Below are 230686 nucleotides of genomic sequence, written 5' to 3' on the forward strand. Positions count from 1 at the left end.
TACGGAAAAGAGAAGTGGATCCGCAAGTCGAATCCACTCTGAACTCCTTCCAAGCATCTTCGGAAGCCGTTCCGCATTAAGCGAAGAACACGCTACTTTACCGTCACCTTGGAAAGCACTTCCTCGTCGAACTTCTTCGCCGCGGCGTCAAGCAGCGCTTTGACATCCGCATTTTTGTTGGTCAGCACCTCTTGCAGAACGTTCGTCAATGCCGCATACGTATCCTGGCCGTTATACGAAGGCTCCGGAACGCCTTTCATCAGCTTGGCGACTTGCGGATCGAACCGGTAGACATTATCCGGATATTGATCGACGAGCGTCGCGATTTTCTTGCCGTGTTCGGAATCCGCTTTGTAATAAGCCGGAGCCCCGTACAGGTACACCTGGCCTTTGGTTTTCCGTTCGTCCAGAACCCGCTTCAGCTCTACAACCTCGCTGTCGTTAAACAAATCGAACGTCATGTAATCGAATGCCGCTTGCTGCACCTCCGGCGTTTCCTGCGGGTTGACGACGTCATAGTTGCCGCCCAGTACGCCCGTATGATCGCCGCCCTTCACCATCGACGGCACCGGGAGAATCATCAGATCTTCTTTTTTCATGCCGCCGTTGTTGACCGAGTCCTCGATCTTCTCGCCCATTACCATAGCGGCCCGGCCTTGCTTGAACAAATTGTATACATCGCCGTAGTTTAAAGCCCAGTTCTGAGGGAGCGCGTCGCCTTCCCATCTTAATTTCTTCACGAATTCCATCGCTTTGACGCCGGCATCGGAGTTGAAAGCGGACGTTACTTTGCCGCCGGCCACATTTTGCGCGGTTCCTCCAGCTGCATACAAGAAGTTCGTCCAGTTCCATCCTCCTTCATTGCCTTTGGCCATCATGGCGAACCCGGCTATTCCTTTGGCAGGATCGGCAGTCGCTTTAGCCGCCGCGTAGAAATCGTCCCAGGTCCAGTCCGGCGTCGGCAGCGGAACGCTTTTGGCTGCAAACAGCTTTTTGTTGATCATGACGGACATGATATAACCGTTAGCCGGTACCGCATACATTTTGCCGTCAATCTTGAACGGGCCTGTCAGCTTATCGTTAAAGTCGTTGGCATGCTCATACTTCGCCAGGAATGGCGTCAAATCCGTCAACCACTTGCGTTCCAGCAGCGTCTTTCCCTCGGTAGCCGGCGTACGGAACCAGGAAGGCGCTTGATGGGCGGCCATCTTGATGCCGATTTCATTCGGCGAATATTGCCAGTCGTTCTTTTTCAGGGTCACGTTCGGGTATTTCTCTCCAAAGCGTTTCATCTTGCTGTTCACCATATCGATTGCCGCGAGATTGTCGGACTTCGGAAACTGGACGGTCATCGTGATCTCCGGAGCTTTGGCCGCCGCGCTCGGGCTCGCCGAAGGCTGCTTCGTTGCCGCACCTCCGCCGCTTCCGTTATTTCCGCTATTGCCGCCGCTCCCGCAGGCGGTGGTCGCGATCATCGTCAAAGCGAGGAATGCCATCATGCCGACTTTGTTCTTTTTCAATGTTACTGCCCCTTCCTATTTATGAATAATGAAGACAAGTTCATCATACTTGGCCGGTATGACGGAATCGATGACGGATTCAAGGATTGTGATGATGGATTCACCTGGACTATCCTTTGATCCCCGAGAGGTTAAGACCGTACATAATGTTTCTCTGAAAGATCAGGAAGAAAACGAGCGGCGGAACCATGACGACGGTCAGCACGCTGAACTTGACGTTCCAAGACAGATTGAACGATTGAACGATGTTGCGGTACACGACGGATGCGACCGGATATTTCTCGGGTGTCGTCAGCACGAGAGACGGCCAGTACCAATCGTTCCAGGTCGATGTAAAGGAAAAGATGAGCAGCGTAGAAAATACGGGTACGGACATCGGCACCGCCAGCCGGTAAAAGCAGAGCAATTCCGACGCTCCATCGAGCCGCGCCGCTTCGAATAGTTCTTTGTTGATTCCATCGAAAAAGCCTTTGAGCAGCATGATATTGAAGGCATTGGCGCCGGCAGGCAGCCAGAACGCCCAGTAGGAATCGATTAACCCGAGGCTTTGCAGGTTTAAGAAGCTTGGAATCATATAGGTTGCGCTAGGGATCATGAGCGTGCTCATAAAAAAGAGCGTGATCCCCTTGCGGGCCGGCAGCTTCATTTGGGAAAGGCTGAAGGCAGCCAGCCCTACGACAAGCAAAGGAATGATCGCATTCCCCGCAAAAAGAACCAGCGTATTCCAGGAAGCCCTAATCAAATCCACATACTTGAATCCCTCCGAGTAGTTGCTCCACTCGAGCTGCTGCGGGAAAAAGCTTGGCGGAAACGTGAAAATTTCCTGTTTCGTTTTGAACGAAGAGAGAATCGTCGTTCCGAACGGGTACAGCATCGTCGCCGCTAGCGCGAGCAAGGCAAGCAGCATGAGCAAGTATCCGGCACGGACCGGTTTCTTTTTGAAATCATAAGCAGACATGATACTGCGTTCCCGGTTGCTCATGCTTCTTTGCTCCTTCCTTGGAAGTAATAGAGTACGATGGACAGCGAGGTGAGCACGAGAAACATGAGAACGCCCATGGCCGATGCTTTGCCGTAATTCAAGTTCGTAAAGGCTTCATTGATGATCTGGTACATATACGTAAGGGTCGCATGGTTCGGGCCGCCGCCTGTCAGCGCCATATGCGTCATAAAGCCTTGCGACGTGCTGATCAGCTGCAGAATGAACAGCAGCATATAGAGATGACGAATGCCGGGAATCGTAATATGGCGAATGCGCTGCAGAACGCCCGCACCGTCAATTTCGGCAGCCTCGTATAAATCTTTGGGGATGCCTACGATCCCGGCCAAATAGATGAGCGTCGCCCCGCCGAATCCTTGCCACGTTTCGGCGAGCACGATCGACAGCATGGCCATGCTTTTATCCGTCAGCCACATGAACGGTTGAGCGCCGAACCAGGAAACGATCTGATTCGCCGGCCCGAGCGGATCGTACAGCCATTGCCACATCCCGTATAGCACCACGGCCGGTACGATATGCGGCAGGTACACGATTAAACGCATCGCTCCTTGAAACCACCGCAGCTCGGATATCGCAATCGATACGATACTGGGGACCCAGAACCCGATCAATACGCATAGAAACATATAATAGATTGTGTTCCATACGGAAATACCCAGGATATCGTTCGTTAACACCTCACGGTAGTTGGTCAGCCCGATGAAGGTGCTGCCGCTTACGAAATCGACGTTCATAAAGCTGTACATGACCCCTTTGGCAATCGGCGTCCAAAGAAACAAACAAAATACGAGAATGGCCGGCAGCAGGAAGAGAATGCCCCATAAGTAATCCCTGCATTTCTTCACGAACGGGTTACTCGTCTGTTTGGCGCTAACCCTTAAAGCCTGTGTGGACACCTCCCCACATCCTTTCTGCGATTGGTATACGTCTTATTGTAAAGACTACCGCTCGGCGATCCCATGACGGCTTCTCCGCACTTGATGATCGATTCTCTTCAGATAGGAAAACCGTCCGGAAGATCACCGGACGGTCCTATGGAGTATGGCTGTACGATTGCGCATTGGGGAGGGAAGGGGTATGGGGGTTCAAACGCTCTTGAAATCGTGTTTCATTGAACTTGTTTAGCGGTAATAACACGATTTCAAAGGCGGCCCATAGCGAAGCTCCTTTGCAGCCCCCCCCATACCCCTTCCCTCCGTTATCCTTTGCAATAGGCAATTTGCCCGCGAGGGAAGAACGATCACTCGGTATACGCGGCGATTTCCTCTTCCGACCGGATGACGGGAAGCTCGATCAGCACTTTCGTTCCGCCTTCTTCCCGCGCGAAGTAAGTTAGTCCATACGCATCTCCGAATCGCAATCGGATGCGTTTATGCACATTCCGGATGCCAAAGCCCTTGTCAGGATCCGCCGCGCCCGACAGAAGCGCGTGAATCTTCTCCAAATCCAGCGGCCGGAAGCCGTTATCCTCAATCGAGATAAGGAGAGTGCCTTCCGACACCTGAATGCCGATCCACACTTCCCCTTCCCCGTCCATTTTTCCGATGCCGTGGAGAATGCTGTTTTCGACGAGGGGCTGCATGATGACTTTAGGCAGGAGGCAGCCCTCTATGCCTTCTTCCAGATGAATGTGAAAGCGAAACGAATGGCGATACCGCTTTTCCTGCAGATGCAGGTACGCTTCCACGTGATTAAGCTCTTCCCGTATCGTAATGATTTCTTTGCCCCGGCTTAAACCGATCCGCAGCATCGTCGACAAATCCCTGACCATATCGGCGACTTCCGGCACCCCTCCCCGTATCCCGTACCAATAAATGGAGTCCAGCGAATTATAGAGCAAGTGAGGCGTTATTTGAGAGTGCAACAAGATCAGCTCGGATTCCTTCTGCTTGATTTCCATTACATACTTCTCTTTGACCAATTGGTTCAACCGTTCCGTCATCATATAAAAATACCGGTACGAGATCCCGATTTCGTCTTTCCTTGCCTCTTCCGCGGCCCTTTCCAACTCCTTCCCCGGGACATAGGAACGGGTGAGGCTCGCCAGTCTCGCCATCGGTCGTAAGAAAGACTTGACCAAGAAGAAAAGAAAGAACAGGATCACGATAAAATAGCAGATGGCGGTAATCTGGATGATTTCCTGTACGTCATTATAGGAGCCTAACAATGAGCTCAATGGAATCTCGTAAACCAGTCGGTTGCCGTACGAAGCGCTGTCATGATAGACATACATATGACTATTCGTGACCCACACGTTCGGCAGCAGCTCTTTCCCGTTCTCCGGGACGGAGAAGGTTACGGCACCGGGCTCCGAACCCGCCAGTACCGCACCTCCGGCATCGGTCAGGAATACTCTCGAATGATCGGGGAGCTTGATGGCATTCATTTCCGCAGTCAGCATGCTCTCGATCTCCGTCGCCGCAAGTATGCCGATCGTGTCCCCGCCGCTGGTAAGATCCGTCACCGCTCTAAAATAAGCGACGGTTTGCTGCGCGTTCGGATTGAATCCGAACTTCTCGATCATTTCTACCAAGCCTCGCCCGTTCGCCTCGGCCGCTTTTTGGAGCCAAGCCCTTTCTTTCAGGTCTTGAACGAAAAAAACGCCCGCGCCCGATACATCGGTTGTAGGGGCAAAGTAATACTGTACCGGCCGTTTCGTCAGCACGAACAGCGAGTATTTCACACCCGAGGAGTAGTTGCCCAGCACCTTCTCCGTTGCAATATATTTTTGTACGCGCTGATCCGAAGGTAACGAGCCGTCATCCTTCCATTGCTGCATGAGGTCGGAGCTCATAATCGCCACCAGCTTCTGATCGACGGCATCCATGACCCTGTCCATCGTCGCATGATTTTGTTTATTCAATTCGGACAGGGCTTTTCCCACCTGCATTTTGATGGCAAGAGAAGCCCGGCCGGAAGCGAACCAGAAGACGAGCAGCATCGGAACAAGGATGAACACGATGACAAACAGCAAGGCCTTTTTCGTTAATCGTTGCGATTGCGTTCTTTTGAACAATGGCTTTCATCCCCGTTTCACGCAACCTTCTCGGCGCTGATAAATAGGCTTAAGGAAAATGCGCGGTATCCGGTACGTTACCCGCGGACGGTATTGGGGCTCTCCCCGTAATAGCGTTTAAACACGCGGCTAAAATGCTCCGGCGATTCGTAGCCGACCTCGTCCGCAATTTCGTAGCGTTTCTTGTGCGTGTTCAAGAGCAGTTGCCTGGACTCCTCCATCCGCAGCTTCGTGACGAATTCCCACACCGTTTCGCCTGCGATCTGCTTAAACAAATAACTCAAATAGTTCGGACTTAAATGCACATGGTCCGCGATATCTTGAATTTTCAGCCCTTTATTCCGGAAACTCCGGCGAATATAGGCAACGGATTGCTGGATGATCGCCTGGTCATGATCGGTCATGGACGTATGGATAAGCCCTGCCGCTTTTGACAAAAATTCGGTGAAACGCTCTTTGATTTCGATTCCCGTAAGCGGAAACTGAAAAAAGAGGATCGGGTCAAGCGCTTTATACCGGTCCCCCACCGTCTCTTTGATTTCGAGCAAGCTGGCGTACACCCGATACGCGATACTGAGCGGAATGCCCGCCGTGGAGTCATCGCTTTCGAAGACGGGAGAGATATCCTCGATAAATCGGCGGACCGCGTCCTCTACATCCCCGGGTTGTTTCCCGGTCTTGATCTTATCGACGAACCTTTCTGCTTGCTCTTGCCAGTTCACCTTCACCGACGCTTCCTTCAAGGAGAAATCCCCGGCATAAAAAACATGGTGATTTTCGTACAGCGCGTGCCATTTGGCTGCCTTAGCCGCATCGCGATAGCTCTCGGGAAGCGCTTGAAGCCCCGGACGCAAAGGACTGATTCCGACAACCGCCTCCATCTGCAAGTATCCGTGAATGTTGGCGGCAAGCGACTTCCCGATCAAATTCAGCTTCGATATATTTTCAGCCTTGTTCCGGGCATAATCGGTCTCCTGCACCTGAAGAATCGTTACAATCTGATTGCCTTGTCCATAAAAAGCTACCGCATTCCAGTCCGCCAAAGTCTCTTCTATGATATTGACGGTCGCGTACTTCAGCAAGTTTCGATCCCGCAGCGATTGGATCGCGCCTCCCCTAACCCCCGCGCGTTCCCAAAAGAGTTCCAGGGCAAGCACCGCATAATAAGGGCCTGCGAGCTTTAAACCGATCTGCTCGAAAATAAACATGTAATCGTCCGGCTCCAGCGTCCCGGCTATGATTTCATTCAAAATGTAGGATCGCATGGACGTCATGCCCGTCATGGAAAACTTAAGCTTTAACGACTCTTCCAAAAGCCGTTTGTATGTCTCGTGCCGTTCCGACAGTTCCCGGCCGACGACTTGAATCAGTTGAGGCAGCAGAACGGGCTTGATCAAGTAGTCCCTCGCCCCCAGCCGCATACACTTCTGGGCATACTCGAATTCATCGTGTGCGGAGATGACGACGACGGGAATATCCGGCTTTTCGGACAGAATCGACTCCATCAGTTCTATCCCGTTCATCCCGTCCATCTGGATGTCCGTCAGAACAAGATCGATGGACTCCATGCGCAAATAATCCAAGGCTTCATAGCCGTTCCATGCCGTCAGCACTTGCGAGATATTCAAATCGGCCGTCTCCAGAAACTCCTTGATGCCTTGGCACACAATCGCTTCATCGTCCACTACCAACACCGTGTACACATGTATGCACTCCCTTACTCCGATGAATACTGCTGCGGAGCGGCAATCAAGCCGCAAAAGATCGTTAATTTTCATTATGTAGCCGGTAAAAGGCATTTGTCGATGACCAATCCATCGAGAAGTGTGATGTTTTCAAGGAATAACGATAAACGGAAGCTATTCGAACGCAAAAACGCTCGCGCTTTTGGCGGCGATTATCGCCGCCGCAAAGCGCGAGCATCAAACTCAAGAGGATTCTACATTGATCCGGGCAACAGTTAAACGATACGGTAGCCGGCAAGCAAACAACCTGCATTGTATGCCCCATGCTCGAGCTGAGTATGATCATACCTTGCCGTACAGTGATAAAACTGCCTCTCGCCGATTTCGGGTAGCTGCATGTTTGAGTCCAGCTTGTCTAATTCCAGTATGCTTTCCTGATCTGGCATTCTAATCTTCACTGCTTTCCGTTATATAAAACTATCGAGCTTCTTCATCTCGCCTGCCAGCACTTCCACCGCAGCTCCATTCACGCTCAACCATACGGAAATGGCTGATGGATTATGCACGATATGGCCAGAAACGGAGCATCGAAGCTGGCGAATGGCATTCATATAGGACACAATCTCACTGTTTGTCGCATACCAAATATCCGCTTGGTTTCCAATCAGCTGGCTAAATTGCTCAAGCTGCTGCCAATTCTGATCATTTTCGAATTCGTAGCTATGTCCCCATACATAAAGAAGCGCCATTTTCGAATGCCTCGTCTGTAAATCGATAAATTTATGTGCATATTCAAGCATATCCCGATGATGGCAAGTTGGGGACCAGACTAGGAAATCAGAAGGCATATCGAAGCTACCGTGTGCGCTCGTTGCACGCGCATATTCCATTCCCATTGCACGCAGAACTGTTACGACATCATTATTCCAGGCACCATAAGGATAAGACATACCCTTTACCGGGTACCCAACGATTTCCTCCAAAGCAAGGCGATCGTTGAGAATTTCAGCAGCAATTGTTTCAGTCGGACTCAAATTCAGAAACGGGTGATTTACTGTATGGGCGGAAACTTCATGGCCTGCAAACAATGTGGATATCTCAGAAGGCTCCAAATGGCCAGGCTTTCCAAGCCGTACCGAATTCAGATGAAACGTACCTCGTATCCCATACCGATTCATGATTTCAATCATTCTTCGATCGTAGTCTCTGCCATCGTCATAGCTTAATGTTACCGCTTTGTATTTCCCCTGCGGAAAACGGTCAAATCTAATCAAGTTCAATCCCCCCCTTCAAACAAATCCATCATCATCCCTGCCAACTTGCAGCTCCTCGTCAATCGCGTGAAAACAAGTTCGCCAGGCATTCCCAGACCGGCCGAATGTAACGGGTGGAATCGAATTCAGCCCACCGCCTACTTTACATACTGCTTGTATATTTCTGCCGTTGTGTAAATTTTATCTTTATTCTTGGCGTACCAGTCTTTGTACCATGCCTCGATTTTGTCGCCGTTGCCTTTGCTCCAGGCTGTTTTAGCATCGTTTATCGCCTGATCCACGGAATAAGAAGCACCGCTTACAATTGCTTTGTTGAAAATATCAGTGATCGATTGCGTTAATGAAGCCGAAAAAGCCGATAAATCTTGTGGAAGGGCCGGATTATAACCCGAAGCCGTGAATCCGTTGAAAGGACGCTCTGGATTTAAATAAGCAGGCTTCGCTTGCTGCAGCAGTAGATCCATAAATTCCTTCTGCAGCGGAACTTTCGCATCGAATACTTTTTCCGGTTGCGCGCATTTGGCAAGCAAACCTATCCCTATGTTGGCCTGCATTCTTAAATCTCCGTTATAGTCCAACTCAGCTTTTGATTTGGCCGGATCAATCTGCTTCGGACAACCATCCTCTCCCATCTTCCAATGTTCATTTTCGATACCATATGTCAAAGACAATTGCGTCGAATCCTTGGTAAGAAAGTCCATATAGTCCATAACAGCCTGAGGATTCTTGGCTTTCGCATTCACCGCCGCTACCAACTGAATCGGTTCCCAGCCCCAGCTGTATGAACCGTATACTGTCGTTGGAAATGGAATAAATTTAATTTTGGCATTTGGATTATTTTTACGTAACGTTTCGAAATTTTTGTATCCCGCACCATTGACTCCGGCGATATTATTAATACCGTAAATACCAAGCTTGCCGTTGACAAAGTCCTGAAGCGCCTTTTCCCCTTTATCTGTCAAGAAGTCTTTATCTACCGTTCCTGCATCGAACAGCTGCTTCTTCAATTGCAGAGCAGCTTTGGAATTATCCCACTGCCGAACAAGCTCTCCATTATTTAGGAGCATGCCGTCTGGGATTTCACCACTATTGTACATACGATCGATTACTCCCCCGCCGATGAAGCTTAGATGGTAACCGAATGTATCCTTCTTCCCGTTGCCGTCCGGATCCCGTTCAGTAAACGCCTTGGCAACAGCCAATAGCTCTTCAGGGGTTGTCGGAGACTTCAAACCCAGATTTTCCAACCAATCCTCCCGAATCACCAGTCCCACATTCAGCGTAGGACCAACCACACGGCCAAAATAATGCATCTTGCCATCTTCATTCATAGCCAATTTCTTGACGCCTGGATTCTGCTCAAGAAATTTTTTGTATTCCACACTTTTGCTGACCAAATCATCTATTGGCATAAACTGCTTTTGCGCAAGAAACTGATTTCTAATTTTTGCATCAAATTCAAAGATTAAATCAGGAGCCGATCCCGAGGCAAACAAAGTATTCAGCTTCGGCAGCGACTCCCAGCGCGGAATCGGGACAAACTCTACATTGGCCGGTCCGTTGGCATTGATCCATTTGCTCCAGCGGTTGTCGTCTATGGTGCCTTCGGCAGCCGGTACATTCCCCCGGTCATAGACGGAAACCGATATTTTCGACTTCGGCTTCATTGTCGCCGGTTTAGTCGCGTCTGGAGAAGCTGTATCACTTACTGTGTTATCCTTACTATTGGAGCAACCGTTCATAATCAATATTACCAATGCCGATGCCAAAACGATCCTTATTTTTGTACGATATCCTGCTTTTATCTCATTCATATTTAACCCTCCTGATTATATTTCGTTCATTTCTCCGAGCATGGATACCCTTGCGCATTCATACTCCTACTTCTTTCCTTATACTCTAACCGATTGACATCACCTCCTTAGCAATCCATAACAGCCTCTATCCCTTAACTGCACCAACTAAGGCACCTTTTACAAAATATTTTTGCAAGAATGGATACACGATCATTAGGGGTAGCAGCAAAATCACAACTGCTCCTGCTTTGATCGCTTCTGGTGTCATAGAAACCGAGTCTTCCGCTTGAAATGTATTGATTTGCTGAAGCAGCTGCTGATTTGCCACCATATTCTGCACAAGTACAGTAAGGTTGTATTTCTTAGCATCATTGATGTACAGGAGCACTGTTAGAAACTGGTTCCAATACCCTACAGAATAGAACAAAGTCAACGTGGCAAGGACTGGTAAGGAGAGCGGGAGAAAAATTTGCAGCAGCATTCTGTATTCTCCGCATCCGTCCATTCGTGCGGCATCTTCTAGTTCAGAGGGAATATTGAGGAAGAATGTTCGCATAATCATCATATTGAATGCGCTAACCAAGGACGGCAGCCAGATCGCAGCGTAAGAGTTAATCAACCCCAATTCTTTGATGACCAGAAAGCTTGGGATCAATCCACCGCCGAACAACATCGTGAACACAATCGCCAATGTAAAGAAACGTCTGCCATAGAATGTATTTCTAGACAATGGATAGGCAGCCAAGATTGTGAATAACATACTCAGGGCAACACCAACCACTGTTATGATGATACTATTTTTCAAAGCGTGAATAATTCTTGTTCCTTCGATAAGCTGCCTATAGGCTTCGATGTTCCAACCGATCGGCCAAATCGACACCTTTCCCGAGATAATGGCAGAACTATCACTCAATGAGACTGCCAAAATATTGATTAAGGGCACCAATGCACTAATCCCGAATAAAGCCAAAAAAACGTAATTAACGGCGAAAAAAACGAGTTCTCCCTTGCTGGTTTTCATTCTGGAGTCCCTCCTACCACAAGCTCTGGTTATAACGTTTTGCGATTTGATTGGCAGTCAGCACCAGAATTAATCCGATACATGATTCAAATAAGCCCAGTGCAGTTGTCAGACTGAATTGTGAATTCTGTACACCAATCCGATATATGTAAGTGCTAATGACGTCCGATAGAGTCGCGACAGACGTTCGCAATACATACACTTGATCAAATCCAACCTCCATTACACGCCCCAAGGAAATAATCAGAATAAGAATCATGGTCGAAGCCAGTCCAGGAATCGTAATATGCCAAATTTGCTTCCATTTATTAGCACCGTCCAGGTTGGCCGCTTCATATAAGCTGGTATCGATGCTTGTTATTGCTGCCAGATAGATGATCGCTGAAAACCCGGTTTCTTTCCATAACGCCGATCCGATAAATATCGACCACCAGGAGAAATTGTGATAAAGAAACGCATAGGTCTCTCCGGTTATCCGTTCAATTACATGATTAACAATGCCTGTTTCCTGATTAAATATCGTGAAAACAAACCCGCTGATAATGACCCATGAAAAAAAATGAGGTAAATAAATCAACGTTTGGATCGAGCGTTTGAACCACATCCTGCGTACTTCGTTTAAGAGAATAGCCAATATTACTGGCAATGGAAAGCCAAATAAAATGCCCGTTAAACTTAACACAAAGGTGTTCTTCACAATTCGAACCGTTTCGGGATTCGAGAAAATATAATGAAAGTGCTTAAGTCCTACCCATGGGCTGTCGAGAAAACCTTGAAACAGATTGTAATCCTTGAAAGCAATAATCAGTCCCAGCATAGGTATATATTTGAAAATAACAAAAAACAATAACACAGGGGTAAACATGATAAACAGTGGAAAGTTTTCTTTCAATCGCTTTTTCTTGATGGTTACCATTTGATGCCTACCCTTCCTTTCTTAATCTCTTTTTATTGAAAGTTACCATTTGATGCTTACCCTCCATTCTTCTGTGCTGTCTGTCATAAACCTAATTGTAGGGATATTCATATTACGCCTGCAATAAACAAGAATCTGTTGTTAACAATTTTCGGTATAAGCTGGGATATGCGATTTGCCTTCACTATAATTGCCGCATGAGGATACTTGCTCAATAATAGACACGATTCAGTAACAGTCATAATTCCGGCCAGTTGTCGAAACAATTCCTTTATCCGCTTGGATATACAATTTTAACCACGAAAAAAAAGCCTCAAACATATGAAAGATTCATACGCGAAGGCTTTATGAACATAACAGCGAAAGAATCTCACTTTACTGATTCACTGCGGAATACAACTGGCGTTTTCCCGGTAAGTCTCTTGAATACCCTGTTAAAAGAGACACTATGCTGATAACCGACCTTTCCGGCAATATCCTGTACAGACATGGAAGTATCACTCAGCAGTTGTTTGGCATGCTCCATCCTCACGAAGGCCAAATAATCAACAAAGTTTTCCCCGAATTCTTCTTTAAATAGTTGACTTACATATTTCGAATTGATTTGGAATTTATCACTTAAGTGATTTAAGGAAAGATCCGGATCAAAGTAGTTGGCTTCAATATAGCTCCTTACCTCGGCAAGCAGGCTCCTATTGTTCCTGCCTTCACGTATACGCTCCAGATGTTCTGATGTTTCAGTCAGAATCAGACTCGCCTTACCACGGAATTCCTGTAAAGTATCAAACCGCTGCAATAATTCATTGATAGGCAGCAGCCCTTTATTTCGCCATATTTCGCCATAGTCCTCCGAAAGCTCCATGAGCTCCCGATTCATTTGATAAATCAGATAATTTAGTATACTCTCTACATCTTCTCTGGATAGCAGTGTTCTCTCCAATTCATCAAAGAATGCCTCAAGCTCCTCCCCCCACGATGGATTGCCCAAGCGGAATTGCTGTGACAGCGTCCGTACAGGCTGGAGATGGCGGAACATATCCCCTTTCGGAGACATTTCGATATCGTTGTAAGCAATGATTCGATTGCTGCCCAAACCAGATTTATAGCCAAGCGCTTGCTTTGCGTCATCGTATGAACGATAAATCAATGCGGCTTCCTTGATTAAACTGCCTACACCAATCGTAACGGTAAATGTCAGGTTGCTCTGCACCCATTCACGCACTTCCTCCAGCATACTTGCAAGCCGTTCGGAATTCTCCCCCTGCTCATCCTGATACTGATAAAGCACCCCTACGATATGATGATCCATCCATTCATGCCAAACGATCACACCGTTATTTTGTGCCACTTCCGCAATCACACTGCACAGAATAAATTTTAACAAGTATTGATCTTTCTGGTTGTAGCTCATCTTAAAATCAGTATATTTATCCATTTCATATAACACGACTTCAAAACCGCTATACTTCACAGGACGGTCAAACTTGATCATTTCGTCCGTCCATTGCTCAGGTGTGATCTCTCGCGAACCTTCCAAAGCCTCTTGAAAAAATACTTTCTTGCGGAATACGATATTCTCTTCATGCCTTTGTTGAAATTTATTCGATTCCTCTATTAAATTCTCTACCGCATTCTCAATAAAACTGAGCTGATTTCCTCCTGTATGCGTAGCCAATTTCTGGCTAATCTTGAAGGAGAGCGACTGAATTTGATTAAGCATAAGCTCGACCGGACGATAATTGCGACGGGTGATATAAACAATCCAGATGACTCCAAATGCAACTATACTCAGACCAATAGCAAGCCATATATAAGAAAAATTAGAAATAAAATAATACACCTTCCCCGCCTCGACACCGCTGCGGAGATGCCAATTGGTTATCGGCGAGTGAATATCGGATAAATACATTTCTGTTGGCTTCTGCTTGGCTCGCTCGGAACCATTTCTTGACAGAATTACATTGCCCTCACCATCCACAAGCTCCGCGTAGCTGATCCCCGAATCAAATAAATCCTGGAGTATCTTCTGTAAAGCCGTTATTTTGACATTGGTGACAATCTTGCCTTCTTCCCCGGAAAATAAAATCACGCTACGAACAAGTGTTATTACAGATATCGGCTCCGTCTGCGAGGAGAACTCCACATATTGTCTGCTTCCGCTCCATGATTGAAGCGACACATCTCCAGTCAGTTGGGCTTGCAGAAATTCCTTATCCCCAAATGCGCTGAGCGGAATAAAACGGTTCTTGCTTAAAATGGCTTGATCTGAGTACCGGTAAAGATAAATCGAATCTATAATGGCATGCTTTAAGACTAGTTTATTCAATCCAAGTGAAGCTTCATAGGTTTGGAACAAAGGGTTAATTTCTTGCTGTGGTGTAAAAAAATCACGAATACTGCTGTGGTCTGCTATAATTTCATTGATAATACTTTGATCAATAGCCGAAAGCGATTGATCAATAAGCTTCATTACTTGTGTGGAATAAATTCGATTAGCTTCCTCGGCTTCCTTCTTTAAAACCTCACTCACTCCCAGAAAAAGAAATAAAATGAGCAAAGTAACAACAATCAAAAAAACCGGTACATAAGAAATCAATATCCGTGAAAACCAATGATTCCTAATAGGTACACCTCATTTATTAAAACAACCTTATTATAGGTTGATTATAGCGACAGGATATTAGTTCAACAATAGACATGTTTCTGTGATAGACATAATTCCGTTCAGTTAGAAGCACGGTTATAAAGGTCGGTTATGCGGAACAGTTAAAAAAACTTCTCATGTCACTTGCGATTCTTTATAGATAATTTAAATCAAAAAATACCACGCCTGTTGATTAACCAGTTTGTAGGTTGTTTAGACGCCGTCCATATCGGTCGGGTGCATGCCATGAAAATGAATCGAATGCGGATGACTGGATTGATTCAAAAACTTCACCCGGAGGATATCCCCCTCCATTTCTTTCAATGCCTTATGAGCGTCATGATTATCCATCGCTTGAACCGGACGTTGAAACCACGATCCCGGATTTAACAAGGTACTCCCAACGAAGGCAGCAGCGCCCACCGCCCCCATTTTCAATAAATTTCTACGTGAAACTTTGTCTCCCATCGACAACCCGCCTCTCCATTTTTTTGTACAAGTGAAAATATATTTACCTAGGGAAAAATTAAAGTTAAAAAAACATCTTTTTTGCTATAGGTCAAAATGTTTCCCCCGAGCAACATAATCCACGCCTTAATAATTAGTACTGCTAGGCATTTTGTAAATCGTCTTTATTATTTTTCAGAGGGTTGTACACATTTGGGGGACACAAAGACCAAAACAAACAAAACCCTGCCTATACGCTCCGGTACAGGCAGGGCTTTGCGTTCGATATTCAAGCGAATGAAGATACAGCTGTTAACCAATGCCAAAGCCGCGGGTGCGCGACACGATAACAAGCAGAATGAACAAGACAAGGATGACGCCCGTCGTCGTATAGCCGCCGCACGATTTAGGCGGGCAATGATGATGATGATGGAACGGTTTGACGTAAACGGGAGCGGCAGCCACAGGTGCTTGGTAAGTCGGCATGGCCATCGGAGCTTGGTACGTCGGCATAGCGCCGGTAAAAGGTTTTGCCATTTCGTATACGTTCTTATGGTCGAACTCGTATACGTTCACTTGCTGCTGCGCCGGTCCTTGTACGTACTGCTGAGTAGAAATCTTCTGATATCCCTTTTCCAAGTGGTTCGCACCTCCTAGACATTTTGAATACATCAACAGTCTATGGGTTTCCATCAGGTGCAAACACGGTGTTTACCCAGATGCCGAAAAATGGATGTTTGCCCATCCTGACCGAGGCGGGACGCGGCTTTGACGCGCTTAGGCGCAGAGAGGGCCCATGAATAGGCAAATGCTCCGGGACAGCCGTCTCGTCCCGAAGCATCGGCATTTGTTCTATATGTGGGGATTATTGTCCCGTTCGTAGCCGATCGTCGTACGCGGCCCGTGTCCCGGATAGACGATAACCCCGTCATCCAGCGCAAACAGCTTCTCGGTAATGGAGTCATGCAGATCGTCGGCATTGCCGCCGGGAAGATCGGTGCGTCCGACCGACAGCCGGAACAGCACGTCTCCTCCGAACAAATGATTATCCATCAGGAAGCTGACGCTGCCCGGAGAATGGCCCGGCGTATGCATCACCTTGAACGTCGTCCCGATCAGGTTAAGCGTCATCCTGTCGTCAAGCGCGTATTCCGCCGGATCCGAGCTGATCTTCACGCCCAGCTCCGGCCACCGGAGAGAGCCGTTGCGCTTCGGGTCCGTCAGCCAATCGGCCTCCAGATCGTGCAAATAAACCGGACAGCCCTTCAGCTTGCGAATCTCGTCCACTCCGCCGATATGGTCGAAATGGGCGTGCGTGAGCAAAATCGCCTCGATCTCCAAACCGTCCAGCTTGCGGATCAGCGAGGCCGGATTCATGCCCGGGTCGATAATGATCGCCTTCCGCGTCTCTTCATTGGTCAGCAAGTATGCATTCGTCTGCACAGGACCGAGCGCAAACGATTGAATGGTAATCGCCATGTTGTCCCCTCTTTTCGCGGCAAACGCCCGCAGTATCGGCGAACCGATCGTAACGGGCGTTCTCCTGTATGGTTAGAATGAAGCGATCAAGTCGCGAAGCTCTTGAACGATAACCTTCTGGTAGCCGGTGCCTTCGCCGTATTGACGCATCATTTCGGCGCGCGTTACCTGAAGCTTGTCTTGATAGTCGGCCGCTTCGCGATCCGGATTCTCCTGCTTGAAGGCCGCCATGACCGCTTGCACATGCTTCGGACGCGGACCCCATTTGCCGAGCACGTAACCGCCCGTATCGGTAAAGATGACGACCGGAATCGAACGGCCGCCGAACGTCAGGAATTGATCCATCACGTCTAGATGCTGCTCCATGACCAGCACCTCCGTCGGAACGCCGCTGTTCTCCAGCGCGCGGAACACGACCGGAATGTTGCGCACGACGTCGCCGCACCAGTCGGCGGCAAGAATCAGGCAGCGAAGGTCGTCGCGGTTTTTGAGCGACTCGAAGTAATATTTGATGTCTTCGTTATCCCATTCGAACTGGTTGTACCAGTCCAGGAATTTGTCCTGGTTTTTCTCCATCGAATCGATAAATTGCTGCGGCTTGATGCCGGTGCCTAGCTTGGCGGACAAATCTTTGGCCATTGCGTATTACCTCCTGAGTAATGAAAAATCGTCGTTTATTATCGCTGCGGCAGCCCGATTAAGCCGACTGGCTTGGCGTGCTGTGATCCTGCAGAAGCTTCGCGATTGTGCGAACTTCATCCGGCGATAGCGGATGCTTCGGCTGATGCGATCGAATGCTCTGAACAAGCCCGTCGAGTTTGACGGCAACGAATGCCGGAGCGCTTCCGCTCAGCTCGCAATTCGGACTGGAGAAGCATAGAATGCCTACGATATCGGCGTTCAGCTTATTGCCGCGGAGCAGTTCCTTGAGAACGAACTCATGACGGTAAAGCAGAGCCGTCGGATCCTCGTGATGCCCTTCCTTGCCTCTCTCAACGCCTTTATCCGTGAAACGGACGGGGCCTTCCCAGTTTTTCGTCTCGATGTGGAAGATCCCGTTCGGACCGACGATCAGATGATCGATCTCCTGTGCGCCCGTTCTGGCTTTGACGTGTCTGCCGTTCAGCACTTTGTACTCGCTGCCGAGCTCTTCAAGCCGCTGCGCCGCATGCTTCTCGCCAACGTAGCCATGTCCCTGGGACCTCTTCTTATTGCGCTTTGCCATGAAAATTTTAATCGCGACATACAGAACGGTAAGACCGACGGACACCCAAATAAACGGCATCACATAAGGCGCGGCCTTCTCGTCGACATGCTCCCAGTTCTCGCCGACGCTTTTGCCGAGCCAGACGAACAAAATGGACCAAGGAATAACGGCCAGCGTCGTCAGCAGCGTAAACCGGCTTAGCGGCATCCGGGCCAAACCTGCAGGAACGGAAATCGCATGGCGAACGACCGGGATAAATCTAGCCGTAAAGATAACGCCCGTCCCGTAACGGTTAAACCAGCTTTCCGCAACGTCGATGTGATGCTTCCGGATCAGTATGTACTTGCCGTACCTCTCCAGCACAGGTCTTCCGCCGTAGCGGCCGACCCAATAAACGAAAATTTGCGCGATAACCCCGCCGACCGTACCGAACAGAACGGCCTCAAAAAAGTTCAAATCGCCGCGCTGCACAAGATAACCGGCGTACGCCAGCACAATTTCGCTCGGTATGACCTCGATCATCAGCCCGAGCATCACGCCCCACCCGCCAAGCTTGGTCAGGAACATGAGTATTTCATGAATCAGCTCGCCCATTTCCACCCAACTTTCCAACCGTTTTACTCGTCCTTCTCTACTTGTATTCTATCACATTTGTACCCATACCGGAAAACGGTAAGCTTGCGGTCCGTCCCTATCGGATTCGCCGGCTTCCGTTATTTCGCAAATCCAAGCGTTAACCCGGCAAACCGCTCCTTCCAGGGGGAGACCGCAGAAATGGCCCCGAGCAGCTGCTCCGCCTTGTCCGCATACAACGATTGAATGACCCTGGAATATTCGAGACATCCGGAGTCGCGGATGTAAGCAAGGCAATCCTGCTTGTGAAGGAGGAACTGCTCCTTCGTCATTTCGCCTGCATAGTAGCGGTGTATGAACGGAAACTCCTCTGCCGGCTCCTCCAGCAGAAAAAGCACCGGAAGGGTTCGTTTTCTTTGCAGCAAATCGTTTTTGAGATCATAGCGCTGCACGTCTTTGACGTCGTTCTCGATCTGGGCGACCATGCCGATGCAATCCGCCAAATCGTTCAACTGCGTTTCGGCCGATTCTTGTACGGGCAAACCGGCATATCCCAAATAGCAGGCTAACCGGACCAAGGAACCGGACTTCTCCCGAACGGCCGCTTCATAATCTTCCTCCGTCAAGACGGCACCGGATAAATCCTTGTACTGCCCATTGACCGCACGCATGACCATGCGGCTAACCTCCGATACGACGCGCCCCGCTTCCGTCCCGCTTGCCTGCAGCCGGCCAAGCTCGGCCGAAGCCATGGCATTAAAGGCGAGCAGCGCATTGAGCGCTAGCTCTCTGGGACACCTCATCCATGGCTTCGCCTCGTTATCCTCGTCCTGCAAATCGTCGGCGATATCCAGCGCCAGCACGATGATCTCGGTCAATGCCGACCTCCGGTCGATGTCTTGTCCGTCGCCGCCCAGCATATAATGCGCCAGCAGCGTAATGTCCGACCAGATCGACTGCTCCTCCGCCTTATCCGCGATAAACGACTTGAGCAGCTCCCGAAACGCCTCCGCCTGGACATAATCATCCACCAGTAAGTTCATAATCCCGACAACTTCCGGCTTCATCAAACCTTTCCCCCGTTTCTGCGTAAACCTGTCATGCTCCCGACTCGAAGGCTTTGCCAAAACTAGTTTCCGCAAGCGGAAGCTCAATGCGGATGCGCAGCCCGTTCCCGGGGCTCGTCGCCAGCTTCATGCGTCCGTTCAAATGAAAAATGCGGCTTCGGATTTGGTCCATTCCCATCCCGCCCGAGCCGATATCTTTCGCTTTCATCCGGGACTCGTCGAAGCCGACGCCGTCATCTTCGTAGGACAGCAGCAGCCCTTCCTCGCTTGCGGTCAGCAGAATACGAACGCTCGAGGCTTCGGCGTGCTTTTTGGCGTTCGTAATCAGCTCTTGAACAATACGAAACAAATGCTTTTTGGTTTCCATCGGCAGCGCTTCGATCCGTTTCTCCTGCCCGGTTTGCAGATGCAGCCCGGACGAACTGGAATACGACTCCCGTTCCACAAACTTTCGGACCGTCTGCACGAGGCCGATTTCCTTTAACAAATACGGATGCAGCTCGAAGCAGCTTTCCCGCAGCGTCATATTGATCGTTTCGATGTATTCGATAAAGCCGTTCATTTGCATAACCGCTTCGTCAGTCAGCCCATGCTTATCGACGAACGAACGCAGCCTTCTTTTGAGAAAAAACAAATCCTGCATGGTCGAATCGTGAAGGTCGGCCGCAATGCGCTGCCTCTCCTTCTCCTGCAGCTCGAACGACAGCTTGCGGAACCAGGCGAATTCCTTCGCCACCTTCTCGTCCTGCAGCTGAGAAGCCATCTGCTGAAGCTTCATCATCAGCTCGCGTATCAGGTAGATATTCTCCAAACTGACCGCCAAATACGAAATAATCATGTTCAGCCACTGCAGCTCCTCCGCCCCAAGCAGCGTATTCGTTCTTTTCATGGTCATGATCAAATAGCAAGTGTATTCGTCGTGGCGAATGATTTCGAAGCACGTAAAATCGGGATGATCCGGCGTTCCGGCCTTCACGAGCTCCTCCACTTTAGCCGTATCGATATCCCCTTCGCTGATGATCTCCATCATATCTTTGTATTTGAAAACGACAGCGCCGCCGAATACCTCCAGCGTTTGGACGATGTCGACCAGGACGATATCCTTGATTTCGCGGAAACTCGAGACAAACCCGAGCTTTTTGGCGATTTGTTTGATGGAAGTTTGCAGCATATGCTTTCGCGGAAAAAGAACCGGCATCAGCTTGGTCGTAAAATACTCGAAGGAATAAATGGAGAACGCCATGATGACCGTTGCGGCCACGAAAAAGAACAAAAATCGGTCCCAGGTGAGGTTCGGGTCATCGAGCGTCAACACTTTGACGATCCCGGTAATGACAAGGCTCGGAACGATGGCGATCGCGACGGAAAATACGATGCGGCGAACGACGATATCGATATCGTACAGCTGCTTGGTCATGATGAGGTAAGCGAAGGAAAGCGGGAAAAACAAGATGAACCATCCCATGTAGAAGGGGTCTACTATTTCTTTTCCAAATAAAAGCCTTGGAATAAAAGAAAAGCATACAATAGGAGAAAACGATATAAACAAAGAAACCCATACTGTTTTAATCATCGTAGATAAATAGCTTCTATTTTTTCGATATTTTAAAAACATTGTTGTTAACACAAGTAAATTTGTACAAATACCGACAATAAATATCAACATAGTTATTGTGGAATTATTGCGAACAATAGAATAGATTGAATTGATCGGAAACTGGCTGGATATACCAACTAGGAAACTAATAAAAATGCTGAATCTATATGCGTATTTCAAAGGTTTGATGGGAAGTTGAACGCCTCCCTTTTCTTTAAAAAATACAAATAAAAAATGTAAAAAAACAATTGGCAGCAACTGCATAAATAAACTCATTGCGATTTTCCCCAGCTCATCACCTCTAATTGAACCACATAAGGTAATGAATACAGCCCCGGTATTTAAAAAGACCATAGATAAAAGTCGAGCCGATTTAGAGTCAGGCAACTTTCTAAAGAGCAATATTGAAATAAACAATGTAAGAAATTCCCCTGATAAGGCAAAAACATCAAATGCCGATATACGCGGTATGTTTTTAGTTGAGATTTCGTACTCTTGACCGTTTCTTACATAGGTAATCGACTGCGCTTGATCAATCGTTCTAAACTTTTTGACAGAATAGTAGCCGCCAGCATCCACCCCATTTATTTTCTTTATAACGTCCCCAATCTCCAATCCCATGTAAAGCTGTGCCATATTTCTAATGTCGAAGCGACTTATAATCCAGTTGTTATTTGGGTACTCCCGTATGTTGACACCAAGAACAGGGAAGCTAAACATGAGGTACATAAACCAAATCTGCATGCCGATAAACGCCGTCAAAACAAATCTAGTAAAATATTTGCTTTTCACGCAAATTCCCCCTTACTTTCAAATCATTATTGGTATAAAATAGTTGGTAAATACTAAAGAAAGTGAAGTGATTTCATGCAGCTGGTCGTACATTCGCCCGGACTACGCAATGCCGTTAAGCTATTCAATAGGTCAGGTTCCGCCACTTTTGAAAACCCTGCTATTGATTGCGCTTTCGGTTCATTCAGCTTGTCTAATACGGAAGAGCGTGCAGTGACCAAAACATTCATGCAAAAAGAAAAAAGCAGAGTGGAAAATGAAGTAGTTACAAAAGCATATTGGATATAATACATATTCAATATTTTACCAAATGAAAAAGAGATTGTATATCGAGTTAATCATTAACTCCATGTACAATCTCTCTTTTTTACTTTGATCGATTCCCTTAAAGTCGGCGCTTTCCACGGGAACAACAGTCCAATCGTATTCGCGTTAACGGTCTCTGCCCCGACGATCAGAACGATCAGTCGGGAACAAAGCACAAGATCATCAGGAATAGGACCGAGAAAATGCCGATTTACTTCTCTGCCATAGAGACGGTAAGCTCGGGATGGCAAGGAAGAAGAAGACCGACTCCAATCGTAACCAAGAATTCTGACAGCATCAGAATGAACAGAACGGGGACAGCCGCCAAATATTTTCCGACTAAAAACCAATTTCTCGGATAACCGGAAGCAAACATTACATTCGCCGTATTTTCTTGAAAATTCTCCCGTCACCATAAATCTGACTTGCAGGGATACAAAAGCGGAGGATATACTTTGTGAGATTTCAAGCAAAAACGCCCTCCTCACGAATTCGTAAGGAGAGCGTTCTTCAATAAAACTTATTTCACAGCCGGCTCAACCGTCGTCAGCCTGTCGTAGAAATCCAGGTAGTTGTCTTTCTCATCGCTGTCGCGCAGCGCCATTGCCACGCGCGGGTGCTCGTTCAATACGCCTGCGACCATGTAAGGAATGATGTAGCCCCATTCGGTTTTCTCGCGGATCTTGATCATATGCTTCTCGATAACGCCGAGTACGGGACGAAGCTCGTAGCGGGAATTTTTCAGGTTGCCGACAAGCAGCTCCGTCGTGCAGTTTCCTGCAGCGCGGCCCATGCCGTAAACGGACGAATCAAGGAATACCGCGCCCTTCTCCACGCCCATCAGCGTATTCGCGAATGCCAGCTGCATGTTGTTGTGCATATGAACGCCGAGCATTTTGTTCGGAAGGTGGGTTTTGAATTTATCGACAAGGAAGCCGATGTCTTGGGAATGCATACTGCCGTAGGAGTCGACGATATATACGACGTCTACCGGGCTTGCCGCGATATCCACGAAAGCGGCCAGCAGCTCGTGCTCCATTACATGCGACAGCGCCATAATATTGAGCGACGTTTCGTAGCCCATGCTGTGGAATTTGTTGATCAGATCAAGCCCCTTGTCCAAATCTTTGATATAACAAGCGACACGGATCAGATCAAGCATGCTTTCGGAGCGCGGCAGGATGTCGTTCTCGTCGACGCGACCGATGTCTACAAGGGCGGACAGCTTCGTGTTCTTTTTGTTCGGAAGGACTTCGCGGAGAAATTTCTCGTCCAGAAAGCGCCAAGGGCCGGCATCGCTGCCTTTAAGCAGTTTAGGAGAGTTTTTGTAGCCGATTTCCATGTATTCGACGCCAGCGGCGTTCAGTCCCTCATAAAGATCGCGAACGAACTCCACGCTGAAATCCCAGTTGTTGCAAAGTCCTCCATCGCGAATCGTACAATCCAAAATTTTCACTTCGTGTTTCATCATTATCCTCCTAGATGTTTCGTATAAACGCAGCGTCGCAAGCGGTACAATCGAGCCCATACGATATATTTCGACATTTTCCAACCATTATACCACTTTTCCGCTGTGACGTAAAACAGATACTTCGGCTGCCCGCAGGTATCGCCGCATGCTGTCGCCCATTCCCCTAACGCTGCATACATATAGAGTAAGAAAGGTGGGTGGCGCTTGCGTGCACAATCAACGGAACGAAAAGCATACCCCGACGCTCCCTTCCGCCCGGGGCATCCGGCGGGCCTGCAATAAAGAGCTGTACCGCACGATCAAAAAGCTGAAAATCTGGATACCGCCGGACCAGCTTGAGAAAGCCGAACAGCTGTATGCGAAGAAAGTCATGCTGAATCTGCTGTGGATTCATGAAAACGGCAGCAATCGCAAAGCGCTCTCCGATTGGTGGGATGAGCACGTTTGTCCCGAGATCGCCGAGCTGTGGAACGTCGAGCGGGATACGCTGGGCAAGGCGTTCCGGGAATCGTTCGGAGGATGAAGTCATGCCGCTGTCCAAGGAGCGGGCCGGGAGCTGCCGCAAATCGACGCGCTTGCGCCTCTCGGCCCGTTTGATTCGTCCCGCATCGGTCTATGCTTGAATCGGCAGCACGATGTCTACGCAAGTGCCTCTTCCAAGCTCGCTGCGGATCAGCATATTGCCTTTATGATTGGCGACAATCTGCTGGGACACCATGATGCCGAGGCCGGTTCCGGTTTCCTTGCTCGTAAAGAAAGGCTCGCCCAGCCTCGCCAGATGCTCCTCCGGAATCCCGCAGCCATGATCGATAGTGCGTATCATAACGCGACTCGGGTCGATCTTCTTGACCTCGATCATAATATCTCCGCCGTCGTCCATCGATTCAATTCCGTTCTTCATCACGTTGACGAGCACTTGCTTCAACTGATTGTCCGCGCAATAAACCGGCGGCAAGTCTTGATCGATGGCCGTAACGAAGCGGATATTTCTTAAGCTGGCCTGCGAGTCAAGCAGCTGCAAGATGTCGCCCACGATCTGCTTCAGGTCGCGAAGCTGAAACCGGTTGAGCTGAGGCTTGGCCAAAATCAAAAACTCGCTGACAATGAAATTGATCCGGTCAAGCTCGGACAGCATGAGCTCGAGGTGCTGGGCGTTGCCTTCCTTCTTCGCCCTTTGCAGTTGAATGAAGCCGCTCAGCGTCGTAAGCGGATTGCGGATCTCATGTGCCACTCCGGCAGCAAGCTGGCCGACGACGGAAAGCTTCTCCGAGCGGCGCAGCAGTTCCTCCGTCCGCTTCCTTTCCGTGATGTTTCGGGACACAGCTGCAATCGAGACGATTTCGCCTTTCTCGTCGCGAATCGGCGACACGGTCACACTGACGTCGAGGAGCCGCCCGTTCTTCATCTGGCAAAGGGTATCGTATCCCGTAATGGCGCCTCCCTGCAGCAACTTCTGCTGCATGCGCGCGAATTCCTCTTCGCCGCCCAGGGGAACGATCGGAAGCGGCTTTCCTATCAATTCGCCGCTGCTCCATCCGTATAGCGTCTCGAAGGCGCTGTTCACCAGCTGAACATTGCCTTGCAGATCGGTAACGTAGATGGCATCCGACGTATGATTGAAGAACGATTCGAAATATTCCTTCGTGCTTCGCAGCTCTTCGAGCGCGTCCTGCATCCGTTTCGTATTGCTCTCCAGCTTCTCCGACATCCTGTGGATATGCGCCGCCAGCAGCGAGAGCTCGTCTCTGCCCTTAATCGGAACGCGGGTTTGGAAATCGCCTTCGGCTATTTTGCCGACCATCGTCACGATTCGCTGAAGAGGCTTAACGAACATGGCTGCGACGGATAAGCTGAGCAGAAATACGATAAGCAAGAGAAGAACGGATATGGCTGCCTGACGGTAAATAATCTGATTTAGAGAATTCGTTATGGAGTCATAATGGCATATCAGCACAACGACATAAGGGGTCTCGTTCAAAATTGCGATAAAGCTCTTGATAACGTTTTGGCCGTTCGCTTTCCCCTGTTCCGTTACCTGCTTTCCCGTCGACAAGGCTTCCCGGATATACGCGGCATCGGCTTTCTTGTCCAGCAGCTCGTCGCTGCCGAACAAAACGGGCTGATCCGCAGGAGTCGCGCCGCCGTTTTCCGCAAGTTTTTTCTCTTGTCCGATGTAGGCATCAGGTCTAATCGCAGCTATGCCTAATATGGAAGGGAAGTTTCCGATTACCCCGGATATTTTGCCCTGTATTTCGCTTTTGGAAACGCCCCCGTTTTCCGCTTGCTTCGCGAGATCCGCCGCCTGAAGCGATACGCGTTCCATTTTGCGGGAGAAATCCTGGAACAGCGTTTCTTTGGTGGCATGGTAGTAGATTGTATTGTTAACGGTCAAGATAGCCGCGACAATCAGGGCAATATAAAGCGATGTTTTCGTTTTGATCGACATTATATCCCTCCCAACGACTGATAGTTTACAATTCTACAGCCTCCCGCAAAATCCTCTAAAAACATACATATTTTGTAATTTAACTACATTTTTTTATAAATTCGACACAAATGTCCTTGCCTGAGGGATAAAAAAGTAACCCTTTGGCATCTAGCTACCTAAGGGTTACTTCCTGAATAGCGGCCCTATTCACGCCTTCGGTTGAAACAATTCAAGCCGCTCGCCGTCCGGCCCGAAGAAAAAAGCGATTTTGACGCCGTCCAGAATGACCCGAGGCGTTTCGTCAAGCATCCTGACGCCCAGCTGCTTCAAACGCTCCACTTCGGACTCGATCTCGGTGACGGTAAACGCGACGTGATGAACGATCCCGTTGTCGGGCTGTCCTTCGTAGCCACGGCTGATCAGCTCGAGCTGCACGTCCTCGGCGCCGGCAAAAGATAAAAATCCAAGCTCCAGCTCCGCATCGATTCGAACGCGGTCGATCAGGTTCATCCCCAGTACTTCCGTATAGAATCTTACGGACTCGTCCATATTTTTAACCCATACCCCAATGTGCTCCACTTTGCGAATCATCGTCAATCATCCTCCCGTTTCTATTTGGCGTTCAGCCTGCGTCTCTCATTGCGCCCGGCACCCGTTCCCCTCTGCGTAAGCGGCGCAGCGCTCTCCTGGAGCGGCGGACGCTTCTCGGCAACCCCGAAGCTATGCTTGTAAATCGTCCCGCGAACCTTGACGGAAAGCGGCGCCGCTGTAGGCGTAAACCTCGGCTGCGTCAGCAGCAGTCCCTCTCGGTTGAGCAAATACGTTTTGCCGGTTTGCTGAAATTCGATTTTGCCGAGCACCTGATTGAGCGTCGCCGCGTAAACGCTGCCAAAAATAACGCCGTTGAAGCTGCCGTTCGGGTTCGTAACCGGAGACGAAAACACGACGGCCGGACGTCCAAGCGATTTGCCGCTGATAACGTCGGTGATGAATGTTTTGTTGGAGCGGGCCATCAGATAGAACGTCTCATTGGTCACGTCAGCCCTAGGCAGACCGAGTCCCAAATCCTGTACGGCCGTATACCCGTCAGCATCCACTCGTTCTGCGATCGGATGAACCGCTGAAACTCCTCCTGCCATTCGTTCCGGCTTGATCGCCTTGCCCGAAAACGTCTCCGCAAGCCTCTGCACCTCAGAGCTCCGCTCTTCCGTCCAGGCCTCGATGAGCATTTGCTGAGTGAAATCGTTTGCAAAAGCTGACGGTTGATTTCTCCTTTTTTGTCGCGGGAAGCGACGAAGTAGAGGGTGACGACCGTAGCGATGCCGAAGCAAACAATCAACAAGCCGATCCATAAGCGAAGACGCTGCTTCAACGTATGCACCCGCAAAAAACGGTAAACGCCGGTAGACATCATCCATCACCTTGCTTTGAAGTCATTGGACGGCAGCCGAATAAATCGGAAGACGATTTGCGAAACCCGTCCGTTTATGGAAAAATGATGATAATTATGTCGGCAGGAATTGGCCGTAACTCATTATACAACCGTCATTGCCATTCGTTCAATCACGTTATCGGTATTTTAACGGAAAGCTGCGGAAATCCCCGGGGGAGCAAGGGGCTAACCGTGAAGGCTGATGGAACGATCGGGGACAAACCGGACGACGACGGACGAGAGCACGGCCGACTGGCCGTTCGAGAAAGAAGGAACAAAGATGGCGAGTAGACGGGTTGTCATTTTTTCGGGAGGACGCTTGGGGGAATGGGCGCTGCCGTACATCCGCGAAGACGACTTTCTGGTGGGGGCCGACAGCGGGGCCCGTTTTTTGGTCGAGAACGGTTATACGCCGCGGCTCGCCATAGGCGACTTCGATTCCGTCAGCGAAAACGAGGTAGCCCGGATCAGCGCGATCAGCGGCGAATTTATGAGCTGCGATCCGGTTTATAAGGATTTGACCGACACGGAGATGGCCGTCGAATGGGCGCTCAAGCAGCGTCCCGGCGAGCTCTTGCTGATCGGCGTGCTTGGGACCCGGCTGGACCATTCGCTGGCCAACATTCATTTGCTGCGCAAAGCGAGGGATAGCGGTGTCTCCGCAACGATCGTCGACGACCATAACCGGATTTCGCTGACGGGTGACAACGATACGCTGCGGATTGCCAAAAGCGATTTTACGCACGTTTCCCTCCTCCCGCTCAGCCTGGAGGTAACCGGCATCACACTCGAAGGGTTCCAGTACCCGTTGCATCAGGCGACGCTCCGGCTTGGCCAGACGCTCGGCATCAGCAATGTGCTGACCGATGACGCAGGGACCGTTAAGACGGAATCCGGCCTGCTGCTCGTCATTCAAAGCCGGGATTGATTCCCCGGGTTGCGGCCGGCAGGTTGACGGGCCGATCGGGCAGGGATTCCGGCCATAGGCCAGAGCGGGCTGGCGCGATAAGGAGACCGGTTAGGCTGGTACGATAGGAGACCGGTTAAATGCAACAGAGCGGACTGGTACGATAGGAGTAAACCAGCTGGCAACAGAGCGAACTGACGCAATAGCAGGCTACCGGCAGCAGGCAACAAGCGGGCTGGTACGATAGGAGCAAACCAGCTGGCAACAGAGCGGACTGACGCAATAGCAGGCTACCGGCAGCAGGCAACAAGCGGGCTGGTACAATAGGAGTAAACCAGCTGGTAACAAGCGGACTGACGCAATAGCAGGCTACCGGCAGCAGGCAACAAGCGGGCTTCGGCGATAGGAATGTCGGCTATATTAGCCGCACGACCTGGATCAGCTTGTCGCCGTCCGACACTCTGATCGTATGCGTGCTTTTATCGTAGGTGAACATCGTCCTGTCGAATTTCATTACAGGGTCGGAGCCGAGACCATAGAACACATCGTCCGCAAGCGTCTGCAAGCATTCACGCTGTTGGTCGCTTTCGAGTTCTCCCCAGTCTTCGTCCGACATTTCGAGCAGAACGTGGCATCCGTCTATATTCCCTATTGCCGAAGTCAAATCGTCAATGATATCAGAAAACTCCCGTGCATATTTAACACCCATACGGATCTTCCTTCCTGTTAGCCGCTTCCATGCGGCCGTACTGTCATTGTACACGAAAATTCCCGAAACACGAAGGGCGGACGCCCGGTACGACGGGCCATCATTTCAAAGTCTTCCCATTTACGACTAGGCGCAGACTCTGCGCCTTTCCGGCAGCTATCGTTTGCCTTTCCCGAAAGGAGAAACCCACATGTATATCGTCACGGCAGAAGAAATGCGCCGTTTGGATAACCACACCATAGAAACCATAGGCATCCCGTCGCTTGTCTTAATGGAGAACGCAGGGCGCGAAATCGCTCTGGAAGCGTTAGCCTGCATCTCGGATGCAGCGGGCCAAAAGGACAATGAACGCTGGCTCGTATTGGCTGGCAAAGGCAACAACGGCGGCGACGGCTTTGCAGCAGCCCGCCATCTGGCAGAAGCCGGAGTCGCCGTCGAGGTGGCGATAGCCGAGCCGCCCGAGCGGATGAGCGCGGAAGCGGTCCAGCAGCATGAGATCGCCGTTCGCTTCGGCCTGCCTTTGATCTGCTGCTGGGAGCAGCAGATTGCTTGGGGCCGCTACACCGGCGTCATCGACGCGCTTCTCGGCACAGGCTCGCGAGGCGCGCCCCGCGAGCCTTATGCCGCGCTAATCCGCCAGGCGAACGCAAGCGGCCTGCCGATCGTCGCAGCAGATATCCCGAGCGGTCTGGACGCCGATACGGGCGAGACGCAGGAGCCATGCATCCGCGCCGTACGCACGGTTGCCCTCGCGTTCCTGAAACGAGGGCATATGCAGTATCCTGGCGCGGAAGCGGCAGGGCGCGTTACCGTGCGGCCGATCGGCATCCCGGGCCGTTTGGCCGCTTCCTTGGGCGTAAGCACGCTGCTGCTCAGCGAAGCTTCGTTGACCGGCCCCCTCGGCATCGACATCGGCCGTGGGCGGAGCGCCGATACGCACAAGGGCAGCTACGGCCACGCCTTGATCGCTGCGGGTACGCAGCGGATGAGCGGAGCCGGGCTACTGTGCGTCAAAGCGGCTCTCCGCGCAGGCTGCGGCCTCGCTACATGGGCCGTGCCGGCCAGCCTGGTGACGCATCTGCTCGGGCGGGTGCCCGAGGCGATGCTGGCCGGCTTGGCTGACGCCGGCCACGGCGACTGGACGCATGTCAACGCCGAAGCGATCCTCGCGCTGGCCGATGAGCGCGACGCCCTAGCCCTCGGCCCCGGCATGGGGCGCTACGAAGGCGACAGCCAGTGGCTGCGCGCCCTCTGGGAAGGCGCCAAATGCCCGCTCGTGCTTGACGCCGACGCGCTCAACATGCTTGCGGATGCGGGCGACTTCGCCTCTTGGCAGCGCCGTCCGGCAGCCACGGTGCTCACGCCGCATCCGGGCGAAATGGCACGGCTCGCCGGCGTCTCGACGCGCGAAGTGCAGCGCGACCGCATCGGGCTCGCGCGCCGCTTCGCGGAGCAGCACGGCGTGACGCTCGTGCTGAAAGGCGCGCGCACCGTCATCGCCACCCCGGAAGGAGCCGTTTACGTCAACGTAAACGGCAACGCGGGGATGGCGACCGCCGGCGCGGGCGACGTGCTCGCAGGCGTCATTGCGAGCCTGCTCGCGCAAGGGTACGACGCCGGGCAAGCAGCCTGCCTCGGCGTCTACCTGCACGGCGCGGCCGGCGACCGCGCCGCGCTCAAGCGCCCTTCCCCGGCTTCGCTGCTCGCCGGGGATCTGCTCGAGGAGCTGTAGAAGTCAGCTCCTCGACGTGTCGTCCAGATTCGCCTAGTGCAGGTATGACATACAGTAGCTTCAATTTACTCTGTTCTTACGGCAGCACGTGGAGTAATTTTGCTTTTATATACTTGGGCACGTAGAGTACAATTTTAGCTTCTCAGTCTTGGGTTAGCACGTAGAGTAACTTTGCTTTTATATACTTGGGGCACGTAGAGTAACTTTAGCTTCTCAGTCTTGGGGCAGCACGTGGAGTAACTTTGCTTTTATATACTTGGGCACGTAGAGTACAACTTTAGCTTCTCAGTCTTGGGTTAGCACGTAGAGTAACTTTGCTTTTATATACTTGGGGCACGTAGAGTAACTTTAGCTTCTCAGTCTTGGGGCAGCACGTGGAGTAACTTTGCTTTTATATACTTGGGGTACATAGAGTAACTTTAGCTTCTCAGTCTTGGGTTAGCACGTAGAGTAACTTTGCTTTTATATACTTGGGGCACGTAGAGTAACTTTAGCTTCTCAGTCTTGGGGCAGCACGTGGAGTAACTTAATCCATACAAAGTAACTTCGACTCTTTTTGGCGATAGTGAATTTAGCTTCACTAATAGTGAAGCTAAGTTCACTATTCCCCTCCATTTCTCATCCATTTTGGCAAATAGTGAACCTCACGTCGCTATTTGCCGATATCATTCACTAATAGTGAACTTTTCTTCACTAACGACTGCCTGGACCAAAATTCGGAAGGTAATAGTGAACTTGGATTCACTATTACTGAACCTAGATTCACTATGTGCCCAAAGCTAAGATCCCAGCAGCAAATGATGATAAAACTCTTGATTCGTCATTTCCAATCGTTTACAATACAATCATATAAGCAACATATCGGAGTGAAGCACACCCCGTCTGCAGAGTCGTTCTGCGGCGGGGTTTCTTGCGTGTACACGTATATTGGAGGCTGAGCGGTATGCATCCCAATCTAGTCAGATTTATCGATCAATTTGAGCAAGAAGCTATACTAAAAGGGCATTATCGAGCGAAGTTAGGCAAAGCGGAGCTAATATTTTTAACGGAGGTGTGGGGACCCGCTTTTCAATACAACTACTCCGGCTTGAAAGCCGAGTACCCTTTCAAAGATTTGAAGGGCGGTCAACGATTTGCCGATTTCGTTTACGTCAAAAACGGCCTTCGTTTGCTGATCGAAATTGACGGTTTTACGACGCATGCACGCGATATTTCTCCGGGAGAATTCGACGATCATTTGCAGAGGCAGAACGATATCGTGCTTTCCGGATGGCTTGTCCTCCGCTTTTCCGCCCATCAAGTGGAGAAACGGACGCATATATGTCAGCGGCAGGTCAAACAAGCGATCGGTCACTGGTACTCCATCATGCAAAACGGATTTACATCGGAAGATACGCAGATTTGGAAGCATCGACAGCAGCTAGTCATCCGACTGGCAATGAAAAGAGACGGCAAAATCAAACCTAGCGAAGCCGCCGAAGCGTTCGGCATCAGTAACAAATCGGCTACCGTCTGGCTAAAAAAATTCACGGACGAAGGCGTACTAGATGTTTCTCCTAGTGACAAAAGGGTCAGGCAGTATTTTTTAGCAAACTACGTCAGCGACGTAACGTAAACTTTGCTTGCTCTGTGCTCTCTGCTTTCTGCTTTCTGCTTTCTGCTTTCTGCTCTCTGCTTTCTGCTTTCTGCTTTCCGCGTTCTGCGTTCCGCGTTCTGCGTTCTGCGTTCTGCGTTCTGCGTTCTGCGTTCTGCGTTCTGCGTTCTGCGTTCTGCGTTCTGCGTTCTGCGTTCTGCGTTCTGCGTTCTGCGTTCTGCGTTCTGCGTTCTGCGTTCTGCGTTCTGCGTTCTGCGTTCTGCGTTCTGCGTTCCGCGTTCCGCGTTCTGCGTTCTGCGTTCTGCTTCTTCTTTCTGCTTTCGACCTACAACTAAAAAGACGCTTGCACAAGCTCAAGAGCCTGACAAACGTCTTCAGATTAACGTAGTTTTTTGGTCAAATACAGGACCAGATCATCATCCACCCTTACCATACTTCCGGGTACGACCGGCTGATTGTTATAATAGATGCCGTTGCCGTCAGGAATATAGCCGAGCTTGCCGTACAAGCGTTGGGCATTGCCATAGTCTTTAAATAAGCCGAAGCCGATGCCGATTGTATCGTACTGCTCGGCAACAATCCGCTCCGATTCCTCGATCAGCCTGGTGGCGACACCCTGCTTGCGGTATTTCGGCAGGACGTTGAGATCGTTGATTTCGGGAATGCGCTGCTCGCTAAAAGGGGGATAGTGCGATTCGTAGCGAATGTGCAAAGCACCGGCAAACTGACCGTTCACATAACCAAGGAGCGTGTACCGTTTATGCTGTTCATTTTCGAACAGGCAGTTCTCAAAGTACCCCTCCGGCTTGCGGATGCCCGCCTCCGCCAAAAGGCTCTGCACTTCCGATATATGCCGCTGCTCCATCCGGCGCAATTCGATCGTAATGTTCATGTTCGCTCCTTCGATTTATCCGGTTTCGTTGTGATTTGGCAACCAGAAATAGCTTCATTTGCTACTATTATTCCAGTTTCTTCGCCACCGCACAAGGTGGAAAACCGCTCTAACGATTCCTTTTGCAAGGCCCCCCCCCTTGCATTACGAAGTAGTTCGCCTTCATGAACCCTACAACCACACTCGCAAAATTCCATCCAGCACCGCCAATACTTTCCGGAAAACCCGTTCTCCCGTGCCCCTACAACCACACTCGCAAATTCCCATCCAGCACCGCCAATGCTTTCAGGCAAATCTGTTCTCCCCGTGCCCTACTACAACAACTCTCCGAAATTTCCACCCAGCACCGCCAATGCTTTCCGGCAAATCTGTTCTCCCCGTGCCCGACTACAACCACTCTCCGAAACTTCCACCCAGCACCGCCAAGTCTTTCAGGCAAATCCGTTCTCCCCGTGCCCCTCTACTACCACACTTGCAAATTCGGCATTGCTAATGCTCTCAGGCAATCCATTCTCTCTGTGCCCCTCTACTACCACTCTCCGAAATTTCCATCCAGCACCGCCAATGCTTTCAGGCAAATCCGTTCTCTCCGTGTCCCTACAACCACCCTCCGAAATTCCCATCCGGCAACGCCAATGCTTTCCGGCAATTCCGGCATTCCGCCATGTGCCAGCCGGCACTTTGCTCGGCTTCCTTCCGGTGCGGCCAGCGCATATGGCAATTCCGGCAATCCGCCATGTGCCACCCGGCAGCTTCCCCGATTTCCTTCCGGCACCGCCAATGGTTACCGGCAAATCCGGCAATGCGCATGTACCAACCACCACTCTCCGGGGTTTTATCCAGTCGGCATATTCTCTTCAGGCCAGTGCATTACGCCAAAATGTTACAGCGCTGAAACGTCTCTAGCCCGCATTCGCCACGCCGTTCCAAGACCCGTCCGTCATTGCCTCTGTTCGACAATGCGCCGCAGCTCCTTGAGCAGCACGGCCATCTCGGCATCCGTGCCGATCGAGACGCGAAGCTTGTTGACGAGCCGCGGATGCTTCAGGTACCGGACGTAAATGTTCCTTTGCTGAAGCTCCTCATACACGAGACGCGCATTCACTTTCCCGCACCGTTCCGCCATCGGTCCGCACAGCACGAAGTTGGTTTGCGACGGAATATACTCGAAGCCGAGCTCCACCAGCTCCCGGCAAAACACTTTTCTCGTTCGCCGAATCGCCTCTACGGTGCGCTGCATGTAAGCTTCGTCCTCCAGGGCGGCAAGCGCGAGCTTCTGGCTGACCGCGTTTACGTTGAACACGTCTCTGCCTTTATCGAGCGCCGCGACGATCGCAGCGTCCGCGATGCAATAACCGACCCGAGCCCCGCAAAGCGCATACGACTTGGAGAACGTACGAACCACGATCAGATTCGGATATCGTCCGATGAGCGGCAGTACGGACGAGCCGGATTCGGCAAAATCGATATACGCTTCGTCTACGATGACTAGTCCGGAAAACCGCTGCAGCAGCAGCTCGATCCGTTTGAGCGGCAGCAGCAGGCCCGTCGGAGCATTCGGGTTGACCAGCACGATCGCGTTTGCCTTGCTCTCGGAGAGCCGGTCCGGGTCGATCGTGAAATCCTCGTTGACGGGAACCGGGACGGTTTCGATCTCATTCACCGCTGCCGCCGTATGGTAAAGCATGAAGGTCGGGTCGGGCATCGCAACCCGGCTATGCGGCGCGATCAGCAGCTTAAACAGAAGCGCGATAATTTCGCTCGAACCGTTCCCGCAAAAAAGCCGGTTTTCCTCCACGCCCAAACGGTGCGCCAACGCCGAGCGAAGCAGTCCGCTTCTGCCATCGGGATAACGCCGCAGCTCTTCCTCCGCGATGCTCCGCAGTGCGGCGACCACCTTCGGCGAAGCCGGGTATGGGCTCTCGTTCTGGTTCAGCTTTATCGCGTCTCCGCCCGCTTCCAAATAATCCCCCGCCTCATAGGCGGCCAAACGCTCGATGTGAGGCAAAATCAAGCTCATTCAAACTCCTCCTTCACGCCGGCTCCGTGTGCCGTTCTTCTTGTTTCGTCCCGCACTTCCGTTTGAGCGAACGGGATGATACGATTACAATAACCGACAATTGTCACTTTCCAAATGGACAGTTTACGTTATTTTCAAGTGACAGATAATCCACGGGTACGCACGCTTTAAAAGCAAAGGAGAAGCAAACCATGCACGATCTCACCTTCAAACTGGACGAATCGTCCGGGATTGCGCTTTACCTCCAGATTTATTCCTATATACGCAGCGAAATCGCCGAAGGCCGCATACGTCCGGAAACGAAGCTCCCTTCGGTCCGCATCTTGTCCTCCAGCCTTGGGGTAAGCCGAACCCCGGTAGCGTTAGCTTACGATCAGCTGCTCGCCGAAGGCTATGTTCGGAGCAAGCCGCGCAGCGGGCTTTATGCCGTGCGGGTCGATGCGCTGACACCCCCGCCCGCCGCAGATGGTCCGGCAGCAGGCGAAAAGTCTCCCCCCCGTGCCTATCATGCTTCTCCCGATGAGCCGGTCCGATACGATTTCGGCTACGGCGGCATCGATCTGGCCAGCTTTCCTTTTCAGAAATGGCGAAAGCTGATGAACCGCTGTTTTTGGCCGGAAAACAGAAGTCTGTTTCTTTACGGCGATCTGCAAGGGGAGCCGGAGCTGCGTGGCGAAATCGCCTCCTATCTCCGCCAGATTCGCGGCGTTCGCTGCACGCCCGAACAGATCGTCGTCGGAGCGGGCACCTATCATTCCCTCGATCTGCTTTTTCAACTGTTGAAAGAGGAGGTAACGGTCGTCGGCGCCGAACGGGCGGTTAACGTCGGCATCAAGGCGCTGTTCAGCCAATATGGCTTTCAATGCCGTCCCTTGCCTTTAGAACCGGACGGCATTCGCCTCGAGGACGTCTACGAAAGCGGAGCGCAAGCCGTGTACGTCACGCCTTCCCATCAGTTTCCGTTCGGTATGACGTTATCCGCAGGCAAACGGAGCAGGCTGCTCAACTGGGCCGAGGAGCGGCAAGCCTACATTATCGAAAACGACTATGACGGGGAATTCCGCTACGGCGGGCGGCCAATCCCTTCGCTGCAAGGACTCGACAACAGCGGACGGGTCATCTACGCCGGAACGTTCTCCAAGGCGCTTACGCCATCCTTTCGAATCAGCTACCTTGTGTTGCCGCCTGCGCTGCTTGCTCGATTCAGGCTCATGCGACACAGCTACGACCAGCTCGCTTCCCCGATTTTGCAAAAAACGCTGCAAATGTTCATGCAGACGGGTGATTTCGAGCGCCACATGCGCAAAATGAGAAGCTTGTACCAGCGTAAGCGCGACACGCTGCTGCAAGCGATCCGGCAGAAGCTGCCGGACGAAATCGAAATCATCGGCGCGGGCTCAGGGCTACATGTGCTGCTCCGTACGTACAACGGGCTTAACGAGGAGCAACTGATTGCCCGAGCCAAGCTGAACGGCGTTGCCGTCTACCCGACCTCTACTTACGCCCTTGAGCCTGACAGCGCACCGCCGGCGACGGTACTGCTCGGGTTTGGCGGCTTATCCGAAGAGCTCATAAGGGAGGGCATCGACAAGCTGGCTGAAGCCTGGCGTCTTTGACAAAAGAAAGCGCCGCTGCGAAATAAAACAACGCAAAAGATTTCATCCGCGCGTCATCCGCCTGTATACGGATCGTCCTGTTTGGGAAACGTGAGTAACGGACATGATTGGTACCGGCTCACGCGAGCCGGGAAGCGGAAGGAACGGATGCTGGCGATGAGCAGAGAAGCAAAGCTGGGGCTGCCGATATTAACGGCAATGGTCGTGGGAAATATGGTCGGTTCGGGTATTTTCATGCTGCCGAGGCTGATCGCGGAGGTGGCAAGCCCTGCCGGAGCGCTGCTGGCTTGGCTGTTTACGGGCGGGGGCGTGCTTGCGCTGGCATATATTTTCGGCAGCTTGGCCGTACGCAAGCCGGAACTTTCCGGCGGTCCGCAGCAATATGCGCGCGCATTATTCGGCCGGAAGGAAGCCGCCGCCAAAATGTCCGCCTATGCCGTCTCTTGGGGATACTGGGTGGCCAACTGGTCGGGCAATGTCGCCATTATCACAACGTTCGCGAGCTATTTGTCGACCTTCTTCCCGGTTATGACAAACCGGGCCGTATTGTTTCAGATCGGCTCCTTTCCCGTTCGCGCCGGCAATTTGCTTACGTTCGCCATATGCTCGGTGCTGCTGTGGGGCGTACATTCGCTGATTCTGCGCGGCATCGAAGAAGCCGGCCGCATCAACTTGCTTGCGACCGGCGCGAAGGTGCTCGGCTTCCTGCTCTTCATAACGGTCAGCTTATTCGCCTTCGACCGCAGCAACATCCTGCCGTTCGAGCAGCCCGTCACGCTGCCTAGCGGCGAGACCATCGGCCTGTGGGGACAGCTCAACGCGGGCGTATTCGCTACGCTCTGGGCATTCGTCGGCATGGAGTCGGCCGTCGTCTTTTCGTCCCGCGCGAGGCGCCCCGACGATATTCGCAAAGCGACTGTCATCGGCCTTTTTACCGCTTTGATCATCTACATCGGGATCACCATTCTGGTCATGGCCGCCATGCCGAGAAGCCTGCTCACAAATAGCGAGAAACCGCTCGTGGACACTCTCTCGTTCATCGTCGGTCCTTCCGGCAGCTACATGATGGCCGGTCTTGGACTTGTTTCTCTCTTCGGCTCGGCGATCGGTTGGGTGCTGCTGAGCGCCGAAATCGCCTTCCAGGCCGCCAAGCAGGGCTTGTTCCCGCGTCTTTTTTTACGCGAAAATAAGCGCGGCGCACCGGTCGCCGCGCTTATCGTAACCAACTCGCTGGCACAGGCGTTCCTGCTGTCTACGCTATCCCAGTCGCTGACTAAGGCTTTCTCGTTCATCACGTTCGTCGCTACGTTATCCAGTCTGCTGCCTTACGCGCTAGCGGCCGTATACCACTTGAAGCTGGTCCGTTCGGGCGAAACGTACTTGTCCGCTTCCGGCAAGCAGGAACGCATCCGAGACGGCACCGCCGCCGTTATCGCAACCGTATACGCCTTCTGGGTCATCCGGACCGGCACGGCCAACCTGCAGACGTTCCTGTTCGGGGCAGGACTCCTCGTCCTCGGCTTGCTGCTGTATCCGGTTATGACGCGCGGTACCGATAAGCGATGACCAGAACGAAGGCCTCACGCAACTCCCCTGGTAATTCTCCTTACGGTTTCAACGGAATTACCATATTCCATGTTTCCGCCGCATGGCTGAAGCCTCCGGGACCGTCGGCCGTCGCCGCGAACAGGTGGGTCGGCACGCCGTCCTGGAACAGAAGGAAAGGCCGTTCGAAGCTGCCCATCGTCCTTACGATCCCGTCGTCCCAAAGTACGTTTCGGGAGTAAGCTTTCTCTGCAACCATCTCCCAGTCCACGCCATTTCGCGAATACGCATGGATACCGGCATGCAGCTCTCCGCAAACTCGCCCGTCCATATCCTTTGCAATCAGCTCGTAGCCGTTCTCCGTTCGCCAAACGAAAGGATCCTCCAGATGGCACAGCTCCTCGGGCAGAATCGGCAAGTCGCTCGCACTGCGGTAAGTCCCGTCGTAGCGTTCGGCTCGTGCCGCCCCTATATTCATCCGGCCATGCTTGTGGCCGACGTGGCATCTTCCCTTGTAAATCAGCAGTACGGAACCGTCCGGGTGTATGCAGGGAGCCGGGTTGCTCGTCAAATAGCTGTCGAACTTGCCCGGGCGCGTCTGCAGCACCGGCTGCTCCAGCCGTTTCCAAGGACCGAGCACGCTGGCCGATGTCGCAATACCTATCCGCTTGTTCGAACGCGCGACGATTACCCGCGGATCCTCCATTTCGAGCGGAGCCTCCGGATCGGGGTCCGCGAATGGATGCGTGCTGCCCATATAGTAAAGCACGTATGTATCTCCGGCTCGGACGATATGCGGATTATGCGTGCTGCGGCCGTCCCAATATTCGGCGCCTCTGGCCGGAAGCACGACTTCCTGGAATACGTATGGCCCTTCCGCCGTATCCGAAACGGCCCGAACGACCTCGGATGCGACCAGCCAGCCGGGATGCATCGGAAGCGCTTTCGGCCACCTCGAGGCGAACATGTGATACCGCCCGTCTTCCCCGCGCACGACCGAGCCGCACCATACCCAGTACCCTTCCATCCGGAATCCGCCGTTTACCGGCGCGGGAAGCAGCTTATCGATAAAAGGCGATTGATTGTTCGTCGCTGACATCTGTCTTCGCTCCTCCTTGTTTTTTCTTTACGAACATCTTATCAGATAACCTGATAGGTTTATATGAGAAATAGAAGGACGATCGCAAGTTTGCCGACCAACCGCCGGCCGCTATTGCCGGAGGAAAGCCGGCCGACTTATGAACATAGAGGACCGGTTCCGGTACGGAATAACGATCCTCGATTCACCTATTTGTTCACTGAGACTCGCCGACAACCGTCCTTCAATGAAAGCCTGCCGCTATTCGTTAAAATATCCCCGCTTAAAAAGCGCATACCACTCGTTCAATTGCGCTTCGTCGAACACTTGCAATTTGGCAAGAATATGCTTGGAAAACTCGACGGCCCCACTTCCGTTCGCCGTAATAAGGAGTCCGTCGCTAACCGCTTGTGCGTCCACGTAATGAGCGTCTCCCTTATATTCGGGTGCCCCCTTTTTCAGATACCCTAACGTATTGCCCGTATGCTTGCCGCGGTCGAGAAAACCGTGCTTGCCGAGGAACGTAGTCGCGTCGCAAATCGCCGCCACGGGGATGCTACGCTCTAAGCAGTTCTGCACGATCGCTTTTGCTTGCCGGTTCGCTTCGTCTCTCCAGCCGGTTCCGCCCGGAATGATGAGCATGGCGACTTCCGTTTCGAATGCGAACGACTCCAGCTCGTAATCGGGCAGCACCCGAAGTCCGCCCATCGACGTCTTTGGCGATTTGTCTATGGCGATCGTCCTGACACGATATCCCGTAGACGGCTTATTCAGCTCCGCCGTGACATAGCTCGCCTCCCAATCCGCAAAACCGTCCGTAACCAGTACCAACACTTCTTTCATCTTGCTCACTCCTTGTCCTAATTGCCTCATAGTCTTGTAGCTTTCATTATAACCGGACATCACTGACAACGGCTGTCAGTAAAGATTGGCGCTCCCGCACCGTTTGTATGAAAGCAAGCATTCATGGCACAATGTATGGTGAAAAGACGGATTGCAAGGAGAGTGAGCCCGCTTATGAAAGCATTGGTGCCGCCTACGATTCCGTCGGATCTACGCTGCCGGACAGCATCGCGGCCGTTCGCATCAAAGGAACCGTCGTTTTCTACGGCATGGCCGGAGGAGATCCGCCTCTCGTCGACCCCCGCATGCTTATGGATACGTCCAAAACGTTAACCGGCGGCGATCTATGGAATCATCTGACTGCTCACGAAGACCGTATCGCCAGATCGGAAGAGCTGTTCGGCGCCGTACGGCAGGGTCATTTACGCATGGAGGAACCGAAGCGTTATGCGCTGCGGGACGGTGCGGACGCCCACCGGCTCCTGGAAAGCCGGACGAGTACGGGTAAAATCCTGCTAATCCCTTAAAAAGAAGCGTGAGCCGGACCCATCCAAGCGGATAGCCTCTTCGGCCTTCCAGCAAACCGACCGGTCGCGAAACAGAGATTCAACCGGACGACAACAGGCTGTCGTCACCCTTTTTTCGAAGGAAAACGGCAGCCTGTTTGCATCCGCTTTTTTGAAGGGATTATTTCGTAGCCTTGTAGCGGTCATACGCCTGCTGGTAAATTTTCATCATTTTGTCGAGGCCCATGTCGTTGAGCTTCTTCACGTAGTCGTCCCATTCCTTATCGATGCCGCCGGACATCATCCATTTGGCGTACATTTTGCTCACGTACGAATCGATATCGGTCAGATAGCGGGAAATTTGATCGCTTTCCTCGGCGGTAAAATACGTTTTCGGGAACGAGTTGTCGACCAGGTATTTGCCGTAAACGTTGTCGACGTCGATCTTGGAGCGAAGATTGCTCTTCGGCGCCACGACCATGTCGTTGACGGCTTTCGTCGTTGCCCATACGGTGTAAGCCGTTGGAGGCACCTGCTTGAATTCCTCGTCATTGCCGCCCTGCGGCAGCGCGATGGCGTCATATTTGCCGTCCGAGCGCGCCTTCAGGCTGTCGCCGCCGATTACGCCTTTGCTGAATTGCAGAGAGATCATCGGGTCGTACATGTAGTCGATCCAGCGGATCGTCGCTTCCGGATTTTTGTTCTTATTCGTAATGGCAAACGACGCTCTGAGCAAAATGCCGTTCGGATACTCGGCCCAAATGGCTTCCTTGCCGTTCGGTCCTTTGAGCGGCGGCAGCGAGACGTAGTCCTGATTCGCCGGATTCCAGTCGAACGTTACGCCTACGATGCCCTTGCTTTCCTTCGCGGTCAATACTTTGCTGTCCTGCGTAAAGCTTTCCTGATCCGCCAAGCCTTCGGCGAACAGCTTGTTGAAATATTGGATCGCTTCCTTGTATTCCGGTTGCACCGCCGTATACACGACCTTGTCTTTCTCCACGGACAAGTGGTTGTTGCCGACCTTGTGCACGTCCCGGTCTACACGGCCGAAGGCGCCGAAGAAGGAATTGACGTCGCTGTTCCAGTTCTGCAGGAAGGACAGCGGGATTTGGTCTTTCTTGTTGTTGCCGCCGAGGTCGTGCTCCTTAAACGCTTTCAACGTTTGGTACAGCTCGTCGGTCGTCGTCGGCATCGGCAGCTTCAGCTCGTCGAGCCATTTCTTGTTGATGAACATCGTCGACTTCGTCCGCGAATACCCCTCGTCGATCGTCGGCAGCGAATAGATGTGGCCGTCAGGCGCCGTCAGCTGCTTTTTGTACGTCGGGTTGTCCTGCAGCAGCTTCTTGACGTTCGGGGCGTATTTGTCGATCAGCCCTTCGAGCGGAATCAGTATGCCCTGCGAGCCGTATTTAACGATATCCGTATCCTCGCTCAAAATGCCATGGGCATAAAAAGCGTCAGGCAGCTCGCCGCCGGCGAACAGCAAGTTTTTCTTTTCGTTCCAGCTGCTGCCCGGCGTCAAATCCCAATTGACGTGAATATTCGTTTTGGCTTCGATGTCTTTGAAAATTTTGTAGTCGTTCAAATCCTTCCCTGACGGCGGCTTGAAGCCGGCGATGTTCAAGGTCAGCTTCTCCTTCACGATCGGAAAATCGGTCGCATTCAAATTCGCAGGCACCTCGGACGATTGCTTGCCCTCTTCCTTCGCTGCGTCTTTCCCTCCGCCGCAGCCTGCAAGTCCTGCAGTCATGACGGTAAGCGCCATTGCGGCGATCGGCCATTTTTTGTTCATCGCGATATCCCCTCTCTTGTACGTAAACATTTCGAGCAGCATGCGGCATTTATTGCGTCTATCTACCCTCTATGGCAAGCGGCCGGAGCCGCGGTTACCCTTTCAGCGAGCCTACCAGCGCACCTTTAACGAAAAACCTTTGTAGAAACGGGTACAAAATGAGCATCGGCAAGCTGGATACGATAATGATGCCGTACTTCATCAGCTCCATCTTCTTTTGCTGCTCCTGCGAGCCGTCTAGCATATCCTGCAAATCGGAGCCCTCGTTCATGATGAGAATGTTGCGCAAAATCGTCTGCAGCGGCTGCATGCTGTTGCTTTTCAAATAAATTAACGCCTGGAAGTACGAATTCCAATGCCCTACCGCATAGAACAGCACCATGACCGCCACAATCGGCAGCGCAAGCGGAATCGCGATTTTATAGAAGAACTTCAGGTTCGAGCAGCCGTCCATTTGCGCCGATTCCAGCAGCTCGCCGGGCACGTTGGACTGGAAGAACGTTCGTACGATAATGACATTGAACACGGAAACCGCATTCGGCAAAATCATCGCCCACGTCGTATTGAGCATACCCAAATCTTTGACAAGCAAGTAGGTCGGGATCAGTCCGCCCCCGAAGAACATCGTGAATACGAGCAGGAACATAAAGACGTTTCGGCCTACCAGATCCGTTCTCGACAGCGCGTAGCCGGCCGTAATCGTCAGCACGATATTGATTGCCGTTCCCGACACCGTATACCATAACGAATTTCGGAAGCCAAGCCAAATCGAAGGTTCGGCGAACAAGCGTTTATAACCGTCCCATGTCACCTTCTCGGGAAAAAACAGCAGTTTTCCGGAATAAATCAAGTTCGGATCCGTAATGGAAGCGGTCACGACAAAGTAAAGCGGATAGAGCACGAGTAACACCAAAATCGAGATGAGCGTATAGTTGCAAATGTCGAACAGGAGATCCGCCCTTGTTCTTACCAGTTTCATCGTCTCTCCCCCTTTACCACAAGCTGGTTTGCTTTAATGATTTGGCGATTTTGTTCACGCTGATCAGCAGAATGAAGTTGATGACCGTATTGAAAAGGCCGATCGCCGAAGCGTAGCTGTATTGCGCCTGCACGAGCCCCGCCTTGTACACGTAAGTTTGGATCGTTTCGGACGAGTCTACGTTGAGCTGGTTTTGCATCAGGTATACCTTCTCGAACCCGACGCTCATCATATGGCCCATATTCATGATCAGCATGATGATGACGGTCGGCAAAATCGAAGGGATATCGATGTGGATGACCCGTTGCAGCTTTGTCGCTCCGTCTACCGTCGCCGCTTCGTGCAAATCCGGATTGACCGCGGTCAGCGCCGCCAAATAAATGATCGTCCCCCAGCCTACGCTTTGCCAAACGCCGGAGAATACGAACACCGTTTTGAACCATTCGGCGCTCCCCATGAAGAAGATCGGCTCGATGCCGAACAGACCGAGAAAGCTGTTAACCGCGCCCGTTTTCGGCGACAGCAGCAGGTACACCATCCCGACGACGACAACGGTAGAAATGAAGTGCGGCGCGTAAGTAATCGTTTGCACGAATCGCTTGAAGCGTTCGCTCGTCAGTTGGTTGATCATGAGCGCTAGAATGATCGGCGCCGGAAACGATACAAGCAGCTCGTAGATGCTGATGCCGAGCGTATTCTTGATGATGGTGACGAGCTGGTACGATTCGAAAAAGCGTTCGAAGTTGTCGAAGCCCACCCACGGGCTGCCCGTTATGCCTTTGATCGGATTGAAGTTTTTGAAGGCAATTTGCAGTCCGTACATCGGGGCGTAATGAAAAATAATGAAGTAAGCGAGCGTCGGCAAAAACAGCAGATACAGATCGTAGTTGCGCACGATCCGTTTGATCTTCTTCGCGAATGCGCCCTTGGTCGCCCGGGTGCCTCCCTGTCCCGCCGTTATGCTCGCCCCTGTCATATCGATAGGTTGTGACATGTTTGTTCGTTCACCTCCGCTTGATGTCGGTTTCATGTTGATACTTCCCTGTTGAAATCGCATTCATAACTCTGTTTTAGCACCGCGCCGTCCGCTTCGTATATAAGCGAGATCGCTTATTCGACTATGCGAGAATTGATATGCCGGCCATAACGGGCGGAATGGGCCATAATTGACCCGCCAATATGCGAAATAAAGCCGGCCGATAGGGGCTCGGTAAGTAGCGGCGGAGCTGCCGGCGGTTCGGTGCGTCTCGCGGCTCGCGTGCCGGCGTTGTTGATGGCGCTCCCTTTGTGAGCGGGGCTCAGGGCTCGCGCGCCGTTGCCGTTGCCGGTGCCGGTGCTCGGTCGGCGGAGCTCTCGCAGCTCGCGTGCCGGCGCCACGTAAGAGCCTCAAAAGACTGCTATTTTCGCGGAAAACCGAAAAAAAACGAAAATAGAAGCCTCTAGAGGCTTCTATTTCAGCAAAATCGCCCGATCACAGCGGTTTTGGGCCGAATAAGAGTCTTTAGAGGCTTCTAAAATTAGGGCTAGTTGTATTTTGCCCGTTTTAAGAGCCTCTAAAGACTCCTATTTCCGACGCCAAACTGGTGGAGAGAAGGCTCCAGCTACCTTCAGCCCTTCTCGCCGCTCCCTTGCCAACAGCCGCATCCAGCTACTTACCCGCCGTCCAGCGAATGCTCCAGCTACCTTCAGCCCTTCTCGCCGCTCCCCAACCAACAGCCGCATCCAGCTACTTCCCCGCCGTCCAACGAATGCACCTAGCTACCTTCAGCCCTTCTCGCCGCTCCCCGGCCAACAGTCGCATCCAGCTACTTACCCGCCGTCCAGCGAATGCTTCAGTTACCTTCAACCCTTCTCGCCGCTCCCAGCCAAAAGTCGCATCCAGCATACTCTACCGTCCGTCCAACGAATGCTCCAGTTACCTTCAACCCTTCTCGCCGCTCCCCAGCCGACAGCCGCATCCAGCACACTCTACCTGCCGTCCAACGAATGCACCTAGCTACCTTCAACCCTTCTCCCCGATGCCCAGCCAACAGCCCCATCCAGCTACTTACCCGCCGTCCAACGAAAACTTCCGTTACCTACACCCCTTATCCGGTGGGCCGGACGCTGCGGAATAAACGTATGCTCTTCAGCTCTTCAGCTCTTCAACTCTTTAGCACTCCAGCTCTTCAGCACTTCGGAAGCTGTTGAGAACGCTGCGCTGCCGGAGGGATTTGAAGGGCGTCCGGCTGCCTCTGTCGGTCGGGTAGCGGCGATAAATTAGCGGCGAATATTTCTTTAAACCGAACATTCACCACTCCCCGCTCGATCCTGTATATATAAATACAGCTAAAACTTTATAGGAGGAAGAAGCATGGGAAACGACTGGTACTACAGCGTTAAAATCGTGATGGGTTCGGCTTATGACGGCGCTAATGATCCCGAGTTTGTCTTTAATAATGAAGAAAAAGAGAAAATGATCGGGTTCGTGGACACTTGCTTAGAGAATGGACATGAAATCAGTATTGTTATGGAAAAGCTTAAAGAAGAATAGGCCGTTGTCCGTCCAATGGAATGCGTAGCTAAAACCCCTCCGGCAGCAGACCGCGGCGGCTAGCGGTGCTGCTTGCGGTATTCGCCGGGCGTGACGCCGACGGATTGCTTGAACTTGCGGATGAAGCTCGACACGTCATAATAGCCGACCTGCTGAACGATTTCCTTCACCGATTCGTCGTTCGTACGCAGCAGCCGCTTGGCTTGATCGATGCGGAGCTCGTTCAAGTAATCCATGATCGTCCTGCCGGTCTGCTCCTTGAAATACCGGCTCAAATAAGACAAGGACAAGGAAAAGTGATCGGCGATCTTCTGCACGGAGAAATCGTACTCGCCGTAATGCTCGGCAATGTACGGCATGATTTGCTCGATCAGCGCCGACGAAGAGGCCGGCTTCCGCGCTTCCAGCGAATCGCACAAGGTTGCGCACGCAGTCAGGAGCAGATCGGCGATTTCGTCCAGCGTCGTGTAATCGGTCAGCGTCAGCACGTCGGGAAAGCTTCCGCTCGCGCTGCCGGGATTTCGCTTATCCGTAAAGGCGGCAAACTTGCGGATCATGTCATAGCACAGCTCGCGTGCAATAAACAGCGTCAGTCCGCTCTGCTTCATCCGCATGGCGATCTGCTGGACGGCTTCGGCGATTCGCCCGGCGCTGCCGTGCTGAAGCACGATGTCGAGGTCTTCCAGCACGCGGCGCGGATTCAGGACATTCGCATGATCGTGGGCCATCAGTTCGTCGAAAAAAATCGCACGCTGATTGCCCTTGATCAGCTTATAATCGATCGCCGTGGACGCCTCTAGGTAAGAACGCCCGACCTGCGCAAGCTCCGCATACCGATTGCCGACCCCCATTGCGAGCGGAGCCTGGAAAACGGCGGTCAAATGCTCATGTAAGCCGTCGAGCCAAGTCCTCCAAGCATCCGGCGAGAGGCCGGTCGATAGGATAAACATGATCCGCCTGTCCTCAAGGCTGTCCTTGCAGTAACCGGCGACGTTCTCCCCAAGCCGGCCTTCCGTTTCGGCAATCAGCTTATCCTTAAACGGCGCTAGAGAGCCGGGAAACTCCAGCATCATCACAGCCGTTTCGGGATGGGGCAGCGTAACGCAGATCTCCTCGCCCCGCTCGTTGAACGATTCGCGGGATTCCATCTCGCCCTTCAGCAGACTGCCTAGCAGATGCTCTTTGACTGCGGAACGGTTCTGCTCCAGCTTGCGGCCCAGGCTGCGGTTCGAATCGGCCATGTCGTGGATGGCGCTGCCGATCGCATCGAATACGTTTACCCGGCGTATCGATTGTCCGCGAATCGCCTCGACGAGCGTGGCCAGCCTTTTGACCGGATTGTAGTTGAATATCATGAGCAAATAAACGAGCGCGCAGCCCGCAAGAAAAATAACCGCCATCCGGCTCACCCATTGCCAGATCGCATGATGAATTGGTGCGACCAAGGAAGACCTTGGCAGCAGCGTAACGTAGGTAAACCCGCTTTTATCCGATTTTTGAATGGACACCGCATATTTGGCGTTCTTGATCGTCATCTCGCGGCTAGCGGGCTGTCCGTCCGTCATTTTGCCGTAAAAAGAAGGATCCGCCAAGTAATCCGCCTGCTTCTGCGCCGCGACGACCCGGCCCTTTTTATCGAACACGATCGCGTTCCCGTCCGGCAGCGACAAGTCCAGCTTTAGGCTCTTTAGGAGCTCCTCCTCTTTGAGCAGAAACAGAACCGTCCCGTAAGGTCGCTGGCTGTTGATCGGAATCGGCACGACGTACGTAATCAGCCGCTGATCCGGAATGCCTTCGATCTTCACGTCCTCGGCCGGACGCAGCTGCGGAGCGGTCAGTTCGTTCAAATCGCTTTCGAACCGGCTAGCCGGCCAATCCGCATATTTGTAAAACTGGCCGACGAATTCGTTTGACTTATAAATGCTTAACGACGAAAACAAAAAGTCCGTTCCCCGTACATGAAGCGCGATTTCCCGGATGCTGTCGTCCACCACCTTGGCTTCCAATACTTTTTTGCCTTGATAAACGTTGAAAAAATCGTGCGTCAGCAGGTAAGGCGACAGCTCGGGAGCGCTTGTGATTTGACCTGCAATCCGGTTCATCAAAATGAGCTTCTGATCCACCTCGTCCTGCAGCTTGTCGAGCAGCGCCTGGTTGTTTCGCTGCACCTCGCCGCCGACGATATCGGCCAGCTGGTAATAGCCGGTCAAGCCCAAAAAAAGCAGCGGCAACAAGAATAGCGCAAGGTAGGACAAAAGATACCGGTAAAAAACCGGCAACCGATTAATCGCTGTTTTCACCTTATTCGCTCCCCCCCGCTTGGTTTCTATATATCCGTTCGATTCCGTTTATTCTTTCGTTTGAGCAGCCCTTGCGAGCACGAATTCAAACGGCATCGCATCCTTGCAGACCAGCTCGACGACGGTACGAGCAGCACCGGCTTCTGCGGCGCGTACGCCGGCTCTCCGGGATGCCTCCGTCGCAGCGCTTTCACCTTTGCTCGCCGTCGCGCCAACGCCGACAATAGCGCCTTCGCCCGCCGCATTCACGACGCGTACGGCCTCCCCGTTCCCGCTTTCCGCGAGAACCCAATTGCCCGTCAGCGTCAGCCGCATGGTGCGCGGGATGCTCGCCGCATGCACCCAGCTGCGGGAATACACGCTGACTTCCTTTTGTACGCCATGCTCGTCGTATTGATCGGACTCGGTGCCCTCGTAGAGACGCAGGTCGGGATCGACCGCACTGACGGCCAGCCTGTCTCCCGCATCCCGGATCATCACTATCGACGGCGTATCGACGGCGGCTATATGCCCGGTGTCCACGCAGTCCGAAGCCTCGAACAACGCGTAGCCGATCGTGCGGCTCTCCTCGTCCCGGACGACATGCGCCGAACGGTCCTTGCGCAGCACCGTATACGCCGCGGCTTCCGGCATTTGCATGCGCTTGCAAAAGCCTTCCATCCGTTCCGGATCCGCTCCCACAAGAACGGCATACTCGTAGCCCGCGTCCTTCGGCGATACGCCGTGCTCCAGCCAAGCGGCGGCAAAATCACCCTCCGTGTCGGCGCCGGTCGCCTGATGCTTGGAAAGCTGCGTCGATCTGGACAATGACAGCGTTTGTCCCGCCGCGACGTAAAAGCCGTTTCCTTTATTGTCCATTATCCAAGCGGGGTTGTCTAATTGCATCTTTTGGAAGTACGGAAACTCGCTGACCGGTGCGGCTCCTTCCACCCATATCGGATCGCCGGGAGCAGGCAAATGATTCTGAAACAGCGTCGTATCGGTCGGGTATTGTCCGCAGCCGTTCTCGATGGATGTTCCCAAACAGACGATGCGGTCCTCGAAAAAAAACGCCGACTTGCGCGCGCGATGGCTGCCTTCATATTTCGGATGCTCATGCAGTTTCATCGCGAACATGCCGTTGCGCCCTTCCAAATGAAGGCCGCCCGCATAGGTTTCGTCGGACAACAGCATCTCCTCGAAGCCGCTGAACGTGTCGACATTGCGCACGTCCGAGCGCAGCTCGGCGATCGGCTTGCGCACCGCCGTCGTGCCGGGCCACCGGTTCCAGTCCCAGCCTTCTTGACGATAGCCGCTGTCTTCATTATTGACCGGATCGCCTTGGCTCATGATTTGCAGATGGCCGTGCGAGATGTACCGGCCGTACAGATTGGCGCTCACGTATGTCTCATTCGCCCACAAATAACGGCTGTGTCCGCGCATGGCAGCCAGCCAGGAGCCGCGCCGGTGAATGGAAAGCGCTGCGTAGTTCATCGTCCAGTGCCCGTTCGGATCCGCTTCCGGCACGATGCCTTCCCTTTCGAAGCGCAATGCCGCGCCGCTCGCCTCTCCCGGCTCCAGCAGCCGCAGGTAAGCCGCCGCGACCTCTTCGTCCACCGCCTTCGTGCCGTCCGGGGTGCCGGACAGCGCGAGGAACGCGAACGGCTCCGGGTCGAGCGCCCATTTGCCGGTCGGATGGCGCGACGCCAAGCTGAGCGGCCATTCCCTCTTGTTGCTGTACAGCCGCATCGCAAGCAGCGATTTGCGGATCGTTTCGTGCGCTTGCTCGCCGATCCGGTAAGGCGTTCCGCTGAGCACGTACATGACCGGCGCTACGCCTTGAAAACCGCCGACCGCATAAGCCGGGTAATGATTCACGTGATGGTACGCGGAGCCGTCGATTTTATAAGCGGCGCGCAGGCCCGGCGCAGGAAGCAGCGATTGGCCGAGCCAATCGCGGAATGCGCGAAGCTCGCGCACCTTATCCGGCGTGTCGTCCATGACCAGCAGGCTTGCCAGCATGCCGTGAAGCGTCGTATTGAAAATATCTATATTGCCTTCGATTTCGGCAAGCGGCGTATAGATGCGTCCTGCGCCGCTGTACCAGCGCATCGCCCGCTGCGTCCGTTCCAGCCTTCCCGCTGCGCGAAGCGGTTCCCGCATCAGCAGGACAGCCGGGTAAAAGTCCCGGAAGTTATAGCCGAAATGGTGAACCGTTCCTTGCGCGCTTCCGTATGTCCAGCCCTGATCGTCCAAATGATCCAATACGCCAATAAACATCGCCTGCAGCTCCGCTTTATGCGCCTCTTGCCCGGAGGAACGGAAGCAAACGGCCGTCTCCAGCAAAAATGCGGACAACTCGCTCAGCTGCACGCTGTTCGTAAGCGCCAGAAGCCGCTCCTTCTCCTCCTTCGGATAATGGTCGAAGAACGGCAGCGCAACCGGCCTCCCGCGAATAACCGAACCGTCCCGCACAATGTCGTACCCGGCATAACGCGCCCTCAATCGCGCCGTATCCTCCTGCGCCGCGGCATCCAGCTTGCAGAAATTCGCCTCGAACCGTTCGATCATCCGCTTATGCGCCTGCATTTCTTCATCCGTTACCGCGTCGGGCAGCGGCAATTGCGGCTCCAGCTGTTCGTAGGCGTACAACGCCAGCCAGTGGGCGTTGGCGGACACGTCCGCGCCGGTATTGACCGCGGGAACCTGGAAGTCACGCGTGTGGAAACGCGGATCGATCGGCGTGTTCAGCATGAGCTGGTCGATATACAGGACACCGCTTCCCGCTTCCTTCGGCATACGGATCGTCAGCGTATCCATGCCGGGATGAGGCTTCCCTTGCATGTCGCGTTCATAGGCGACCCAAGCGGTGCGCCAGCCCTGGAAATCAAGGGCGAATTCGAACCCGCAGTCGGCGTCTCCGCCGCGGCCGAAAGCAAAAGCCAGCTTGCCTCTGCGCGGCTCCGGATTATAGATCCAGACGGCGAAGGAATCGCGCGCCTGGCTTTTGGCCCCTTCCGTAAACGGAACATAGCCGATCGGCTCCTTGACGGTAAGAAAGGAACCTTCTTCGTAGTCCCAGCGCAAGCTCGAGTTTCCGTCCTTATAATGCCGCCCGCTGATGGACAGCCGGGATGCCTTGTCGCATGCCAGCTTATCCGAGATACCGCTTTCAAAACTGTATATGGTCATGACTCTAACTCCTTCAATAGTAAGTTGTCAGCGCTCCGGATAAGGATGGTATCGAAAATAACATAAACGTTATTGTTCATCCAGTGCAAACACCTTTAGATTCGCATATTCGCCGACGAGCGGCGCCATTTGGCGAAAGCCGATTTTTCCCCCGCCAAGCAGCGGTCCGTACGATTGCCCGTCATCCAGCCAGCGGAAGATCGGCAAGCCGTTAACCGCAAAGGAGACTTCCCTTCCGTTTTTGACCGCTTCCAAGCGATACGGACAATCCGCATCCTCTACGCCGGGAATCGGATCCGCTCCTTGACAGACGAGATGGGCGCCGAAGCTTTTACGCAAATTGCACGTATGGAAAGCGCGCTCCTCCGGATACCGGCGGCGAAAGTAAGAGATGTGCAAGGCATCGATCGCCCCGCTGTGGTACTGCATGTACTCCCCGTTTCGGACAGGCAGCCACGGAGCGAACAAATCGGCGCCATGCCGCCCAGCTGCAGAGAAAAACAGCATGCACAGCCCCGGCTCGCGAACCGGCCAAAACTCCCATTCGATGGAGACGTTAGCCGGAAAATCCTCCGGGCACCAGTAGACGAAATTCGAGGCTTGCCCGATAGAAGGATCAAGCTTGTTCTCCATCCGCATACGGCCGTTCGGAAACGTAATCGCCGCCTCTCCCTCCAGACGAAAACCGGCGACGTCCCTCGCCGAGGAAAGCGGATTGTCATACAGCAACCGCTTTTTTACTGCCGTCACCATGCGGCTCCCCCTTTCACATAGTCCCGCTGTCCTTTGCCTATTTCGGAAAGATAACGATTCTTTCAATCAATGCTTTAGTTTAAGCACGCCCGAGCCGGCTGTACATAAGCGGTTTCTATCGCGGCATATGCGAAATCTGCTCTTGCCGCGCCCGACAAGGGTTTCAGCCGGTTAAACGGCTGATTCGGCATCTCGTTCACGGCGCGTTATCGATGTTTAATCTGCGTTATTTAAAGACAACCTAGAATCGATTAGTCTTTAAGTAACGCGGAAGCAACACTCCTATGACAGCGCTTACCACAAATGAGCTTCCACGTTTGCATACACACTTAGGGAGGTCACGTTATGAATCAAGCAATGAAGCGTGTGTTGAACGCAGGACTGATATCCGCCATGTCGGCAGGTCTGCTGGCTGGCTGCGGCGGCGGAGGAACGAGTGACGCCGGCAGCAAATCCGGGCAGTCCGCGGACAAGCCGTTCGCAGGTAAGAAGCTATCGATCGTGACCGCCAACCATCCTTGGGGCGACGCCATCAAGGAGCTGCTTCCGCAGTTCGAAGCGAGCACCGGCATGAAGGTGGAGGTGCAGAGCTTTTTTGAAGACCAGCTGGCCCAGAAGCTGACCGTTCAATTGACGGCCGCATCGGTCACGCCCGACGTCTTCATGTACAGCCCCTTGCAGCAGGCGAAGCTGTTCGTGAAGAACGGCTGGATCTCGCCGATCGACGAGTACGCCAAAAAAGATGCCGCTTACGATTATAACGACTTCTCCAAAGCTTCCGTAGGCTCCAACACGGTGGACGGCAAGCTCTATGGCATCCCGATCATAACGGAACAACATATCTTGTATTACCGCAAGGACCTGCTGCAAAAAGCCGGTATCGCCGTTCCCAAAACGATGGACGAGCTTCTGGCGGCGGCCAAAAAGCTTCACGATCCGAGAAATGAAATTTACGGCTTCGCGGCGCGCGGCCAGCGATCCCCTCTCGTTTCGCAAATCTCCTCGTTCATCTATTCCGAGGGCGGCGATTTCATGAAGGGCGACAAAGCGACCGTCAATACGCCGGAAGCGGTTAAAGGCATGACGACATACGCGGCGCTGCTTAAAGATTTCGGCCCTCCGGGCGTGCTCAACATGTCGTGGCCGCAAGCGATCGGGGTTTTCGCGCAAGGCAAAGCCGCTTTCTTCGCAGACGCCAACTCGTTGTTCAAGAACGCGACGGATCCCGAAAAATCCAAAATCGCCGATCAGGTCGGGTTCGCCCTGTTCCCTGCCGGCAAGGAAGGCTCGAAGCCGTTCAACATTACGTCCTGGGGCCTCGCGATGAACGCCAAATCCGTGAACAAGGACGCCGCTTGGGAATTCATTAAATGGGCTTCCAGCAAAGAGATCGTGCTTGCCACCCAGAAAAAGGGGAATCCGGGCGCCCGTATGTCGGTATGGAACAACCCGGACGGTACGACCGCGTTCCCGAAGGAGCTTGCGGACGTAACGAAGGAAACGCAAAAGGGCGGCGTCGATCATTCCGTGCCGTCGGTCGACAAGGTCAGCGAAGCGCGCGATATCATCGGCGCAATCGTCCAGAAGGCCATCAGCGGCGACGATATCAAGGCCGCGGCCGATCAGGCGAATAAGGAATTCCAGGTGCTGATCGACAAGGAATTAGGCAAATAACGCTAGCGGAAACGGGGATGCGCCCTTTTGCGGGTGCATCCTTTTGCTTACCCGGAGCTTGAAATGGAAAGGATGATAACGAATGCCGACAAACTGGTTCGACCGCAATCTGAAATGGATCTACACCATGCCTGCGGTTTTGTTTGTCCTCTTGATGATGGTATTCCCGATTCTGTATACGGTTAGAATCAGCTTTTTCGAATGGAGCATGTCCGCCACGACCCCGCCCAAGTGGGTCGGTTTAAGCAATTACGCCGCCTTGCTGGCCGACACCCGCTTCTGGGACGCGGTCAAAAACACGTTCACGTTCTCAGCCGGCGCTCTCGTGCTCGAAACGGTGCTCGGCGTTCTGATCGCCATGCTGCTGTACCGCGATTTTCGCGGCAAAAACATCGTCAAGACGCTGTTTCTGCTGCCGATGGTGGCAACTCCCGTCGCCATGGGTCTCGTCTGGTTGCTTATTTACGAGCCGTCGATCGGCGTCGCCAACATGCTGCTCAAATCGATCGGCATCGAGCCGCAGCTGTGGATCGCATCCCCCAAGCAGGTCATCGCTTCCCTGATCGTAATCGACGTATGGGAATGGACTCCAATGATCGCCTTGATCGTGATGGCCGGATTGTCCACCTTGCCTGCGGAGCCTTACGAGGCGGCCGACGTCGACGGGGCGACGGGCTTGCAGAAGTTTTTCCACCTTACGCTTCCGATGCTGCGCCCGACGATCATCGTCGCCGTCATGCTGCGGCTGATCGACGTGCTCAAAACGTTCGACATCATCTATTCCACCACGGGAGGCGGGCCGAACATGAAGTCGGAGACGCTTAACATTTACGGCTATACGTTAGGCTTCCAGTACTTCAAGCTCGGCATGGCTTCGTCGCTGCTCGTCATCTTTTTCGCGCTGGTCATGGGACTTACGCTTATGCTGATTTGGATTCGCAAACGGTTGGAGGTGTCGGCATGAAGAAGAACAAACGGTTGACGAACGCCGTTCTGTCCGTGCTTACGCTGATCGTCGTGTTTACCTTCTCGTTTCCGTTCATTTGGATGCTGCTCGCTTCCTTCAAGACGCAGTCGCAGATCATGTCGACGGACAACTTTTTCTTCTTTAAGCCGACGGGCAAAAACTACGAGAGCGTCTTTGACCAATACGATTTCCTAAAATTCATCGTCAACAGCTTTATCGTCGCGGCAGGCTCCACCATCGGCTCGCTTCTGCTCGGATTGCCCGCGGCGTATGCGATCGCCCGGTATCGTCTCCAGGGACTCGGCCTTATCATTCTCGTCGCGCGCATTATTCCGGGCATCACGTTCCTGATTCCATGGTTCATTATTTTTTCGAAACTCGGACTCGTCGATAGCTTTACATCGCTAATTTTGAGCCATATGCTTGTAGGATTGCCGTTCATCATTTGGATCATGATCTCGTTCTTCGAAGGGCTTCCGCAGGAGATCGAGGAAGCGGGCCTGATCGACGGCTGCACTCATTCCCAGGTGTTCCGCCGCATCGTTCTGCCGATATCCGGACCCGGCATCATTACGTCGTCGCTATTATCGTTCATTTTCTCCTGGAACAATTTCATGTTCTCGATCATTCTGGCGGGCGACAAGACCAAAACCTTGCCCGTCGCCGTATACAATTTCATGTCTTACTCGGAAATCAACTGGGGCGCGCTCATGGCTGCAGCCTGCATCATTACGCTGCCGGTTCTCGTGATCGCACTGCTTGCCCAGCGCTACATCGTCAGCGGCCTCGCGGCGGGAGCGGTTAAGGGATAACCGCTTTCGTCCCGGATTCACGATTCGTTCTAGATCATTTCATCCCGGTTAGGAGCGGTTTGCCGATGAAAGGAAAGCCGACGATATTCAGCAAGATGATCGCGCTGATCGTGCTGCTGCTGGCGCCTGTGCTCTTTTTGTACATTTACACGAATAAGGTCAGCATGGATGTGGTGAGAGAAGAAATTCAGTCCTCGAGCCTCAGCCAGCTGTCCTTTTTCCTGCAGCAGTTTGACACGACCGTCGAGCAGCTTGCGATGTTCCCCGGCATTCTCGGCTCCGATCCTTATTTGCGCGAATTTGTCGACCGCAGATCCGACAAGCCCTACGACAAGCTGAAGGAACAGACCCGGCTTATGCAGAAGCTTAGCCTGCAAAGCGTTTCCAGCGCCTGGACGAATGAGCTGACGTTATTTTTGCCCGAGGATCGGATGGTTATTTCCTCCAATCTGTTCAAAGAATACGATCCGGAGGACGTACGGAAATTTGCGCCGCTCACCGACTGGACCTACGATATGACGGTGCGAAGCGATGCGAGGCAGCCCGGGTCCCGGTTTACGAGACAGATCGTGGATCCGGTAGGCGCGAAGGAAGCTTCCGATATCGACGCCATGATTCAAGTAAGCTTTCCGGCCGCAAACGTCTCCTCGATGCTGGATCAGGTGAAAATGGGCGGCAAAGGCGATCCGTTCCTTTACCGCACCGGCTTGCCGCCGATCGGCAGCGGAACGTTGGACAAGGAATCGGTCGAAGCGCTGCTGCCCGTTCTGAACGGACAGCAGATGAAAGAAAGCGGCCACCTCGTCACGGCGATCGCCGGGCGGCAGGTTGCGGTCTACTATGTAAAGTCGAAGCAGCTCGGCTGGTATTTGGTCGATTACGTGCCTGTCGACAGCATTCTGGCTCCGATTCGCAAATCCAATACCATGTTCTACATGACGATCGGCATGCTGCTGGCCTCGAGCTTAATGGCCGCCTATCTGCTGTACCGGAATGTCCAGAAACCGATACGAAAGCTGGTTCACGGCGTTCAACTGCTCAAGAAGGGCGATTTGTCAGCCCGCATCCGCTACCGGCCGCATAACGAATTCGATTTCCTGTTCGAGCGCTTCAACGAGATGGCGGAGCAAATTCAGGACCTCGTGCAGCGCGTATATGCGGAGAAGCTCCGGTTGAACGAAGCGACGCTCAAGCAGCTGCAGGCGCAGATCAACCCGCATTTTCTTTACAACAGCCTGTTCTTCATCATCAATACGGCCATGCTGCAAGACACGAAAGCCGTTGTGGCGATGGCGCAAAATTTGGCCGAGTACTACCGTTACACGACCCGCATGGAGGAGCGGACAGCGCCTCTTCGCGAGGAGCTGAAACTTGTCGGCAACTATTTAGCCATTCACAATCTTCGGCTGCAGCGGCTGCATTACGAGATCGACGTTCCCGAAGCGATGCAGGAGCTGCCTCTCCCCCGTCTGCTGCTCCAGCCGATTGTAGAGAATGCGATCGTACACGGCATCGACAACAAGCCCGGTGACGGCTTGATCCGCATTACGGGCAGCATGTATGACGATTCCTGCGAAATCGTCGTAGACGACAACGGAGCCGGGATGTCGGACGAAGCGCTTGCCGGTCTGGAGCAGCAGCTTGCCCTTCCGGTGGAAGCGACGGCAGGATTCGGCGTCTGGAACGTCCATAAACGCTTACATTACGCGTTCGGGGAAAGCTCGGGGCTCCGGTTGTCCCACAGCCCTCTCGGGGGAATTCGCGTTACATTGACGTGGAGGAGGGATTCGGCTCATGGCGCAGCTATTGATCGTGGATGACGAGGCGCATGTCGTGGAACGCCTCGCCGAGCTTGTCCCTTGGGGAACGATCGGCATTACGAGCGTGCATAAGGCGTTTTCCGCTTATGAAGCGATCGACCTGCTTAGCTTGCAGGCCATCGATATCGTTATTACGGATATCCGGATGCCGGGCATGTCGGGCTTGGAGCTTTCGGAGCATATTCGGCATACGTGGCCAAAGACCAAATGCATTCTGCTGTCCGGGCATGCCGAATTCGAATACGCCAAGGAAGCGATCCAGCACGGGACGGCCAGCTATTTGCTGAAGCCGGTTCCCGACGACGAGCTGCTGGCTACGGTTTCCCGCGTTTTGCAAACGCTGCGCGAGGAATGGAACGCCGTGATCTCCCAAGAGCGAATCGCGCGGACGCTTCGGGAAAATTTGCCCCAGCTGCGGAGCAACTTGCTTAGCGAGCTGCTTCTCGGCAAACGTTACCCAGAGGCGGATCTTCAAGATAAAATGACGATGCTGGCGGTGCCCGACATTTTCGGCAATCCGTTCTACCTGCTGCTCGTGCGTCTCGAAAAGCCGTTCTACGGCTATGAGCAGAGAAGTCTGGCGCTTGTGGAATACGCGGTCGGCAACATTGCGGAGGAACTGTTCGCCCCGGGCTTCACGCTGTGGTACGGCAAGGATCCGCATGATTATCTCGTATTTGTCGCGTCTGCGGCCGGTTTATCCCAACCGGAGGAGCCTTCTGCCGACGATTCGCTGCATACGCTTGAACGAACCGCCGCGCAGCTGCAGGATGCGATTCATACGTATTTAAAAGGCGAAGCCACCGTGCTGATCAGCCGCAAAGGAACGTTCCCGCGGGATTTGTCGGCGCTTTACGACGGAACGCTGTCGGCGCTGCGCAAACGGGTCGGGGCGGAGCAGGATTTGATTCTGACCGTATCGGGGCCGCTGCCCGAAGAAACGGAAATGCGTTCCCTGACTTCGCTGTACGAGCTTCCCACGCTTGCGCAGCTGCTTGAATCCGGGCAATGGACCGTCGCTGCCGGCAGGCTCGAAGGCATTTTCGGCGAGCTTAGAACGAAACGCAGCGAGGTCGAGGAGCTTCTGCTGGAAGCCTATTTCGCCATCGCTTCGGCGGCTGCCTATTACGCCCACAAGAACGGCAGGACGCTCTCCCAGATGATCGGCCCCGGCTACGAAAAGCTGCTTCAGGGCATGCCATTCCGCTCCGTCCAACAGCTGAAGGACTGGACGGACGCTATCATGAGCAGCCTGCGCGGCGAAGCCGAAAGCGAAACGAAGGATTCGCGGACGAAGTTGATCGAGGGCGTCCGGCAGTTCGTCGAGCGGCATTTGGCCGACGACGTGTCCTTGACGGCCATAGCGGAGCATGTTTACATGCACCCGGTCTACATTTCCAAAATTTATAAGCTGGAAACCGGCGAAAACGTGAGCGATTACGTTTACCGGCTCCGGATGGAGAAAGCCGCGCAGCTGCTTCTTCATACCCCGGACAAGATCTACGAGATCGCGGCGAGCATCGGCTACCAGCGGGCGCATTCCTTCATTAACGTATTTAAGAAGCATACGGGACTCACGCCGCAGGAATACCGCGACAAATACGCGCGGGCGTGAAACGCCGATATTTCGTAAAGAGGTGAACGGTCATGGATTGGACAAAAGACTCATGGAAGAATGAAACGCCTGCAACGCCTTATGCCTATGTCGATTTGGACGCGGCCCATCGCAATATCGAGCGAATGGCAGCCAAGCTTGCCAAGCACGGTATCCGGCACCGCCCCCACATCAAAACCCATAAATCGCTGCGGCTGGCGAAGCTGCAGCTTGCCGCCGGCGCGGTGGGCATTACCGTAGCGAAGCTGTCCGAGGCGGAAGCGTTCGCGGATGGAGGCGTCGATGACATCTTGATCGCCTTCGCCATCATCGGGGAGCGCAACCTAGAGCGGCTCGAGAAGCTGCATACGCGTATTCGCGTAGCCGTAACCGTAGACAGCTGGGAAGCGGCGCTTGGATTGTCGTCTGTCGGCGTGCGCGCGAACAAGCCGGTACGCGTCCTGATCGAGCTCGACGGCGGCCTTCATCGCGGCGGGCGGCAGCCGGGCAACGACATCGTCGATTTCGCCCTGCGTCTGCGCGAGCTGCCGGGCATCGAAATCGACGGCATCATGGCCTATTTCGGACTCATCTACCGCAATGGCGATCCCGAGGCCATCGCCGCATCCGTAGAAGCCGAATCGGAAACGATCGGCCGGGTTGTCTCCGATCTGCGTCAGGCAGGCGTGCCTGTACGGACCGTCAGCTCCGGCTCGACCCCTACCGCCAAGCTTTGCGAGCATGCGCACGGCATTTCGGAGGTTCGGGCGGGAAATTACCTTTTTAATGACGTGTCCGCCGTTCAGATGGGCCTTGCCGAGGAAGCCGATTGCGCCCTGCGCGTTGCGGCCACCGTCGTCAGCATGCCGCTGCCGGGCATGGCTACGATCGATGCGGGCACGAAAGCGCTGACGAGCGACCGCTCGCATCACGGCGACGGCTTCGGCATCGTAGTGGGACGGCCGGACGTGAAGATAGCCGCTCTTAACGAAGAGCACGGCATGCTGCGCTTCGACCCGGCCAAGACGGCGCTGGCAATCGGCGACCGCATCGACATTATTCCGAATCATTCGTGCGTTATCCCGAATCTGAACGATTATGTCTACGGCGTACGCGGAGATCGTGTCGTGGAGCGTATCCGGGTAGATGCCCGGGGCCGTAATTACTAAGCCATACTACCGAGGAGTGCCGACGCGATGAACATCAAAATAGAGGAAGAACGAGTACGGGCCGTGCTGCAGGATTTGGTGCGCATTCCAAGTGTCAATCCGAATTTCGAGGGCGGCGTTCCCGAACGGGCCGTAGCCGACTATGTGGAAGCTTTCATCGCCGGGCTAGGGCTCACGGCCGAGCGCAGGGAGGTCCGCCCGGATCGGCCGAACGTCATCGGGATTCTGCAAGGAGAAGCTATCGATGCGCCGGGTTTGCTGCTTGAAGCCCATATGGACACGGTACAGACGGCCAATATGACGATCGATCCGTTCGGCGCCGAAGTGCGCGACGGCAAGCTGTACGGCCGCGGCTCCTGCGATACGAAGGCGTCGCTGGCCGCGATGCTCGCTGCCGTGGAATGGTTCGTCGTGAACGGAATCAAGCCTCCGGTACCCGTCTATTTGGCGGCGACCATCGACGAGGAGGTCAACTTTATCGGCGTGCTGGACGTGCTGGAGACGGAGCACCGGTTTGCCGCGGCGATTGTGGGCGAACCGACGGAGCTGCAGGCCGTCATCGCGCATAAAGGGGTTGTCCGCTGCGAGATCGAGACGATCGGCGTCTCCGCCCATTCCTCGAAGCCGGAGGAAGGCGTTAACGCCATCGGCAGCATGATGAAGGTCGTTCGCCATATCGACGGCACGATGAACGATCGTTTGCGCGGGACATCGCACCCGCTAGTCGGTCAAGCGACGCTGAGCGTGACGGAAATTACAGGCGGCGTAGCGCCGAATACGATTCCGGAGCGATGCAGGATCAAGATCGACCGGCGCACGATTCCCGGCGAGGACAGCGAGCAAGTATGGAGCGACATCCAAGAGGAGATGGCGCGGTTCGAGGCCCCGGACAAGGCGCTCCGGGTTGTCGTGCACCCGCCGTTCGTCCTCGACTATGCCATGGATACGAGTCCGGACAGCGAGATCGTCCGTTTATTGACGGCTACCGCGTCGGCGAAGGCCGGCCCGGTCAAGACGCTCGGCGTACCCTACGGCTCCGACGCCAGTAAGCTGACCCGCGCGGGTATTCCGACCGTCGTTTTCGGCCCCGGATCGATCGGTCAGGCGCATACGAAGGATGAATGGGTGGAATTGAAGCAGGTGGCTCTTGCTGCCGAAATCATTGCGGAAACGATGCTGGCATTCGGGAAATAAAGCGGAAGAACCGTGGCGTTGGGCGCTTCTGCGCCGTTTCGCACACGGTTCTTCTGTCGTGCAGCCGTCATTAGCCTGCCGTATTCCCTACCGTCATCACATCGACCTCGGCTCCCAGCTCATGCGAGCGGTATACCGCCTGGACGGCCGCAATGACGGACTTCGCATATTCGCCGCTGCAATACGGCTGCTCGCCGGTTTCGATCTGCTTGCGGAAGTCCTCCAGTTGCAGCAGGAACGGCGACGTCTGATCTTCGACCGGCACTTCCTCGTAGGCGCCTCCCCTGCTGATCTCTACCTTGCCGCCCGCATCGATCTTCAGCATGCCGCCCGTGAACATCAGCTCCGCCATATTCGTTTGCGCCCCTTTATACCCCGATTGGCAAATAACGGCCGGTACGCCGATCGACGTTTGTCCATAAATCAGTCCGCTGCCCTCCACGTCTCCCCTGTCGGCGTGGAATGTGATCGAGCCCTTAATCCGGGTAAACCGGCTATCCGTCAGCCATTGAATCCGGTCAAGCGAATGCGAGCCGAGGTTCATCATGATACCCCCGCCCGATTTGGCCTTCTCCAGAAACCACCCCGGTCGCGTTTCGGGAAAATAAAAGGAATGGCGCTGATCGTTGATCATAATCAGCTTCCCTAGGCTTCCGCCGCGAATAATCCCCTTCGCTTTCCGGTTTGACGGGAGGTAATGCTGCGTATGGCCGACCATCAGCTGCACGCCGTTCCGCTCGGCCGCCGCCATGATCTCGTCGCATTCGGCTTCGTCCATGGCCATCGGCTTCTCCAAGTAAATGTGGCACCCGAGCTCCGCGCAGGCGACGGCCGCCGGCTTGTGCAGAAAATGCGGCAGCGTGATAATGACCGCATCCGGCTTTTGCTCGGACAACATGACCTTGTAATCCGTGTATGGAGCCAAACCGTACTCGTTTGCCATTTGCGTTACCCTTACCTCGTTGATGTCGGCAATCGCCGTCGCCTGCATGCCTTCCACTTGTTTAAACGCTTCCAAATGACTAGTCACAATGCCGCCTGCCCCGATAATCGCTACCTTAATCACCGTGAACACCCCTTGTCTGATTGATCCTGCCCGTTATGTCATGTACCAATTGTACCAAATCATAGGGGACTCGGCATATCGCGACAACAAAAGGACAGTTCTCGCCTTTCCTGCCGAACACCGGGTTAAGCCACCCTATATCGGTAGCTCGCCGCCTTCCTATCCGCTTATTTGCATAAGCATTTACGCAAAGGTATGATACTGGCAAAAGCGCCGATACAAGGAGCATAACGATGACCACAGACATCGAAGCATCGCCGGGGGACGGGACGATCGTCTCCAGCGTGAGACTGGACTACCCCTCGCCCGATTTCTCCCTGCGTGAAATTACTTATAACAGCGACGGCTTACATGTAAAAGGAGCGCTGATCGTCCCCGGCTCGGGAGGCCCTTACCCCGGATTGATCTATTGCCGGGGCGGAATCGGCAATTTCGGCATGGTCAGAATGAATCACGCCGCCGCTCTCGCATCAAAGGGCTACGCCGTATTCGCCCCCTACTATCGGGGCTCTTCAAGCGGCGAAGGCATCGACCGTTTCGGCGGGGAGGACCGCCGCGACGTATATAACGCGATCACGCTGCTGCGCTCGCTGCCGGAAGCTTCCCGCGATCCGGTCGCGCTCGTCGGCTTCTCGCGCGGCGCGATCATGGCGCTGCTGGCCGCCCGCGATTGCGCCGACGCCGGGCCTGCCGCCGTTTGGAACGGCGTCAGCGATCTGCTGCTCACTTATGAGGAGCGCGTCGATATGCGCCGCATGCTGAAGCGCGTGGTCGGCCACCCGCGTAAAGACCGCGACGCGTACATCGAACGGTCGCCGCTGGCATGGGCGGACCGCATCCGGCGGCCCGTGCTGATCCTCCACGGAACGGCTGACGATAACGTCAGCGTCGAACACGGCCGGCTGCTGGCCGGCGCGCTCGAGCAGGCGAAGGCGGAGCATCGGCTGACGCTGTTCGAAGGGCTGGGCCATCTTTTTCCGGCAGAAGAGGAGGCTCGCGCGATCGACGCCATCCATGAATGGTTTGCCGGTCACCGCACCGCTTCGGCGATAGGCGGATGACATTCCCGCGCTCTTCCCTGACAGCGTCTGACAGGGAAGAGCGGTTATGATAGGGATACCTACCATTGAAGGGAGCTAGTGAACGAACATGGACAAAATCGATCTTGCCAAAACCGATAAGACTTATTACGGAGCCTCGGCTTCCGAGCCGCAGCTGAAGGCGTTCGGTCTTATTCCGTACCTCGCCGCAGCCGGCAAAGGAGCCCCGAAGGGAGAAGCTTTTACGAATGCCACAGAAGCCTTATACACGCTCGCTTATGCCGTCAAAGCGATCTGTAAGAAGGAAGCTGCGGACTTTACCGTCGCCAAGCTCGAAGGGCTTTGGTGGGTTCAATCGGACAAGCATGCGCTGGAGGTGCCCCGCGAGGAATGGCACTGGAAGCTGCTGATCCGCCTTCCGGCATTCGTAACGGCGAGCGCCGTCGAGCAAGCGCGCGTCGACGCGGTCAAAAAGAAGAAGGATTTGGCGACTCTGCATGCGGTACAATTTGAGACGCTCGAGGAAGGAAGCTGCGTGCAGATGATGCATATCGGCCCCTATGAAACGGAGCCCGAAACGTTCGGCAGCATGCACGCCTTCATGCAAACGAACGGTCTGGTGCAGAACGGGCTGCACCACGAGATCTATCTCTCCGACCCCCGCAAAGTCGAGCCGCAGGCGATGAGGACGATCTTGCGCCTGCCGGTTAAGAACCGGGAATAGCTCTCCTGCGAATTTTGACTCGCAGCTCCTGCAAGCACGAGGCTGTCCCGGAAGCTGAGATGGTCAGCCGCCTAGAAGTTTTCAAAAAGGATTGAGCAGTGTACTCCCTGCTCGATCCTTTTTCTCTTTAGGCGGATGGAGGTCTTCTTAAGGCGGCCCCATTCTCCAAGCTCGCTTTTGGTAAGCCGAGAAGCAGGAAGCATCTTAGAGAGGGACAATCAGTGTCCATAGCATTCCTGTAGATGCTAAGAAATCGGCTTTGTAAAGCACGAGCACCCTCTGTATAGTAGATCATGTCACGGGCAGTGACTAACAGATCCACATGGGAGGGTGCTCTACTATGAAGTTTAAACAAAGAGACGTACAAAATCAACGGATTGAACGAATTTCTACGAATCATCTCATTATCGGTATCGACATTGCCAAGGAGCGGCATGTGGCTCGTGCCGTTACTTACCGTGGATTAGAGATAGGCCGACCTGTCACGTTCGAGAATCAAGGAGAGGGCTTTGGGAAACTTTTACGATGGATCGGACAACTCCAACAACAGAAAGGCCTCTCCTCACTCATCATCGGCCTTGAACCGACCGGACATTATTGGTTCAGCTTGGCCGATTGGTTGATGGACCTTGGCCATGAGGTCGTTCTCGTTAACCCCCTGACCACAAAACGTAACAAGGAAAACCGAGATAACAGCCAATCCAAGAACGACATCAAAGACGCGCTGGTCATTGCCGATGCCGTAAGCCGTGGATATTACACCACTTACAATCGGCACGCAGCCATCTATCGGCGGTTGCGCATGGTAATGAACGACCGCGAATACTGGGTCAAGCAACTGACAAGCTTGAAGGGCCGACTTCACCGCTGGCTGGATATTCACTTTCCTGAGTACAGACTGGTATTTTCCGACTGGGAGATTGCGCGGTCAGTCGCCACGCTGAAGGCTTTCCCGCTGCCCGAAGATATCGCACCGATGACAGCTGAGCAGATGATTACCGGCTGGAAGGAAGAAGGCGGCATGAAGCGTGCAGGCGGGAAGACAGGACTAGAAACGGCCGCCAGGCTCCTCGCTGTAGCCCGTAGTTCTGTTGGGAGTAAGGTTGGATGTGAAGAAGCGCGTAAAGAAATTGCGCGGCTTGTAGAGGACTATGAACGGTTAACCGAAAGGCTAAAGGAGATGGAGCATGAGCTCGACATCCTACTTGCCCAGGTACCGGATGTGGTGAACCTACTTCGCACCATAAAGGGGCTGAGCACGCTGTTCATAGCCGCTTTATTGGCCGGATGCGGAGAGATAAGCAAGTATGCACATGGACAACAGATCCTTTCCCAAGCGGGTCTCAACTTAACGGATAACAGCTCGGGGAAATACGAAGGCAAAGTAGGAATCTCAAAACGAGGCAGGCGACAGCTGCGCAAATATCTGTATTTGGGAACCTTGTCCTTGATTACAAATAACCCGCAGTTTAAACGGTGGCACGAGCAAAACGTAAAAGAAAAGAAGATGAAAAAGCATCGCTCCGTCTTTAAACTGATCGGTAAACTAACACGGATCATGATAGGTATGGTAAAACGAGGGGAAGCCTTTCGGGCGAACGATGTACAAGAGGCTGCAGCCTAGGAGGCTCCCACTTGGGCAACATGTTTCACAAGAGGAAAGTAGCATGGGAACACAAAGGTTAGCGTACGTATTTTGGCTCATTCGCAGGATGGAAAACACATAAGCACGGAGTACCGAATGTGGGTTCACAAAGGGCACTGACCCGTTACACTAGCATTTCGGCCTCCACCTCTTGGATAGGTATAACGAAGGAATGTAAGGGCGAAGACCCGTTGAGAATTGGGAGGGTAAACCACCAAGACGATTGTGGAGTATACGTGCATCATAACGGAAATGATTGGGGATTGAGGCCTTTCCTCTATTCCCGCATACCCAAAATGATGCTCCCAACGGGTCAGGTCCTTGCCTCTACGGAAAGCCTGCTTCAAAGAATGGTGAAATCCTGCGAATGAGCGAGTATTCGTGAGATAATCACTACGAACAGAGGGAGTGAATCTACGTTCACTATTAGTGAACGTAGATTCACTATTTCCACCCCATTCCCCCTTTTTCGAGCGGATAGTGAAGCAAACGCGACTATTTGGCCGTGAGGTTCACTATTAGTGAACTTTCCTTCACTATTTCGCATGGTGGCGCATTTATAGCCCAAATAGTGAAGATAGGTTCAGTATTAGTGAACTTACGTTCACTATCCTGACTGTTGGGATTTGTGATGGTGATTTTGCGTGGGTGGCTGTGGGTTGGCGGTTTTGGGTTGGTGGATTTGGGTTGGTGGATTTGGGTTGGTGACTTGGGGTTGGTGGCTTTGGGTTGGTGGCTTTGGGTTGGTGGCTTTGGGTTGGTGGGCTTTGGGTTGGTCGCTTGGGGTTGGTGGCTTTATGTAGGTTGGCTTCTTATGAAGTGTTTTATGATGGCGGTTGTGATGGCGGTTCTGACGGGCTGCTCTATGAATCCTGTTTATGCGGACTTGAATAAGAAGCCGTTCCTCAATCATTTTCATAGAGATACCTTAACCGGGATCTCTTCGCAACAAAACAACGGATTTGGGGGACGCTATGTTCAAAGTGTTTTCCCGTAGGGATGAAAATTCCGGGATACTACGCGCTGCCGTTGGCGAAACGGGCTATTGAACGCCTTTACTATCCATTATCGCGTCTTCGGCACAATACCGCCCGAATTAGACAGATAATCCGGCATATTGCGCGGATGCCGCTCTTATTTCATTCAAAACCGCAATTCCGGCCCTTACAGCCGAATTGACGGTGTAAACGAATCGCGATAAAATGCAGAAATAATCTTTTATCACTAAACTATTTATAACTAAACTATAAGGACAAGGAGGCCAGAAATGACAAGCGGCTACCAGTCACTCGAGATTCATGTACTCATGAAAAGCTTATACAAAAGAATGAAGCAGGAATGGGACATCCGAGTGGCCGAAGATAAATTGTCCATTACGCAGTTCCGCATGTTGTATCACTTGAACCTGGTAGGGCCCCAAAAAGTCGCGGCGCTTGCCGAAGCGCTTGACGTAACGCCCGGCGCCATTACCGGCGTTGCGGATAAGCTGTTCGAGAGAGGCCTCGTCGACCGGGAACGGGGCGGAGACGACCGGCGCGTTGTCTTTTTGCGGGTGACGGATCAAGGAAAATCGGTGATCGAGACGCTTTTGGAAAAAAACAAGGAAACGGTCTCTGCTTTTTTCAAACATCTGCCGGACGAGGATGTAGAGCATTTAAAACGTATTTTAAGCGATGTATTAAACCACGTAGATCTACTAGAAAAGGAGCAGGACAATTAAATGGAACATTTAACTCATAAGCGAAAAATAACGATTATGATTGCGATTATCGCCTGTATGTTTTTCGCTGCAATCAACCAAACGATCGTCAGTACGGCGATGCCCCGCATTATTGCCATTCTCGGCGGCATGGATTATTACACGTGGGTAATCACGATCTATATGCTGACATCGACGATCGCAACTGTTCTTGTCGGCAAGCTGTCCGATATTTACGGCCGTAAGCCGTTCATACTCGCCGGTATCGTCTTTTTTATGATCGGAGCGTTCTTGACCGGCACTTCGACCGATATTTTTCAAATGATTACGTACCGCGGCATTCAAGGGATCGGCGCCGGTATTATTATGGCTTCCGCCTTTACGGCGGTAGGGGATTTGTTCGCTCCGCGCGAACGCGGGAAATGGACCGGCATCATGATGGCCGTGTTCGGCTTCTCCAGCATACTCGGCCCTACATTGGGCGGTTTTATCGTCGATCACATGAGCTGGAAATGGGTGTTTTGGCTCTTCCTGCCGCTCGGCGTAGTAGCTTTCGTACTTATTATGCTATTGTTCCCGAAAGTGGATAAAAAACAATCGGAGTCGATCGACTATTTCGGCTCGTTGTTCCTGACCTTGACGATCGTTCCGCTGCTGCTCGGCTTTTCCTGGGCAGGCACGAAATATGATTGGGGCTCTTCGCAAATTATCGGACTGTTCGCGGCCGCTTTCGTCTCTCTGCTCATCTTCGTTTTCGTGGAGACGAAGGTCAAAAGCCCGGTTCTTCCGCTCTCGTTGTTCCGCAACAGCATCGTGACGATCTCGAACCTTTCGGGCTTCCTGATGAACGCCGGCATGATGGGCGCGCTCATCTACCTGCCGTTCTTCGTGCAAGGGGTTGAAGGGATTTCGCCGACTTATTCCGGTTACGTGACGATGCCGATGTCGATCAGCATGGTCATCATCAGCGCCGTTACGGGACGCCTGATCACCAAGTCCGGCAAGTACAAAAGATTCGCGCTGCTCGGCATTCTCATCATGGTTGCCGGTATGATCATGATGGCTTACATGAACAGCATCTGGTTCGCCGTACTGAGCATGATCGTATTCGGCTTCGGACTCGGACTGGGCATGCCGGTGTTCTCGCTTACGGTGCAGAACGCGGTCGCTCCGAATATGCTGGGCGTAGCCACCGCTTCTTCCCAGTTGTTCCGCAACATGGGCGGCACGATCGGAATCGCCGTAATGGGAACGATCATGTCGTCCAGCCTTGCTAGCAATCTGAAGGCGGATATGGCGGACGGCAAAGGCGTCGACATGTCGCAGCTGGACACAGCAACGGCCCAAAAAATGGCCGCTCTGCAAAATCCCCAGCTGCTGCTCGATCACTCCAAGCTGGATGAAATCAAGGCTTCGCTGCCCGATCAAATTCAACCGATGTTCGTGAAAATGATCGACATGCTGAAAGATGCGCTCAGCCATTCGCTGACGACCGTATTCCTGTCCGGCGGCGCACTTCTTGTTGTCGCTTTGCTGCTGGTCGTGTTCCTGCGGGAAATCCCGCTCCGCACCTCCAACCGGATGCCGGAAGCGGCCGGAGCAGCCAAGCCGGCTGCGGAAGCTTAATACCCAACGAAGCAAACCGGTGTCGTCCCCTTACTGGGCGGCACCGGTTTTTCTGTTTCGAGCAACGCGCGGCTGCTGCGATTTCCGATTCTACCGGCAGTTGAATCGCTCGGGCATACGGATTCAACCAACGCTTGATAGGAGGCCAGCCGCGGATATGCTATGCTGGTTTTGACAGTGCGCACTGCAATTTTCCGTTCGGGAGGACTATGATAGCATGATGGATTCTCGTAAAATAGGAGCCTATATTTCAAAGCTTCGCAAAGATCAAGACATGACTCAAGTAGAGCTTGCAGACCGGTTGAATGTCAGTCATCAGGCGGTATCCAAATGGAACGCGGCGAGTCGATGCCGGACATCGGAACCTTGCAGCCGCTTGCCCGCTTATTCGGAAGAACGGTTGACGCCATCCTGCACGGGGAAGAAACGGCGGAGCAAGCCGAGCACCGGGGAATCGGAGCCATCGTGGAGGAAATCGCCAACAACAAACCGGAGCGTGCAGCGGAGCTCGTGAATACCGGAGAGGCTAGCGTGGAGGATTTGGTCGAAGCAGCTCCGCTAGTGAAAGCAAGCGCCCTCAATAAGGTAACCGAACGGCTGCATGCCAGCCGCCTGCCCTGGGACGGCATTTTAAGATTGGCGCCGTTTCTTGGAGCGGAGACGCTGGATGCTGCGGTCCGTCAAGCAGCCGAAGGCGACGAAAGCGATGTGCAATGGGAGGTCATCTCCGGCCTTGCTCCGTTCCTTGACGCCAATACGTTAACCCGGCTGGTCGATAAAACGGTACAAGGCTCCCTTGACATGCGCCATCTTATCGGGATCGCGCCGTTTCTTAACAAGGATCAGTTAGATCGCCTTGTACAACGGGCCGAGGAAGGACAGCTGAGCTGGGATGCGGTTCAATCGTTGGCTCCGTTTATCGGACGCGAGACGATGGACCGGCTCGTTGACCGGGTAACGGAAGGAGAGCTGGATGCGAGCCGGATCATCGGACTGGCTCCCTTCCTGAGCCGGGAGCAGGTTGACCGTCTCGTGCAGCAAGCCGAGGGAGGCGCTTTGAGCTGGGATACCGTTCAATCGCTGGCTCCGTTTATCGGACGCGAGACGTTGAACCGGCTCGTTGACCGGGTAACGGAAGGAGAGCTGGATGCGAGCCGGATCATCGGACTGGCTCCCTTCCTCGGCAGGGAACATCTCGAAAGACTAATCGGAGAAGCGGAAGCTTCCAAGCTTAGCCCGGATCTGCTCGCCGGTCTTGCACCTTTTATCGGGAAAGAAACATTGGGCAGATTGATGACCAGCCTGCTAAACCATTCCAATTAATGCATAGGGCGGTTTGGTCCAAAGCTGATGAGAAGCGACTCCCTTTACCGTCGATTTATAACCCGGTCTATCGGACTCGAAACTAGGGCTGCAGTCTGCTTATTGGGCCGAGCCTTATCGACTGCGAGCCCAATCCGCTAATTCGTTAAGCTCGCCCATCAAAAGACTTACAACGGATACCTTGCGGCCTCATGAAACCTTGATCGCCGAATAACCGCGATCCAATGAATAAACCTCCAGTCCCGCTGTCGTCACAGGGGAATGGAGGTTTTTCTGCGTCGCGCCCGGCTACCGGCAGGTGGAGGACGATCAGTAAAATCGCATAAGGCTCCAACGCCGGCGTACCTGCTTCCGTTCGCGGTTTCATTCGCCTTCCCCGTTCACGTTACTTCGCCTTGGCCGTGCGCTCCAGCGCCGCCTTGTAAATGTCCGTCACCTGCTTCAAGCCGAGCTTGTTGATGCCGTCGACGTATTTGGACCAGTCTTCCAGATTCTTCTCACCCAGAATGAACTTGCTGATCTGTTCGTCGCGGTATTTATCGATCTCCGTCCCCGTCGTCGAAATGACCTCGGTCTCCTTCTCGTTGTAAGCCGGCTTCGGCTGGTAGACGCTGTCGAATTTGCGGGCTTCCGCATAAGCGGCCTGCAGCTCCTTGGATGCAAGCGACAAATGGGCGTCATAATCGATCCACGCATACGTGCCGAAGGTAGCAAGCCCCGTCTTTTTGCGCATATCCGCCACGTCCGTGAACTTGTCGGCTTTGATTTTCTTCTTGCCGTTCTCCATCGTGAACGTTTCGCCTTCCTTGCCCCAGCTGAGCATGTCGCGGCCTTCCTCGCTGTAATAGAAATCCATCACCTTCATCAGATCCTTGACGTTCTTGGACTTGGACGATACGGCAAAGCCGACGTCGATGACCTGCGTATACGGGTTCTGCTGCTTGCCGCCCGCTATGCCGGCCGGAGGCGCCATGAACGCCATATTGAAACCCGGCTTCTCTTTGCGCAGCGCCGAGTTGAAGAAGTCGATCCGCCCGATATAGTCGACGGTAATGAACGCTTTGTCCGTAGACAGCAAATCCTGCCATTGCTTCGTCTCCAGCGTCAGCCAATCCGGCGGAATGAGTCCTTCTTCATAGAACTTGTTCAAGTACTCGACCATTTTCTTGTAGTTGTCGTCCGTCGGCCCGTACTTGACCTCCTTCGTCTTCTCGTCGGTATAATACGCTTCGCTCGTAGAGAAATTGGGCGCCATATTGAGCATCGCGGTCATACCGAAACGGAACGAGAACGGATAGCTGGCCGGGTACAGCTCCTTCAGCTTCTTGCCGACCGCATAAAGCTCGTCGTAAGTCGTCGGCGGCTTCAGATTGTTTTTCTTGAAAATATCCTCGCGGTACAGCCAGATCGTCCGGTTCGTTTCGCCGAAGCCTTCGTTCGGAAACAAATACAGCTTGCCGTCGGACGACAGGAACGATTCGGTCACCTTCGGGTATTTCTCCATCCATTTCTTGAAGTTCGGCATCTGGTCCTTATACTCCAAAATGTTGACAAGCGCGCCCTGCTGGCCGTACTTGTTCGCATAAGTCCGGTTCGGCATATACATCATATCGGGCATATTGCCGGAAGCGATGGCAAGATTCAGCGAATCTTCGATTTTCCCGGAAGGCAGCTGAACGTCGAACGTCGCGCCCGTTTTCTCCTCGAGCCATTTCCAGACCGGCCAATCTTTGCTGTACGGCCAGTTCGCTTGGGATTCGGTCAGCATCGTATACGTTTTCTTGACCGGCACGGCCGGTGCAGCCGAAGCGGAGGGCGATACGCTGCCGCTCGCGGCCGGACTTGAGCTTGTGCCCGCCGTCTTCGTGCCGGAATCGCCGCTGCCGCAGCCTGCGGCTAGCGCGGCAAGCATGGAGGCTGCCGCAACGAGAGTACTTCCTTTTTTCCAATTCATCACTGTGATCACTCCTGATTTCGTTTTCAGCGACACCATTACATTCGTGTTCCAACTGCTTTTCCCCTTCATTGATCCCCACAAATGCCCACGATGCGAGCCGGCGGTACAGTCCGCCTTTCGCTAAGTCTTGTTCAAGGCTTCCGCCGTCAGTGCGGCGAAACGCATCCCCCCTTTCAAGCGCGGCTGCCGGTTCATCCCTTTATGGCGCCGATCATGACGCCCTTGACGAAATATTTCTGAATAAACGGATACACGAGCAGGATCGGAACGGTAGCGATCAGAATGACGGCAAATTTATAGGAATCCTCCACCACCGCATTGTCGCCGCCGACACTGAACGCCTCTCCGGAATTCATTCGCCCTGCCGATACGATCGAACGCACGATTACCTGAAGCGGAAACAAATCCGGCTCGCGCAGGTAAAGCAGCGGCAGCAAAAAATTGTTCCACAACGCGACGGCGTAAAACAGGCCGATCGTAGCGAAGGCCGCCTTCGACAAAGGAAGTACGATGCGCCGGAAAATGCCGAAATCGGTCAATCCGTCCATCCGCCCCGACTCCTCCAGCTCGCCCGGAATTCCCTGATAGAACGTCCGCATAACGATCAGATTCCACGTACTGACAGCCCCGGGCAGCGCCATCCCCCAGATCGTGTCGATCAGGCCGAACGTCTTGACGACGAGAAACGTCGGAATCATCCCCCCGCTGAAAAACATCGTGACAACGATCAAGAGGGTGAAGCCTCTGGAGAAAATCAGTTCTTTTTTGGAGAGCGCATACGCGCCCGTTGCCGTCACGATCAGCGATACGGCCGTGCCGACCGCTACGTAGACGAAAGTGTTCATATAAGATCGCAGAATGCGCGGATCCTGCAGCACCAGCTTGTAGACGGACAGCGTAAACCCTTTCGGATACCAGCTGACCTCCCCTTTCAGCACATGAACGGTCGAGCTTAACGAGATGGACGCCATATACAGAAACGGGTACAGCGTAGCTACAACCAGCACAAGTAATAGCGCGGCGTTTATGATGGAAAACAAGCTGGTTCGTTTACGCATGCCGCTTCCTCCTGTCTTCATTTGGCAATATCCGGCCGGTAACGGTAACGTTCAAGGTCCAGGTCACCATAGACTCGTTTCCCCCGCTTTTCTGCTTATGGAGTTTGCCGCATACAAGAAGACGAGGCTGACGAGGCCGGTAAACAGGTCGATCGCCGCCGCGTAGCTGAAATTGCCCTGCGTCAGCCCGACCCGGTACACATAGGTGCTGAAAATATCCGCTGTCTCGTAAATGGCCGGATTGGCGAGCAAATATACTTTTTCAAAGCCGATCTCCAGTACATGGCCCACGTTCATAATGAGGAGAATCACAATGGCCGGCGCCATGCCGGGCAGCGTCACCGCGCGCAGCTTTTGCCACCGGGAGGCTCCGTCGATATCCGCCGCTTCATACAGCATCGGATCGATCGCCGTCAGCGCCGCCAAATAAATGATCGTTTCCCAGCCGACATGCTGCCATATTTCCGAGGCGACGTAGATCCAGCGGAACAGCCCCGGCTTATTCATAAAATTGACCGACCAAAAACTCGCTGCTCAAGTACTACGCCTACACCAACAAGCTCAAAATGATTCATACCGACGATAAAGCGCTGAGAATCCCGCTTGATCCGAACAAGCCGTTCAGGCTTGTCCTGTTCCACTTGACGTTCAAGCAGTCGCTCAAGGATGAGCTGGATACGGAACAGGAAAGGGCCGCCTACTTTATCCGGGAATATATCCACGCGACGCTTTCCAGGGAGTTCCCGGAATCGCTGACGCTGCAGATCGAGAAGGATCAGGTGATGGCGATCTTGTTTGCGGAGGAAACTGGGGAGAAAGCTGAGGAATCCGCTGCAGCCGGATCGCCTGAGCGAAAAGGACAGGATTCGGGATCGCCGGTTAACGGCATCCTGGAGCGGATGAAGCAGGTTTTCGACCTCGATAAGGCATGGTGTCTCGTGACGATAGCCGTCAGTCCGCTTAACCGCCAATCGGTTGATTTTGCCGGCGCTTACGGGGAAGTCTCGGACTTGCTGAGCCTGCGCAGGCTGGCGGACGAATCCCAGATCATTGCCGGCCATAGCGGCGAGTGGAAGGACGATAAGAGGTTCAGGCTGAGCGCAGCGGAGGAAAAAGAGCTTGCCGCCAACCTTGCGAGCGGCAACGATACCGTCACCGTGCCGATCGTGCAGCGCAGCCTGCAGCTCATGAACGGAAAAAACGCAAGCGCCCGCCATGCTTACGCCTTCGCGGAAGAGATAACGGATCACGTTCTGAAGACGTTGCAAGCCTTCCGCATCGAAGCGGCTCCGCTCCTTCATCCGCTCGATCCGTACGACCGGTTGCGGGAGTGCTTTACGTACGAAGAGCTTGGCCGTTATCTGGAGCATATGCTGCGCGAAGCGGCCGCGCTGGTCCGAAGCAAGAAGGAAGAAAGCGATCCGGTGACGAGTTATGTGACCGACTATTTGGAGCGGCATTATGCAGAGGATATATCGCTCGATATGCTCGCGGAGAAGCTGAACATTACCGGGTCGTACCTGTCCACTTATTTCAAGGAGAAGACCGGGGTCAATTTCAGCGACTTCCTGAATGAGGTGCGGATGAACAAGGCAAAGGAGATGCTCCGGCAAACCGACCTGCGCATCCAGGACGTTGCGCTGCGCGTCGGCTACCAGAACGTCAACTCGTTCATCCGCCTCTTTAAGAAAAGTACGGGGGTGCCGCCCGGGGAATACAGGAAGGAGATGAATCTCTCCTGATCGGGCATAGCGGAGGATGAACAGAGAGCACTCCGTTCTAGTAACGGCATGTTTCTCGCCGCGGATTCCGTGCAGCAAAAAGAACATCGAACGGAAAGCTCCGCTTTCGGTTCGATGTTCTTTTTGATAAAAATGCTAGTTGACCGCTTCGGAAATATGCCAGCAAACGCCGGCTGGGTCGATCAGATGAATTTCCCGCTTCCCCCACGGGTACAGAACCGGCGGCTTCAGCTTGATCGGATACTTCTCTTCGAGCGCCGCGGCCCTAATATGCTCCCACCACGCATCGAGCTCCTCGACAACCAATTCCACCATGAAATTGTCCTGAAAATCCTGCTTGTGGAAGTTCTGAAGGAAGAACTCCTGCTCTCCTGTGCGAAAGATGCTCAGTTCCTGGCTTGAGTAGATCTTCTCGAAGCCCAGCTCTTCGAAAAACCGCTGCGCCAGATCGTAGTTTTCGCCTGACGGGATGAACGGCCGAAGCTTAATGGCTTTCATGGATTTCCTCCTCCTAACAAATAGGGGTTCCTTAGCGAAACCGGTTTACTTTAAGACAAGCTATACTGGGCGTTATGCAGCTTGCTGTAAATGCCTCCTGCAGCGACCAGCTCCTGATGATTACCTTCCTCCGAAATTCCGTTCTCGCTGACGACGATGATCCGGTCCGCATTCTTGATGGTCGTCAGACGGTGGGCGATGACCAGAGTCGTCCGGCCGACTGCCAAATCGGAGAGCGATTTCTGGATGAGCGCCTCCGTTTCGGTGTCGAGCGCCGATGTCGCTTCGTCCAGGATGAGGATCGGCGGGTTTTTCAAAAACATTCTGGCGATCGACATCCGCTGCTTTTGACCGCCGGAGAGCTTGACGCCGCGTTCCCCGATCACCGTCTCCATGCCGTCCGGCAGCGATCGGATCAGCTCTTCCAGCGACGCTCTTCTAGCCGCCTCCCAAATCTGCTCGTCCGTCGCCTTCAAATCGCCGTAGGCGATGTTTTCGCGAATCGTCCCCGAGAACAGGAACACATCCTGCTGCACGATGCCGATATGCTTGCGCAGCGAGAGCAAGCTCATCTGCCTGATATCGATGCCGTCTACGGTGATGCGGCCTTCGTTCACGTCGTAAAACCGCGGCAGCAAGCTGCAAATGGTCGTTTTACCTGCGCCGGATGGCCCTACGAAAGCAACCGTTTCGCCCGCACGAACGGTAAGGTTGATGTCGTTCAAAATTTTCCTGTTCGCTTCATACCCGAAGGAAACATGGTCGAACCGGATGTCGCCCCGCAGCGAATCCACTTTGACCGCGTTAGGCGCGTCCGCGATTTCAGGCTCGGTATCCATAATTTCCATATACCGCTTGAAGCCGGCGATCCCCTTCGGATAGCTTTCGATGACGGCATTGATCTTCTCGATCGGCCGGAAGAAAATGTTCGACAGCAGAAGAAACGCCATAAACTCGCCCATGGCCAGCTTCCCTTGAATGAAGAACCAAGCTCCGCAAACCATGACGAAAATCGTTACCAAACGCATCATCATATAGCTGACCGATAAGCTTTTGGCCATCGTTTTGTAAGCCATCAGTTTCGTTTCGCGAAAACGCTGGTTATCGACGGCGAACAGCTTTTTCTCATGGCTCTCGTTTGCGAACGATTGTACGACGCGAATGCCGCCTACGTTATCCTCGATCCGGGCGTTGAAATTGCCGACGTCGCCGAACAAGCGCCGGTACGTTTTGGTCATTTTGCCCCCGAATCCGATAATCAGCCACGCCATGAACGGGATGATGATAAATGTGAGCAGCGCGAGCTCCAGGTTGATGTACGCCATAAGCGTAAAGGAGCCGACGAGCGTCATGATCGCGATGAACACGTCCTCGGGGCCGTGGTGGGCGACCTCGCCGATATCGTTCAAATCGTTCGTAATGCGGCCGATCAGATGGCCGGTTTTGTGATTGTCAAAGAAGCGGAACGATAATTTCTGAATATGCGCGAACATTTTTTCCCGCATGGTGGTTTCGATGTTGATGCCGAGCATGTGGCCCCAATAGGTAACGACATACTGCAGGACGGTGTTCAGCGCATAAACGGCCAGCAAGCCGGCGCATGCGAGCAGGATGACCTGCCAATTTTGGCTGGGCAGCAAGTCGTCGATAAATTTGCTTACCGCAAGCGGAAAGGCCAGCTCCAGCAGGCCGGCAAAGACCGCGCAGCTGAAGTCGAGAATAAAGAGTCCCTTGTAGGGACGGTAATAAGAGAAAAAACGGCGTAGCATAGTAAGACTCACTCTCCAAATCGTTGCTGTATGGATGTTGTGGCAAAGGTTAAGCAGGGTATGCGCAGCGCCAATGCCGACTGAAGGAAGTTCGGCGGAACCGTTGCGACAGAGCCGGCTGGTTCAGCGCTTAGCGGCGGCGAAGCCTTAGGCATGGGAGCAGCTCATGGCGGTCGAAGCCTTAGGCACGACGTGTTTGGGATAGCTAACCGCAGCGGCTAAAATTGACGATCAACGGGCAGACCTCGCTCCTCTACCTCTTCAGACTCTTTGAAATCGGCGTCCAGATCGAATAAATGGATATACTCTTCCATGACCTGCTCGATGGCCTTCAATTCCCCGCTGATAACGGGATGAATCGACTGAAATTCCGCTTCCCTAAGCTGCCGGGCCAACGTCGCCCTTTTGATCTGCAGCTGTTCCAGAAACATAAGGATGCGTCCTCTTCGGTACGTCTGCGCGCCTCCGCCCCGATGCTCGCCACCCCGACGCCCATGATGGTCGCCTCGATGACTGTCGTCCGAGCGGCCTCTTCTTTCGCCGCGCGACGTGTCGTCGACGGTTCGGCTTTGTCTCATCCTTTGCCGGTTGCGCTCCATTTTCGATACCCACCTCCTTTCGTATACATTCGTATACAGTTGCTTTATGTATACATTTGTATACGTTTTTCCTGCATTTGTCAACCATTTTATGCGGCGATAGTCGTGTAACTGGAAAAAGTCCAGTTAGTTAATACTGAAATCATACCGTCGAGCAACTAACTGGATTTCCTCCATGTAATTTGAAGCTAAACCATACCCTGACCTTGTTTAGAGGGAATTAACTGGAGGTTTTCCAGTTAAAAAAGCATCCGTGACCAATTCGGTGAAATTTAACGGGAGGTTTTCCAGTTAGTTAGGTGAAAAACAGGCGCTCGGCACGGGGGGCAGATTAGTCTGCGTAATTCGTCGTTGGCGCGAGGCGGTTTGTTCGGTAATACGTTGGTTAGTTGGCGTGAGGCGGATCGTTTAGGTAACACGTTGGTTAGTTGGCGCGAGGCGGATCGTTTAGGTAATACGTTGATTAGTCGGCGCGGGGTGGATCGTTAGGTAACACGTTGGTTAGTTGGAGCGAGGCGGATCGTCTAGATAATACGTTGGTTAGTCGGCGCGGAGCGGTTTGTTCGATATTACGTAGGTTAGTTGGAGCGGGGCGGATCGTTTAGGTAATACGTTGATTAGTCGGCACGGGGTGGTTTGTTTAGGTAACACGTTGGTTAGTTGGAGCGAGGCGGATCGTCTAGATAATACGTTGGTTAGTTGGCACAGGGCGGATCGTTAGGTAATACGTTGGTTAGTTGGCGCGGGGCGGATCGTTAGGTAATACGTTGGTTAGTTGGAGCGAGGCGGATCGTCTAGATAATACGTTGGTTAGTTGGCGCGAGGCAGATCGTTTAGGTAATACGTTGGTTAGTTGGCGCGGAGCGGATCGTTTAGGTAATACGTTGGTTAGTCGGCACGGGGTGGATCGTTAGGTAACACGTTGGTTAGTTGGAGCGAGGCGGATCGTCTAGATAATACGTTGGTTAGTTGGCGCGGAGCGGATCGTTTAGGTAACACGTTGGTTAGTCGGCGCGGGGTGGATCGTTAGGTAACACGTTGGTTAGTTGGAGCGAGGCGGATCGTCTAGATAATACGTTGGTTAGTTGGCGCGAGGCAGATCGTTTAGGTATTACGTTGGTTAGTTGGCGCGGAGCGGATCGTTTAGGTAATACGTTGGTTAGTCGGCACGGGGCGAAACGTCTAGTTAATACATTGGTTAGTCGGCGCGAGGCGGTTTGTTCGTCCCAGCGTTGGCACGCTCCAATAACGCATCTGAGCGCAAAAAGGCCGGGAGCCCTTATCTCCCGGCCTTGCCATAATACCAACAGTCCTACGACACGCTCTGCCGTCTGCGGTAATCCTCGATTTTCCGCGTGTACAGGTACGCGAGCTCCTCCGCCTTTTGCCTCGAAGCGGCATGCGCGTATACCTGCACGACAGGCTCGTCGCTGTCCGGCAAAATAAGCGTCCAGCCGCCGTCGTGGAACACCTTGATGCCGTCGATCAGCTCGACGCGTTTGCCTTCGGTTTCCTCCATCAGGCAGCGCATCACCTTGCCTTTGTCCTGCCACGGGCAATCGACGCTGCGGCGCATCATCGCGAAGCTCGGTATCGCGTCGACCAGCTCCGACATGTCGCAGCTTTGCAGCGCCAGCCGCTCCAGCAAGTGAACGAGTACGTACAGGCCGTCGAAGGCCGGATGGAAGCCGTCGGTTTGGCAGCCTTCCATCACCGAACGCCGGTCCGCCTTCGTGCGGATGACCTTGCGGTCGTAACGCGCGCCGATCCCTTCGACGATGCCCGGCACATGCACGGGCACATAGAGCACGCCTTCCTGACGCTGAAGCTGCAGAACGATCTGAAGAACCGACAGGACCGACTCGTCGACGATCTGTCCTTCTTCGGTCACGATCGTCAAATGCTGGCCGTCCGCGTCAAGCAGCACGCCGAGATCGGAACGGCTCAGCTTCACCATCTGCGCGACCTCTTCGCGCGAGACGCCGTGGCCGTTCAGGTGAATGACCCCGCAGCCGAGCGCCTCGAGCAGCTCGGGGATGATGCCGCGCATGTTGCGGTACTCGTACGCGAGCACGATGCTGTAGCCTCCCCCGCAAATAGCGGCGCTGTCTACGCGGGACAGCAGCTGCTCGCAGTACCGGGCGGCAATGCCGGCTGCTTCCCGGCCGGCGCCAAGCTGGTTCTGCCTCATGCGCCTGCTGTCTTCCTGCGCAAAGGCGTTCTCGATCTTACGCTCGACCGCCTTGCTGACCGGAAGCCCTCTATCGTCATAGAACTCGATGACGAAGGCGTCTTCTTCCGGCAGCGGACACTGGCGGACGTGGACGCCGGCCGAATTGCCCGCATGCCAGCAGGCAAATCGCGCGACGGAAGACGTCACCGTGCCGTAGCCCTCCGTATGAACGCCCGATGCATGCAAGCCGGAGGCAAAAGCGCCTGCGACGAGCGCGGCTGTCGGCGTTGCGTCGTGGCTGATGCCCACCCGGCACCCGGCTTTGAGGAGCGAGCCGTACGCAAGCGCCAAACGGGCTGCGAACGTCGTCGTCATGTCCGCTCCCCACGTTCCTTTTACGCCCCACTGTCCGAACAACGCCTTGTTCTGCGTACGGGTCCAGACAATCGATTCCTTAACCTGCGCGTAAGGCTCGATCGTCTTATTCGGCCATACCATGACGTCCTGCCCGACGACGCTCTTGCCGCCGACGCGGCTCGCATCTCCGATGACCGCGCCTTCCGCCACGAAAGCGTCATTCTCGACCGCGGCGTTCCGGCATAAGGTCGCTCCGTATATTTCCGCACGGCGGCCTACGGACGCATTGCTCCACAGCACCGCCCGCTCGACCCGAGCCTGCTGCCTGACGAGGCAGCCGCCGCCGATAACGGAATACTCGCCGATATCCGCGTAGTCCTCGAGCACCGCCCCCCGTCCGATAAAGGCAGGCGCGGCGAAGCGGATGTTTGCGGCGATGTCGGCATGCTCACCGACCCATACGCGAGGCAGCACCTCCGTGCCTGCAATACGCACGTCCACTTTACCGTCCAGCATATCGATCTGCGTTTGCCGGTATTGCGTCAAATTGCCGATATCCGACCAGTACCCTTTTGCATGATAAGCGTAAAGCGGCAGCCCTTTCTCCATGAGCAGAGGGAACAGATCTTTGCTGAAATCGTACTCTACGCCGGCCGTATACAGCTCGAAAGCTTCTTTCTCCACGATATAGATCCCGGTGTTGACCGCGTCGCTGAACACTTCGCCCCAGCTCGGCTTTTCCAGAAAACGAACGACCTTGCCCGTATCGTCGGTCATGACCACTCCGTACTCGAGCGGGCTTTCGACATGCGTCAGCACGAGCGTCGCGAGCGCCTTCCGGTTTCTATGGTACGTTATGGCCGCCGTCAGGTCGAAATCGGTCAAGGCGTCGCCGCTGATGACGATGAAGGTTTCATCGAGAAACGATTCGGCATTCTTGACGCTGCCCGCCGTACCGAGCGGACTCTCTTCCTCGAAATAACGCAGCCTCACCCCAAACTCGCTGCCGTCGCCAAAATGATTCCGGATGACCTCGGGCAAAAATTGCATCGTAACCGCGATGTCCGTAATCCCGTGCTTCTTCAGCAGTTCGATCGTATACTCCATCACCGGCCGATCGAGCAGAGGCACCATCGGTTTCGGTGTATTGCAGGTGAGCGGGCGCAGACGCGTCCCTTTACCGCCGGCCATAATAACTGCTTTCATTCTTCGCATTCCCCCAAGGTCTGTTTAATATGAATGATTTTATGAAAATGCAGCGGGCGGGCTAACCGCCGCCGCAACGATTTAGTTATGTAGAACGAACGGAGCGGCCTGGCTTGCCGCCGTTTCCATCATGCCCGCTGCGGCGCCGTTCTGCGATGCTGCCGCAGCCTTGCCGTAGCAGTCGATCGTCCGCTCGGCGATCGACGACCAGTCGTACTGCGTGCGCACCTTGTGCAGCCCGCGGCTCGCCAGCGCGCCGGCCCCGCCTTCATCCTGCAGCACGCGGATGATCTGGGCAGCGAGCGATTCGGCATTGCCGGGCAGAGCCGTCAAGCCGTCAACGCCATGCCGCACGATTTCCTGCAGCCCGCCCGTTCCGGAGACGATAACGGGCACGCCTGCGGCCATCGCTTCCAGCGCGACGATGCCGAAAGGCTCGTAAAGACTCGGAAACACGGCGGCAGCGCTCATCGCGTACAGCTCGTTGCGGTCGCTATCCTCGATAAAGCCCGCGAAAGCGACACGGCCGTCCACGCCCTGCGCATGGGCTTGCCGTTCGAGCGTTTGGAGCATCGGGCCTTTGCCCGCTACGACAAATTTCGCATCCGGGCAGCTTGCCGTAACGAGCGGGATGCTGTCGAGCAGCACCTGCACCCCTTTCTCACGCACAAGCCGGCCGACGAACATGACGATTTTTTCGTGCGGCAGCGCATAGCGGTTCCTCAGCTCGCTTCGCAGCGAGCCCGCCTTCATCGCTTCCGAATCGACGCCGTTCGGGATCATGTCGATCTTGCCCTCCGGAAGCCCGAACAAGCGGCGGATTTCATCCTCCATGTAAAGGCTGCAGCCAATGACGCGGCACGCCTCGTAGGTCAGCTCCCACTCCAAGCCGTGAATATCGTGCTGCAGCGGCGTGAACAGCCCCTGATTGCGGCCGTGCTCGGTCGCATGAATCGTCGCAACCAGCGGGACGTTCAGCCGATGCTTCAGCGTTTGGGCCGCCTGGCTGACAAGCCAGTCATGCGCATGAATGATATCGAAGGCGACGTGATGCTTGGCGAGATTGCGCGCGTAATCGACCATCGCCAGATTCAGCTGGAATACCCATCCCATAAAATCGACCGTTTGCGCCTGATAAGGCTTTACCCTGTGCACGCGAACCCCTTCGTTCACCTCATAGGCCGGATAGCCGTCGACATGGCAGGTGACGACATGCACCTCCAGGCCGCGAGCAGCCAGCTTCCTCGCCAGCTCGTAAACGTGCCGGGACAACCCTCCGACGATCATCGGCGGAAACTCCCACGACAGCATCAGCACTTTCAGCGGGAAGACCGGCGGACTACGTCTACCCGGAATCGTTTCGGCGGTAGTACGCGACGCCGCACCGGCCTTCGAGTTCTCCCCAGCCATTCCGCCCCCCGCGCTCTCCGCAGCCGGCACGCCGTCCGCCCGGTCGCCCTCCTCAGCTTGAACGGCCCGAGCCGATGCCGATGCCGAAACCAAAGCGGCCCCGGGCGTACCGTAGCGCCGGTAATCCAGCTGCGGAAAAATGTCATCGCGCCGCTCGACCTCCGCCAGCCAGCTTTCGTCGAGCGTACCGCCGCGCACGGCTTCAGCCAGCCGCCGGAAGCGGCCCGCGTGCTCGCAGAACCTGCGGACGGCGTACTCCACCACCGTCCGGTTATCCATAATGAACGCCCAGTCGCTGCTCTCGGCAAGCATCAGCTCGCGAGCCGCCTGATTAAGGAAGCGCCGCCGAAGCCCGCCTGCATTCGGAAACAAGTCGGCGAGCCGAATCATCTCCTCCTCCATAAGGTGAAGGTGCCGGTACATCCATTCGTTGCTCTCGCCGAGCCACACTTCCCCGTAACCGCCACGCCCCCAGCTGGAGAAGGGCGGCTGCCCCGTCTCGCCGGCGGGATATTCCGCCACATAGTCGGCAGGCGTTACCAGCCGGATCGTTTGCTGCTCGCCGGCGATTTTGCGGCACAGAAAGTCGAGCCATGCCGGTCCTTCGTACCACCAATGGCCGAACAGCTCCGCGTCGTACGAGGCGACGATGATCGGTTTGCGCGGCATATGCGCGGCAAGATGCTCCGCCTGCCGTTCGCGGTTGAACATGAAGTTGCCGGCATGCAGCTCCGCCTTGCGCAGCGCCCACTCCGGTTCGTACAGCTCCTTGCGTTCGCCGTCGCCGGTAATGCGGAAATATTTAAGCCCCGTGTCGAGCCGCAATCCGCTTTTGTGCAAATGCGGACGCAAATAGTCGTAATCGAGCTCATACCCGATATCCCGATAAAATTCGCGGTAATCGTGATCGCCCGGATAGCCCTCCTGCGCGCTCCATACCTGCTTCGAGGCTTCTTGATCGCGGGCGAATACCGCAACGCCGTGCGGCGTGAACAACGGCGCATAGACGCCGTTCTCCGGCTTCGGGTACGCGTGCTTCACCGCATGCGAATCCGTAAAGAAATACCGCAGCCCGTACTCCGCAAGCAGCCGGTCGAGCCCCTCCGTATAGCCGCATTCAGGCAGCCAAATCCCTCTCGGGGCGACGCCGAGATGCCGCTCATGGACGGCGACCGCTTCGGCCAGCTGCGCCCGGATCGCCTGCTCGGTGCGCACATACGGAAGGAACGCATGCGTCGCCGAGGACGTGACGAGCTCCAGATGGCCGCTCTCCATCAGCTTGCGGAAGCCGCCGATCACGTTGCCGCGGTATTGCTCCGCGAACTTCCTCCGGTACCGGTGCAGCTTGCCGGCATACATCCTGGCCAGCTTGTGCCTCTGTCCGTCGCCGCGGGTGCGGACCATCTCCTTCTCCGCCAGCTCCACCGTCGAATCGAGATGCAGCGCGTAACGCTCCTGCAGCAGCGGGCTCGCCAGCATCGACAGCAGCGTCGGCGTCAACGACATCGTCAGCTTGAACGGCACCCCGTCCCTGACCAGACCTTCATACACGTCAAGCAGCGGCAAATACGACTCCGTCAGCGCTTCGAACAGCCATTTTTCCTCCATTACCGTTTCGCTTTCCGGATGGTGAACGTAAGGGAGATGAGCGTGCAAAACAAGCGCCAAATATCCTTTATCCAATCGACCAGTCCCTCTTTTCCACACGGTTAAAATGCCATGCTCAGCTTTCCTGCAGCGAATAGCCGGTGAATCGGCTCATCCATGCCGGAATCGGCTGTTCTCCCCCCGCCTCCGCATCGGCTTCCTCGCTCTCGGCGTCCGTCTGCGTTTCCGATCCTTCCGCCCGCCGCTTCCTTCCCGGTGCGCCGCCCGATCCGACCTCCGCATTGCGGGGAAGCGTCACGGAATTGGAGCGCAGAATGGCGACGAATTTGCCTTCCTTCGTTCGGATGCCATAGTCCATGCAATAGGCGCAGTCGGCCCGCATCCCGCCTACGAACCCGTGATTGCTCCCCCCGGCCAGCTCCACGTCCCACCAGTCATTCGCATTGTCGCCCGAGAACGATACTTCGTTGACGTCGTAAATGCGCAGCACTTTCTGCAGCTGCTCCCACTTGCAGTTGCTGTACCGCTCGACCATCCGCTTGCGGTCGTCGGTAATGTCCCAGTAGGCGTACAAGGTCGACCAGTCTCTCGGCAGAAGCTCCAGCCGGTCATTTTCATAGTTTTCAAAAGAAAAATCGTCATCCCCGAAGGTCCGCTGTTCCTTCTCTTCGCGCATGATCGGCGGCTTCGCGCCAAGCGCGTAAGGCTGCTCCTCCGTCTCCCGCTCTTCCGGCGCAGGCTGTTCCGTTCGGCGAATACGCCCGTCTTCCATCGCGTTCCCCCCGATATGTAATTGTATGTACCGCTGGACCAACCGAGTCCGACCCGCAAGCTTTCCCATTCGGCTGACGGGAAGCTTGTAAGGTGCAGGTGAATTCAGTATATGCCTGCTCATTTACGAATTATGTCTCCGTCATGCTTTGAAAAAGTTTGTTTTTTCAATAAGTCAATTGACCGATAGTAGAACGTGCGCAAACGAAATAAAACGGAGTGAAGCAAAAAAATCGCGGTCCCGATACGCAAGAAACGGCGAAAAACAAAAACCGGCCAAGCGAATTCGCTTGCCGGCAGCCATTGGCGGCGTGATTTGGGATTTGGAACGCTCCGGAGGAACGTTCGTTTTTTGAACATGACGTTCGTTTTTGATCAGACGCACCTTATGCCGGGCCTTGACGATTACGTAAATGTTCGTCTTGCACAAATCATTTGCGGTTATGCGCGATCTTCCCGTTCGCAGGGCCGCATGCGTGCCTTACGAGTCGCGCGAGGCGCGATCAAGAGCTTCCACGGCGAGAATGTACATCGCGCTGCTCCAGCCAAGCGGCGTATTCGGGTTCGGCTCCGCCGTTCCGGCGAAAAAGAGTTCGGGCAGGACTCCGGGCGCGACCATCGCCCGTTCCGTCCGCCGAACGTATTCGGCCGCCTTCTCCTTGTCTCCGAGCTCCAGCCAGCACAGCGCCAGCCACGGCAGTCCGAACGTCCACTCCGCTTCGGAGCCTTCGTAGAAGGCAAGGTCTTGCCCGCGGCCATGCTGGCTTTCCAGCACGCTGAAATAGCTGTCGCCGCTGTAGCGGATGAGGCCGCGATCCCGAAGCAGCCGCTCCTCCGCTTGACGAACGATGGCTTCTCCCCGTTCCCCGGTAAATAACCGGTACGGGTAGACCAGGCTTAGCTGCGCCAAGTCCGCCGTCTTCGTCTCGCTTTCGCGCGGGTATAGCGTCTTGAGCGCTTCGCGCCCGAGCCCGATCAGCGGCTGCGGCACCTGGACTAGACGCTCCACCGCAGCAAGCCCCGCAACGCATGCGCCGATCGAAGAAGCGTGGAGCTCGCGTCCCTCCTCCCACATGCCGTTATCCGGATCGCGCCAGTATTCGACCCGCTCCAAATAACGGACAAGCTTGCTTACCAGCTCCAAGTCCTTCACGCTGCGGATGACCTGTCTGCCCTTCGCCTCCCCGATTCCGATCCCGAACAAAATCGCGCCGATCATGTCGTGCTGCACATGACCCCAAGGCTCCGAATGAATTTCCCGCACGTCGTTGGACGAGTAACGCGCATGCAGGTATTCCCATTCGTAAACCGGCTTTTGCACGGCGATCAAATCGAGCTTCCATTCGTATTCCTTCAACAAATCCAGTATGCGGTGAAACGCTTTCTCATACGTCCCGTTCGGCTTATCCAGGTATGGCAGCGACATGTATACGCTGTCCCGAAGCCAAACAAAGCGGTAATGATCCGACGTGCTTGCCAGGTACAGACCGTGAGGCAGCCTCAGACGATCCAGCACCTCATAGCTCTCCCGTATCATAAGCGTACCCTCCTGCGCTTGTATGAGTCCCGGCGCGGCGCCTTCTACATCATGTGCAGGAGCAGGCGGATTCGTCCCTACTTTACGCAAAAATAAATACTTTTTCGTTATGTACGCATAAACCGGATTCGGCATGCCAAGCAAGAACAAGCCCGGCTGCGTCTCCCGAACTCCAGGAATGTCCCTTTCGCAAACTCGCTTCCTCTCTCTCCTGTCCCGAACAACAAAAAAAGCTCCCCTCCGCCGTATTCCCGGCTTGTGGACAGCTATCGCTTCAAGATCTTCAATAGGGCTGCTGCAAAGCGAAAGCTTGTCCGCTTCCGCCAAACGCCAAAACTAACCGGACTCCGGCATCGTTTCTTCGAACGTAATCATAAACGCGTTCCACGCGTCGTGCGGAGACGCCAGCAGGCCATCCCGCTGTTTCACCTTGCGGTACTGGTTGCTCAGCCATTCCTCCTGCGGATTGCTCACCCGGTACGGCTCGCTCACGCCGCGCGCGTCATCCCAGGCACACTCCACCCCTTGTCCGCCCGCGTCCCCCCGGTACATTTTACAGCCTCCGCAGAACGTTTTCGTATGCTTCGCATCAAGCGTAACGACCTTATTCCGCAAACAGCAGTATACGCGCCCGTTTTCGTCAGCCATGTTTATATGATTGATCATCGTCATATGCTTCATCTCCTCGTTCCCAATACTCTGTTCAACAGGTAATATAAAGTATATGAGCGAAACGTTAAAAAGAGGCTCGAATTTTGTAAACGGAAAATATTTTTTTTGTAACGCGTCAATGAATAGTAACCGGATGCCGGAAGGTGGAGAAAGATTGTGACCGGACGCCAAATAACGCTCTGCAGCCTGGCGGCTGCCGGGGTGCTGCTCGTGGCGTTCGCATTCTATGCGGACAGAGCAAACCACCCGATTCGTCCCGATGCGGAGAAGGAAACGGCCTTGCAGCGGCAGGAAACCGCGAAAAATAAACCGAACGCCGCCCCCATCGCCAAAGAAGCGAAGACGGGAGCGGCGCTGTACGCCTCGGAAGAGCAAGGCGGCATGTATGAGAATTTGATTTTGCAGGTAAACGGCGGCTCGCTCCATACCACCTGGTCGAACGAAATCAACCCGAGCTTCGCGCCGGAAATATACGCCCTCGACTTGAACAAGGACGGACGGGACGAGCTGCTCATCCTGATCACGACAGGTCATGGAACAGGCGTCCGCGAAAGCTGGGCACATGCGATCGATCCGGAGAAGCTGGCCGAAATAGCTGTCGACAACCCGGTCGAAGCCGTCCGCAAGCATATTCAATCGAAGGTTACGACCGCCGAGGTTTCCGTCTCGGTCGGCCCCGGCGGAACGCCGATGCGGATCGATCCGGAAACGATAGCCGCGGAACCCGCCAACTGGTTCGACAAGCTGGCATTCGGCAGCATCGTCCGCTTCGAAATCAGGAATAACGAGCTGGTTGCCGAAATTCCCGCCCAGCTATCCCCGGCCGATTTCATCGGGGAAGCCACGCTTACGTACGACTATCGGAACGGGCGCTACTCGCCTTACCGCATCGAATTTACAAGCGGGAACGCCTCTACGATGCTCTTGCTGGATTAGCTGCTTGGTTCAAGTCCCGCAGACGACACGCTTTGCTCCTCCACTTTGGCGAACTGCGTATGATACAGTCTCGCATACAACCCGTCCCTAGCCAATAGCTCGGCATGCGTACCCTGTTCGGCGATGCGCCCGTTCTCGAGGGCGATAATGCTGTCGGCGGCCAGCACCGTCGACAGCCGATGGGCGATGACGATCGTCGTCCGTCCCTGCATGAGCTCCTCGAGCGCCGCCTGCACGAACGCTTCCGATTCGGAATCGAGATGAGAGGTCGCCTCGTCAAGCACCAGCACGCCGGGGTTGCGCAAGATCGCGCGCGCAATCGCGAGCCGCTGCCGCTCCCCGCCGGACAGCCGGTGTCCCCTTTCGCCGACCATCGTATCGTAGCCTTCCGGCAAGCCCGCGATCAGCTCGTGAAGATATGCTTTCCGGCACGCCTCCTCGATCTCCGTGTCCGAAGCGTCGTCCTTCGCGAACCGCAAGTTGTCGCGGATCGTCGCGTGGAACAGGAACGATTCCTGCGTGACGAACGCCACCTGCTCGCGCAGCGACTGCAGCGTCACTTGCTTCAGGTCATGGCCGTCCATCTCCACCCGCCCGTCCGTCGGGTCATGCAGTCTGGCCAGCATGCCGATCAGCGTCGTTTTGCCGGCCCCGCTCGGACCGACAAGCGCCATCAGCTGTCCCGGCCGCACCGTAAAGGAAATGTCCTCCAAAGCCGTCTGACCCGGCTTGTAGGCAAAGGAAACGTCCCGGTAAGCAATATTGCCGGCTAGCGGCGGAAGCGGCTTGGCGTCCGGCGTGTCCACGATGTCGGATTTCATGTCCATATATTCATAGATGCGCTGAAACACGCCCAGCGCGGTGGCCACCTCTACGTGCAAATTCAGCAGCGTCGACGTCGGGCCGTACAACCTGCCCACATAAGCGGTGAAAGCGATGATGTCGCCGATCGACATCGTGCCGTCCATCACGCCGAGACCGCCGTACAAATAAATGATCGCCGCCCCGGTCGGCGCCAGCACGCCGACGACGAGTCCGAACCAGCGTCCGACGAGGTTCAGACGCAGCTCGAGTGCCATCACCTTCTCGTTCAGCTCCGAGAACCGCATCTCCTGCGCATGCTCTTTGCCGAAAATGCGCGTCAGCATCGCCCCCGATACGCCGAACGTTTCGCCGAGCTCCGCCGACATTTCGGCCCGCACCCTCTGGGTTTCGGCCTGCAGCTTCTTGCGCGCCCGCGACACCGAGCGAACCGGCAGCACGAACAGCGGCAGGATGACGAGTGAGATTAGGGCGAGCCGCCAATCCAGCTTGAACAGAATGAACAGCGTGGTCGCCATGATGACGATCTGCGTAATCGCATTCACGATCGTTCCCGTCACGACGCCCTGCACCGCCTGCACGTCTCCGGTCAGCCGCTGGATGACTTCCCCCGAGCGGGAATGGGTAAAGAACGACATCGACTGTCTTTGCAAATTACGGAACAGCCCGTGCCGCAAATCCCGCATGACGCTTTGTCCTACCCGGTTATTCATATGGTTCTGCAGAACGCCGAGCAGTCCGCTGAGGAGCGGAAGTCCGACCATTAATCCTACCGCGATCAATAACTGCTTGCGGTCCCCCTGCGGAATCGCGGTATCCACGATGTCGCGCATCACGAGCGGCGGAACAAGACCGATCACCGCGCCGACTAACGCTAGCGCCAAAATAGCCAGCAGCAGCTTCCAATAGGAGCGGAACAAGCCAAAAATACGCGTCAGGCTTACATCCTTCAGCTTCGCCTTCGGCCGGTCGCCCGCCGACAGTCCTTTTCTTCCGCCCATTCCGCCTCCGTACCCTCCGCCGCCCATCATGCCCTCTCCACGCATACGTTTGTCCCCCCTGCTTCGTATATGAGCTTGCGTCCCGCGTTTCTCCCCTACTCTCCTACTCCCCTACTGCCCTCTGCTCTCTCTGTCGTCCTGCGAGAACGCTTCCTGCACCGCCTTGACGATATGCCTCGCCATCATCAGCACTCGATTCAGCGGCGTACGCTGAAGAACGAAAGCCGGATTGCCTTTGTTCTCGCAAACGATCGCAGCGATCGACCAGTCCCCGACCGACGGCAGAGGCCGACCCATCGAGCGTCCCGGCTCGATCGGCTCGCGGGCCAGCCGGTAATAGCCGACGGCTTCCGGCCTGCCCACGCAAGCGTCGACCGCAAGAACGACGGCTCCCGCCGGCACGCGCTGCAGCAGCTTCGGCAGCCGGTCGGCATCGCACGGCTCGGCAAGCGTACCGATAACGTTCGCGTAGCCGGCTTCCGTCAGCAGCGTTCCGGTTAGCGGCCCGAGCGAATCGCCGGACGACCGGTCCGTGCCGATGCAGACGAACCAAAGCTTCGGCGCCTCCACGCCTTCCTCCGCCATCAGCCGGAAGAACGGAAGGAGCCCGTGCTCGCGCACCATTTTTTTACCGCTCAAGCGGACAACCTGTTCCCTAGTCATTCGTCATTCTCCTTTCCGGTCTCCGGCTGTCTTCGGCTTCCTTCGGATGCCTTATGAAGCCTGTATGTAATCGACCATGAAAAAGCCCTTTGCCCGATCCCAGCCAAGCATGGAGGACGGACAGAGGGCTGTCGCTTTATGATCCCGCTATCCGCCATTCCGTTCCGAGCTAGCGTCCGAGCAGTATCCACGAGCCTTTTATTTTTTTGATCAGCGCGATGATCAGCCACGGTACGATTAGCAGCATGATCGTAGACCCGATAGCCGAAAGCTGGTAGGCAAGCGATTCGCCCGGATAGACGAGCATCACTTTCCAATACGACAGCAAGGCCGGATGAATCAAATAAATGCCGAACGACGCCGCGCTGAAGGAAACGATCCATTTCGCCAGCAATGCGGAGCCCTCCATCACCTTGCGCCCGATCCACAGCAGGCTGATGCCCATGCAAATGGCGTAGCAGTGGAACACCCACTCGTAAGCGACCGCGCCGAACGAGATGTTGGTGCGGATCAGCACAAATATGTTGAATAGGCTGTACCCGAACAGCATCGCAAGTCCGAACACCCACCATAGATGCCTGCTCGCATTGCGGAATTTCTCGTAGTTGAGCCCGATCCAACCGCCGATGCAGATGACCGCCGCATAGGTGGATACGAGCGTTCCGCTGTGCTCGAAGGGTTTTACCCAGTGATGGTAAGCGTATACGCCTTCTTGAATGACGATACCGATCAGCCACAAATAGTTGCGAAACCACGCGAACGCTTTGACCAGCGACATGACGATCGGAAACAATAAATAAAACTGCGCGATGATGACGATGAAATACAGATGATAGCCGACATCCGCCCATTGCAGCTTTTTGGCAAAGTCGAGCCAGTCTATCTTGATCGCCGAGAAATCCATATTGCTGCCAAGCCACTGGTAGTACACATAATAGAAGAACATCCAGATCAAATACGGCACGATAACGTACTGCAGCCGCTTCCGGTAAAAATTGAACGCCTCGCGCGCATTCCAGCCCGCTTCATACCGGTAAAACATGACGAGCGCACTTATCATCAGAAAGACGGGCACCGCAAAATTGCTCAGCTTGTTAATCAGCAGAAAAACCACCTGCGAGCGGCTGCCGAACGGAATTTCGACCGTCGCATCCGCGGTCCCATGTATGAGAAGAACTGCCAAAATCGCGACAGCCCGGACGAAATCGAGCTCCACGATCCTACCTTTACCCATGCGAACCTACTCCCTAATATGTAACGATTGACAAAGCACCTTCTATTGTAACCGTTTTTGCGGCCGTATGCCAGAATAGAAATAAGCAAACAATACAAAAAGCCCGAACCTGACCGGCGTCCGAGCCCGCTGCCCTGCATGGTTATCGTCCCGAATTCGAGATCTGCTGCTTCGCCAGCTTGATCATTTCCCTTACCATGGATCCTCCGATTTGCCCGCCTATTTTGCCTGCGGACTCCGTCGTCAGTTGACCGTTGCCGCCTTGACTGAGCGGAATGCCCATGGAACGCGCCACCTCGTATTTCACCTGATCAGGCTGATTAGGATCGACTTGATACCCTTCTTTGCGCATAACCTCCGCCATAAACCGCCGCATGCCTTGCTCCGCTTCGGGAACGAGAAGCCGGTTGCCACTCCTTCTTCTTCTAGCCACTGCACTCACCTCCTTAAGGACAGGTTGCCCCAGAAGAACAGGGATATGCATAAAAAGCGGCATGAAATCGAAAGCGTCCCTATCGATAGCCGGGAATCCCCGAAATTGTCTTTCATTAATCCGTTTATAGCCCTTATACTTTTAAGTAGTGAATTGCTTTCGCCATTTCGAGAGGAGCCCCCCGATGTTTGCCTTTTTACGTCGCATCGTTCAAATGTTTCGCCCCTACAAGCTTCATACTGCCCTGCTTATGCTTGCGCTGTTAATCGACTTGGCCTTCGAAACGTTTATGCCCTTAAGCTTTAAGTTCGTAATCGACTTCGCAATCGTGCCTCAGAACAGCGCCAATCTTCTTCTCATCCTTGCATCGCTCGTATCCGGCGCGGCCGTCGCTTCTCTCGCAGGCGTCTTCCGGGACAAGCTGTATGCTTCCATGGGCTCGTCGGTCATGAAGGATTTGCACCTTAAGCTGTTCCGCCATTTGCAGAAGCTCTCGATGGATTTTTACTCAAGAACGAAGGCGGGGGATATATTGGCCCGCTTCAATACCGACTTGACGGCGATCGACAATCTGATCATGCTGTTGCCTTACGGTATCCTCTCCTTTATCGGGCTCCTCTTTAACGTTATTCTTCTATTTATCTTACAGTGGAAGCTCGCGCTCTTTGCAGTGATCGGACTCCCGGTCTGTTTGGTCGGGCCGAAGCTGATCGGCGGACGGGCTTCGGATACGAGCTACCGGCTGAAGGAAGAGCAAGCGGCGGTTACGGCTTCGGTTCAGGAAAATATCGCCGCCCAGCCTGTCATTCAAGCATTCGGCCTGCAGCAGCCGATGATCCGGAGCTTCACCGAGCAAATGCTGCGTTATCTGAAAGTATCTTCCTCCGCGAATTATTACACGTTCTTGATCGACCGCACGACGAACATCGGCGTGATTATCCTGAATTTGATCGCCATTTGCATAGGCTCGATTCTCGCCTTTCAAGGGCATCTGACGATCGGCTCGCTCCTCGCCTTCAATGCGATCCTGCTCAGCATCAGCCATCTGATCGGCGCCGTAACCTGGCTTGCGCCGCAGCTTGTCCAGGCTGTCGCAGGGTTAAGACGTATTGACGAGCTGCTCGGCGAACAGCCTTCCGTCTCGGACGGGACGGCAATGAACGCTATTCCCCCGCTTCAGAACGGCATTTCGTTCCGCGACGTTTCGTTCAGCTACAAAACGGGGCAAATCAGTCTCCAGAAAGTGACCCTGGATATTCCGAAAGGAAGCTACGCGGCATTCGTCGGCGTAAGCGGCTCGGGCAAAAGCACGATCATCAATCTGCTGATGCGCTTCTACGATCCGACCGAGGGCAAGCTGCTGTTCGACGGCGTCGATTACCGCGAAATCCGGCTTGATCAGCTCCGCGGGCAAATCGGCATTGTGTTTCAGGAAAACTTCCTGTTCGATACGTCCATTCGGGAAAACATTCGGATGGGCAAGCCCGGCGCTACGGATGAGGAAATCGAGCAAGCCGCCAAAGCCGCGGAAATTCACGACTTCATCCTCCAGCTGCCGGAAGGCTACGAAACGCATGTAGGGGAACGCGGCGGGCGTCTGTCCGGCGGCCAAAGACAGCGTATGGCGATAGCGCGCTCCTTGCTGCGAGATCCCGCCATTCTTATTCTCGATGAAGCGACGTCGGCGCTCGATCCTTCCACGGAGGCTGCGATCAACGAAACGCTGCTGCAGCTGGCCGGCACGCGTACGATCGTCTCGGTTACCCATCGTCTGGCCTCCGCCCAGCATGCGGACCGTATTTACGTCCTCGGGCAAGGCCGGATCATCGAGGAAGGCACCCACGACGAGCTCCTTCAGCTGGGGAACGGCGCCTATAAGACCTCCTGGCAGAAGCAAAGCGGCTTTTCCATCAGCGACGACGGTTTCAACGCGGAAATCAATCCGGAACGGCTGCGGAGCATTCCTCTTCTTGCGGATATGGATCTTGACTTCCTTGAAGAAATTTCCCACTATTTCGTTACGGAGTCCTACGGCAAAAACCGACCTATCATCGAGGAGGGAGACGCCGGAGACAAATTTTATATGATCGTGAGAGGACAAGTGGAAGTGCTCAAAAAAACCGCTTCACAGGATATGGAGCCTGTGGCGGTTTTGAGCGACGGCGACTTTTTCGGGGAAATCGCCTTGTTGTATAACGTTCCTCGTTCGGCCACCGTCCGTTCCCTGACTCCGGTCGTCTGCATGACTCTGCAGCGGGGCTTGTTCCAGCGTCTGATAAACAAGGCGCCCCATCTCCGCGAGCGTCTGGCTATCAGGGAACGTCTGCAGGAGCAGACGGCAAAAGCCGTACCCGTCAGTTCGTGAGGATAGCGGCCTTTAAGGAATCGCCACTTCCCCTGCATAGTAAATCGCCGTAATCGAGTCGAGCGGCTCGCGGTGCTCCGCAACCGCCTCCAGTTTGCGGCGAAATTCGCTGCGAACCAGATGCCCGAGCGGCTGATCCACATGGTTGAAATGCGCGAACGCTTCCCAAGCCAGCTTGTCCCAATAATCCGCGTAACGGAGTAAATCGTCCGGCATGACGCGTACCCTGTCCGTCCCTTCTTCGGGAAAGCAGTCGAAGGGCACATCGACGTTCAGCGTACCGTAATCGTCCGTCAGCTGTTCGCCGGGATAGATGTCTCGGGCAGCCAGTTCGATTTCATAGGCCGTACCGACGCAGTTGGCATGGAAGCTATGGTTGACGTACTTGCCGATGTCCCAGCATAGGATATACTGCCCATGCTGATTGCGATATGAATATTTGAGCACCGGGGCTTTCCGCCGTTCGTCAAGCGAATGGACGTGGGAAGCCTCTAATAGTTGATCCAAATCATCGAGCGCCCATGTAATCGTACCTTTCGGGATGAATTTCGTCGCAAATACGCCAAAACCGATCTGATCGTTAATATACCGGAGCTCCGTATCCGGGTGCATCATGGGCATCGCCTCTTCTGTCAAAAAGTGATATATTTCCAATACTAACAATCTATCCGCTTACAGTAAATATCGAATTTTGCTGCTGAAATCAAAGAAGATTTTAAGCTGGTTCGTTTATTGTAGTTTTGGAGAAGCAAAGAGAATCGGTCTGAAATAAAACGACGGAGGGGAATGTATGAAGGTGCTTGTCGTAGAGGATGACAAGTGGCTTTTGCACGCGATAAGTACGGTTTTCGCGGAAGAATCGTATCAGGTCGATACGGCCGATAACGGCGACGACGGCTTGCATTTGGCCGAACAAGGCCTTTACGATCTGATCGTGCTCGACATCATGCTTCCCGGAGCCAGCGGCATTTGGATCGTTCGGGAGCTCCGTTACAAGCAAATCAAAACGCCCGTTCTGCTGCTGACCGCCAAGGACAGCGTAGAGGATAGGGTCAAAGGGCTGGATGCCGGAGCGGACGATTATTTGATCAAGCCCTTCGCCGTTCCGGAGCTGCTGGCAAGGGCGAGAGCGCTGCTCCGCCGGAACGAGGTGACGGCCGGAGACGGCGACCTGTATTGCGGCCAGCTGACGTTAAAGCCGAAGCTGCAGGACGGATTTATCCGGGACATGCCGCTCAGGCTTACCGCCAAAGAGTACGAGCTGCTTGAATATTTGGTCATCAACCGGGAGCAGATCGTCACCCGCGAGCAAATGTTCGACCGCGTATGGGGCTTCGACTCGGAAGCCGCTTCAGGCGCTGTCGATCTGTACGTGCATTACGTGCGCAAGAAAATGGCTCCGCACGGCATCGAGAGCCTGATCCAGACGGTACGAGGCGTCGGGTATATGATGAAGGGGAAATGAGCATGTTTCGCAAAACGTTAGTCCAGCTGACGCTGCGCAATGCGGCAGTCTTCCTGTTCATTTTGATCGTCTTGAGCGGGACGCTCTATTTCTTCATGAAGCAGCAGCTGTTTCAGCGGGTCGACGAGCAGCTGCGAGAGTCCATGGACAACTTTCAAGTAGGCTCCCTCTCGACCGGCGCCTACTATATCTCGCTTCCGGTCAAGGACCGGAACAGCTACTTCTTGATGTATAATACGCAGGGCAAGCTCGTTAGCCCCCTGCCGCAGCAGGATGTGCTGCCCGACAACTACGTGGCCGCCTTCAAGGCCGCTTTGTCATCATCAAGCATTCAAACCGTGACGGTGAGCAATCAAGGCTTCCGGGTGCTGCCCAAATCCGTCCAGAACGGATTGTCCTCGGCCAACGGGATCAGCGGCTACGTTATCGCCTCGAACATTACGCCCGAGCTGGAGATGCTCGCCAATCTGCGCATGCTGCTGCTTATCGGCGGCTTGACCGGAGGACTTATTGCCGTGGCTGCCGGCTTTTATTTGGCTCAGCGTGCTTTGCGGCCGATCCGCAACTCCTGGGACAATCAGCAGCGGTTCGTCGCCGACGCCTCCCATGAGCTGAGAACGCCGCTTGCCGTCATTCGCGCGCATACGGAGCTGCTGCTCCGCCATCCTAACCGTACGATCGAGCAAGAAAGCGAGTACGTGCATACGATCTTGAAGGTTTCGCGGCGCATGAACAAGCTGGTGGACGACCTGCTGACGCTCGCGCGGTCGGACTCGAACCAGCTGGAGCTGCGCATGGCACGGGTACGGCTGGACTCGCTCTGCGAGGAAGCGGCGAAGCCGTTCGCCGATCTCGCCGAACTGAAGGAAATCGTGCTGGAAACGGATATTCAGCGCGGCATGATGGCGCAAGCCGATGAAGAGCGGCTGCACCAGCTTTTAGTCGTTTTGCTGGACAATGCGCTCAAATATACGCCGGAACGGGGACTCGTCCGCTTGACGTGCCGCCAAACGGGCCACTCCGCAGTCATCGCCGTGGAGGATACCGGGCTCGGCATCTCCAAGGAAGATTTGCCTCATATTTTCGACCGTTTCTATCGCGGAGACAAGGTACGTTCCCATAACGACGGCGGGACCGGCCTCGGCTTGTCCATCGTGAAGTGGATCGTCGAGAAGCACCGCGGCGAAATTACGGTCGAAAGCAAGCCCTACGCCGGGACGAAAATGACGGTGAGGCTCCCGTTGTAATAGATACCGGTACGGACGTATAACGAGAAATATGCCGACTGCCAAAGCAGTCGGTTATTTGCATGCGGTTAATTGTGGCAACTGAGCCTATTCCAGGCTTCGGTATACACCGTTTGCGGGGAGAAAATGCACGTTTGTCTTACGCCGCCAAAGTCGAAAGTCAGAAAACAGGTAATGTTTGATAGGCATGGCCATGAACGGCTTATACGATAGAGCACCCTAGTCAGAAATTCCATGCGACAGGTTGTTTACAAAATATCGTGTATAGCTTGAATAGGTTTGAAAAGCATCTTGAAGGCTTCACCCGCCATTAATGTTCCTTTAAGCTTCTCAAATCGTTTTCCAAAAATAGGCGCCCATACTGGGAGACGAGTTCGATAAACGAAAGGTTCGGTGATGGCAGCGTGTCACATATCTACAAGAGTAAATTCCGTATAGCTTCGGGTTTTCTGCTGGCTTCCGCTATGGTCGTTTCGGGGTGTTCCGGCGGAGCGGACGGCGGCAAAACGGGGTTCAAGCCCCTCGGCAAAGATGAGAAAGCTGCGCTGAAAGTCGCTTTTTTCGATGAACAGGCGTTCGATGCGATGTACGGGAACGTGTTTCGCGCCAAGTATCCCGGTATCGAGGTGGAAGTCGTTTCCACGCGGGAAGCGTCGACCGGTCAAGATCCGGTTCAGGCGATGAAAAAGCTGATCGACGAGCAAAAGCCGGATGTCACGGTGCTGTCCCAGGAGCAGTATGCCTCCTTGTCTGCGGAAGGGCTTCTTTACGATTTGGAGCCGGTCGTCAAGCAGGACAAGTTCGACATCGAGAACGTCAGCCCGTCCGTCGTCGACGCCCTGCGAACGCTGGGAGGCGGCAAGCTGAACGGCCTAGCCCCGTCCTTCGATACGCAGGCCGTCTATTACAACAAAGATTTGTTCGCCAAGTACGGAATCCCGCTTCCGGCCGACAAAATGTCATGGGAGCAGTTTCTGCAGCTTGCGCAGCGTTTTCCGGCGGACGGGCAAGGTGACGACCGCATTTACGGGCTTTTTCAAGACGAGCAGGTGACGAACCCGTTCGACCTCGCCTCCATGATGGGCGCTTCCAAAGGATTGACCTACGTCAACCCCGATACGGGCGCCGTCACGATCGATACGAAGGAATGGAAGCAGGTAGTACAGGCGGTCGCGGACAGTTACAAGTCCAAGAAAGTGTTCCAGCCCGAAGGGCCCAGCCAGGACAACAACGGCAAAATGGCGATACGGATCGGCCCGGATACGTTCAAGGCGCATAAGTTTTTAGGCGGGAAAGCGGCCATGATGCTGCAAAACACGATGACCAAGGATATGTTCGACATCTCCGCCAAAATGGGCGGCGATACGAAACCGTTCGAGTGGGGCGTCGTGACCATCCCCGTCGACCCGAGCAATCCGGATGTGACGAGCAGGTTTTCGATGAACCAGATCTATGCCGTAACGGCGCAGGCCGCGAACGTATCCGCCGCTTGGGAGCTCGTCAAATTCATCAATGGCGCGGGCGACGGCAAAAGCAGCGGAGGCATGATGATCGGCGGAGGCACGTCGTCGCGTCTGACCGGCAGCAAAACGAAAGACGGCAAAAGCTTGGAGGCCTTCTATACGCTGAAGCCGAATCCGGCGCTGCTGACGCAAAAATATCCGCAAGGTTTCGCTAGCGCGTTCAATACGATCACGGCGGCTGAAATGAAAGCGGTGCTCGGCGGCAGCAAAACGGTGGACGATGCGCTTAAAGCGATGCAAACGCAAGGACAAGAAGCGTACGACAAAGCGAAACTCGCGGAGCAGAAGGCGTCGTCCGATGGAAAATAACGAGCCCTTGCTTCGCATCCGCGATGTGGAGCGCACGTTCGGAGCCGGTACGACCGCCGTCCGCGTCCTGAAGGGAATCAGCGCCGACATTCACGCCCGGCAGCTGATCGTGCTGAAGGGCCGTTCGGGCTCCGGCAAAACGACGCTGCTCAATTTGCTCGGCGGGCTCGACGCCCCGTCTGACGGACAAATTTGGTTCGGCGGCTCGCCGCTTCATGCATGGAACGACGAGCAGCGGACACGGCTGAGGAGGCAGCGGATCGGATTCATTTTTCAAGCTTACGCCCTTCTCCCGCTACTATCCGCTTATGAGAACGTAGAACTGTCGCTGCGGCTCGCGGGAACGCCCAAAGCCGAATGGAAGAAACGGATTGCGGACGCGTTCGAGCTTGTAGGCCTCGCCAAACGAATGCACCACCGGCCCTTCGAGCTGTCCGGCGGCGAGCAGCAGCGGGTCGCCATCGCCAAGGCGATCGTGCACCGCCCTACCCTGCTGCTGGCCGATGAGCCGACGGCCGAGCTCGATTCCCGGACTAGCGCGCAGGTGATGTCCGTATTCCGCCATATGCTGGACACGGAACCGATCACGATTTGTATGACGACTCACGATCCGACCACGATGGAGGCTGCAGATCATGTTTATGAGATGGTTGACGGCACGTTTCGCGCGAACCCCGAATGACCGGAAGCAGGCGCTCCGGCTGCGTGCGGCGGCTCGGTTATCGCTTGCCGCGGCCGGCTTGCTCGTCGTATCCGGGTGCTCGCTGCTGCCGCAGGAGCCGGCAAGGGAGTCACTCCCGACGATTCGTCCGCCCAAAATTTCGCAAAAACCGGAATACCCCGTGACGAAAGGAATGCTCGAGCTGAAGGCGAGCGGAACCGGCAAGCTGATGTCACTGAGCGAGGAGCCGCTCTATTTTACGGAAGACGGCCGGCGTATCCAAGCGCTGCATGTCAAAAGCGGAGATACCGTACAGAAAGGCCAGTTAATTGCAGAGCTCGAAATGAGCGATCTAGAGGCGCAAATCCGCCAGAAGGACATTCAGGTGGCCAAGGCGGAAATCGATTTGAAGGAAGCGCTGCGCAAGGAGAACGAGCAGAATGCGTCGCTGCTGGCCAAGCAGCGGATGGACTACGAGCTGTCCCGCGAGGAGCTGGCGCGCATGAAGGAGCGGCTGGCCAAAGGGCGGCTGACCGCTCCCTACGCAGGGACGATCGTATCCTTGCCCGTCAAGCAAGGCGACATGGCCCGCGCCTACGACGAGGTAGCAGTGCTCGCCGATTTGACCCGCCTGACGGTTGCCGCCAAATTCGGCTCCGACGATCTAAAGTCGGTGGCGGTCGGCATGGACGTTACGGTGGACATTAACACGGCCGGCACGCATCAGGGCAAGGTCAAGCGTCTGCCGGTCAATGCTTCTTCGGATTCCGGAAGCGGCAGCGGCAAATCGGACGATTCGCCGGACGATTACGTCCTGATCGAGCTGGATAAGCCCGTCTCCGGACTCAATCGCGGCACCCCGCTGACCGCATCGATCGTCACGCAAAGGAAAGAGAATGCGCTGTCGATTCCGCTGGCCGCGCTGCGCACGCAGAACGCGCGCAATTATGCCCTCGTCTCCGACGGCAAGGGCGGCAAAGGGGAAGTCGACGTGGAAGTCGGCATGAAGACGTCGACGGACGCAGAGATCGTAAACGGCCTGAAGGAAGGCCAAAAGGTGGTCGGGAAGTGATGCTCCTCTATAAGCTGCTCATGCGAAAAATGTGGAATACGCGCTGGCTGACGCTCAGCGCGCTTGCCGGGCTTATCCTTGCCGTCTCGTTCACGACAAGCATCCCGATGTATGCCGGCGGCTCGCTTAAGCACGCGGCGGCCGAAACGCTCGCGGCCGAAACGAACGGGCTGCCCGCCGGCTCGCTGCTGATCGGCTACCAGGCCTCCGGCAGCGAAAAGCCCGCATCCGGTGCCATAGCCGCCGTCAGTCAGTACGTTACGGAGCAGTTGCCCGGACAAATCGGCGTGCCTGTTGACGCGTACTTCGCCGGCATGTCGCTGAAGAAAGCGCAGCTGTCTCCCGCCGATCCCGCGGCAGCCGGTTCCGGCGGCAAAGTCCGGCAGCTGGAGCTGACCGCTCAGCCCGGCCTCACGGAGCTTATCGACATCGTGAAGGGAAAGGCCCCCGCGGAGCAAGTCCGGGACGGCGTTATCGAGGCGATGGTCTACCAGGAGACGCTGTACCGGTACGATTTGACCGTCGGGGAAACGTACAAGCACACGGTGCAGGATAGTAACGGCGGCAGCGTCACGCTGTCCGTCCGGATCGTCGGAGCGTTCCAGCCGAAAAACCCTTCGGATTTGGCGTGGTTCAAGGGACTGGATGCCCTTACGTCCGCGCTTATCGTGAGCGAACGGGTTTTCGAGGCCGAGCTGACCGGCTCGCGCAAGCTCCCTGTACAGAACGCAAGCTGGTACTATGCGTTCGATCTGCGGAATATCGAAGCCGGCGATTTGCCGGGGCTTATCGCCGCCCTAGAACGGCTCGATACGGAGCTGTTCCGGCTGCTGAAGCAGACGAAGGTAAACCTGACGTTCCTCGAGCTGCTTCAAAAGCTGCACAAACAGAACGTACAGCTGCAAATGCTGCTATTCTCGCTTGCGGCGCCGGTACTGGGGATGATCGTCTATTACATCGTCATGATCGCCAAGCAATCGCTCGGCCGGCAGCAGGCGGAAATCGCCGTACTGCGGAGCAGAGGTGCATCCGCAAGACAGATTGTCGCCCTCTATCTGCTTGAGGGAGCGCTGCTAGGGTTCCTTGCGCTTCTCGCCGGCCCTTTGCTAGGGTGGCTGATGGCCAAGGCGCTCGGTTCGTCGAACGGCTTTCTTGCGTTTGCCCTGCGCAAATCGGTTGCCGTCGACGTGTCGGCGGATGCGCTGCTTTACGGGCTTGCCGCCGTCTTCGTTTCCGTATTCGCGGTGGTGATACCGGCAGCTGCGTACGCCCGCGCCACCATCGTCAGCTACAACCGGAAGAAGGCGCGTTCCGATCGCAGCCCGCTTTGGATGCGCTGGTTTCTCGACGTCGCGCTGCTTGTCCTTACGGTCGCCGGCTGGTACGGCTTCCAATCGCGGCAGTGGCTGACGCTCTCGACGGGAATATCGCAGGATCAGCTGCAAGCGTCCCCGCTGCTCTTTTTTGTTCCGGCTCTGGCTATTTTTGCGCTCGGCCTGTTTGCTCTGCGTTTGTTTCCTTGGCTGCTCCGGCTGCTCGGCAAGCTGGGCAAACGGATTTTGCCCGTACCGCTTTATTTGACGCTTACCCAGCTTTCGCGGTCCGCCGCCCTGTATTACCCGCTCATGCTGCTGCTCGTCCTGACGCTCGGCCTCGGCGTCTATAACGCTTCCGCGGCCCGGACGATCGATCTCAATTCGGTGGAACGGGCGCTGTACCGGTTCGGCGCGGAAGTCGTCATGCAGCCGGAATGGGAAGGAACGCAGGATCAGAGCCAACCGGACGGGAAGCAGTCGAACAAAATATTTTACGACGAGCCGCCGTTCGAGAGCTTCCGTAGTCTGGAAGGCGTGGAAGCGGCCGCAAGGGTGCTGAATACGACGGGCAAAGCGACGATTGCCGGCAAAGCGGCCGGTCAAGTCAGCGTTATGGGCATCGACAATACCGATTTCGCGCGCGTTGCCTGGTACCGAAGCGAGCTGTACGACTATCATCCCTTTCAATACTTGGACCTGCTAGGCTCATACGAGCAAGCCGCTCTCGTCAGCTCGTCCTTCGCGGACAAATACCAGCTCAAGCCCGGAGATCCGTTCACGGTTACGCTCGGTCAGGATAACGCTCCCGTCGAATTCGTAGTGGCCGGCGTCATTCCATACTGGCCTGCATTGTATCCGGACGAGCGGCCTTTCGCGATCGCGAATCTGGACTATATTCACAGCCAAATCGAGCTGGTTCCCTATGAAGTCTGGTTCGACATGAAGCCGGGAGCCAAGGTCGCGCCGATGCTCGAACAGCTGGCCGCCAAGCAGATCGGCGTCTCGGCGGTGAAGGATGTCCGGAACGAGCTGATCGATCAGAAAAACATGCCTACGCAAGGCGGCGTGTTCGGCATACTCAGTATGGGCTTTCTCGTGTCTGCAGCCGTTTCGCTGCTCGGATACATCATGTATTGGTTTTTTACGCTGTCGGGCCGCGTCGTCCAGTTCGGCGTATTACGGGCGATGGGCCTGACCCGCAGGCAGCTGACCGGTATGCTCTTACTGGAGCAATGCTTTACCGCAGGGTTGTCGATTGCGATAGGGATCGGAATCGGGAAATTGACGAGCATGCTGTTCTTGCCCTTCCTGCAAACGTCCGGAGAAGCGGCAAAGCAGGTTCCGCCGTTCCGGATCGTATTCGAAGCGCGGGATACGGTCCAGCTGTATGCGGTCGTATCCGTTATGGCCCTGGCGGGCGCCGTTATGCTGCTCGCCCACATTCGCCGGCTGCGCGTCCATGAAGCGCTTAAGATGTAGCAAGGAGCGTGTTCCGTTATGATTCACTGCGAAGGACTAGTCAAAATATACAAATCCGACGATGTAGAGGTCGTCGCCCTGCAGGGGCTGCATCTGTCGGTAGCGGAGGGCGAGCTGATGGCGATCATCGGCAGCAGCGGCAGCGGTAAATCGACGCTGCTTAACATTCTCGGAGGCCTGGACCGACCGTCTGCCGGGCAAGTTCGGGTCGGTCCGTGGGATTTGCTGAAAATAAACGAAAACCAGCTCGTCCAGTACAAACGCCGAACGGTCGGCTTTATTTGGCAGAACAACGCCCGCAATCTGCTCCCGTATTTGACGGCGCTGGAGAATGTGGAGACGCCGATGCTGATCGGCGGCCAAACCGACCGGCATTATGCCGAGCAGCTGCTGGACTCGGTCGGGCTCAAGCACAGGATGCACAATAAGCTGCATCAGCTCTCCGGCGGCGAGCAGCAGCGCGTCGCCATCGCCATCGCACTGGCGAACCGGCCGCCGCTGCTGCTCGCCGACGAGCCGACGGGCTCGGTCGATTCGCAGACGTCGGACCGGATCATGGATATATTCCGCAGACTCAATCGCGAGATGGGCGTTACGATCGTCATCGTCACCCACGATCTCGACTTGGCGCGCAAGGTGGACCGCGTCGTCGCCATTCGCGACGGCTTGACGAGCTCCGAAATGATCAAACGGACGGAAGCGGAGACGGCGGCAAACGCACAGCAAAGTCATGAGGAATACGCCGTCGTCGACCGCGTCGGCCGCCTGCAAATACCGAAGGATTACTTGGAGGCTCTGCAGATCGGCAGCAAAGCTTCGCTCGAATTCGACGGCGACAAAATCATTATTCGCACCCCCGTCAAGGAGGAATAACTTATGCCAACAGTGCCAAAGACAAAGAGGAACGCCTCTTCCCTTATTTACGAAAGAAGCGAGCGTTTGCCGGGTAAGGCCTTTTTGAAAAACGGCGTAAAATCCGGTTCCTCCGCTCTCCGGCTGACGGCCGTCTGCGTTTGGATTGCAGCGGCGCTGGCGGCAGGAACCTCTCCCGCCTTCGCCTCCGGTTCCGCTGCAGCCAAGCTGGAAGAAGGCGCTGGTTCAGCGACGCTCGAAGCATCGGAAGAGGCATCCGATGCAAGCAAGACGGGCACCGGATCCGCGCAATCGGCCGCTTCCGCAGAAGCGACTTCGCCCTCCCTGCCTCCGGCCGAATATCCGCAGCTCCCTCCGGTCCCGCTCGGCGGTTCGGCAACGGCCGAATTAACGAAAGCCTTGGTCATGTCCGGTCCGAACGGCAAAGAGCATACTCTCGGCTTCACGCTGCGGGTCGCGAACGGCGGCGGAGACAGCCTGAATTTCGGCGATTACTGGGTGAAGCTGACCGATGACGCGGGCAACCGCTATTATCCGCAGCTTCTGCCCGAACGGCAGAACGATAACCGGATCGCTGCCGGCACGAGTAAGGACTACACGTTTTATGCCGTTCTCGGAGAGAACGTGACGCTTCAGCGGCTAACCTTGGAATTGATCCGGTGGGATTTCAGCCGCCGGGATCTCATGCAGCCGCTCGGCTCCTTCGCTTTTCCGGAAGCGTACTCGCCCCTTACGCCTGCCGGCGGCAGCAGGAGACTGGAAAACTTGGACATGGGCGTCAAGCAGTTGAAACGGGTAGACGGCCAATCCGATTCATCGCGCGTTTCCGTTACGGTAACCGTAGAAAATACAGGCAAGCAATCCGTTGCGCCGCCGGCTTACGAATACGCCTTGCGGACGGCGGACGGAGCGGTTTATCCGCTTGAAGCCGTATCTGACGGAACGGCCAAGCAACTGCTTGCTCCGGGTAAAATACGGGAGCTCGTGATCGCCGGAACGCTGCCGGCCGCAGCGTTGAAAGAACCCGGCGAACTGCTCGTCGCCGAACGCCGCGACGGGGTCGACGTCCCTCTTCCTGCCGCCGTCTTTACTTTGCCGCCGGCCATTCCCGAAACCGCACAGGAAGAGCATATCCTGAGCATAGGAGAAACGAACGTCTCCGCCTCGGTCAGCCGGGTAACCGCCTATAGCCATTCAAGCGAAACGAAGATGAATGTCGAGCTGTCGCTGACCAATCAAGGCGAGGACACCGTCACGTGGCCGAATCATGGTTACAAAGTCCGCACGCGCAGCGGTCTCCTCTACCCTGTAACGCCTGACGTCGGCTCGGGCACGGCTGCGCTGCACCCGAACTCGCCGCGGCACTTGCCGCTGACGGCATCGCTCCCGAAATCGCTGCAGGACGACGAGCCGGTGGAGCTGCTTCTTTATACGGCTGACGGCCGCGTTAACGGAGGCTCTCAGCAAGGGGGAGAAGATGCGGCTGACGGCGATAGCTATCCCATTGCCGCCCTTCGGCTGCCTGCTGAGGCGAGTGAAGGCAATGCCGCCGGCAAGCCTGCCGTCTTTTCCGACAGCAACGGCAAGTACCAGCTGACCGTGGATTCGATTTACCGGCTGCCATGGGAAGAGAGCGATCAGATCGTCCTCGAGGCGACGCTTGCCAATCCGGGAGACAGCTCCCTCCCCATTCCGGCAATCGATGGAAGGCTGCTGCTTGAAGGCGGGGCCGAGCTGGAGCTAAAACCGATCGGCACGGGAAGCTCCCCGTTTCTGGCCGGCAGCTCGCAAACGAAGCTCGTGTTCACCGGGCAGCTCCCGTATACAGCGCGCTTGTCCGGTCTCGCTTTCGCCGCATTCGCCAAACCGGGAGAAGGCTCCGACAAGAAGCTCCTCGCCCGATTCGGCTCGTTAAAGCTGAACGACGTGCCTTTCGTCAAGACGGGAGAAGCCTCTGCCAGAAGCCTTGACAGCCGCACTACCAAGCTATCCGTTTACGATGTCTTCTCCTATTCGGCGGATGCTTCGAACCTGATCTATGCCGAAATGGAACTGGAAAATACGGACAAGCGGCTCGTCAGCCCTTCCAGGCTCGCCGGAGCGTTTCTGACAAAAGACGGCGTCAGCTATCCTGCAACCGTTTCGGAGCCGCGTCTTAAGGTTAGTCCGGGCGGCAAAACGGCGGTCGGCTTTTGGAGCCGGCTTCCGCGAACGGCATCGACGGAAGGTCTGCAGCTCTTAGTCGGCGATGCCGTATCCGGCGGCGGCTTGGCCAAAGCCGGCCAGCCAGTCGACGGCTTCATTCATGCCGCCGTTTATGAGCTGCCGGTTGAACGCAAGGTACCGCAGCAAACGCTGAACCGCATCGAAATAGCGGGCTACGAGCTGTCGCTGAGTAAGATAAGGCCGACCTTGGGAACCGCAGCCGATGAAATCCAGCTTTCGTTCGACTATGACTTGTATAGGAAAGCGGAGCACGAGGAAGTTCCGGAAGGACACAAGCTGCTTATCGAGCTGGAAGACGGAGGCGTTACGCTAACGGAGGAAATCGAATTGGAGGGCGGCGGAACTAGCGGTATCGGTAAATCGCTTTCGATCGGCTCCTCCAACAGTTACGCGATGAAAAAAGCGAAAGCCGGACTTTTCGAGAAAATCGGTTCCTTCGACAGCTGCACCCTGCGCGTCTACGATACGTTCCAAGGCGCCAAGCGGCTGCTGGCCAGCCAAACGCTGCGCTGGTTCGAAACGAATTGACGTCTTGACTCCTAAAAAAAGCGGTTGAGCGGGGATCGTTCCCTGCTCAACCGCTTTATCCTTTAATTCATAAATCCGATCTTCATGGCCAGCCGCTTCAGCAGAACCGCCGCTTGCGCGCGGCTCGTTTGTTCTTGCGGAGCAAAGGAAGCATCGGTCATCCCGTTCATGATGCCCTCGCTTACCGCACGGCTAACGGCGCTTTGCGCCCAGCTGCCGATCGATTGGGCATCGGCGAATGGCTTAAGCGCGTCCGCCGTAACCGGCGATGCTTTCGCTCCGGCGAAATCGAATGCGCGGGCGGCAAGCACCGCCAGCTCTTCACGGCTGATAACGGCATTCGGACGGAAGCTGCCGTCCTCATAGCCTTGAATCAGCCCTGCAGCCGATGCCGCCGCAACAGCGCCGGCGTACCAGTCGGCGGCATGCACATCGGCGAAGGCCGACCCGCCTTGCTTCTCCGTCAACCCGAGCGCCCGCACGAGCAGCGCGGCGAACTCGGCACGCGTCACCGCTTGATCCGGCGCGAACGCGTTATCCGCTACGCCCTTAACGAGCAGCTTGGAAGCGAGCAGCTCGACATCGGCTTGCGCCCAGTGGCCTTTCGTATCGGCGAACGTCTTATTCAATCGGACGACGGCATACATGCTGTTGCCGGTCCGTTTCATAATGACGGTCGTCGTTCCGTTCTCCTGCACGAAACGCGCCGGGACGAAGCTCATCTCGCCCGTTTCCGGATCGATGACGACCGCTGTCGCTTGGTTCGAAGCCGTTTTCGGCAGCGTCAGCGAGCGGGTTACGTAACGCTTGCCGAAATCGGCAAGCTCCAGCTTGCTCGATCCCGCCTGCACCGTCACGCGGAATTCGTACACGTCACCGACGACTTCGCCGCCGGCGGCTTTAACGGCTGCGGCAATCGCGTCCGCGTCCGCTCCGGACTTCTTCTCAAGCGAGATGGTGACCTGAACGTCTCCCGCTTTAGCGCCCAGCGCCTTCGCCAGCGCTTCGGCGTCGATCAAATCCGCCGGCAGCTGGTAGCTGGCAGCCCCTGCTTTTACCGTAAGCAGCGCGCCCGGCACCGCTTGCTCCGCATCGGCCAAAGCCTGTGCGGATACGCTCAGCAGAGCGACTGAGCGAGTGGAAGGCACTTCTACGAATATCTCATTAGCACCCGCGGTTTGTTTGCTCAACGTCTCTACCGCTTGACGCAGCTTCTCGGCATCAACCGTCACCTTTGTAGCCGCTTTGCCGTTCTCGTCCTTTGTTTCGGTTACCGTACCCGATACTTTTACGCCATTCGAAGTCGGCGTTGGCGTCGGAGATGGTGTTGGTACCGACGGGGACGGAGACGGCGTCGATGGCGTCGGATCCGGTGTCGAAGACGGCTGATACGTCATTTGGAACGACTTGGCGTTTGTCTTTTTGCCATCTACATAAACGGCCATCGTGACCGTATTCGCACCTTGCTGCAAGCTCACTTTGCCTGTGAAATCTCCGTTTGCTGCAACCACAGCTGCCATTCCATTCAATTTTACGGCTACGCTCGAACCTATGCCCATCACTTTCACGTTACCCGTCAAATCAACAGTAGCGCTTGTTACGGTCTTGCCTTCGTATTTCAGATACCCGGACAAGGCCGCCGCCCGGATATCGTCCCCTACGCTGTACGTATTGGCCAGCAGCTGACGCTTCGTTCTAACGCCGCTGTCGTCAAGCGCCGAAACGATCATGCCGCCTGCCGGTATCGCGCTGTTGTTATCTTCCGGCACCGTCCAATTCCAGGTGGACGCTTGGGTCTTGTTTACGACCTTCGTCACTTTACCGGTCGCGTCGGTCACAACTTCGACTCCGAATTTATTCGTGCCTGTGGACGTGCCGAATTCCTCGTTGTAAACGTTCATATCTCCCGTATTACGGCTTACGTTATAGTAGCTCGCTTCCAGGAAAGCTTCCGCGTCTCCCGGCTTGCTGATCCCGATCTGGTAATCCTTCACGTAGTTCTCATTATTTACGGAAGCCTTGATAATCGGCCAGTTGGCAAGCGAAGCGTCAAACAGCATCAGCCCGTTCGAGCTGCTCATCGCGTTTTGGAAAATATCCTTTTGCAGCGACGGCGACTGAAGCTTCGTCAAATCCATCCCCGCATAAAGCGGTACTTCTCCGTTCGTCACGATCGTATCGATCGTCAGATAGCGCTGAATTTCCTGAGCCGTTCCGTAATAGGTGCCGACCATCAGGAAGTCGAGGTAATTGATATATCCGGTCTTGTAATACTCATCCGTGTAAACGGACGTGGTCGGGAAGCCAAGTCTAGGGTCATAGCGGAAATCTTTGCTGCCCCAGTGCACGCCGTTCAGGTAATAAGATTCGAACCACGAGCCTACATAAGCGGAGGTTTGAATCGTTCTGCTTTTGTTATCTTCATAGCGGTTGACCAGATCATGCGTTTCCTTCACGAAGCTTTCGATGACGCCGGAACGGAACTCCCACCAGTCTTGAATGAGCGGTCCGTCGGTACGCTTGCCGCTCACGTAGCGGAACACGTCGTCCGGCCATGCGTTGAGCTGCTTGCCGCGTTTCTGCAAGAACGCTTCGAATTTAGCCTTGGTCACTGCGCTGAAATCGGCGGTTTCGTTGTCGTAACGGCCGCGGTCGAGAATGATGCCGTCGACGTCGTAATTTTTCAGCACTTCCTCGAACGTTTTCAGCTGGAAGTCGCGAACCTGATCGTTTGCCGGGTTGACGAACAGCACCTGCGCACCGTTGGCGCTGCCGGCCAGGCCTTTCTTCCCGTAATCGCTCTCACGCAGACGCATGATTTGCCCGTTGTCTTCCGCGCGGAACACCTGCTCCTCCCAATCGAGGTGCTGATCGATCAGCGCGAAGTCCTTCACCGCGATCGAGCCTTCGGCAAATACGTTAAACGCCGCATGCACCTTCAGACCGAGCGCGTGGCTGTGCTTGAGGAATTCCTCCAGCAGGTCAAGGTTCGGATTCGAGCCTCTCCGCTCCGGCGCCGTCATCTCGCTCACATAAGGGCGGTTCGTCAAATCGCTGTTTTTGTACGATACGAAGCCTTCCACGCCCTTGACGTCAAAAGCGACGTCCGTCACGCCGGCATCCTTCGCTTTTTGCAGGAAATCCAGCACGCTTTGGCTCGATTGGAACTTCCGCGCGTTCGACGCTTGATCGACCCACAGAATGACTTGTTTCTCGCTCGTAAGCTTGCGGTTGCTGTAAACGACGAGCGTTTTCTTGTCATGCTGCACGTCGCCGCGCTTCAGCACGATATCCAGATAGTTCGCTCCGGCCGCCAGCGGCGCCTCGAAGCTGAATTTGCCGTCCGGCTGCAGCGCAACCGGCTGTCCGCCAACGGTCACGAGCGCGTTCGTCGGGTTCGTCACCAAGCCCGAAATCGTCGTCTTCGCATCGGCTGTCGTATACATGGCGAGATTGTCGAGCTGCAGACGCGGAATCGTGCCCAGTCCTGTCATGACGGCCGAAACGTCCACCACATCGCCGTTTTTGCGCAGCTTGGCGGTATCGCCCGGCTTGAACTTGGTAGCCAGAAACTTCTTGATGTCGTTGTTCGCATAGTTGCTGTCCTGCGCGATAACGACATAGCCGCCCTGCGGAATCTCAAGATTCGTCGCCGTCGGCGTCCAGGAAGGAACGCCGCTGCTTCCCGCTTGGTTGACCATCTTCGTCACTTTGCCCGATGCATCGACCTGAATGGCCACGTTAACGGCGCCTACCGAGATGCTCGAGCCATATTCGGGCGTAAACAACGCGAAAATGTTGCTGATTCCCGTAATATCCTTGTCGATGTAATCGATTTTCTTCTTCGGTCCTTGCGTCACGATCGTGATGTCCGCCGGAGGCGCTTCGATCTCGATCAGGTCGCTGGACGCCGGCTGATAAGCGAGCGTAACCGTTTGCTCTTGGAGCTGCACGGTTCCCTTGAACAGCTTCACCACGATCGTGTTGAGTCCCGCCGTAAGCGTAACCGTTTGACGGAACGAGCCGTCCGCTTGAATGGCCGCATCGGCGTCGCCGACCTTCACGGAAAGGCCCGCGTCAGCAGTATATTGATGCACTTTGCCCTCGATGTTGTAAGTAGCGGAAGTTACGCTTGTTCCGGACATCGTCTTTAGCTCTAGGCTAGGGTTCAGCAGATCGGATGCTGCTACCGTTTGCCCGCCCTTTTGCAAGGAAATCGTATCCCCGACTTTGAAAGTTTCATATAAACCTCTGCGGAGAAACTTTCCGACCCAGTCGTCGTCGCTTGCAAGAATGACATAACCACCTGGAGGGATGGACACATACTGGTCCGCTTCCCAACCGTTCGGCTTATGCGTCGTGTTGTTGATGCCGCCAGTCGGACCAGCCACCTTGAGCACTTTGCCCTGCGCGTCAACTTGAATTGCAGCATTCGTGTTCTTGACGAAAATGCTGCCAGGCTGCAGCGCAACAGTGGCGGAATCGTTATGTACCGTTGTTCCGCTCGTGTAGACGGCTAAATAATTGCCCACTTGCTTTGGGCTATTCACATTAAAATTGACGTAATTCATCTTAAGCTTCGTATTTCCGTCTTGTGAAACCGCATACACATCCTGCGAAACGGTAGCGCCTCCCGTTCCCGTGTCCGCGGCGGCTGCCGCTGCGAGCGACGGCATCAGCGAGAACAACAAACAGACGATAAGCAGTACGTTCAGCTTGTACGTTCTTTTTCTCATAACTCCACCTTCCCTGTATGTAGTAATAGCTATCGACGCCATTATAGTTGGGAACGTTTTCAGCTTATAGGTGACCGTCATGACCATTTCGTGGCGCATGATGACTTTTTGTTAAACGGGCCGTCGCGGCTGGGCGTAAACGTAACGAAACCGTAATGGTTCCGGCGGTATGCGAAACCAGCCCGGCTTCATGTCGCTCAGGGCCGCAAGACGGAAATACCTTCTTCATAACGAAAAGCCGTCCGCCGTACGTATTGACGTACCGCAGACAGCTTCTGGGCTTCTTACTGCCATAAGTTTCCCGTCCAAGTCGCGCGGCGAAGGAATCAGGGAGATTTTAGCCGTGTTTTTTAGCATCTTGCCGGTTATAACGGATTTTCGAGGCGCTATTTTCAGACCAATCGGCCCCATGAAGAAGAATAGCGGTTTTTCGCGGTCTTATGCAGCCCCTCTAGAGCGGTCTCTCTCCAGAAGTGGCCAGATAACGCCCCCGAAATCCGCTAACGCTCCGAACCAGCCAGCTTACCGAGTAATAAGCACTCGAAAGTCCGCTATCCCGATCACAATCGCACGTACCGTTACCACATGCTGCAGCAGCCGCCGGAAGAGATCCTTCTAACAATTAAGTCCTTATCCCCTAACGAAAAAGCCGCCCGAAGGCGGCCTTGGAGCATGCAGTATCTTCAAACGGCGGACCGATATCGGCGCTACGCCTCCGCTTTAACCGGGCCGAACACCTCGATGGCGGTATACTCATTAGGGGCACAGTCGTTGTCGAAGCGGTATTTTTCCAATACCATGCCGTTCTCATAGGACTCGATCCCCTTGTCCCGGCGGTACTCGGCAAGCAGCCCGTACGGATCCGGCTGCGACCAGGGAAGGGGGCCCTCGTAACGAACGGTTGCATAGCTGGCAGCCGGTATGGTAAAGCCCATCATGCCTTCAGGAATGTCCGCCAGTTCGCTGACCTCCAGGCAGTAGAAATACGTGAACATGACCTCGCAGTTATACCAAGGCGCCCAATAGGTGTCGGGATCGACCGCATGCTTGATGGCGGCCTTATTGTCCATAAACCGCTGCTTCGTTAAGCCGATGTTGCTGAAGACACCCTCCTTGAAAGAAACGTTGACCGGAAAGCCGACCATTATCATCTCGGGAAGCGACACGATCGTCACCTCGCTCGCCTTACCTTCCGCTTGCACCTGCTCGCTCATACACTTCGCTCCTCGTCCGCTATCGTCTAATTAACCGCATGTATGCTTCACCGACAGTCCGCTCGTCTGAGCTGCCTCTCTGCATACCGGCAAGAAATACATGACAATATTTTCTACATATTGGGATAAAACCCTTCTTTAGTGTAAAGAAATGCAACCTTTCTCTTAAGCTGTTACCGGCAGGGTAGCGTCGCCCGGTTCTCGCCGCCCGCTCCTGGATACGACTCCCAGCCGTTGTTGGCGTCGTATGCCGGTAGGTAAGTTACGCTCAAGCGTTCTTGTCCGGCGCCGTAGACGTAGGTGTCGTGCCACTTCGTCGGGTTGGCTTCCGAAGCTACGAGCGGTTCCGGCAGAGCCAAGCTCACGTCGTTCGTATAGTTGAACCCAGTGCTTCTTCTTGTACTGATGCTCCCCAACCGTCGCGCGGACCGCCCGGATGCGTATCCGGATCCGGATTGTTGTTCCCGCACTTCTTCGCCAACCCCGGCGGGATAAAGCCCGGCGGCACAAGGTTACGGTCGGGTCGTAGGCGATGTCGACAGTCATTTTCGCCTGATTTTCGTCTACGTTATACCAAATAGCTTATATTTCGTATATTAAAAGCCGCAGACTTCTGTCAGCGGAAGTTTGCGGCGAAATCTAAGAGAATTCGTTGATATAATTACTGCCCTCCACTTTTAGACTCAACATAGCTAATAGTATTACCGCTTACATCGAGTTCGTAACTTTTAAAGGTAGTGGCCTTTGATTTAGGTACAAGTTCACCTGACTTACCATAGTAATAAGTAACTTTCATCCCTTTTCCATTCGGGAGTTTTTCCAATGTTTCAATTTCAACTGTTGGGTCTTGCTGCTTTATTGGTTCTTTCATCAGAGAGTGGGCTATCTCATCGATCCCAACATTTTTTCGAAAAAACCACTGTTTGTCTCTGCTTTGAAGATTTCCATAATCAAAAACATCTTCATAAAGTAATATTCTAATAGAATCACTTGCAAGTGTCTTATTCTCGAAACAGTTATTATAATCACTCAACATTTGATTTGGAATGTACCGGAAAAAGCCTTTGCCGAACCACATAGCCCAACATGAACCAAACCAGACATCCCCAATAAAATGGGAATGACCCGGATTATATTCAATATCGACTATTTGTCTACCCTTTATTATTGGGCATTGTTTTAACCGAACTCCTTCGATAGACTTATTTCTTAATCTATAGAAATCGGGATCAGTATTGTTTTGCCAAAAGTCATCCTCAGACGAACATGCAAATGCAACAATACCTGATAATTCCGAAAATGCATCTTCTATAAATCGAAAAATTCTATCTTTATTTTGATTAAACAGTTCACCCGTCAAGTTAATGGTAACAAAAGTATGGATATTACTTTTTTTAACAGTTAGCCAATTAGCTCCATCTTCCACCCCTAACGTAAATGGTTTATGAGAAGCTATTTCCCGGAGGATGCCTAAATAAAAGGTAGTTTCACTAAACTTTTTTTTCTTACCTTTTGTTATATTTGTTCCCATCATTTCCGAAGGAACAAACAAGTCCATCTTCTTGAACAATGAGGATACTTTTTCTTCCGTGAGTGACTCACTATCAACCACCAATTTTGAAACAATACTATTCGACATGTCTCCATACTCCTGAACAATTAATGTGATCCCATTATGAATATTGTTAATCTTCTCCATATCAAACCTATCTTTCGTCCCTGCCGAAACCTGGCGATCTACTTCAAAAAAGTGAAATACTACCCAATATAGCTAAAATTAAGCATCTAATTCCAATCAACCTATTTGTTATTACCTGGGGACCGTCCATCGGGATACCGAACTCGTCGTAATGGTAGCGCGCGGAGACGCGGCCGTCCGACCCATCAGACCGATCGCGCTGCCGAGCGCGTCGTTCATGTAGTACAGCGTCTTCGGCGTCACGCCCAGCTCTGCGCCGCCCGCTCCCGGATACGGCTCCCAGCCGTTGTTGGCGTCGTATGCCGGCAAATAGGTTACGCTCAAGCGTTCTTGTCCGGCGCCGTAGACGTAGGTTTCGTGCCATTTTGTCGGGTCGGCTTCCGAAGCAACGAGCGGTTCTGGCAGGGCCAGGCTTACGTCGTTGGTGTAGTTGAACTCCCAATGCTTCTTCTTGTACTGATGCTCCCAACCGTCGCGAGGACCGACCGGATGCGTATCCGGATCCGGATTGTTGTTCCCGCACTTCTTAGCCAACCCCGGCGGGATAAAGCCTGGCGGCACGACATCGTCGCACTTGGAACCGTTATTGCCATTGCCATTGGCGTTTCCGTTGCCATTGCCGTTGCCGTTCCCGTTATCCGGGTTATGGTCGTCCGGGCCGTGGGCGATGTCGACAGTCATTTTCACTCGGTTGCCGTCTCCGTCATACCAGTAGCGCGAAATATCACGTGTCACTGGGTGGAAGAATGGGTTATTCACTTCTGGACATCAAAATATATTAATTTATTTTCTAAATCCAAATAAAAATCTCCAACAAAACTTGCAGACTTTACATAGTCATTGAAGGTTTTACTATATGACCAGTTCTTAGTTGTAAGCCCCAGTGCCTCTTGCGATAATATCGTGTTAACTTTATCAGCTTGTTCCCAATTAAATTGGGTGACAAACTTCGAAAATTCCTCATCCTTTAATACTACATATCCCACTAGACGATATGAAGATGGTCCAATACTTCTATTGCCTCCTATCAGGTGCGTCTGCCATAAACATTTCTCAAAATCACCTAATCGAGGAAATCTTGTTTTTATGGGATCGATATCTGTGCGAATTATTGATTCCTTTAAGTCCCCATCTCGGGCATGGTCATTACTAATATAAAAATAAATCATTGTGGTAATAACTGCCATTGATAATATTGCAATATACAGTACCATCTTTTTCATATTAGTATCTCCACCATATATACGAAATATTTGTGGTCGAGCTAGCCTCCCTATTTTCCATCTGACCGTCCTATGCATTTGTCCATATGTCATAAAGGAATGGGCCCATCCAAGAACGGCAAACCGCCCATTCTCCTCATCTGGAGTGCCAGTTGCGATATCTGACATACCTTTATTAAAATTATATTTGTCGATAGCATGAATTGTAATGTCCATTCTCATATAGCCTTCATCGTCCACCGACGAAGAACCACTCCCCCAAATATGATGAGCCCCAATGGCCTTCTGCCAATTTTCGGTATCCCCATTGGGGATTCCTTCCGCAGAACCTGTTACATCAAAGTAAGATTTTCCACTAACATTGTAGAGTCTTTCCGCTTCAGCTTGTGCTGAAGCTATTTCTCTATCAATAGCGTCTTGGATTACACTATCTTCATAATATGCTTTATCATAGTCAATATATAAGTCTTCCCCTTCTCCTTCTCTATAGTGCTCATAATTAGTGGTGGCATCCACTAAGTCACCTCTAAGCAACTTAGCGCCTTCAGGCGTTTGTGCGCCGCCGGACACAAAGAGCTGCATGCCGCATGCCGTCGCGCTGCCTATCCACGGTTCCGTACCGTAAACGGAATCGATAACCTCATAAACGCTGCCTGTTATCGTTGGAGTATATACTGACCAAGTGACGGACTTCGCAAGATCGCCATCAAGCAACGACGAAAAAAGAAGACCACAAGCGAGCGATTAGTCTCGTTTGTGGTACTTTTATAATTTTATTCGATACCTTCTGTACAACGTTGCTTGATAAAGCGGGCTATCCATCCATCTGCTGTAAAAGGCTCACTTGCTAACCCTTCACTGGCATCGCGGATATCTTCTAGTTTACCCGATGCCCATTCGGACGAAGTGTAAGACGCCAGAGTCAGAGCTTACTTGGCATACGCATACTGGATAAATTAAACCAATTGGTTTTAAGTGAAAACTTAGCATTCCTCAATAACATAAGATTTTACTAATTTAGAATCTTGAAAAAAATATAATCTCTCGCACGTAATACAACGCCAAACTTCATACTGAGGGTCTGGTATTTGGTCTATAGACTCTAGTTTACTTATTCGCTCCCACTCTTTATCGGTATAGATCTTCAACTCAACATCATTAGGAACTCGATGATTTGACAATGTTTCTCCACACTTGCAAGTGAATTTTGACATAGTATCCTCCTACGTTTTATGCATCAATACTATCAGAAGCCGAGGAGTTTCTCCTTATTTGCCCGGAATATATTCCATCATCATCCCATACGTGCAACTTAAATATAGTGTCATATTTTTTTAGTTTGGTCACACTGAAATAATACAAGTCAAATATATGAAGAGCACTAAGATCTTCATCGACCCCATACCTTAGATCCAATATTACTTCCTCAGCTCCTTGCTCATTAATCCCTTTTGCGACGGCAGACGCCTGCCGATTCGAATGTCATACCACAAGAACTGCTTGCCAGTCATACGGCGTATACACGAATCTCGACACAACAAAAGGGCGGTTGATAGAATCCGCCCTTCATCCGTTAAGGTTTCATTTCGCCCGGCGTGACGCCCCAGTATTTGCGGAACACGCGCGTAAAGTGGCTGACGTCCTTGTAGCCCACCATCGAAGCCGCGTCGTACACCTTGGAGCCGCCGAGCAGAAGCTGCTTGGCGCGCTCCATTTTGCGCTCCTGCACGTAGTTCGTAAACGGCTTGCCCATCTCCTGCTTGAACAGCCGGCTCAAATAGGACGAATTGACGTACAGCCGGTCCGCCACCGTGAAGAGCGTAATCTCCTTGTCCATGTCCTGATCGACGATCTCGAGAATTTGCCGTATCGTCTTGTGCACGGCGGATTTCCGTTCCGACTGCCGGCTTTCGACCATACGGGCGACGATCCGCTGCAGCCATGCGTACGCCTGCTCCTTCTCGGCAAGCGCATGCAGGTTGTGGAAATAAGCCGCGTCATCCCCCGCTACCTGCTGCAGCGACCAGCCTTGACGCTGGATCATCCGCCCGAGCAGACCGCTTACGTAATACAAATGTTCGCGTACGGCGTCGGCCGAGTGCGCGTTCTCCACCCCATGAATCCACAGCTCGCCGAGAGCGGTGGACACCTTGTTCTCGTCGCCGGTTTCGAAGCCGATCTCCAGCTCCTTCTCTCGATCCAGCGAAGGTGCGGAGCCGCTGCCGGTCCCATATTCCTCCCGGTACGGAATGGCGAGATCGCTGCCGTGCACGAGACGGGCCTGCAGCGCTTTCCCGGCTTGCCTATACAGCTTGCTTACATCTTCGCGCATGCGCGTGCTTCCGCTGATGCCGGCGCTTGCGGTCACCTTGAGGCATTGCTTGAACACGTTAAGGAGCTTCGTTGCCGCCGCCTGCACCTGCAGCAGCGCTTCGTTCTCGGATAACGCGTCCGCAAGCGCGAATATGACCGCCGTTTTTCCTTCCGCATCGGCGCATATCCAGCATAGCTGGGAGGCAAAGCATTCGCGGGCGATACTGTTGAGCGAGAAACGCAGCAGCGGCTCATCCTCCGGCAAAAAGCGCTCTTCCCCTTCGCCCAGCGGATCCATATCGAACAGCGCGACTGCATACATCGCTTCGGCAGGAAGCTCGATGTGCAGCTCGCGGCTGCGCAGCTCAATCTCCCAAGACGCATAGTTGCCGGCAATCCAGCTCTGCAAGAACATATCCTGCAGATGCGGCAAATGCTCCTTCCATTTCACCTGCAGCTCGGACTGGCTGTGCCGCCGCTCCAGCTCCATGCGAAGCTGTTCGGCCGCTTCCGTAACGGCCTGCAAAATATCCGTGTCGCCTGCAGGCTTGAGCAAATATTTGCTGACGCCGAGCTCCATCGCCGTTTGCGCATAAGCAAAGTTGTCGTGGCCGCTTAGAATGACGCATTTCATATCCGGATCCTGCTCCCGCACCTTGCGTACGAACGTCAAGCCGTCCATATGCGGCATTTGAATATCGAGCAGGATGAGATCGGGCCGCTTCAACTCGATCAGTTGCAGCGCTTCGACCCCGTTCGCAGCGAGACCTACGACTTCGATTCCGTTCCGCTCCCACGGTATTTTCTCGGCCAAGCTCGTACGCAGCCGCAATTCGTCTTCGACGATCATCAGATTCATGATGGCTTGTCTCCCCTTCCGCTGCGCTTGACAGTCTAAGCTTTGACCTTTCGTTTTCCCCCGAAATCGTCAAAACCGCTTATTCCATTCAAGCGATTCCTGATGTATCCTCCAAACATTTGTCCAGCGGCAAACGAATCGTTACCACCGTTCCTATGCCTTCTTCGCCTTCGATGACAAGCTCGGCCTCATCGCCGTAATACATTTTCATTCTGGCGGCGACGTTGCGCAAGCCGAACAAGTCCCCTCCGCCGGAGCCCTCCCCGAAGGGCGTCAGCTTCAGCGGCGATTCCTTGAGCTTATCGAGCGTGCTGCGAATGTAGTGCAGCCGCTCCGCGGGAATCCCCTTCCCGTTATCCCTCACCTGCAGCACCAGCTTATCGTCCTCGATGCGGGCGGCAATCCACAGCATGCCTCCGCGGTCCATCGCTTCGAGTCCATGCAAAATCGCATTTTCGACAACCGGCTGAAGCAGCAGCTTGAGCACCTGAACGTCCCTGCTTTCTTCCGCTACCTCGTATTCGACCGCAAAATGCTCCGAAAACCGGATCTGTTGGACCCGTAAATAGTAATGCAAATGATCGATCGTTTCGCTTACCGTAAACGTCTCTCTGCCCTTGCTTAGGCTTAGGCGGAAAAACTTCGACAAATTCAATACCATTTCGCTGATTTCATCCGCGTCGTAATCCTTCGCGGCCCAGTAGATCGAGTCCAGCGTGTTGTACAGGAAATGCGGATTGATCTGCGACTGCAAAAACTTCAGCTCCGTCTTCGACATCCGCAGCTCCTGCTCGTAATGCCCCTGAATGAGCTGGAGCTGGTCCTCCGCCATCTGATTGAAGGCGCCGGTCAAATAACCGAGCTGGTCCTTCCGGTTGTTCTCGAGGCGGATGTTCAGATTGCCCAGCCGCATCTGCTTCATGCCGTGGGCCAAGCTCTCGAGCGGCGACGTGATGTTCCGGTAGATGACCCACGCGATCCAGAAAGCAAGCAGCACGCTGATGCAAATGATGATGATCGTGAAAATCTGAAGCTGTTGGGTTTCCCGCCTGAGCTCCTCCATCGGCTGCACCATGACGACCGACCAGTTGCTTTGACGCGATTTCGCCCGGATCATGCTGAGCTGCTCGCCCGTATCCTGCGACGTTTTCACGAGCATGTCCTTGTTATCGTCGTCCCATTCCGGCGGCAGCACGTTGCTGCTCGTCCCTACGACAAGCTTTTTGCCCACGTACAAATAAATTTGCGCCTTCTGCGAAGGCAGCAGCGCGCTGGTCAGCTTCAGCAAAGTGTCGCGGTTGATCGTAAAGATGACGAGGTTCGGCTGCCGCTGCTGGTTATATACGTCCATCGCCCGGACAAGCGACATGTTATTGATGCTGTACAACCCATTAAAATCGTTTTTGGCGTATTTTTCCGCCTCTTCCTTCGTCGGCAGGATGAGCTGGTTGCCCCCGTTCGCTTCAATGCTGCTGCGCACCCAGTCGTATTGCTGGACATTCTCCATCTGCTGGCCGCCGAAATTCGAGGAAACCAGCATTCCCGTAGGCGCATGCAGAACCGAAATGTGCGACAAGATCGGATTGATCGCGCTGATGTTGGACACTTCCCGCATCAAATGCGAAAATTCCAGTATCGCGCCCGGCGTCAAGTCCGTTCCGACGCGGTTCAGCAGCTTGATCAAATTTTGATCCGAGGCGATCTGCGTGGACAGGGCATCCACGTTCTGCATCGCGAGATCGACGTATTCGATGGCCGAGGTCAGCGCCCCTTTGGTCCGCTCGCCGATCTGCTTTTCGAGCGTCTGCTGCGACCGGATGTTGGCAAACAAACTGATCGCGACAAGCGGCAGCAAGATGAGCAGAAAATAACAGGTCAGCCGCACCTGGATATGCTGCGTAAACTGCTTGTACAGCCATGCGGGCAATTTTCCCATTCCGCTCCCCCCTTCATAATCCCCACATAGTGAAGCCAATCCTTCGAAGCATATTCCTTCCTAGACGAACGATAGAGAGGATCGCCTTTACCTTTGCCCGTTAAAGCGGTCATGCTTCGATTGTTTCTTCCATAAAAAGGTTGCTCTTCGGTTACTTGGCTTGACGCCGGCTGTACCACTCGTTGACCTCGCGGGTGATTTCGTCTCCGCCTTCGCGATACCAGCGTTCGACGAATACGTCGAATTCCGATAAAGGCGCTACACCGAGCACGATTTTCGTAAACGTGTCTTCCTGATCCTTCAGCAGCCGGGCATTGTATTTGCCCATCGCTTGCGTAGGCGTTCCGGTAAATTTGGTGCGGATTAAGTTGAGCTCGATCCGCTGCAGGTTGTCCCACAGATTGAACTGCTCGCCCAGCGAATCGAGGCGGTCTTTACTGACGTCGGGCTCGATCGTATCGGCAAGCGCGCTGTAAATGCCCCGGTAGTAATGCTTCGTATGCTCGGCGAAATTGGTTACCATTTTGCCGTCCTCTTTCGTCCAAATTTCATTCTCGAAGCCGAGCTTCAGATCGCGGTGGCCCTTGCCCCCGATAAAATTCAGAAACCGGATGACCCCTTCGCCGTTCTTGCTCGCCGCCGGGATGACATTATACGAACGGACGATACTCATGTCGTACGTCCCTTTGCTGCCGTTCGCGCCGACCGGGAAGTCGAGCGGAATCCAAACCGCCTTAGGGTCCCTTTTGCGGTTGGTTTCGATCGGACCTCTCGTATCCGACCAGGCCGCCGAAAACAAGCCGACCTTGCCCGATGCGATTTTTTCCTGGAAATTTGCCGACTTGTTAAGAGGAAACTGCGGATCGAGGAGATTTTCCGCATAAAGCTTAGACAAGAAAGCGAGCGCTTCCTTCGTCTCCGGCAAAGTCGCGCCCGAAACGAGCCGACCGTCCCGCTCCAGCCAAGCCGACTGCATGATCTGCGTGCCGAAGGCGCCGAAGATCGGGGCGGTGCGTCCGAGCCGTTCCAAGATCGCAAAGCCGATGGTGTCGTTTTGGCCGTTCCCGTCCGGGTCTCTATCCTTGAACGCCTTCATGACCTCATAATATTCTTCGAGCGTTCTTGGCGGCTTCAGCCCCAGACGGTCCAGCCAGTCCTTGCGTATATACATGATTTCGGCGCCCTTCACCTCGTTCAGGCTCGGCACCGCATAAATATGTCCGTTAACCGTTACGTTCTCCCACGCCTCCTGCGGAATCCGTTCCTTCAGCTCCGGGCCGTAACGGTCGATCAGATCGTCAAGCGGCATAAGCGCATTCCGGTTTACGTAGTTGATGAACCAGGACGGGTTCGGCGCGTTCAGCATGTCGGGAAGCTCGCCGGACGACATGATGACGTTCAGCTTGTCGTCGTAGCCGTCGATCGGCGGCAGCGTTACTTTGACGTCCAAATTCGTATTTTGTTCGATATAGTCCAAGTATTCGTTATGATTTTCGTCCGTGCCGGCGGGAAACGTGCTGCCTTGGCTGTTGGCGACGATATTGATCGTCATACGCTTGCCGGCGTCCTTCGCAACCGGGAACTTTACCGCGGGCGTCTGGCCGCCAGGCGAGCCTGTCATTTCGCAGCCCGCCAAAAGTCCGGCGCCGACTACCGGCAGCATGCATACGGCTGTAAACCGTTTGATCGACATAATCAAGCGTCCTTCCCTCTGTCCGACCTCGAACCGCAAGCGATCCGTATCCCTTCATTGTAGTCTTTTCGCAAGGGCAACACCAGTGGATACCGATGACATTGTCATGTCGGCTCATGACAACCGTGCGGCTTCCGCGGTTTACGGGTCCCGTGTCGTCTTGCAGCCTGCAAACGCCTATACAGGTCACCGATTGACCAGAGAAAGTCATTATTGTCGCCTACCTTTTCCAATCGGCGCGGGCTAAGATGAAGGTTGATTATCTCAACTCTGGGGGGAGAGGCAACCATGAAAACATTAGTAAATGACAGGCTGGAAGCGTTTGTCCAAAAGCCCGCAAGCCATGGCTATCAAGACGCCTATATGCTAAAATATGAAGGAACTAGGATGGAAGCGGAAGGGATTCGCGAAAGCCGTCAAACCTTACGGAACAAGGCTGTTTCGTTCGGGGGGTGGCGCGGATGAATCGGGAGCTTCATGCAGATATCGCCATTATCGGCGGCGGTACGGGCGGCTTTGCGGCTGCGCTGGCCGCTCTGACTGCGGGTAAAACCGTCATCATGACGGAGGAAACCGACTGGATCGGCGGTCAACTGACCAGCCAGGCCGTTCCGCCGGACGAGCATCCGTGGATTGAGAAATTCGGCTGCACACGAACGTACCGGCAGTTTCGCGAGGGCGTCCGCTCGTATTACCGGAACCATTTTCCGGTTACGCAAGAGGCTCGCGTCAACGTGGAATGGAATCCGGGCGGCGGCATCGTCAGCCGTCTTTGCCATGAGCCGAGAGCCGCGCTTGCCGTACTGGAGCAGATGCTCGCTCCTTATTTGCACGGCGGACAGCTTACGCTGCTCCTTCGGCACGAACCGGTTTCCGCCGAAAGCGAAGCGGACAACGTTCGTGCGGTGACGGTGCGCAGCCTCGAGTCCGGAGCTCAAACGGTCATTACGGCGCCTTATTTCCTCGATGCGACGGAATGCGGGGACCTGCTTCCTCTCGCAGGCGTCGAATATGTGATCGGCGCGGAGTCGAAAGCTCAAACGGGTGAACCGCATGCGCTGGACGAAGCCCGTCCGATGAATATGCAGTCGTTTACGTACTGTTTCGCCATGGATCATCTGGAAGGCGAGGATCATACGATCGAGAAGCCTCGCGATTATGCCTTTTGGCGCGATTACAAGCCGGACTTCTGGCCCGACAAGCTGCTGAGCTGGAGCGGCGTCAAGCCGCATACGCTGGAGACCGTCCGTTACGAGCTGTTCCCGGACGGCAAGTCGTTCCCGCTTTTCAACTACCGGAAAATCGCGGACAAGTCGCATTTCGCGCCCGGCACGTACCGCAGCGATATTTCGCTCGTCAACTGGCCGCAGAACGATTACTGGCTCGGACCGATCATCGACGTCAGCGCGGAAGAGAAAGCCCGCCATCTCGAGCAAGCCAAGCAGCTCAGCTTGTCGCTCTTGTACTGGATGCAAACCGAAGCGCCTCGTCCCGACGGCAAGGCCGGCTATAAAGGCTTGCGCCTGCGCCCCGACGTTGTCGGCACGGAAGACGGATTGGCGAAATACCCGTATATTCGGGAATCGCGCCGGATCCAAGCGGAATTTACGGTGCTCGAGCAGCATGTCGGAACCGCGATCCGCGACGAGCGCCAGGCGGAACGTTTCGCGGACTCCGTCGGCATCGGCTGCTACCGGATCGATCTGCATCCGAGCACAGAAGGACGCCATTATGTCGACGTATCCAGCCTGCCGTTCCAGATTCCGCTCGGGAGTCTGATTCCAGTGCGCATGAACAATTTGCTGCCCGCCTGCAAAAACCTCGGCGTCACGCATATTACGAACGGCTGCTACCGGCTTCATCCCGTCGAATGGAATATCGGCGAAGCAGCCGGCTATCTCGCAGCGTTCTGCCTGGAGCGGGAAGTATCGCCGCGGGCCGTGCGCAATCAGGCCGATTTGCTGGCCGACTTCCAGCGGACGCTTGCGCAGCGCGGTATCGAGCTGGCTTGGCCGGCGACCCGTCCCGTATAAGCAAGCTTCATGCTTTGCGCTGACGCCGTGCGAATCCCTGACTAGCGGCTTCCATCATCCAATCGTTTATCGACTAGAAAGAGGTGCTTTTTTTCATGAGCCAAAAAATTCGTATCGGCGTCATCGGCGCAGGATCCATTTCCGAATCCCATCTCGGCGCTTACGCCAAAAATTCGGAAGTCGAACTCGTCGCGATCTGCGACTTAAACGAGGAACGCGCCCGCGCGAAAGCCCAAAAGTACAACATTCCGAACGTATACACGGACTATCATAAACTGCTGGAAGACGGCAGCATCGACGCTGTAAGCGTCTGTACCTGGAACAACACGCACGCGCCGATCAGCATTGCCGCGCTGAATGCCGGCAAAAACGTGCTCTGCGAAAAACCGCTTTGCAAAACGGTCGAAGAAGCTTATGAAGTGGAAGCTGCCGTCAAGAAGAGCGGCAAAACGCTGCAAGTCGGCTTCGTCCGCCGCTATGCGTCCAATACGCGCATCGTGAAGGAATTCTTGGAGAACGGCGACCTTGGCGAGATCTACTACGCGAAGGCTTCCTGCATCCGCCGTTTCGGCAACCCGGGCGGCTGGTTCGCGGATACCGAGCGCTCCGGCGGCGGACCGATCATCGACATCGGCGTCCACGTCATCGATCTTTGCTGGTACCTGATGGGCCGTCCGAAGGTCAAAACGATCAGCGGCAACACCTACAAGAAACTCGGCAACCGTTCCCACATCGAGAACTTGGCACAATACAGAGCGGCCGACTACACGCCTGATGCGAACGACGTTGAGGATATGGCCAATGCCCTCATCCGTTTCGAGAACGGCGCGTCGCTTCTCGTTGACGTCAGCTTCACGCTGCACGCGAAGAAAGACGAAATCACCGTCAAAATGTACGGCGACAAGGGCGGCGTCGAGCTCGAGCCGGAACTGAGCTTCATCACCGAGAAATACAACACGATTCTTAACATCGATCCGCAAATCAACAACAAAGGCTTTGATTTCATCGCCGGCTTCCAAGACGAAATCGATCACTTCATCGATACGTGCTTCGGCCGCAAAGAAACGCTCAGCCCTGTTCAGGACGGCGTCGAGATGATGAAAATTTTGTGCGGCATTTACGAGTCCGCCGAAAAAGGAACGGAAATTTCGTTCTAATACGGCGGTTTACAAAAAGGCTGCTCTTCAAGCGATATGCTTGAAGGGCAGCCTTTTTCTCATAGTTACGGATATGCATGAGCAACCGGTTACCCGTTAGGTGTGTTTACCGAATGGACTACCGTTATAAATAACCATAACAGCAGGAATGGAATAAGGCATGCTGCTGCAACGATGAGGACAAAAACGTTATGGCTTCGTTTATTTTTCATCGTCCAAAGCCTCCTGCCGAACAAGTAGAGAGCCGCTTGAGAAGATCGTTCAGCCTTTTTGCCGGTATTCCTCCGGGGACAGCCCTACGATGGACCGGAAATCTTTAATGAAATGAGAATGATCGTAATAGCCCAGATCGATGGACAGATCCAGCCAATCCCGCACCTCTCCCCGATCGATCCTCTCGGCCGCATCGTGAAGCCGCCAGCGCTGAATGACCGATTTCGGGCTTACGCCCACATAACGGTCGAACAATCGCTGCATCGTCCGTTTGTTCATGCCGGTCAGCCGGACCGCATCCTCCACCTTCACGACGGTTCGATCGTCCTTGATGGCATTGACGATACCGTTTACGAGCTCGACGTTCGGATCGCGGTCCGGCAGCCGTTCGGCGAGAAACGCATCCGTCCTCTTCACCATTCGTTCGTCATCCGGCTGCCCCAAAATTTCCGACTCCAGGGATCCGGCGCCGATTCCGAATACCTCCTCAAAGCCGATGGAACCGCCGGTCAGCATGGACACGGGCGCCTGCAGGAACGGATAGAAGCCGCCGGGCTTGAATTTGACGCCAACGACCCAGCCCTGCTCCTGCAGCAGATGAGCGGATGTCTTTCTGGCTACGCCGTATATCCGCGTGTTGTCCGGTTCAACGATTAGATTGACGTTCGGATAAGCGATCAGAGTCTGGGGATAGGGCTCCTGGCCGCGCAGATCCCACCTGACGATCCAATAGTGCTGCACAAAATATCCCGTATCCGGGGATGGCTGATATCTTGCCAGCGAGAACTTCCGTTCCCCGGCAGCCGGATGAAGGAGGCCCTTCGGCAGCTTGTCCGTCGTTAAGGTCATGAACATTCCTCCTGTCGCTTTCTTGCCGTTTCTCCCTATATTAAAAGTAACAGCCGAAGCATCCGATTACAATTCCATTCTATGGTGCGGTGCCTCCGACGCTCAACAGCGGAGGTGCGGCGCGGCACTTCCGGCGCTCAACAGCGGAGGTGCGGCGCGGCGCTTCCGGCGCTCAACAGCGGAGGTGCGGTGCGGCGCTTCCGGCGCTCAACAGCGGAGGTGCGGTGCGGCGCTTCCGACGCTCAACAGCGGAGGTGCGGCGCGGCACTTCCGACGCTCAACAGCGGAGGTGCGGCGCGGCACTTCCGACGCTCAACAGCGGAGGTGCGGCGCCGCACTTCCGGCGCTCAACAGCGGAGGTGCGGTGCGGCGCTTCCGGCGCTAACTGGAAAATATACAGCTGAATTTGACAATTTGGAGCGTTACATCCGACTTAAATGGAAAACCTCCAGTTAAAATGCGCTATTTTTCCTAAAAGGGCGATTTTTGCGTACATGAACTGGAGGATTTCCAGTTACTTCTGCTGACCTTGCCGGAGCAATCAATCTAACTACAGGTTTTCCAGTTCAGTTCTCCCCTTGAGAGGGGGGCAAACAGCCCAACCACAAGAGGGGCCATCCTGTTGCTCTCCCTCGCGGTGAGCCGACAGCCCAACCGTAAGAGGGCCATCCTGTTGCTCTCCCTCGCGGTGAGCAGACAGCCCAACCGCAAGAGGGGCCATCCTGTTGCGCTTCCTTGCGGTGAGCCGACAGCCCAACCGCAAGAGGGGCCATCCTGTTGCGCTTCCTTGCGGTGAGCCGACAGCCCAACCGTAAGAGGGCCATCCTGTTGCTCTCCCTCGCGGTGAGCCGACAACCCAACTGCATGGAAGCCTGTATTATTTTCGCCCACCTTCGGGCACATAGGCAGCCCAGCTGTGCCGTTTATCGCACTCAAAAAGCCTCGACCCGACTCACAACGGGACGAGGCTTCCGGGCTTGCGCCCTACTCCTCCGACCGGTTCCACAGCCGGCGCATTTCCTCGCTCGTGTCGAGCAGCTCGCGCAGCGTGCCCTCCGCTTCGATGCGGCCGTTCTTGAGCACGATGATGTGATCGGCTTGCGACAACGCCGCTTTGCGGTGCGACACGACGAGGCATGTCGCCTTGCGGGCGGCGAACAGCCGCTGCCACAGCTTCTGCTCGGTTTCCACGTCGAGCGCGCTGGACAGATCGTCGAACACGAGCAGCTCGGCGCCGCGAACGAACATGCGCGCAGCCGCCGTACGCTGCGCTTGACCGCCCGACAGCTTTACGCCGCGCGGACCGATCACGGTTTCGAGGCCTTGCGGCAGATTCGCCAGATCGCTCTCCAGCACGGCCGCGTGAACCGCTTCCTGGAGCGCGGCATCGTCGCCCTCCAGCCCCAGCTGGATGTTCCGCTGCAGCTTATCGCTGTACAAGCGCGGCACCTGCGGCGTATAGGCGCTGCGCGGCGGGACGAAAAAGTCGCCCGGCTCCGCGACCGTGCCGCCGTTCCAGCGGATGTCGCCGCCGTCCTTCGGCAGCAGTCCTAGCAGCGTGCGGACGAGCGTCGTTTTGCCCGAGCCGATTCGTCCGGTCACTACCGTGAACGAATGCCGCGGAATGTGCAGATCGACATTCTCGATGCCACGCCCAGTACCCGGATAACGGTACGTGAGTCGCGTTGCTTCGAGGAGCTCAAGCCGATCCCCTTCCTGCACCGCCGGCTGCTCCGGCGGGGGAAGCTCGCCCCGCAAATACAGCGGATTGGCCTCCGCCAGCTTCTCGGCCGGCGCGCCCTGCAGCAAAGCGATCATCCGGTCTTTGGAAACCTCGCTTTGCTTGTAATAGGCGATAAACTTGCCGAAGTTTTGAATGAATTGGGTAACGAACGTCAAGTAATAGACGAACAGAGCGAAGTCGCCGACCGTGAAGCTGCCGTCCTGCATCGATTGCGCCGCAAGCAGCAGAATGAGCCCGGTCCCGATATTAACCGTATTCGTGAAGACCGAATCCAGCAGCTGCGTAAACATTTTATCCTTGACGATCGAGTGCCGCCTGCGGTCGTTCAACTGCTTGAAGCGGCCGATCATCCGGTCCTCGGCGCCGGCAACCTGAATCGCCTGCACGTTGCCGAACATTTCGCTGATCGCCCCCGTCACCTGGCTTGTCGCTTCGCGGCTCGCCGCACGGTACTTCTGCAAGCGGGCGGTCGACAGCTGGGCTAGCGTCACGACCACGACCAGCGGCATGAACACCCAGATCGTCAACTGGGCGTTGATATCGATGAGAATGGCGAACGAGACGGCCGCGAAAACGAGCATCCCGAACGCGTCGACGGACCAGCTTACCGCCTCCTCCACCTGCTCCACGTCGTCCCGGAAGCTGCTGATCGCTTCCCCCGGCGAGCAGGGAATCGCCCTTGCCCCCGGCTCCTTGAGCACATGCTTCAGCATGTTGCGGCGGAGCAGCGCGCCGATCCGGAAGCGGAACTGGACGTCCGTTATGAAGCCGAAAATGATCAGGATCGAGCGCCCGACAGCGGCCGCGATCAAGAGAGCAATAACGGCGCCGACGCTAAAGCCGTAAGCCGAGCTTCCGGTCAGCGTGTCGAAAAATTGCTTGGTTATCCATCCCGGCGCAATCGGCGCCAAATAAATGAGCGTCCACGCTATCGCATTTCCTATATACAAGACAGGCCGGTAGCGGAATAATCGCAAGAGAAACGAAAACGTGCTCATGCCAACACCTCCTCCATGCCGGTCGCCAACATGCGGCTGAACCGCGTGTTCCCGTCCCCGGCAAGCGTCCGGCGGTCGCCGTGCTCGGCGATGCGGCCCTGCTCCAGCACGAGAATATCGTCCACGCGCTGAATGGTGGCAAGCCGGTGCGCGATGATGATGCAGGTGCGGTTATGAAGCAGCTTGCTCACCGCCGCCTCGATCTTCTGTTCCGTCACCGGGTCGAGACGCGATGACGCCTCATCGAGGATGACGAGTCCGGGATCGGAAAGAAAGACGCGCGCAAAGGCGAGCAGCTGCGCTTCCCCGGCTGAAAGCCCCCCGCCGCCCGATTCGAGCATCGTGTCGAGTCCTCCCGGCAGCGAGCGGTACCAGTTCCCCAGCCCCAATTCCTCGAGCACCTCCACAATGTTCCCGTCGGCGATCGAATCGTCGAAGAAGGTCAGGTTATCCCTCACCGTACCCTGAAAAATTTCAATCTGCTGCGTCACCATGCCGACGCGCTGCCTTACCTCGCGGACATACGGATCGCGGATATCGACGCCGCCCAAATAGATGCCGCCTTCGCGCGGATCGTAAAACCGGAGAAGCAGACGCGCAAGCGTCGTTTTGCCGCTGCCGGTGCGGCCAAGCACGCCGAGCGAGCGGCCGGGCCGAAGCTCGAAATCGATGCTGCCGAGCGTCGTCGCATTGTCTTCGTATCCGAACGTCACGCGGTCGAAACGAACCGACAGCGCGCCTGGAGGCAGCTCCGCTCCCGTTCCCTCGCGAATCGCCGACTCCGTCCCCAGCAGCTCCTGCACCCGTACGATACTGGCGTCCGCCTTTTGCAAATCCTCCATCTGGGTACGTATCTTTTCAATCGGTTTGGCCAGCAGCTCCGTGTAATAGAAGATCATATACACCGTACCGATCGTCATTGCTCCCTTGTGCCACATATAGGCGCAAATGGCGAAGGCGACGGCATTGCCGATGGCGAATACGATGAGCGTCGTGATCCACATGGAGGCAAAGCCGAAAAACGCGCGGATGCGAATCGGCAGCCACTTGCGCAGCAGCTCGTGGAACCGGTGCATGACGTAGCCCGTAGCGCCGTTCGCGCGCGTATCTTCGGTGCCTTCCAAATGCTCGCCCAGAAAGCCGTAAAACTCGGCGCTCATCTGACGCATTTTGCCCCAATACGGCGCGGCGAATTTCCGGATGTATTGAATCGACCATATGGCCAGCACGACGAAAAAAAACATGCCGAGCCCGATCTGCCAGCCTTCGACGAACAACAGCACGAGGATGCCGAAAACAAGCAGAAGATTGGTCATCAGCGAAATGACGAAGCTCGAGAAAAAGTTGGCAAGCGCGTTAATGTCGCCGTCCACCCGTTCGATCAGCTGTCCGGACGTATGCCCTTTGTGAAACGACATGTCGAGCCGAAGACAGTGGGCAGCCACGTCGCCGCGGAGCTTGTTGGTTGCGAACCAGCCGACGTTCTCGCTGATGTAGGTTGCCGCTACCGTAACGCCTTGATGGATAAGGGAAACGCCGATAAACAATATAGCCGCGTATAGGAGCGCCCGCGGACGCGCCTCGGATTGCGCCGTATCGATGAAATAACGGATGATTTGCGGGTTGATCAGCTGCAGCGCGATCGTCAGAAGCAGCAGCGCCGAAAGCGCTATGATGCTCTTCCATTGGGGGCGCAAGTAGCCATAAAGCAGCTTCACATATTGGCGAAGCGGAATTTTGCGGGACATGCTCCTGTACTCCTTTCTCGGTCGCGCCTCGGGCGCACAAAGCGCTTCAGGTCTTTTATCCGTCTACTTTAGAGGATTGTTCGGAGAGCGTCAATTGAAAAAATCGTTATAATAAAGGTCAAGCGATCATCCATGGTCTTAAAAAAAATCCGCCGATTCACCCGGATACGCCGGGTAATTCGAACGGATTTTTAGGGCTGCCTGCCGTGCCGCTTACTGCCGGCGCGCAATCGTCCCGACGCGCTCTGGGAGCTGCATACGGGGCAAAAGGTTAGCGGGGCTAACGTTTAAAGTGGTGAACCTGCTCCCGCAGCTTCTCTGCGGTTTCTGTCAGCACCGTAACGGCGGACAGCATGTCCTCTACCGAGGCAAGCTGCTCTTCCGTAGCCGCCGACACTTGCTGCGTGCCGGACGCCGATTGCTCCGCGATGCTCGCGATGACGCGAACGGATTGCTCGACCTGCTCTGCGCCGGAAACCAGCGTGCCGATATCGGCCGCCGATTCCTCCATCTGCTTCGCGACCTGCTGCACCGCGTCGCGAATATGCGCGAACGAGCCGCCGGCCGTCTGCACGGCGCCTATTCCCGTCGCAACCTCGCGGGTTACCTCGCTCATCGATTGAAGCGCCAGCTCAAGCTCGCTCCGTATCGCTTCGATTAAATCGGCGATCTGCGAGGTCGAATCCGCGGATTCCCCCGCAAGCTTGCGGATTTCCGTCGCTACGACGGCAAAGCCTCTCCCGTGCTCGCCGGCCCGCGCCGCTTCGATGCCCGCGTTCAAGGACAAAATTCGGGTCTGATTGCTCATATCGGTAATGACCGACACGATATTGCCGATCTGCTCGGAACGCTCGCCCAATCTCGCCACGATGCTTTCGAGGCTTTGCACGGTTGCGCGGATGGCGTCCATTTGGCCGGTCGTCGCCGCCATCGTTTCATTGCCTTCCGCGGCTTTCACGGAAGCGTCCGACGCCAGCTCGGCCACCTGCTCCGCATGCCTCGTGATGTTGCGCACGCTGCCCGTCATCGCTTCGATCGCATGCGCGCTGTCTTCCACGCGCTGCGTCTGGTTCTCCGCGCCAAGCGCCACCTCCTGAATCGTCTCGGCGATTTGGCGGCTCGCCTGGCTCGTCTCCGACGTTCGGACGGACATCTCCTCGGCGGAAACGGCCAGCCGGTCGGAGGTGTGCACGATTTGATCGATGAGCGCCCGCAAGCTGCTCGCTACTTTGCGGAACGACTCGGTCAATTGACCGATCTCGTCGTGCGAGCGGGAAGGCTCGATCTCAACCGTCAAATCCCCTCCCGCGAGCGTCAATGCCGCGGCGTTCAACCGTCGGATCGGGCGGATAATCCTGCGTATCATATACCATGACAGCAGGCTTGTGATGACAAGGAGGCCCGCGCTGACGAAGAACGTGATATTCGATACTTCCTGCGTCCGGACCAGGCCCTGATCGTAATACTTTTCGACTTCGTTCTTAAGCAGGTAGGAATCGTTGACGATCCCGAGCGTACGGATCGACTGGCGTTTGATCTCGGTGCCGTCATTCGCGCTCGACGCCTTGTCGAAGGCGGCCTTCAGCTCTTTAAATTTACCGCTCATGCGCGATAAAATCGCGGTTTGCTCGGCAATCGTCAGCTTCGTCTGCAGCGCATCGATCCGCTCGCCCACCCGTTTCAGCTTCTCCACCGCGTCGTAGGCGTTCGCGCCGCTCAAATTGCCGGAATAGCTGCTTAACGCAAGCTGGGCGGCTACGAGACCGCCGTTTACCTGCTCCACTTCAAGGAGCAGCCGTACGTCTTCTGCTCCCGTATCCTGAATTTGCTTAATTTCGAGGTTCATATAAACGACAACCGCAACCGCAAGGACAAGCGGAAGCAGCGCGTTGAGCAATAATTTCACGTTCAGATTCAAAAGGACACCTCATTCATTCCTTGTTTTCGCTTGCCGGGTTACTTCGAGTTCACCGTAATTTTTCCTGAAATTATGTCCTTAGTGAGGCTGTCGAGCTGTCCCTTTTCCTTCTCGCTTAACGCGGTCACCCGAACCTGCGCTAGCCCGACTCCGTTTTCTTTGAGGCCCAGCTCGATATGCTTGGTCGACAGCTTACCTTCCTTCACCAGCGTTTCGGAAATCAAGTAGATCGCCTTGTCGATATGCTTCAGCATCGAGCTGACGACCGCCTTTTCGGCTGCAAAAAACTGGTCGCTATCCACGCCGAACGCAAGTTTTCCTTTCGCCTCCGCTTCCTTGAGCGCGCCGACACCCGTAAGGCCGGCTGCCGGATAGACGGCGTCGACGCCTGCCTGAATCATTTTGCGGGCGATGGCCGTCCCTTTCTCTACGCTGCCGAAATCCTCGGCGTATTCTTCGGCAATCTGCACCTTCGGATTTACCGTCAGCGCTCCCTGCTTATAGCCGGCGCCGAACTTATGAATAAGCGGGACGTTCATTCCCCCGATAAAGCCGATCTTATTGCTTTTCGTCTTCAATGCGGCGAGCGCACCGATCAGGAAGCTTCCTTCCTCTTCCTTGAACGTCAGCGAGACAACGTTAGCCGCTTCTGAGACGCTGTCGATCAGCACGAACTGCTGGTCCGGGTATTGCTTGGCAACCTTCTCCAGGCTTTCCTGTACCATAAAACCCAGGCCGACGACGATATCGTTGCCCTGTTCGACGAGCTGCACAAGTCCCTTCTCGTAGTCGACCGTTTCGGAAATTTCTCTGTAATCGAACCGGACGTCCAGCTCGTCCCGCGCTTTGATCAACCCTTGAAATGCCGCGTCGCTGAACGATTGGTCACCGAGACCGACATCCGACAGCATGATGCCGATTTTGACCGGCTCCTTGCGTTCCGCCGTCTCCTGAGCGCCGCAGCCGGCGACGATGACAACGAACAGCAGCAAACACGCGAGTGCCTTTCTATGCACAATGATCCCCTTCCCCTTGTAGCCAAATTCTTTATGTAAGTCATTATTTGGAACGACAATAGTAGTTCTTTGCGGCACGATAAAATCCTGCAACAGAAGCGCAAAAAATGTTATTAATTGTTGAAACGTGTAGAAACGTTCGTTCTTATGATAGTGAAAACAAACAATAATATGATTGAGTATCATTTGGCGGACGCGGCACGAATATTGATATTCCTGGTTAGATGTATATCGCAAAGTGGAATGCTACACTAAGTTTGAGAGGTGTTGGCGCGTGGACATGAACATTTTGCAAGCCGTAGGAGAACGTATTCGGGACATCCGCAAACAGAACGGATACTCGCAGGAGAAGCTGGGCGAAATCGGCGGCTTCCATTTTTCGTATATCGGTCAGGTAGAACGCGGCGAGAAAAACATTTCGCTGCTAAATCTCGCCAAAATCGCTCAAGCGCTCGGCATCAACCTGCACGAGCTGTTCGCTTTTCAATCGAAGGAAGCCGAGCTCGACAGCAATCTGATCGACATTATGCAGATGCTGCAGGACAAAAACCAGCACGACGTCAAAATCATCAAGAACATCATCCGCGAAATATACGAGATCTATTCGGTCGGACAAGCGCCGGCTGCCGAGGGAGAAAGCGGAGGGCCATCGCCCATTACGTATCCCGTACCGCAGGAAGCCCGATATACCGTCAACGAACGTCCGGCCAAAAAAAGAAAAAAACGGGAGTAGCCCGGCGGCTCCCGCAAGCCAAGGATAAACGGCTTCGCCGTCTTTTGACGGCGCATTTACCGAGAAATCGAACAATCAGCGGAGCCTATACTTCCTGAGATTTGAACAAAAAGAGCAGCACAGCCTCCGATGGCCGTACTGCTCTTTTTCGTTTTGTGAAGAAAATTATCCTTTGACCGCTCCTGCGACCATGCCCTTCATGATCTGCTCTTGGAAAATCAGATAAATGACGATCGTCGGAATGACCGCGATGGACAAGGCCGCCATCGTCAGCTTATAGTCCGTCGAGTAGCCGGTGGCGAAGACGGATAGGCTGAGCGGCAGCGTTTTGAGTCCGGGCTTGCTAATGAAGACGAGCGCGAACGAGAACTCGTTCCAGAACCGCAGGAAAGCGAGGATCGCAACCGTCGACAACGCCGGAATGGACAACGGGAACATGATGCGCCAGAAAATGCCCCAATAGCCGGTGCCGTCGATTAACGCGGCTTCCTCCACTTCCTTCGGCACGCTGGTCATATACGCGGCGACGACGAAGATCGCCAGAGAGAGCTCGAATGCGGTATACGGCAAAATAAGCGCGGCATACGTGTCGAGCATATGGATTTTTTTCATCATGATAAAAAGCGGTACGAGCGTGCTGTGAATCGGAATCAGCATCCCGAGCAGGAACAGCCCCATTAAGAAGGATCTTCCGCGGAATTGGAAACGGGACAAAATGTAGGCGGCAAGCGCGCCGAGAATCAGCGTCAGCGCCATAGCCGCAACGGTTACGATAAACGAGTTGATGATCGAAGTGCCCATCGCGGACACCTTCCACGCCCGGGTGAAGTTCTCCAGATGCCATTCCGTCGGAAGCGAAAAAGGCTTGGCGTAAAAATCGTCGTTCGATTTGAACGCGCTGGTGAACAGCCAGAACAGCGGGTACAGCGTGACGAGGGCATAGCCGGTCAGCAGCACGTTGATGATGCCCGTCCGGACTTTGCGCGCGCGCACCTCGGACTGTGCGGATTTCAATGCAAGGGTTTGGCTCATCGCTGGCACTCCTTTCTACCGTTTCTTTTTCATGAGGAACTGGCTGCCGACGATCAAAACAAGGCTGATCACGATAATCAGCGTCGAAACCGCGCTTCCGTAACCGAACCGGTATACGGTAAACGTACTGTTATACATATAGGAGGCAAGCAGTTCGGTCGAATGCGCCGGGCCCCCGCCCGTCATGACGTAAATAAGATCGAACGCCTTCAAGCTGCCGGATATGCAGAGCACGATGGCGACTTTGATCGTATCCCAAATCATCGGGAGCGTAATGGCAAAAAGCTTGCGCGACGGGCTGGCGCCGTCGATTTTGGCGGCGTCGTTGATCTCGCCCGGAATGTTCTGAAGTGCGGCGATAAACATAATTAGATACGGACCAATATAGTTCCAGATGAGCGGCACCATAAGCGCGTACATCGCGATTTTCGGTTCGGATAGCCAGGCCCGCTTCCACGAGTCCAAGCCGACTTGTTCCAGAAAGAAGTTCACAATCCCGATCTGCGGGTTATAAATGTAACTCCAAATGATCCCTACTACGACGGCGGAAAGCACCATCGGCATGAAGACGGATGCCCGGACAAAGCGTTGAAACATCGTACCTTTGGTCAAAACAAGCGCCAGCAGCAGCGCGATCGGGACTTGCCCGAAAATCGAAGCGGCGACGACAATCAGGTTATTTTTGAACGACAGCCAGAATACTTCGTCCTTAAGCGCTTCCGCGTAGTTGCCGAAGCCGATAAATTTGGCGGTTCCGAGCCCTTTCCAGTCGAAAAAGCCGTAATACGCCGACCAAAAAATCGGAACGACCGCAAACACCAGATAGATCACAAGCGCAGGAAGCAGGCCGAACGTAATAAAGCCTCTTAAACGCGCAGACGATGTCATACACACACATCCTTTCTAAAAATCCTTCAAAGGATTTTCGATCCCCCTAAATCCCCCTTTCCACAGCGCTTCGACTTCGAGTTGTACAGAATCGAAGCGCTAAGGGGGACCCCAAGGGCTCCCAGCCCTCTGGACACCCGGAATACCACTACCGTTCCTTCGAAATTACGTGCTAGTTCCAGCATCTTAACCGCTTCCGTCCCCCATTGCCTGCGGCAACGTCGGACACGCTCGGCGGCGTGCTTAGCAAAGGCGAGCGGCGCAGCAGACGTGCCTCTTTCCCGCTTGTCGTCCGATCGTTGCCTGGGGCAACAACGGACACGCTCGACTGCGTGCTTGGCAAAAGCGAGCGGCGCATCTTGTGTGCCTCTTCCCCGCTTGTCGTCCGTACGTTGCCTGATGCAACGACGGACACGCTCGGCAGCGTGCTTAGCAAAGGCGAGCGGCGCAGCAGACGTGCCTCTTCCCCGCTTGTCGTCCGTACGTTGCCTGCGGCAATGTCGGACACGCTCGACGGCGTGCTTGGCAAAGGCGAGCGGCGCAGCAGACGTGCCTCTTCCCCGCTTGTCGTCCGATCACTGCCTGGGGCAGCGACGGACACGCTCGGCGGCGTGCTTATCTCGGAGTTCATCATCTCCGAGATGGGCTTCCATCTTTTTCACCTTTCCCTTTAGCAGGAAGCGCGGGGAAAAGGGTGGGTTAATAATGACGAAATCAGCTCCTCTCCGAAGAGCTGATTTCGTGTGGGACGCTGCGGGAGCGTCATGTATTGGAGCGGAGGGAGGGGAAGCGGTTCTCCCTATCATGACTTGAGCGAAACGTTATTTGGAGCGAAGCGAGGAAAACATGGTCTGACGGCGAGTTTTGGCTTTGGATTCCTACCGCGCCCCGGAGGGGCTCTTCTAATCAGAGGAATCCGGTAGGGGTCCCCGCAAAGTAATCGGAATAAGCTTCATAGCTGCTCTTCACTTTGTGGGGTCCAGCTGGATGTTTGAGGTGGAGGAAGGCCATGTTTTCTTCGCGCAGCGGCGAATCGGTTTGCTCAAGCTAGCTAGCTAGCTAGTAGTACCGCTTCCCCTCACGGAGCGCCGTTTTGACGCTAACTCAGTCTTTAACCGCAATCAGCTCAATAAAGAGCTGATTTCATCATTTACCCAACCCTTTTACTTGCGCTTCCTGCAGCTTCTTCGCGATATCCTCAGGCTTGCCACCCATAAGCAGCTCCTGCAGGCCGTTGTTGATGGCGTCGGCGCCGACGGACGTCAGAACCGCGTCGTAAACCGGCGTTCTTTTGATACCGTTGACGAGCGTGTATACTTCCGCGAACAACGGGGAAACTTTTGTTTTATCCAGCTCGGCTTTGAAGCTGATCAGCTGGCTGCTGTCGAGCGTCGCTTTTTGCGCAGCCGGACCGGACAGCGCGTAGATCAGATCGAATGCCGCATCCTTGCGTGCGCCGTCTTCGACTTTTTTGCTCAAGCCAAGACCGGTTCCGACAACGCCGGACGTCGTGTTCGGATCGCCCTTGCCGCCTGGGATCGACGGAAGCACGGTTGCGCCCATCTTCTCGATCGCTTCCTTCGACGAGTTGGCTGCCAAGTTCGTCAGCGCCCAGCCGCCGTCGATCATCATCGCCGCTTTGCCTTGCGCGAACATTTGCTCCATTTGCGTATTGTCGATGCTGTTGAAGCCGTCTTGGAAGGCGCCTTCTTTGCCCAGCTGCTGAAGGTACGTCAGGGCTTGAACGAATTCCGGATCCGTGAACTTCGCGCCGTTCTGCGCAGCCGCTTTAATAAACCATTCCGAACCGGTTACACGGTCGGCAAGGGAGCTCAGGATACTGGATTGTGCGAGCCATGCCGCTTTGTTGCCGAGTGCGATCGGCGTAATTTTCGCTTTTTTGAATACGCTGACCGCATTCAGCATTTCGTCCCACGTTTTCGGCGGTTTCAGTCCTTGCTGTTCAAACAGCGTTTTATTATAGTAGAGAATCGACGTCGGCGAGAGGCCCATAGGGGCGCTGTACGTTTTGCCGTCGATCGTGTAGTCGTCGAACGAATTCGGCAGAAAGCCGTTTTTCCAATCCGCTTTGCTGTCCAGCAAGCCGTTGATCGGCTGGATCAGGTTGCCGCCTACGAACTCTTTGGTCATCGTACCCGGCCACATGACGAAAAGATCGGGCATTTCGGCAGCTGCAGCCGCTGTTTTGAGACGCGCTTTGTAACCGTCCGGAGGAATCGCTTGCACTTCAAGCTCAACGTTCGCGTGATCTTTCTGGTACTGCTCGATGATGCCGCGCATCGCTTTGGCGCGCAGGTCGTCACCCGTATAGTTGTGCCAAAGGGACAGCTTCACTTTTTGGGCAGCGGGCTTGTCGCCTTGCTTGTTTGTCGTTTCGTTGCTTCCGCCGTTGCCGCAAGCCGCAAGCAGCGAAGCGCCTACCGTCAGCGTCAGTCCGATCTGAAGTGCACGTTTCATGTGATGACCTCCTTGGTTTTTGAGCCAGCCGCAGCTTGTTAAGAGCTTTGTAAGCGGTTAGCTTTTCTGTCTGTCTCCAGTATAGGGGACGGCGCCGCCCGGCAAAACGGGACATCCTTCAGCACTAGGGTAGACAAAATTCGGCTCCTCATTCTGGAGGCCCCCCCGCGAAGGAATCGGAATTAGCGCAAAGCAAAAAGAGAAGCGCCGCAACGCTTCGCTTCTCTTTACGGGGTATGCTATAGCGTGTTCATTTTCATTTGGCGGTATTCGGAAGGGGTCTGGCCGGTTTGCTTTTTGAAAAGCTGGCTGAAATATTTGATATCCTCGTACCCGACGAGGCCGGCGATATCGCTTACCTTGGCGGTCGTCGTCGCAAGCAGCTCGCAAGCGCGGTTCATCCGTTCGCGGGTGAGGTACTCCAAGTAATTCAATCCCGTCTCACGCTTGAACACCTCGCTGAAATGGTTCGGGTTAAGATGCACCTGCTTAGCCACCTGCTGAAGGGTAATCGACTTATCCAGATTGTCCTGCATGTAGGCGATGGCCCGGGGAATGTAAGATGTCCGGTCTTCTCCGATTTCCTTGTGGTACGCGGTCATGACGGCATGAAGCTGCTTAAAAAGGGCTTCCTCCGGCTTTCCTTCCGTCTCGAAGGACGTCTCGGCGGACGGCGCCGTCCGGCCTGAAGCCGCTGCAGCCCGTTCCAGCCAGCGATGTGCGGCGATGACGACCGACTGCAGGAAGGCGCGAAGCGACTGGGGCGTTACCTGCGGTTCCGCAAGCTGACGGCCTACCGTTTGATTGACCCACAAACGCAGCTCCGCTTGATGATCCCGCATAAGAATCGCCGAAAGCTCCGACTCCTCTTCCTTGGAGCATACGGTTCTGCCGCCTTTGCGCCCCTTCAGCTCGCGATAGTCGAATATGCCGCTGGCTTCCGGCAGGACATGGAAAGCATGGGCGTAGTCCGCCTCTTTGTAGGAACGATGAAGCTCGCGGTAATCGCCGACCGCAGAACCGACCGCGACGAACAGGACGCATTTTAGCGTTGCCTCGATTCTTACGATCAAGGAAGGCAGATTCATGCCCGTCCCCTCGTCTTCCCGCACGATGACGGCCAGCCGCTCCCTTTCCATCAGCGTCTCGCAAGCGAGCAGCTCGCTGACGATATTGTCGACGGCGAACAGCAGCAGGTTCTCGCCGCCGGACGACTGCCTCCAGCCCGTTGCGCTCACCAGGATGATCTTGTAAACCGTACGCATGCCGGCGGATACCTTGTCCATCCCCGCCGAGGGGAGCTGAGCAGCCAAACCGGGATCATCGACGCCCTCGATTACCAAACGCTCCAGCATCCTTTTACGGAATACCGCTTGCTGGATGGAGCCCTGCTTCTTCGCTTGCCATTTCTCCTGCAGCCGCTGCTTGGCCTTGAGCGCCGCCTTGATGATTTCCTCGGGACGGCTCATTTTCAGCAAATAGTCGCTTACACCTTCCCGAATCGCCTGCTGCGCATATTTAAAATCGTCATAGCCGGTCAAAATAATAATTTCCATATCGGGAAAAAGCTTTTTGGCCTCGGCAGCCAGCTCCAGGCCGTCCATCCCGGTCATCCGGATGTCCGTCATCATTATATGCGGCTGCTCGTCCGGAATGCGTCGCAGCGCTTCCTCGGCGGAAGCGGCCGCCGGCAGCAGCTCGAGACCGAGCTCCTTCCAGTTGATAACCGTGCTTAAGCCGGTTCGAATAATCACTTCGTCGTCTACGATCAAGAGTCTCATCTTGCCGCCTCCTTCCACAGCGGGATCGCGAATTCGATGCGTGTCCCCTTCCCTTCTTCGCTGGCAATGCTTAATCCGGCTTCGTCGCCGTAATGCAGCACCAGCCTCTGATGCACATTGCGCAAGCCATAGCTGCCGTACGTGTTTTGGACGTGACGCGGCTTTTCTTCCCGGATGCCGAGCTGACCGCGAATTTCCTGCAGCTTGGACGCATGCATCCCGGCCCCCGTATCCTCCACCACGAACCTCATCGCCTCGTCCTTCAGGTGCCCGTATACATAGATGTTACCCATTCCGTCCTTTTTCTGGATACCGTGAATCATCGCATTCTCGATCAGGGGCTGGAGCAGCAGCTTCAGCATCGGCCTCTCTTCAAGCTCGGGATCGATAAAGAATTGGATATCGAACTTGTCCGGAAACCGGATCGATTGAATCCGGGCATAGTTCTGGGCGTGGGCGACCTCTTGGCGAACGGGGCAGAACTCCTCGCCCTTGTTCAAGCTGAACCGCAGAAAATCGCTCAGCGACCCGACCATCTCGGCGATCTTCATATCCTGGTTCATCAGCGCGATCCAATGAATCGAAGACAGCGTGTTGTACAGAAAATGAGGGTTGATTTGCGCCTGAAGCGCTTGCAGGTCGGCTTCCTTTTTGAGCGCCTCGTTCAGCATCACCTGTTCCTTGAGACGCATGATTCGTTCGCTCAGCTTGTTGTAGCTGCGGATCAGCTGCCCCACCTCGTCGGGCGTCGTGACCTCGTAGGTCGGCATCGGGTTGTCGGGATTGGCATCTTTCAAATAATGCGTAAGGGCGACAAGAGGCTTCGTGATGCGCTGCACGAAAAACAGCACGAGTCCGGCGATCAGCATAATCGCCACGCCAACCGCAGCGGCGGTTAGCAGCAGAACGTAATTGTTCTGGGCCCGGTATTCGTTGTAGGGGATAATACCGACGATTTTCCAGCCGACGTTCGGCATCGTCTTGTACAGAATCGTTTTTTTCTGCTCGCCTGACCCGTAATTCGTAGATCCCAGCGCTTCTTCCATCCCCGCCATGCCTGGAAAAACGTCCGTTACCGGCGCGTTGCGCCATTTATCGTCGCCCCCGGAAATGATCCGGTCATCCGGCCCGAGCAGTAAAACCGTCCCGCCTCCGACCAGCCTTAGCTCGCGCAAATTTTTGCTTACCGCATCGAGATCTATGCTGATCGCCACCTTGCCGATCTCCCCGAACGTGTTATAGTTCCGGATCGGGCGGTACAAGGAAACGACCCGTTTGAGCCCGGAAGCGGTTATATTTTCGTACGGCGTCGTCCACGCCCGCTCCTTCCCCTCGTAGAGCTGCGGGTTTTGCTGCAGCGCTTTGTGAAGACCGGACTGGAAGATCGTCATATTGGACAGAGGAGCCGAGCCGTCCTTCGGGAATATCGTAATATCGGATATATAATTTTTGGAAAAGACCAAATTGGACAGAAAGGCGATCAGCAAGGTCGAATTGACCGCATTCGGCTCGTCGCCGTTCAAATACCGCTGAAAGTCGCGCTGACCGATCAGAAAAATGGACATGTTCTCCACGTCCTGAATCATGAATTGCAGGTTTGTTTCAAGCTGGCGAAGCGTGTTCATGCCCGATTCCTTCGCTTTCTCCTCGGTCACGGACGCCGCGATGCGGTACGATACGAAGCCCAGCAGCAGCAGCGGCAGCAAAATGGATCCAAGCAGCAAGAATGACAGCTTTCTTTTTAGCGATTTTCCTACCCAGCCGCCCATTCGTTTCCCTCCTAATCGTAACGTAGGAACATGTTACCATACTTTTTTTTAGCACAACAAACTTTTTGTTTGACATCGAAGAAGAGGATGTTTACTATCGAAAGCATAAGCACCTACTTGCCTTTGAAAGGAGCGAAGGAATGGAATCCGTCCAAGACGAGCATGAGTTTCTAACTAGCCTGGTTAAAGGAATCGCGGCGCAATTCGGCGACAACTGCGAGGTGGTGCTGCATGATTTGAAGCGCCCCTATGAAAGCACGATCATTGCGATCGAGAACGGCCACATCACCGGCAGAAAAGTGGGCGATCCCGGCACCAATCTCGGACTGGAGATATTAAACGGCAGCGTGCAAGACGGCAACCGGTTCAACTACATTACGCAGACGAAGACCGGGCGTATTTTGCGATCCAGCTCGCTTTATATGAAGGACAGCAAAGGACAAACAATCGGTTCGCTGTGCGTCAACTATGATATCACCGACTTGATGATGGCGGAAAGAACGCTGCAATCGCTTACGGCGAACGGTCTGCAATCGGAAGTGAAAGAGTCGTTCGTCACCAACGTGAACGATCTACTCGACGCGCTGGTGCAGGAAACGCAGGAACATATCGGACGTCCTGTCGCCGCCATGACCAAGGATGACAAGGTCAAATTCATCCAGCTGCTTGACGAGAAAGGCGCCTTCCTGATCAAAAAAGCGGGCGAAAAAATTTGCGGGTATTTAAACATTTCCAAATACACGTTATACAGCTATCTCGAAGAATCCAAATCGACCGAAACGGGAGCGTGAGCATCGGATGAACGCCAACAGCCTGCAGCAGTCAAGTCAGGAGCATAACCATCAAGCACAACCGAAAACATGGGAACAGCTCGAAACGCCTTGCATCATTATCGACGCAGCCAAAATGAACGCCAACATCCGCACGATGGCGGATATCGCAGCCAAAAACGGCGTCAGCCTTCGTCCGCACGCCAAAACGCATAAGCTGCCGTCCGTCGCCAAGCTGCAGCTGGAGGCTGGAGCCGTAGGGATCACCGTGGCTAAAGTTTCCGAAGCGGAGGTTATGGCTGCTGGCGGAATCGGGAATATTTTTATTGCGTACCCGCTTGTCGCCACATCCAAAATCGAGCGCGCAATTACGCTCAGCCAGCAAATCGATCTGATTCTGGCGGTCGACAGCCTTGAAGGGGCGCAGCGGCTTTCGGCAGCGGCTAAAGCCCGCAACCATACGCTCAACGTTCGGCTCGAAATCGATACGGGACTTCGCCGCACCGGCGTGCTGTTCGAGAACGCCGTTCAGCTCGCCAAGCAAATACACGATATGGAGCATCTCCAATTGAGCGGAATCTATACGTTCCGCGGCGCGCTCCAGAACGGCAAAGCGACGCTCGACCGGCGCAGCGCCGGCCATGAGGAAGGCGAGCTTATGGTGCGCTTGGCTGACCAAATGCGCGGCGAAGGCGTGCCGATCGTCGACGTCAGCGTCGGTTCGACGCCGACCGGGGCCTATGCGGCCGAGGTGAAGGGCGTCACGGAAATTCGTCCGGGCACTTACGTTTACCAAGACCGGATGCAAGCGCGCTTGGAAGTATGCGGCATCGACGAGTGCGCGGGATACGTCCTCGCAACCGTCGTCAGCAGGCCGAGCGAAACGCTCGCGATTATCGACGGCGGCAGCAAAACGTTCGCCACCGACGTGCAGCCAAACGCGGAGCCTCTGCTGCTGCAAGGCTTCGGCCACTTTATCGAAGCGCCGGACGCCGTATTGGAGCGCATGTCCGAGGAGCACGGCATGGTACGTCTGACGGCTGCCCACGACTGGAAGCCCGGCGACCGCGTGCGCGTCATCCCGAACCACATTTGCAGCACGGTTAATCTGCATAACAAGGTGTACTTCGCCGACGGCGACCGCTTCGGCGAAACGCCGGTACTCGCGCGGGGTATGCTGGAGTAAACTGCGAGCGCTATGGCAACGGGCCATGGGCTTGGGGGCTGCGCTCGCTGTTTCGGCACTAACGCGATTCAGTGCGTGCGGCGGTGAGGACATAGCGCTTGGGGCACGGTGCTACGGAGCGTGCTATCCGGTTTCAGCTTGCCCAGCAAGGATAAGCGGATTTTGAAAGCCGCGCTGTGCACGCTTGCACTTTTTTCAAGGTTACTGGGGTTACTGGGGTTACTGGGGTTACTGGGGTTACTGGGGTTACTGGGGTTACTGGGGTTACTGGGGTTACTGGGGTTACTGGGGTTGAGGTTAGCCTAAGGTTTCGTAGTTTCGCAGACCTAAAAGTTACTTTGGGCACGCGTTAGTGAACACAAGTTCACTATTAGTGAACGTAACTTCATTATTTTGGCTCAATAGCTTGATGTTCTGGCGGTTAGTGAACCAAACGTCGCTATTCGGCCGTTAAGTTCACTAATAGTTACGTTTGGTTCACTATTCCACTCAGATTGCACTTTAGGGTCCGATTTAATGAACTTAGGTTCACTAATAGTGAATGGAAGTTCATTAAACAAAAAAATCTAATTTACCTTTGCTCTCCACCTTGCCCTTCCCTTTTTGCTATTTACCTTTACTCACTGCCTTGTCCTTTGCTTTGTATCATCTGCTCTTTACCTTTGCTCTTTACCTTTGCTCTTTACCTTTGCTCTTTACCTTTACTCTCTACCTGTAGTCTGCATGCTTCTTAGAATCAAGCTTCTCCTACACCAACTTAGACTCTCAACATTCAGCTAACTAGCTAAGGAGGCATTTCCCATGCTCGATCTCATATTGAAAAACGGCAAAGTCGTCGACGGAACCGGCAACCCTTGGTTTTACGGGGATGTCGGCGTGAAGGACGGCGTCATCGTTTCCGTCGGCTCGGTCGATCAGGAAGCGCGGCGTACGATCGACGTGAAGCGGAACGTGATCTCCCCCGGCTTTATCGACGGCCACTGCCACTCCGACCTTATGCTGATCGACAACCCGCTCAGCGAAATCAAGCTGCAGCAAGGCGTCACGACCGAGGTCGTCGGCAACTGCGGGCTCGCTCCCGCGCCGTTCTTCAAGAGCCAGGCGGAGCTGCTGCAGAGCTACGTGCAGCCGGTGCTCGGCAGCACAAGCTGGGAATGGCCGTGGGAAACGGTCGGCCAGTACATGGACGTCCTCGGCAAGTCCCGTCCCGCCGAGAATGTCGCGACCTATGTCGCACATGGCGCGCTGCGCATCGCAGTCATGGGCTTCGCTAAGCGGCCGGCGACCAAAGAGGAGCTTGAACGGATGAAGCTGCTGCTGGAGGAAGGAATGAAAGCCGGCGCGATCGGCTTCTCCATCGGGCTGCTTTACGCGCCGGGCAGCTACACCTCCAAAGAGGAGATCGCCGAGCTCTGCCGCGTGCTGCCGAAGTATAACGGCTTGTTCTCGACGCACATTCGCGGGGAAGGCAATAACCTGATTCCGTCGGTAAAGGAAGTCATATGGATTGCCGAGCAAGCGGGCGTTTCGCTGCATGTCAGCCATCTGAAAGCAGCAGGCAAACGCAACTGGGGAAAAGTGCTTGAGGCGCTGGAGCTGATCGAGGACGCCCGTTCGCGCGGCATGGATGTGACATGCGACGTTTATCCGTATTCCGCCGGTTCCACGACGCTGACGACTGTACTTCCGCCATGGACCTTGGAAGGCGGCATTACGGCTACCCTTGACCGGTTCCGCGACCCGCAGCTCCGCAAGCGCATTAAAGAAGAGCTTGGCCAGGAGCAGGACGACTGGGATAACCTCGTCTGCTCGACCGGCTGGGAGAGCGTCATTATTTCGAACGTGCAGCGTGCCGAGAACAAAGCCTACGAAGGAAGGCACATCGCCGAAATCAGCGAGCTTCGCGGCCAGCATCCGGTGGACTGCATGATGGATCTCCTTCTGGAGGAAGACGGCAAAATATCGATCGTCTACTTCCACATGTCCGATACAGACGTGGAGCAGGTCGTCTGCTGGGAAAAGGCGCTGATCGCCTCCGACAGCCTGGGCTGCGAAACCGGCAAGCCGCATCCGCGCTTGTACGGCACGTTCCCGCGCGTATTCGCCCGCTATGTCCGCGAGAAAAAACTGCTGTCGCTGGAGCAAGCCGTCCGTAAAGTGACGTCGTTCCCGGTGCAGCGCTTCAAGCTCGGCAAGCGCGGACTGCTTGTGCCCGGCTACGCCGCCGACCTGGCGGTTTTCGATCTCGATACGATCGTCGACAAAGCTACCTTTCAAGAGCCGCGCCAGTATCCGGACGGCATTTCGCACGTCGTCGTCGGCGGCGAGCTGACGATGGAGCACGGCAAGCATACGACCGCAAGACCCGGCGAGCTGATCAGAGCCCATTCTTGCTGCTCGCACTCGCACTGATTGTTCTTTCCCCTCTCGGCTATGGCGTGGATAACAGCCGCTGCAATGGAGACGATCTCGTCCCAAAGAACATGAGGCTGTCTGCATCACGCACTGCCACACCGCGGTTTTCTGCATCATGCAATGCCCCACACAGTGGGTATAGCTCGCAATGCAGAAAGACCTCCCAGAAAGCGGCAGCAGTAATAAACTAAATTTCACGAACAGGAGGTGCCTTTCATGGCACTTATCGAAAAACGTTTGCAAGAGCTTGGCATCGAGCTTCCCCCTTCGCCGATCCCTCGCTTCTCGTATATTCCGTGCAACCAAAGCGGCAATATGCTCTACTTGTCCGGTCAAGTCGCTTTTCGCGACGAGAAGCTGATCTACGAAGGAAAGCTGGGCAGGGAGGTCACGATCGAGCAAGGGCAGGAAGCCGCCCGCCAGTGCGTCCTGAACTGCCTGGCCGTGATGAAAGGGCATCTGGGCGATTTGGACCGCGTAGTCAAAATCGTCAAAATGCTCGCATTCGTGAACAGCGCGCCGGAATTTTGCCAGCAGCCGCTCGTCATTAACGGCGCTTCGGATTTGTTGATCGACGTATTCGGCGAAAACGGCCGGCACGCCCGCTCCGCCATCGGTACCAGCGACCTGCCGTTACACACGCCGGTCGAGGTTGAACTGATCGTCGAAATTAGAGATTAGAGACTATTTACTGTCGTTGCTTTCGCCTCCTCCTTTGATACAATGGATTAAAAACGTACCTTAGTTGGAGGTAAAATCATGACAGACATTCGTCAATTGCACGCAGACGAAATGAGCGACGCGGTTCGGCTTGCCGATTTCGTATTCCGCGATCAAGAGCACATTTCGATGGGAGAAGCGTTCCCGCTTGTCTTTTCGCCTAGCTTGGGCCAGTCGTTCGGGGCTTTCGAGGACGGCAAGCTCGTCGCCTTCGTAGGCATCGTCCCTTGGACCATACATGCAGGTCCTGCGCAATTGAACATATATTCGCTGGGTGCCGTTTGCACGCATCCGGACTACCGCGGCAAAGGATATGCCGGCAAGATCCTCGAGCTCGTCAAACGGCATGTGCGCAAAGCCGGCGCTTCCCTGCTGCTTGTTTCGGGCGACCGCTCGCTGTATACGCGCACCCATTGTTATCACTACGGCAGCTTCAACCGTTACTCGCTCAAGCCGGAGCACGCTGCCGCCATCGCGGCGCAAAGCGCCGGTTACAGCATTCGCGAGCTTGCCTCGAGCGATTGGTTCACGCTTCATGAGCTTGCCGCTTCGAGAACCGTCCGCTACGAGCAGAGCGTTTCCGAGCTGGCGTTGCTGATTCACGCTCAGGCGGTAGCCAGCTGCTACAAGCAGGAGCACCGGACGCTTATCGCGGAAAAAGACGGCAAGGCGATTGCTTTCGCTGTCGTTGCCGCTCCCGGCAAATTCAAGCCGCTGGGCGACCCGCAATTGATCGAATGGGCGGGGGATGCCCATGCGGCTGCGGCGATTTTCGCCGAAGCGATGACTCGTTATTCCTTGCAACAGCTTGACATCGCCGTGTCTTGGCAGGACGCCGCCCTGCAGCAAGCACTTCTGGATGCGCCCTATCAGGCCGGCCGGAACAACGGGACCGTATTCGTCACCGACCCTCAGCTGCTGCTGGAGCAGTTGACGCCGTATTGGAACGGCGCCATCGATACGCAAAGGGGCGAACTGACGATTACGCCCGCCGCGGAAGACCGCTCCGAGCTTCACATCGGGCCGGACACGATCAGCTTGACGCCGCAAGAGCTCGTCTCCGTGCTGTTCGACGCCGAGCCGAAGCTTTCGCAGCAGCCTTCGCCGGAGCTTCAGGAGCGGTTGTCCGCTTTGTTCCCGATCCCGTTCCCTTTTGCGAGCGGCTTGAATTTCGTGTAACATATCCCAAAAAGAAGCCGGCTCCGCTAAGGAGACCGGCTTCTTTTTTGAGAATTCCCACATATTACGAAATCGCCTTACTCGCCGGCCTCTGCGTAATGAAACACCCAGCGGGCTCGCTATACGCCGATGTCCAGCCCGGTTCTTCCGCCGAAACGGTTCCGAAAGCTCTGCCCTCAGCATCGAGCGCAACGGCAAGCGTTCGCCCAGCGATACTCGTTCCGCTCGTAAGCGAACGTCTCGCCATCGTCGTCGAACAAACGGAATCGGCCCGGAGCCGTACCGAAATGATGCAGCTCCAGCGGCACGGACTCGCCCATGCGCGGCGCATGCTGCCGTTCCGGCATAAGCGGGATAATGGCGCCGTCCCGCACGAAGACGGGAATGCGTTCCATCCACGGACTTACCTTGACGGTTCGCCCGCCTTCGACGCGCTCGCCCGTTTCGAAATCCGAGAAATAGAACCATCAGCGGAGGATACCTTTCTGAAAAAAGCCATCTAACCGGGACGATGCGGCTAACCGTTAACAGCAGCCTTTATATAGAAGCCATCCTGTGCCTATACAGCTCTCCTGCCAGCTTCTCCAGCCTCTCCTTGACCAAAATACTCCCCGAGTACCGTTCCGGAATCCCGTCATACCCGTAATAGACGCCTGCCAGCCCGCCGGCAATCGCACCGATCGTATCGGAATCGCCTCCCAGGTTCGCCGCCTTCTGCACGACCTCCTCGAAGGAAGCCGCATGCAGCAAACAGTGAAGCACCCAGCGGAACGTGTCCACGACAAACCCGCTTGGCTCGCAGTCAGGCGTGCCGAGAAGGGTCGGCCCGTATAGGGTGCCGGCCGTTTCCAGCTCGAGCGCCGGCTTAAGCTCTTCCCCCTCGAGTAGTCTGCGGGCGATCCGGCAATAGATCTGGCAAGCCTCGGAGGCGAGCTCGTCGTAGTGCGTCATTTTGGACTGCAGCCTCGCCGCCTTCTCCATATCGGCCTGCCGCGGATACGCGAGCGCAACCGGCAAGCAGCGCATAAGCGAGCCGTTGCCGGCACTTAGGCCCAAGTCCATATCCGCCAGGAATGAAGCCTCGAACCAATTGCCGTTATAATTGCGGAACGTCTGACGAATGATCGTGCCGATGTCCTTGGGATCGGAACGGTACCAAGACAAGAACCTTTCGCCGATGCTGGAATCGGCTCCTCCGGTCGCTCCAAAATGCCCTCCGCTACGCCTATCGTCATCATCGTATCGTCGGTCACTTCCCCGGGCTGCAGATTCCATACGCCGCCGCCGATGATTTCCATCAAGTAACCGTACTGCTGCCGAATCTCTCCGGCCGACATAAACTCGGTCGTCCCGCCGAGGGCGTCCCCGACGGCTACCCCGAACAAGCCGCCCTTAATCCGGTTTTCCAAGCTCATTCCGTTCCCTCCAATTGATCGGACCACAGATTGCCGATGCTGCGGTATTTCCGGTAGGCCTTCAGGACAGCCTTTACCTTCCGCTCCCGCTCCTCGACATTTCCGGAGAGCGCGATGAACGGAATTTTCCGAACCGTCAAATCCGCGATAATCCTCTTCTGAAACATACCGCGATGCATTTCGCCGGAACGGTCCCACGTATCGTCGTACGGAATGTCGTCCATGCAGACGAAAACGAGATCATACCGGGATGCCGCCTGCCCAGCCAGCTCCGTCAACCGCGGCACCGCCATGCCGTGGTAATCGAGCGAAAACATGAATGTCGTGATCGCATTCGTATCCACGAACAAATAGTCCCGCCCCTCTTGCAGCATCCGTTCCTCCCGCTCCACATGGCCCTCGGCCAGTTCCGCCAGCTGTTCGGCCGATAGCCGCCGATCGACCTGATGCTTCTCCCAATACTCCCTGCCGTATTCCGGCATCCATACCGTTTGGAACGATTCCGCCAACCGTGCGGCGATCGTCGTTTTGCCCGTCGAAGGCGCCCCGAGAAAGACGACCGACGTGATCAGGTCGCGGTATACGATCGAATGAACGAACGCTCGATTTGCAAAAGGATCGCGGCGTACCGCCGTACCGGAAACGGGCACCCGCTCCCTTTTGCTGTCCACCATCCTGTTTACGGCACCCAGAGCGCGGCTCATATGATCGCCATAAAACTCGCTCGAATAGAAATGCGTAACCCGCCTGCCTCCTAGCAGCCCCCTTATATAGTCCTCGTGCATCCGTTTAATTTCCGGCGTATCCCCGATTTCCACCGGTCCGTCCCACGCCTCTATCACTTCCGCCGCCGGGTACAGAGCCCGAATCCAGCCTGCGCGAACCGTGAGCGGAATGTCCGTCGTTTCCGGGCAGTCGTAGATGACGACGATCACTTCGTCCATTTCCGCGATCGCCATTTCGACCACCAGCTGATGCCCGCGGTGAAACGGGGCGAATTTTCCTAGCGTCAACCCGGTTTTTCGGTTTGTCATCGCGTTTTCCTCCTGTGCCGCTTCTTAATTCTTTTCGTTACGGATTACGCACTACCTCGAAACGGCCGCCTCCGCACCTGCTGAGCCCCGTCGTTCGAACTCCCGCTTCCAGCCGACCAATCCTGCTATGGCAATACCCAGGAATATGACATATAGGAAGGAAAACGTATAGAGCTCCTTATAGGCGTACATTCCGATAGACAAAACGTCGACGGCGATCCAGAAATACCAGCTTTCCAGCTTTTTGGCGGATAACAGAAACTGGGCGGCGATGCTGAGGATCGCGACGAAGGCGTCCATGTAGGGAATGGAAGCATCCGTATGATTCGCCAGCCAATAGCCCCAACCTCCTGTCGCGGCAATCAGAAAAACTGCCAGCCACAAACCCAAACGTCCGGTTATGCGCGTTGTCGGCCGCACGCTGGCGGCGCCCCGTTTGGTCAGCCACACGACCCAGCCTTGAATGCTCAGCGCGAAAAAAAAGATTTGCAGCGTCATATCCGCATACAGCTTTACCTCGTAGAACATGAAGAAGAAGCAAACGACGCTGATCAGTCCGACCGGCCAGCACCATATGTTTTGGCGGGCGGTCCACCAGACGCTGAGCAGCCCTGTCGCTGAAGCGACGATTTCCAGCGGTGTGGACGATGTCGCGTAGGCTATGCCGAACATGACCGCCATTAGCGCCGCTACCGTATACCATCTGTTCATGGTTAATTCCTCCTCGGCCAATTCAATATACTCATTATGACATTATTAAAATGCGTCGTCAACATGAAAATGGTTTGTTAAGAAAAAAAGGAGCTGCCGTTTGGCAAGCTCCTCCGTTATCGTTCTTTGTTGGACTAAAACCAAGCTGCGCTTGTGGGCATCGTGCAACTTTCATAACTTGAACAGTTTACTATCAAAACCCTCCCTTAACTTCGTTTGGATTGGGAGGTTTAATCGGTATAATCATTTCATTTATTACTACGGTAGTGTTTCCGTTAGTTTGATCTGATTGTAATCAATGGCAAAGTCCATACACTGGCCGCTTCTATTTCTGATTGGTCTAGTTGGGTACATGGTTCATAAAGAAAAGAACGAAACTGCTTAAACTTGCCGATACAGACAGCACGGAGGATCGTTTCATAAATTGAGATGGATTTCATTATTCTGTCCGTTAACGCAGGGAGGTCGCCGAACAATCTCGTGGCAGCCTCGCTTTTATGGATGCCTTCAAGCATTACTAAAATCCAAGTAGAACCTGTGCTATTCCAATCATTTTGAAAAACCTTTTCTGACAGAATCGCTTCACGGATTACCCAATTGTTTTGCTAACTACGGAAAGAATTATGTCAACGAAATTAGGGTTTCCCCAAATGATACAAGATTCCTTTTTCTCTGCATCATCATAAAAGTATTGAAAATTTCGCTTTGCCTCTATCTGGTTACGCAACGTCTTCATAATAATGACCTAGAAAGCGCTCAGCGCGGAAGGCACCGTCAGCGCCCACAGCGTATTCTCGAATCCGATCGCTTTGATGACCATATAGTTCGAAATCAAGCCGGCTGAGAATCAGGAAAAACCGTGTAACCAAAAGCCTCAAACTAAATGGAATTAGTAGTGGGTAGCTTTTTCTTATTCATTAACAAAGAGCTATTAATCAATAAAGGTGAGATTACCAATTTATAAAAAACAAACCCAATCAAACCGCCAATTGTATTTAGGATAATATCATCTATGTCAACAGCACGATAGTTATACTTTATGAGAAGAGAAATAATTCTCTGTGTTATTTCAATCATAAGGGAAGCACAAATAATAACTGTTAGCATTTTTCCGAAACTACTGATTTTCTTTGTAATTAAAGGAATATACGAACCTAAAGGAAAAAACATTAGAATATTCCCACCGACTTGAATCCAAAATTGTTTTCCTCCTTCAGAGTAAAAATTGAACATGCTGTTAAACGGTATTAAGTTCAAAGAATAACCACTGTTCATTGAAAGTAAATTATTTATTAAATTGTTATCTATAGGTATTTGGAATAATGTCACTTTAATAACTAAAGAGATATAGATATAAAATGTCGTAAAAATCAGATGCTCAAAGATTGTTTTTTTCTTTTTAATATTAATAAATAAAAATAAAAAATATAAGGGAGTAAGAACAACCCCAATAACCGAAAAATTTAGCAATTTCCACTCCACCTTAACAAAAATTTAAACCGTAATAATGTAAAATACAGAGGGTTAACCCCCTGTATTAAATAATAAATAGATTGATTTAAGCAACTTTAATTATAAAAAGTACCAGATGCCGTTAATAAAGCCCCATCATTCTGCTTAGAGCAAACTAAATAATATGTGCCTCCGCTCAAGTTCGACCACGTGTTACTATCATATCCATTAATTTGAGGGCTGACAGAACCTATAGCAGTATCAGAAAAAAATCCTGTCCTCATTAAGGTTTGGCTATACGTTGAAGGTTGATTAACACGATACTGTGTACTTGTTTGTACCTCCACAGTAATATTTCCAGCAGTAGCAGCATAAGTTTGGCCATTGTCTTTACCGTTGACGTAAGCCTTCATTTCATACGATACAGAATAGTTTGCTGCAAAAGCAGCCATTGGTACTACTGCTAAAGCTCCTGCAATAATTGTGGAAACAATTTTCTTTCTCATTTGTAAACATCTCCCATTTTAGGTATATTTTTGTAGATAGATAAGAATATTATATATTTCTCAATTTGTAAACACCGAATTTTTCGAAAGTTAATTAAAATGACTTATGAATAGAAGACATAACTACCATCGCGCACATTACGGTACTATTTAACTATTTTTATTATATATACCTATATATAAAATAATTATGTAAAATAACCATAATTTGTCTGATTGTATTTATGTTCTTGTCTTTCATTGGACAAGAACACATTTCGTTTCCTGCTACCCATAAAATACTTGTAAATTTTTCTTTTGTAGAAGTGGGTTGATGCTATACTGATTATTCTGTGCACACCAAATAACCCTCCTATGACGAAGGATGTCGCAATATTTATCAGTTTCTTTTCGTAATGGAATTGGGGATCATCCTAGTCGATAACCTTCCTTTTCCGAACCCGACGAAGGGACTTGAAACGCTCTTTAAACCGGTAACCACATTCATTTTTGGCGAAGGATAAATGGAGAATGGACGCTTCTCAAATGAATGTGTACAAAACCTGTAATATCTCCCCTTTGAAATGGTCCAGTCCTTTTCCATCGGCGTTCCTCGAACTCATCGATGCTATAGTGCCTGGACTTTGGGTGTTCGAGGCATTCTCAAACCCAATCGGCACAATAACTGACTTCTGATTTTTCAAACCGATCCATTGCGAGACAGCGAGCACGACAACATAATTGAGAATCCCGGTTTTGATTATCATGATTATGTCCTTGCTCCTTTCCTCCAGCTACGTCGAGGTGAGAAATTTATTATGCCAATTGATTTCCTGTTCGTGTTCTTGAACCAGCTGTTCTATCTGCTTGTGTAATCGCCCTAGAAAACCACAAAGTAGCTGCTGGGCATCTGTGATTACATGTTTGAAGTAAAATGATCTTCGGCTCTCATGTCCGGAATAAGTTTGAATATGAGCGCCAAGTATTTGACTGGCTCCCCACATCAAAGAGCGACAGCCTGGGACGCGAAAAGGTCCTAGACTGCAACTATTCAACTCTTGTTTCCGCTAGTTAAACAACTATATAGCTGCGCTTGTCGGCATCGTGCAACTTCCATAACTTGAGCAGTTTACTGTTAAACAAACACTCAATCTTGGCATCTTTTTTCGCTATACGGATATACTTTGGATATACAAACTCAAAAGGACGTAGTATTCTTGACTCAAGACCACAAGAAAGGAATGGTGTATGTGACGACAACAACCATTGGTAAATGGGGAAATAGCATGGGCGTCCGCATTCCGCAGGAGTTCTTGGAAGCCGTTCATTTATCGTTGGGCGCGAAAGTGGAATTGCAACTAATCCCCGATCAAGGTATCTTGTTGAAACCGGCCGTCAAGCGTACGCGCAAGTCTAATCGGGAGCTGCGTATGCTATATCTGTCCAAGCGCGGCAAAAACATGCCGGCCATGTCACAAGGTGAATTTATCGATAATTCTATGGGGGATGAAATTTAATAATGTCGATAACAGGAAATGTAGAACGAGGCAGTATTGTGTGGTGTACTCTTCCCCCCACAAAAGGCCGCGAGCAAAACGGCTGTCGCGCCTCAATCGTAATATCAGAAGGATTCATTGATTCGACTTTAAACAAAATGGCGCTGACGGTTCCGGTCACGACAAATGCGATGGGCCACAGCTTTGAAATCTCGGTTCCCCCAGGAATCAAAACTCCGGATTCCCATTTACTGCCTCCTCACCTCCAATTTCCGGAACTGGAAGGCGTAGTCCTAATCAACAATGTTAGATCGATCGATCTGGACGGGAGAAATGCGATCGTAATCGGCCGGGTTGATCCTGAATCCGAATTTTTTGAGGAAATCGTCGATAATGTAATGGGGCTCATAGCATACCCTGAAGATGATGAGAAAACCGAGGATTAGACGAATACCGTCGATGGACAAACCCAGACGGTTTTTTCATGTTTATAATCGTGGTGACTTGTGTTAGCCGAAAAACACAAAACCTTGCTATCCTTCGATTAACATTGGCGTTTTTAAGTTTTTGTTATTGCCGATCCACTTCGCTAATACACTCCTTGTCGGCGCCCCCATAATAAAATTAATATCATTCTCCGGATGCTTATCATAATCATTTATTTCATTCAACGGAATCCAAGCAATGCCAACTTGATCCACGTCGGGAGTATTTCCTACTTTTGCTTCATTGTGTGAGGTAATCGTACATAAGAATGTAAAATCAATTTGATGAACATCCGGCTCTAGTTCTGGAAACAACGAGTCTCTTTTTGCTATAAACTCGTTAATAAAAAGCAATTCTTTGATTTCAACTTCTAAACTGACCTCTTCGAATACTTCCCTGATTAGAGTTTGTTGTATACTTTCTCCAAGATTTTGACCTCCCCCAGGGAGAACATAAAATTCGCCTTGGACCCCGATTCTCCTCAATACGAGTAATCGCTCGTCCTTCATTATCATTGCCCTTGCCGCCGTTCGAATGGCCACAGCTGCACCTCTATTCATAGTTCAATATCACGATGACACTTATGATACTTTTGGCATTATAAAGAATCAATGGAAGGATAGAGTTTAACTAAAAAATCCAAACTCCTGTCGGGTTCCCTTCAAAATCACTTTACGAAAAACGAAAGCCCCGATTCGAGGTTCGAGGTCGGGACTTCCTGCACAAAGCTGCTGTCAGAACTAAAGGCGGTCCAGCCAGTCGAACAAAGCGTCGAAGAACGGGTCTTCACTGGCCCGTACGCCGTCGGCGACAAGCAGCGCCTGCTCCGGGTTGTCCGTCACGACGCCGTCCGCTCCCATTCGGAAAAATCGCTCCATCGCCGCCGCGTCATTGACGGTCCACACGTATATCGGCTTATTCAATGCCTTCGCTGCAGCGATGACCGGTTCGCTAACCCGGTACTCCTCCATGGTGAAGAAGTCCGCCCCCATTCGCTCCCATTTCGGCGTGCCGGCAAACAGCACGTACCCTACCTTCAGCGAGGGCTCGAGCGTTTTGACCTGGCGGATCACATCGGTGTTCAACGATTGCACGATGCAGTCCCCGGCGAAATCATAGTCCCGGATGGCCCGCACAAATATCCCGGCCAAATCGCGTTCGCGTCCGTGCGTTTTTAACTCGATGTTCAGCTTGATGCGGCCTTTGGCCAGCTCCATCACTTCCTGCAGCGTACTGATACGGCCCGTGAACCGACCTTGCTTGACCTCCAGCTGTCTCAGCTCATCCATGGTCAGCTCGGACAAATCCGCGTTCCTCCCCGTCAGCCTCTTCAGGTTCGTATCGTGCATCACTGCGAGCTTGCCGTCCTTCGTTTCCTGAATGTCGATTTCCGCGTAATCCGCTCCCGCATCGATCGCGCCCCGGATAGCTTCCAACGTATTTTCCGCTCCCTTCGCCGTATAGCCCCGATGCGCCATGACGACGAAATCGTGATCCTTGAAGGCCGAGCCGCCGATGGCCGGCGCCAAAACAAGTCCCGTCGCAAACGCGATAAGCGCTAAAAACACGAACAGCTTCCTCCGGTGCGGACGAAACATCCGGCGTATAGGCGGCGCCGAATCTCCGGCCGAGCGCCATTCAAGAGGCTGAAGCACGAAGCGGCGCGGCTCCGCCTTCTCGATATACAGCCGCGTCAGCGTCGTGACATACAGCGGCGTTACCAGAACGGTCGCGGCATACGTCGAGACAATGAACGACTTCGCCAACACGGAACGAACGAACCCGCCGGTCCCCGTATCCCCCGCCAAAAACGCATGCGCGAACGTAAGCGCGAACAGCAGCGCTATAGTGGCAAGAACGACGACGAGGATAAAAACCAATAGCGTACTGGCCACGACGGCGGTCATTTTGACGTAAGACTTTCTCATGATGGCGGCGCTTTGCTTGGCGGCCTGCCGGAACCCGCCGATGCCTTCGATGACAAGGGCATGCAGCGAAAACGTCCAACGGATGTTGAAAAAGAGCAATACGGCCAGAAAGCCTAAGTACAGCAGGGTGCCGCTTCCCGTTTTGTACAGCTCTCCGGAAATGAAATTTGGAATCGTGAGCGACGGCAGCAGCGAAGAGCCGAGTCCGGGGCTTAGCAGCGGAATGACCAGCAGAAAATATAGCGCCCAGCCGACGAATCCGAACGTAAACAAAGCCGGCAAACAGCTTACCGCCTGCAGGAATGCGCGCGGCAGATTCGTTCTAACCCGGTGGTGGCCGAGATACGAAATGACGATGAGTACGGCGAATTCGACGAAAATCAGGACGGTCGCAGCCGGAACGAGAAGCGCCAGGCAAAGCAAGCCGTATTTGCTCATAAAGAAGCGCAGCAGCTCGTAATTCGTCGCCCCCGCAAACCCGCCAAGGCTCAGCAGCTTATGGAACACGACGGAAATCGTCGGGATAAAAATAAAAAAGGTAAGCGCTTTGTAGAACAGCTCGAACAGCATGACTTCGCGGAACGTGAAGCTCATTGTCCGGAACGCATCTGCAACGAGCTTTAGAAAAGGCGATTTTCGATGCAAGCAGAAACACCTTCTTCGTTACTTACTGGAGCCGGCGCCCTGAGAGGTTTCGTCTTTTGCGAACGAACGGTTCCGTTATTAGCCTCCATTGTCGCATTCTCCGAAGCATTTTTCCAGTTTGATCCGGTTGTGGGCGGGTAATAAACCGTAACGCCGGAGGCTTCCGGCGATGCTTGTCTCGACCGAGCCGGCCGCCCATGCGGACAACCTCCCGGTACTAGGTCAAGTTAGTACTTTTAGAGGTGACGGAAACGTATATACTGAAGGTAAGGGGTGATCCGACATGTCACGCAAATGGTTAAAGAAAGAGGCGCCCGTTTGGGTGCAAAATGAATTGATCACGCAGCAGCAGGCCGATAGGCTGCTGGCGTTCTATAAGGAGGAGAAGCCGGCCGTCGGCATCTTGCCTTTACTCGGCAGCCTGCTTGTCGGGCTCGGCATTCTTAGCTTCGTAGCCGCCAATTGGCAGGACATTCCCCATCTCGCAAGGTTTGCCGTTATCGTACTCGCGATGCTCGGCTTCTACGCCGCCGGCGAGCGGTTTATCCGCCGCGGCGACGACAGGCTGGGGCTTGGACTCGTTGCGATCGGACTGATCAGCTTCGGGGCGGGTATTTTCTTGCTCGCGCAAATGTTCCAAATGACCGCAGCCAATGCCGGCTCTTTCATTATATGGGGATCGGCCGGGGTCATGCTCACCTATTTATACCGCTCGCGGTTCCTGTTCCTGCTGTCGGCCGTAATTCTAAATGTCGGCCAATTCTACAGCCTCAACAATTTCGGGACGTTCAGCATCGTCGCCTTTCTCGTTCTTATGGTTGGCCTCGGCATCTACTGGTGGCGCAACCGCAGCGCATGGCTCGCTTGGCTGCTCGGTCTCAGCGCTATGCTGCAGTCGGCTTTTCTGATCGGGGAGCTTGAGCTGAACGGCAGCTTGTATATGATTCCGGTAATGATCTTGTATGTGCTCGGCGACTGGATTCGAACGCGGAATACCGCCTCCCCGCTGCAAAACAGCGCGCTGACGGCAGCCTTCGTCACCTGCTGCATTGCCGTCATGGCGCAGGATAACGGGCATTTCTTCGGCTTCGCCGCCCATGAGCGGACGCCATCGCTCGTCTTTGCGATCGTCGTAGCCGCACTGCTCGCTTTATCCGCGATCGCCAAGAAGCGGCAGGGCCGTCTGACGAGCGGCTTCGAATGGCTGCTGCTGCTCCCTTACTTTTATGCGGCCGAGGCTGCCAGCTTCCTTTATTTGCTCGCCCTCTGCTTTTTCTCGCTCTGCGTGCTGTGGCGGGGCTATGCCGAAGAGGAACGCTTTAAAGTAAATCTGGGAACGATGCTGTTCCTGTTCTCGGTGCTTCTGGCTTACGTCAAGCTGGCCTGGGGCTTCATGGACAAATCGGTGTTTTTCTTGGTGGGCGGCATTCTGCTGCTCGGCTTAAGCTGGTACTTGAACAAGCGGAGACGCCGTTTTCTTGCGGAGGAAGGAGAGGATCGCCATGACTAAGGAAACGAACGGATACGAAGACAAGCGTCCCGCCGGCGAGCCTAGCGTGAACTACGCTCCCCAGAGCGAAAGGGCCGGGGCAAAGGAAGGCGGCACAAAGCCGCCTCGCCATCGCCGCACATGGCTGCTCATTCTGGCGGCCGCTGCCCAAGTCCTGGTCCTGGCCGGACTGCTGATCACGAACTATGCCGTAGGCTGGTACGGCAAAGAGATTCAGCTGAAGACGAAGCCGATCGACCCTCGCGATATTTTTTACGGCGACTACGTCGTGCTAAGCTACGAGATCAGCTCGCTGCCGGCCAGCCTCTGGAAGGGCGAAGGGAATCCGGAGCAGAAGGACACCGTGTATGTGCTCCTGCGGCCATCCGCTGCCAATCCCAAAGAGTACGAGGCAGCCGGCGTCTATCCGGGCAATCCTGCGACAAGCGGAGACGAAGTCGCCCTAAAAGCTCATGTTCAATACGCCTGGGACCGTCAAATAACGCTGCGATATGGCTTGGAACGATTTTACGTGCCGGAAGGCACCGGCAAGGAAATCGAGGAGCAGCATGCGTTATCGAGCGTGCGCGTGACGGTCGCTCCTTGGGGCCAAGCTCGGGTGAACGGGTTTGCGGAAAAGCAGTAATCAACAGAGGAGGCAGCCCTTAGCTTGAACCAAGCTTCGGGCTGCCTTTTTAGGTTCGTTTAAACAGCACATTCATCTGCTCCTGCAGGTTGCTGCAGCCGGTCAGCGAATCGCGAAGATTGCTCGAACTGGTCAACCTTAACCGCCTCTTTCGTCGCTTTCCGGGGATGCGCACGTTCCGCGTCGTGGCAGATAGAGTAAAAGTTTTTGATGCCTTCGTCTCTGCCGACCATGATGTAGGACGCCGTCCCCATCGAACCCGGGATGAGCGCCGGATGACCGGTCGACTTGTACGCAGGCGTGTTCATATAGCGGTTCGGCGGCAGCGTCCGAGTGATCTTTCCTGTGAACGAGCATCGGTTCGTTCCGGAGGACGGGCGGACACAATAACGGATTTTCAAGGCGCTATCGGGGACGAACACGCCGCATTGAGAAGCATAAAGGATTTTCAAGGTCTTATCGGACGGAGAACCGCAGGTTTCCCGTTCGATTCATGGGAATAACGCCCCCAAAATCCGCTAATCGCTTTTACAGAATTGATGGTCGTGAGATAACGCCTTAAAAATCCGTTATTATTTTCCAATTGCAGATCCGCCCAATTTCAGTACAGCTCGCAAGCCTCCCCGGGTTGCCGGACACTTGTTAGGAGATTGCCCATCGAACGGGCCGTTTGGTATGCCGGTTGGCATAAGCGGATGCCGCGTACGAATCCGGTTTAACCCGCGGCGCATAGACGCCCATGGCGCTGACGCGGTCCACCATTTCTTGTACGTATAGCGACGTCTTGTTGACGATCGGCTGCGTGCCGGCGTCGATGTCGATAAACAATTCCAGCGATGCCCCCTGATAGACGTAAGGAAGCAGCAGCTCCTCCATCCTCTTCACCCCGTCGTCGGCAAAATGGCAGGCGACTTCCTCGGACAGCGACGTTTCGAGCGCAAGCTTTTCCTTGACGGAGGTCAGCTCGCGCGGTACCACGACTTGGCGGTAGCAGGCCCAAGCGCCTTTGCCGAGACGGCGAATGATAAGCCCCGTCACAAATTTGGTATGCCCGCGGTGCACCTGGCTGTCGGTTCCAATCGCAAAGTGGTAGCAGCTCCTAGGATCCTGCCCGATAAACCGCTGAATGCGCTGATGCACATCGTCCATCGACAGCTTGCTTTCCGTCACGTTCTGGAAGATCATTTCGGTTGGCATGGAGAATCGTTTCGTTATCGTCATCATCATCACCCGTACAATGTACGCTTGCATCCTTTCCGTTATGTACTCTTATTGGTGGAGCCGGCGGGACTCGAACCCGCAATTCCGATCCAGACAAACCGGCGAGAATTCCCGTTTCTCTGCAGCTCCTTATTGATTGGCAGGGGAAGATGGAATCGAACCACCGCTCGCGGAATCAAAATCCGCTGCCTTGCCGCTTGGCTATTCCCCTATGGTCGGATAGGAACGGGTACGGCCCATTGGTCTGCCGGCCGCCGAACAGCAGCAGCCTCTATGACATCGCCTATCCATAATAAAATTGGGGAGAATAACGGGACTCGAACCCGAACTTGGCCCCAAAAAGTGACGCGCTGCTCCGAAGCCTATTCCGGGTACTTTCCGGGGACCCCTCCAAACCGCCGACTCACAATCGGAATAACGAAAAAGCCGCCTGTCACGCGCTTTTCCACGCCACAAGGGCATAAGAAAAGCCGCCGTGATTCGGCAGCCGTTGTGATCCGTATTCCTTCCGGCACCTTCCAAAAGGTGCGTCAGGTCAGCCCCTCTTCCGGATGAAGAGGGTTTCGGGATCGCCAAAGACTACCGGAAACCAGTGAAATTTCCTGTTCCAAAGTAAACGCATGAATACTCTCATTGCAATGGTTGCGATGATTGATCGGTGCTTTCATTGTACTCTTCTCCTTTCGAACTCATCATGGGCAATAAAAAAACTGCGTTCCACGCCTTTCTCCCCACCCTCCCCGGGCAAAGAAAAAGACTGCGGATTCGCAGCCTCGCATACCGAAAACATGCACTACGAGCAGCCTGAACGCTTCAGGCGCCGTATCGGTACGGGATAGCTACGTGTGACGCGAACGTCATTATCGGAAACCGGAAGAAAGCGAATCTCCATCGCAAATTGCCGCTGCTCATGCTGTGTATGGTTTGTCATGTCCGTTCCCTCCTTCGCGTCATATCGTTCATCAACTTGCAAGCATCGTAACATGCTTCCCAAACCGCCGTCAACCATTATTTTATAATTATAGTTTAATATACCTAAAATACCTTTTAAAGGGTTTCTATGCAAAAGAAAAACGGCCGCTTACAGCCCTCCCCCTCGCCCGTAAGCAAAAGAAAAGACTGCCTCATCAGCAGCCGTTTACGCGAATATACAGGTACCGCGAGAGTCCCCGCATCCCTTATCCGAATGGCAGCCGATGGCGTATTCGATTATGCTCCAAGCCGAAAAAACGGGTTCCCTGTTCCGGTTTCCGTTCAAGCTCCATGTGATGAAGTAGATCAACGCGAATCGCCATCCTGCCGCACATCCTTTCCGTTCAAAATGAATGTTATCAGAATAAAGGCCGTACTTGGCAGTTGTCAAGGAAAAAATGGCTATACCCGTTTTCCCGGCTGTCCGGCCGTTGTTATTTGCCAAAGCCCATTTTACAATGGGTAAAGGAGATATTCAGAACGGAGGAGTACGCCCGTATGCCAACAACTTTGTAATGGTGTGACAAAGAGATAGCGCATATTTCGTGATTTCGGTCACGGGATTCGTGCGCCCTTTTTACCCATTACAAAGGAACGCAAGGTGGCATGTCGTGCCCACTGCGGAGCAGCCTTTTTTGGGGTTGCTCCTTTTTTTGGTTCAGCAGCTGAATATCTCCGCTCTTTGCGTTCCTTTGCTCACCGAGGAGTGAAGGAAATGAACCGCCTGCAGCTGAATTGGCGCATATGCGAGAACCTGGAACAAACCGTTCGGCGATACTGCAGCAATTGCGGCAGGATCGTGCCGTTTGAAGACACCTTGCGGCGCAGACACAACGCGAACGGCAAAAACATTCACCGCTACGCCATCTACAAATGCGTAAATAACCATACCTGGAATCAAAAGCTGGAAGCCTACAAAGCAGGCGAACGGGAATCCGTCATTCTGGAGGAAAAAGACTCGCCGTACGCAAGCGCCCATTCGCTCTCGCTTTCGGAGCTGAAGCAGGCGAACATCGGGATGGTGGAAATCCGGTTAGACGCCGTGGAAGGCGTTAGCCGGCTCGATAAAATGCTATCCGAACGTATCGAAGACGTCAGCCGAAGCCAGATCGCCAAATGGATTGCGGAAGGAACCGTATTGATCGACGGTGCGCCGGCTTCTCCGAATGCAAGGATTCGAACGGGACAGATCGTTTCCTGGCATGTGCCATGCCGTATACGGTCCGAAGCGCAACAATCCGGCTCTTCTATTCAACCGAAAGGATGATGAACCCTGGAATCGTTAACAAAACTAATTGCCGAAAATTGGGAGATGGAACTTGCCGGACATCCGGCCCCGGTTCACGGAGGATCGAACCGCGTGTATGCATGCACGGCAAGCAACGGACAGCATTACTATCTCAAGCGCAAAAGCGACAAGGGAAAGATCGAACAGGAAATCGTCATTCATCATGCGTTGTCACGGAGAGGCCTTTACGCCTCGCATCCCGCGGCCACAGTCGCCGGCAAACCTTACGCCCGGCACGAAAACGACTTGTTCTGCTTGTATGAACCGGTCGAGGGTCGCGTCGTTTCCGTCTTCGATGAGACCGTCGCCTTTCAGTACGGCAAGGCGATCGCCCTGCTCCACCTGGGTTTATCCGAAATTCCGCAAAGCGGACTTTTTAGCACGATGAATATCGAAAAGCAGATGGAGGAGTGGGCGATACCCGCCGTCGAAGCGGCACTCGATTCGTCCAGACAAGCGGCGTTCAATTCGCTGGCGTGGGAGCTGCGTTTGCATGGTTTGGATCGGCTTGACGCGCTTCCGACCCAACTGATCCATCGCGATCCGAATCCGACGAACTTGCTGCTCCGCGAAGATGGAAGCGTCGGTTACCTCGACTTCGAGATCGCAACCTTCGGATTGCGTATTTTCGATATCGCATACTGCTCCACAGGAATGCTGATGAGCGGTTATCGCGATGAAGCCTTCCGATCGACGTGGACGGGACTGCTGCGCGGGGTGCTCGACGGCTATCAAAGCGAATGCAAGCTGGAGCGGCAGGAGCTGGAGTGCCTGTTCGATACGATCGTCGCCATTCAATTGATTTTCGGCGCGTACTTTATCGGTACGAGTAAGGAGCTGTCGGAGCTCAATATCTCGGCGCTGTTCTGGATCGTTTCGAGGAAACAGGACATTTTGTCCGCGGCCGGCTGCTTCTAGCAAAGAGATAACATGCGATAACGATTAAAGAGCCCCTAAGCTAGGCCGTGATTGGCTACCGGGGGCTTTTTCTCCCTCCATCGATCATAGAGGATTTTCAGGGCGTTATACGCTGCCAGAAAGAGAACTTATGACATTTAGCGGACTTTGGAGGCCTTATTCAAGCCGGTTCCGAGTGCAATCAGCCTGAATCGATGGGATAACGCCTTGTAAATCCGCTATATTTTAATCCCAGGGGGTGCGCAGGACAATAACGACGCGAGAGTCCGTTATTTCCAGCTTCTGCATATGCGAAACACAGAGAGCCATTTTCACACTTCTGAAAAGTGTAACAAGAAAGAGCCGTTTCCCGCTTCTACGATGAGCCACAAGAACAACCTGCAGGCTGTCCCCCTCGCCGGCGCCAACTAAAAAGCTGAACCTGACGACAACGTCATGTTCAGCTTTTTGATGTTATAGCTTGCTTTTGACCGCGTCTACGAAGAAATCGAACAGCTCGTCGTCCTCTTCCAGCGCTTCCTCTACGGCTAGAATATCCTCTTCCGCCCCCGAAGCCTCCGTAAAGATCAGACTGTAGCTCCAATCGTTTCCTTTTTTGCTTTGCAGCGTAAGCTCGTAAGGCGTCTTATGCCCCGTTACTTCAAAAAGGACGCTTCCTACGTACCCGTTCTCATCGTCGCGCGTCGCGCGGACTTCTTTAATGTTTACTTCCATTCTTATCACCTGTTTTCCATAGTGTCCTATTGATTATGCGTTCAGTATACCACGGAAACGATTACGCTCAAATCTTGGAATCCCCGAAAACCCTATACGCTTACTATATTTTAGTCCCTACTATTTTTGATATTAACGGTGGATTGCTGTAAAATGGAAAAGTATGATTCCCTATAAAACGTTAGGAGAGTGAGCCACATGTCCCAAACGACAATCAAAACGGCTATTACCGTGCGCCAAATGGTTATCCGTCTAATCGACGCGATTCCCGAAGAACTGTTCGATGTGCAGCCTGCCGCCTTTAACAACACCATCAGATGGAATCTCGGCCACATCGTGACCTGCCTCGACGGCTTGCTTTCCAAGGGTCTTCCTTTCAACTCCGAGCTGCCGGAAAGCTATCCCGCCCTGTTCGGCACCAAAACCAGGCCGTCCGAATGGACCGTTACGCCTCCGTCCAAAGAGGAGCTGGTGCAATATTTGAACCGGCAGGTTGCCGGACTTTCCGCCGTTTCGCCAAGCGCTTTGGAAGAAAAACTGCAGACTCCGATCAACTTGGGGCCGATTACGTTCGAGACGGCCGGCGAGCTGTTCGCCTTCACGACGATCCATGAAACGATGCACTCCAGCGCCATTTCCGCTTTGCTGAGAGTAATTAAGCACGAGCAAGCCTAAGCAAGAAAGCACGGCATGATCCCGATTATCCGCTAATGAAGCCGCCATCTCCACCTCACAGTGGTTTTGGCGGTTTTTTTGTCCGGTAAAGCGTATGCTTCCTAAGAAGCTTTCCTCCTCTGGAAAGCTTGTAGGTACTCACGCAGGCTTTGCCTACGCTCCGCTCCCCGCAAAGTAATCGGAATACGCTGCGGAGAATAGCTTCCCATTTTGGGGGACTCGCATGTCTGGATAATTAATAGGTAAATCATGCCAATGATTAGGTATAATGGACTCATTGCTCATTCCGTCAAAATGAAAGGGATTTCGACATGACGACAAAAGTCGAGCTGTTCGATTGCATGCTGAATGTGACGGCGGAGCTCTTTTTCAATCTGGAAAAAGAGTTGTTCTGGCACGTCTACGCCGATCGTCCCGGCGATCTGCTCGATATCGGCTGCGGCAACGGAGCCTATTTGTCGAAGCTGCATACGCTGTTTCCTTCCATGCAGCTTACCGGCCTCGAGACGGAGGAGGGGATATTCCGCCGCGCGCTCGCCAAACAAACGCCTGGCATGAAGTTCCGCCATGGAAGCTTTGAGGATCTGCCTGCCGAAGCCATGTACGACATCGTAGTCGCAAGGCTCGTCATGGCGCATATTCGGGACCGGCGGCAGCTGTACCGCTGGCTGCAAGCGCACACGCATGCCGGAGCAGCCGTCATCGTTCTGGATGTGGAGGAGGACGAGCTCGACGGGATACGCTTGCCTCCCCTCTTTACGGCCCTTTACCGTTCGTCGCGGAAGGCCATCCGCAAGCGATCCCTGCTCCGCTTCAAGGATTCGCTTCGGCTGGAGCTCGAAGCGGCCGGATTCCGTCACGACGCGGCGGACACCTATGCCGTACATACCGGCCAGACAGAAGTAAGAGAACGGTTATACCGCTATATGCGGCTCGTGACCGAATCGCTGCTCGGAACGCCGCTATCCGCGGAGCGCGAATACGAACTGGACGTTTGGCGGCTCGACCCGAATGCGCATTTGGAGATTCGCATGTTCGGCATGACGTTTACGAAGCAGGAGCTATTATCCGATTAAGCAGGCAGGTGACGCGCACGATGCGCTGGTACGAGGATTTTGAGGGAGATTTGGAAGTGGTTTTCAAGCAGGCCGAAGATAGGGTTGCCCGCTTTCCGGCGCCGCTGAACCGCCGCGGCCTGGCCTACATGAACGGCTTTAATCCGCTGAGAAAGGGAAGCGCCAAAAACTACATCTGCTACCTGCTGCCTTTCTGGCTAAAGGATACAGCCCCGGTCACGATTGCCGAATGCCGCGCGCTATCGCTAGCGAACGTGTTCGTGATGCTGCATTTTTTCGTGCAGGACGATTTGATGGACACGCCTCCGAGCGATTGGAAAGAGCAGCTTGCGCTCGGCGGCTTGCTCCAGCAGGAATATCAGGATCTGTATCGGGAGCTTTTCCCGTCGGCCTCTCCCTTCTGGGCCTATGCCAGGAATCTGCTGCACGACTGGGCGCAGAGCGTGGTCTGCGAAAGCGACGACGATCCTTTCCTCCGCGATCCTCTGCGGATCGCCAAGAAAGCGGCGCCGCTGCATATGGCGAGCCTCGGCGCGCTCCTGCTTGCCAAGCAGGAGGACAGCATTATCCCTGTTACGGCGTTAGTCGATCGCGTACTCGTCACCCTTCAGATGGCCGACGATTGGGCCGACTGGCGAGACGACTTGGCGGACGGCAGCTACAACTGCCTGCTGTCCATGATCCGGGCGGAGCGGCAAAGCGGCGTAATGCCTGCCGTCGACGAGGTTAAATACGCTCTCTACACCGCCGGCGCGCTGACCCGCTATGCGGAACGCGCGTTGGCAAACCGGGAAGCGTTGGCCCAATCGGCCGTGCGGGTCCCATATGCGGAAGCTTTTCACGAGTCGCTCCTGGGACATTTGCTCCAGGATGCCGCGAATATCGAGGAGAAAAGAAGGAAACTCGCAGCAGGAGGATTGCACTATTTTTTGTCGAAAAATGCCAAAAATTAATAGATTTCATGCCTCGTCCATGATATATTGGGAATGGTAAACATAACCAATTCATGGGGAGGTTCTTTGTATGTCGGCAGAAGATATTTTGAGAAACAAGATCATCCAAAAAGCTTGGGAAGACGCAGCATTCAAAGCGAAGCTGCTCGCCGATCCGAAAGCGGCCGTCCAGGAAGCGTTCGGCATCGTGATTCCGGATTCCGTCGATCTTGTAACGGTCGAGGAAACGACAAGCAAGTTCTATCTGGTGATTCCGCCGAATCCGTCGGAAGTGCTGAACGGCTCGGCAAGCGCTAACGGCATGTGGTAATCCCAAGGATAAACGGAACAATCAGCGGAGGATATCCTTTTCTGACATCCGTACAAACAGCAGCAGCGCAGCCTCCCTCGGGATGCTGCGCTGAACGCGTTTCTCGATACTTCCTGCTGCAAGTAGGATGACAGACCCTCATAGCGCGTTCGGATTCGGCTTGATCGCTGTCGGAAACCGGATGATCGCCTCCGTCCCTACTCCTTTTTCGCTGCGGAACTGCAGCCGTCCTTGCATCACTTCGATAATGCGGAACGTTACCATCAAACCGAGTCCCGTTCCCTTCGTTTTATTCGAATAGTAAGGCTCTCCGAGCTTGATCAGCTCCTCGGGCTCCATGCCGATCCCGTCATCCTTTATGTGAATGAACGCCTCGCCGTACTCCTCATATGCCCAAATGTGAATCGTCCCGTTGTCCTTGAGCGCCTCGATGCTGTTCTTGATAATATTGATGAGCGCTTGCTTCAGCTTGGCCGAATTGCCCCTTATGTACAAGTGAGACGGAATGGTTAGCGTGATTTGTCCCCCTTGCAGATTGGCAAGCGGCACGAGAATGCCCTCGATGTGCTTCAGTTCGTCGGAAAGCTGCAGCACCGTCACATCCTCCAGCTCCGGCTTAGCGAACGTCAGGAAGTCGGTAATGATGTTGGCGGCCCGGTCCAGCTCCTCCAGCGCCAATTGCATATAGGCTTTCTCTTTATCGTTCGACTTCTCTCCGAGCAGCTGCAGAAACCCGCGGGTCACCTGAAGCGGATTCCGGACTTCATGCGCTACCGAAGCGGCGAGTTCGCTGATGATCGCCATTTTCTCCGATCGCTGCAGCCGGTTGTTATACAGCTCGAGCTCATGCGAGTAGTTGACGAGCTTCTCGTGATCCCGCGCAAAGCGCCGGCCGAGTATGGCGATCAGCCCGATGACGAAGCCGAGGACGCCGAACTTCCAAAGCACCAGATCGTAATTCTGAGCGCGCATATAGAACAAGACCAGGTCCGTAATGCAGGCCAAGGCAAATATGGCGAAGCCCGATGTAAAGATGACCGCATCTTTATTCCCCCGGAACGCATACACGAACGAATAACCGACCAGAAGAAGAAATTGGACGATCATCGTGACGCCAAGCAGCGTTACCGTAATGAAAAAATGCACATATTCGTATTCGTATGCGGTTAACTCGTTCATGGCCGTCAATAGCACGCACAAGAATGAGTAGACGACTTGAAACATGCGAAACATCCGGATAACGTTAAATTTGCCGCTGCCGAAGACGGTTTCAAAGAAGTAGCTGAGTGCGGGCAGGAAGACGAGCAGCGAGATGTCGAAGAGGAGGAACATCCGGTCCCCAACCTCTCCAAAAAACGTATACAGGAACGGAGAGTACGTAATGACCATAAGTCCGAGAGCCAGGATGACCAGGGAAAGAGAAAGCCAGCTTGTAAACTGGGCGTTTTTAAGAAAAAACGAGCAGATAAGCATCATCAAAGCAAAAAATATGAAGGCGCTGCCCAAGACAACGTCAATCAGGTTACGTTTCATGAAATTGTTCAGAAGCGTTTGATGGTCGCCCACCCGGATGCCGCTTTCGAGGCCGAGCCTCTCCCCGGACGTTTCGACGCGAATGTACAAAATTTTATTGGAATCCTCGGCGGCTAACGGCAGCAGCACTTTATTGACCTCATACAGATAGCTGCGCCGCGACTCCTGCAAGACCGTATCATCCAGATACACGGTATAGTTCTGAGCGTAAAGCTTATCGATCATAATCGCCGGCCTGCTCCATTCGAGCTCCGGAAGCTCCAGCTTGATCCATGCCGCCATAGCCTCGGCAGGCTTGACTGGAGCCGATTGACCACCCTCTACAGGAATCCAGCCCTCAAGCCATGACGTCTCCGCGGAAGCCCTCGCAAGAGGCGCGGCCGCCGACTTGTCGGTCTCTGCGGTTTTATCCCCTCCAGTGGATGCTTCTTTATAGGACGGCTTCTTATCTGATCCCGGTTCTTGCATCTCGGCGATCGCTTCCCGCGCATCGCCCGCACCGCCGTTCGCTCCCGTGTCCCACTTGATCTGCCAACGGGCAATCGTTTCGGTTTCGGGCAGTTTGTTTCCGCCGACGGAGCGGTCTACAAAAACGAAAGCAAGCGCAACCAAAAACAAAAAAAGAACGGCCGTTTTCGGTACAGCCTTCATTGCAACACCTCAAGCCATTATCATGATCACAGTGCCGACATTCGCCTGTGATATCCTATTTTCGACCAATTTCGTCATTCCCCTGCTAATAAAGACAAGTATTTAGGAAAAATATTACGTTTTTCGACAAAAAAATTCCTAAAAACGCCAAAAAGCCGTTCCCCTTGAGGAAGAAACGGCTAGGGCATAGCTTGTCCGATTAGGCGAATCGGTTGGAATCGGCGGGAAAAACAAGGCCCATTTGCTTTCTTGCTTCGTCCATAATTTCCATGGCTGTCATGGAATTGGCGAACGAATTCGTGTCGCACTCCGTTTGGCCGGCTTTCAGCAATGCAATAAACCGTTTCGCCTCGTAGTACATCGTGTTCGCGACCTGCTGTCTCGTGATCTCCTCGACGGATCCGTCCCGGTAGCGAATTTCGACCTTGCCGGGCTCGTTGATTTTGTCGATGACCATCGTCCCGTTTTCCCCTTGAATTTCGGCGGGCGCATACGAATGAGCGATCTTGGAATGCATGATTACCGCATCCATGTCCTCGTATTGAAGCAGGAGACTGCCTTCCCCGTCGATGCCGGAGCCGGAGCCCAGCAGCATGCCGTCCGCTTTCATCCGGTCCGGTTTGCCGAACAGGACGGCAAGCGGGTAGATGCAGTAGGTCCCCAAATCCATCAGCGACCCGTTGGAGAATGCGGGATTAAAGGCGTTGAGCACCGTCCCTTGCTTGTAGGCGTCATAGCGCGAGGAATACTGGCAGTAGCTCGCAAAATACCGCCGAACCTTCCCGAGCTTCGGCAAATGCTCCCTCACGGCCTGAAAGTTCGGAACCAGCGTAGACTTGAGCGCCTCCATCAGCAGGACGTTGTTCCGTTTGGCGGCATCGATCATCGCCTGCAGCTCGCCGGCGTGGGAGGCGATCGGCTTTTCGCACAGAACGTGCTTGCCATGGTTCATGCATAGGATCGCATGCTCCGCATGATAAGCGTTCGGGCTGGCGACGTATACGGCATCGAGCGCATCGCTGTCCGCGAAGGCACGCAAGTCGCTAAAAGCGTGCGGGGCCTCCATTTTCGCCGCGAACTCGTTCGCCCGTTCTTCCGTTCTGGAATAAACGGCCGTCAAGACGAACTCCCCCGTTTCGCGCGCCGCCTTGATGAACGACTCCGTAATCCAGTTGGTCCCGATAACGCCGAAACGTATCATAGAAATGACTCCCTTTCGTCATGTGGTGGTTAACGGCGGTTGAATCGCACTCTCTCATTTTATACATAAAGCGCGATCAGGGAAATGGCTCCTTTCGAAAACGGGCAAGCCAGCCGCTCCTCCGCATGACGTCATTAGAGTAAAGATTTTCGGGGAAACCGCTACTCGGAATCGTTTCGTGTCCGATTTTTCAATTCGCGCTCCGCTCTGTTTCGGGATCGGTATTCGAAAAAGCAAAACAGCACAAACAAAATGACCATGAATAACAGAAATACGCCTGGGTAACTCATGCTCTCCATTCCCTCCAGCTGCTGGAACCGCCCAACCGGTCTCTTGGCGACAAAAGCGGCAATGATCATGCAGTAAAGAAACATTACGTGTCTGTTAAAGTAAATGATATCTTTTCATATCGCCCGCGTCAAGTATAAAGGAAACTTATTGTGTCCATCCTAGTCGTGGAATCGTACCGTTTCCTATAATAGCTTGAGGAGGTGAGCGCTTTGTTCGGGAGACGATTAGCGGAATTGCGGAACCAGAGGGGCATGAGCCAATACGAATTGGCCGACCGCCTGCAGCTGTCGCGGGGACAAATCGCGAACTACGAGCAAGGAACTCGGGAACCCGACTTCAAAACGCTCATCCTGCTGGCGGATTTTTTCGAGGTGAGCCTGGACTTTATGCTGAGCCGGATCGACAAGCCGAACAGCTTGCGGCTTGATGAGGAGACGGTCGTCCTGAGCGCATCCGAAGCCGGGTATCTTCATGCGGCGCTGGCCATTTTTCGCAAATATAAGGACAAATGAGGAGCATGGAATGCTCTGTTATATAAAATGGCGTCCTGAACGTTTCCGCGTTCGGGGCGCCATTTTTGGGTTTCGCGGATGGACCGCATCAGCGCAAAATGCCGCGCCGGCGCAGGACGCCGATCATTCGCAGGGCACGCTGCTTATACGAATGCTTGCGTGCGGCCTTTTGCCCCGCTTGGCGAATGCGCTCCCGTTCCGCCGGATGCCGCAAATAATAAGCGACCAGCCGCGAGGTGTCGGCCGGCGATTTGGAGAGGAGCAGATGCTGCTTATGCTTGAACAGCCGTCTGATCTCGGGCGTGTCGTTCGTCAAAACAAACCCTCCCGAGCCGAGAATCTCGTAGGTGCGCTGCGTCACCTGCGTCAGCTGGTTTTGCAGAGCGATTACGATCTTCGCCGAGCTGTAAACTTTATTCGCCTGCGTATAGTCCAAATAGCCGTGGATCCATTTTTTTGGAATCGGCTTGCCGATAAACGGTTTCATTTTGCCCCAGTTTCTGCCCCAAAAGTCGACTCTGACGCCGCTGCGCACAAGCGGACGAAGCAGCCCCCGCAAGGATTGGATGCGGAAATGGCGCGGGTACCGCCGAAGAATGTTCGGATACGCATTGGCGACGACGCCTATGCTGCACCGGTATTTATCGCTGGCCGGAACGCGGCGGTGCACCTTCGGGTGATAGCCGAAATCCAGATGTGCGGCGCTGATGCCCATCCTCCGGTAGTCCGCAACCCGCGAGCGGCATATCGTGAACACAAAATCGGGCCGGGCCCCCCTGATATAAGGAAGCGTGAAAGACTTCGTATGCGTGGGATCCTCCGTCGCCCAGTACACATGGGGAATGCCCGCTTGCTTCACGGCATCCCGGATCCATTTACGCTTCCGTTTCGTATGCTCGAACGTCCATCCCAACGTGACGATGAGCTGGGGCCGAAAGCCGGCGATCAGCTTCGGAATCGTATGACGGGTCAACGGGCCCGATACCTTCACCTCATGACCGGCATCGCTAAATCCGTTCGGAAGCCCGTGAATCCACATCGGATGGCTTTCCAGAAACAGCACGCGCATGATGATAACCCCCCTTTGGGTTTGACCTGGCACAGCGGGACGGCATTTCGGCGGAGCGCTGCATGCAGAGCCGGCTTTGCCGGATACTATTATTCGTATGCCGGACAGGCGCCTTCGGGGGTGTGCGAATGTCCTTGCAGCTATAAAAAGGCGGGCGGCCGTGCGGGTTCAAGCTGCAACCGGCTTTGCCGTTCCACTGAAACCGAAACCGAATGCGGGCTACAACCCCATTGATTTCCCCCAACCCGGGAAGCAACAACAGAGAAACCGAGTAACGATTAACTCTACTTTTGTTGCGGAACGTCAGTGCCTTATTTGCAGCTGTAGACGCGTATATCGACGTATGGCGGAACTAGAATACCTTATTTGTACATTCGGATCGGTATTTCGAGCAGAACCGGACCAATAGCGAACCGTAGTTCCGCAACGAATCGAACTAGAGGGAAACACCGGCAAATAGCGTACCTGAGTTCCGCCTAGCGTCGGGCTTCGAACAAACACATGCTGCTCCTACGAGGGTTGACCGCCGACGTGTGACCGAGCACCGCGTGCCGCGATGGCACCGCGCGCCGGGAGGCGCGCGCGGTGCGGAAAGAAAAAGGAGCCGCAAGCAAAAGGACGATGCCGCCTCTTTTGCCTGTGCTCCCTATCGTTATCCTTTAGCCGCTCCCGCGCGAGCCGCCAAAGCTTGCAGATCGAGTCCCTTCAAGGCGCCCTCGATCAGCTCCGGCAGCAGCTCCGGCGTACAGCCGAAGCAAGGGATGCCGAACTGGGCAAGCTTCTTCGCCACATGATCGTCGTAGGAAGGCGCCCCCTGATCCGAAAGCGCCAGCAGGCACATCGCCTGCACGCCCGCCTGCTTCATTTCGCCCATGCGCCGGATGAGCGCCGCCTGATTGCCGCCTTCATACAGGTCGGAGATGAGGATGAACAGCGTTTTTTTCGGCTCGACGATGAACTGCTCGCAGTAAGCGACCGATTTGTTGATGTCCGTGCCGCCCCCAAGCTGAATGCCGAACAGCATGTCGACCGGGTCATGCGCGCATTGCTCGCTCAGATCGACGACCTCGGTGTCGAAGGCGACGACACGGGTGTCGAGCGAAGGCAGACTGGCAAAAATCGACCCGATGACGGAGGCGTAAACGACCGAATCGGCCATCGAGCCGCTCTGATCGATGTCGAGAATGACCGTCCATTCCTTGCTGCGCCGCGCCCGGTCGAAGAAGTAAAACCGTTCCGGGATGATTCGTTTGCGCTCCACGTCGTAGTGCTTCATATTTTTGCGGATCGTCGTCTTCCAATCCGTGCTGGCGAACGAAGGGAGCGGAGAATGCCGCCTGCGGTTCAGCGCGCCGGTCACGGCCCGGCGAATATCGTTCTCCAGCTTTTTCGCGATTTCGTCCACTACCGCCCTCACCAGCTGGCGCGCCGTGTCCTTCGTTTTCTCCGGGATTTTGCCCTTCAGCGCCATCAGCGTGGCGACCATGCGAACATCGGGCTTGATTGCCCCAAGCGTCTCCGGCTCGAACAGCAACTGCTTCAAGCCCTTGCGCTCGATTGCGTCCGCCTGGATGACCGACACCGCATCCGGCGGAAAAAAGGTGCGGATATCCGCCAGCCACTTCGCCAGCTTCGGCGAAGAGGCTCCGAGCCCAGCCTTCCGGCGGCCGCCGGAAGCTTGCCCCGAATCGAAGGCGCTGCCGCCCGACGTTCCGTCATAGATCGCGGCAAGCGCTTCGTCCATCAGCTTCGCTTCGTCGTCGAGCAGCGCACCGCCTTGTCCGTGGGCGCTCAGCTTCTCTTCCGCCGCTTCGCCGAGTATTAACCGCCATCGTTTGATCTGTTCCTGACGCTCCATCATTTACAAATCCCCAAAGTCGAATTCGTTAAGCTCATCCAGCATCCCTCTTTCCTCATCGCTCAGCGGCCGCTGCAGAAGCTCGCCCGTCTCCAGGCCGCCCGCTCCCCACTGCTCGCCGAGCATCTCCGCGATCGCCGCCTTCTCCCGCGGTTCGAACGAGCCGAACGCCCTCCGCAGAAACAGCAGCGACCGCCGGAACTGTTCGCCGTCCAGCGACGAAATATACGTGTCGAGCTGCTCCCATAGTCCTGCCCGCGACAGCAGCGCATACCGGTTGCGCATCGACAAGCCTTCGAACCAGCCGGCCCCGAGATCGGCCGGAATGCCCGGCGACAAGCGCCGCGATACCTCCTGCGCCGTCTGCTCGCTTCCGACCTGATTCCGCTCCAGCAATATGGCGAAGGCAAAACCAGACAGCCTCGCATTTCGGTCGTCTCGGGATGCAAGCTCCCATAATCCCTTCAACCACTGTCCGTCGTCGACCTCTTCCGGAAAATCCTGCGAAACGGCATGCATTTCGTTCATCGCCGCCAAGATTTCGTTCGACGCTTCCTCGCTGCAGGCCGCTGCGTCCACGAGCAGCAGCGCTCCCCTGAGGAATAGCTGCTGCATAAGCGGAACAAGCGAAGCCGTGTCGGCCTTGCGGATATCGCCGTAACGGATAAGTACGGACAGCTCGCGGGCCGCTGCGGCGATTTGCGCGAAGCTGCCCGCGTCGACGGCGAGCCGCTGCAGCGTTTGTCTCGCCTGCTCCATCGCCTCCGGCAGCCCGCATTCGCAGGCCGCTCTGACGATGCGCGACGCTTCGCGGATGTCGCCGCAGCGCTCCAGCCTTTCGCCTATGACGAAGGCGGCGGCCAGCTCGACCGTTTCGCCCTTCAGCGTCGATTCGACCAGCTGAATTTCCGTCTCCGGGCTCCATCTCAGCACCCAATGCTCCGCCCAGGTCGCGCCGTCCTGCCGAATGCCCTGCTTCTTCGCAAAATCGATGTCGAGCAAAGCGAGCCGGTGAAGGAATACGGAGCGATGAAGGTCGATAAACGCGGCCTCCTCCGACTTTACCCGTCGGTTTTCACGCAGGTCGAGCTCCAAATCGGCAGCGACGGCCGACTTGTATTTGTCCAGCTTCAGCCGTTTGAGATGCCGGTTCAGATCGTCCTGTATCGGCGTCTGGCTGACGCCCTCCGGCAAGCTTCCTATAGCGGTTCCAACGTCTGTCCGCGCCAGCGCCTCGGAAATCGAGGAAAGCTCCCCGAAGCCGAGACAAACCGCAGCCGCGTCCCGCAGATCCTTCCAAGTCGGCAAGCTGCCGCCGTGAAGGGAAGCAAGCGATTCCGCCAGCCGAACGCCTTCGATGACGGACGCCGTGGACCGGAACGTCCCTTCGGCGCGCAGATGAGCCGCGACCTGCGACATGTAGAGCGAGGGCATTTTGGCCAAATCGCCGTGCCGCATGCAAGCCCACATCAGCTCGTAGTAGGCGGGTGCCGGGTTGCCGGCCCCATAGCCGGAATGCGTCGACAGCTTGTAGTAGGAATACGGCATGAGCGTCAGCTTTGTGGACGAGCGGGGCAGCTTCCGCAAGGCGGCGTCGGTCATGCCGGGCTCGGACAGCGCCAGAGCCGACGCGTGGAAAGCGCCGGTCACGACGACGATCCGGTCCGCCGGACAGCCCGACTCGATCGCCTCGCGGATTTGCCTGCGCATATACGCCTCGCGAACGGCGTTCACCGCCGTCTCTCCCGGATCGAACTCGTGCTCCTCCCGCTCCGACAAGCCGCGCATTTGCCGTGAAAACTCCAATATCGCGCTGCGGTAAGCATCCTTGTTCATATTGTGCTCGAAGTGGCGTTCCCAATAGCTCTCGTAATCGGGCTCCTCCGCCAGCTCGGCAATGCGTCCGTACACGGCTTGCTGCCGCCGGTAGTAGGCCAGCAGCCCGCTTTGCCGTTCCTCCCGCTGCTCCTCGGGCAGCCCTTCGCCGCCGAACGTACGCTTGCCGTACAGCGCCACCGCCGCATCGGAAGGCAGATCGATGAAGGCGGCCTGCGCCCCGTTCTCCGCCGCCCACTGGAACGCCTGATATTCCGGCGAATAAGAGGCGAACGGGTAGAGGAGCGTACGCACCGGCAGTTGATCGGTATAGGCCAAAATGGCGACCGGCGGCACGACGCCCCGCGACGTCAGCTGCTCGATCAGTCCGCTGGCGTCGGAAGGTCCCTCGACCAGAACGAGCGAAGGCCGGACTTCGTCCAGAAACGCCCGCAAATGAACGGCGCCGCCCGGCGACAAATGCCGGATGCCGAATATATGCGGCTGGCCGCTTCCCGCGGCTGAGCGCCGCGTACCGGACTCGCTCGGCTCAAGCGTCCGGATGCGCCCTTCGCCTGCAGCCACCGTTTCTGCACGGCTCTGCACGCCCGACGCTTCCGCTGCTACTTCGTCCCGCGTCCCTTGCGGCATGCCGGCTTCGCTAAGCGGCTGGACATCGGAACGCCCGGAACCGCGCGCGGCTTTCAATTGTTCATCTCCCGGCATGCGTTGTACAGGCTCCGCCATTCCGATCCCCGCTTTTTCATCACATTCTCCAAATACTCTTTCCAGACCGTCCGGTCCTTCTCATCGTCCTTCACGATCGCCCCTTGCAGGCCTGCCGCGATGTCCTCCTCCTCGATCCGCCCGCTGCCGAAGCTCGCCGCCAGCGCCATGCTGTTCGTCAGCAGCGAGATCGCCTCCGCCGTGGAAATAACGCCGCTCGGCGGCTTCACCTTCTCCTTGCTGTCGAGCGTCACGCCGCTGCGCAGCTCGCGGAAGATCGTGACGATTTTGCGCACGGCTTCATCTTCCGGCAATGCCGCCTTCAGCTCGTAGCTCGCGGCGATTTCGGCAACCCGCTTGCGGACGATGTCCACCTCGGTTTCGAGCTCGGAAGGCGCCGGCAGCACAACGATGTTGAACCGTCTTTTGAGCGCCGCCGACATGTCGTTGACCCCACGGTCGCGCGTATTCGCCGTCGCAATGATCGAGAAGCCCTTCGTTGCGTTGACTTCCCTTGCCAGCTCGGGGATCGAAATCGTTTTTTCCGACAAAATGGAAATCAGCGCGTCCTGCACCTCCGAGGCGCAGCGGGAAATTTCCTCGAAGCGGGCGATGCCCCCGGTTTCCATGGCGCGGTAGATCGGGCTTTTGAGCAGCGCTTCGTCCGAAGGGCCGTTCGCCAGCAGCATCGCGTAATTCCACGAGTAGCGGATCTGCTCCTCGCTCGTCCCGGCCGTCCCTTGAATGACCTTGGACGAATCGCCGTGGATGGCGGCGGTCAAATTTTCGGACAGCCACGATTTGGCCGTCCCCGGCTCGCCGATCAGCAGCAGCGCCCGGTCGGTCAGCAAGGTGGCGATGGCGATTTCCACCAGCCGCCGGTTGCCGATATACTTGGGCGTTATCGTCACGTCGCCAACCTTACCGCCCGTAATGAACGTCAATACCGCGCGCGGCGACAGCTGCCAGCCGGCAGGCCTCGAATCGTTGTCGCTCCGCTTGAGCGCCTCCAATTCCTTTTCATACAGCTTTTCCGCAGACAGCCTCAAAACATTTTGCTTTTGATCCATGCGATCCATCCCGCTCCCTTCTCATGATCCGTTTCTTTGTCTTTCTCATCCTCATTCTTCGCCCGCATCCATTCCACAGCCTCGAGAAACTGTCCTTTGATCCCCTCGTAGGCGAGTCCGGACGCCACCCGCTCGAGCCGGTCCGCGTAAGCGCGGGGAAGCCTGACAAGCAGGGCAAGCTGCGTGCGGTCCAAATAATAAATATGCTTGGCGTTCGTTTTCTCCAGCACGTCCATGAGCAGCTCCGGCGCATCCCGGTGGCCAAGCCTGAAAAGCGCGGCCAGCAGCTGCACCGTTCGCGACTTGTTAAAGTTCGGCGTCGCCTCCAGCTTCTTAAGCAGGTACTCGGTGACCTTCCGGTCCGGCTGCCGGGCGAACCGGCACACGAACTCCTCCTCGTCGATATCCACGAACAGATTCACCCACCGCGAGTCCCAGCGATCATGCGATTGCGGCTCCGCGGCGCCTTCCTCCCGGTCGTCGTAGGGAGCGGCCAGCGCTTCCGTCAACCCGTACAGCGCCCGCAAAAGCTCCTTGCCTGCCGCAGACTTTTTGCTAGCAAACTCCCCGGCAAACCGGTCATAGACTTCGCCGGGCTGCAGGGTCAAGACCGCGGCGCGGAAGCTGTACGCGGCGAAGCGCCGATTCCAGGCCTTCTGCAGCGACAGCAGGAAATCGTAGGCCTCCGGCCGCTTCATGTCGAGCAGCAGCTGCGCGGCATAGTCCTGCACGGCGCCGGTATCCCGAGCCATAAACGTCTTATCGCCAAGCAGCCGCTGCAGAAAGGCCGAGACGGTTGCGTCCCGTCTGCCTTCCAAGCACTGTACCGCGGCATACAGCCGCGGAATCGCTTCGTCGCCCGGCTTGCTGTCCTCCAGCCGCTCCAGCAGCTCCTCTGCGACCTGCAGCAACCGTTCGTTCAGCCGCTCGGACGAGCACTGCTGAATGGGCTCGATCGCGATTTCCTGATCTTTGTCCGCAAGCGCCCTCAGCAGCCTCTCCACCGCGGCGTCGGATTTCAAACGCGCCAAGGCGGATAGTGCGGCGCGGCGAACTTCTTTCTTCTTGTCGTCCGCATGCTGCAGGATGAGCGGCTCCAGCTCGGGATAATCGCCGAGCAGCTCGATCGCCGCCGTCCGCACCTCCAGCGAACCCTCGGCAGCCGCCTGCACGACAAGCTCCCGCTCCCCCGAGCCTGCGAAACGGTGAATAAGCTGCAGCCTGCGCGCATCGCCTTTGCCGCCGTGCAGCTTAAATTGCTCCTTGAGCAGAGGGAGCGCCGAAGCGCCGAAAGACGGTACGACCGTTTGCGCCATATACTCGGCCAGCTCGGCGAAGCTGTCGTCCAGCGCCGCAATCGCCGGGACGAACGTTCGGATATCTTCGAACAGCTTCTCCTCGAACCCTTGGCGGACGACCTCGTAGCGTCCCTGCCCCTTCTGCGTGAGCGCCTCAAGCAGAGGCTTCAGCTTGCGGTACGGCACCTGCGTCAAACAGGACGTTTCCGCGGCCCGGACCGGCTCGGGGCTGCCCTTCGCATCCGTTTGGCCCTGCGTGTACAGGACGGCATGCAGCAGCGTGCCTAGCTCAAGTAGCTTCGCCGAAGCTTGCTCCGCGCCAGCCTGAGTGAGCTGCTTAACGTCCTCGGCCAGCCGAGCGAGCACCGGAGCGCTTTCGCCGAGTTTCTCCAGCTGCGGCAGCAGCTTGAGAAGCCGCGCGTCGCCCGCCGCCATCCCGCTTCCGGCGATAAACAGCCGGCGAACCTCATTGTGAAGCTCGCGTAATACTGGTATGCTCATCGGATGTTCTCCTTTAAAACGTATCGATGGTCAAGTTATCGGCACGCCTGAAACAACTTCCATGCCTATTTCAGATGCCTCGACGCGCCAAAATGTCTTAACTAGTACAGCAGCCGGATTCGTTCCTGCCCGGTGATCAGCGTAAGCGGCTGCGCCATAAGCCGGCCGCTCCCCAGGTCGTGCTCGAACATGACCAGCATGACCTGATCGCGGAAGTGCTCCCGCTTGAGCAGCGGCAGCAGTTGAACGGTCGGATGCTGCAAGCGGCTAATGTCGCCGAGCGAGATTCTGTTCCCCCGCTCGTCTTCCAGCGCATAGGCTTCATCCAGCTTTACGATCTCCTTCACATGCAGCAGGACGACCGGATGCTTATCCGCCAGAGGATGCTTCAGCTGGTTCTTTACGAGCTTCACGGCTTCCGGATAAGATCGCCGGGCATATCCGCGAACCGCGGCAAAGTCTTGGCTGTCCGGCTCCCGAAAGGTCGCCTCCTCCCAGCGCGCCCTTGGATTCGCGTCACCGGGGTAGTAGAGCAGCTCCTTCGTTTGCGCGACAAGCTGGAACGTGTCCTCTTCCTTCATATGCTTGACCGCCCGGTACGGCCGGTAGTTCCGGTTGGCGTACACTTTGCCGGACGCCAGCTCCACCCAGAAGCCCTCATCCACATACTCGCCCCGGGCATCGTCTCCGTAGGAGCGGAAGGCTAGCTGCAGCAGCTTGGCATCCCGCAGGCCAAGCCCGCTGTCGCGCAGCTCGGACAGCTGCCAGGCATGGCCGAGCCGCTCCTCGATAGCCGTGTCGGTCGCCATCGGCGTCTCCGGGTTTTCCTTCTTGACCGTCAAATAGTCCCGCCCGCGCTTGGCAAGCGTCTGCAGAGCGGTCAGCTTGTCTACGGCGTCCGTATAAACCGGCTCGCGCTCGCCTTCTCCCTGAAACAGCAGCAGAAACTCGCGAAAAGCGGACTGTACGCCCGGCACATAATGATTGCCGAGCTGCTTGGCCTGCTCTTCGAGCATGCGCGCCGTTTTTGCGTCGATGCCGCCGAGCCCCGTCTGAACGATTTGACGGAGCAGCTTGTCGAGCAGCTCGATGCCCTCCAGCTGCGCGGCGATTTTTTTGGTCAGCGCGGACTTGTTCGTCTTCTTAGCGACCGGCGGCGCGTCGTCGTCTGCGGATGCGGCAGCCGCTTCCTTCTTCTTTTCCTCCCGCTTCTCGGCCTTGTCCCGTTTCCCCGCAATATCTTCGGGGATGTCCTCCGTATGAAAGGAGCTGCCGCCCGCATAGGCATACAGCAATCCCAAAATGTGCTTGCACGGGAACTGACGGCTCGGACACGAGCAACGAAACACCGGGCTCTCCGGCTTCACGAAATCGACGGAGCACCGGTACGGCTCTTTCCCGCTGCCTTTACACTCGCCGAACAGGAGCGTCTCGTCCTCAGACCGGCACAGCTTCGGGAAGCTGTTCTTTTTGGCCAAATCCCGTCCGTTCTTCATGGCGGCGGCGTTCAAAGCGAGCGAATCCACATAAGCTTCGGTTACAGCTGCAGCAGTCATCGTATCCCTCTCGAACAAAATAGTTTTGGTGTTTCTTCCTTACCTTACATAACGGCTATCGGCGGGCAAATGTTTCGCAACATTTCGTCGCATCGCCGCTCCGGCAGCGTATTTGCGCATGCTCTTACCCCTTCCGCCTGCCGGACCCGTTTCCCTTCCGAGTCCTTCAACGATTGTATGAACATTAGCGCCAAATTACGACCACTTCCATGAGAAAAACGGCTCTCGCTGCATTTTGTGGGGCCATTGCGGCTTCCTGTAATTGCGGTAACTGTCATTCGGCAAAGCTTCGCTTGAAGCTGCTGATTAGACGATGTCAGAGACTTCTATTGTTCAATATTTATAGATGCTTGGATAAATAAGAGCCCCTAGGGACTGCTAAACCGATCAAAACCCGGTAAAACCCGATCTTTTGGCTTATCAAGAGTCTTTGGAGGCTTCTAATTTCCCCGATTTCCGGAAAATGCTTGAATTAAGAGTCCTTTGGGGCTCTTAAACTTCGAAAAACCGAGCGCTTCATGGTACGCGCCGGCCCCTCTCCGCCAAAAAAGTGCTCCACGCCCGGCACTCCCTCTATACCGTGAACGCCGTACACCGTGCTCCACCCCCGTCAACCCCTCTATACCGCGAACGCCGCACACCGTGCTCCACGCCCGGCAACCCCTCTAACCGTGAACGCCGCATACCATACTCCACGCAGCAATGCCGCTCCCTTAGCCTACTTTACCGGGGGAAGCGCCAAAACCTCTCAACTAAACAAAAAAAGCATGACAACTCTCCAAGAGTTGCCACGCCCTATACGCCGGATTCTATTTTCCCGCAAAAATATGCGGAATCTCGTTGTCTTTTGAAAATAAATTAATAGACTCGATGTGTTGAATCCGCGCGGATTCTCGGATCAATACAACTCCTGTTTAATCACTGCTTCAGCAAAGCGCATGCCGATGTCGGCATGCGCTTCTAAGGCTGCGAAAGTTTCTTAATCTTCTTTAGCCGTTTCCACATATTTTTTGAAATTGTCCAAAATCGCCTGCCACCCGGCTTGCTGCATCTCGGCAGCGTTGGTCTCTTTCTACCGTCGGCGATCGTATAGGAGATACTCTCGTTAATGCTCACCTCGTCGTATACTCCGCCAAAATCAAATCCAAAGCTGCCGTCTTTTGCTTCCATTCTTGAGACGAATTTACCGCCGGCCTTTAGATCATTCTCGGCGTATGGCGTGTGCCAGTCATCGGAAGCCTTACTCCATTGTGTGATATGCTTCGGTTCCGTCCAATATTTCCATACGCTTTCGACGGGACAATGAACGATTGTTTCTACTGTTATCGTTACCGGATTACCTGTTCCCATTACATAACCTCCTTGGTGGTTAAAATACACAATTTACATAAGCCTATTATAGCATGAAGCGGCAGCTAAGTTTCTTTTCGATTGCTATTATACAAGTCTACCCGATATTATTTTCCTATGGGTTACAACGATTCTTTTCCATAGTCATTCCAATATTGCTATAAATGCTTCACTACCCGAGCTCCGCCGAGAGAAAGCCGACCCGCGGTTCCGATGCCTCTTTCAGCCACTGATGCGTGCGGCCTTTATCATGCTCCGTCTTCATGTTCCGGACGATCGCGGCCAAGCCGACACGCCGCTCCTCGTGCCACTCCAGTGCCGCCGACACGTACAGCTCGTTCAGCTGCGCGAACGTGAACCCGTCCGTCATCTTCACGGCGTCCCTCAGCCCGCCATCCTCCAGCAAATCCTGAAGCTTTTTTCGCTCCAAGTATGCCAGTCTTAGCTCCGCAGTCGGCAGCTTAATCTCGTAAGCCCGGTCGAAGCGGCCCGCCCGATTCATCAGTGCCGGGTCGATTTTCTCCGGATAGTTCGTCGTACCGATCAGAAAAATGCCTTCCTTCGACGTCGCGCCGTCCAGCATATTCAGAAAATAGGACCGGACCTGCACCGGCATGGAGTCGATATCCTCGATTACCAGAATCATCGGCGCCTTCTTCACCGCGGACTGAAATACCTCCTGAATCGATTCGCTGCACGTGTACTCGGTAATTTGCCAGTACGCCACCGGCGCCTTGACGCTGCCCGCTATCGATTTGACGAGCGTCGTTTTGCCGTTCCCGGGCTTGCCGTACAGCAATATCCCCCGCTTATACGGAATACCGTAAGTTTGAAAGAAGCCGCGATCCTCCGTAAAAAACTGGTCGATGGAGCGAAATATTTCTTTTTTCAAGTCGGCGTTCATGATCACTTCTTCCCGTTCCACCATGCGCGTCATCGGCACCAGCTCCGTCTCGATCCCATGGCGGCTGTCCGTATAGATAGTCACGCTGCGCCTGTCTTGCTCGCGGAGGCGTTCCCGGGAGAAACTCAAAAACCGCAATAACGCCTCGTCGTCCACGGCAAACACGAAATCCTCGGCAAATATGCCATGGTTCCGAAAAACCGGCACCCGGGCAAGCGCCACTCCCCAGGCGGGATAAGCAAACACATTATTGCGAACCGACGGAAAAATGCGGTGTCCCGCTTCCCCGCCTTCCGTATCGTAAGCGAACGCCCGGGACTCGACTTGGTCGAAAATGCGCATGACCACCTCCACCTCTCCGTCATTCGTGCGGATATCCTGCTCCAGCATGGTCCAATATTCTTCGTTGCCGTCGTCGCTGGCATACATCTGAAACTCCTTCCCGTACTTGACGGAAAGCAGCATCTGGATCTCCTGAATGACGTAGGCATAGTCCTCGTACAAAGACAGCTGTTTATTAGGGGAAGCCGCAAGCTTGATGGCCGCAAACCTGCCCTTTGTCATTTGTTTGATAGGGTTAATCTTCCTTGTTCTTTCGCTCATGGTTATGCTCCTTTTACGGTCGCCAGCGGCTTGCATTTGGCTACGACTTCCGCCAGACCCGCCCCGACTACGCTTTCTATGATTTGATCCACATCTTTATAGGCTTGAGGCGATTCGTCCACAATCGTTTCGAGCGACCGCTGGTTGACGACGATTTCGTCTTCCGTCCCCACACGCAGCGACGATGCAAACTCGTCTACGGTAATAAGCCGCTTGGTCGCGCTTCTCGAACGTATGCGGCCGGCGCCGTGACAAATCGAATGATAGTTGCTTGCCCCTTCCGGCCGGCCGACCATTAAGTAAGAAGCCGTCCCCATCGAACCCGGTATAAGAGCCGGATGGCCTGTCGCCATGTAAGGCGCAGGATTGTCCGGATGCCCCGCCGGAAGCGAACGCGTAGCTCCTTTGCGGTGGACGAAGCAGGAAACGCCTTCGTGCTTTTCCTCCCATGCGTAGTTGTGCATCAGATCGTACAGAGTCGTCATCTGAAACTTCGAGCCGAACACCTCCTGCCCGGCCTCGCGCACGGCATATGCGATCAAATGCCGATTGACGACCGCATAGTTCAGAGCGGAATACATCAGGTTCACATAGGTTTGCGCGGACGGATGGTCCAAGGGAGCGAACACCAGCCTCGGGTCGGCGGTGCCGAGCCCGGCGGCGCGCATCGTTTTGGCCATATCGGTGCTGCAGTGCTGGCTGACCGCCCCTCCCCAGGCGCGCGACCCGGAGTGAATCATCACAATGACCTGTCCGTCAAAAAGCCCCCACGCCTCTGCGACTTCCCGGTTCTCCTCCGCAATCTCGACCGCCTGGATTTCCACGAAATGATTCCCGTTCCCTAACGTGCCGAGCTGTCTGTGAGACCGGTGCCAGACATTAGCCGGCAAGCGGTCGAGCGCTTCGTGATCGAAATAAAACTTGCTGTGCTCCACATGCGTGAGCGAAGTCGCCTTTCGCGGCGTGAAATGGTCGGGGACGTATTTTTTGGGCAGCCCGTGCAGGCCCTTCGTGATGACATGCTCCAGACGGATATCCGAAAAATGCCCCCGCGCATGCTCCTCTACCGGCATATTCCGCTCGATCGCTTTCACCAGCTTGCGGCGCAGCTTCACCTCTTTCAGCTCGTCGCGGTGCATATTGGTCAGATGAACACGCATCCCGCAGCCGATGTCGCTGCCCACGATCGACGGGGACACATACCCGCCCCGCGCTTCCCATACCGCCGTCGTGCCGATGCACGTACCGATGCCGACATGAACGTCCGGGGTGTAGCTCATATACCGCTGGTTCGGTATTTGCAAATTGTTGTTAGCCATCTCGAACACCTTATAGTCGAGTGCTTCGTATAAAGACGGTCCGGCGTACACGTGCAGTAGCCCGGCCGGAAGCCGTACTTGCCTGTAATAGGCTTCGTTTATGATTGTTTCCATATTGGTAAAACCCTTTCTGTTGGTTTGTAACGTTCACGCTATGCGATGTATGCAAGACACACTGCTGCGCTTCTTTGAACTTGGGTAACTGATTAACTACTGCAAACTACTAGAAACTCAGGTAACCTCACACTGGGGTACTGCGTACTTGAGTAACTACGAACTTGGCTGACTCTGAACTTAGGCAACTCCGATTTAGGTAACTCCAGACTCGGGCAGTAACTGCGACTTGATAACTCCGAACTTGGGTAACTCTGAACTCGGGCAACTCCGAATCAGGTCCGTACTTGGCTAACTCTGAACTTGGGCAACCCGAATTTTAGGTAACTCCAAACTCGGCCATCCTACTAAATTGGTAACTCCGAACTTCGGTAGCTCCGAATTCAGGTCCGAACTTGGCTAACTCTGAGCGCAAGCAACTCCGATTTTAGGTAACTCCAAACTCGGGCAGTAACTTAGGTAACCCTGAACTTAGGTAACTCCGAACTTGATAACCCTGAAATTGGTTAAACTGCAAACTTGGGTAACTCTAAACTTGGGCAGCCAGAGGCAAGATTGTCTCTTAACCCGCTAGTCGGCCCTTTATTGCAACCTTCCTCAGCTTAATGAACCCAGGTTCACTAATAGTGAAGCAAAATTCACTATTCTCCCTGTTTCTCCCTCAAAAGCCTCAATAGTGAACCATCGGTCGCTATTTTCCCGTGACGTTCACTAATAGTGAAGTTTGCTTCACTATCTTCCCGATGAGCTTCACTTCAAGCCTGAATAGTGAATTTATGTTCATTATTAGTGAATCTGCATTCACTATTTTGCTTATTCTACTTTCCTCCTTGCGGAAAACCGGCAAAAGGGAAGGGGATCTCCAGAGAAACGCCCAGCATCCCGGCAGAAATCATCGATTGCCGAACTCCCTCTCCCTGCCGGGTCTGGATCGCGGCTCACATCGGCGTATTCCTGATATAACAAAAAGACCGTAGACGCATCGTCCACGGCTCTCTTGATTCGGCTAAGAAACGGATCATTTCCCGGGTACGGGAAATAATCCTCCTCTATCATGTTTCTCCGTAGAGGCCGATGAGCGATGAACGTTCGTGTGCAATTGGCGGCATGCTGTTCGACATCAAAATACGTGCGGTCATCGTCGTCGGCCTCCTTTCCTTTAAGTACTTTTATCATAGCGGTGCCGCCACGGCCGGTCAATCGCTCCGGAGCGGAAAGATTGGTTATAACAATCGTTTCCCGCAGTCCGTGTCACCAACATGTTGTTCGACGCTCCACGGAACAGATTCCGCTGGCTCGCCCTTTTTGTCCGCTCCGTCCCTCCACTCCACCATCGGCTGCTCCCGTGCCCGCCATGCTGCCCTGCGGGATTCGCTTCCGCTGGCTCGCCCCTATCCGGCTGTTCCGACGCTGCGCCATGCAGCCGCGCCCCTTAAATACCGAAGAACGTCCTCGCCGTTCTCGTCGTCGACTCCGCCACTTCGTCAAAGCTTTTGTCTAGGCACCGGGCAATCGTTCTGACGATATGCGGCAGGAATGCCGGCTCATTACGCCCGTCAGCCGGCTTGTTCGGCAGGTCGCGCGGCGTCAGAAACGGGGCGTCCGTCTCTACCATGAGCCTATCCGAAGGAATCAGCCGCACGAGCCGGCGAAGGTGGCTGCCGCGCCGTTCGTCGCAAATCCAACCGGTAATGCCGATGTACAGCCCCATGTCCACGTACGCGCGAAGCTCCGTTTCACTGCCGGTAAAGCAGTGCACCACCGCCCGCCCCAAACGATCCCGATGCTTACCCAGCACCGCTTTGAAATCCCCAAAAGCGTCCCGCTCGTGCAGGAACAGCGGCATGTCCAGCTCGCACGCGAGCCGAACTTGTTCCTCAAACCATTGGCGCTGCACGTCACGGGGCGAAAAATCGCGGTTGTAATCGAGACCGCACTCGCCGATCGCCACTACTTGAGGCAGCTTCGCAAGCTCGCGCAGCCTTGGAATCGTCCCTGCATCGCAGCTCTTCGCGTCATGCGGGTGGATGCCCGCCGTCGTATACAGCTTGCCGGGGAACCTGCCTGCATAACGGGCGCCCTCCTCACTGTTGCGCATATGCGTTCCCGTAAGGACGAGCGGCCACACGCCTTCCGCCTCCGCATGCGCCACGACTTGGTCGCGATCGTGCTGAAACGAACGATGCGTCAGATTCACGCCGATATCGATGATTTGTTTATTCATGCTCATCATTCTCCTTTCCTTCATTCGAACAGATCCCGCAGCAGGATGACGGAACGAAATCCGCCAGCCACACTTCATTCCCTGCGTAATAGAATGTCACTCCGTGCCCTTGCGCCTTGCGCGTATCGACGGCCAGAATAACCAATTCCCCTCTTCTGCTCCCGGCAAGCTCGGCAAAGCCCGTTCCTTCGGATAGATGAACGTATTGCCGGCCCATCGAGCGTATCCCCTCCCGCAAAATCGAGGGCGCCGCCTGAACGTTCGTCCCATGATATAGAACGGCGGGAGGATTGCCCGGCTCGTATTTCACTTTGTCGTGACTGTGCCCGTATCTGGCGCGAATTCGCCGCTCCTTTATTTCAAACCGCTGCTTCTCGCAGCGGAGCACCGTCTGTTCGATGTCCCCGCTCGTTACCCAAGACCACTTGGGCTGCGAACGAATCACGTCTAACAATTCATCAAGCGTGCACGATCCGTCCGATGGCTCCAGAACGAGGCCGTAGTCCTCAGGCGTGTGACGCAGCAGCTTCGTCATGAACTTGCTCAGACGCGTTTCTTTTTCTTTGCTCAACATGATTTCCCTTCCCCTTGCTTCTAGCTTTATATCCCCATTATACCGATTCCGAAGGGGATCGAACGGTAAAGAATGGTTACTAGCCAAACCATCCTTTAACGAGGCAAAGAGCTTGCATAGCCGTCATCTGCCGCTAGGCCGCCTTCTCCCAGGAACCGTTCCAAGAACGAGTGTCGGGATTTTCACCTTCCTGGCTTACCAGGAAGCGAACGACGGCTATTTCCGACAACAAGAAAAAAGGAAAATAAGCATTACGCGTTGAACAAAAAGAGCACCGGATGAGCGGTCGTTCATCCCGGTACTTCTTCTTTAACGACCGATAACAGGAGGTATTCCACGATGGCGATTCCGATTCCGGAACCGAGAATAGCGAGGTTCGAGAAGCAGGCGTTCGGCATGTTCATTCACTGGGGCCTATACTCTCAGTTGGGACAAGGCGAATGGGCCCAGCACATCCAGAACATACCGATGAACGAGTATGCCAAGCTGAAGGATACGTTCACAGCCGGCCATTTCGACGCAGAGAAGATCGCCATGACAGCCAAACGCGCCGGCATGAATTATGTCGTGCTCACCACGCGGCATCATGACGGGTTCTCGCTGTACGATACGAGAGGCTTATCCGATTTCGACGCGCCGCACAGCGCCGCCAAGCGCGATCTTGTCGCCGAGTTCGTCGACGGCTGCAGGAAGGCCGGCGTTACCCCCTTCTTCTATCACACGACGCTGGATTGGTACCAGCCGAGCTTCAACGAGAATTTCGATGCGTATTTGGAATATTTGCGCGCTTCCGTCGAAGTGCTCTGCACCCATTACGGCCCGATCGGCGGCTTATGGTTCGACGGCAACTGGAGCAAGCCGGATGCGGATTGGAAGCTGGACGAGCTCTACGGCTCGATTCGCCGGCTGCAGCCGGATGCGATGATTATCAACAATACAGGACTGGATCACCGTGGAGAGCTCGGCCATCCGGAAATCGACAGCGTCACGTTCGAGCAAGGACGCCCTTCGCCGATGAAACGGGACGGTATGAGCAAATACATTTCCTCGGAAATGTGCCAAACGATGAACCGCCACTGGGGCATCGGCAACCGCGATTTCAATTATAAATCGACGGGCGAGCTGATCGAGCATCTTTGCGCCTGCCGCAAAGTGGGCTCCAACTACTTGCTCAACGTGGGACCTACCGCCGAAGGCGGCATCCCGCTCATGCAGCAAGCCTTGCTGGAAGTGATCGGCGATTGGCTTGCGCTTCACGGCAAACCCGTTTATGAAGGCAAGCCGAGCCCTATCAGAGGCCAGGGCGACAACTTCGCGCTGGAGACGGAAGACGGCTCGACCTACTTGTTCATCCACCGCCTTTCCATCGACGGCCATGCGAATGTCACGACCGGCGAAGGCGGCACCGGACCGAAATCTTTCGCAGGTGTGCATCGGAACGTCCGGAGCGTACGCTGGCTGGACAACGGCGAAGAACTGAAGTTTACCCATGACTCCGAATCCGGGCTGCTCTGCTTCCACGCAACCGGATACCCGTACGGCGACAATCTGGTCGTACGCGTGGCGGTCATATCGTAAGAATGGCAAAACCGGCTGTTCCCCCATCAGGTATATAACGTTTCAAAATGCTCATCAAGTGTTTCCTATCGCAGAAAATGCCTCCAACACCGCTTGAACAGCGGGTTTGGAGGCTCTTTTTATGAATATGCGAATCCGCTCCTTCCGCCGCGGCGCGGGATAAAGCGAACCGTTCCGGGGAACCTATGGACTGATGAAATATTATCCAACGATGAAGATGGTGCCGCCTTTGGATTGTATACCGGAAAGATCCGTTATCGAGCATGTCCTGCAATCGTTCGAGCATTGCGTCGATTTGAAGGAACGGGCGTTTCCGGAAAACGGCGTAAGGCTCGTTTACTTGGGGACGCTGACAGACGCCAAAAAACTGGCGGCCGATGTGATTCTCCCGTTTACAGAGCTCGCCGCGGACGAGGCAAGCGCTCATTTGCAGCGCCCTCCCTACGAGAAGCTTAATGCGCCTAAAGAAATTGTCGCCAAGATCGTGGAAGGCCACGCCGCCATCTTCCATCTGGGCGAAGCGTTCGCAGTCGACCTGTTCGGGCCCGAGCATCGCAGCATTCAAGATTCCAAAACCGAGTCCGTCATGAGCGGCCCGCATGAGGCGTTCGTGGAAACCCTCGATACGAATTTATCGCTGCTGCGCAGGCGCATCAAAACATCCTCTTTGAAAGTCATGCGGTTTGAAGTCGGCCGGATCTCGAAGACGGCCGGGTACATCGTGTACTTAGACGGAATCGCCAACGGAGAACTTCTGGGCGAACTGGTCAAGCGTGTAACCTCCGTGACCATCGACGGCATTCAAGATACGAACATGCTGATTCAAGTGATCGACGATCATCCGCATTCGGTCTTCCCTCAGTTTATTACGACCGAGCGGCCTGATGTAGCGGCTGCCAAGCTGCTGGAAGGCAAAATCGTCGGCATGCTCGACGGCAGTCCTTCCGCTTTTTGCGCACCCTCCGGTTTTTTTGAATTTTTTCAATCCCGGGACGATTACGGGCAACGATGGGTTTTGGCGACCGCTACCCGCATGATGCGTTATGCCGCCTTGATCGTTACCTTGATGTCGACGGCGCTCTATGTGGCGACAAGCACGTTCCATTATGAAATGCTGCCGGACGAGTTCTTAACGATCTTAACCAAATCAAGAAGCCAAGTCCCCTTTCCACCCCTGTACGAAGCGCTGATGCTGGAAATTACGATCGAGCTGCTGCGGGAAGCCGGGGCGCGATTGCCCAATAAGATCGGCCAGACGATCGGCATCGTCGGTGGGATCGTGATCGGACAAGCCGCGGTTTCCGCCGGCTTCACGAGCAACATTCTGGTCATCACGGTGGCGGCTTCCGCCATCGCTTCGTTCGTCGTGCCCAGCTATATGATGGCGGGTGCCATCCGCACGACCCGCTTCTCGTTCATTTTGCTTGCCGGTCTGCTCGGCAATTTCGGCATTATTTTCGCGTTGACGTTCCTCGTCAGCCATTTGTGCGGTTTAACGAATTTGGGATCGCCCTACATGTATCCGGTGGCCCCGATGAACCGCAAAGCGTGGAAGGAAACGCTTATTCGCGGCCCTTACCGGTTAGCCGGCAGCCGTAAACCGCCGCCATCCTCAGCCCAAAGCGAGGAGGGAGAAAAGCAGGGAGGACAGAAAAGCCGATGAAGGAAAAGCTGAATACGATGCAGCTCACCATTTTTATCTACATGATCCAATCCGGCGTGATCATCTTCTCGCTGCCGCGGCTGGCTGCCGAAGGCTACGGGACGAACGGCTGGATATGCGTGCCGCTCTTTTCCTTCATCGTGATGGCGAATTTGCTGCTGATTTACGGGGTTTACCGTCTCGGCAAGGGGCAGTCGATCTTCGTCATTCTGGAGGAGCGCCTGCCGCAAAAGCTGCTGTTCCCCGTTTACTCGGTATTGGCGGCGTTCTGGGCCGTACTGGGCGCAATAGTGGCCAAGCAGTACGTCATGATGCTCAAAAGCACCTCGCTGCCGAAGACGTCCACCACGCTGCTGCTGCTGTTCATCATCGCCCTAAGCGTGCATCTGCTGTCCAAAGGAATTTACAGCATCGTCAAAGCGGGGAGCCTTTTTTTCTTTCTTTCCATTTGGACGGTGTTGCTATGGATGTTCAATCTCTTCGAAATCGATCTGATCCGGCTTACCCCGTTTATTTTCAAGGGCGGCCACGACACGTTCCAAAGAAGTCTCCAAATTTATAGCGCCTTTCTTGGCTACGAGCTGTGCATGTTTTTTTTCCCTTATGTCGATCGGAAACAAAAGCTGTTCAGAGCTTTTTTTGCAGGCAATCTCATCACGACTTTCATCTACACGTCCGTCTCGTTCATCTCCTTCGGTTTCTTTAGTTTGCATCAGGTGCTTTCCTTGTCCTACCCGACCATTTATTTATTCGGCTACCTCCAGTCCCCGTTCTTGGAGAGAGTGGATATTTTGCTGTTCAGCTTCTTTTTCCCCAAAACGCTGATCACCATCGTCATGTACTATTGGGCGGCTCAAGAGACGCTTCGCAGAATGCTTCCCGGCCAAAAACCGAATGTGCTCGCGATCGGCATTGCCGTAGCCAGCTTAGCGGTCTCTTTCATCCCCTCCATCATGCGGGAGGTTCTCGACTGGCTGTCGCTGCTGTCGAATATCGAAACGCTGATCAGCTTCGGGCTGCCCCTGCTGTTGATCGCTCTGCTCGTCCTCCGAAAGAAGCAGGTGAAAGCATGAACAAACGGTATCGCTTGTCCGTAAGCATAGTCGGCGTGCTTTTTCTCCTGACGGGGTGCACGGCCGACCAGCGCGTTATCGGCAAAATCGGACTGGTCAATACGATCGGGTATGATGCGGTGAGCGGAGAAAACGGCCATCGGAAGCTTCAGGCGACTATTTTTGTCCCCAAAATTTCAGACGCCAAAAAAAATCAAGTCCTTACCGCAACCGCCAAAAGCACGAGAGACGCGATGTTCGCCTTTACGCGCAAAACGGACGACATTCTCGAAATGGGGCAAATCCGCAATGTGCTTTTCGGCATCGATTTCGCCAAGCAGGGCATCGACGACATGCTGCTGAATCTGAGCAACACCCCTACGGTAGGCGCCCGTGTCAAGGTCATTATCGTTGCCGGAACGGCGCAGGAGGTCATCGGCCATTCGTTCAAGGAATATCCGGATGCCGGGCAGTACATTACAAGGCTGCTCAAAAAAGAGTTCGAAACGACCGATCTTCCGGAGACCAACATTTGTTCGTTCAGACGGGATATGTACGATGACGGGATGGACGCTATAGCCCCGATCATCAAGCTTGGCAAAGACGAGCTCATTATCGACGGCGTCGCTTTGTTCGACGAGGACAGGTATATGGCCAAGCTGAATCCCGAGCAGGCGTCCTTCCTCTACTTGCTTAACGGAAAGCTGTCGCGGGGCGAGCTGAGGTTAACGCTCCCAAGCGGCGACTTCGTGAGTCTCGGCAATATCGACAATCGCCGTAAAGTCACAGTCAATCTCGACGACCCCGAGCATTTTCGGGCTGATGTGTCGATAACGGTTGCAGGAGAAATCGGGGATTTTCCCGTAGGCGCAAGTCCCGGCGCTAAACAAACGCAGCTGCAGTTCGAGCAAGCGATTGCCGAACAAATCGAAAGGGAGGCCCATAAGGTGATCAAGCTTGTGCAATCGCACCGGGTCGACAGCATCGGCATAGGCCACTACGTTCGCAATAAGATGAGCTACGGCCGATGGACAAAGCTTGACTGGGGCCGCCGATATGCGGAGATGAAAATTTCCTGCCATGTCAAAGTAAAAATCAAAAGCGTGGAGCGGATCATGAAAGGATGACGGATGAGCGGGGCCGGATGACGCATCATTCCATGCTCTCATCATGCTTTATTTGCCCCCAGAAGACTCTCAGAAGCCGATAACGACCGGTTTTGACGCTGCAGCAAAAAAAGGCGGATACCCTGCGCATGAAGCGCAAGCGTACCCGCTTTTCGTTCGGTTCAGATCGCCCAGTTCCCTTTGCGGAATACCGGTTCGGACGAGCCGTCCTTATGAATGCCGTCGATATCCATTTCGGCGGAGCCGATCATGAAGTCGACGTGCGTGATGCTGCTGTTGACGCCGTTCTCTACGAGCTCCTCGGGCGACATCGTTTTGCCGCCTTCCACGTTGAACGCGTAGCCGCTGCCGATCGCCAGATGGTTCGAGGCATTTTCGTCAAACAGCGTATTGTAGAACAAGATGTTCGACTGCGAAATCGGGGACTCGTGCGGCACGAGCGCAACCTCGCCCAAATAATGCGAGCCTTCGTCCGTATCGACAAGACGCTGCAAAATTTCTTGCCCCTGCTCGGCCTCCACCTTTACGATGCGTCCGTTTTCGAACGTAATCCGGAAGTTGTCGATGATGTTGCCTCCGTAGCTGAGCGGCTTCGTGCTGGACACATAGCCGTTGACCCCGTTCCGGAAAGGAACCGTGAACACTTCCTCCGTCGGCATGTTCGCCATGAACGGAACATCGTTGACGTTCGTGCTTCCCGCCCCTACCCAGAGGTGCTTCTCCGGCAGTTCGATCGTCAGGTCCGTACCTGGAGCCGTGTAATGAAGCTTGTGGAAATGCTTGCCGTTCAAAATGTCGACTTTCTTATGTAGTGTCGCGTTATGCTGCTCCCATGCTTGAACCGGATTGTCCGTATTGAGGCGAACCGATTCGAAAATGGCGGTCCACAGCTTTTCTACGGCGCTTTCCTCGCTGTCCTGCGGGAATACCTTCGTCGCCCAGCCTTTCGTCGAAGCCGCGACGACCGTCCAGCTCACTTTGTCGGATTGAACCGCTCTCCGGTATTTCTCGAGCGCTTGGCCGGATGCCTTCTGAAAATTGCCGATCCGCTGTGGATCGATGCCCTTGAGCAAGTCCGGGTTCGGGGATACGATGGCGATGAACGCCGCGCCTGCGTCGACGAACGAATTTCGTTTGGCCGCTTCCCATTCCGGGAACTGCGTGAAGATTTCGTCCGCCGCTTTCTCATACTTCAAGCGCGACAGCCCTTCGTCCGTCCAGTCTACGTGGACGTTGCTCGCGCCCGCCTCATACGATTTGCCTGCCACAAGACGCACAAGAGGAGCCATTTCGATCGAGCCGGTCACATACACCTGCTGCCCTTGCTGAACGTTGACGCCCACTTTGACGATCAGCTCGGCATATTGCTCTAATTTCTGTTCAAAAGTAGTCATGTTTGAGTCTCCTTGTACATTTTAGTTTGCTCTTCTATTGAGGCTGTCGATTGACTGGGGTTCTACAAGCTTGAGAACAGATATAACGGATTTTTTCGGTCGTTATTTGTCTTCAAATATGCAGCTATCCGTCCATTTTAGACGTTTCGATAAAAATAACACCATAAAAATCCGCTATTTCTCTGAAAATCTTTAACCTTTTATATCCGTTAGGCCCAGATTGATCCGGTAATCGCCCTCCTACCCTTCGCCAACCTTGTTACCAATGAATCAACACTCTCCTATTGTAACCTATTTCGGCAGCGGGACAAAAATGCCCCTCCAAACGTGCTCCGGTATGCCACAATCGAAATGCGAATATACATTCGCAAAAGGGCGGCGATTGCATTTCCTCTCCCTTCGAACCTCTGCATCCGCTATGATCGAACCGTTAAGCCCTCGCGGGCTTCAAATTATACATTTGATCAAGAAGGGGGCAGCAAACAAACAAATTGCCTAGGAACTAAAGCTTACGGAAGGCACCGTTAAGGTTTACTTATCACGCATTTACAGAAAGCTCGGCGTCTCCTCGCGATCGCAGCCGTGAGCGAGTGGCAGGAACTGGAGCTGATATAAGGATAAATATTCATTGACCCTTCGGGTCACAGGCTATGATGAAAATTGGTCCGAACTATCTGGATCGTATGAAAGAACATCACCGTAAACGGAAAAAACCTAAATTCTTCGCTTCCTGGAAGCATCGGGATATTCCATAAGCCCTTGGCCTTACCGTACGGGAAGCTCAAGGGCTTTTTGGGGGAAGAAAAAAGTCAGAGGATTTCTCCCCTGACTTAACGGCTTTACGTACGATCGAAACCAAGATAATCCAGTAAATTGCTCATCATCGTAACGGTTTCCGCACGGTTCGCGAACCCGTGTGGACGGAACGAACCATCCTCGTAGCCATCGATCAAACCGTTCCGGCTGGCCTCAACAATCGCATCTTGGGCGAAGCTGCCGATTTGATCCTTGTCCGTAAAAACGTCTTTCGGCTGATCGCCGTTATTTCTTGGACTACTTCCGGATTTCACGTACGCCATGGCCCTGCTTAGAAGAATCGTCGCTTCTTCGCGAGTGATCTGCTTATCCCCGCGGAACGTCCCATCCTCGTAGCCGGATATGATTCCGGCGCTCACCATCGCACGGACATATCCAGCAAACCAGTTGTCCTTGCCGACATCGGTGAATCCGAGGTTCGTTGGAGAAGCGTCCGCTTGCATTCCGAGCGCTCTTGCGAGTATTGCGGAAAACTCGGCACGCGTCACGTTACCCGCCGGGCGGAAGCTATTATCGGGATAACCTGCGACAGCCATTTTATTAGCCATTCGTTGAATGATGGCTCTCGCCCAAGAGTCCTCAATGTCCATAAATTTGGCGGTATGCTTCACAACGGCGAACGTCCCGTTACGATCCGCATGCAAGACAACCACCTTCTTGCCATCCACCTCTTTTACTTCCGATGGGACGGGGTACACCTTGCCATCCTCACCTACCGCCACGCCGACCGCCTCATTCGGATCGACGGAATCCGGGAGCTCGAAAGCCAGCTTGTAGTAGTTGCCGTTGAAATGATTAAAGTCCACCGTTTTGCCTTGAGCGGAAACACTCATGGATATTTGGACGGGTTTCACTACGGCGTTTGGTACAACGGCATCCTTTTTCTCCTTAATCTCAATCGACAGGCTCGCTCTTTCCGCTTGTTCAACCGGAATGCCGAGCAAGCTGGCGATCGCTTGCGGAACGGACAGCTTTAGCGGAAGCTCAAAGCCGGCGCCTTTCACCTGTAACCCAATCCTGTTATTCGGGTTGTTCGACCCGATCTTCCCGACTATGGAGGCACTAAGCTCTACCCGAGCGTTTCCTGCAGGAACAGGTACGATGTATATCTGAGGCGCTCGGGTTTCTTTTAACTGCTTCGCCAAATCTTCCTCGGAAACTTTAACAGTCTGTGTTCCGTCGGATTGACTTACGGTTACGCCGATAAGCGTCAAACCGATCGTCGAATTGGCTGATGGAACAATCCAGTTGATGTCCGGAGCTTCGCCGTCTTTTCCTCCGTTGTCGTTATTACTGCCGTTACCGCTTCCGTTTCCTGTGTTGCTATTGCCGTTACCATTGCCGTTTCCTGTGTTGCTATTGCCGTTACCATTGCCGTTGCCGTTGCCGTTGCCGTTGCCATTATCCCGCTCTCTGGTTATGGTCAATACGTATTCACGAACGGTTTTCCTGTCAGGCGCCGTTACGACAATTCGAATCGGATCGTTTTTCCCGGCATCCAGAAGCAATTCGGCGGCCGCAGCCCCCATGCTCGATTCCAGGTTTCCGATTTTGACCGAGGCCAGCGTCTCCGCGGCTTCAGCCTTTATCTGCAGATTTCTGACGTTAACGCCGACTATGATGTCATAATGCGGTTTATTCGGATCGAACGCCAAACTGCCTTCCGATAACGTAAGCTTGGAGAGAGCGGCATTGTTGTTTGGCTTTTTAACAACCGTAATCTTAACCTTCGCTGTCATGCCTCCGAATTGTACCGTAATTTCAGTATTCCCTTCCCCTACGGCTTTCACAACACCGCCCAAGTCGACTGTCGCGACGGCTGGATTGGAAGACGAATACATGGACAGCTGTGTTACGTTCCGCCGCTCCGTCGATCCGTAAACGGCCGTTGCAACCGTTTCATGAGTTTCGTCAACGGTTAAAGTATAAGCTGTCGAGTCCAATAACAATGCTGATAATGGGTCATACACGTATACCGTTTCGCTCGAGGCGTTTCCTTCAAACAACAGCCCGCCCATGTATTCAGCTGTAATCGTGTACGTGCCGAGAGGCAAATGCTCGATCGTAACAGAAGCATTGCCTGCCCCGTCCATCTGCAAGGTGCCGAGAGGTCCCTTGTCGCTCGACAATTCAATCGATCCGCTAGGTATACCTGCACCCGGAGCGATTACTTTCACCGATGCCGTTACTATGAAAGGTTCTCCATAGGCAACCTGTGTTACGGTTTGCATAGAAGTTTCCGTCTTCGCTTTGCCGACCCGGAGGAGCAAAGGCGATGATGTGCTTGCAAAGTTGCTAGAATCGCCGGAATATTCCGCTATGAAGGTATACGTTCCCGGAAGCAAGGATTCTAGGGCGAAAACTGCCTCACCGTCATCGTTCAAACTAGTGGTCCCCAGATTCGAAACACCATTTGTAATCATAATCTCTCCTGTAGGCGTATCATCTGAATCCACCTTGGCAGTTAAGATTATCGGCTGACCGTATACGGCATCGGAAACTGCCGAGCTTTTCAACGAGACCGATGTCGTATGCTGAACGATCGTTATGACGAATGCAGGAGAAACGCTTCCCTTAAAGGAATCCCCGCCGTCAAACTGGGCAATAATCGAGTGCTGACCGATCGGCAGCGACGATATAGTAAAAATGGCTTGCCCGCTGCCGTTCACGCTGCTCTTTGCGCCAATGACCGTTCCGTTTTCTGTAAGCACAACTTCACCGATTAGGATCCCGCTCTCGGGAGTCGTAGCCGTAACGGAAGCAGTCAGCACGATTTCTTTACCATAAACGGCTGTCGTTACCGAGCCTGCCAGCGAAATTGTCGTTTCGGCTTGATTGACCGTCTGCGCAAGCATGCCCGACGCAGCCGCGGTGAAATTCCCGTCACCGCCGTATTCCGCCGTCACGCTATGCGCGCCTACTCCTAAGGAGGAAGTCGTGAACGTCGAAACGCCGATCGCGTTCAACGTCCCCGTTCCCAAGGCAACGGTTCCGTCTTTGAACGTCACCGTGCCCGCCGGTATTCCGCTGCCCGGAGCTATCGCCTCTACGGTCGCCGTGAACGTAATGGACTCACCGTAAGCGCTAGTTGACTTCGAGCTTGCCAGCGATGCTGCCGTACCGGCTTTATTGACTGTAACGGATGCCGATGCCGCAGACGAGCTGCCGGAATAGTTTGCATCGGCCCCGTACACCGCCGTTACGCTATGCGTGCCGACTTCCAGCGCGGAGGTCACGAACGTTGCAACACCGCTGCCGTTCAACGTCCCCGAACCAAGCTCCTTCGTACCGTTCATAAACTTCACCGTGCCCGTCGGCACTCCGCTTCCCGGAGCTGCTACCGTTACGGTCGCCGTGAATGTAACGGACTGGCCGCTTACCGTCGAACTCAAGGAGCTCGTCATGGCTGTTGCGGTCGCTGCCGCTTCCACCGTCTGTGTATGCGCAGCCGATGTGCTGCCGGTGAAATCGTTGTCCCCGGCGTATACCACGGTCAGACTGTTAGCACCGACATGTAGTGCGGAAATCGTGAGCGAGGCTGTGCCGTTTCCGTCCAACGCACCCGTGCCTAAGTCGGTCGCACCGTCTTTGAACGTTACCGTCCCTGTCGGCGTACCCGGTGCCGGCGAAATGCCCGATACGGTCGCCGTGATCGTCACCGGCTCGCCGTACTTGCTCGGGTTTGACGAGGTTGTTACCGTCGTCGTCGTTGCGCCTTTGTTTACCGTCTGCGCGAGTGCGCCCGATGCGCTTGTGACGTAGTTGCCATCTCCGCTATATACCGCGCTTATGCTGTGTACACCTGCGCTCAGCGTCGTTACGGACAAAGTCGCTGTGCCGCTTCCGTCCACCGGCTCCGTGCCCAACACCGTCGCACCATCCTTGAACGTCACGGTGCCCGCCGGCACAGCGCTTCCTTGCGTTGCCCCCGTCACCGTCGCCGTGAAAGCGACCGGTTCTGCGTTGCCGCTCGGATTGGAAGAGCTGGCGAGCGTTACCGACGTTACGGCCGGATCGACCGTCTGCGTATACGCACCGGAGATGACGGAGGTATAATTGCCGTCGCTAGCGTACACCGCCGTCACACTATGCGTACCTACTCCCAAGGACGAAGTCGTGAACGTCGCAACGCCGTTATTCAGCGTTGCCATGCCCAACACCGTCACGCCATCCTTGAACGTCACGGTGCCCGTCGGCGTTCCGCTTCCAGGGGCTACTGCTCCCACAGTCGCTGAGAGCGTCACCGGCTCGCCGTACTTGCTCGGGTTTGCCGAACTCGTTACCGTAGCTGTTGTCGCTGCCTCATTGACTGTCTGCGCAACCGGCGACGATGTGCTTGGCGTGAAATGGCTGTCGCCTGCGTACTCCACCGTCACGCTGTGGGCCCCAACCGCCAAGGACGATGTCGTGAACGTCGCGACTCCGCTGCCGTTGAGCGTCCCCGTCCCAAGCTCCGCTGCACCGTCCATTAACTTCACCGTACCCGTCGGCGTTCCGCTGCCCGGAGCCGCTGCCGATACCGTCGTCGTGAACATGACGGACTCTCCGTAAACGCTAGTTGACTTCGAGCTCGCCAGTGATGCTGCCGTACCGGCTTTATTGACTGTAACGGATGCCGATGCCGCAGACGAGCTACCGGAATAGTTTGCATCGGCCCCGTACACCGCCGTTACGCTATGCGTCCCGACTTCCAGCGCGGAGGTCGTGAACGTTGCAACACCGCTGCCGTTCAACGTCCCCGAACCAAGCTCCTTCGTACCGTTCATAAACTTCACCGTGCCTGTCGGCACTCCGCTTCCCGGAGCTGCTACCGTTACGGTCGCCGTGAATGTGACGGACTGGCCGCTTACCGTCGAACTCAAGGAGCTCGTCACAGCTGTTGCGGTCGCTGCCGCTTCCACCGTCTGCGTATGCGCAGCCGATGTGCTGCCGGTGAAATCATTGTCCCCGGCATATACCGCGGTCAGACTGTTCGCACCGAATTGCAGTGCGGAGGTCGTGAGCGAGGCTGTGCCACTTCCGTCCAACGTACCCGTGCCTAAGTCGGTCGTTCCGTTTTTGAACGTTACCGTGCCTGTCGGCGTACCCGGTGCCGGCGAAATGCCCGATACGGTCGCTGTGATCGTTACCGGCTCGCCGTACTCGCTCGGGTTCGGCGTGGTTATTACGGTCGTTGTCGTTGCGCCTTTGTTTACCGTCTGCGCGAGTGTGCCCGATGCGCTTGTGACGTAGTTGCCATCTCCGCTATATACCGCGCTTATGCTGTGTACACCTGCGCTCAGCGTCGTTACAGACAAAGTCGCTGTGCCGCTTCCGTCCACCAGCTCCGTGCCCAACACCGTCGCACCATCCTTGAACGTTACGGTGCCCGCCGGCGCAGCGCTTCCTTGCGTTACCCCCGTCACTGTCGCCGTGAAAGCGACCGACTCGCCGCTGCCGCTCGGATTCAGCGAGCTCGCGAGCGTTACGGACGTTACCGCCGGATTGACCGTCTGCGCATGTACGCTCGATGTGCTTAATGCGAAACGGCCATCACCCGCGTATTCCGCTGTCACGCTATGTGCGCCGACTCCCAAGGACGAAGTCGTGAACGTCGCAACGCCGTTATTCAGCGTTGCCATGCCCAGCAACGTTGCGCCATCCTTGAACGTCACGGTGCCCGTCGGCGTTCCGCTTCCAGGGGCTACTGCTCCCACAGTCGCCGTGAGCGTCACCGGCTCGCCGTACTTGCTCGGGTTTGCCGAACTCGTTACCGTAGCTGTTGTCGCTGCCTCATTGACTGTCTGCGTAACCGGCGACGATGTGCTTGACGCGAAATGGCTATCGCCCGCGTACTTCACCGTCACATTGTGAGTACCAACCGCCAAGGACGATGTCGTGAACGTCGCGACGCCGCTGCCGCTCAGCGTCCCCGTCCCGAGCTCCGTCGTGCCGTCCATAAACTTCACCGTACCGGTCGGCGTTCCGCTGCCCGGAGCTGTTGCCGATACCGTAGCCGTGAATGTGACGGACTCTCCGTAAACGCTAGTTGGCTTCGAGCTTGCCAGCGATGCTGCCGTACCGGCTTTATTGACTGTAACGGATGCCGATGCCGCTGACGCGCTGCCGGAATAGTTTGCATCGGCCCCGTACACCGCCGTTACGCTATGCGTCCCGACTTCCAGCGCCGATGTCGCGAATGTCGCGACACCGCTGCCATTAAGCGTTCCCGAACCAAGCTCCGCCCCGCCGTTCATAAACTTCACCGTGCCTGTCGGCACTCCGCTTCCCGGAGCTGCTGCAGATACGGTCGCCGTGAACGTAACGGACTGGCCGCTTACCGTCGAGCTCAAGGAGCTCGACACAATCGTCGCGGTCGCTGCCGCTTCCACTGTCTGCTTATGCGCAACCGACGTGCTGCTGGTGAAATCGTTGTTGCCGGCGTATACCGCGGTCAGATTGTTCGCACCGACTTGTAGTGCCGAGGTCGTGAGCGAGGCTGTACCGCTTCCGCCCAACGTACCTATTCCTAAGACGGTCGTTCCGTCTTTGAATGTTACACTGCCTGTCGGCGTACCTGGTGCCGGTGAAATTCCCGATACGGTCGCCGTAATCGTCACCGGCTCGCCGTACTTGCTCGGGTTCGGCGTGGTTATTACGGTCGTTGTCGTCGAACCTTTGTTTACCGTCTGCGCGAGTGCACTCGATGCGGCATCCGCATAGTTCGGGTCTCCGCTATATACGGCGGTTATGTTATGTGCGCCAACGCTTAGAGTAGAAATGGACAAAGTCGCTGTACCGCCCGCATTCAATGCCACTACTCCTAACACGGTCGTTCCTTCCTTGAATTTCACCGTAGCTGTCGGCGCTTCGCTGCCTTGCGTTGCCGCCATTACCGTGGCCGTAAAGCTGACCGACTCGCCGCTGCCGCTCGGATTCAGCGAGCTCGCGAGCGTTACGGACGTTACCGCCGGATTGACCGTCTGCGCATGTACGCCCGATGTGCTTAATGCGAAACGGCCATCACCCGCGTATTCCGCTGTCACGCTGTGTGAGCCGACTCCCAAGGACGAAGTTGTGAACGTCGTAACGCCGCTATTCAGCGTTGCCGTGCCCAACACCGTCACGCCATCCTTGAACGTCACGGTGCCCGTCGGCGTTCCGCTTCCAGGGGCTACTGCTCCCACAGTCGCCGAGAGCGTCACCGGCTCGCCGTACTTGCTCGGGTTCGCCAAACTCGTTACCGCTACCGTTGTCGCTGCCTCATTGACTGTCTGTGCAACCGGCGACGATGTGCTTGACGCGAAATGGCTATCGCCCGCGTACTTCACCGTCACATTGTGAGTACCAACCGCCAAGGACGATGTCGTGAACGTCGCGACTCCGCTGCCGCTGCCGCTCAGTGTCCCCGTCCCGAGCTCCGTCGTGCCGTCCATAAACTTCACCGTACCGGTCGGCGTTCCGCTGCCCGGAGCAGCTGCCGATACCGTAGCCGTGAATGTGACGGACTCTCCGTATTGGCTCGGGTTGACCGAACTCGTCACAGCTGTCGTCGTTACCGCCTTATTAACCGTGTGCGAAAGCTGCAACGATGCGCTGCCGATGAAATTCCCATCGCTTCCATAGACCACCGTCACGTTGTACGTCCCGACTTCCAAGGCCGATGTCGCGAATGTTGCGACGCCGCTGCCGTTCAGTGTTCCCGACCCGAGCTCCACCCCGCCGTTCATAAACTTCACCGTGCCTGTCGGCACTCCGCTTCCCGGAGCTGCTGTAGATACGGTCGCCGTGAACGTGACCGATTCGCCGTATTGGCTCGGGCTCGGTGAACTCGATACCGATGCCGTGGTCGAAGCCTTGCCGACAGTCAAACTTTGTGCCGATGAATCGCTTGCCGCTTTGTCCGCTTCCCCGCTGTAGTGCCCGGTTATCCAGTGCGCACCGACAGCAAGCGTCGTCACAGCAAGCGTCGCTTTGCCGCTTCCGTCGACGGTCGCTGTACCGAGCTCGCTTGCGCCGTCTTTAAACGTTACGGTACCCGCGGGAGTTCCCGTTCCCGGCGGCAGCACGGTAACCGATGCGGTGAGCGTCACCATCTGTCCATAAACGGGCGAACTGGAAGAAATAGCGATCGTTGTCTCTGTCGCATTCTTATCGATCGTTGTAGGGTCCGTAGCCGTATTGTTTGCGCTGTTCGTATCCCCGCCACCGGAAACGGCAGCCGCATTGGTTAAGCTAGATGGCGCATTTGGTGCCACATCCACTGTTACCGTAATAGGCGGGTAGCTTGCTCCCGGACTTAATCCATCCGAACGGGAACAGCTTGTACTTGCAAGCGTACAGGTCCACCCGGTTCCGCTCATGGAGACCGCCGTTAACCCGGCAGGAATCGTCTCATTAACGGTAACCGTCCCGCTCGTTGCGGCCGCCCCTTTGTTCGTCACCTGCAGGGTATAAACCGCTCCGGTTTGTCCTGCACGGAAATTACCCGTATGCGATTTGGCAATTCCCAGATCCGGTTTAGGGACGATTGTCAACTGAAACGTATCCGACATCGTTAGCACCTTGCCGCCCACCGTACTGGAAACCGTTACGGTAACGGTAACCGTTCCACTTTTGCCGGCAGCCGGCGTTATGCTTAACGTCCGGGCTTCTCCCGTCCCTGCAACCTGCATATTGGCCGACGGCACGATTGATGGATCGTTTGCTGTCGCGACTACCGTTAGAGTCCCCGAACTTGCATCGCCAACGCGGAAATTGACTGCTGCCGTGCTGCCGCTATCCATCGTTTGATCCGGGATGTCCGAAATCGTCGGATGTGCTTCATAGGCGCCGATATCGATTGTCTTTGTCGTATCCGCGTCTGCGGAATCCGCAAGCCTGACGAACCCCGTCCCGCGTTGATCATAACCGCCGCCGGGCGCCAAAGCGGAATTGCCTGCTTCGATCGCCGGGCTGCCGAACAGCAGCGCATGGGTTTTCGTCGGACCGCCGTTGTCGGCAAGCGGTCCAAGCTTCGGGTCGGATACTCCGACCTGGTTGCCGTTTGTGCCTCCGTTCAACCCTCCGGAAGCGAGTGATGTTCCGATCAAATTATTTTGACTGGTTCCGGCATTCATACTTCCTTCAATATCACTTAGCAAGGAACTATTTGTATTGCCGGCTACGATTGTATTGTATAAGGCAGGATTCGCCCCGTAAGCGACGTAAATGCCTCCCCCGTTGTATATGCCTGCAAATGACGTACTCGACACGTTGTTGTAGATGGTTGCGTTTCGAATGACGTTGGCATTCGCAAGCGCCGACTCCAAATACAAGCCACCTCCGTTACGGGCACTCTTGTTTCCGCTAGCGGTAGAGTTCTCCAGTGTCAGTGGCGAACCAGTGTGAATCCCTCCTCCGCCAAGATTCGCGATATTCGCCGAGATGGTGCTGCCCGCAATTTTACGGGAGCCAATTCCTACTGAAGCGATGCCACCGCCATATGCCGTTCTCGACTGATTGTCGTCGATCGTCGACGAGATCATCTCGAAGGACGCATCTCCGTCTATATACAGTCCGCCGCCTCGTTTTTCGGAAACGTTTTTCTCGATGACGCTTTTCTCGACTTTGATCGTCGCCCCGGACTTACCCGATAGCAGCAGGCCCCCGCCACCGTCCCCCGATCCGTTGTCGTTTTCGCTGACGATCGTATTGTAGAGCGTGAAGCTACGGTTGCCCGGATCGGCGGCAATGCCCGCCCCTCCGTAGACGGCGGCTCCGGTTAGCTTTCCGTACCTGATCCAGACCGATTTGATCGCCACGTCAATGTTTAAGGAAAGGTCAGGATTGATGTCAAAAACCCGGTCGATCCCGACTCCCCGGGAACTGCCGGCCTGAATGATCGTGCTTCTGGGATCTCCGTCCGGATTTCCGTTATTGCCGATGATCGTGATGCTGCTGAGAATGTCGAGATCTCCGGTGGCAGCCATATCTTCCGACGCTCCCCCAAGCGATAGCGTGTATGTATCGGTTGGAAGAATGATCGTATGAGGCCCGGGAGTCTTATTCGCCTCCATAATAGCCGCCCTTAGCGTACATTTATTCGAATTATCCTCGCATTTGCCGTCGCCGGGAGTTTTATCGGCACTATCGAAATTTGAATTGACAAAGAAATCCGCCGCCAGGGCTTGTCCCCCCGGCAACGCTGCAAACAACAATCCTGCCAGCACCCCGGCTATTGCCCATCTGACCGAAGAAATCGGTAACGTCCCAATCATCCGTTCCGCCAGTTGCCCTAAGGCACTTCTCCACGTGTTTCTCATAATTTCTCCCCGAAAGATAGATTTCAGCAATCGCCCCTTATTCTGGAGGTTTATTGTCTCGGTGGGTAAATGCCGTCAATGCAAATAATAAAATGCAAAGCAAGGTAAGGCTGCATGTTATTGTGGGGCTGACTGCCTCCTGCCGCCCCAATTGCCTCCGCGTGCATGTTGACATTTGGCGGTTCGTTAACGTACGCGGGAGTCCCGCGGCGGCCGGCCGTTTTGGACCAAACGGCATTAGCCGGGCTGCTTTGGGCAGATTTGCTTGCCGCCTTCACTTGATGGGAATGCAGCGGCATCTCGTTCGTAATCAAAGTCACACTGTCGGAACCGCCTGCTGCACCTACGATTCTAGGCGTAAGTCCCTGTCCAGCCCCTTGATGCATGGGGACGCACCCCATCATATTGGGAAGAGCAAAATTTGTTGTCCCGTTGCCGCCGTATCGAGTTCCAAGTACTGAAAATAATGCGGGGTAGTTAGAAACAGGCATCAGTTGCCCGTTGCAGAATGCCCAGCCATTTGGAGCATAATTGCCTGCAAATATACGAATTTCTCCAGTGTATGGATCTGCCATACTTATTCCCCCTTCTAGTTTCTTGTCGGATAAATTCCTGTTATCGCAATACAAAAGTTCAATACGGTATACGGCTGCATATTGTTATGCGGTTGACTGCCTCCGGTTGAAGCAACGGCCTGTGGATTCATGACAGTATTTGGAGCGGCATTTCTCATATAGCCGGATACGGGAAGCGCCGCCCAAGCCTTCCCTGCCGGGTCGGCATCGTTCGCGGTGCTTGTGCTGGCCCGTGCCGTGTGAGTATGGGCGGGGATTTCGACGGTCGTAAGCGTATGCCTTTCTTCTCCTCCTCTAGTTCCCAGTGAACGGGAGGCTCCTACATGCAGCGGTACGCGCCCCTGCAAATTCGGCAATCCAAAATTAGTAACGCCATTGCCGCCGTAGGTAACTCCAAGCAACGAGAAGAGCGCGGTATTTGCCTGTATCGAAAGAATTTGGCCTTCACACGGGAGCCACCCCCTCGGAGTAAATCCAAACGCAAATAAACGTATTTCACCCAAGAACGGTTCCAAACTGCTTCACCCTTTCTTTGCAACTATTTGTCTATTACGATTGAGTCGGATATATGCCTTCCAAAGCGATGATATAGCTTACTACAACGAATCTCATCATATTGTCGTGAGGCATACTCCCGCCTGACGGTAAGTTCGATTGCGGACTCATCGTGACATTTGCCGGATCGCTGCCGTAAGGATCTATCGAGGTGGACGCCCAAACAGCATTCTCCGGACTGGTCGTATCCCCGGCTTCCGTATGCGCTTTAGCGGGATGGGTATGAGCAGGAAGCTCGCTTACTGTCAACGTAACATTCTCTGCGCCCCCACTCTGGCCAAGCAGAAAGGTAGTGCCGGATTCATGGTTTTTCCCCTGGTCAATCGGAATTCTGCCCATCAAATTCGGTAGAGCGAATGTCGTTTGTCCGTTGCCGCCGTACATCGTTCCAAGCAGACTAAACAAGACATCGTTTCCAGAAATGTTAAGTTCTTGTCCATTGCAAAGCGCCCATCCGTAAGGCGGATAATCACCTGCGAACATGCGTATTTCTCCCACAAACGGTTCTGCCATACTTCCACATTCCTTTCGAGTCATTTATGCTTTTAATAGTTTACTTCGTTTAGTTTAAATTTTGTTTAAAGTACTCCTATCCCGGTTGATCCTGATCGTCATGCCACACCATGATCGAATACGGATCGCGATGCTCTCTAGTCATAAATCCCAGTCGCTGGTAAAGCTTACTGGCGGGATTCGATTGTTCCACGCTTAGCCGAACCGTTTTCCGTTCTTTACGGGCCCGCTCCTGTAAACCACGAAGCAGCTCTGTGCCAATCCCGCGATTACGGTACTCCGGCATCAAAGCGATATCGACCAGAACGATTACGTCTTTTCCGTTGAATACCCGGTACTGGCCGGCGGGGTTTCCTTGCAGAAGCAACAGCCGATGTTCTGCGCCGGGATATTGCAGGCGATAGGATTGCTGCTGCACGGTAAACTGCATACGGAGAAACGGTTCCGCTTCTGCGGCCCCCCAGCCCCAAGCGCTCATTTCGTTTGCCCGCGTTTCGGCGTACAGGTTAAATAGAAAAGCCTCATCAACATCCCTTGCTTCGCGTATCTCCAGCATCTCTTTCATCTCCGCCAATTTTTTTCCATAAAATAACTATCGCTCTATTAACCATATCGAATATTACTAGAATCAGTCAACGAAATCCGCGAAAATCGACAATATTTTTAAACAATCCTTAAACTTTATATGAAATACTACAAATATAAACATACTTCTTCTTTTATACCCCTTCTAGAGGTTGTTTAATAAGTTCCGTTTCATCCAACCTTCTCGGTGCTGGTAAGTCGGCTTTTTGAGCATGCACTTCTAGTGGTAAATGGAACTTTATGTTAATCTACTAAATATAACGCTCTCTTAGGAGGATACAATGAGCTCGAAACAACTGTCCCGCCGCAAGTTTCTGGCGTATCTCGGTTCAAGCGCAGCCACCTTGGCGGCCGCCTCATCCGGCCTTTCCGTACTGATTAACGACGGCACCGCACATGCCGCCGAGCGTTTTTTCGACACGGCTACCGCTCCGGTCACTGGAAAAGGCATACTCGTCAAACCTTCGTCCAATGACGAACTGAATCTGCCCAGCGGCTTCAAGTATGACGTCATTGCAGCATATGGCGACCCAATCAACGAGAAAGGCGATACATTCGGCTACAACAACGCTTCGGCCGTCTTTCTTCCGATTGAGGGCTCCAGCGTGCACGGCTTGCTATACGTCAACCACGAATCGTCCCATCCGGTCTGGGTGCATGGCGCTAGAGATAATGGCGTCTACTCGATCGATCAAACGAAAGCGTTCCTGTATCATCAAGGGGGATCGGTTTTGGAGGTGTACCGGGATACTGCCGGCGTTTGGCGAATGGATAAGACATCGGCTTACGCCAGACGGATTACCGGGCTCGAGCCTTTCGAGCTGACCGGTCCCGTTAAGGGAACGAAATCGGTGCATCACGCAACCATCGTGCAGGGAACCTTCGCCAACCGATCGGGTGGGAAGACGTTGTGGGGAACCGTTCTTGCATGCGAAGGAAGCTATGACGAAACATGCAGCAGCACGGGGCTCGTTCACGAGCATTACGGCTGGGTGGCGGAAATCGATCCCGCCGATCCTAAAGCCTTATTGCGCAAGCATACGGCGCTTGGCCGTCTGCATCATTCCGGTGCGGCAATGGGATTAAGCGAAGACGGACGTGTCGTCGTCTACATGGGCGATGTAATGAGGGACGCTTGTCTGTATAAGTATGTAAGCAAGGGGAAATTCGACCCGGACCAGGGCAAAAGCAATTCGGCGCTGTTGACGGACGGAACGCTCTGGGCCGCCGATCTCGAGAACGGGAAGTGGATCGAGCTGACTGCTGAAGCGGCAAAACAGCTTCTGGAGCAGCCCGCGCACCAGCTTCCGCGCCAAATTCGCTATACGAAAGAACAACTGCGGGACCTGCTCGCCGAACAATCGGACATCCTTACCTATGCCACAGAAGCCGCTCTTATCCTCGGCGCTACGCCGCTGGACAGTTTGGGTGATTTGGCGCTTCATCCGGCGGATCAAAGCTTATTCGTCGCTTTCACGAATAACGCTTCGCACGGCAACATTCACGGACATCTATTACGGGTTATTGAGAAAAACGGCGACTTAGGCGCAGCCGAGTTCGATTTCGAGCTAGCAGCCGCGGGCGGGCGTCAAAGCGGTTTTAGCTCGCCGGGGGCGATCTCCTTCGATCGAAGCGGCAAGCTTTGGATGGCAACGAATATCGCTTCCGATAAGCTTAGCAAAGGAAGCTTCCGCTCCTTCCAAAACAACGGCATATACGTGCTGCCGCTGGAGCAGGAGGATGAATCTGTCTCGCAATTCGCATCGGCTCCCGTCGAGGCGGCACTGGCAGCCCCGACGTTTACACCGAACGAGCAGACATTGTTCATTTCCGTCCTTCATCCGGGCGACGCCAGTAAAGACAAATCCCATCCATCCAGCCTATGGCCTCACCGGTCCGGCGACAGCATACCTCGCTCGGCTTTGGTCGCGGTAACGGGCATCTGAAATTTGCGGGCAAAAAGCTTGCCAAAGGTGAATTCGACCTTTTGGCAAGCTTTTTTACATGCAATGCAGCATCTGGTTGTCTCTTAAAACAAATAGCAGCCTTGTCATCGCTAAAGGAAAATAATCGGCCCGTGCCAACGGCCCCAGGCGGTAACAACAAGCTAAATCACAATTCCGAAATGCACACGCAGGGCTTCTTTATATTCCTCTTCCGACTGCGGGGTGAACGCGCGAACGCCTTCCTTCGTAAAAATGCGGAACTCCTCGCCTGCGATCGTATTGCGTCCTTCCCGCGTGCGGATGGCGACCATTTTCATCTGCGTGAAAATGGAATCCGGCGCATGTTCGCACCAAAAGGAAGCCATCGTATAATCCTTCGGCAGCTGCGGCTCCTCGGTGAACGAGTAGAGCTTGCTCCACTCCCCGTGCTTCAGCTCGCACAGCATCCAGCCGAAATACGCATCCCGCTCCAAGCGGTAGCGCTCTTCGCCTTGCTCATGCTCCAGCAGCTCAACCATCTGAATCGGCCTGCGAGGCACGATTCCCCCCACGCCCACATCGCACAAGTAGAAGGCGCCTTCGGCTTCGACCTTCAGCACTTGATGGCGGCGCTTCGGCGGTGCGTTCGGCTCGTCGCGCCAGAAACGGGCGAACAAGTCCGTGACCGGGTAGCCGAGCTCGCGCAGCAGCCAGCCGAACAAGGCGTTCAGCTCGAAGCAATAGCCTCCGCGCCCGCGTACGACGATCTTATCGTGCAGCGAGGGAATTTCCAGCGACAGCGGAATGCGGTTTAGAATATCCAGGTTCTCGTACGGCACCGCGTGCAAATGGCTTTCCTGCAGCTCGGCTAGCGCCGCCGCGCTTCCGTCCAGCGGGCCGCTATAGCCGATGCGCTCCAAGTAAGCGCGCACCTCGGGCTTCAATTGGCGGTCGTTCATCGTATCGTCTCCTTTAGCCTGCAAGTCTTTCCGTATTGGCGGTAAGCCTGCGTTCTTTAAGGAAAGGTTCGATACCGGAACGCTAAAATCCTTCCGGCGCCCAACGGAATATACGGGGAGGCGCCGTCTTTAAAGGTGAACCGCGTTTGCCGGGAAAGGGAACGAATCAGCGGCGATTTGCGATCCGGATCGGCCATTCGCACCAAAGACCGCCCTCCTTGCCGGAGATGCGGTCTTACGGCTCCTAGCGGCGGTTACACCGCCGTTTGCAGGACGTCAAACCGGATCCAAATGTTTTTGGACAACGGGTTTTTCTCGCCCCTGTCGACGATCTTGATCGTATGCACGCCGAGCGGCAGCGTCCCCGTATCCCAGATTTGCTGCTTGATCAGACCGGTGCCGCCGTAATAGTAATCGTACGTGGTACGAAGAACGCCATCCACGTATATGTCGGCGAGCGCGCCGTTCGAGGCCCTGGTGCCGTAAATGACGGCCTGCGTACCGTAGAACGGAATTTCCACGGTCGAGTTTGCCGCCGTCCCGACATGCTCGGTGCCCCCGTGCATCCGGGTATCCGACACCGTCATCCAGCTTCCGCTATAGGAAGCGAGCGGACTCGCATTGTCGATCGCGGCGGGCGCCGTGCCCAAAACCGCTATCGGGGCGGAGCCCGCAGACACCGCGCCGGTCTGGCCTACCGCATACGCTTTATACAGGCCCGGCGCCAAACCCGCGGTATCGAACGATACCGGAACGCCCGCTGACGCATGTAATGCCTTCAGGCCATACACGGCTCCGTTCACCGTGACGACGGCCTGCTCAAGCGCAGACTTTGTTGCCGCCGTTGCTGCCGGCACCAGATACAGCGAGCCGTTCTCGGAGCTTGTCGCCGCAACCGGCATTCCAGCCGCAATCGGACCGGCCGTGACGGACGAAAGCACCGGCGGGACAAGACCGAGATCGGTCACCTGAAGCGCATCGAGCGTAATGAAGATGCCGTTAGCCGCCGCATTCTTTTCCCCGGTCGCGACAATTTTCATCACATGGACACCCGGCTGCAGCTGACCCGTATCGAACAGCTCCTGCTTCGTCTGCAGCGTCGCGTTGTACAGATCGACTTTGGCGGCGAACACGCCGTCTACATAGACGTCCGCTTTGCCGTAAACGGCGTTGCGGGCGCCGATCCATTTGGCCCGGGAGCCGTAGAACGGAATCGTAACGGAAGCGCCTATGTCCCTGCCCAGCTGCATTTGCCCGCCGACGTAGGAGCCGGCGGCCGTTTGCCAGGTTCCGGCGTACGCCAAAGCCGGATGATTATCGTCGACCGTACCGGCTCCCGCCTCGATAACCGTTACCGGAACAGGCGCCGGCGTGAGATTGCCTGCGAGATCCCGCGCATACAACCTGTATTTCCCGAGCGCGAAGCCCTCGGTTGCGAGCGATACGACCGTATCGGCCGCAGCATCCGCTGCCGAACCGTTCGGGCCTGCCGCAGCCGCTTCCAACGCGGCGGCGTTCGCAGCCGTTCCTTCCGGCACGAGGTAGAGCCTTGCCGGCTCTACGCTGGAAGCCTCGACGGGCTGACCCCTCAGCACGTAAGGCCGGGGCACGTTAAGCTCGGGCGCTACGGTGTCCGTCATGACCAGCGGCACATAGACGCTCTGGCCTACCGTGAGCGTAAACGCATCCGAAATCGCTCTCGTGTAGCCCGGCTTCGCGACGACTACGCGCTGCGTGCCGATCGGCGCATGCGGCATGAGGAACGCCCCCGCCGCATCCGTCGTTACGGAGCCGGTCGCATAACCGGCTAGCTTAACGGTTGCGCCCGCTACAGGCCCGCTGCCGGCGACATACACGCTGCCGGTTACCGTTCCGGTCGGCGTCTCGTCGCGTTCGCTTCGGTACAAGGTCAACGTGTATGGCGTCGTTTCCCCGTTCGAGGCCGTAACGCCGATCGTCAGCGGATTGGCGCCGACCTGCAGCGGCACCGTCATCTGCGCGGCGCTGCCGTAAGACCGGCCGCCCGCCGTCATGACGGAATCGGGCAAATACGTCGCAGCCGTTACGCCGATCGATGCCGTTTCGTTCCCGACCATGACGGCGTAATCGAATACTCCGGGCGAGAACGGCGGACTTAACGTGCCGGCGTCCGCCGTCAACCCGGCCAGAGCGGAAGCCGGAAGCGACTCAACCTCCGCTTCCCCGTGCCGGTAGCCCTCCGCATGAACGGCGATCCGTCTCGGCCCGATTCCCGTTACGGCGCCGACCGCAATCGCAACGGCTCCGGGCGAAACCGAATATTGCCCGGAAGCGAGCGGCATTCCGTCCACCGTCACGCCGGTAATCGCGGCCCGCCAAGCCGCATCGTCCGCGAAGCTCGCCGTGAACGGCCCGCCCGGATGGATGACGCCGCCCGAGAGCGAAGGAGGCGCGGACAGATGCGTTTTGATCTCGAGCTCCCTGACCCCGAACTTATAGTTCGTCGATTTCGGATCTTTGCCGCTGTTGACGAACGTCAGCGTATGCTTGCCGGCGGACAGGGCGGCGGTACCGAGCTGTTGGATCGCCGCCCCTGCGCCCGCGCTGCCGTAGAAATTGAATGTGGTCAGCGGATTCCCGTCAAGCAGAATGTCATAAATACCGTAGCTGGCTGCCTGAAACGGCCGGAGCGCGATATCGTACGTCTCGGCGGCAGGCGCAATGAAATCGAACGCGATTCGCTCGCCTGCCTGATTGGCTTCCACCTGTACGGTGTTGGAGCCGGCGACGTATAAAGTGCCGACGGTTTGCTCCGAGACCGGCAGATCGACGAAGCTCGACGCCGCGAACGTCCGGTGCTGGGACGAGAAGAGCAGGCTTGCCGTCCTCGTTACGCCGTTCCATTCGACCGCTGCCGTAATCGTTGCCGTTCCGTCGCCCGCCGCCGTGACGCTACCCGCCGAATCGACCGTCAGCACCGACGGATCGCTGCTCGCATAAGCAATGTTCGTAGCCCACGCCGGTGCGAAGCTGCCGTCCCGCAGCAAGCCTCTAACCTGCACGGACGCCTTCTCGCCCTTCAGCAAGCTGCGCTTCTGCGCCTGCAGGGTGACGGACTGAAGCGGATTCGCATCGTAAAGGCTTACGTTATCGATGCGGAACGTATGCGGGCCGGTCCATGCTTTCATCGGATAATAATTCATTCGCGACGTACCGTCCGCGTGAATCTCGAAGCCCGGGTCGTATTCGGCGAAGACGATAACCGTTTGGCCGGTTGCCGGCTCCGTCACGATATCCCCGATCAAATACCCGTTCGTAGTCCCGTCCGGATGGGTCAGGACGACATATTTGCCGCGGAGGGCGGCCGCCTCCGATTCCCCGATCGGCGTGCCTGCGACAATGCCGTCATACGGATCGCCGTTCATGATCCGCTTCGTTGCCGCAACGGTTCCGGTTACAGGGCCGCCGCCGATTACCGTTTTATTTCCTTTGGAAAGCTCGGTCCCCGCAATCAGCGCCATCGATTGCACGACGCCGTCTACAAGACGGATGAAGCCCATCTGCCCGCGCAGCGTCATATCGTCTACGATGAGCGGCGAGACCGATCCTTCCGGAGCGCTCAAAATGATATCCGTCGTGTTGCCGTAGGTCACTTTCACCGCTACGGCTCCCTCCGGCGCGGACGAAGGCTGAAGCCGGTCGACCGACTCGATTTTGGGCCCCGTTCCTTTATAAGGCTCCATAGCCGTCACGAACGTGCTTTTCAGGTCGGCGCCCTCGCGTCTCAGCACGAGCTTCGGCATGTCGTATTTCACCGCTTCGTCGTTCGTGTCCTTGCTCTTGCCGGACAGCCGCGTAGCGCGTATGGACGGGGAACGGGCCAAATACAGCTCGTTCTCGCCAGGCTCCAGCAAGCCGGTGATTTTCATTTTGGCCTGCTCCGTACCCGCGGTCGACGTCACCAGCGTCACGTCGTACCGGTCGTCCTGCAGCTGCGCTTTCTTAACGTCCTTCACGAAAATGTAGCCGTAATAGTTTCCTTCGGCGCTTCCCGTCTCGTTGAACTGCTCCGGCTCCTGCACCCGGGTGCCCGGCGGCAGCAAATACGGGCCGTACGGGTCGAGCGCCAAGTCCGTTTGGAAGACCGCATCCCGGTTGGCGTCGCCCTGCAGCGTATATTCGTGGCGGCTGCCTCCCGACACCCGGAACAAATCTAGCACGTAGCCTTGACCGCTCTCCGAGCCCGGGAACGAAATATGCCACGGCTCCCGGCTGTACTGCTCCGTCTCCGGATAGGCGTTCTCCTGGTCGGCGCGCATCACCTGGACGGGTCCCGCCGGTGCGAACGTTTCGACGCTTCCTCCATGTTTGGAGACGGCGTCCACTATCGCATCCTTGCCGTCGACGACGACCGTGTTATGCCCCATCGTGGAAAGCGTGAACGCCCTGTATTTCGTATACGTGTAGCCAAGATCGGGCAGCAGCTCCTGCCCTTCCGCGAACAGATTCAGCTGAAGCGGATCGTAATGGTTGTGGCCGTATTTCGGCTGGAACTGTAAATACAGCTGAGACTGCGCCGTTCCCGTGCCGGACGAAAGCCTGCCGATTCCGGCTGCCGGCATGAGCATCGAGCCCACGTCGAGCCGGGGCGAGGCGGCTTTGTCCGAAGCCCAAGAATCCTGGATCGGCAGCAAGCTTCCGTTCGGATAAACCAGTATGTTGTTGTTGTCCAGCGACTTGCGGATCAGCGGATAATCCTTCGAGAAATTCAGCTCGTCATACCTGATGCCGGTGCGGGGCGACTCGTAGCCGGCCGGATCGCTGTAGCCCTCCACCGCCTTGACCGCTGTCTCGAGCCCGCCCGTCGACTGCACGTGGTACGACGGCGCGACTTCCTTCCAATAGCCGTCCGACAGGAACTGCGTTTCCACGTAATCCCGCATCCATTCGACGGCCGTATGAATGTAATCCGGCTCATCGACAGCCTTGCCTGCGGCGATCAGTCCCAGCCACTGCGTATAGTTCATGTTGCCGAGCGTCTTCGGATAGCTGAGCACGTATTCCACTGACGGAGCGACCATTCGCTCGGTCAGCAGCTTCTCCACGTCAGCGCCGACTTCCTGGCTGAGCACCTGCAAGGCATTCGTCTTCTTGACCGATTGCAAAGCGTTCATCAGCGGCTTCAAATTGTACAGATCCGCCACGGACCAGCGGTACCACATGCCTCCCCAATAGTTGAACGGCGGACCCGCCGTTATATTTATCGGGTAGTTGCGCCAAATGTAGTCCGTCGTCGGTACGTACCCCTCATACACCTGAGCGAACCGGTACAAGAGACGAGCCGCGCCGAGCGGATCGGTTTTGGCGATGCGCTCGGTTTCGGCGAGCGTATATTCCTTCTGCAAATACCACAGCTGTCCGGACAGAAAATATTGCTTGCCGTCCGCATCCTCGTAGTACGGATACTCCAGCGTCTCGCCCTTTGCATTGACGGCTGTAGCCGTATGCGTCTCGGGGTACTGCGCATTCGGATAGACGGTTCCGGTTTTCGTTGCGATCATGCTTTTCTTGTCGGCCGTCAGCGTGTACAGCAGCTCGGGATGAAGCTCCGGCATTTCGGGCAGCCCCGTAAAGCGGAAGCCGACCTTGTCCGGAACGAGGTCCAGCAGCTTGAGCACTTCCGCGGAAGCCGGGGCGGGAGCCACCTCGGTTTTCGTCCCGGCCGGCGCCGTTGCGTTGGCCAAATGAAGTCCGGCCCGAATCATGTCGTCGCGGTCAAACGTCATAATGGTAAAAAAAGCGTCATTCGGCTTATCTTCCCGATAAGCCAGAACCTGCAGCTCCATCATCCCGTATTCCAGCGCGCCTGGATGCTCGAACGTCAGCACGCTGCGGCTGCCCGCTTTGACATGCGACACTTGATCGAGCGCTTGCCAGTCTCCGCTCGGCGTTTTCCACTTGAGCGCAAACTTCGTTTTCGCGGGATTGACGACGTTCTGCCGGTTGAACGACAGCTCCTTGGACGTAAAGCTTTTGTACTGAAAATCGGCTTCCTCCGGCGTCCACGGCTGTCCGGCAGGCGGTCGCTCAAAAAACACGCTTCCCAGGCGGCCTTCATCCACCGCGTTTACTTTGAAAATAGGGGTATTGCCGGTGTCCCAGAACGTGGACGTGCGAATCGGCACCCAGGACAGCATCGGCTTCGTGTTCAGATGATGCACATGCACGACGTTCATGCGCCATTCGGTTCCGGGCTGCACGGCTCCTCCCGCAGAGAAAGCCGACAGCGGTACGGCAACCTCCACCGACGTTTTGCCCGCAAGCTCCGACGTTCGGTACGTGAACGTGTCCACCTGCACCCGCTGCGGATTTTCTTTGACGATCTCGCGTCCTACGTTGTAATCCGTTATCGACGGCGTAGCCAAAGAGGTTACCGGAACCGTCACCACGTAATGAAGCTCCCCCGCCGACTGCGGGCTGACGAGAAACTCGACTTTTTCCAAAATCGCTTTCTCTTCGGATCCGAAAGTGCCGCCGATGTACAGATTCGACTCGTCGTACGTTACTTTGTATGACGGGCCGTCCGCCACCGGTTCGTTATAGAACGGCGTTCTAAAGTCATCGAGCACCGCCGAGCCGCTCCAAGCGCCGTCGCTCAGCGTACCGTCGATTGCCGGCGCGGCCGCCGCCTTCGGAATGACCTTCCATTTATTGCTGTACATCGTAATAGGCGCCTCCGTTGTTCCCGACGTTTCCTGCTGCTCCCCGCCCTTGGCGGACGCGGCTTCCTGCCGCATCAAGCCGCCTGGTATGCCTAGCGCCAGAACCAGCATGCAAATGAGCCATTTTCGCAAGTATAACCCTCCTTAACGTGTGTATAACGAAGGTAAGGCAAGATGCGTAAACATGATGTTCACCCTTTGATTGCGCCGAGGAGCATGCCCCGGATGAAATACTTTTGCAGAAACGGATAAACGATGACCACCGGCAAAATTGCCACGGTCACAGTCGCCATCTTGATCGTCTCCGGCGGCAAAGGATCCAAATTTTGCACGGACCCCAGCTGCAGCTCGCTCGAAACGTTAGGCGTCTGAATCATATTGCGGAGGACAACCTGCAGCGGCTCCAGCTTCTTGTCGGTCAAGTACATGATGCCTTTAAAATATTCGTTCCAATGCCCGACGCCGTAAAACAACCCGATTGTCGCCACGATCGGCAACGACAGCGGAAGCACGATGCTGACCAGCGTACGGATGTCCCCGCAGCCGTCCACCTTGGCGGCTTCCTCCACTTCGTCGGGTAAATTTTCGAAGTATGTTTTCATGATCAACAGGTTAAACGTGCTCACCATGCCGGGGATGATCATCGCCCAGACGGTGTTGTATAAGCCGATGCCCCGCACGACCAAATAAGTCGGAATGATCCCGCCGCTGAACAGCATCGTGAAGACGATGGCGAGCAGCACGTAATTCCGGCCCTCCAGATGCTTCTTCGACAGCGGATAGGCGAGCAGCAGCGTCACCAGCAAGTTCAGGCATGTGGCGACGACGGTGACGAACATCGTCACCTTCAGAGCGTCCGGAATGCGCGCGCTGCCGAATATTTCCTTGTAGGCGGACCACGTTATTTCGCTCGGCCACACGATGAAGCCGCCGTTTCGCAGCACCTCCGAGAACGGGGTGATCGAGACGATGATGACGTAATAAAGCGGGAAAAGCGTCGATAACGCGAACAGCGAAAGCACGACGTACATGGCGGTGTCCACGATGCGGTCCGACGGCGTTTTGTTCAAATTCAAGTGATTCATGTTCGATTTTCACCCTGCTTTCCTTGAGCGTCGGCAGACGCGGCCGTTACCAGATGCCGGAGCCGCCGACCTTTTTCGCGAGCCTGTTGGCGCCGACCACCAGCACCAGGCCGATGATCGACTTGAACAGGCCGGTAGCCGCCGCAATGCTGAATTCGAGGTTTTCCAAGCCGCGCCGGAACACCCACGTATCGATGATGTCCCCCACGTCGTACACCCGGGCGTTCAAGAAGATGTACACCTGATCGAAGCCCGCGTCCAAAATATGCCCCAGCCTCAAGATCAGCAGCAGCACGAACACCTCGCGTATACCCGGCAGCGTTATGTGCCAAATGCGCCGCCAGCGGCCTGCGCCGTCGACGATTGCGGCCTCGTACAGCTCGGGGTTGATGGAAGCGAGAGCGGCCAAATAGATGATGGCGCCGAAGCCGGTGTTTTTCCACAGATCGGTCACGATCAGCAGCGGCCTGAAGTAATCCGAGTTCGTCAGAAACTCCGGCGTGCCCCAGCCCATATCGCGAAAGAAATTCGTAATGAGTCCGGACCCGGGAGCCAGAAACGAGAATACCAGCCCGTATACGATAATCCAGGACAAGAAGTGCGGACCGTACGTAATCGTTTGAACGAGCCGCTTGAACCAGCCGACGCGGATTTCGTTCAGCATGAGCGCCAGCATCACGTCGGGCAGCATATTGAACAGCAGCCGGTACAAGCTGATCAGCAGCGTATTTTTCATAATGACCGGGAAATCATGCGATTGAAACAATACCCGAAAGTTGTCCAAGCCGACCCACGGGCTGTCCCAGATCCCCTTGAACAGGTTGTAGTTCTTGAATGCGATCAGAATGCCGCCCATCGGCAAATAGTGAAAAATAAAATAGTAGGCGAGCCCCGGCAGCATCATCGCATACAGCCATTTCTTGCGCAGCATCGATTTGCACACCCGCCGAAAGGCGGTCGGCGCGGCCGGTACCGGAGCGGCTGGCCGTTTTACCGTCAGTTCCGTCATAGGTAGTAGTCTCCTTCCCAAAACGACGCCCCCGAAGTCAGGTCCGCGGAATGCCATGCGTCCGTTCCTTGCGGGGGCCGTTTGCCCTTACTTCACGACGCCGGCTGCTTTCAGATCGGCGGTATATTTGTCCAGCAGCTCGCTGCCCTTGTATTTGGTGAGCAGCTCCTCGCGGTAGGCCGGCCAGTTTTTGCCGGATTTGTCCTCGAAGATCGCCTTGGAGAACAGCTCGTTCTGTCTTTTGCGGAAGCCGGCCAGATCAAACCCTTGCGGCGGCACCAGCGACGTTCCGATATATTTGTTCGTCGGCTGCGCGGCCAGGAACTTCACGATCTCCCGGTCGCGGTCCGTTTCCTTCTGATCGACCACCGTCAACCCGTACACCTCCGGCTGCAGAACCGCTTGGGTGAAGAAGGACCATACCTTCAGGAAGTCGCCCTGCTTCACGATGTCGTTCGCATACGCTTCGCCGTTCGGCTTGATCGTCTTGCCTTCAAGCGTATAATGCTTGCCTGCTTGCCCGAAGTGCGTTAACAGATACCCTTCCTCGGAAGCGAGCCAGTCGAGAATCTCGATCGTACGGCTGATCTTCGCCGGGTTTTTCTCCGCCACCGTCTTCGGAAACAGGAACGGATTGCTCGGGCCCGCCTTGTTGATCAGCGGCGTGCTGCCGACCATCGTGAACGGCTCCCAGTCGGCCTTCGGGTTAATCTGCTTCGTGCGGAACTGAATGCTGGTCGACACGTTGTCGAACGCGAAATCCTTGGTCGCGCCCATGACGACGCCGGCTTTGCCCTGAATCGCTTTCTCCACATGCTGCGGCGCTTTGTTCAAATACCAATCGGGATCGACGACCTTCATGTCGATCAGCTTGGTTACGTCGTCCAGAACCGCCTGCATGTTCGGCGTCATCGTCCCGTCGACGAACTTCTCGTTCTCGATGTAAGACGGGAATTTCAGCCCGTTCTTCGGCAGCTCCGGCCATTCCCAGCCGAGGTTAGCGCCGGATCCCGCAGTCGTGAAGCCGTACGTATCCGCTTTGCCGTTGCCGTCCGGATCGTTAAATGTAAACGCCTTCAAAACATTGACATATTCGTCGTAGGTCGTCGGCATTTTCAGATTCAGCTTATCCAGCCAGTCCTTGCGAATGTAATAAGTCCGGTACGTCTGCTTCACGTATGGAATCGGCGTCCGGTAAAACCCGCCCTGGATCTGGTAACGCTTCACTTCGTCTTCCGTCGTCCAATACTTGAAGTAGTTCGGCATCGTGGCCGGCGAAATGAATTTCGTCATATCCGCAAGCAATCCGTCAACCGCGTACTTATTGCCGCCGTCGGCGTTCTTATCCGCCCACATATCGGGAGGCGTCGACGCGAGCAGCGCGTTCAGCTTCGTATTGTAATCGACGCCTTCCGCCATGTAGCTGACCTTCAAATCCACGTTGAATTTCTGCTGAATCGCCTGAAGAACGAAATCTTTGCTCGCGTCCGGCAGGTTCGTATTAGCCGGTGCGTTGATAAACCAGTTCAGCTCGATTTTCTCTTTTTTGGCTGCCGCAGACGGGCTTGCGCTCGCATTCGCCTTGGTCCCCTCGCTTGCCTTCGGCTTCTCCGCTTCCTTCGCGCCGCAAGCGCTTAACAGAACGGATGCAACCAGCGATACCGCAACCCCGCTTCTCATTAGCTGTATCTTTTTCATAAATCTCCTCCGCCAATCGTTATTCCGGCCCGCCTGCTCCGCCGGCAAACTCATCATGTCACGGCGCGCCGCACACCGCAATTGTCACTTGGTAAATCCCCCGGGAACGAATTGATAAGGGTTGGAACGAAACAAGAACGGCACCGGAAACCCATAAGAATGGCGCTAGACTTGCCCGTAATAACGGATAAACCGCCGGAACAGGTTGTCCGGCGGTCTTGTGGGGGGGCGTTGAAGCGATCGCGTCCATAAAGGCGGCCGTTCTTTCGCTTAGTATTCATTTGGTTCGCCGTCGCCGCGAGTCCGGCTGCGGTACGCCCCGGGCGTCATGCCGGTGGACTGCTTGAAAATTCTTGTGAAATTCGGAACCGAGGTATAGCGGAGCCGGTCGGAAATTTCTTTGATCGGCATGTCCGCATGCAGCAGCCATTCCTTCGCCTTATCCATCCTAACGCGGATAAGATGCTCGCGGAAATCTTCTCCGGTCTCTTCCTTGAACCACTTGCTGAGCGTAGGACGGGGAATTTGCAGCTCATCCGCAATTTGCTGGAGCGACAAATCGCTCTCGATTTGTTCCTGCACAAGAGCGAGCGCGACCTGTACCGATTTTTTGCGCTTCGGAACCTGGAGCTGCTCCATATGGCGTCTGACCGGCTCGATGATCCGTTCGTCCATCCAGACCGGCAGCTGCTCCATCCGGTTCAAGCCGTACATTTGCGGCAGCGCGTCGCGGCCGATCACCTCGCTAAGGTCGACGCCGTAATCTTGGAACGACGTTTCGAGCTCGCCGATCAGATGCACGAACAATCCTGCGATCGCTTCCGAGCTGTGCAGCGATTTGGCCGCTTCCTGAACGAGCTCCTTAGTGCCCGCGCTGGCCTGCTCATAGTGGCCTTGGGAGATACCGGAGACGACCGCCCGTTCCATTTTGATCAATTGGCGGAGAGACGGATGCATCGTGCTGCGGATTTGCTCCGGCAGCAGCAAGGCGGATGGCCCCATAGCCAGCCGGTATATCATGAACGATTGCGCTTCCTTATACGAAACGTGAATATTTTCATAGCCCTCGCGGGGCTCGGCGAGCGCAACGGACACGGTGTAAGCGAAAAACTGCTTTACCTGCTCGTTGATGCTTCTCGCAAACTGCCTGACAAGCTCCTCCGCCTCCGGGCCCGGCGAATCCAGGCCCATCAGGAACGCAACCTGCCCCTGCTTGGTCGAAACCCCGAGTACGGGACGGTAGGCTTCGCCGATCTCCTCGATCAGCTTCCGCAGGGCATACATAATCAGCGAAAGATCGCTTTCCCTGTATGTCTGCTTCAACTCGAGCATTTGGTCGATCTCCACGACGCCGACGCAGAACCAGTCGCCCTGCAAAGGCTCCACATAGGCCTTCCAGCCGCCGCTGACGTCGTTGTCGCTGGATAGCTCGCCGCGGATCAAGTGAAGCAGCGCGTGCTCCTTCAAAATCGGCATCTGCTCGTTAATCCGCAGCATCAGCCGCTCGTTCGTCTTTCGCATATCCTGCATCGTCCGGTCGAGCGCCGTAATGATATCGGACTCCTGATGCTTGTCGTCTTTGTTCGAGAATTTGACGGCCAAGCTCTGCAGCGGGTTGAACAGCCTTTTGGAGCCGAAAACAGCCGCTGCGCCCCAAACGAGACAAATGCCGAGTACAAGCGCCCACGAAACCTTCTCGATCTGATCGGACTTCGCCGACAGCTCCTGCGCGGAAGAGACCGCCACATACGTCCATCCGTTGGACGACGACTTTATGGAAGTCAGCAAGTAGGCTTCGCTGTTCTGCTCAATGCGGCTCGGGAGCTCTTTCATTTTGCCCAGGAGAGGAACGATCGTTTCCTTCAAGTCGCCGCTGCCGTCATTCTCCCGCATCTGTCCGCTGGCGACCAGCCGGCCCAGATCGTCGAAGACGAGCAAGCTGCGGTTAAGCGGCGACAACGTCCGTTCGACCATCTCCATGAGCCGCGCCATATTCAGCTGCAGCACCAGAATGCCTCTGGGCGAAGAGGTGTTAAGCGGAACGGGGCGGACGATCCACAGATCGCTTTGACCCTGGAACGTATTCGGAGCGATTTTGTAGAACGTGTTGCTGCCTGTCCACTGCAGCTTGAGCAGCTCGCTCGTCGGGTAGTCGATTTGCCGCATGAGTCCGGTCCGGTGCGAGTAGACGGAGTCGTACTGCGTTAGAATGAGCGAAATGTCGATTGGAATATCGGAGTTCGTGACCACATTCTGGATTTCGTTAATAAACTGAACCGAGCTGCCGATCGCATCCATTGAAACGCCTACCTCGACGACTTTCTGAACGAGCGAGTTGGAGGCCAGCGAAACGGACAGCTGATCGAGACGGGTGATATACGTGTCGAGCTGGGTCTGGAAATGCCTGAGGATGCTTTGCTGATGCAGGTCGACTTCCTCCTGCAGCGTGCTAGAGAATAGCTTGAGGGATACGCCCCCCAGAATAAGGACGGGCACAATACCCATAAGGAGCGAGAAGGCCAGCAATTTCTGTTTATAGGACAACCGTTTGACTGCCTTCATGTTCCAACCCTCCCGATGCCGATGCAGAAATTGAAGCGCATACATTTTGTTTTGCCGGGCTGCCGTACTGTCCCTTTATCTTACAGCGGGAGGCATGCCGTGACAACCGGGATTTGACGTAACGCCAAAAAGCAAGACGGGGTGCGAACACCTTCGTCTTGCCTGTTGAAGCGCACGTTATTTGCTCAAAAGCTTGTCCGATTTCTCGCCGGCTTCCGCGATCGCCTTCTCGGCGGTTACCGAAGAATCGGCAACGGCGCGGGCGATCTGGTCCTTAATGTTTTTGGCGATCTCGGGATAAGCCTTCAGCATCGGACGCGGCCTTGCATACTCCAGCTGATCCACCGCCACTTTAAACAACGGCTTCTCCGCATACAACTTCTTCATTTCATCGCTGTTTACCGCCGAAACGCGGCTCGGCAAGTAACCCGTAAAGGAGCTCGCATAGATCGTTTGCTCTTTGGACGTCATCCACTTGATGAACTTCCACGCGGCTTCCTGCTTCTCCTTCGGCAGCTTGGCCGACATGACCAGATTCGCCCCGCCGGTCGGCACGCCGTAGCTCTTGTTGGCAGGCATATAGGTCGTGCCCAATTCGAATCCGGATTCCTTGGCCACGAGCATTTGCTTGGTCAAATCGGCCGTTGAAGAGAACAGCATCGCCGAACGCTGATTTTGAAAATCGATTTTGGCCAAGTTGCCGGCATCGTCCGTAGTCGGGATTTTCATAATGCCTTCTTGTTTGAGCTTAAGCCAGAACGTGACCGGTTCGATGCCCGCCGGGGAATTAAATTCCGCTTTTTTGCCGTCGTCGCTGATCATTTTGCCGCCGCTTTGCGCAACGAACGCCTCATAGTACCAAATGTCGACCGGCATCGTGATGCCGACGCGCTTGTCCGGCACGGTCAGCTTGCGGGCGTATTCCTCGAATTCCTTCCAGTTCTTAGGTCCTGCCGGATCGAGCCCCGCTTCCTTCAGGAGCGTCCTGTTCAGGTACAGCAAAGGCGTACTGCGCAGATACGGCAGCCCGTACAGCTTGTTGTCGACATAAGAATTGCCCATCAGACCGGGAATGAAATCGTTCATATCGAGGTTGTCTTTTTTAACGAAAGGAGTCAGGTCCTCGGTCATTCCGGCTTTGGCGAACACCCCGATGGATGCGATCTCGTTCTGCCAAACCTCCGGCGCATTGCCTGCCGCGAAGGCTGCCTGGGCTTTGGAATGCTGTTCGTCGTACGAGCCTTGGAAGTGGGCTTTCACGACGACTTCGTCCTGCGATTCGTTGAACTTTTTGACGAGATTTTCGTTGTTTTCGCCGATCTTGTCTCCCCAGGAATACCAGTAATTGATCTCGACTTTCTTCTTCTCGCCGCCTGCGGCATTGTTCGCGCTTGAGGAAGGACTCACGTCGGCCTGCTTGGAGCCGGCTCCGCAAGCGGTCAGCGATACGGCGACGGATGCCGCCAAAACGGTCAATACGGACTTTTTCATCATCATCATAAACCCTCCACTAGGTTAATTATTTAACACCCGAATAAACGAACGCTTTAATAATTTGGCGCTGGGCAAGGAAGAAAACGATCAATATCGGAATGACGAGAATCAGATTGCCGGCCATCAAAATATGCCAAGCGCTTCCCCCGTCCACTTCCCGAATCTTGGCAATCCCGATCGGCAGCGTTCTTGCCACGTCGGTGGTCGTCATGACAAGCGGCCAGAAATAGTCGTTCCAATGTGCGATAAAGCTGAACAAAGCGAAGGTCACCAGGGTAGGCCGGGCCATCGGCACCATAATTTTGCGGATGATGGTCCACTCGCTGGCATCGTCCAATCTCGCCGCTTCCAGCAGCTCCTCCTGAACCTGTTTGAACGACTGCCTGAGCAGAAAGATGCCGAACGCGCTCGAGGAGAAAGGAAGAATCAAGGCGAAGAGCGTGTTGAGCATCCCCCACTTGCTCATGAGCAAATAGACGGGGAGGAAGATCAGCTGGCCGGGAATCATCAAGGTGACCATCGTTACGCCGAACAAAAGCCGGTCCCCCTTGAAGCGGTATCTGGCGAAGGCATACGCCGCGAAGATGATCGTCGTAAACTGCAGGACGAGAATCCCTACGGAGACCAAGACGCTGTTGACGAAATATTTCAAGAAGGGACCGGAATTCCAGGCCTTCGCGAAATTTTCCCAGCGGATGACGTCCGGAATCCACTTGGGCGGAAAGATGACCGTTTCCGTGTAGGACTTGAACGATGTAGAGATCATCCACACGAAAGGAATGGCGAACACGGCGACCAAAATGATCATCCCGAGTATATTCAAGGTTTTCATAACAGGTTTAGCGATTGGCATGTTCCACCGTCCTAAGAGCTCCGCTTTAGCAAAACCGACATCGTGAGCATCCGCTTTCTTACCGGTAATGGATCTTCCTGCTTAACAATTTGAAATAAAACAGCGTAAGCAGTCCGACAACCGCCAGCAGCACGACGCCCGCCGCCGAAGCGTAGCCGATCTTGAAAAATTTGAAGCCGTACTCGTAAATATAGAAGACGAGCGTATTCGTCGAGTTGACCGGGCCGCCTTGCGTCATGATCGCAATGGTCTCGAACACCTGAAACGATCCGATCATGTTGATGATGACCAGGAAAAACAAAGTGGGAGACAGCATCGGCAGCGTAATCCGGTACAGCGTTCTCCATCTGCCGGACTCGTCCAATTCCGCAG

At 54.9% G+C, this 230686-nt stretch carries 168 protein-coding genes, 2 tRNA genes and 7 pseudogenes (1 of these 177 cut by a window edge); 61 read left to right on the top strand and 116 right to left on the bottom strand.

Annotated features, from left to right (window positions below; all coding sequences use genetic code 11):
* Positions 1-92: 92 nt before the first annotated feature.
* The 18 genes and pseudogenes from ACKGJP_RS31185 to ACKGJP_RS31270 form a co-directional block, all read right to left on the bottom strand.
* Positions 93-1520, bottom strand: a complete 1428-nt coding sequence (locus ACKGJP_RS31185) for an extracellular solute-binding protein (protein ID WP_409342642.1) — start codon at positions 1518-1520, stop codon at positions 93-95.
* Between the two features lie 109 nt (positions 1521-1629).
* The gene (locus ACKGJP_RS31190; RefSeq protein WP_409342643.1) at positions 1630-2502 is read right to left on the bottom strand and encodes a carbohydrate ABC transporter permease; all 873 of its coding nucleotides are present in this window, start codon (positions 2500-2502) and stop codon (positions 1630-1632) included.
* A complete protein-coding gene (locus ACKGJP_RS31195) occupies positions 2499-3416 on the bottom strand; it encodes a carbohydrate ABC transporter permease (protein WP_409342644.1) in 918 nt (305 codons plus the stop codon). Before ACKGJP_RS31195 ends, ACKGJP_RS31190 begins: the two co-directional genes overlap by 4 nt.
* Positions 3417-3760: 344 nt before the next feature.
* A complete protein-coding gene (locus tag ACKGJP_RS31200) occupies positions 3761-5536 on the bottom strand; it encodes a histidine kinase (RefSeq protein ID WP_409342645.1) in 1776 nt (591 codons plus the stop codon).
* Between the two features lie 77 nt (positions 5537-5613).
* Positions 5614-7239 carry a response regulator gene (locus ACKGJP_RS31205; protein WP_409342646.1) on the bottom strand — a complete coding sequence of 542 codons (1626 nt, stop codon included), beginning with the start codon at positions 7237-7239 and terminating at the stop codon, positions 5614-5616.
* Positions 7240-7688: 449 nt separating this feature from the next.
* Positions 7689-8495: a polysaccharide deacetylase family protein gene (locus tag ACKGJP_RS31210; RefSeq protein ID WP_409342647.1), complete on the bottom strand. Its 807-nt coding sequence runs from the start codon at positions 8493-8495 to the stop codon at positions 7689-7691.
* 137 nt (positions 8496-8632) lie between these two features.
* Positions 8633-10309 carry an extracellular solute-binding protein gene (locus ACKGJP_RS31215; protein ID WP_409342648.1) on the bottom strand — a complete coding sequence of 559 codons (1677 nt, stop codon included), beginning with the start codon at positions 10307-10309 and terminating at the stop codon, positions 8633-8635.
* A gap of 127 nt (positions 10310-10436) precedes the next feature.
* On the bottom strand, positions 10437-11312 hold the full coding sequence (locus tag ACKGJP_RS31220; protein ID WP_409342649.1) for a carbohydrate ABC transporter permease: 876 nt from the start codon (positions 11310-11312) through the stop codon (positions 10437-10439).
* Positions 11313-11325: 13 nt separating this feature from the next.
* Complete coding sequence (locus ACKGJP_RS31225; protein WP_409342650.1) at positions 11326-12228, bottom strand: ABC transporter permease; 903 nt, start codon at positions 12226-12228, stop codon at positions 11326-11328.
* A gap of 370 nt (positions 12229-12598) precedes the next feature.
* Positions 12599-14824 carry a helix-turn-helix domain-containing protein gene (locus ACKGJP_RS31230; RefSeq protein ID WP_409342651.1) on the bottom strand — a complete coding sequence of 742 codons (2226 nt, stop codon included), beginning with the start codon at positions 14822-14824 and terminating at the stop codon, positions 12599-12601.
* A gap of 261 nt (positions 14825-15085) precedes the next feature.
* Positions 15086-15340 carry a multicopper oxidase domain-containing protein gene (locus tag ACKGJP_RS31235; RefSeq protein ID WP_409342652.1) on the bottom strand — a complete coding sequence of 85 codons (255 nt, stop codon included), beginning with the start codon at positions 15338-15340 and terminating at the stop codon, positions 15086-15088.
* Between the two features lie 291 nt (positions 15341-15631).
* A pseudogene (locus ACKGJP_RS31240) lies at positions 15632-15718 on the bottom strand (YjcZ family sporulation protein); the annotation flags it as partial.
* A gap of 453 nt (positions 15719-16171) precedes the next feature.
* Positions 16172-16798, bottom strand: coding sequence for an MBL fold metallo-hydrolase (locus tag ACKGJP_RS31245; RefSeq protein WP_409342653.1), 627 nt, complete (start codon positions 16796-16798; stop codon positions 16172-16174).
* A 72-nt stretch (positions 16799-16870) separates the two neighbouring features.
* Positions 16871-17437 (bottom strand): thioredoxin family protein, encoded by a 567-nt coding sequence (locus ACKGJP_RS31250; protein WP_409342654.1) that lies wholly within the window; start codon positions 17435-17437, stop codon positions 16871-16873.
* Positions 17438-17495: 58 nt separating this feature from the next.
* Positions 17496-18023 (bottom strand): nuclease-related domain-containing protein, encoded by a 528-nt coding sequence (locus ACKGJP_RS31255; protein WP_409347300.1) that lies wholly within the window; start codon positions 18021-18023, stop codon positions 17496-17498.
* Positions 18006-18599: pseudogene (locus tag ACKGJP_RS31260) on the bottom strand (DedA family protein); the annotation flags it as partial. The pseudogene ACKGJP_RS31260 and the gene ACKGJP_RS31255, both read right to left, overlap by 18 nt.
* A 119-nt stretch (positions 18600-18718) precedes the next feature.
* Positions 18719-19645: a polyprenyl synthetase family protein gene (locus tag ACKGJP_RS31265; protein ID WP_409342655.1), complete on the bottom strand. Its 927-nt coding sequence runs from the start codon at positions 19643-19645 to the stop codon at positions 18719-18721.
* Between the two features lie 31 nt (positions 19646-19676).
* Positions 19677-21110 (bottom strand): sensor histidine kinase, encoded by a 1434-nt coding sequence (locus tag ACKGJP_RS31270; protein WP_409342656.1) that lies wholly within the window; start codon positions 21108-21110, stop codon positions 19677-19679.
* Positions 21111-22109: 999 nt separating this feature from the next.
* Here ACKGJP_RS31270 and ACKGJP_RS31275 point away from each other — a divergent pair.
* Positions 22110-22322, top strand: coding sequence for a hypothetical protein (locus ACKGJP_RS31275; RefSeq protein WP_409342657.1), 213 nt, complete (start codon positions 22110-22112; stop codon positions 22320-22322).
* Positions 22323-22860: 538 nt separating this feature from the next.
* On the opposite strand, the gene ACKGJP_RS31280 is transcribed toward ACKGJP_RS31275, so the two are convergent.
* The gene (locus tag ACKGJP_RS31280; protein ID WP_409347301.1) at positions 22861-23808 is read right to left on the bottom strand and encodes an aldolase catalytic domain-containing protein; all 948 of its coding nucleotides are present in this window, start codon (positions 23806-23808) and stop codon (positions 22861-22863) included.
* Between the two features lie 211 nt (positions 23809-24019).
* Here ACKGJP_RS31280 and ACKGJP_RS31285 point away from each other — a divergent pair, with 211 nt between their 5' ends.
* The gene (locus ACKGJP_RS31285) at positions 24020-24334 is read left to right on the top strand and encodes a dehydrogenase (RefSeq protein ID WP_409342658.1); all 315 of its coding nucleotides are present in this window, start codon (positions 24020-24022) and stop codon (positions 24332-24334) included.
* Positions 24335-24424: 90 nt separating this feature from the next.
* Here the strand turns inward: ACKGJP_RS31285 and ACKGJP_RS31290 are convergent, their stop codons facing one another.
* From ACKGJP_RS31290 to ACKGJP_RS31300, 3 genes are all read right to left on the bottom strand, one after another.
* Entirely contained in the window at positions 24425-26257 is a 1833-nt protein-coding gene (locus tag ACKGJP_RS31290; protein WP_409342659.1) for a PAS domain S-box protein, read from the bottom strand.
* A gap of 189 nt (positions 26258-26446) precedes the next feature.
* Positions 26447-26830 (bottom strand): VOC family protein, encoded by a 384-nt coding sequence (locus ACKGJP_RS31295; protein WP_409342660.1) that lies wholly within the window; start codon positions 26828-26830, stop codon positions 26447-26449.
* A 20-nt stretch (positions 26831-26850) separates the two neighbouring features.
* Positions 26851-27429 (bottom strand): cache domain-containing protein, encoded by a 579-nt coding sequence (locus tag ACKGJP_RS31300; RefSeq protein WP_409342661.1) that lies wholly within the window; start codon positions 27427-27429, stop codon positions 26851-26853.
* Between the two features lie 522 nt (positions 27430-27951).
* On the opposite strand from ACKGJP_RS31300, the gene ACKGJP_RS31305 reads away from it, so the two are divergent.
* Entirely contained in the window at positions 27952-28599 is a 648-nt protein-coding gene (locus tag ACKGJP_RS31305; protein WP_409347302.1) for a thiamine diphosphokinase, read from the top strand.
* A 394-nt stretch (positions 28600-28993) separates the two neighbouring features.
* On the opposite strand, the gene ACKGJP_RS31310 is transcribed toward ACKGJP_RS31305, so the two are convergent.
* Positions 28994-29287 (bottom strand): hypothetical protein, encoded by a 294-nt coding sequence (locus ACKGJP_RS31310; protein WP_409342662.1) that lies wholly within the window; start codon positions 29285-29287, stop codon positions 28994-28996.
* A gap of 190 nt (positions 29288-29477) precedes the next feature.
* Between ACKGJP_RS31310 and ACKGJP_RS31315 the strand changes: the two genes are divergently transcribed.
* Together ACKGJP_RS31315 and ACKGJP_RS31320 are read left to right on the top strand one after the other, a co-directional pair.
* On the top strand, positions 29478-31019 hold the full coding sequence (locus ACKGJP_RS31315) for an NAD(P)H-hydrate dehydratase (protein ID WP_409342663.1): 1542 nt from the start codon (positions 29478-29480) through the stop codon (positions 31017-31019).
* 943 nt (positions 31020-31962) lie between these two features.
* On the top strand, positions 31963-32634 hold the full coding sequence (locus tag ACKGJP_RS31320) for a DUF559 domain-containing protein (RefSeq protein WP_409342664.1): 672 nt from the start codon (positions 31963-31965) through the stop codon (positions 32632-32634).
* A gap of 358 nt (positions 32635-32992) precedes the next feature.
* Here ACKGJP_RS31320 and ACKGJP_RS31325 read toward each other — a convergent pair whose 3' ends face one another.
* The 3 genes from ACKGJP_RS31325 to hisC all read right to left on the bottom strand — a co-directional run bounded on the left by ACKGJP_RS31325 (position 32993) and on the right by hisC (position 35525).
* Positions 32993-33505 carry a GNAT family N-acetyltransferase gene (locus tag ACKGJP_RS31325; protein ID WP_409342665.1) on the bottom strand — a complete coding sequence of 171 codons (513 nt, stop codon included), beginning with the start codon at positions 33503-33505 and terminating at the stop codon, positions 32993-32995.
* A 597-nt stretch (positions 33506-34102) separates the two neighbouring features.
* A complete protein-coding gene (locus ACKGJP_RS31330; RefSeq protein WP_409342666.1) occupies positions 34103-34315 on the bottom strand; it encodes a hypothetical protein in 213 nt (70 codons plus the stop codon).
* Positions 34316-34445: 130 nt separating this feature from the next.
* A complete protein-coding gene (gene hisC / locus ACKGJP_RS31335) occupies positions 34446-35525 on the bottom strand; it encodes a histidinol-phosphate transaminase (RefSeq protein WP_409342667.1) in 1080 nt (359 codons plus the stop codon).
* 191 nt (positions 35526-35716) lie between these two features.
* Here hisC and ACKGJP_RS31340 point away from each other — a divergent pair, with 191 nt between their 5' ends.
* Both ACKGJP_RS31340 and ACKGJP_RS31345 read left to right on the top strand, forming a co-directional pair.
* Entirely contained in the window at positions 35717-37141 is a 1425-nt protein-coding gene (locus tag ACKGJP_RS31340; protein ID WP_409342668.1) for a PLP-dependent aminotransferase family protein, read from the top strand.
* A 156-nt stretch (positions 37142-37297) separates the two neighbouring features.
* On the top strand, positions 37298-38707 hold the full coding sequence (locus ACKGJP_RS31345) for an amino acid permease (protein ID WP_409347303.1): 1410 nt from the start codon (positions 37298-37300) through the stop codon (positions 38705-38707).
* Between the two features lie 40 nt (positions 38708-38747).
* On the opposite strand, the gene ACKGJP_RS31350 is transcribed toward ACKGJP_RS31345, so the two are convergent.
* Positions 38748-39785, bottom strand: coding sequence for a glycoside hydrolase family protein (locus tag ACKGJP_RS31350; protein WP_409342669.1), 1038 nt, complete (start codon positions 39783-39785; stop codon positions 38748-38750).
* A 240-nt stretch (positions 39786-40025) separates the two neighbouring features.
* A complete protein-coding gene (locus ACKGJP_RS31355) occupies positions 40026-40607 on the bottom strand; it encodes a type 1 glutamine amidotransferase family protein (protein WP_409342670.1) in 582 nt (193 codons plus the stop codon).
* A 182-nt stretch (positions 40608-40789) separates the two neighbouring features.
* Between ACKGJP_RS31355 and ACKGJP_RS31360 the strand changes: the two are divergent.
* Positions 40790-41134 (top strand): annotated as a pseudogene (locus ACKGJP_RS31360) (zinc-binding dehydrogenase); the annotation flags it as partial.
* A 160-nt stretch (positions 41135-41294) separates the two neighbouring features.
* Here the strand turns inward: ACKGJP_RS31360 and ACKGJP_RS31365 are convergent.
* The 3 genes from ACKGJP_RS31365 to ACKGJP_RS31375 all read right to left on the bottom strand — a co-directional run bounded on the left by ACKGJP_RS31365 (position 41295) and on the right by ACKGJP_RS31375 (position 44878).
* Complete coding sequence (locus ACKGJP_RS31365; protein WP_409342671.1) at positions 41295-42905, bottom strand: sugar ABC transporter substrate-binding protein; 1611 nt, start codon at positions 42903-42905, stop codon at positions 41295-41297.
* A 94-nt stretch (positions 42906-42999) separates the two neighbouring features.
* Positions 43000-43884 (bottom strand): carbohydrate ABC transporter permease, encoded by an 885-nt coding sequence (locus ACKGJP_RS31370; protein ID WP_409342672.1) that lies wholly within the window; start codon positions 43882-43884, stop codon positions 43000-43002.
* A gap of 13 nt (positions 43885-43897) precedes the next feature.
* Positions 43898-44878, bottom strand: a complete 981-nt coding sequence (locus ACKGJP_RS31375) for an ABC transporter permease (RefSeq protein WP_409342673.1) — start codon at positions 44876-44878, stop codon at positions 43898-43900.
* Positions 44879-46237: 1359 nt separating this feature from the next.
* Here ACKGJP_RS31375 and ACKGJP_RS31380 point away from each other — a divergent pair.
* Positions 46238-46417, top strand: coding sequence for a hypothetical protein (locus tag ACKGJP_RS31380; protein ID WP_409342674.1), 180 nt, complete (start codon positions 46238-46240; stop codon positions 46415-46417).
* Between the two features lie 59 nt (positions 46418-46476).
* Here ACKGJP_RS31380 and ACKGJP_RS31385 read toward each other — a convergent pair whose 3' ends face one another.
* From ACKGJP_RS31385 to ACKGJP_RS31395, 3 genes are all read right to left on the bottom strand, one after another.
* Entirely contained in the window at positions 46477-48717 is a 2241-nt protein-coding gene (locus tag ACKGJP_RS31385; RefSeq protein ID WP_409342675.1) for a helix-turn-helix domain-containing protein, read from the bottom strand.
* Between the two features lie 48 nt (positions 48718-48765).
* Positions 48766-51888 (bottom strand): chondroitinase family polysaccharide lyase, encoded by a 3123-nt coding sequence (locus tag ACKGJP_RS31390; RefSeq protein WP_409342676.1) that lies wholly within the window; start codon positions 51886-51888, stop codon positions 48766-48768.
* Positions 51889-51957: 69 nt separating this feature from the next.
* Entirely contained in the window at positions 51958-52641 is a 684-nt protein-coding gene (locus ACKGJP_RS31395; RefSeq protein ID WP_409342677.1) for a DUF1961 family protein, read from the bottom strand.
* A gap of 345 nt (positions 52642-52986) precedes the next feature.
* On the opposite strand from ACKGJP_RS31395, the gene ACKGJP_RS31400 reads away from it, so the two are divergent.
* From ACKGJP_RS31400 to ACKGJP_RS31430, 7 genes are all read left to right on the top strand, one after another.
* Positions 52987-54315, top strand: a complete 1329-nt coding sequence (locus ACKGJP_RS31400) for an ABC transporter substrate-binding protein (RefSeq protein ID WP_409342678.1) — start codon at positions 52987-52989, stop codon at positions 54313-54315.
* 82 nt (positions 54316-54397) lie between these two features.
* Positions 54398-55279, top strand: coding sequence for a carbohydrate ABC transporter permease (locus ACKGJP_RS31405; protein WP_409342679.1), 882 nt, complete (start codon positions 54398-54400; stop codon positions 55277-55279).
* A complete protein-coding gene (locus tag ACKGJP_RS31410; RefSeq protein WP_409342680.1) occupies positions 55276-56094 on the top strand; it encodes a carbohydrate ABC transporter permease in 819 nt (272 codons plus the stop codon). The genes ACKGJP_RS31405 and ACKGJP_RS31410 overlap by 4 nt, the downstream gene beginning before the upstream one ends.
* Positions 56095-56159: 65 nt before the next feature.
* Complete coding sequence (locus tag ACKGJP_RS31415; RefSeq protein WP_409342681.1) at positions 56160-57914, top strand: sensor histidine kinase; 1755 nt, start codon at positions 56160-56162, stop codon at positions 57912-57914.
* Positions 57889-59529 carry a response regulator gene (locus tag ACKGJP_RS31420; RefSeq protein ID WP_409342682.1) on the top strand — a complete coding sequence of 547 codons (1641 nt, stop codon included), beginning with the start codon at positions 57889-57891 and terminating at the stop codon, positions 59527-59529. Before ACKGJP_RS31415 ends, ACKGJP_RS31420 begins: the two co-directional genes overlap by 26 nt.
* A 32-nt stretch (positions 59530-59561) precedes the next feature.
* The gene (locus ACKGJP_RS31425) at positions 59562-60677 is read left to right on the top strand and encodes an alanine racemase (protein WP_409342683.1); all 1116 of its coding nucleotides are present in this window, start codon (positions 59562-59564) and stop codon (positions 60675-60677) included.
* A 27-nt stretch (positions 60678-60704) separates the two neighbouring features.
* Positions 60705-61871, top strand: a complete 1167-nt coding sequence (locus ACKGJP_RS31430) for a M20 family metallopeptidase (protein WP_409342684.1) — start codon at positions 60705-60707, stop codon at positions 61869-61871.
* A 70-nt stretch (positions 61872-61941) separates the two neighbouring features.
* On the opposite strand, the gene ACKGJP_RS31435 is transcribed toward ACKGJP_RS31430, so the two are convergent.
* Positions 61942-62937, bottom strand: a complete 996-nt coding sequence (locus ACKGJP_RS31435; protein WP_409342685.1) for a Gfo/Idh/MocA family protein — start codon at positions 62935-62937, stop codon at positions 61942-61944.
* A 233-nt stretch (positions 62938-63170) separates the two neighbouring features.
* Between ACKGJP_RS31435 and ACKGJP_RS31440 the strand changes: the two genes are divergently transcribed.
* The 7 genes from ACKGJP_RS31440 (at position 63171) to ACKGJP_RS31470 (ending at position 70994) form a co-directional block, all read left to right on the top strand.
* A complete protein-coding gene (locus ACKGJP_RS31440) occupies positions 63171-63998 on the top strand; it encodes an alpha/beta hydrolase family protein (RefSeq protein WP_409342686.1) in 828 nt (275 codons plus the stop codon).
* Between the two features lie 88 nt (positions 63999-64086).
* Positions 64087-64701: a GyrI-like domain-containing protein gene (locus ACKGJP_RS31445; RefSeq protein ID WP_409342687.1), complete on the top strand. Its 615-nt coding sequence runs from the start codon at positions 64087-64089 to the stop codon at positions 64699-64701.
* 340 nt (positions 64702-65041) lie between these two features.
* A complete protein-coding gene (locus ACKGJP_RS31450; protein ID WP_409342688.1) occupies positions 65042-66325 on the top strand; it encodes an IS110 family transposase in 1284 nt (427 codons plus the stop codon).
* 694 nt (positions 66326-67019) lie between these two features.
* On the top strand, positions 67020-67343 hold the full coding sequence (locus tag ACKGJP_RS31455; RefSeq protein WP_409342689.1) for a hypothetical protein: 324 nt from the start codon (positions 67020-67022) through the stop codon (positions 67341-67343).
* A 270-nt stretch (positions 67344-67613) separates the two neighbouring features.
* Positions 67614-68066, top strand: coding sequence for a MarR family winged helix-turn-helix transcriptional regulator (locus ACKGJP_RS31460; protein WP_409342690.1), 453 nt, complete (start codon positions 67614-67616; stop codon positions 68064-68066).
* Positions 68067-69671: an MDR family MFS transporter gene (locus ACKGJP_RS31465; protein WP_409342691.1), complete on the top strand. Its 1605-nt coding sequence runs from the start codon at positions 68067-68069 to the stop codon at positions 69669-69671.
* 330 nt (positions 69672-70001) lie between these two features.
* Positions 70002-70994 carry a hypothetical protein gene (locus tag ACKGJP_RS31470; RefSeq protein WP_409347358.1) on the top strand — a complete coding sequence of 331 codons (993 nt, stop codon included), beginning with the start codon at positions 70002-70004 and terminating at the stop codon, positions 70992-70994.
* Between the two features lie 385 nt (positions 70995-71379).
* Here the strand turns inward: ACKGJP_RS31470 and ACKGJP_RS31475 are convergent, their stop codons facing one another.
* The 3 genes and pseudogenes from ACKGJP_RS31475 to ACKGJP_RS31485 form a co-directional block, all read right to left on the bottom strand.
* Entirely contained in the window at positions 71380-72948 is a 1569-nt protein-coding gene (locus ACKGJP_RS31475; protein WP_409347304.1) for an extracellular solute-binding protein, read from the bottom strand.
* A gap of 194 nt (positions 72949-73142) precedes the next feature.
* Positions 73143-74009 carry a carbohydrate ABC transporter permease gene (locus ACKGJP_RS31480; protein WP_409342692.1) on the bottom strand — a complete coding sequence of 289 codons (867 nt, stop codon included), beginning with the start codon at positions 74007-74009 and terminating at the stop codon, positions 73143-73145.
* 63 nt (positions 74010-74072) lie between these two features.
* Positions 74073-74525, bottom strand: a pseudogene (locus tag ACKGJP_RS31485) (ABC transporter permease subunit); the annotation flags it as partial.
* Between the two features lie 50 nt (positions 74526-74575).
* Between ACKGJP_RS31485 and ACKGJP_RS31490 the strand changes: the two are divergent.
* Positions 74576-75751 carry a helix-turn-helix domain-containing protein gene (locus ACKGJP_RS31490; RefSeq protein ID WP_409342693.1) on the top strand — a complete coding sequence of 392 codons (1176 nt, stop codon included), beginning with the start codon at positions 74576-74578 and terminating at the stop codon, positions 75749-75751.
* Positions 75752-75886: 135 nt separating this feature from the next.
* On the opposite strand, the gene ACKGJP_RS31495 is transcribed toward ACKGJP_RS31490, so the two are convergent.
* The 8 genes from ACKGJP_RS31495 to ACKGJP_RS31530 all read right to left on the bottom strand — a co-directional run bounded on the left by ACKGJP_RS31495 (position 75887) and on the right by ACKGJP_RS31530 (position 88351).
* Positions 75887-76249, bottom strand: a complete 363-nt coding sequence (locus ACKGJP_RS31495; protein WP_409342694.1) for a hypothetical protein — start codon at positions 76247-76249, stop codon at positions 75887-75889.
* Positions 76250-76299: 50 nt separating this feature from the next.
* The gene (locus ACKGJP_RS31500; protein ID WP_409342695.1) at positions 76300-78018 is read right to left on the bottom strand and encodes an ABC transporter ATP-binding protein; all 1719 of its coding nucleotides are present in this window, start codon (positions 78016-78018) and stop codon (positions 76300-76302) included.
* A gap of 218 nt (positions 78019-78236) precedes the next feature.
* Positions 78237-78617, bottom strand: a complete 381-nt coding sequence (locus ACKGJP_RS31505; RefSeq protein ID WP_409342696.1) for a hypothetical protein — start codon at positions 78615-78617, stop codon at positions 78237-78239.
* A 1312-nt stretch (positions 78618-79929) separates the two neighbouring features.
* Positions 79930-82353 carry a sugar phosphate nucleotidyltransferase gene (locus ACKGJP_RS31510; protein WP_409342697.1) on the bottom strand — a complete coding sequence of 808 codons (2424 nt, stop codon included), beginning with the start codon at positions 82351-82353 and terminating at the stop codon, positions 79930-79932.
* Positions 82354-82434: 81 nt separating this feature from the next.
* Positions 82435-85446 (bottom strand): 1,4-alpha-glucan branching protein domain-containing protein, encoded by a 3012-nt coding sequence (locus ACKGJP_RS31515; protein WP_409342698.1) that lies wholly within the window; start codon positions 85444-85446, stop codon positions 82435-82437.
* A 40-nt stretch (positions 85447-85486) separates the two neighbouring features.
* Positions 85487-86143: a DUF4912 domain-containing protein gene (locus ACKGJP_RS31520; RefSeq protein WP_409342699.1), complete on the bottom strand. Its 657-nt coding sequence runs from the start codon at positions 86141-86143 to the stop codon at positions 85487-85489.
* Positions 86144-86623: 480 nt separating this feature from the next.
* A complete protein-coding gene (locus ACKGJP_RS31525) occupies positions 86624-87829 on the bottom strand; it encodes a glycoside hydrolase family 15 protein (RefSeq protein WP_409342700.1) in 1206 nt (401 codons plus the stop codon).
* A 186-nt stretch (positions 87830-88015) separates the two neighbouring features.
* On the bottom strand, positions 88016-88351 hold the full coding sequence (locus ACKGJP_RS31530; RefSeq protein ID WP_409342701.1) for a hypothetical protein: 336 nt from the start codon (positions 88349-88351) through the stop codon (positions 88016-88018).
* Positions 88352-88507: 156 nt separating this feature from the next.
* Here ACKGJP_RS31530 and ACKGJP_RS31535 point away from each other — a divergent pair, with 156 nt between their 5' ends.
* On the top strand, positions 88508-89287 hold the full coding sequence (locus ACKGJP_RS31535) for a hypothetical protein (protein WP_409342702.1): 780 nt from the start codon (positions 88508-88510) through the stop codon (positions 89285-89287).
* Here the strand turns inward: ACKGJP_RS31535 and ACKGJP_RS31540 are convergent.
* From ACKGJP_RS31540 to ACKGJP_RS31555, 4 genes are all read right to left on the bottom strand, one after another.
* Positions 89284-91155, bottom strand: a complete 1872-nt coding sequence (locus ACKGJP_RS31540; protein WP_409342703.1) for an ABC transporter ATP-binding protein — start codon at positions 91153-91155, stop codon at positions 89284-89286. The two genes, ACKGJP_RS31535 and ACKGJP_RS31540, sit on opposite strands and share 4 nt — an antisense overlap.
* A gap of 66 nt (positions 91156-91221) precedes the next feature.
* On the bottom strand, positions 91222-91773 hold the full coding sequence (gene yyaC, locus ACKGJP_RS31545; RefSeq protein WP_409342704.1) for a spore protease YyaC: 552 nt from the start codon (positions 91771-91773) through the stop codon (positions 91222-91224).
* 169 nt (positions 91774-91942) lie between these two features.
* Positions 91943-93007, bottom strand: a complete 1065-nt coding sequence (locus ACKGJP_RS31550) for an acyltransferase (RefSeq protein ID WP_409342705.1) — start codon at positions 93005-93007, stop codon at positions 91943-91945.
* A gap of 142 nt (positions 93008-93149) precedes the next feature.
* Positions 93150-93440, bottom strand: coding sequence for a small, acid-soluble spore protein, alpha/beta type (locus ACKGJP_RS31555; RefSeq protein WP_409342706.1), 291 nt, complete (start codon positions 93438-93440; stop codon positions 93150-93152).
* A gap of 184 nt (positions 93441-93624) precedes the next feature.
* Between ACKGJP_RS31555 and ACKGJP_RS31560 the strand changes: the two genes are divergently transcribed.
* Entirely contained in the window at positions 93625-95805 is a 2181-nt protein-coding gene (locus tag ACKGJP_RS31560) for an ABC transporter transmembrane domain-containing protein (RefSeq protein WP_409342707.1), read from the top strand.
* 12 nt (positions 95806-95817) lie between these two features.
* Here ACKGJP_RS31560 and ACKGJP_RS31565 read toward each other — a convergent pair whose 3' ends face one another.
* On the bottom strand, positions 95818-96420 hold the full coding sequence (locus ACKGJP_RS31565) for an SET domain-containing protein (RefSeq protein WP_409342708.1): 603 nt from the start codon (positions 96418-96420) through the stop codon (positions 95818-95820).
* A gap of 175 nt (positions 96421-96595) precedes the next feature.
* On the opposite strand from ACKGJP_RS31565, the gene ACKGJP_RS31570 reads away from it, so the two are divergent.
* The 8 genes from ACKGJP_RS31570 (at position 96596) to ACKGJP_RS31605 (ending at position 108504) form a co-directional block, all read left to right on the top strand.
* Positions 96596-97270, top strand: coding sequence for a response regulator transcription factor (locus tag ACKGJP_RS31570; RefSeq protein WP_409342709.1), 675 nt, complete (start codon positions 96596-96598; stop codon positions 97268-97270).
* A gap of 2 nt (positions 97271-97272) precedes the next feature.
* Positions 97273-98517, top strand: a complete 1245-nt coding sequence (locus tag ACKGJP_RS31575) for a sensor histidine kinase (RefSeq protein ID WP_409342710.1) — start codon at positions 97273-97275, stop codon at positions 98515-98517.
* Positions 98518-98921: 404 nt separating this feature from the next.
* Positions 98922-100349 carry an ABC transporter substrate-binding protein gene (locus ACKGJP_RS31580; protein ID WP_409342711.1) on the top strand — a complete coding sequence of 476 codons (1428 nt, stop codon included), beginning with the start codon at positions 98922-98924 and terminating at the stop codon, positions 100347-100349.
* Positions 100339-101031: an ABC transporter ATP-binding protein gene (locus ACKGJP_RS31585; protein WP_409342712.1), complete on the top strand. Its 693-nt coding sequence runs from the start codon at positions 100339-100341 to the stop codon at positions 101029-101031. Before ACKGJP_RS31580 ends, ACKGJP_RS31585 begins: the two co-directional genes overlap by 11 nt.
* Positions 100985-102082: an efflux RND transporter periplasmic adaptor subunit gene (locus tag ACKGJP_RS31590; RefSeq protein WP_409342713.1), complete on the top strand. Its 1098-nt coding sequence runs from the start codon at positions 100985-100987 to the stop codon at positions 102080-102082. Before ACKGJP_RS31585 ends, ACKGJP_RS31590 begins: the two co-directional genes overlap by 47 nt.
* Positions 102082-104877 (top strand): FtsX-like permease family protein, encoded by a 2796-nt coding sequence (locus ACKGJP_RS31595; RefSeq protein WP_409347305.1) that lies wholly within the window; start codon positions 102082-102084, stop codon positions 104875-104877. The genes ACKGJP_RS31590 and ACKGJP_RS31595 overlap by 1 nt, the downstream gene beginning before the upstream one ends.
* An 18-nt stretch (positions 104878-104895) precedes the next feature.
* Entirely contained in the window at positions 104896-105750 is an 855-nt protein-coding gene (locus ACKGJP_RS31600) for an ABC transporter ATP-binding protein (protein ID WP_409342714.1), read from the top strand.
* A gap of 3 nt (positions 105751-105753) precedes the next feature.
* Complete coding sequence (locus tag ACKGJP_RS31605; RefSeq protein ID WP_409342715.1) at positions 105754-108504, top strand: hypothetical protein; 2751 nt, start codon at positions 105754-105756, stop codon at positions 108502-108504.
* Positions 108505-108566: 62 nt separating this feature from the next.
* Here the strand turns inward: ACKGJP_RS31605 and ACKGJP_RS31610 are convergent, their stop codons facing one another.
* From ACKGJP_RS31610 to ACKGJP_RS31650, 9 genes are all read right to left on the bottom strand, one after another.
* The gene (locus ACKGJP_RS31610; RefSeq protein ID WP_409342716.1) at positions 108567-113240 is read right to left on the bottom strand and encodes an S-layer homology domain-containing protein; all 4674 of its coding nucleotides are present in this window, start codon (positions 113238-113240) and stop codon (positions 108567-108569) included.
* 707 nt (positions 113241-113947) lie between these two features.
* Entirely contained in the window at positions 113948-114454 is a 507-nt protein-coding gene (locus ACKGJP_RS31615; RefSeq protein ID WP_409342717.1) for a GyrI-like domain-containing protein, read from the bottom strand.
* 173 nt (positions 114455-114627) lie between these two features.
* Entirely contained in the window at positions 114628-114870 is a 243-nt protein-coding gene (locus ACKGJP_RS31620; protein ID WP_409342718.1) for a hypothetical protein, read from the bottom strand.
* 245 nt (positions 114871-115115) lie between these two features.
* Positions 115116-116093, bottom strand: a complete 978-nt coding sequence (locus tag ACKGJP_RS31625) for a hypothetical protein (protein WP_409342719.1) — start codon at positions 116091-116093, stop codon at positions 115116-115118.
* Between the two features lie 171 nt (positions 116094-116264).
* Positions 116265-116840 carry a hypothetical protein gene (locus ACKGJP_RS31630; protein WP_409342720.1) on the bottom strand — a complete coding sequence of 192 codons (576 nt, stop codon included), beginning with the start codon at positions 116838-116840 and terminating at the stop codon, positions 116265-116267.
* Between the two features lie 68 nt (positions 116841-116908).
* Positions 116909-117958, bottom strand: coding sequence for a hypothetical protein (locus ACKGJP_RS31635; RefSeq protein WP_409342721.1), 1050 nt, complete (start codon positions 117956-117958; stop codon positions 116909-116911).
* A 991-nt stretch (positions 117959-118949) separates the two neighbouring features.
* Complete coding sequence (locus tag ACKGJP_RS31640; RefSeq protein WP_409342722.1) at positions 118950-120548, bottom strand: response regulator; 1599 nt, start codon at positions 120546-120548, stop codon at positions 118950-118952.
* A gap of 88 nt (positions 120549-120636) precedes the next feature.
* A complete protein-coding gene (locus ACKGJP_RS31645) occupies positions 120637-122484 on the bottom strand; it encodes a sensor histidine kinase (RefSeq protein ID WP_409342723.1) in 1848 nt (615 codons plus the stop codon).
* Between the two features lie 151 nt (positions 122485-122635).
* The gene (locus tag ACKGJP_RS31650; protein WP_409342724.1) at positions 122636-124177 is read right to left on the bottom strand and encodes an extracellular solute-binding protein; all 1542 of its coding nucleotides are present in this window, start codon (positions 124175-124177) and stop codon (positions 122636-122638) included.
* Between the two features lie 288 nt (positions 124178-124465).
* Here ACKGJP_RS31650 and ACKGJP_RS31655 point away from each other — a divergent pair, with 288 nt between their 5' ends.
* The 3 genes from ACKGJP_RS31655 to ACKGJP_RS31665 all read left to right on the top strand — a co-directional run bounded on the left by ACKGJP_RS31655 (position 124466) and on the right by ACKGJP_RS31665 (position 127367).
* On the top strand, positions 124466-124642 hold the full coding sequence (locus tag ACKGJP_RS31655) for a hypothetical protein (protein WP_409342725.1): 177 nt from the start codon (positions 124466-124468) through the stop codon (positions 124640-124642).
* Positions 124639-126210 carry an FAD-dependent oxidoreductase gene (locus ACKGJP_RS31660; protein ID WP_409342726.1) on the top strand — a complete coding sequence of 524 codons (1572 nt, stop codon included), beginning with the start codon at positions 124639-124641 and terminating at the stop codon, positions 126208-126210. Before ACKGJP_RS31655 ends, ACKGJP_RS31660 begins: the two co-directional genes overlap by 4 nt.
* 95 nt (positions 126211-126305) lie before the next feature.
* Complete coding sequence (locus tag ACKGJP_RS31665) at positions 126306-127367, top strand: Gfo/Idh/MocA family protein (RefSeq protein ID WP_409342727.1); 1062 nt, start codon at positions 126306-126308, stop codon at positions 127365-127367.
* A gap of 261 nt (positions 127368-127628) precedes the next feature.
* Here the strand turns inward: ACKGJP_RS31665 and ACKGJP_RS31670 are convergent, their stop codons facing one another.
* The gene (locus tag ACKGJP_RS31670; protein WP_409342728.1) at positions 127629-128429 is read right to left on the bottom strand and encodes a DUF6597 domain-containing transcriptional factor; all 801 of its coding nucleotides are present in this window, start codon (positions 128427-128429) and stop codon (positions 127629-127631) included.
* Here ACKGJP_RS31670 and ACKGJP_RS31675 point away from each other — a divergent pair.
* Positions 128410-128814, top strand: coding sequence for a hypothetical protein (locus ACKGJP_RS31675; protein WP_409342729.1), 405 nt, complete (start codon positions 128410-128412; stop codon positions 128812-128814). The two genes, ACKGJP_RS31670 and ACKGJP_RS31675, sit on opposite strands and share 20 nt — an antisense overlap.
* Positions 128815-129413: 599 nt before the next feature.
* On the opposite strand, the gene ACKGJP_RS31680 is transcribed toward ACKGJP_RS31675, so the two are convergent.
* The 4 genes from ACKGJP_RS31680 to ACKGJP_RS31695 all read right to left on the bottom strand — a co-directional run bounded on the left by ACKGJP_RS31680 (position 129414) and on the right by ACKGJP_RS31695 (position 135853).
* Positions 129414-131171, bottom strand: a complete 1758-nt coding sequence (locus ACKGJP_RS31680; RefSeq protein WP_409342730.1) for an ABC transporter ATP-binding protein — start codon at positions 131169-131171, stop codon at positions 129414-129416.
* Positions 131168-132919, bottom strand: coding sequence for an ABC transporter ATP-binding protein (locus tag ACKGJP_RS31685; RefSeq protein WP_409342731.1), 1752 nt, complete (start codon positions 132917-132919; stop codon positions 131168-131170). The genes ACKGJP_RS31680 and ACKGJP_RS31685 overlap by 4 nt, the downstream gene beginning before the upstream one ends.
* Before the next feature lie 280 nt (positions 132920-133199).
* Positions 133200-134837, bottom strand: a complete 1638-nt coding sequence (locus ACKGJP_RS31690) for a methyl-accepting chemotaxis protein (protein WP_409342732.1) — start codon at positions 134835-134837, stop codon at positions 133200-133202.
* 38 nt (positions 134838-134875) lie between these two features.
* Positions 134876-135853, bottom strand: coding sequence for a BMP family protein (locus tag ACKGJP_RS31695; RefSeq protein WP_409342733.1), 978 nt, complete (start codon positions 135851-135853; stop codon positions 134876-134878).
* A gap of 280 nt (positions 135854-136133) precedes the next feature.
* Between ACKGJP_RS31695 and ACKGJP_RS31700 the strand changes: the two genes are divergently transcribed.
* Positions 136134-136586 carry a helix-turn-helix domain-containing protein gene (locus ACKGJP_RS31700; RefSeq protein WP_409347306.1) on the top strand — a complete coding sequence of 151 codons (453 nt, stop codon included), beginning with the start codon at positions 136134-136136 and terminating at the stop codon, positions 136584-136586.
* Between the two features lie 165 nt (positions 136587-136751).
* Here the strand turns inward: ACKGJP_RS31700 and ACKGJP_RS31705 are convergent, their stop codons facing one another.
* The 6 genes from ACKGJP_RS31705 to ACKGJP_RS31730 all read right to left on the bottom strand — a co-directional run bounded on the left by ACKGJP_RS31705 (position 136752) and on the right by ACKGJP_RS31730 (position 144534).
* A complete protein-coding gene (locus tag ACKGJP_RS31705) occupies positions 136752-137618 on the bottom strand; it encodes a carbohydrate ABC transporter permease (protein ID WP_409342734.1) in 867 nt (288 codons plus the stop codon).
* Positions 137619-137633: 15 nt separating this feature from the next.
* Positions 137634-138506: a carbohydrate ABC transporter permease gene (locus ACKGJP_RS31710; RefSeq protein WP_409342735.1), complete on the bottom strand. Its 873-nt coding sequence runs from the start codon at positions 138504-138506 to the stop codon at positions 137634-137636.
* A gap of 172 nt (positions 138507-138678) precedes the next feature.
* Positions 138679-139140: a hypothetical protein gene (locus ACKGJP_RS31715; RefSeq protein ID WP_409342736.1), complete on the bottom strand. Its 462-nt coding sequence runs from the start codon at positions 139138-139140 to the stop codon at positions 138679-138681.
* 512 nt (positions 139141-139652) lie between these two features.
* Positions 139653-140984, bottom strand: coding sequence for an extracellular solute-binding protein (locus ACKGJP_RS31720; protein ID WP_409342737.1), 1332 nt, complete (start codon positions 140982-140984; stop codon positions 139653-139655).
* Positions 140985-141223: 239 nt separating this feature from the next.
* Complete coding sequence (locus ACKGJP_RS31725; protein WP_409342738.1) at positions 141224-142765, bottom strand: helix-turn-helix domain-containing protein; 1542 nt, start codon at positions 142763-142765, stop codon at positions 141224-141226.
* A complete protein-coding gene (locus tag ACKGJP_RS31730) occupies positions 142762-144534 on the bottom strand; it encodes a sensor histidine kinase (RefSeq protein WP_409342739.1) in 1773 nt (590 codons plus the stop codon). The genes ACKGJP_RS31725 and ACKGJP_RS31730 overlap by 4 nt, the downstream gene beginning before the upstream one ends.
* A 140-nt stretch (positions 144535-144674) precedes the next feature.
* On the opposite strand from ACKGJP_RS31730, the gene ACKGJP_RS31735 reads away from it, so the two are divergent.
* The 5 genes from ACKGJP_RS31735 to ACKGJP_RS31755 all read left to right on the top strand — a co-directional run bounded on the left by ACKGJP_RS31735 (position 144675) and on the right by ACKGJP_RS31755 (position 150804).
* A complete protein-coding gene (locus ACKGJP_RS31735) occupies positions 144675-145325 on the top strand; it encodes a transcriptional regulator (RefSeq protein ID WP_409342740.1) in 651 nt (216 codons plus the stop codon).
* 7 nt (positions 145326-145332) lie between these two features.
* Positions 145333-146490 carry an alanine racemase gene (locus ACKGJP_RS31740; RefSeq protein WP_409342741.1) on the top strand — a complete coding sequence of 386 codons (1158 nt, stop codon included), beginning with the start codon at positions 145333-145335 and terminating at the stop codon, positions 146488-146490.
* Between the two features lie 801 nt (positions 146491-147291).
* A complete protein-coding gene (locus ACKGJP_RS31745; protein ID WP_409342742.1) occupies positions 147292-148902 on the top strand; it encodes an N-acyl-D-amino-acid deacylase family protein in 1611 nt (536 codons plus the stop codon).
* Between the two features lie 219 nt (positions 148903-149121).
* Positions 149122-149586 (top strand): RidA family protein, encoded by a 465-nt coding sequence (locus ACKGJP_RS31750; protein ID WP_409342743.1) that lies wholly within the window; start codon positions 149122-149124, stop codon positions 149584-149586.
* A gap of 78 nt (positions 149587-149664) precedes the next feature.
* Complete coding sequence (locus ACKGJP_RS31755; RefSeq protein ID WP_409342744.1) at positions 149665-150804, top strand: GNAT family N-acetyltransferase; 1140 nt, start codon at positions 149665-149667, stop codon at positions 150802-150804.
* Positions 150805-150980: 176 nt separating this feature from the next.
* On the opposite strand, the gene ACKGJP_RS31760 is transcribed toward ACKGJP_RS31755, so the two are convergent.
* The 7 genes from ACKGJP_RS31760 to ACKGJP_RS31790 all read right to left on the bottom strand — a co-directional run bounded on the left by ACKGJP_RS31760 (position 150981) and on the right by ACKGJP_RS31790 (position 155922).
* Positions 150981-151199, bottom strand: a complete 219-nt coding sequence (locus tag ACKGJP_RS31760) for a DUF5110 domain-containing protein (protein WP_409342745.1) — start codon at positions 151197-151199, stop codon at positions 150981-150983.
* Between the two features lie 142 nt (positions 151200-151341).
* Positions 151342-151968, bottom strand: a complete 627-nt coding sequence (locus ACKGJP_RS31765; RefSeq protein WP_409342746.1) for an ADP-ribosylglycohydrolase family protein — start codon at positions 151966-151968, stop codon at positions 151342-151344.
* The gene (locus ACKGJP_RS31770) at positions 151851-152219 is read right to left on the bottom strand and encodes an ADP-ribosylglycohydrolase family protein (RefSeq protein ID WP_409342747.1); all 369 of its coding nucleotides are present in this window, start codon (positions 152217-152219) and stop codon (positions 151851-151853) included. Before ACKGJP_RS31770 ends, ACKGJP_RS31765 begins: the two co-directional genes overlap by 118 nt.
* Positions 152216-153253: an AAA family ATPase gene (locus ACKGJP_RS31775; RefSeq protein WP_409342748.1), complete on the bottom strand. Its 1038-nt coding sequence runs from the start codon at positions 153251-153253 to the stop codon at positions 152216-152218. The genes ACKGJP_RS31770 and ACKGJP_RS31775 overlap by 4 nt, the downstream gene beginning before the upstream one ends.
* Before the next feature lie 51 nt (positions 153254-153304).
* Entirely contained in the window at positions 153305-153964 is a 660-nt protein-coding gene (gene pnuC, locus ACKGJP_RS31780) for a nicotinamide riboside transporter PnuC (protein WP_409342749.1), read from the bottom strand.
* Between the two features lie 879 nt (positions 153965-154843).
* Positions 154844-155434, bottom strand: coding sequence for a VanZ family protein (locus ACKGJP_RS31785; protein ID WP_409342750.1), 591 nt, complete (start codon positions 155432-155434; stop codon positions 154844-154846).
* Between the two features lie 98 nt (positions 155435-155532).
* Positions 155533-155922, bottom strand: coding sequence for a hypothetical protein (locus tag ACKGJP_RS31790; protein WP_409342751.1), 390 nt, complete (start codon positions 155920-155922; stop codon positions 155533-155535).
* 1196 nt (positions 155923-157118) lie between these two features.
* Here ACKGJP_RS31790 and ACKGJP_RS31795 point away from each other — a divergent pair.
* Entirely contained in the window at positions 157119-157418 is a 300-nt protein-coding gene (locus ACKGJP_RS31795; protein WP_409342752.1) for an AbrB/MazE/SpoVT family DNA-binding domain-containing protein, read from the top strand.
* A gap of 2 nt (positions 157419-157420) precedes the next feature.
* Positions 157421-157843 (top strand): type II toxin-antitoxin system PemK/MazF family toxin, encoded by a 423-nt coding sequence (locus ACKGJP_RS31800; RefSeq protein ID WP_409342753.1) that lies wholly within the window; start codon positions 157421-157423, stop codon positions 157841-157843.
* Positions 157844-157930: 87 nt separating this feature from the next.
* On the opposite strand, the gene ACKGJP_RS31805 is transcribed toward ACKGJP_RS31800, so the two are convergent.
* Positions 157931-158425 (bottom strand): NUDIX domain-containing protein, encoded by a 495-nt coding sequence (locus tag ACKGJP_RS31805; RefSeq protein WP_409342754.1) that lies wholly within the window; start codon positions 158423-158425, stop codon positions 157931-157933.
* Positions 158426-158623: 198 nt separating this feature from the next.
* Positions 158624-160456, bottom strand: coding sequence for a glycerophosphoryl diester phosphodiesterase membrane domain-containing protein (locus ACKGJP_RS31810; RefSeq protein WP_409342755.1), 1833 nt, complete (start codon positions 160454-160456; stop codon positions 158624-158626).
* Positions 160457-160739: 283 nt separating this feature from the next.
* On the opposite strand from ACKGJP_RS31810, the gene ACKGJP_RS31815 reads away from it, so the two are divergent.
* On the top strand, positions 160740-161966 hold the full coding sequence (locus ACKGJP_RS31815; RefSeq protein ID WP_409342756.1) for a DUF2157 domain-containing protein: 1227 nt from the start codon (positions 160740-160742) through the stop codon (positions 161964-161966).
* Positions 161959-162591 carry a GDYXXLXY domain-containing protein gene (locus ACKGJP_RS31820; protein WP_409342757.1) on the top strand — a complete coding sequence of 211 codons (633 nt, stop codon included), beginning with the start codon at positions 161959-161961 and terminating at the stop codon, positions 162589-162591. Before ACKGJP_RS31815 ends, ACKGJP_RS31820 begins: the two co-directional genes overlap by 8 nt.
* 110 nt (positions 162592-162701) lie before the next feature.
* Here the strand turns inward: ACKGJP_RS31820 and ACKGJP_RS31825 are convergent.
* From ACKGJP_RS31825 to ACKGJP_RS31850, 6 genes and pseudogenes are all read right to left on the bottom strand, one after another.
* A pseudogene (locus ACKGJP_RS31825) lies at positions 162702-162960 on the bottom strand (RtcB family protein); the annotation flags it as partial.
* A 273-nt stretch (positions 162961-163233) separates the two neighbouring features.
* Positions 163234-163812, bottom strand: a complete 579-nt coding sequence (locus ACKGJP_RS31830; RefSeq protein ID WP_409347307.1) for a ribonuclease H-like YkuK family protein — start codon at positions 163810-163812, stop codon at positions 163234-163236.
* A 52-nt stretch (positions 163813-163864) separates the two neighbouring features.
* Positions 163865-163941, bottom strand: a tRNA-Asp gene (locus ACKGJP_RS31835).
* 8 nt (positions 163942-163949) lie between these two features.
* Positions 163950-164023 (bottom strand) — tRNA-Gln (locus tag ACKGJP_RS31840).
* Positions 164024-164342: 319 nt separating this feature from the next.
* Positions 164343-164480, bottom strand: a complete 138-nt coding sequence (locus ACKGJP_RS31845; protein ID WP_409342758.1) for a hypothetical protein — start codon at positions 164478-164480, stop codon at positions 164343-164345.
* A gap of 125 nt (positions 164481-164605) precedes the next feature.
* Positions 164606-164743, bottom strand: coding sequence for a hypothetical protein (locus ACKGJP_RS31850; protein WP_409342759.1), 138 nt, complete (start codon positions 164741-164743; stop codon positions 164606-164608).
* Between the two features lie 756 nt (positions 164744-165499).
* Here ACKGJP_RS31850 and ACKGJP_RS31855 point away from each other — a divergent pair.
* Positions 165500-166051 (top strand): S4 domain-containing protein, encoded by a 552-nt coding sequence (locus ACKGJP_RS31855; protein ID WP_409342760.1) that lies wholly within the window; start codon positions 165500-165502, stop codon positions 166049-166051.
* A 45-nt stretch (positions 166052-166096) separates the two neighbouring features.
* On the top strand, positions 166097-166990 hold the full coding sequence (locus tag ACKGJP_RS31860) for a phosphotransferase enzyme family protein (protein ID WP_409342761.1): 894 nt from the start codon (positions 166097-166099) through the stop codon (positions 166988-166990).
* A 453-nt stretch (positions 166991-167443) separates the two neighbouring features.
* Here ACKGJP_RS31860 and ACKGJP_RS31865 read toward each other — a convergent pair whose 3' ends face one another.
* The gene (locus ACKGJP_RS31865; protein ID WP_409342762.1) at positions 167444-167704 is read right to left on the bottom strand and encodes a hypothetical protein; all 261 of its coding nucleotides are present in this window, start codon (positions 167702-167704) and stop codon (positions 167444-167446) included.
* A 198-nt stretch (positions 167705-167902) separates the two neighbouring features.
* On the opposite strand from ACKGJP_RS31865, the gene ACKGJP_RS31870 reads away from it, so the two are divergent.
* The 4 genes from ACKGJP_RS31870 to ACKGJP_RS31885 all read left to right on the top strand — a co-directional run bounded on the left by ACKGJP_RS31870 (position 167903) and on the right by ACKGJP_RS31885 (position 170718).
* Positions 167903-168379: a DinB family protein gene (locus ACKGJP_RS31870; RefSeq protein ID WP_409342763.1), complete on the top strand. Its 477-nt coding sequence runs from the start codon at positions 167903-167905 to the stop codon at positions 168377-168379.
* A gap of 311 nt (positions 168380-168690) precedes the next feature.
* Positions 168691-169455 (top strand): class I SAM-dependent methyltransferase, encoded by a 765-nt coding sequence (locus tag ACKGJP_RS31875; protein ID WP_409342764.1) that lies wholly within the window; start codon positions 168691-168693, stop codon positions 169453-169455.
* A 20-nt stretch (positions 169456-169475) separates the two neighbouring features.
* A complete protein-coding gene (locus ACKGJP_RS31880; protein WP_409342765.1) occupies positions 169476-170408 on the top strand; it encodes a hypothetical protein in 933 nt (310 codons plus the stop codon).
* Positions 170409-170478: 70 nt separating this feature from the next.
* A complete protein-coding gene (locus tag ACKGJP_RS31885) occupies positions 170479-170718 on the top strand; it encodes an NHLP leader peptide family RiPP precursor (protein WP_409342766.1) in 240 nt (79 codons plus the stop codon).
* A 138-nt stretch (positions 170719-170856) separates the two neighbouring features.
* Here the strand turns inward: ACKGJP_RS31885 and ACKGJP_RS31890 are convergent, their stop codons facing one another.
* Positions 170857-172902 carry an ATP-binding protein gene (locus ACKGJP_RS31890; RefSeq protein WP_409342767.1) on the bottom strand — a complete coding sequence of 682 codons (2046 nt, stop codon included), beginning with the start codon at positions 172900-172902 and terminating at the stop codon, positions 170857-170859.
* A gap of 199 nt (positions 172903-173101) precedes the next feature.
* Positions 173102-174103, bottom strand: coding sequence for a Gfo/Idh/MocA family protein (locus ACKGJP_RS31895; RefSeq protein WP_409342768.1), 1002 nt, complete (start codon positions 174101-174103; stop codon positions 173102-173104).
* A gap of 500 nt (positions 174104-174603) precedes the next feature.
* Between ACKGJP_RS31895 and ACKGJP_RS31900 the strand changes: the two genes are divergently transcribed.
* The gene (locus ACKGJP_RS31900; protein ID WP_409342769.1) at positions 174604-174906 is read left to right on the top strand and encodes a helix-turn-helix domain-containing protein; all 303 of its coding nucleotides are present in this window, start codon (positions 174604-174606) and stop codon (positions 174904-174906) included.
* An 88-nt stretch (positions 174907-174994) separates the two neighbouring features.
* Here ACKGJP_RS31900 and ACKGJP_RS31905 read toward each other — a convergent pair whose 3' ends face one another.
* The 12 genes and pseudogenes from ACKGJP_RS31905 to ACKGJP_RS31960 all read right to left on the bottom strand — a co-directional run bounded on the left by ACKGJP_RS31905 (position 174995) and on the right by ACKGJP_RS31960 (position 191887).
* Positions 174995-175975 (bottom strand): glycosyltransferase, encoded by a 981-nt coding sequence (locus ACKGJP_RS31905; RefSeq protein ID WP_409342770.1) that lies wholly within the window; start codon positions 175973-175975, stop codon positions 174995-174997.
* Between the two features lie 652 nt (positions 175976-176627).
* A complete protein-coding gene (locus tag ACKGJP_RS31910) occupies positions 176628-177836 on the bottom strand; it encodes a VWA domain-containing protein (RefSeq protein WP_409342771.1) in 1209 nt (402 codons plus the stop codon).
* Positions 177837-180395 (bottom strand): DUF5682 family protein, encoded by a 2559-nt coding sequence (locus ACKGJP_RS31915; protein WP_409342772.1) that lies wholly within the window; start codon positions 180393-180395, stop codon positions 177837-177839.
* A complete protein-coding gene (locus ACKGJP_RS31920; RefSeq protein ID WP_409347308.1) occupies positions 180353-181444 on the bottom strand; it encodes an AAA family ATPase in 1092 nt (363 codons plus the stop codon). Before ACKGJP_RS31920 ends, ACKGJP_RS31915 begins: the two co-directional genes overlap by 43 nt.
* Positions 181420-183243 (bottom strand): HEAT repeat domain-containing protein, encoded by a 1824-nt coding sequence (locus ACKGJP_RS31925; protein ID WP_409342773.1) that lies wholly within the window; start codon positions 183241-183243, stop codon positions 181420-181422. The genes ACKGJP_RS31920 and ACKGJP_RS31925 overlap by 25 nt, the downstream gene beginning before the upstream one ends.
* A gap of 101 nt (positions 183244-183344) precedes the next feature.
* Complete coding sequence (locus ACKGJP_RS31930) at positions 183345-184799, bottom strand: SWIM zinc finger family protein (protein ID WP_409342774.1); 1455 nt, start codon at positions 184797-184799, stop codon at positions 183345-183347.
* Between the two features lie 979 nt (positions 184800-185778).
* Positions 185779-186149: pseudogene (locus ACKGJP_RS31935) on the bottom strand (SRPBCC domain-containing protein).
* Between the two features lie 172 nt (positions 186150-186321).
* Positions 186322-187656 carry an AAA family ATPase gene (locus tag ACKGJP_RS31940; RefSeq protein WP_409342775.1) on the bottom strand — a complete coding sequence of 445 codons (1335 nt, stop codon included), beginning with the start codon at positions 187654-187656 and terminating at the stop codon, positions 186322-186324.
* Between the two features lie 2 nt (positions 187657-187658).
* The gene (locus ACKGJP_RS31945; RefSeq protein ID WP_409342776.1) at positions 187659-189089 is read right to left on the bottom strand and encodes an RtcB family protein; all 1431 of its coding nucleotides are present in this window, start codon (positions 189087-189089) and stop codon (positions 187659-187661) included.
* A gap of 813 nt (positions 189090-189902) precedes the next feature.
* Positions 189903-190265: a hypothetical protein gene (locus ACKGJP_RS31950; protein WP_409342777.1), complete on the bottom strand. Its 363-nt coding sequence runs from the start codon at positions 190263-190265 to the stop codon at positions 189903-189905.
* Between the two features lie 256 nt (positions 190266-190521).
* Positions 190522-191322 carry a TatD family hydrolase gene (locus ACKGJP_RS31955; RefSeq protein WP_409347309.1) on the bottom strand — a complete coding sequence of 267 codons (801 nt, stop codon included), beginning with the start codon at positions 191320-191322 and terminating at the stop codon, positions 190522-190524.
* Complete coding sequence (locus tag ACKGJP_RS31960) at positions 191306-191887, bottom strand: RNA 2'-phosphotransferase (RefSeq protein WP_409342778.1); 582 nt, start codon at positions 191885-191887, stop codon at positions 191306-191308. The genes ACKGJP_RS31955 and ACKGJP_RS31960 overlap by 17 nt, the downstream gene beginning before the upstream one ends.
* 339 nt (positions 191888-192226) lie before the next feature.
* Here ACKGJP_RS31960 and ACKGJP_RS31965 point away from each other — a divergent pair, with 339 nt between their 5' ends.
* The 4 genes from ACKGJP_RS31965 to ACKGJP_RS31980 all read left to right on the top strand — a co-directional run bounded on the left by ACKGJP_RS31965 (position 192227) and on the right by ACKGJP_RS31980 (position 197307).
* Positions 192227-193465: an alpha-L-fucosidase gene (locus ACKGJP_RS31965; protein WP_409342779.1), complete on the top strand. Its 1239-nt coding sequence runs from the start codon at positions 192227-192229 to the stop codon at positions 193463-193465.
* 193 nt (positions 193466-193658) lie between these two features.
* On the top strand, positions 193659-195128 hold the full coding sequence (locus ACKGJP_RS31970; protein ID WP_409342780.1) for a spore germination protein: 1470 nt from the start codon (positions 193659-193661) through the stop codon (positions 195126-195128).
* Positions 195125-196201 (top strand): GerAB/ArcD/ProY family transporter, encoded by a 1077-nt coding sequence (locus tag ACKGJP_RS31975; RefSeq protein ID WP_409342781.1) that lies wholly within the window; start codon positions 195125-195127, stop codon positions 196199-196201. The genes ACKGJP_RS31970 and ACKGJP_RS31975 overlap by 4 nt, the downstream gene beginning before the upstream one ends.
* Positions 196198-197307: a Ger(x)C family spore germination protein gene (locus tag ACKGJP_RS31980; protein WP_409342782.1), complete on the top strand. Its 1110-nt coding sequence runs from the start codon at positions 196198-196200 to the stop codon at positions 197305-197307. Before ACKGJP_RS31975 ends, ACKGJP_RS31980 begins: the two co-directional genes overlap by 4 nt.
* Positions 197308-197468: 161 nt before the next feature.
* Here ACKGJP_RS31980 and ACKGJP_RS31985 read toward each other — a convergent pair whose 3' ends face one another.
* Positions 197469-198701, bottom strand: a complete 1233-nt coding sequence (locus tag ACKGJP_RS31985; protein WP_409342783.1) for an aminopeptidase — start codon at positions 198699-198701, stop codon at positions 197469-197471.
* 511 nt (positions 198702-199212) lie between these two features.
* Between ACKGJP_RS31985 and ACKGJP_RS31990 the strand changes: the two are divergent.
* Positions 199213-199287: pseudogene (locus ACKGJP_RS31990) on the top strand (LuxR C-terminal-related transcriptional regulator); the annotation flags it as partial.
* 253 nt (positions 199288-199540) lie between these two features.
* Here the strand turns inward: ACKGJP_RS31990 and ACKGJP_RS31995 are convergent.
* From ACKGJP_RS31995 to ACKGJP_RS32015, 5 genes are all read right to left on the bottom strand, one after another.
* Entirely contained in the window at positions 199541-209554 is a 10014-nt protein-coding gene (locus ACKGJP_RS31995; RefSeq protein ID WP_409342784.1) for an Ig-like domain repeat protein, read from the bottom strand.
* A gap of 296 nt (positions 209555-209850) precedes the next feature.
* Positions 209851-210375 carry a phage tail protein gene (locus ACKGJP_RS32000; RefSeq protein ID WP_409342785.1) on the bottom strand — a complete coding sequence of 175 codons (525 nt, stop codon included), beginning with the start codon at positions 210373-210375 and terminating at the stop codon, positions 209851-209853.
* Positions 210376-210389: 14 nt separating this feature from the next.
* The gene (locus tag ACKGJP_RS32005; RefSeq protein ID WP_409342786.1) at positions 210390-210890 is read right to left on the bottom strand and encodes a phage tail protein; all 501 of its coding nucleotides are present in this window, start codon (positions 210888-210890) and stop codon (positions 210390-210392) included.
* Between the two features lie 34 nt (positions 210891-210924).
* Complete coding sequence (locus ACKGJP_RS32010; RefSeq protein WP_409342787.1) at positions 210925-211443, bottom strand: phage tail protein; 519 nt, start codon at positions 211441-211443, stop codon at positions 210925-210927.
* Between the two features lie 76 nt (positions 211444-211519).
* Complete coding sequence (locus ACKGJP_RS32015) at positions 211520-211999, bottom strand: GNAT family N-acetyltransferase (RefSeq protein WP_409342788.1); 480 nt, start codon at positions 211997-211999, stop codon at positions 211520-211522.
* Between the two features lie 310 nt (positions 212000-212309).
* Here ACKGJP_RS32015 and ACKGJP_RS32020 point away from each other — a divergent pair, with 310 nt between their 5' ends.
* Positions 212310-213974 carry a PhoX family protein gene (locus ACKGJP_RS32020; RefSeq protein ID WP_409342789.1) on the top strand — a complete coding sequence of 555 codons (1665 nt, stop codon included), beginning with the start codon at positions 212310-212312 and terminating at the stop codon, positions 213972-213974.
* Positions 213975-214135: 161 nt separating this feature from the next.
* On the opposite strand, the gene ACKGJP_RS32025 is transcribed toward ACKGJP_RS32020, so the two are convergent.
* The 9 genes from ACKGJP_RS32025 to ACKGJP_RS32065 form a co-directional block, all read right to left on the bottom strand.
* Complete coding sequence (locus tag ACKGJP_RS32025; protein WP_409342790.1) at positions 214136-214912, bottom strand: arylamine N-acetyltransferase family protein; 777 nt, start codon at positions 214910-214912, stop codon at positions 214136-214138.
* A 254-nt stretch (positions 214913-215166) separates the two neighbouring features.
* Positions 215167-221745 carry a cadherin-like beta sandwich domain-containing protein gene (locus ACKGJP_RS32030; protein ID WP_409342791.1) on the bottom strand — a complete coding sequence of 2193 codons (6579 nt, stop codon included), beginning with the start codon at positions 221743-221745 and terminating at the stop codon, positions 215167-215169.
* 59 nt (positions 221746-221804) lie between these two features.
* A complete protein-coding gene (locus tag ACKGJP_RS32035; protein ID WP_409342792.1) occupies positions 221805-222698 on the bottom strand; it encodes a carbohydrate ABC transporter permease in 894 nt (297 codons plus the stop codon).
* Positions 222699-222744: 46 nt separating this feature from the next.
* Positions 222745-223707 carry an ABC transporter permease gene (locus ACKGJP_RS32040; protein ID WP_409342793.1) on the bottom strand — a complete coding sequence of 321 codons (963 nt, stop codon included), beginning with the start codon at positions 223705-223707 and terminating at the stop codon, positions 222745-222747.
* A gap of 87 nt (positions 223708-223794) precedes the next feature.
* On the bottom strand, positions 223795-225405 hold the full coding sequence (locus ACKGJP_RS32045; protein WP_409342794.1) for a hypothetical protein: 1611 nt from the start codon (positions 225403-225405) through the stop codon (positions 223795-223797).
* A 270-nt stretch (positions 225406-225675) separates the two neighbouring features.
* Positions 225676-227967, bottom strand: a complete 2292-nt coding sequence (locus ACKGJP_RS32050) for a helix-turn-helix domain-containing protein (protein ID WP_409342795.1) — start codon at positions 227965-227967, stop codon at positions 225676-225678.
* A gap of 177 nt (positions 227968-228144) precedes the next feature.
* On the bottom strand, positions 228145-229467 hold the full coding sequence (locus ACKGJP_RS32055) for an ABC transporter substrate-binding protein (protein ID WP_409342796.1): 1323 nt from the start codon (positions 229465-229467) through the stop codon (positions 228145-228147).
* A gap of 19 nt (positions 229468-229486) precedes the next feature.
* Complete coding sequence (locus ACKGJP_RS32060) at positions 229487-230314, bottom strand: carbohydrate ABC transporter permease (protein ID WP_409342797.1); 828 nt, start codon at positions 230312-230314, stop codon at positions 229487-229489.
* A 58-nt stretch (positions 230315-230372) separates the two neighbouring features.
* Positions 230373-230686, bottom strand: the final stretch of a protein-coding gene (locus tag ACKGJP_RS32065) for a carbohydrate ABC transporter permease (protein ID WP_409342798.1). The gene runs 559 nt beyond the window's last position; the window shows 314 of its 873 coding nt (coding positions 560-873); the start codon falls outside the window, past its right edge; its stop codon occupies positions 230373-230375.

The organism is Paenibacillus litoralis, from assembly GCF_046244365.1.
Classification (GTDB): domain Bacteria; phylum Bacillota; class Bacilli; order Paenibacillales; family NBRC-103111; genus Paenibacillus_V.

Coding starts and splice junctions, on each gene's coding strand:
- ACKGJP_RS31755 (WP_409342744.1), top strand. CDS start 149,665: ATGACAGACATTCGTCAATTGCACGCAGACGAAATGAGCGACGCGGTT.
- ACKGJP_RS31375 (WP_409342673.1), bottom strand. CDS start 44,878: ATGTCACAACCTATCGATATGACAGGGGCGAGCATAACGGCGGGACAG.
- ACKGJP_RS31960 (WP_409342778.1), bottom strand. CDS start 191,887: ATGTTGAGCAAAGAAAAAGAAACGCGTCTGAGCAAGTTCATGACGAAG.
- ACKGJP_RS32015 (WP_409342788.1), bottom strand. CDS start 211,999: ATGCTGGAGATACGCGAAGCAAGGGATGTTGATGAGGCTTTTCTATTT.
- ACKGJP_RS31985 (WP_409342783.1), bottom strand. CDS start 198,701: ATGACTACTTTTGAACAGAAATTAGAGCAATATGCCGAGCTGATCGTC.
- ACKGJP_RS31645 (WP_409342723.1), bottom strand. CDS start 122,484: ATGGGAAAATTGCCCGCATGGCTGTACAAGCAGTTTACGCAGCATATC.
- pnuC (WP_409342749.1), bottom strand. CDS start 153,964: ATGAACAGATGGTATACGGTAGCGGCGCTAATGGCGGTCATGTTCGGC.
- ACKGJP_RS31270 (WP_409342656.1), bottom strand. CDS start 21,110: ATGGGATGGTTCATCTTGTTTTTCCCGCTTTCCTTCGCTTACCTCATC.
- ACKGJP_RS31465 (WP_409342691.1), top strand. CDS start 68,067: ATGGAACATTTAACTCATAAGCGAAAAATAACGATTATGATTGCGATT.
- ACKGJP_RS31595 (WP_409347305.1), top strand. CDS start 102,082: ATGCTCCTCTATAAGCTGCTCATGCGAAAAATGTGGAATACGCGCTGG.
- ACKGJP_RS31615 (WP_409342717.1), bottom strand. CDS start 114,454: ATGAGCGAGCAGGTGCAAGCGGAAGGTAAGGCGAGCGAGGTGACGATC.
- ACKGJP_RS31550 (WP_409342705.1), bottom strand. CDS start 93,007: ATGGGTAAAGGTAGGATCGTGGAGCTCGATTTCGTCCGGGCTGTCGCG.
- ACKGJP_RS32055 (WP_409342796.1), bottom strand. CDS start 229,467: ATGATGATGATGAAAAAGTCCGTATTGACCGTTTTGGCGGCATCCGTC.
- ACKGJP_RS31320 (WP_409342664.1), top strand. CDS start 31,963: ATGCATCCCAATCTAGTCAGATTTATCGATCAATTTGAGCAAGAAGCT.
- ACKGJP_RS31860 (WP_409342761.1), top strand. CDS start 166,097: ATGGAACTTGCCGGACATCCGGCCCCGGTTCACGGAGGATCGAACCGC.
- ACKGJP_RS31220 (WP_409342649.1), bottom strand. CDS start 11,312: ATGAAAACCAGCAAGGGAGAACTCGTTTTTTTCGCCGTTAATTACGTT.
- ACKGJP_RS31905 (WP_409342770.1), bottom strand. CDS start 175,975: ATGCGCGTGCTGTTTCTGGAAAGCCATCCGATGTGGATTCACGGGCTT.
- hisC (WP_409342667.1), bottom strand. CDS start 35,525: ATGAGCTTGATTTTGCCTCACATCGAGCGTTTGGCCGCCTATGAGGCG.
- ACKGJP_RS31610 (WP_409342716.1), bottom strand. CDS start 113,240: ATGAGAAAAAGAACGTACAAGCTGAACGTACTGCTTATCGTCTGTTTG.
- ACKGJP_RS31390 (WP_409342676.1), bottom strand. CDS start 51,888: ATGACCATATACAGTTTTGAAAGCGGTATCTCGGATAAGCTGGCATGC.
- ACKGJP_RS31715 (WP_409342736.1), bottom strand. CDS start 139,140: ATGATGAACTCCGAGATAAGCACGCCGCCGAGCGTGTCCGTCGCTGCC.
- ACKGJP_RS31560 (WP_409342707.1), top strand. CDS start 93,625: ATGTTTGCCTTTTTACGTCGCATCGTTCAAATGTTTCGCCCCTACAAG.
- ACKGJP_RS31895 (WP_409342768.1), bottom strand. CDS start 174,103: ATGATACGTTTCGGCGTTATCGGGACCAACTGGATTACGGAGTCGTTC.
- ACKGJP_RS31685 (WP_409342731.1), bottom strand. CDS start 132,919: ATGTCCCGCAAAATTCCGCTTCGCCAATATGTGAAGCTGCTTTATGGC.
- ACKGJP_RS31445 (WP_409342687.1), top strand. CDS start 64,087: ATGGACAAAATCGATCTTGCCAAAACCGATAAGACTTATTACGGAGCC.
- ACKGJP_RS31570 (WP_409342709.1), top strand. CDS start 96,596: ATGAAGGTGCTTGTCGTAGAGGATGACAAGTGGCTTTTGCACGCGATA.
- ACKGJP_RS31480 (WP_409342692.1), bottom strand. CDS start 74,009: ATGCGTAAACGAACCAGCTTGTTTTCCATCATAAACGCCGCGCTATTA.
- ACKGJP_RS31475 (WP_409347304.1), bottom strand. CDS start 72,948: ATGAATTGGAAAAAAGGAAGTACTCTCGTTGCGGCAGCCTCCATGCTT.
- ACKGJP_RS31415 (WP_409342681.1), top strand. CDS start 56,160: ATGAAAGGAAAGCCGACGATATTCAGCAAGATGATCGCGCTGATCGTG.
- ACKGJP_RS32035 (WP_409342792.1), bottom strand. CDS start 222,698: ATGAATCACTTGAATTTGAACAAAACGCCGTCGGACCGCATCGTGGAC.
- ACKGJP_RS31505 (WP_409342696.1), bottom strand. CDS start 78,617: ATGGAGCGCAACCGGCAAAGGATGAGACAAAGCCGAACCGTCGACGAC.
- ACKGJP_RS31800 (WP_409342753.1), top strand. CDS start 157,421: ATGTCGATAACAGGAAATGTAGAACGAGGCAGTATTGTGTGGTGTACT.
- ACKGJP_RS31815 (WP_409342756.1), top strand. CDS start 160,740: ATGTCACGCAAATGGTTAAAGAAAGAGGCGCCCGTTTGGGTGCAAAAT.
- ACKGJP_RS31255 (WP_409347300.1), bottom strand. CDS start 18,023: ATGGCAAAGCGCAATAAGAAGAGGTCCCAGGGACATGGCTACGTTGGC.
- ACKGJP_RS31995 (WP_409342784.1), bottom strand. CDS start 209,554: ATGGAGGCGAATAAGACTCCCGGGCCTCATACGATCATTCTTCCAACC.
- ACKGJP_RS32045 (WP_409342794.1), bottom strand. CDS start 225,405: ATGAAAAAGATACAGCTAATGAGAAGCGGGGTTGCGGTATCGCTGGTT.
- ACKGJP_RS31425 (WP_409342683.1), top strand. CDS start 59,562: ATGGATTGGACAAAAGACTCATGGAAGAATGAAACGCCTGCAACGCCT.
- ACKGJP_RS31575 (WP_409342710.1), top strand. CDS start 97,273: ATGTTTCGCAAAACGTTAGTCCAGCTGACGCTGCGCAATGCGGCAGTC.
- ACKGJP_RS31855 (WP_409342760.1), top strand. CDS start 165,500: ATGAACCGCCTGCAGCTGAATTGGCGCATATGCGAGAACCTGGAACAA.
- ACKGJP_RS31470 (WP_409347358.1), top strand. CDS start 70,002: ATGGAACGCGGCGAGTCGATGCCGGACATCGGAACCTTGCAGCCGCTT.
- ACKGJP_RS31665 (WP_409342727.1), top strand. CDS start 126,306: ATGAGCCAAAAAATTCGTATCGGCGTCATCGGCGCAGGATCCATTTCC.
- ACKGJP_RS31635 (WP_409342721.1), bottom strand. CDS start 117,958: ATGCAGCTCTTTGTGTCCGGCGGCGCACAAACGCCTGAAGGCGCTAAG.
- ACKGJP_RS31730 (WP_409342739.1), bottom strand. CDS start 144,534: ATGGGCGGCTGGGTAGGAAAATCGCTAAAAAGAAAGCTGTCATTCTTG.
- ACKGJP_RS31955 (WP_409347309.1), bottom strand. CDS start 191,322: ATGATGAGCATGAATAAACAAATCATCGATATCGGCGTGAATCTGACG.
- ACKGJP_RS31970 (WP_409342780.1), top strand. CDS start 193,659: ATGAAATATTATCCAACGATGAAGATGGTGCCGCCTTTGGATTGTATA.
- ACKGJP_RS31660 (WP_409342726.1), top strand. CDS start 124,639: ATGAATCGGGAGCTTCATGCAGATATCGCCATTATCGGCGGCGGTACG.
- ACKGJP_RS31590 (WP_409342713.1), top strand. CDS start 100,985: ATGTTTATGAGATGGTTGACGGCACGTTTCGCGCGAACCCCGAATGAC.
- ACKGJP_RS31705 (WP_409342734.1), bottom strand. CDS start 137,618: ATGAGCCAAACCCTTGCATTGAAATCCGCACAGTCCGAGGTGCGCGCG.
- ACKGJP_RS31625 (WP_409342719.1), bottom strand. CDS start 116,093: ATGTCGAATAGTATTGTTTCAAAATTGGTGGTTGATAGTGAGTCACTC.
- ACKGJP_RS31655 (WP_409342725.1), top strand. CDS start 124,466: ATGAAAACATTAGTAAATGACAGGCTGGAAGCGTTTGTCCAAAAGCCC.
- ACKGJP_RS31910 (WP_409342771.1), bottom strand. CDS start 177,836: ATGATGGAGCGTCAGGAACAGATCAAACGATGGCGGTTAATACTCGGC.
- ACKGJP_RS32060 (WP_409342797.1), bottom strand. CDS start 230,314: ATGCCAATCGCTAAACCTGTTATGAAAACCTTGAATATACTCGGGATG.
- ACKGJP_RS31265 (WP_409342655.1), bottom strand. CDS start 19,645: ATGAAGCCGGAAGTTGTCGGGATTATGAACTTACTGGTGGATGATTAT.
- ACKGJP_RS31400 (WP_409342678.1), top strand. CDS start 52,987: ATGAATCAAGCAATGAAGCGTGTGTTGAACGCAGGACTGATATCCGCC.
- ACKGJP_RS31440 (WP_409342686.1), top strand. CDS start 63,171: ATGACCACAGACATCGAAGCATCGCCGGGGGACGGGACGATCGTCTCC.
- ACKGJP_RS31330 (WP_409342666.1), bottom strand. CDS start 34,315: ATGCGCATTGCCGGATTTGCCGGTAACCATTGGCGGTGCCGGAAGGAA.
- ACKGJP_RS32040 (WP_409342793.1), bottom strand. CDS start 223,707: ATGACGGAACTGACGGTAAAACGGCCAGCCGCTCCGGTACCGGCCGCG.
- ACKGJP_RS31245 (WP_409342653.1), bottom strand. CDS start 16,798: ATGGCGATTACCATTCAATCGTTTGCGCTCGGTCCTGTGCAGACGAAT.
- ACKGJP_RS31980 (WP_409342782.1), top strand. CDS start 196,198: ATGAACAAACGGTATCGCTTGTCCGTAAGCATAGTCGGCGTGCTTTTT.
- ACKGJP_RS31945 (WP_409342776.1), bottom strand. CDS start 189,089: ATGGAAACAATCATAAACGAAGCCTATTACAGGCAAGTACGGCTTCCG.
- ACKGJP_RS32020 (WP_409342789.1), top strand. CDS start 212,310: ATGAGCTCGAAACAACTGTCCCGCCGCAAGTTTCTGGCGTATCTCGGT.
- ACKGJP_RS31680 (WP_409342730.1), bottom strand. CDS start 131,171: ATGAGCACGTTTTCGTTTCTCTTGCGATTATTCCGCTACCGGCCTGTC.
- ACKGJP_RS31725 (WP_409342738.1), bottom strand. CDS start 142,765: ATGAGACTCTTGATCGTAGACGACGAAGTGATTATTCGAACCGGCTTA.
- ACKGJP_RS31830 (WP_409347307.1), bottom strand. CDS start 163,812: ATGACGATAACGAAACGATTCTCCATGCCAACCGAAATGATCTTCCAG.
- ACKGJP_RS31280 (WP_409347301.1), bottom strand. CDS start 23,808: ATGAAACACGAAGTGAAAATTTTGGATTGTACGATTCGCGATGGAGGA.
- ACKGJP_RS31650 (WP_409342724.1), bottom strand. CDS start 124,177: ATGTCGATCAAACGGTTTACAGCCGTATGCATGCTGCCGGTAGTCGGC.
- ACKGJP_RS31370 (WP_409342672.1), bottom strand. CDS start 43,884: ATGAAACTGGTAAGAACAAGGGCGGATCTCCTGTTCGACATTTGCAAC.
- ACKGJP_RS31225 (WP_409342650.1), bottom strand. CDS start 12,228: ATGGTAACCATCAAGAAAAAGCGATTGAAAGAAAACTTTCCACTGTTT.
- ACKGJP_RS31520 (WP_409342699.1), bottom strand. CDS start 86,143: ATGGAAGACGGGCGTATTCGCCGAACGGAACAGCCTGCGCCGGAAGAG.
- ACKGJP_RS31235 (WP_409342652.1), bottom strand. CDS start 15,340: ATGGGAGACAAAGTTTCACGTAGAAATTTATTGAAAATGGGGGCGGTG.
- ACKGJP_RS31355 (WP_409342670.1), bottom strand. CDS start 40,607: ATGAAAGAAGTGTTGGTACTGGTTACGGACGGTTTTGCGGATTGGGAG.
- ACKGJP_RS31950 (WP_409342777.1), bottom strand. CDS start 190,265: ATGATAAAAGTACTTAAAGGAAAGGAGGCCGACGACGATGACCGCACG.
- ACKGJP_RS31700 (WP_409347306.1), top strand. CDS start 136,134: ATGAACATTTTGCAAGCCGTAGGAGAACGTATTCGGGACATCCGCAAA.
- ACKGJP_RS31750 (WP_409342743.1), top strand. CDS start 149,122: ATGGCACTTATCGAAAAACGTTTGCAAGAGCTTGGCATCGAGCTTCCC.
- ACKGJP_RS31585 (WP_409342712.1), top strand. CDS start 100,339: ATGGAAAATAACGAGCCCTTGCTTCGCATCCGCGATGTGGAGCGCACG.
- ACKGJP_RS31190 (WP_409342643.1), bottom strand. CDS start 2,502: ATGAGCAACCGGGAACGCAGTATCATGTCTGCTTATGATTTCAAAAAG.
- ACKGJP_RS31540 (WP_409342703.1), bottom strand. CDS start 91,155: ATGCGTGGAGAGGGCATGATGGGCGGCGGAGGGTACGGAGGCGGAATG.
- ACKGJP_RS31775 (WP_409342748.1), bottom strand. CDS start 153,253: ATGACAAACCGAAAAACCGGGTTGACGCTAGGAAAATTCGCCCCGTTT.
- ACKGJP_RS31500 (WP_409342695.1), bottom strand. CDS start 78,018: ATGCTACGCCGTTTTTTCTCTTATTACCGTCCCTACAAGGGACTCTTT.
- ACKGJP_RS31405 (WP_409342679.1), top strand. CDS start 54,398: ATGCCGACAAACTGGTTCGACCGCAATCTGAAATGGATCTACACCATG.
- ACKGJP_RS31975 (WP_409342781.1), top strand. CDS start 195,125: ATGAAGGAAAAGCTGAATACGATGCAGCTCACCATTTTTATCTACATG.
- ACKGJP_RS31735 (WP_409342740.1), top strand. CDS start 144,675: ATGGAATCCGTCCAAGACGAGCATGAGTTTCTAACTAGCCTGGTTAAA.
- ACKGJP_RS32025 (WP_409342790.1), bottom strand. CDS start 214,912: ATGAACGACCGCCAATTGAAGCCCGAGGTGCGCGCTTACTTGGAGCGC.
- ACKGJP_RS32050 (WP_409342795.1), bottom strand. CDS start 227,967: ATGAAGGCAGTCAAACGGTTGTCCTATAAACAGAAATTGCTGGCCTTC.
- ACKGJP_RS31740 (WP_409342741.1), top strand. CDS start 145,333: ATGAACGCCAACAGCCTGCAGCAGTCAAGTCAGGAGCATAACCATCAA.
- ACKGJP_RS31820 (WP_409342757.1), top strand. CDS start 161,959: ATGACTAAGGAAACGAACGGATACGAAGACAAGCGTCCCGCCGGCGAG.
- ACKGJP_RS32000 (WP_409342785.1), bottom strand. CDS start 210,375: ATGGCAGATCCATACACTGGAGAAATTCGTATATTTGCAGGCAATTAT.
- ACKGJP_RS31345 (WP_409347303.1), top strand. CDS start 37,298: ATGAGCAGAGAAGCAAAGCTGGGGCTGCCGATATTAACGGCAATGGTC.
- ACKGJP_RS31600 (WP_409342714.1), top strand. CDS start 104,896: ATGATTCACTGCGAAGGACTAGTCAAAATATACAAATCCGACGATGTA.
- ACKGJP_RS32010 (WP_409342787.1), bottom strand. CDS start 211,443: ATGGCAGAACCGTTTGTGGGAGAAATACGCATGTTCGCAGGTGATTAT.
- ACKGJP_RS31865 (WP_409342762.1), bottom strand. CDS start 167,704: ATGGAAGTAAACATTAAAGAAGTCCGCGCGACGCGCGACGATGAGAAC.
- ACKGJP_RS31305 (WP_409347302.1), top strand. CDS start 27,952: ATGGCGAGTAGACGGGTTGTCATTTTTTCGGGAGGACGCTTGGGGGAA.
- ACKGJP_RS31885 (WP_409342766.1), top strand. CDS start 170,479: ATGTCGGCAGAAGATATTTTGAGAAACAAGATCATCCAAAAAGCTTGG.
- ACKGJP_RS31340 (WP_409342668.1), top strand. CDS start 35,717: ATGCACGATCTCACCTTCAAACTGGACGAATCGTCCGGGATTGCGCTT.
- ACKGJP_RS31920 (WP_409347308.1), bottom strand. CDS start 181,444: ATGGATCAAAAGCAAAATGTTTTGAGGCTGTCTGCGGAAAAGCTGTAT.
- ACKGJP_RS31430 (WP_409342684.1), top strand. CDS start 60,705: ATGAACATCAAAATAGAGGAAGAACGAGTACGGGCCGTGCTGCAGGAT.
- ACKGJP_RS31870 (WP_409342763.1), top strand. CDS start 167,903: ATGTCCCAAACGACAATCAAAACGGCTATTACCGTGCGCCAAATGGTT.
- ACKGJP_RS31295 (WP_409342660.1), bottom strand. CDS start 26,830: ATGATTCGCAAAGTGGAGCACATTGGGGTATGGGTTAAAAATATGGAC.
- ACKGJP_RS31250 (WP_409342654.1), bottom strand. CDS start 17,437: ATGGCCAAAGATTTGTCCGCCAAGCTAGGCACCGGCATCAAGCCGCAG.
- ACKGJP_RS31395 (WP_409342677.1), bottom strand. CDS start 52,641: ATGGTGACGGCAGTAAAAAAGCGGTTGCTGTATGACAATCCGCTTTCC.
- yyaC (WP_409342704.1), bottom strand. CDS start 91,773: ATGACTAGGGAACAGGTTGTCCGCTTGAGCGGTAAAAAAATGGTGCGC.
- ACKGJP_RS31670 (WP_409342728.1), bottom strand. CDS start 128,429: ATGACCTTAACGACGGACAAGCTGCCGAAGGGCCTCCTTCATCCGGCT.
- ACKGJP_RS31350 (WP_409342669.1), bottom strand. CDS start 39,785: ATGTCAGCGACGAACAATCAATCGCCTTTTATCGATAAGCTGCTTCCC.
- ACKGJP_RS31890 (WP_409342767.1), bottom strand. CDS start 172,902: ATGAAGGCTGTACCGAAAACGGCCGTTCTTTTTTTGTTTTTGGTTGCG.
- ACKGJP_RS31530 (WP_409342701.1), bottom strand. CDS start 88,351: ATGACGATGATCAATCATATAAACATGGCTGACGAAAACGGGCGCGTA.
- ACKGJP_RS31325 (WP_409342665.1), bottom strand. CDS start 33,505: ATGAACATTACGATCGAATTGCGCCGGATGGAGCAGCGGCATATATCG.
- ACKGJP_RS31790 (WP_409342751.1), bottom strand. CDS start 155,922: ATGAGAAAGAAAATTGTTTCCACAATTATTGCAGGAGCTTTAGCAGTA.
- ACKGJP_RS31965 (WP_409342779.1), top strand. CDS start 192,227: ATGGCGATTCCGATTCCGGAACCGAGAATAGCGAGGTTCGAGAAGCAG.
- ACKGJP_RS31290 (WP_409342659.1), bottom strand. CDS start 26,257: ATGTCGATCAAAACGAAAACATCGCTTTATATTGCCCTGATTGTCGCG.
- ACKGJP_RS31875 (WP_409342764.1), top strand. CDS start 168,691: ATGACGACAAAAGTCGAGCTGTTCGATTGCATGCTGAATGTGACGGCG.
- ACKGJP_RS31710 (WP_409342735.1), bottom strand. CDS start 138,506: ATGACATCGTCTGCGCGTTTAAGAGGCTTTATTACGTTCGGCCTGCTT.
- ACKGJP_RS31460 (WP_409342690.1), top strand. CDS start 67,614: ATGACAAGCGGCTACCAGTCACTCGAGATTCATGTACTCATGAAAAGC.
- ACKGJP_RS31310 (WP_409342662.1), bottom strand. CDS start 29,287: ATGGGTGTTAAATATGCACGGGAGTTTTCTGATATCATTGACGATTTG.
- ACKGJP_RS31760 (WP_409342745.1), bottom strand. CDS start 151,199: ATGGAACGCATTCCCGTCTTCGTGCGGGACGGCGCCATTATCCCGCTT.
- ACKGJP_RS31495 (WP_409342694.1), bottom strand. CDS start 76,249: ATGAAAGCCATTAAGCTTCGGCCGTTCATCCCGTCAGGCGAAAACTAC.
- ACKGJP_RS31605 (WP_409342715.1), top strand. CDS start 105,754: ATGCCAACAGTGCCAAAGACAAAGAGGAACGCCTCTTCCCTTATTTAC.
- ACKGJP_RS31490 (WP_409342693.1), top strand. CDS start 74,576: ATGATTCATACCGACGATAAAGCGCTGAGAATCCCGCTTGATCCGAAC.
- ACKGJP_RS31640 (WP_409342722.1), bottom strand. CDS start 120,548: ATGAATCTGATGATCGTCGAAGACGAATTGCGGCTGCGTACGAGCTTG.
- ACKGJP_RS31365 (WP_409342671.1), bottom strand. CDS start 42,905: ATGAACAAAAAATGGCCGATCGCCGCAATGGCGCTTACCGTCATGACT.
- ACKGJP_RS31410 (WP_409342680.1), top strand. CDS start 55,276: ATGAAGAAGAACAAACGGTTGACGAACGCCGTTCTGTCCGTGCTTACG.
- ACKGJP_RS31565 (WP_409342708.1), bottom strand. CDS start 96,420: ATGATGCACCCGGATACGGAGCTCCGGTATATTAACGATCAGATCGGT.
- ACKGJP_RS31845 (WP_409342758.1), bottom strand. CDS start 164,480: ATGAAAGCACCGATCAATCATCGCAACCATTGCAATGAGAGTATTCAT.
- ACKGJP_RS31510 (WP_409342697.1), bottom strand. CDS start 82,353: ATGAAAGCAGTTATTATGGCCGGCGGTAAAGGGACGCGTCTGCGCCCG.
- ACKGJP_RS31930 (WP_409342774.1), bottom strand. CDS start 184,799: ATGACTGCTGCAGCTGTAACCGAAGCTTATGTGGATTCGCTCGCTTTG.
- ACKGJP_RS31720 (WP_409342737.1), bottom strand. CDS start 140,984: ATGAAACGTGCACTTCAGATCGGACTGACGCTGACGGTAGGCGCTTCG.
- ACKGJP_RS31915 (WP_409342772.1), bottom strand. CDS start 180,395: ATGGCGGAGCCTGTACAACGCATGCCGGGAGATGAACAATTGAAAGCC.
- ACKGJP_RS31745 (WP_409342742.1), top strand. CDS start 147,292: ATGCTCGATCTCATATTGAAAAACGGCAAAGTCGTCGACGGAACCGGC.
- ACKGJP_RS31770 (WP_409342747.1), bottom strand. CDS start 152,219: ATGAGCTTGGAAAACCGGATTAAGGGCGGCTTGTTCGGGGTAGCCGTC.
- ACKGJP_RS31450 (WP_409342688.1), top strand. CDS start 65,042: ATGAAGTTTAAACAAAGAGACGTACAAAATCAACGGATTGAACGAATT.
- ACKGJP_RS31880 (WP_409342765.1), top strand. CDS start 169,476: ATGCGCTGGTACGAGGATTTTGAGGGAGATTTGGAAGTGGTTTTCAAG.
- ACKGJP_RS31850 (WP_409342759.1), bottom strand. CDS start 164,743: ATGACAAACCATACACAGCATGAGCAGCGGCAATTTGCGATGGAGATT.
- ACKGJP_RS31380 (WP_409342674.1), top strand. CDS start 46,238: ATGGGAAACGACTGGTACTACAGCGTTAAAATCGTGATGGGTTCGGCT.
- ACKGJP_RS31940 (WP_409342775.1), bottom strand. CDS start 187,656: ATGAGCGAAAGAACAAGGAAGATTAACCCTATCAAACAAATGACAAAG.
- ACKGJP_RS31925 (WP_409342773.1), bottom strand. CDS start 183,243: ATGAGCATACCAGTATTACGCGAGCTTCACAATGAGGTTCGCCGGCTG.
- ACKGJP_RS31420 (WP_409342682.1), top strand. CDS start 57,889: ATGGCGCAGCTATTGATCGTGGATGACGAGGCGCATGTCGTGGAACGC.
- ACKGJP_RS31275 (WP_409342657.1), top strand. CDS start 22,110: ATGCAGCTGGTCGTACATTCGCCCGGACTACGCAATGCCGTTAAGCTA.
- ACKGJP_RS31315 (WP_409342663.1), top strand. CDS start 29,478: ATGTATATCGTCACGGCAGAAGAAATGCGCCGTTTGGATAACCACACC.
- ACKGJP_RS31215 (WP_409342648.1), bottom strand. CDS start 10,309: ATGAATGAGATAAAAGCAGGATATCGTACAAAAATAAGGATCGTTTTG.